This window comes from Paraburkholderia sp. USG1, assembly GCF_031570135.1.
Lineage (GTDB): Bacteria > Pseudomonadota > Gammaproteobacteria > Burkholderiales > Burkholderiaceae > Paraburkholderia > Paraburkholderia dioscoreae.
This window is the reverse complement of record NZ_JAMWXW010000009.1, coordinates 1-229,109: the sequence shown is the minus strand read 5'-3', so window position 1 is coordinate 229,109 and position 229,109 is coordinate 1. Positions and strand designations below refer to the sequence as shown.

General features: G+C 62.9%; 203 protein-coding genes, 1 tRNA gene, 2 pseudogenes and 1 riboswitch (1 of these 207 running past the window's edge). Of the genes and pseudogenes, 95 read left to right on the top strand and 111 right to left on the bottom strand.

The genetic code is table 11. The features are described from left to right. Positions 1-180, top strand: partial view of a DUF4148 domain-containing protein gene (locus NE850_RS14865; RefSeq protein WP_007179325.1) — the 3' portion only. The gene continues 153 nt to the left of window position 1, outside the view; 180 of the gene's 333 nt are visible here — the last part of the coding sequence; its start codon lies off the left edge, out of view; it ends in the stop codon at positions 178-180. A gap of 149 nt (positions 181-329) precedes the next feature. Here the strand turns inward: NE850_RS14865 and NE850_RS14860 are convergent, their stop codons facing one another. Further along, complete coding sequence (locus NE850_RS14860; RefSeq protein ID WP_007179324.1) at positions 330-725, bottom strand: acyl-CoA thioesterase; 396 nt, start codon at positions 723-725, stop codon at positions 330-332. Positions 726-1,009: 284 nt separating this feature from the next. Between NE850_RS14860 and NE850_RS14855 the strand changes: the two genes are divergently transcribed. Continuing rightward, entirely contained in the window at positions 1,010-2,899 is a 1,890-nt protein-coding gene (locus tag NE850_RS14855; RefSeq protein ID WP_007179323.1) for an ABC transporter ATP-binding protein/permease, read from the top strand. 137 nt (positions 2,900-3,036) lie between these two features. Here NE850_RS14855 and murU read toward each other — a convergent pair whose 3' ends face one another. Together murU and NE850_RS14845 are read right to left on the bottom strand one after the other, a co-directional pair. Continuing rightward, complete coding sequence (gene murU, locus NE850_RS14850; protein ID WP_007179322.1) at positions 3,037-3,762, bottom strand: N-acetylmuramate alpha-1-phosphate uridylyltransferase MurU; 726 nt, start codon at positions 3,760-3,762, stop codon at positions 3,037-3,039. A 3-nt stretch (positions 3,763-3,765) separates the two neighbouring features. Continuing rightward, on the bottom strand, positions 3,766-4,845 hold the full coding sequence (locus tag NE850_RS14845; RefSeq protein WP_007179321.1) for an aminoglycoside phosphotransferase family protein: 1,080 nt from the start codon (positions 4,843-4,845) through the stop codon (positions 3,766-3,768). Positions 4,846-5,067: 222 nt separating this feature from the next. On the opposite strand from NE850_RS14845, the gene NE850_RS14840 reads away from it, so the two are divergent. From NE850_RS14840 to rsmA, 4 genes are all read left to right on the top strand, one after another. Next, positions 5,068-7,437 (top strand): LPS-assembly protein LptD, encoded by a 2,370-nt coding sequence (locus NE850_RS14840; RefSeq protein ID WP_007179320.1) that lies wholly within the window; start codon positions 5,068-5,070, stop codon positions 7,435-7,437. A 67-nt stretch (positions 7,438-7,504) separates the two neighbouring features. Next, positions 7,505-8,866, top strand: coding sequence for a peptidylprolyl isomerase (locus NE850_RS14835; protein ID WP_007179319.1), 1,362 nt, complete (start codon positions 7,505-7,507; stop codon positions 8,864-8,866). 5 nt (positions 8,867-8,871) lie between these two features. Beyond that, a complete protein-coding gene (gene pdxA / locus NE850_RS14830) occupies positions 8,872-9,882 on the top strand; it encodes a 4-hydroxythreonine-4-phosphate dehydrogenase PdxA (RefSeq protein WP_007179318.1) in 1,011 nt (336 codons plus the stop codon). 182 nt (positions 9,883-10,064) lie between these two features. After that, positions 10,065-10,898 (top strand): 16S rRNA (adenine(1518)-N(6)/adenine(1519)-N(6))-dimethyltransferase RsmA, encoded by an 834-nt coding sequence (gene rsmA, locus NE850_RS14825; protein ID WP_007179317.1) that lies wholly within the window; start codon positions 10,065-10,067, stop codon positions 10,896-10,898. A gap of 110 nt (positions 10,899-11,008) precedes the next feature. Here the strand turns inward: rsmA and NE850_RS14820 are convergent, their stop codons facing one another. Beyond that, entirely contained in the window at positions 11,009-11,944 is a 936-nt protein-coding gene (locus NE850_RS14820; protein ID WP_007179316.1) for a DMT family transporter, read from the bottom strand. A gap of 353 nt (positions 11,945-12,297) precedes the next feature. Between NE850_RS14820 and NE850_RS14815 the strand changes: the two genes are divergently transcribed. The 3 genes from NE850_RS14815 to NE850_RS14805 all read left to right on the top strand — a co-directional run bounded on the left by NE850_RS14815 (position 12,298) and on the right by NE850_RS14805 (position 14,319). After that, positions 12,298-13,419 carry a porin gene (locus NE850_RS14815; protein ID WP_007179315.1) on the top strand — a complete coding sequence of 374 codons (1,122 nt, stop codon included), beginning with the start codon at positions 12,298-12,300 and terminating at the stop codon, positions 13,417-13,419. An 87-nt stretch (positions 13,420-13,506) separates the two neighbouring features. Beyond that, positions 13,507-13,893, top strand: coding sequence for a lactoylglutathione lyase (gene gloA, locus NE850_RS14810; RefSeq protein WP_007179314.1), 387 nt, complete (start codon positions 13,507-13,509; stop codon positions 13,891-13,893). A 27-nt stretch (positions 13,894-13,920) separates the two neighbouring features. Beyond that, positions 13,921-14,319 carry a hypothetical protein gene (locus NE850_RS14805; RefSeq protein WP_310698888.1) on the top strand — a complete coding sequence of 133 codons (399 nt, stop codon included), beginning with the start codon at positions 13,921-13,923 and terminating at the stop codon, positions 14,317-14,319. 108 nt (positions 14,320-14,427) lie between these two features. Here NE850_RS14805 and NE850_RS14800 read toward each other — a convergent pair whose 3' ends face one another. The 6 genes from NE850_RS14800 to NE850_RS14775 form a co-directional block, all read right to left on the bottom strand. After that, entirely contained in the window at positions 14,428-15,330 is a 903-nt protein-coding gene (locus NE850_RS14800) for a M48 family metallopeptidase (protein WP_007179312.1), read from the bottom strand. 44 nt (positions 15,331-15,374) lie between these two features. Next, positions 15,375-16,133, bottom strand: coding sequence for a 1-acyl-sn-glycerol-3-phosphate acyltransferase (locus tag NE850_RS14795; protein WP_007179311.1), 759 nt, complete (start codon positions 16,131-16,133; stop codon positions 15,375-15,377). Between the two features lie 40 nt (positions 16,134-16,173). Beyond that, complete coding sequence (gene gmhB / locus NE850_RS14790) at positions 16,174-16,728, bottom strand: D-glycero-beta-D-manno-heptose 1,7-bisphosphate 7-phosphatase (RefSeq protein ID WP_007179310.1); 555 nt, start codon at positions 16,726-16,728, stop codon at positions 16,174-16,176. A 10-nt stretch (positions 16,729-16,738) separates the two neighbouring features. Further along, entirely contained in the window at positions 16,739-18,838 is a 2,100-nt protein-coding gene (gene glyS / locus NE850_RS14785) for a glycine--tRNA ligase subunit beta (protein WP_007179309.1), read from the bottom strand. Positions 18,839-18,853: 15 nt separating this feature from the next. Next, entirely contained in the window at positions 18,854-19,861 is a 1,008-nt protein-coding gene (gene glyQ / locus NE850_RS14780) for a glycine--tRNA ligase subunit alpha (protein WP_007179308.1), read from the bottom strand. Positions 19,862-20,018: 157 nt separating this feature from the next. Beyond that, complete coding sequence (locus NE850_RS14775) at positions 20,019-20,261, bottom strand: hypothetical protein (RefSeq protein WP_157187799.1); 243 nt, start codon at positions 20,259-20,261, stop codon at positions 20,019-20,021. Positions 20,262-20,385: 124 nt separating this feature from the next. On the opposite strand from NE850_RS14775, the gene NE850_RS14770 reads away from it, so the two are divergent. Continuing rightward, positions 20,386-20,625 (top strand): hypothetical protein, encoded by a 240-nt coding sequence (locus tag NE850_RS14770; RefSeq protein WP_007179307.1) that lies wholly within the window; start codon positions 20,386-20,388, stop codon positions 20,623-20,625. Positions 20,626-20,905: 280 nt separating this feature from the next. Here NE850_RS14770 and NE850_RS14765 read toward each other — a convergent pair whose 3' ends face one another. From NE850_RS14765 to NE850_RS14755, 3 genes are all read right to left on the bottom strand, one after another. Next, positions 20,906-22,516 carry an FMN-binding glutamate synthase family protein gene (locus tag NE850_RS14765; RefSeq protein WP_007179306.1) on the bottom strand — a complete coding sequence of 537 codons (1,611 nt, stop codon included), beginning with the start codon at positions 22,514-22,516 and terminating at the stop codon, positions 20,906-20,908. A gap of 231 nt (positions 22,517-22,747) precedes the next feature. After that, entirely contained in the window at positions 22,748-23,893 is a 1,146-nt protein-coding gene (gene mnmA / locus NE850_RS14760; RefSeq protein WP_165184428.1) for a tRNA 2-thiouridine(34) synthase MnmA, read from the bottom strand. Positions 23,894-23,962: 69 nt separating this feature from the next. Beyond that, on the bottom strand, positions 23,963-24,442 hold the full coding sequence (locus NE850_RS14755) for an NUDIX hydrolase (RefSeq protein ID WP_165184430.1): 480 nt from the start codon (positions 24,440-24,442) through the stop codon (positions 23,963-23,965). Between the two features lie 241 nt (positions 24,443-24,683). Here NE850_RS14755 and NE850_RS14750 point away from each other — a divergent pair, with 241 nt between their 5' ends. From NE850_RS14750 to NE850_RS14740, 3 genes are read left to right on the top strand one after another with little or no spacing between them, the layout of a single operon-like run. Next, positions 24,684-25,826, top strand: coding sequence for a Re/Si-specific NAD(P)(+) transhydrogenase subunit alpha (locus NE850_RS14750; RefSeq protein ID WP_310698887.1), 1,143 nt, complete (start codon positions 24,684-24,686; stop codon positions 25,824-25,826). A gap of 11 nt (positions 25,827-25,837) precedes the next feature. Beyond that, positions 25,838-26,170, top strand: coding sequence for an NAD(P) transhydrogenase subunit alpha (locus NE850_RS14745; protein WP_007179302.1), 333 nt, complete (start codon positions 25,838-25,840; stop codon positions 26,168-26,170). After that, positions 26,170-27,624, top strand: coding sequence for an NAD(P)(+) transhydrogenase (Re/Si-specific) subunit beta (locus NE850_RS14740; protein WP_007179301.1), 1,455 nt, complete (start codon positions 26,170-26,172; stop codon positions 27,622-27,624). Before NE850_RS14745 ends, NE850_RS14740 begins: the two co-directional genes overlap by 1 nt. Positions 27,625-27,675: 51 nt before the next feature. Here NE850_RS14740 and NE850_RS14735 read toward each other — a convergent pair whose 3' ends face one another. From NE850_RS14735 to NE850_RS14700, 8 genes are all read right to left on the bottom strand, one after another. Then, positions 27,676-28,416 (bottom strand): YafY family protein, encoded by a 741-nt coding sequence (locus tag NE850_RS14735; protein WP_007179300.1) that lies wholly within the window; start codon positions 28,414-28,416, stop codon positions 27,676-27,678. 66 nt (positions 28,417-28,482) lie between these two features. After that, complete coding sequence (locus NE850_RS14730; RefSeq protein WP_007179299.1) at positions 28,483-28,866, bottom strand: VOC family protein; 384 nt, start codon at positions 28,864-28,866, stop codon at positions 28,483-28,485. Positions 28,867-29,101: 235 nt separating this feature from the next. Continuing rightward, positions 29,102-30,394: a class I SAM-dependent RNA methyltransferase gene (locus tag NE850_RS14725; RefSeq protein WP_007179298.1), complete on the bottom strand. Its 1,293-nt coding sequence runs from the start codon at positions 30,392-30,394 to the stop codon at positions 29,102-29,104. Between the two features lie 131 nt (positions 30,395-30,525). Further along, a complete protein-coding gene (locus NE850_RS14720; protein WP_310698886.1) occupies positions 30,526-32,691 on the bottom strand; it encodes a site-specific recombinase in 2,166 nt (721 codons plus the stop codon). A 1-nt stretch (position 32,692) separates the two neighbouring features. After that, complete coding sequence (locus NE850_RS14715; protein WP_007179296.1) at positions 32,693-33,451, bottom strand: PqiC family protein; 759 nt, start codon at positions 33,449-33,451, stop codon at positions 32,693-32,695. Further along, positions 33,448-35,106 carry an intermembrane transport protein PqiB gene (locus NE850_RS14710; protein WP_007179295.1) on the bottom strand — a complete coding sequence of 553 codons (1,659 nt, stop codon included), beginning with the start codon at positions 35,104-35,106 and terminating at the stop codon, positions 33,448-33,450. Before NE850_RS14710 ends, NE850_RS14715 begins: the two co-directional genes overlap by 4 nt. Next, on the bottom strand, positions 35,099-35,749 hold the full coding sequence (locus NE850_RS14705) for a paraquat-inducible protein A (protein ID WP_007179294.1): 651 nt from the start codon (positions 35,747-35,749) through the stop codon (positions 35,099-35,101). The genes NE850_RS14710 and NE850_RS14705 overlap by 8 nt, the downstream gene beginning before the upstream one ends. 7 nt (positions 35,750-35,756) lie before the next feature. Continuing rightward, positions 35,757-36,512: a paraquat-inducible protein A gene (locus tag NE850_RS14700; RefSeq protein WP_007179293.1), complete on the bottom strand. Its 756-nt coding sequence runs from the start codon at positions 36,510-36,512 to the stop codon at positions 35,757-35,759. A gap of 417 nt (positions 36,513-36,929) precedes the next feature. On the opposite strand from NE850_RS14700, the gene NE850_RS14695 reads away from it, so the two are divergent. From NE850_RS14695 to NE850_RS14685, 3 genes are all read left to right on the top strand, one after another. Next, positions 36,930-37,490, top strand: coding sequence for a cytochrome b (locus tag NE850_RS14695; protein WP_007179292.1), 561 nt, complete (start codon positions 36,930-36,932; stop codon positions 37,488-37,490). A gap of 8 nt (positions 37,491-37,498) precedes the next feature. Continuing rightward, a complete protein-coding gene (locus NE850_RS14690; protein WP_007179291.1) occupies positions 37,499-38,062 on the top strand; it encodes a YceI family protein in 564 nt (187 codons plus the stop codon). Between the two features lie 66 nt (positions 38,063-38,128). Then, positions 38,129-38,698 (top strand): YceI family protein, encoded by a 570-nt coding sequence (locus NE850_RS14685; RefSeq protein WP_007179290.1) that lies wholly within the window; start codon positions 38,129-38,131, stop codon positions 38,696-38,698. A gap of 21 nt (positions 38,699-38,719) precedes the next feature. On the opposite strand, the gene NE850_RS14680 is transcribed toward NE850_RS14685, so the two are convergent. Beyond that, positions 38,720-38,977, bottom strand: a complete 258-nt coding sequence (locus tag NE850_RS14680) for a hypothetical protein (RefSeq protein WP_157187798.1) — start codon at positions 38,975-38,977, stop codon at positions 38,720-38,722. Between NE850_RS14680 and NE850_RS14675 the strand changes: the two genes are divergently transcribed. After that, positions 38,976-40,253 (top strand): MFS transporter, encoded by a 1,278-nt coding sequence (locus NE850_RS14675; RefSeq protein WP_007179289.1) that lies wholly within the window; start codon positions 38,976-38,978, stop codon positions 40,251-40,253. The genes NE850_RS14680 and NE850_RS14675 overlap by 2 nt on opposite strands. Before the next feature lie 129 nt (positions 40,254-40,382). Here NE850_RS14675 and secF read toward each other — a convergent pair whose 3' ends face one another. From secF to queA, 5 genes are all read right to left on the bottom strand, one after another. Beyond that, positions 40,383-41,333 (bottom strand): protein translocase subunit SecF, encoded by a 951-nt coding sequence (gene secF, locus NE850_RS14670; protein ID WP_007179288.1) that lies wholly within the window; start codon positions 41,331-41,333, stop codon positions 40,383-40,385. Positions 41,334-41,353: 20 nt separating this feature from the next. Then, positions 41,354-43,432: a protein translocase subunit SecD gene (gene secD, locus NE850_RS14665; RefSeq protein ID WP_007179287.1), complete on the bottom strand. Its 2,079-nt coding sequence runs from the start codon at positions 43,430-43,432 to the stop codon at positions 41,354-41,356. 118 nt (positions 43,433-43,550) lie between these two features. Further along, positions 43,551-43,880 carry a preprotein translocase subunit YajC gene (gene yajC, locus NE850_RS14660; RefSeq protein ID WP_007179286.1) on the bottom strand — a complete coding sequence of 110 codons (330 nt, stop codon included), beginning with the start codon at positions 43,878-43,880 and terminating at the stop codon, positions 43,551-43,553. 209 nt (positions 43,881-44,089) lie between these two features. Next, positions 44,090-45,280 carry a tRNA guanosine(34) transglycosylase Tgt gene (gene tgt, locus NE850_RS14655; protein WP_007179285.1) on the bottom strand — a complete coding sequence of 397 codons (1,191 nt, stop codon included), beginning with the start codon at positions 45,278-45,280 and terminating at the stop codon, positions 44,090-44,092. Positions 45,281-45,398: 118 nt separating this feature from the next. Continuing rightward, the gene (gene queA / locus NE850_RS14650; RefSeq protein ID WP_007179284.1) at positions 45,399-46,457 is read right to left on the bottom strand and encodes a tRNA preQ1(34) S-adenosylmethionine ribosyltransferase-isomerase QueA; all 1,059 of its coding nucleotides are present in this window, start codon (positions 46,455-46,457) and stop codon (positions 45,399-45,401) included. Between the two features lie 148 nt (positions 46,458-46,605). Here queA and recG point away from each other — a divergent pair, with 148 nt between their 5' ends. The 7 genes from recG (at position 46,606) to ubiA (ending at position 53,902) form a co-directional block, all read left to right on the top strand. After that, a complete protein-coding gene (recG, locus tag NE850_RS14645; RefSeq protein ID WP_165184435.1) occupies positions 46,606-48,990 on the top strand; it encodes an ATP-dependent DNA helicase RecG in 2,385 nt (794 codons plus the stop codon). Positions 48,991-49,100: 110 nt separating this feature from the next. After that, the gene (locus NE850_RS14640; protein ID WP_007179282.1) at positions 49,101-50,060 is read left to right on the top strand and encodes a LysR substrate-binding domain-containing protein; all 960 of its coding nucleotides are present in this window, start codon (positions 49,101-49,103) and stop codon (positions 50,058-50,060) included. A gap of 183 nt (positions 50,061-50,243) precedes the next feature. Beyond that, positions 50,244-50,381 (top strand): hypothetical protein, encoded by a 138-nt coding sequence (locus NE850_RS14635; RefSeq protein ID WP_007179281.1) that lies wholly within the window; start codon positions 50,244-50,246, stop codon positions 50,379-50,381. Positions 50,382-50,472: 91 nt separating this feature from the next. Next, positions 50,473-51,927, top strand: a complete 1,455-nt coding sequence (locus tag NE850_RS14630; protein ID WP_310698885.1) for a catalase — start codon at positions 50,473-50,475, stop codon at positions 51,925-51,927. A gap of 85 nt (positions 51,928-52,012) precedes the next feature. Continuing rightward, on the top strand, positions 52,013-52,174 hold the full coding sequence (locus tag NE850_RS14625; protein ID WP_310698884.1) for a hypothetical protein: 162 nt from the start codon (positions 52,013-52,015) through the stop codon (positions 52,172-52,174). 152 nt (positions 52,175-52,326) lie between these two features. Next, positions 52,327-52,824, top strand: a complete 498-nt coding sequence (locus tag NE850_RS14620) for a Dps family protein (protein ID WP_011486838.1) — start codon at positions 52,327-52,329, stop codon at positions 52,822-52,824. 214 nt (positions 52,825-53,038) lie between these two features. Next, positions 53,039-53,902 carry a 4-hydroxybenzoate octaprenyltransferase gene (ubiA, locus tag NE850_RS14615; RefSeq protein ID WP_310698883.1) on the top strand — a complete coding sequence of 288 codons (864 nt, stop codon included), beginning with the start codon at positions 53,039-53,041 and terminating at the stop codon, positions 53,900-53,902. A 95-nt stretch (positions 53,903-53,997) separates the two neighbouring features. On the opposite strand, the gene proC is transcribed toward ubiA, so the two are convergent. From proC to NE850_RS14585, 6 genes are all read right to left on the bottom strand, one after another. Then, entirely contained in the window at positions 53,998-54,813 is an 816-nt protein-coding gene (gene proC, locus NE850_RS14610; protein WP_310698882.1) for a pyrroline-5-carboxylate reductase, read from the bottom strand. A gap of 57 nt (positions 54,814-54,870) precedes the next feature. Continuing rightward, complete coding sequence (locus tag NE850_RS14605; protein WP_007179218.1) at positions 54,871-55,569, bottom strand: YggS family pyridoxal phosphate-dependent enzyme; 699 nt, start codon at positions 55,567-55,569, stop codon at positions 54,871-54,873. 37 nt (positions 55,570-55,606) lie between these two features. Beyond that, positions 55,607-56,833 (bottom strand): glycolate oxidase subunit GlcF, encoded by a 1,227-nt coding sequence (gene glcF, locus NE850_RS14600; protein ID WP_007179217.1) that lies wholly within the window; start codon positions 56,831-56,833, stop codon positions 55,607-55,609. Between the two features lie 8 nt (positions 56,834-56,841). Further along, positions 56,842-57,930, bottom strand: a complete 1,089-nt coding sequence (glcE, locus tag NE850_RS14595) for a glycolate oxidase subunit GlcE (RefSeq protein WP_007179216.1) — start codon at positions 57,928-57,930, stop codon at positions 56,842-56,844. 149 nt (positions 57,931-58,079) lie between these two features. Then, positions 58,080-59,573 (bottom strand): FAD-linked oxidase C-terminal domain-containing protein, encoded by a 1,494-nt coding sequence (locus NE850_RS14590; protein WP_007179215.1) that lies wholly within the window; start codon positions 59,571-59,573, stop codon positions 58,080-58,082. A 71-nt stretch (positions 59,574-59,644) separates the two neighbouring features. After that, on the bottom strand, positions 59,645-61,060 hold the full coding sequence (locus NE850_RS14585; RefSeq protein WP_007179214.1) for an FAD-linked oxidase C-terminal domain-containing protein: 1,416 nt from the start codon (positions 61,058-61,060) through the stop codon (positions 59,645-59,647). A 239-nt stretch (positions 61,061-61,299) separates the two neighbouring features. Here NE850_RS14585 and NE850_RS14580 point away from each other — a divergent pair, with 239 nt between their 5' ends. After that, positions 61,300-61,854: a cob(I)yrinic acid a,c-diamide adenosyltransferase gene (locus NE850_RS14580; RefSeq protein WP_007179213.1), complete on the top strand. Its 555-nt coding sequence runs from the start codon at positions 61,300-61,302 to the stop codon at positions 61,852-61,854. Between the two features lie 75 nt (positions 61,855-61,929). On the opposite strand, the pseudogene NE850_RS14575 reads toward NE850_RS14580, so the two are convergent. The 5 genes and pseudogenes from NE850_RS14575 to NE850_RS14555 form a co-directional block, all read right to left on the bottom strand. Further along, positions 61,930-62,115, bottom strand: a pseudogene (locus NE850_RS14575) (helix-turn-helix domain-containing protein); the annotation flags it as partial. Between the two features lie 104 nt (positions 62,116-62,219). Continuing rightward, entirely contained in the window at positions 62,220-63,293 is a 1,074-nt protein-coding gene (gene aroG, locus NE850_RS14570) for a 3-deoxy-7-phosphoheptulonate synthase AroG (protein WP_007179212.1), read from the bottom strand. A 377-nt stretch (positions 63,294-63,670) separates the two neighbouring features. Next, positions 63,671-65,137, bottom strand: coding sequence for a metalloprotease TldD (gene tldD, locus NE850_RS14565; RefSeq protein ID WP_007179211.1), 1,467 nt, complete (start codon positions 65,135-65,137; stop codon positions 63,671-63,673). Between the two features lie 120 nt (positions 65,138-65,257). Further along, positions 65,258-66,109, bottom strand: a complete 852-nt coding sequence (locus NE850_RS14560) for a carbon-nitrogen hydrolase family protein (protein WP_007179210.1) — start codon at positions 66,107-66,109, stop codon at positions 65,258-65,260. A gap of 125 nt (positions 66,110-66,234) precedes the next feature. After that, complete coding sequence (locus NE850_RS14555; RefSeq protein ID WP_035517670.1) at positions 66,235-70,425, bottom strand: YhdP family protein; 4,191 nt, start codon at positions 70,423-70,425, stop codon at positions 66,235-66,237. A 183-nt stretch (positions 70,426-70,608) separates the two neighbouring features. Here NE850_RS14555 and glnE point away from each other — a divergent pair, with 183 nt between their 5' ends. After that, complete coding sequence (glnE, locus tag NE850_RS14550; protein WP_310698881.1) at positions 70,609-73,404, top strand: bifunctional [glutamate--ammonia ligase]-adenylyl-L-tyrosine phosphorylase/[glutamate--ammonia-ligase] adenylyltransferase; 2,796 nt, start codon at positions 70,609-70,611, stop codon at positions 73,402-73,404. A 54-nt stretch (positions 73,405-73,458) separates the two neighbouring features. Here the strand turns inward: glnE and recN are convergent, their stop codons facing one another. Together recN and NE850_RS14540 are read right to left on the bottom strand one after the other, a co-directional pair. Further along, complete coding sequence (gene recN / locus NE850_RS14545; RefSeq protein WP_007179207.1) at positions 73,459-75,129, bottom strand: DNA repair protein RecN; 1,671 nt, start codon at positions 75,127-75,129, stop codon at positions 73,459-73,461. Positions 75,130-75,200: 71 nt separating this feature from the next. After that, positions 75,201-76,103, bottom strand: a complete 903-nt coding sequence (locus NE850_RS14540) for an NAD kinase (protein ID WP_007179206.1) — start codon at positions 76,101-76,103, stop codon at positions 75,201-75,203. Between the two features lie 330 nt (positions 76,104-76,433). Between NE850_RS14540 and hrcA the strand changes: the two genes are divergently transcribed. The 8 genes from hrcA to pabB all read left to right on the top strand — a co-directional run bounded on the left by hrcA (position 76,434) and on the right by pabB (position 86,199). Then, positions 76,434-77,453 (top strand): heat-inducible transcriptional repressor HrcA, encoded by a 1,020-nt coding sequence (gene hrcA, locus NE850_RS14535; RefSeq protein WP_011486855.1) that lies wholly within the window; start codon positions 76,434-76,436, stop codon positions 77,451-77,453. 174 nt (positions 77,454-77,627) lie between these two features. Beyond that, positions 77,628-78,698, top strand: coding sequence for a ferrochelatase (gene hemH / locus NE850_RS14530; RefSeq protein ID WP_007179204.1), 1,071 nt, complete (start codon positions 77,628-77,630; stop codon positions 78,696-78,698). An 8-nt stretch (positions 78,699-78,706) separates the two neighbouring features. Continuing rightward, the gene (locus NE850_RS14525) at positions 78,707-79,114 is read left to right on the top strand and encodes an RNA-binding S4 domain-containing protein (protein ID WP_007179203.1); all 408 of its coding nucleotides are present in this window, start codon (positions 78,707-78,709) and stop codon (positions 79,112-79,114) included. Between the two features lie 520 nt (positions 79,115-79,634). Further along, a complete protein-coding gene (grpE, locus tag NE850_RS14520) occupies positions 79,635-80,219 on the top strand; it encodes a nucleotide exchange factor GrpE (RefSeq protein ID WP_007179202.1) in 585 nt (194 codons plus the stop codon). Positions 80,220-80,263: 44 nt separating this feature from the next. Then, positions 80,264-80,722, top strand: coding sequence for a co-chaperone YbbN (locus NE850_RS14515; RefSeq protein ID WP_007179201.1), 459 nt, complete (start codon positions 80,264-80,266; stop codon positions 80,720-80,722). Between the two features lie 153 nt (positions 80,723-80,875). After that, the gene (gene dnaK / locus NE850_RS14510; protein ID WP_007179200.1) at positions 80,876-82,837 is read left to right on the top strand and encodes a molecular chaperone DnaK; all 1,962 of its coding nucleotides are present in this window, start codon (positions 80,876-80,878) and stop codon (positions 82,835-82,837) included. Positions 82,838-83,108: 271 nt separating this feature from the next. Then, on the top strand, positions 83,109-84,251 hold the full coding sequence (gene dnaJ, locus NE850_RS14505) for a molecular chaperone DnaJ (RefSeq protein WP_007179199.1): 1,143 nt from the start codon (positions 83,109-83,111) through the stop codon (positions 84,249-84,251). 25 nt (positions 84,252-84,276) lie between these two features. Then, complete coding sequence (gene pabB, locus NE850_RS14500; RefSeq protein WP_007179198.1) at positions 84,277-86,199, top strand: aminodeoxychorismate synthase component I; 1,923 nt, start codon at positions 84,277-84,279, stop codon at positions 86,197-86,199. 217 nt (positions 86,200-86,416) lie between these two features. Here pabB and panB read toward each other — a convergent pair whose 3' ends face one another. The 7 genes from panB to NE850_RS14465 form a co-directional block, all read right to left on the bottom strand. Beyond that, positions 86,417-87,232, bottom strand: coding sequence for a 3-methyl-2-oxobutanoate hydroxymethyltransferase (gene panB / locus NE850_RS14495; protein ID WP_007179197.1), 816 nt, complete (start codon positions 87,230-87,232; stop codon positions 86,417-86,419). A 38-nt stretch (positions 87,233-87,270) separates the two neighbouring features. Continuing rightward, positions 87,271-87,951 (bottom strand): deoxynucleoside kinase, encoded by a 681-nt coding sequence (locus NE850_RS14490; RefSeq protein ID WP_007179196.1) that lies wholly within the window; start codon positions 87,949-87,951, stop codon positions 87,271-87,273. Continuing rightward, positions 87,948-88,496 carry a 2-amino-4-hydroxy-6-hydroxymethyldihydropteridine diphosphokinase gene (gene folK / locus NE850_RS14485; protein ID WP_007179195.1) on the bottom strand — a complete coding sequence of 183 codons (549 nt, stop codon included), beginning with the start codon at positions 88,494-88,496 and terminating at the stop codon, positions 87,948-87,950. The genes NE850_RS14490 and folK overlap by 4 nt, the downstream gene beginning before the upstream one ends. Before the next feature lie 48 nt (positions 88,497-88,544). Next, positions 88,545-90,134 carry a polynucleotide adenylyltransferase PcnB gene (pcnB, locus tag NE850_RS14480; RefSeq protein ID WP_007179194.1) on the bottom strand — a complete coding sequence of 530 codons (1,590 nt, stop codon included), beginning with the start codon at positions 90,132-90,134 and terminating at the stop codon, positions 88,545-88,547. Next, positions 90,131-90,817 (bottom strand): HAD family phosphatase, encoded by a 687-nt coding sequence (locus NE850_RS14475; RefSeq protein ID WP_007179193.1) that lies wholly within the window; start codon positions 90,815-90,817, stop codon positions 90,131-90,133. The genes pcnB and NE850_RS14475 overlap by 4 nt, the downstream gene beginning before the upstream one ends. Then, positions 90,810-91,580, bottom strand: coding sequence for a DnaA regulatory inactivator Hda (gene hda / locus NE850_RS14470; RefSeq protein WP_007179192.1), 771 nt, complete (start codon positions 91,578-91,580; stop codon positions 90,810-90,812). Before hda ends, NE850_RS14475 begins: the two co-directional genes overlap by 8 nt. 73 nt (positions 91,581-91,653) lie before the next feature. After that, positions 91,654-92,730 carry an AI-2E family transporter gene (locus tag NE850_RS14465; protein ID WP_007179191.1) on the bottom strand — a complete coding sequence of 359 codons (1,077 nt, stop codon included), beginning with the start codon at positions 92,728-92,730 and terminating at the stop codon, positions 91,654-91,656. A gap of 99 nt (positions 92,731-92,829) precedes the next feature. Here NE850_RS14465 and purM point away from each other — a divergent pair, with 99 nt between their 5' ends. Then, positions 92,830-93,897, top strand: a complete 1,068-nt coding sequence (gene purM, locus NE850_RS14460; RefSeq protein WP_007179190.1) for a phosphoribosylformylglycinamidine cyclo-ligase — start codon at positions 92,830-92,832, stop codon at positions 93,895-93,897. A gap of 71 nt (positions 93,898-93,968) precedes the next feature. On the opposite strand, the gene miaA is transcribed toward purM, so the two are convergent. Next, positions 93,969-94,916, bottom strand: coding sequence for a tRNA (adenosine(37)-N6)-dimethylallyltransferase MiaA (gene miaA / locus NE850_RS14455; RefSeq protein WP_007179189.1), 948 nt, complete (start codon positions 94,914-94,916; stop codon positions 93,969-93,971). 33 nt (positions 94,917-94,949) lie between these two features. Then, entirely contained in the window at positions 94,950-97,001 is a 2,052-nt protein-coding gene (gene mutL, locus NE850_RS14450; protein WP_310698880.1) for a DNA mismatch repair endonuclease MutL, read from the bottom strand. Positions 97,002-97,207: 206 nt separating this feature from the next. Between mutL and NE850_RS14445 the strand changes: the two genes are divergently transcribed. Continuing rightward, entirely contained in the window at positions 97,208-97,879 is a 672-nt protein-coding gene (locus tag NE850_RS14445; protein ID WP_007179187.1) for a DedA family protein, read from the top strand. Between the two features lie 157 nt (positions 97,880-98,036). On the opposite strand, the gene NE850_RS14440 is transcribed toward NE850_RS14445, so the two are convergent. The 5 genes from NE850_RS14440 to NE850_RS14420 all read right to left on the bottom strand — a co-directional run bounded on the left by NE850_RS14440 (position 98,037) and on the right by NE850_RS14420 (position 103,224). Then, on the bottom strand, positions 98,037-98,849 hold the full coding sequence (locus NE850_RS14440) for a mechanosensitive ion channel family protein (RefSeq protein ID WP_007179186.1): 813 nt from the start codon (positions 98,847-98,849) through the stop codon (positions 98,037-98,039). 222 nt (positions 98,850-99,071) lie between these two features. Then, positions 99,072-99,446, bottom strand: coding sequence for a hypothetical protein (locus tag NE850_RS14435; RefSeq protein WP_165184451.1), 375 nt, complete (start codon positions 99,444-99,446; stop codon positions 99,072-99,074). A 276-nt stretch (positions 99,447-99,722) separates the two neighbouring features. Then, positions 99,723-101,513: a chloride channel protein gene (locus tag NE850_RS14430; protein ID WP_310698879.1), complete on the bottom strand. Its 1,791-nt coding sequence runs from the start codon at positions 101,511-101,513 to the stop codon at positions 99,723-99,725. Positions 101,514-101,561: 48 nt separating this feature from the next. Continuing rightward, positions 101,562-101,975, bottom strand: coding sequence for a MarR family winged helix-turn-helix transcriptional regulator (locus NE850_RS14425; RefSeq protein ID WP_165184456.1), 414 nt, complete (start codon positions 101,973-101,975; stop codon positions 101,562-101,564). Positions 101,976-102,060: 85 nt separating this feature from the next. Beyond that, entirely contained in the window at positions 102,061-103,224 is a 1,164-nt protein-coding gene (locus NE850_RS14420; RefSeq protein ID WP_165184458.1) for an HPP family protein, read from the bottom strand. A 231-nt stretch (positions 103,225-103,455) separates the two neighbouring features. Here NE850_RS14420 and NE850_RS14415 point away from each other — a divergent pair, with 231 nt between their 5' ends. Continuing rightward, the gene (locus tag NE850_RS14415; RefSeq protein ID WP_232064240.1) at positions 103,456-104,307 is read left to right on the top strand and encodes a Crp/Fnr family transcriptional regulator; all 852 of its coding nucleotides are present in this window, start codon (positions 103,456-103,458) and stop codon (positions 104,305-104,307) included. A gap of 58 nt (positions 104,308-104,365) precedes the next feature. Here NE850_RS14415 and NE850_RS14410 read toward each other — a convergent pair whose 3' ends face one another. From NE850_RS14410 to NE850_RS14355, 12 genes are all read right to left on the bottom strand, one after another. Continuing rightward, complete coding sequence (locus NE850_RS14410) at positions 104,366-105,673, bottom strand: NRAMP family divalent metal transporter (protein WP_007179180.1); 1,308 nt, start codon at positions 105,671-105,673, stop codon at positions 104,366-104,368. Between the two features lie 294 nt (positions 105,674-105,967). Continuing rightward, positions 105,968-107,098 carry a PAS domain-containing sensor histidine kinase gene (locus NE850_RS14405; RefSeq protein ID WP_165184461.1) on the bottom strand — a complete coding sequence of 377 codons (1,131 nt, stop codon included), beginning with the start codon at positions 107,096-107,098 and terminating at the stop codon, positions 105,968-105,970. 674 nt (positions 107,099-107,772) lie between these two features. Then, a complete protein-coding gene (locus tag NE850_RS14400; protein ID WP_165184463.1) occupies positions 107,773-108,822 on the bottom strand; it encodes a porin in 1,050 nt (349 codons plus the stop codon). A 67-nt stretch (positions 108,823-108,889) separates the two neighbouring features. Further along, positions 108,890-110,026 (bottom strand): branched-chain amino acid ABC transporter substrate-binding protein, encoded by a 1,137-nt coding sequence (locus NE850_RS14395; RefSeq protein ID WP_165184466.1) that lies wholly within the window; start codon positions 110,024-110,026, stop codon positions 108,890-108,892. Between the two features lie 56 nt (positions 110,027-110,082). After that, entirely contained in the window at positions 110,083-110,841 is a 759-nt protein-coding gene (locus NE850_RS14390; protein WP_165184468.1) for an aspartate/glutamate racemase family protein, read from the bottom strand. Positions 110,842-110,853: 12 nt separating this feature from the next. Beyond that, positions 110,854-111,768, bottom strand: a complete 915-nt coding sequence (locus tag NE850_RS14385; protein ID WP_165184470.1) for a fumarylacetoacetate hydrolase family protein — start codon at positions 111,766-111,768, stop codon at positions 110,854-110,856. Positions 111,769-111,788: 20 nt separating this feature from the next. Further along, positions 111,789-112,889 (bottom strand): cupin domain-containing protein, encoded by a 1,101-nt coding sequence (locus NE850_RS14380; RefSeq protein WP_165184472.1) that lies wholly within the window; start codon positions 112,887-112,889, stop codon positions 111,789-111,791. Beyond that, positions 112,882-113,949, bottom strand: a complete 1,068-nt coding sequence (locus tag NE850_RS14375) for a carbon-nitrogen hydrolase family protein (protein ID WP_165184475.1) — start codon at positions 113,947-113,949, stop codon at positions 112,882-112,884. Before NE850_RS14375 ends, NE850_RS14380 begins: the two co-directional genes overlap by 8 nt. Continuing rightward, a complete protein-coding gene (locus NE850_RS14370; RefSeq protein ID WP_165184477.1) occupies positions 113,946-115,349 on the bottom strand; it encodes an amino acid permease in 1,404 nt (467 codons plus the stop codon). Before NE850_RS14370 ends, NE850_RS14375 begins: the two co-directional genes overlap by 4 nt. Positions 115,350-115,408: 59 nt before the next feature. After that, positions 115,409-116,671 (bottom strand): kynureninase, encoded by a 1,263-nt coding sequence (gene kynU / locus NE850_RS14365; RefSeq protein ID WP_232064091.1) that lies wholly within the window; start codon positions 116,669-116,671, stop codon positions 115,409-115,411. After that, the gene (locus NE850_RS14360; protein ID WP_165184480.1) at positions 116,641-117,582 is read right to left on the bottom strand and encodes a tryptophan 2,3-dioxygenase; all 942 of its coding nucleotides are present in this window, start codon (positions 117,580-117,582) and stop codon (positions 116,641-116,643) included. Before NE850_RS14360 ends, kynU begins: the two co-directional genes overlap by 31 nt. After that, on the bottom strand, positions 117,579-118,421 hold the full coding sequence (locus tag NE850_RS14355; RefSeq protein ID WP_165184482.1) for an alpha/beta hydrolase: 843 nt from the start codon (positions 118,419-118,421) through the stop codon (positions 117,579-117,581). Before NE850_RS14355 ends, NE850_RS14360 begins: the two co-directional genes overlap by 4 nt. Before the next feature lie 177 nt (positions 118,422-118,598). Between NE850_RS14355 and NE850_RS14350 the strand changes: the two genes are divergently transcribed. Further along, positions 118,599-119,069, top strand: a complete 471-nt coding sequence (locus NE850_RS14350; protein WP_165184485.1) for an Lrp/AsnC family transcriptional regulator — start codon at positions 118,599-118,601, stop codon at positions 119,067-119,069. A 510-nt stretch (positions 119,070-119,579) separates the two neighbouring features. On the opposite strand, the gene NE850_RS14345 is transcribed toward NE850_RS14350, so the two are convergent. The 9 genes from NE850_RS14345 to ydfG form a co-directional block, all read right to left on the bottom strand. Further along, a tRNA-Lys gene (locus NE850_RS14345) sits at positions 119,580-119,655 on the bottom strand. 182 nt (positions 119,656-119,837) lie between these two features. Further along, a complete protein-coding gene (gene ybgF, locus NE850_RS14340; RefSeq protein WP_007179124.1) occupies positions 119,838-120,587 on the bottom strand; it encodes a tol-pal system protein YbgF in 750 nt (249 codons plus the stop codon). Positions 120,588-120,606: 19 nt separating this feature from the next. Beyond that, positions 120,607-121,116, bottom strand: coding sequence for a peptidoglycan-associated lipoprotein Pal (gene pal / locus NE850_RS14335; RefSeq protein WP_007179123.1), 510 nt, complete (start codon positions 121,114-121,116; stop codon positions 120,607-120,609). A gap of 32 nt (positions 121,117-121,148) precedes the next feature. Further along, positions 121,149-122,441, bottom strand: a complete 1,293-nt coding sequence (gene tolB, locus NE850_RS14330; RefSeq protein WP_007179122.1) for a Tol-Pal system beta propeller repeat protein TolB — start codon at positions 122,439-122,441, stop codon at positions 121,149-121,151. Between the two features lie 139 nt (positions 122,442-122,580). Next, on the bottom strand, positions 122,581-123,612 hold the full coding sequence (gene tolA / locus NE850_RS14325; protein WP_310698878.1) for a cell envelope integrity protein TolA: 1,032 nt from the start codon (positions 123,610-123,612) through the stop codon (positions 122,581-122,583). Then, complete coding sequence (tolR, locus tag NE850_RS14320) at positions 123,609-124,055, bottom strand: protein TolR (RefSeq protein ID WP_007179120.1); 447 nt, start codon at positions 124,053-124,055, stop codon at positions 123,609-123,611. Before tolR ends, tolA begins: the two co-directional genes overlap by 4 nt. A gap of 10 nt (positions 124,056-124,065) precedes the next feature. Next, positions 124,066-124,743 carry a protein TolQ gene (gene tolQ, locus NE850_RS14315; RefSeq protein WP_007179119.1) on the bottom strand — a complete coding sequence of 226 codons (678 nt, stop codon included), beginning with the start codon at positions 124,741-124,743 and terminating at the stop codon, positions 124,066-124,068. A 156-nt stretch (positions 124,744-124,899) separates the two neighbouring features. Continuing rightward, positions 124,900-125,379, bottom strand: a complete 480-nt coding sequence (gene ybgC, locus NE850_RS14310) for a tol-pal system-associated acyl-CoA thioesterase (RefSeq protein ID WP_165187320.1) — start codon at positions 125,377-125,379, stop codon at positions 124,900-124,902. 58 nt (positions 125,380-125,437) lie between these two features. Continuing rightward, complete coding sequence (gene ydfG / locus NE850_RS14305) at positions 125,438-126,184, bottom strand: bifunctional NADP-dependent 3-hydroxy acid dehydrogenase/3-hydroxypropionate dehydrogenase YdfG (RefSeq protein ID WP_007179117.1); 747 nt, start codon at positions 126,182-126,184, stop codon at positions 125,438-125,440. 241 nt (positions 126,185-126,425) lie between these two features. Continuing rightward, positions 126,426-126,534: riboswitch (ZMP/ZTP riboswitch) on the top strand. Positions 126,535-126,700: 166 nt separating this feature from the next. Here ydfG and glyA point away from each other — a divergent pair. The 7 genes from glyA to NE850_RS14270 all read left to right on the top strand — a co-directional run bounded on the left by glyA (position 126,701) and on the right by NE850_RS14270 (position 131,584). After that, positions 126,701-127,948 (top strand): serine hydroxymethyltransferase, encoded by a 1,248-nt coding sequence (glyA, locus tag NE850_RS14300; RefSeq protein WP_165184490.1) that lies wholly within the window; start codon positions 126,701-126,703, stop codon positions 127,946-127,948. Between the two features lie 6 nt (positions 127,949-127,954). Further along, the gene (gene nrdR / locus NE850_RS14295) at positions 127,955-128,437 is read left to right on the top strand and encodes a transcriptional regulator NrdR (protein ID WP_007179115.1); all 483 of its coding nucleotides are present in this window, start codon (positions 127,955-127,957) and stop codon (positions 128,435-128,437) included. 197 nt (positions 128,438-128,634) lie between these two features. Beyond that, positions 128,635-129,201: a GspH/FimT family pseudopilin gene (locus NE850_RS14290; protein ID WP_405044837.1), complete on the top strand. Its 567-nt coding sequence runs from the start codon at positions 128,635-128,637 to the stop codon at positions 129,199-129,201. Then, positions 129,198-129,644 carry a hypothetical protein gene (locus NE850_RS14285; protein ID WP_165184495.1) on the top strand — a complete coding sequence of 149 codons (447 nt, stop codon included), beginning with the start codon at positions 129,198-129,200 and terminating at the stop codon, positions 129,642-129,644. Before NE850_RS14290 ends, NE850_RS14285 begins: the two co-directional genes overlap by 4 nt. Further along, on the top strand, positions 129,641-130,450 hold the full coding sequence (locus NE850_RS14280; protein ID WP_197740200.1) for a PilW family protein: 810 nt from the start codon (positions 129,641-129,643) through the stop codon (positions 130,448-130,450). Before NE850_RS14285 ends, NE850_RS14280 begins: the two co-directional genes overlap by 4 nt. Further along, positions 130,447-131,064 carry a pilus assembly PilX N-terminal domain-containing protein gene (locus tag NE850_RS14275; RefSeq protein WP_007179112.1) on the top strand — a complete coding sequence of 206 codons (618 nt, stop codon included), beginning with the start codon at positions 130,447-130,449 and terminating at the stop codon, positions 131,062-131,064. The genes NE850_RS14280 and NE850_RS14275 overlap by 4 nt, the downstream gene beginning before the upstream one ends. Positions 131,065-131,074: 10 nt before the next feature. Further along, positions 131,075-131,584 (top strand): type IV pilin protein, encoded by a 510-nt coding sequence (locus NE850_RS14270; protein ID WP_165184497.1) that lies wholly within the window; start codon positions 131,075-131,077, stop codon positions 131,582-131,584. Here the strand turns inward: NE850_RS14270 and NE850_RS14265 are convergent. The 3 genes from NE850_RS14265 to NE850_RS14255 form a co-directional block, all read right to left on the bottom strand. After that, the gene (locus NE850_RS14265; RefSeq protein ID WP_007179110.1) at positions 131,578-132,057 is read right to left on the bottom strand and encodes a DUF3318 domain-containing protein; all 480 of its coding nucleotides are present in this window, start codon (positions 132,055-132,057) and stop codon (positions 131,578-131,580) included. The genes NE850_RS14270 and NE850_RS14265 overlap by 7 nt on opposite strands. Positions 132,058-132,156: 99 nt before the next feature. Next, positions 132,157-132,543: a phage holin family protein gene (locus NE850_RS14260; RefSeq protein ID WP_007179109.1), complete on the bottom strand. Its 387-nt coding sequence runs from the start codon at positions 132,541-132,543 to the stop codon at positions 132,157-132,159. Positions 132,544-132,675: 132 nt separating this feature from the next. Further along, positions 132,676-132,978 carry a YqjD family protein gene (locus NE850_RS14255; RefSeq protein WP_007179108.1) on the bottom strand — a complete coding sequence of 101 codons (303 nt, stop codon included), beginning with the start codon at positions 132,976-132,978 and terminating at the stop codon, positions 132,676-132,678. 342 nt (positions 132,979-133,320) lie between these two features. On the opposite strand from NE850_RS14255, the gene NE850_RS14250 reads away from it, so the two are divergent. Then, on the top strand, positions 133,321-133,959 hold the full coding sequence (locus tag NE850_RS14250; RefSeq protein ID WP_007179107.1) for a peroxiredoxin: 639 nt from the start codon (positions 133,321-133,323) through the stop codon (positions 133,957-133,959). 140 nt (positions 133,960-134,099) lie between these two features. Here NE850_RS14250 and NE850_RS14245 read toward each other — a convergent pair whose 3' ends face one another. Beyond that, positions 134,100-135,290 carry an acyl-CoA dehydrogenase gene (locus tag NE850_RS14245; RefSeq protein WP_007179106.1) on the bottom strand — a complete coding sequence of 397 codons (1,191 nt, stop codon included), beginning with the start codon at positions 135,288-135,290 and terminating at the stop codon, positions 134,100-134,102. Positions 135,291-135,393: 103 nt separating this feature from the next. On the opposite strand from NE850_RS14245, the gene NE850_RS14240 reads away from it, so the two are divergent. Further along, on the top strand, positions 135,394-136,179 hold the full coding sequence (locus NE850_RS14240; protein WP_310698876.1) for an IclR family transcriptional regulator: 786 nt from the start codon (positions 135,394-135,396) through the stop codon (positions 136,177-136,179). A gap of 48 nt (positions 136,180-136,227) precedes the next feature. Here the strand turns inward: NE850_RS14240 and NE850_RS14235 are convergent, their stop codons facing one another. Continuing rightward, on the bottom strand, positions 136,228-137,061 hold the full coding sequence (locus tag NE850_RS14235) for an EAL domain-containing protein (protein WP_007179104.1): 834 nt from the start codon (positions 137,059-137,061) through the stop codon (positions 136,228-136,230). A gap of 337 nt (positions 137,062-137,398) precedes the next feature. Here NE850_RS14235 and NE850_RS14230 point away from each other — a divergent pair, with 337 nt between their 5' ends. The 3 genes from NE850_RS14230 to fahA are packed head-to-tail and all read left to right on the top strand — an operon-like array spanning position 137,399 to position 141,451. Further along, on the top strand, positions 137,399-138,763 hold the full coding sequence (locus NE850_RS14230; protein ID WP_007179103.1) for an aromatic acid/H+ symport family MFS transporter: 1,365 nt from the start codon (positions 137,399-137,401) through the stop codon (positions 138,761-138,763). Positions 138,764-138,797: 34 nt separating this feature from the next. Beyond that, entirely contained in the window at positions 138,798-140,144 is a 1,347-nt protein-coding gene (hmgA, locus tag NE850_RS14225; RefSeq protein WP_165184502.1) for a homogentisate 1,2-dioxygenase, read from the top strand. Beyond that, the gene (gene fahA / locus NE850_RS14220) at positions 140,141-141,451 is read left to right on the top strand and encodes a fumarylacetoacetase (protein ID WP_310698875.1); all 1,311 of its coding nucleotides are present in this window, start codon (positions 140,141-140,143) and stop codon (positions 141,449-141,451) included. Before hmgA ends, fahA begins: the two co-directional genes overlap by 4 nt. A gap of 129 nt (positions 141,452-141,580) precedes the next feature. On the opposite strand, the gene NE850_RS14215 is transcribed toward fahA, so the two are convergent. From NE850_RS14215 to NE850_RS14205, 3 genes are all read right to left on the bottom strand, one after another. Further along, entirely contained in the window at positions 141,581-142,741 is a 1,161-nt protein-coding gene (locus tag NE850_RS14215) for an MFS transporter (protein WP_007179100.1), read from the bottom strand. A 64-nt stretch (positions 142,742-142,805) separates the two neighbouring features. Continuing rightward, positions 142,806-143,972, bottom strand: coding sequence for an MFS transporter (locus NE850_RS14210; RefSeq protein WP_007179099.1), 1,167 nt, complete (start codon positions 143,970-143,972; stop codon positions 142,806-142,808). 191 nt (positions 143,973-144,163) lie between these two features. Further along, positions 144,164-144,988: a crotonase/enoyl-CoA hydratase family protein gene (locus NE850_RS14205; protein WP_007179098.1), complete on the bottom strand. Its 825-nt coding sequence runs from the start codon at positions 144,986-144,988 to the stop codon at positions 144,164-144,166. Between the two features lie 88 nt (positions 144,989-145,076). Between NE850_RS14205 and NE850_RS14200 the strand changes: the two genes are divergently transcribed. Then, positions 145,077-145,691: a plasmid fertility inhibition factor family protein gene (locus tag NE850_RS14200; RefSeq protein ID WP_007179097.1), complete on the top strand. Its 615-nt coding sequence runs from the start codon at positions 145,077-145,079 to the stop codon at positions 145,689-145,691. On the opposite strand, the gene NE850_RS14195 is transcribed toward NE850_RS14200, so the two are convergent. Next, positions 145,688-146,686 (bottom strand): 2-hydroxyacid dehydrogenase, encoded by a 999-nt coding sequence (locus NE850_RS14195; protein WP_007179096.1) that lies wholly within the window; start codon positions 146,684-146,686, stop codon positions 145,688-145,690. The two genes, NE850_RS14200 and NE850_RS14195, sit on opposite strands and share 4 nt — an antisense overlap. 431 nt (positions 146,687-147,117) lie before the next feature. Between NE850_RS14195 and aspT (NE850_RS14190) the strand changes: the two genes are divergently transcribed. The 5 genes from aspT (NE850_RS14190) to NE850_RS14170 all read left to right on the top strand — a co-directional run bounded on the left by aspT (NE850_RS14190) (position 147,118) and on the right by NE850_RS14170 (position 154,735). After that, positions 147,118-148,800: an aspartate-alanine antiporter gene (gene aspT / locus NE850_RS14190; protein WP_007179095.1), complete on the top strand. Its 1,683-nt coding sequence runs from the start codon at positions 147,118-147,120 to the stop codon at positions 148,798-148,800. Between the two features lie 141 nt (positions 148,801-148,941). Continuing rightward, complete coding sequence (aspT, locus tag NE850_RS14185) at positions 148,942-150,624, top strand: aspartate-alanine antiporter (RefSeq protein ID WP_007179094.1); 1,683 nt, start codon at positions 148,942-148,944, stop codon at positions 150,622-150,624. A gap of 89 nt (positions 150,625-150,713) precedes the next feature. Then, the gene (locus NE850_RS14180) at positions 150,714-152,378 is read left to right on the top strand and encodes a bifunctional aspartate transaminase/aspartate 4-decarboxylase (protein WP_165184507.1); all 1,665 of its coding nucleotides are present in this window, start codon (positions 150,714-150,716) and stop codon (positions 152,376-152,378) included. A 234-nt stretch (positions 152,379-152,612) separates the two neighbouring features. Then, entirely contained in the window at positions 152,613-152,804 is a 192-nt protein-coding gene (locus tag NE850_RS14175) for a hypothetical protein (protein WP_310698874.1), read from the top strand. A 266-nt stretch (positions 152,805-153,070) separates the two neighbouring features. After that, a complete protein-coding gene (locus NE850_RS14170; protein ID WP_165184512.1) occupies positions 153,071-154,735 on the top strand; it encodes a P-loop NTPase fold protein in 1,665 nt (554 codons plus the stop codon). Between the two features lie 346 nt (positions 154,736-155,081). Here the strand turns inward: NE850_RS14170 and NE850_RS14165 are convergent, their stop codons facing one another. Further along, positions 155,082-155,381 (bottom strand): hypothetical protein, encoded by a 300-nt coding sequence (locus tag NE850_RS14165; protein WP_232064093.1) that lies wholly within the window; start codon positions 155,379-155,381, stop codon positions 155,082-155,084. Between the two features lie 8 nt (positions 155,382-155,389). Here NE850_RS14165 and NE850_RS14160 point away from each other — a divergent pair, with 8 nt between their 5' ends. From NE850_RS14160 to NE850_RS14145, 4 genes are all read left to right on the top strand, one after another. Continuing rightward, entirely contained in the window at positions 155,390-155,713 is a 324-nt protein-coding gene (locus tag NE850_RS14160; protein ID WP_165184123.1) for a hypothetical protein, read from the top strand. A gap of 531 nt (positions 155,714-156,244) precedes the next feature. Continuing rightward, positions 156,245-156,694 carry a hypothetical protein gene (locus NE850_RS14155; protein ID WP_165184514.1) on the top strand — a complete coding sequence of 150 codons (450 nt, stop codon included), beginning with the start codon at positions 156,245-156,247 and terminating at the stop codon, positions 156,692-156,694. A 1-nt stretch (position 156,695) separates the two neighbouring features. After that, positions 156,696-157,451 carry a hypothetical protein gene (locus NE850_RS14150; protein WP_165184517.1) on the top strand — a complete coding sequence of 252 codons (756 nt, stop codon included), beginning with the start codon at positions 156,696-156,698 and terminating at the stop codon, positions 157,449-157,451. After that, on the top strand, positions 157,427-157,846 hold the full coding sequence (locus tag NE850_RS14145) for a hypothetical protein (RefSeq protein WP_165184519.1): 420 nt from the start codon (positions 157,427-157,429) through the stop codon (positions 157,844-157,846). Before NE850_RS14150 ends, NE850_RS14145 begins: the two co-directional genes overlap by 25 nt. 96 nt (positions 157,847-157,942) lie before the next feature. On the opposite strand, the gene NE850_RS14140 is transcribed toward NE850_RS14145, so the two are convergent. Next, positions 157,943-158,404, bottom strand: coding sequence for a hypothetical protein (locus tag NE850_RS14140; protein ID WP_165184522.1), 462 nt, complete (start codon positions 158,402-158,404; stop codon positions 157,943-157,945). A gap of 848 nt (positions 158,405-159,252) precedes the next feature. Between NE850_RS14140 and NE850_RS14135 the strand changes: the two genes are divergently transcribed. Beyond that, positions 159,253-159,705 (top strand): hypothetical protein, encoded by a 453-nt coding sequence (locus NE850_RS14135; protein ID WP_165184525.1) that lies wholly within the window; start codon positions 159,253-159,255, stop codon positions 159,703-159,705. Between the two features lie 602 nt (positions 159,706-160,307). On the opposite strand, the gene NE850_RS14130 is transcribed toward NE850_RS14135, so the two are convergent. After that, the gene (locus NE850_RS14130; RefSeq protein ID WP_310698873.1) at positions 160,308-161,519 is read right to left on the bottom strand and encodes an MFS transporter; all 1,212 of its coding nucleotides are present in this window, start codon (positions 161,517-161,519) and stop codon (positions 160,308-160,310) included. Positions 161,520-161,909: 390 nt separating this feature from the next. On the opposite strand from NE850_RS14130, the gene xdhA reads away from it, so the two are divergent. The 3 genes from xdhA to xdhC all read left to right on the top strand — a co-directional run bounded on the left by xdhA (position 161,910) and on the right by xdhC (position 166,471). Continuing rightward, the gene (xdhA, locus tag NE850_RS14125) at positions 161,910-163,433 is read left to right on the top strand and encodes a xanthine dehydrogenase small subunit (protein ID WP_165184530.1); all 1,524 of its coding nucleotides are present in this window, start codon (positions 161,910-161,912) and stop codon (positions 163,431-163,433) included. Between the two features lie 29 nt (positions 163,434-163,462). Further along, positions 163,463-165,835 (top strand): xanthine dehydrogenase molybdopterin binding subunit, encoded by a 2,373-nt coding sequence (xdhB, locus tag NE850_RS14120; RefSeq protein WP_165184532.1) that lies wholly within the window; start codon positions 163,463-163,465, stop codon positions 165,833-165,835. Positions 165,836-165,904: 69 nt separating this feature from the next. After that, entirely contained in the window at positions 165,905-166,471 is a 567-nt protein-coding gene (gene xdhC / locus NE850_RS14115) for a xanthine dehydrogenase accessory protein XdhC (RefSeq protein WP_165184535.1), read from the top strand. A gap of 81 nt (positions 166,472-166,552) precedes the next feature. Here xdhC and NE850_RS14110 read toward each other — a convergent pair whose 3' ends face one another. The 3 genes from NE850_RS14110 to NE850_RS14100 form a co-directional block, all read right to left on the bottom strand. Next, positions 166,553-167,533, bottom strand: a complete 981-nt coding sequence (locus NE850_RS14110) for a LysR substrate-binding domain-containing protein (RefSeq protein WP_007179082.1) — start codon at positions 167,531-167,533, stop codon at positions 166,553-166,555. Between the two features lie 243 nt (positions 167,534-167,776). Continuing rightward, on the bottom strand, positions 167,777-168,427 hold the full coding sequence (locus tag NE850_RS14105) for a 2-hydroxychromene-2-carboxylate isomerase (protein ID WP_165184537.1): 651 nt from the start codon (positions 168,425-168,427) through the stop codon (positions 167,777-167,779). A gap of 92 nt (positions 168,428-168,519) precedes the next feature. Further along, positions 168,520-170,016, bottom strand: a complete 1,497-nt coding sequence (locus tag NE850_RS14100; protein WP_007179080.1) for a TAXI family TRAP transporter solute-binding subunit — start codon at positions 170,014-170,016, stop codon at positions 168,520-168,522. A gap of 585 nt (positions 170,017-170,601) precedes the next feature. Between NE850_RS14100 and NE850_RS14095 the strand changes: the two genes are divergently transcribed. After that, the gene (locus NE850_RS14095) at positions 170,602-170,955 is read left to right on the top strand and encodes a BON domain-containing protein (protein WP_165184540.1); all 354 of its coding nucleotides are present in this window, start codon (positions 170,602-170,604) and stop codon (positions 170,953-170,955) included. Between the two features lie 250 nt (positions 170,956-171,205). After that, complete coding sequence (locus NE850_RS14090) at positions 171,206-171,454, top strand: hypothetical protein (RefSeq protein WP_165184542.1); 249 nt, start codon at positions 171,206-171,208, stop codon at positions 171,452-171,454. 45 nt (positions 171,455-171,499) lie between these two features. Here the strand turns inward: NE850_RS14090 and NE850_RS14085 are convergent, their stop codons facing one another. Continuing rightward, positions 171,500-172,288, bottom strand: a complete 789-nt coding sequence (locus tag NE850_RS14085) for a sulfite exporter TauE/SafE family protein (protein ID WP_165184545.1) — start codon at positions 172,286-172,288, stop codon at positions 171,500-171,502. 203 nt (positions 172,289-172,491) lie between these two features. Then, on the bottom strand, positions 172,492-173,151 hold the full coding sequence (locus NE850_RS14080) for a LysE family translocator (protein ID WP_007179075.1): 660 nt from the start codon (positions 173,149-173,151) through the stop codon (positions 172,492-172,494). Positions 173,152-173,339: 188 nt separating this feature from the next. Here NE850_RS14080 and NE850_RS14075 point away from each other — a divergent pair, with 188 nt between their 5' ends. After that, the gene (locus tag NE850_RS14075; protein ID WP_165184551.1) at positions 173,340-173,612 is read left to right on the top strand and encodes a hypothetical protein; all 273 of its coding nucleotides are present in this window, start codon (positions 173,340-173,342) and stop codon (positions 173,610-173,612) included. A 40-nt stretch (positions 173,613-173,652) separates the two neighbouring features. Here NE850_RS14075 and NE850_RS14070 read toward each other — a convergent pair whose 3' ends face one another. Then, on the bottom strand, positions 173,653-173,793 hold the full coding sequence (locus NE850_RS14070) for a hypothetical protein (RefSeq protein WP_007179074.1): 141 nt from the start codon (positions 173,791-173,793) through the stop codon (positions 173,653-173,655). Positions 173,794-173,877: 84 nt separating this feature from the next. After that, positions 173,878-174,855, bottom strand: a complete 978-nt coding sequence (locus tag NE850_RS14065; RefSeq protein ID WP_310698872.1) for a helix-turn-helix domain-containing protein — start codon at positions 174,853-174,855, stop codon at positions 173,878-173,880. Between the two features lie 251 nt (positions 174,856-175,106). Here NE850_RS14065 and NE850_RS14060 point away from each other — a divergent pair, with 251 nt between their 5' ends. Then, positions 175,107-175,883, top strand: coding sequence for an SDR family NAD(P)-dependent oxidoreductase (locus tag NE850_RS14060; RefSeq protein WP_007179072.1), 777 nt, complete (start codon positions 175,107-175,109; stop codon positions 175,881-175,883). An 85-nt stretch (positions 175,884-175,968) separates the two neighbouring features. After that, entirely contained in the window at positions 175,969-177,507 is a 1,539-nt protein-coding gene (locus NE850_RS14055) for an amino acid permease (protein WP_310698871.1), read from the top strand. Positions 177,508-177,648: 141 nt separating this feature from the next. On the opposite strand, the gene NE850_RS14050 is transcribed toward NE850_RS14055, so the two are convergent. Then, positions 177,649-179,607 carry a hypothetical protein gene (locus tag NE850_RS14050; RefSeq protein WP_310698870.1) on the bottom strand — a complete coding sequence of 653 codons (1,959 nt, stop codon included), beginning with the start codon at positions 179,605-179,607 and terminating at the stop codon, positions 177,649-177,651. Between the two features lie 847 nt (positions 179,608-180,454). Between NE850_RS14050 and NE850_RS14045 the strand changes: the two genes are divergently transcribed. Then, positions 180,455-181,540: a glycosyltransferase family 4 protein gene (locus NE850_RS14045; protein ID WP_007179069.1), complete on the top strand. Its 1,086-nt coding sequence runs from the start codon at positions 180,455-180,457 to the stop codon at positions 181,538-181,540. A 27-nt stretch (positions 181,541-181,567) separates the two neighbouring features. Here the strand turns inward: NE850_RS14045 and NE850_RS14040 are convergent, their stop codons facing one another. From NE850_RS14040 to NE850_RS14025, 4 genes are all read right to left on the bottom strand, one after another. Then, positions 181,568-183,958 carry a PIG-L family deacetylase gene (locus tag NE850_RS14040; protein WP_310698869.1) on the bottom strand — a complete coding sequence of 797 codons (2,391 nt, stop codon included), beginning with the start codon at positions 183,956-183,958 and terminating at the stop codon, positions 181,568-181,570. 131 nt (positions 183,959-184,089) lie between these two features. Next, positions 184,090-184,542 carry a GDP-mannose mannosyl hydrolase gene (locus NE850_RS14035; protein WP_007179067.1) on the bottom strand — a complete coding sequence of 151 codons (453 nt, stop codon included), beginning with the start codon at positions 184,540-184,542 and terminating at the stop codon, positions 184,090-184,092. A gap of 83 nt (positions 184,543-184,625) precedes the next feature. Further along, the gene (locus tag NE850_RS14030) at positions 184,626-184,775 is read right to left on the bottom strand and encodes a hypothetical protein (protein WP_007179066.1); all 150 of its coding nucleotides are present in this window, start codon (positions 184,773-184,775) and stop codon (positions 184,626-184,628) included. Between the two features lie 113 nt (positions 184,776-184,888). Next, positions 184,889-187,180 (bottom strand): hypothetical protein, encoded by a 2,292-nt coding sequence (locus NE850_RS14025; protein ID WP_165184559.1) that lies wholly within the window; start codon positions 187,178-187,180, stop codon positions 184,889-184,891. Positions 187,181-187,984: 804 nt separating this feature from the next. On the opposite strand from NE850_RS14025, the gene NE850_RS14020 reads away from it, so the two are divergent. From NE850_RS14020 to NE850_RS13980, 9 genes are all read left to right on the top strand, one after another. Then, positions 187,985-188,968, top strand: a complete 984-nt coding sequence (locus tag NE850_RS14020; protein ID WP_165187327.1) for a helix-turn-helix domain-containing protein — start codon at positions 187,985-187,987, stop codon at positions 188,966-188,968. An 88-nt stretch (positions 188,969-189,056) separates the two neighbouring features. Continuing rightward, positions 189,057-190,625, top strand: coding sequence for a sugar phosphate nucleotidyltransferase (locus NE850_RS14015; protein WP_310698868.1), 1,569 nt, complete (start codon positions 189,057-189,059; stop codon positions 190,623-190,625). A 53-nt stretch (positions 190,626-190,678) separates the two neighbouring features. Further along, positions 190,679-192,064 carry an undecaprenyl-phosphate glucose phosphotransferase gene (locus NE850_RS14010; RefSeq protein WP_165184564.1) on the top strand — a complete coding sequence of 462 codons (1,386 nt, stop codon included), beginning with the start codon at positions 190,679-190,681 and terminating at the stop codon, positions 192,062-192,064. A 67-nt stretch (positions 192,065-192,131) separates the two neighbouring features. After that, positions 192,132-193,271 (top strand): polysaccharide biosynthesis/export family protein, encoded by a 1,140-nt coding sequence (locus tag NE850_RS14005; RefSeq protein ID WP_197740201.1) that lies wholly within the window; start codon positions 192,132-192,134, stop codon positions 193,269-193,271. 50 nt (positions 193,272-193,321) lie between these two features. Further along, entirely contained in the window at positions 193,322-195,556 is a 2,235-nt protein-coding gene (locus NE850_RS14000) for a polysaccharide biosynthesis tyrosine autokinase (RefSeq protein WP_165184567.1), read from the top strand. 83 nt (positions 195,557-195,639) lie between these two features. Next, the gene (gmd, locus tag NE850_RS13995) at positions 195,640-196,758 is read left to right on the top strand and encodes a GDP-mannose 4,6-dehydratase (protein ID WP_165184570.1); all 1,119 of its coding nucleotides are present in this window, start codon (positions 195,640-195,642) and stop codon (positions 196,756-196,758) included. Positions 196,759-196,764: 6 nt separating this feature from the next. Further along, positions 196,765-197,724: a GDP-L-fucose synthase gene (locus tag NE850_RS13990; RefSeq protein WP_165184572.1), complete on the top strand. Its 960-nt coding sequence runs from the start codon at positions 196,765-196,767 to the stop codon at positions 197,722-197,724. A 113-nt stretch (positions 197,725-197,837) separates the two neighbouring features. After that, positions 197,838-198,980 carry a glycosyltransferase family 4 protein gene (locus NE850_RS13985; RefSeq protein ID WP_165184575.1) on the top strand — a complete coding sequence of 381 codons (1,143 nt, stop codon included), beginning with the start codon at positions 197,838-197,840 and terminating at the stop codon, positions 198,978-198,980. A 57-nt stretch (positions 198,981-199,037) separates the two neighbouring features. Then, positions 199,038-200,399 (top strand): glycosyltransferase WbuB, encoded by a 1,362-nt coding sequence (locus NE850_RS13980; RefSeq protein ID WP_165184578.1) that lies wholly within the window; start codon positions 199,038-199,040, stop codon positions 200,397-200,399. 31 nt (positions 200,400-200,430) lie between these two features. Here NE850_RS13980 and NE850_RS13975 read toward each other — a convergent pair whose 3' ends face one another. Continuing rightward, complete coding sequence (locus tag NE850_RS13975; protein ID WP_165184580.1) at positions 200,431-200,931, bottom strand: hypothetical protein; 501 nt, start codon at positions 200,929-200,931, stop codon at positions 200,431-200,433. Between the two features lie 185 nt (positions 200,932-201,116). On the opposite strand from NE850_RS13975, the gene NE850_RS13970 reads away from it, so the two are divergent. Together NE850_RS13970 and NE850_RS13965 are read left to right on the top strand one after the other, a co-directional pair. Continuing rightward, complete coding sequence (locus NE850_RS13970; protein ID WP_165184583.1) at positions 201,117-201,737, top strand: DapH/DapD/GlmU-related protein; 621 nt, start codon at positions 201,117-201,119, stop codon at positions 201,735-201,737. Positions 201,738-201,959: 222 nt separating this feature from the next. Further along, positions 201,960-203,699 carry an FAD-dependent oxidoreductase gene (locus NE850_RS13965; protein WP_165184585.1) on the top strand — a complete coding sequence of 580 codons (1,740 nt, stop codon included), beginning with the start codon at positions 201,960-201,962 and terminating at the stop codon, positions 203,697-203,699. Positions 203,700-203,820: 121 nt separating this feature from the next. Here the strand turns inward: NE850_RS13965 and NE850_RS13960 are convergent, their stop codons facing one another. Both NE850_RS13960 and NE850_RS13955 read right to left on the bottom strand, forming a co-directional pair. After that, positions 203,821-205,035, bottom strand: a complete 1,215-nt coding sequence (locus NE850_RS13960; protein ID WP_165184587.1) for a glycosyltransferase — start codon at positions 205,033-205,035, stop codon at positions 203,821-203,823. Further along, a complete protein-coding gene (locus tag NE850_RS13955; protein WP_165184590.1) occupies positions 205,032-206,525 on the bottom strand; it encodes an O-antigen ligase in 1,494 nt (497 codons plus the stop codon). Before NE850_RS13955 ends, NE850_RS13960 begins: the two co-directional genes overlap by 4 nt. Positions 206,526-206,903: 378 nt before the next feature. On the opposite strand from NE850_RS13955, the gene NE850_RS13950 reads away from it, so the two are divergent. Beyond that, positions 206,904-208,055 (top strand): acyltransferase, encoded by a 1,152-nt coding sequence (locus tag NE850_RS13950; RefSeq protein ID WP_310698867.1) that lies wholly within the window; start codon positions 206,904-206,906, stop codon positions 208,053-208,055. A gap of 120 nt (positions 208,056-208,175) precedes the next feature. Here the strand turns inward: NE850_RS13950 and NE850_RS13945 are convergent, their stop codons facing one another. Then, positions 208,176-209,366 carry a glycosyltransferase gene (locus tag NE850_RS13945; RefSeq protein WP_405044835.1) on the bottom strand — a complete coding sequence of 397 codons (1,191 nt, stop codon included), beginning with the start codon at positions 209,364-209,366 and terminating at the stop codon, positions 208,176-208,178. Positions 209,367-209,707: 341 nt separating this feature from the next. Between NE850_RS13945 and NE850_RS13940 the strand changes: the two genes are divergently transcribed. After that, positions 209,708-210,961 (top strand): oligosaccharide flippase family protein, encoded by a 1,254-nt coding sequence (locus NE850_RS13940; protein WP_165184599.1) that lies wholly within the window; start codon positions 209,708-209,710, stop codon positions 210,959-210,961. Further along, entirely contained in the window at positions 210,961-212,034 is a 1,074-nt protein-coding gene (locus tag NE850_RS13935; protein WP_165187331.1) for a glycosyltransferase family 4 protein, read from the top strand. Before NE850_RS13940 ends, NE850_RS13935 begins: the two co-directional genes overlap by 1 nt. Before the next feature lie 55 nt (positions 212,035-212,089). Here the strand turns inward: NE850_RS13935 and NE850_RS13930 are convergent, their stop codons facing one another. From NE850_RS13930 to NE850_RS13920, 3 genes are all read right to left on the bottom strand, one after another. Next, positions 212,090-213,217: a hypothetical protein gene (locus NE850_RS13930; protein ID WP_165184601.1), complete on the bottom strand. Its 1,128-nt coding sequence runs from the start codon at positions 213,215-213,217 to the stop codon at positions 212,090-212,092. A gap of 79 nt (positions 213,218-213,296) precedes the next feature. After that, positions 213,297-213,899 carry a hypothetical protein gene (locus tag NE850_RS13925; protein WP_165184604.1) on the bottom strand — a complete coding sequence of 201 codons (603 nt, stop codon included), beginning with the start codon at positions 213,897-213,899 and terminating at the stop codon, positions 213,297-213,299. A 261-nt stretch (positions 213,900-214,160) separates the two neighbouring features. Continuing rightward, positions 214,161-214,508: a DUF6566 family protein gene (locus tag NE850_RS13920; RefSeq protein WP_232064095.1), complete on the bottom strand. Its 348-nt coding sequence runs from the start codon at positions 214,506-214,508 to the stop codon at positions 214,161-214,163. A 255-nt stretch (positions 214,509-214,763) separates the two neighbouring features. Here NE850_RS13920 and NE850_RS13915 point away from each other — a divergent pair, with 255 nt between their 5' ends. From NE850_RS13915 to NE850_RS13885, 7 genes and pseudogenes are all read left to right on the top strand, one after another. After that, positions 214,764-214,961, top strand: a complete 198-nt coding sequence (locus NE850_RS13915; RefSeq protein ID WP_310698866.1) for a hypothetical protein — start codon at positions 214,764-214,766, stop codon at positions 214,959-214,961. Positions 214,962-215,009: 48 nt separating this feature from the next. Further along, a complete protein-coding gene (locus NE850_RS13910) occupies positions 215,010-215,390 on the top strand; it encodes a TraR/DksA family transcriptional regulator (protein WP_165184610.1) in 381 nt (126 codons plus the stop codon). A gap of 184 nt (positions 215,391-215,574) precedes the next feature. Then, entirely contained in the window at positions 215,575-217,857 is a 2,283-nt protein-coding gene (locus tag NE850_RS13905) for an FdhF/YdeP family oxidoreductase (protein ID WP_310698865.1), read from the top strand. A 44-nt stretch (positions 217,858-217,901) separates the two neighbouring features. Further along, a complete protein-coding gene (locus NE850_RS13900; protein ID WP_165184616.1) occupies positions 217,902-219,290 on the top strand; it encodes a cytochrome ubiquinol oxidase subunit I in 1,389 nt (462 codons plus the stop codon). 4 nt (positions 219,291-219,294) lie between these two features. Further along, on the top strand, positions 219,295-220,302 hold the full coding sequence (cydB, locus tag NE850_RS13895; protein WP_165184619.1) for a cytochrome d ubiquinol oxidase subunit II: 1,008 nt from the start codon (positions 219,295-219,297) through the stop codon (positions 220,300-220,302). Positions 220,303-220,339: 37 nt separating this feature from the next. Next, positions 220,340-221,251, top strand: a complete 912-nt coding sequence (locus NE850_RS13890) for a bestrophin family protein (protein ID WP_165184622.1) — start codon at positions 220,340-220,342, stop codon at positions 221,249-221,251. Between the two features lie 85 nt (positions 221,252-221,336). After that, positions 221,337-221,552: pseudogene (locus NE850_RS13885) on the top strand (GTP 3',8-cyclase MoaA); the annotation flags it as partial. Between the two features lie 91 nt (positions 221,553-221,643). On the opposite strand, the gene NE850_RS13880 reads toward NE850_RS13885, so the two are convergent. Continuing rightward, the gene (locus NE850_RS13880; protein WP_165184625.1) at positions 221,644-223,068 is read right to left on the bottom strand and encodes a PLP-dependent aminotransferase family protein; all 1,425 of its coding nucleotides are present in this window, start codon (positions 223,066-223,068) and stop codon (positions 221,644-221,646) included. 268 nt (positions 223,069-223,336) lie between these two features. Between NE850_RS13880 and NE850_RS13875 the strand changes: the two genes are divergently transcribed. Further along, complete coding sequence (locus NE850_RS13875) at positions 223,337-224,326, top strand: LysR family transcriptional regulator (protein ID WP_165184628.1); 990 nt, start codon at positions 223,337-223,339, stop codon at positions 224,324-224,326. Between the two features lie 101 nt (positions 224,327-224,427). On the opposite strand, the gene NE850_RS13870 is transcribed toward NE850_RS13875, so the two are convergent. After that, positions 224,428-225,231 carry a family 1 encapsulin nanocompartment shell protein gene (locus NE850_RS13870; protein WP_165184630.1) on the bottom strand — a complete coding sequence of 268 codons (804 nt, stop codon included), beginning with the start codon at positions 225,229-225,231 and terminating at the stop codon, positions 224,428-224,430. After that, positions 225,224-226,282: a Dyp-type peroxidase gene (locus NE850_RS13865; RefSeq protein WP_165184632.1), complete on the bottom strand. Its 1,059-nt coding sequence runs from the start codon at positions 226,280-226,282 to the stop codon at positions 225,224-225,226. Before NE850_RS13865 ends, NE850_RS13870 begins: the two co-directional genes overlap by 8 nt. Positions 226,283-226,798: 516 nt before the next feature. Here NE850_RS13865 and NE850_RS13860 point away from each other — a divergent pair. Then, positions 226,799-227,239, top strand: coding sequence for an ester cyclase (locus NE850_RS13860; protein WP_165184635.1), 441 nt, complete (start codon positions 226,799-226,801; stop codon positions 227,237-227,239). A 52-nt stretch (positions 227,240-227,291) separates the two neighbouring features. Beyond that, positions 227,292-227,435, top strand: a complete 144-nt coding sequence (locus NE850_RS13855; protein WP_310698864.1) for a hypothetical protein — start codon at positions 227,292-227,294, stop codon at positions 227,433-227,435. A 31-nt stretch (positions 227,436-227,466) separates the two neighbouring features. Here NE850_RS13855 and NE850_RS13850 read toward each other — a convergent pair whose 3' ends face one another. Beyond that, positions 227,467-227,676, bottom strand: a complete 210-nt coding sequence (locus tag NE850_RS13850; RefSeq protein WP_007179027.1) for a hypothetical protein — start codon at positions 227,674-227,676, stop codon at positions 227,467-227,469. Between the two features lie 85 nt (positions 227,677-227,761). Beyond that, on the bottom strand, positions 227,762-227,911 hold the full coding sequence (locus tag NE850_RS13845) for a hypothetical protein (RefSeq protein ID WP_007179026.1): 150 nt from the start codon (positions 227,909-227,911) through the stop codon (positions 227,762-227,764). A gap of 504 nt (positions 227,912-228,415) precedes the next feature. On the opposite strand from NE850_RS13845, the gene NE850_RS13840 reads away from it, so the two are divergent. Further along, positions 228,416-229,000, top strand: coding sequence for a cation-transporting P-type ATPase (locus NE850_RS13840; RefSeq protein ID WP_310698863.1), 585 nt, complete (start codon positions 228,416-228,418; stop codon positions 228,998-229,000). Positions 229,001-229,109 lie beyond the last annotated feature (109 nt).

Here is a 229,109-nt window from a genome sequence, read left to right as displayed (position 1 = left end):
GCTCCGAGCACCAAGGCTCAGCGCAAAGCCGCGCGCAAACAGGCGCGGGCGAAGAAAAACGCCGAGTTGAAAAAGTTGGAGGCCAACGGCTATCAGCCGTCGCGTAACGATCCGAACTATCCGAGCGACATTCAGAACGCGCAGAAGAAGGCGGGAATCGGCACGGCGGCGAGTCAGTAAGGCATAGCGCCGAAGAAGCCGAAGCCGAAGCCGAAGCCGAAGCCGAAGCCGAAGCCGAAGCCGAAGCCGAAGCCGAAGCCGAAGCCGAAGCCGAAGCCGAAACACAACGAGGCGCCTGAGCGCCTCGTTTTTCGTTTACCGCGAGCCGCTCAATCCAGCACCGGCAGCGCGCGCGGACGCCGGTCGCTGTCCGTGGCGACATAGGTCAGGGTGGCTTCGGTGACTTTCACGAGGTCTTCGGTGAGGCTCATGCGTTGCGCGTAGACCTCGACCTCGACGGTGACCGACGTATTGCCCGTCTTGACGATATCCGCGTAAAAGCTCAGCAGATCGCCGACGAACACCGGCTGCTTGAACACGAACGAATTGACCGCGATGGTCGCCACCCGCCCGTTGGCACGGCGGCTTGCCGGAATCGAGCCGGCAATGTCCACTTGCGCCATGATCCAGCCGCCGAACACGTCGCCGTGGACGTTCGCATCCGAGGGCTGCGGCACCACGCGCAGCGCGCAGTGCTTTGGCGGGAGTTGAAGAAGATCGGTCATCGGGGCACCCTTGAGAAACGTGTTGGTTCGGTCGGCTGGACCAGCAGGCGGGGCAATTCACGACAACGGTACGGCACGAACCGCGCGGCCAACGTGCCACCCACGGCGGGACAACCCATGAAAAGCGGCGCCAGCCGGCTTCTGCGACAATAGAAAGATCAGGAATTGTACGGGAAAGCGCCCAGCCGGGTCGCGCGACAAAATGCAGTGTGCCGGGCCGGCATGCCGCGGTCGGCGCGCCGCTGCGAACTCCGGCACTTCCACACTCTCCCCCAGCCGATCCCATGCGCCGCACGCCCTCGTCCGAACTCTCCCCGATCTCCACCCAGCCGCGCAACGACTGGCAGACGATTCTGTCGCTGCTGCCGTATCTCGCCACGTATAAATGGCGGGTCGGCTTCGCGCTGAGCTGCCTGATCGGCGCGAAGGTTGCCAACCTGGGTGTGCCGATCGTCATGAAGCGGATCGTCGACAGCCTCGCCTCGGTGCAGCATCTCACCGCACTCGGCCGCACCAACGATTCGCCGGGCATCGTTCTGCTGGGCGGCGTCGGCCTGATGGTGGTCGCGTATGCGGTGGTGCGGCTGTCCACGTCGCTATTCACCGAACTGCGCGAGATTCTGTTTTCGAAGGTGACCGAAAGCGCGGTGCGGCAACTGGCGCTGAAAGTGTTCCGCCATCTGCATGCGCTGTCGCTGCGCTTTCATCTCGAACGGCAGACCGGCGGCATGTCGCGCGATATCGAGCGCGGCACGCGCGGCATCACGCAACTGATCTCGTATTCGCTGTACAGCATTCTGCCGACGCTCGTCGAAGTCGGGCTCGTGCTCGGCTTTTTCGTCGTCAAATACGAGGCGTATTACGCGGTGGTCACGTTCATCGCGCTCGCGGTGTATATCGTTTTCACGGTGAAGGTCACGGAGTGGCGCACGCATTTTCGCCGCACCATGAACGATCTCGATTCGAAGGCGAATTCACGCGCGATCGATTCGCTGCTGAACTACGAGACGGTCAAGTACTTCGGCAACGAAGAGTGGGAAGCGAGCCGTTACGACGAAAACCTGAAGCGCTATCGCACGGCGGCGATCAAGTCGCAGCGCTCACTGTCGGCGCTGAACTTCGGCCAGCAGGCGATCATCGGCACCGGGCTCGTGTTCATTCTGTGGCGCGCCACGCAAGGCGTGATGGCCGGGCGTCTCACGCTCGGCGATCTGGTGCTGATCAACACCTTCATGCTGCAGCTTTATATTCCGCTGAATTTTCTCGGCGTGGTGTATCGCGAGTTGAAGCAGAGTCTCACCGATATGGACCGCATGTTCACGCTGCTCGGCGCGGCGCAGGAAGTGCCCGACCTGGAAGGCGCGCCCGCGCTGCGCGTGAGCGGCGCGCAGGTGCGCTTCGAGCATGTGAACTTCGCGTATGAACCGGCACGCCAGATTCTGCACGACGTGAGCTTCACCATTGCGGCGGGCACCACGACGGCGGTGGTCGGCCATAGCGGCTCGGGCAAATCGACCCTCGCGCGGCTGATGTTCCGCTTCTACGATCTGGACCGCGCGACGGGCGGCGCGATCATGATCGACGGTCAGGATATTCGTGACGTCACGCAGGATTCGCTGCGCGCTTCGATCGGGATCGTGCCGCAGGACACGGTGCTGTTCAACGACTCGATCTATTACAACATCGCTTACGGGCGCCCCTCGGCGTCACGCGACGAAGTGATAGCGGCGGCGCGTGCGGCGCATATTCACGAGTTCATCGAGGGGTTGCCGAAGGGCTATGAGACGCCGGTCGGCGAGCGTGGCCTGAAGTTGTCCGGCGGTGAGAAGCAGCGCGTGGCGATTGCGCGGACCCTCCTCAAGAATCCGCCCATTCTGCTGTTCGACGAAGCGACTTCCGCGCTCGATTCGCGTTCCGAGCGCGCCATTCAGCACGAGCTGGATCAGATCGCCCGCGAGCGCACCACGCTGATCATCGCGCACCGGCTTTCGACGGTCGTGCATGCGCAGCAGATCATCGTGATGGACAAAGGACGGATCGTCGAGCGCGGCACGCATGCCGAACTGTTGCGCGCGAACGGGCTGTTCGCGCAGATGTGGGCTTTGCAGCAGCAGCGCGCGACCGAGGCGCCGGAGTCGGCGGAAACGGTCGGCGCGGGAGACGTTGGGCGATAGACTGGTGCGGCGATTTTTGGGTGGTCGCGTGGTAATCGGTGCGGCGTTAAACTCAGGCGCCGGACGCCGGACGCCGGACGCCGGACGCCGGACGCCGGACGCCGAGGCTCGAGCCTTGAGCGCCGGGCACCCCACGCCTAGCTCCCGGCTCCTGCCGTGCGCAAGCGCTGATCCAACTCCCCCAACTGCGCGGGCGTGCCGACGTTCTCCCACAAGCCTTCGTACAACTCGCCGCTCGCCAGACCGCGTGCAATCGTCTCGCGGTAATACGGCGTCAGCGCGCGCCGCGTGCCGCGCGGCAGATCGCGGAACATGCGGGTGTCGTAAAGACCGATGTTGCCGAACGTGAAGCGCGGCTGGGTCTCGAGCGACAGCGCGCCTTCAGCCAGACCGAAGTCGCCTTCCGGATGGAACGCCGGATTGGGCACCATCACGAGATGCATGCCCGGCTCGGGCAACGCGGCGAGCTTCCTTGCACGCGCATTCAACGTGGCGTAATCGAAGTCCGCGTACACGTCTCCGCTCACCGCGACGAACACTTCGCTCGCTCCGTTATCTTCGAGCAGCGGCAACGCCTGCACGATGCCGCCCGCCGTCTCCAGCGCCTCGCGCTCGGGCGAGTAGCGCAACGCCACCTGCCAGCGCGAGCCGTCGCCGAGCGTGGCTTCGATCTGCTCGCCGAGCCACGCGTGGTTGATCACAATGGTACGAAAGCCCGCCAGCGCGAGCCGTTCGATCTGCCAGACGATCAGCGGCTTGCCGCCCACTTCGAGCAAAGGCTTGGGACGCGTGTCGGTCAACGGACGCATGCGCTCGCCGCGGCCCGCGGCGAAAATCATCGCTTTCTTCAGGTGCATCGTCATCGGTCAGAAGGTGTAGCCGACTTCATTCGCGCGGCCTTCGAGATCGTCGAGCAGCCTCGCGAACGGACGCAGCGGCGCATAGCGTTCGGCGACCTTGCGCGCATAGCCGATGAAACGCGGCAGATCCTTCATGTAGTGCGGTTTGCCGTCGCGGTAGTTGATCCGGCAAAACAGGCCCAGCACCTTGATGTGCCGTTGCAGACCCATCCATTCGACCTGGCGGTAGAACTCGCCGAAATCGGGATCGACCGGCAGACCGGCCTTTTTTGCCCGCTCCCAGTAGTACACGAAGCAATCCAGCTCGAACTCTTCGTCCCAGCTCAGGAACGCGTCGCGCAACAGGGAGGCGACGTCGTAGGTGATCGGGCCGTACACCGCGTCCTGGAAGTCCAGCACGCCCGGGTTGACCGGCGCAGGCTCGGCGGCGACCATCAGGTTGCGCGGCATGAAGTCGCGCAGCATGAACACCTGCGGCTGCGCGCGGGCGCTCGCGATCAGCAGCGCGAACGTGCGGTCCAGCACGCCACGGGTCTTTTCGTCGGCCTCGCGGCCCAGATGCCGGCCGAGAAACCACTCCGGCATCAACTCCATCTCACGGCGCAGGAAGGCTTCGTCGAAGGGCGGCAGCACGCCTTCGCGCGAGGTGAGTTGCCAGCGGATCAGCGCGTCGAGCGCGTCGCGCATCAGCGTGCGGGCGCGGCGCGGGTCATCCCGGTTTTGCGCTTCGGTCAGCGCGCCGAGGTACGAAGCGGCGCCCAGATCCGTGACGAGCATGAAGCCGGCCTCGAAATCGACCTCCAGCACGCGCGGCACGTGCACGCCGGCGGCTTCGAGCAATTGCGCGACCTGCACGAATTCGCGGCACTTTTCGGGCGGCGGGGCGTCGACGGCGATCAGCGTGCCGACGCTTTCGCCTTCCGCCGCCTTACCGGCGAGCCGGAAATAGCGGCGGAAACTGGCGTCGGACGAAGCCGGAACGAGGGTGTCGAGCTCGAGCGCATAGCGCGCCGCGTGGCCTTGCAGCCAGGCTTTGAGCAGTTCGAGACGGGTGTCGGGAGAGTCTTGGAGTGGGGGCAGCGTCATGAAAACCGGCGGCAAATTCAGAGGGGCAACGTCTTGCCATATAATACCCCACGACTTTTTTGACGCGGCTCACGCCGGCTTTCGCGTATTCCGCTTTACCGCCCGCCTCATCGTTCTACAGATTGTAAATATTGATGTGCAGCCGACTGTCACGGTCGGGGTGTGCAGGCGGTGGACCGTGACTGCAGAAGCTGACGGACGAGCCGATTCGCCAAACGATACATGCCGCCTAGACAGCTTTCCCAAACGATTCCCTCTTGTGCCGTAGTGCCGCGCAAAAGGCGGCTCGTCGCGGCGTTGATCGCCGCTCCGGGCCTGATGCCCGCGCTTGCGCACGCCCAGCTGGTGGGGGAAGCTGCGCAGCCGCAACCGATCGACGCGCCTTGGGGCATGCAGCTCGCTCCGCAGCTCGAAGAACGTCCGCTGCAGCCGGGCCAGAAGCCGGCCACGTTCGTGCTCGGCGACACGACGAGCGGCACCACCGACCAGGACATGGCCGCCAAGGGCTCGGCCGAGGTGCGCCGCAATACGGTCGTCATCAAGGCCGACGCGCTGCATTACGACGAAGACACGGACATGGCCGACGCGTACGGCTCGGTCCACGTGGTCAACAACGGCAACTCGTTCGTCGGGCCCGAAGCGCATATGCGCGTGGATTCGAGCGAAGGCTTCATGACCGCGCCGAAGTACCACTTCAACGTGACGGGCGGCTCGGGCAGCGCGGAGCGCGTCGATCTGCTCGACAACGAGCGTTCGGTCTTCACGAAGGGCACGTACACGGCCTGTGCGTGCGCGGACGATCCAGCCTGGTACATCAAGGGCAGCGAGTTCGATTTCGACACCGGCGCGGACGAAGGCGTCGCGCACAACGGCGTGCTGTTCTTCCAGGGCGTGCCGGTCTTCGCCTCGCCCTGGCTGTCGTTCCCGCTCTCGGGTGAACGGCGCAGCGGGGTTCTGCCGCCCACGTTCTCGCTGAGTTCGTCGAACGGCTTCGAACTGTCGGTGCCGTATTACTTCAACATCGCGCCGAATCGCGATCTGACGCTGACGCCACGTCTGATCTCCAAGCGCGGTGTGCAGTTGCAGTCCACGTTCCGCTATCTGTCGCCCACGTATTCCGGCTCGATCACCGGCGAATTCCTGCCGGACGACCATCTGACCAAGACCAACCGCTACGCGCTGTACATCCAGCACAACCAGAACTTCGGCAACGGGTTCGGCGGCTACATCTACTACAACAAGGTCTCGGACAACACCTATCCGGAAGACCTGTCGTCGTCGGTCAACCAGTTCATGAACGGCACCCAGCTCCTGTATCAACAGGAAGCCGGGTTGACCTACAACAACGGCCCGTGGTCGGTGCTCGCGCGCGAACAGCACTGGCAGACGCTCACGCCGTCCGTGGCGCCGTACGGCCGCGAGCCGCAGTTGAACGTGAAGTACGCGAAGTACAACGTCGGCGGCTTCGACTACGGCGCGGAAGCCGACTACTCGAATTTCCGCATCACCACCGCGGACATGACTCAGGGTCAGCGGGTGATGTTCAACCCGTACCTTTCGTATTCGGTGGTCGGGCCGGGTTACTTCGTCACGCCGAAGGTGCAATGGCACTTTGCGTCGTACAACCTGAACCACCTGAGCGCCGCGGACGCGGCGGCCGGCACGCCGAAAAACTTTACCGAATCGATCCCGACGCTCTCCTTCGATACGGGACTGATCTTCGACCGCTCGGTGCGGATCTTCGGTCAGGATTACATCCAGACGCTCGAACCGCGCCTGTACTACGTGTACACGCCGTATCGCAACCAGCAGTCGGCCCCGCTGTTCGACACCGCCGATTCGGACTTCGGGCTGGCGGAAATCTTCACGCCGAACACCTTCGTCGGCAACGACCGGATCGCCGACGCGAACCGCCTGACGGCCGCCCTCACCACGCGTTTCATCGACGCGGCCACGGGCGACGAACGGGCGCGTTTCGTGATCGCGCAGCAGTACTACTTCCAGGATCAGCGGGTCACGCTGCAATCGACTCAAACCAGTGCGCAGGCCACGCATTCGGACCTGATCGCGGGTGCGTCCTTCAAGCTCGGCGCCGGTTTCGCTTCGGAAACGGCGTTCCAATATAATGCCGACAACAACCAGTTGGTGAAGACGAGCATCGGCTTCGGGTTCAGTCCGGCCACCGGCAAGGTGATCAACGTCGCGTATCGCTACACCCGCGCGAACACCACGCTGGACAACACGCCGATCAATCAGGTGCTGATTTCGGGCCAATGGCCGCTCACGCACCGGGTGTACGGGGTCGGCCGCTTCAATTACGACCTGGGCGGGCATCGGATCGTCGACGGCCTGATCGGCCTGCAGTACGACGCGGACTGCTGGACGCTCGGCGCCGGGATTCAGCGCTATGCGAACGGCCTGAACACGTCGGGGCAGAATCAGTCGAGCACGCGGTTTCTCGCGCAGTTGACGTTCAAGGGCTTGTCGAGCGTCGACAACGGGCTGATGACCGCATTCCGCAGCAGCGTGGCGGGTTATACGCCGTTGCCGCCGCCACCGCCGCCGGAATCGCGTTTCACCAATTACGAATGACGCTCGCCCGATCATTTATAAAGTGCGAAAAGACGGGCCAGGCGCGCCCGACATCATTGGAGTATCTGTGGCAATCATGAAAAAGCTTCGCTTGGCAACGCTTGCGGCCGGTCTTGCGGCCGCGGCGTCTTTCCTGTCGGTTGCGCCGGTGCAGGCGCAGGCGCTCTCCGGCAGTAGCGGCCAGACGGTCGACACCATTGCCGCAGTGGTCAACAACGGTGTCATCACGCGGCGGGAACTCGACGAACGCATGGGCCTGATTACCCGCCGCCTGAACCAGCAGAACGCGCCGGTTCCGCCAATGGACCAGCTGCGCCAGCAGGTGCTCAACCAGATGGTGCTGGAACGCATCCAGTTGCAGAAGGCGAAAGAAGACGGCATCAATATCGACGACGCCACCGTGCAAAAAACGCTCGAACGGCTTGCCGCGGCGAACAACCTGACACTCGACGTGTACCGCTCGCGGATCGAGGCGCAAGGCGTGCCCTGGAGCACGTTCACCAGCGACGCGCGGACCGAACTCACGCTCTCGCGCCTGCGCGAGAAGGAAGTGGATAGCAAGGTCACGGTCTCGGACGCCGAAGTCGCGAACTACATTGCCAGCCAGCGCGGCCCGAACGCCGGCCTGACGAGCGACCTGCATCTGCAGCACATTTTCCTGAAGGCGCCGCTGAACGCGTCGGAAACCGATATCGAAGCGGCACAGCGGAAGGCTCAGGCATTGCTCGCCGAAGCCAAGGGCGGCGCCAACTTCGAAAAGCTGGCGAAGTCGAATTCGCAAGCGCCGGATGCATCGAAGGGCGGCGATACGGGTTTCGTTTCGCCGTCCAAACTGCCGCCTGAATTCGTCAAGGCTGCGTCGACACTGCGTCCGGGCGAGATCAATCCGGATCTGATCCGCACCAACGACGGTTTCGAAATCGTGCGTCTGGTCGATCGCCGCACGGGCCAGGGCACCAGCTCGGATGCGCCGAAGCTCGTGCAAACGCACGTGCGTCACATTCTGCTGCGCGTCGGCGACGGCATGTCGGAGCCGCAAGCGCGTCAGAAGCTGCTCGAAATCAAGAACGAGATCGCCGCGGGCGGCGACTTCGCCAAATTCGCGCACACTTACTCGCAAGACGGTTCGTCGTCGCAAGGCGGTGACCTCGGCTGGATCAGCCCGGGCGAGACGGTGCCGGAATTCGAGCGCGCCATGAACAGCCTGCAGGACGGCCAGATCAGCGACCCGGTCCGCAGCGAATATGGCTACCATCTGATTCAGGTGCTGGGCCGCCGTGAATCCGAAGGCTCGGTCGCGCAGCAGATGGATCTGGCGCGCCAGGCCATCGGCCAGCGCAAGGCGGAACAGGCCTACGCCGACTGGTTGCGCGAATTGCGCGACACCGCATACGTAGAAGTGAAGCCCACGCTGTCCAGCACGCAATAACCGTCATGACAACCGCTGCCCAGTCCGCCCGCCCACCGTTGCAGATCGCGATCACGACCGGCGAGCCCGCCGGCGTCGGCCCCGAACTGACGGCGCAGGCACTCGCCGGCGCGGCGGCGCATTGGCCCCACGCGCAGTTCATCGTGCTGGGCGACGCGGACCTGCTGGCCGAACGCGCGCGCGCCGTGGGTGTCGATTGGAGCGCGCTGGTGGCGGACGGCAAGCGCGTGCGCCTGCAACACCGGCCGCTTGCGGCGCCTGCGGTCGCGGGCAAGCTGAACGCGGCCAATGGCCGCTACGTGCTCGATCTGCTCGACAGCGCGATAGACGGAGCGGTGGCCGGCACCTTCGACGCGATCGTGACCGCGCCGCTGCAAAAGAGCACCATCAACGATGCCGGGGTGCCGTTCACCGGCCACACCGAATATCTGGCCGAGCGCACGCATACACCGCGCGTGGTAATGATGCTGGCCGGCACCGGCAAGCGCCCGTTGCGCGTCGCGCTGGCAACCACGCATCTGCCGCTCAAGGATGTTTCCGCCGCGCTGTCGATCGAAGGCATTCTCGAGACGCTGCGCATTATCGATCACGATTTGCGGCACCATTTCGGTTTGCCGGCGCCACGTATTCTCGTGACCGGGCTGAACCCGCACGCGGGCGAAAACGGTTATCTGGGCCGCGAGGAAATCGAGGTCATCACGCCCGCGCTGAAGCTCGCGGATGCTCAAGGCATCGACGCGCGCGGCCCGTATCCGGCCGACACGCTGTTCCAGCCGCGTTACCTGGAGCAGGCCGACTGCGTGCTGGCCATGTTCCACGATCAGGGTCTGCCGGTGTTGAAGTACGCCACCTTCGGCGAAGGCATCAATATCACGCTCGGCTTGCCGATCATCCGCACCTCGGTCGATCACGGTACCGCGCTCGATCTGGCCGGCACGGGCCGCGCCGATGCGGGCAGCCTGATCGCCGCGATCGATACGGCGGTGTCGATGGCGCAGCATCGCCGCGCGGGCTGAATCGGCGCCGCGGCGGCGCAACTCCTTGTGGGTTCGTTGCGCGTTTTTTACCGTGTACGCTGCCGCTGCCGCTGCCGCTGCCGCTGCCGCTGGGCGGGTGTGGCACGGCGCGTTCGTGCCACAAAGCGCATCGAGCAGCAGGTTCTTTTTCTCAAGCAGTTCTCTTTCTTAGCGTTTCTTCGATGTCCACCAGCAGACAGCAACAGGGCCGGCACCAAGGTCATATCGCGCGCAAGCGTTTCGGTCAGAATTTTCTGGTCGACATGGGCGTGATCGATTCGATCGTCGACGTCATCCGGCCGCAGCGCGGCGAGCGCATGGTCGAGATCGGGCCGGGCCTCGGCGCGCTCACCGAACCGCTGATCGAGCGTCTGGCGACGCCGGAAGCGCCGTTGCACGCCGTCGAACTGGATCGCGATCTGATCGGCCGCCTGAAGACGAAATTCGGCGACCTGCTCGAACTGCATGCGGGCGACGCGCTCGCATTCGACTTCGGTTCGCTGGCCGCGCCCGGCGACAAGGCGTCGCTGCGCATTGTCGGCAATCTGCCGTACAACATTTCGAGCCCGCTGCTGTTTCATCTGACGGCGTTCGCGCATTGCGTGATCGATCAGCACTTCATGCTGCAGAACGAAGTGGTCGAGCGGATGGTGGCGGAGCCGGGCACCAAGGCGTTCAGCCGTCTCTCGGTGATGCTGCAATACCGCTACGTGATCGACAAGCAACTCGACGTGCCGCCCGAAGCGTTCAACCCGCCGCCGAAAGTCGATTCGGCGATCGTGCGGATGATCCCGTACGAATTGCATGAACTGCCGGCCGTCGACGAGCGCGTGCTCGGCGAACTGGTGACGGCCGCATTCTCGCAGCGCCGCAAGATGCTGCGTAACACGCTCGCCGCATATCGCGATTCGGTTGATTTCGAAGGGCTGGGCTTCGACTTGCAGCGCCGCGCCGAAGACGTTCCGGTGTCGGAATACGTGCGCGTCGCACAGATCGTGGCGGCCAACAAGGCTTGAGCGGTGGGCGCCGAGGGTTGAACTCCGAACTGGCAGCTTTGACACGCTGGCGCTCGAAGTCGTCCACCGCTGTGGCGGTGCCCGAATTTGTTACCCGTTTCGGCGCGGCCCTAAATCGTCACCCGCTTTGCCGGCGCGTTGACCAGCGCAATGCCGGCCAGCACCAGCACCGCGGCCATCAGAAAACGCAGACTGAACGACTCGCCGAGCAGCAGCACGCCGAAGGTCACGCCGAACAGCGGCGTGAGGAACGAGAACACCGACAGGCGCGACGCGATATAGCGCGTCAGCAACCAGAACCACACCAGATAGCTGACGAACGCCACCACCACGGCTTGATACGCGAGGCTCACCACCGCCAGCGGCGTGACGGTTTCCACGCGCGCCTGGCCGAGTGCGAGTGCAAGCGCGAGCAGGACCGCCGCCGAGACTGTCAGTTGGTAGAACAGCGTCTTGCTGGCGCTCGAATGAGCGAGGCGCGTGGCGCGCACCACCACGGTGGTCGCGGCCCACGCAATGCCGGCCAGCACGCCGAGCACGTCGCCGGCGACACCCGTGAATACCGACCCTTGCGCGGCGTGGCCATGCAGGAAGCCGTCCGCGAATGCGAGCGCCATACCCGCGAACGCCACGAAGATGCCGAGCCACTGAATGCGCCGCATGCGCTCGCCGTCGACGAACCAGTGCAGGCCAAGCGCCGTGAAGCACGGCGCGGTGTACAGAAAGACCGCCATGCGCGACGCGCTGGTCAGCGTCAGGCCGAGAAAAATGCACACGAACTCGCTGGCGAACAGCACGCCCGCGAGCAGGCCGGCGCCAAGGGTGCCGTCGTCGCGAAAGAGCGGCGTGCCGCGTGAGCGCGCCCAGCCCCATACGAGCAGTGCCGCGATCGCCGAGCGCAGGCCGGCCTGAAAAACCGGTGGCAGCGCCACGTTGGTGCTTTTGATCGCGACTTGCTGGAGACCCCAGATCGCGCACAGGCCGATCATCAGGAGGATGGCGACGCTATCCGGGGCGCGGCGTGCGGGCAGTGCAGAGGTGCTCATTGGACGGAGTCGGATCGGGAACAGGTCGTACGATAGCAAACCTGTCCACCTCGCCAACCGATGACCCCACCGCCTACGCGTGCTTCTTACAGGCAGCAAGTTTTTTGCTGATTTCACAACACCCGCGCAACACACCGTCAGACTAATTTCGCACTCTTGCCGTTTCGCGCTAAGGTTCAGCCACAAACGTTTCGTCAGGATATTCGTACCGGCTGCATCCGGTGCGGTGCAAGGCTTCTCAGTACGAAGAATGCGAAGTATAGGCGGACAGCAGCGTGCCGGTTTCGCTGAGGGATCCGCCACGGCAGACGAACCCAAATCCGCGCAATGCGGAGCCTGTACGAGGAAAAGCGATGAAGAACGTAGGCAGGTGGGCCGCGGCGGCAGTGCCTGCGGCGTTGGCGTCGTTGGGGTGTCAGATGGCGCACGCGCAATCCAGCGTGACGCTGTACGGCGTGGTCGACGAGAGTGTGCGCTATCTGACTCACGCCAACAAGGCCGGCGACTCGTCGATCGGACTCGGCAACGGCGGCATGACGCAGAGCCGCTGGGGACTGAAGGGCGTCGAGGATCTGGGCGGCGGATGGTCTACCTTCTTCAAACTCGAAAATCGCATCTATATCAACAGCGGCCAAAGCGATCCCACGCTGCCGTTCTTCAATGAAGCGCAGGTCGGCGTGCGTTCGGATTCCTACGGCCAGATCATTCTCGGTCGTCAGTACAACGTCGTGATCGAAGGCGTCACGGTGGCCGGTTACGGCAGCAATTCCTGGATCCCGTACGACTTCAGCTTTCAACCTGAAGTGACGATGACGGGTGGCATCTGGACCAGCAACCAGGTGCAGTATCAGGCGAAATATAACGGTTTCACGTTCGCGGCCGGTTACGCATTCGGCGGCAATGCGGGGAATTCCTACGGCAGCCAGATCGGCGCGGCCGCGGCTTATAAACCGGAAGGCGGTCCGTTCAGCCTGGGCGGCGCGTATGAAGAGTCGAAAGATTCCGTCAACGGCGCGGCCGCGAAGACGTGGACCTTCGGCGGCGCGTACACGTGGAATCTCACGCGCTTTTCCGCCGGCTACATCGTCAATCAGAACGATGCGGGCTTTTCGAATTTCGCCAACGGGCCGTTCACCGCGCCCGTGCTGGCGGCCCTCAAGTACACGGACTTTGCGCGGCGCCGCATGATCATGGGCGGCATCACGCAACAGGTCAGTAACAAGTGGCACTTTGCCGCGAACATCTGGCGTACGCTGCAGGACGGCAAAACGGCGGCGCAGGACGGCTCCGCCTGGCAGTACCAACTGGTGGCGGACTACAACCTGTCCAGACGCACCGATATCTATCTGGAAGGCGACTATTCGATCTATCGCGGCGATCTGATCGGTGCGCAACTGCAGGGCGTCAACGGCGTCGGGCTTGCGCAAAAGGGCTCGCAGATCGGGTTGATGGCAGGCGTGCGGCATCAGTTCTGAGTACGGCTTTCCGTTTGGCACGCTCTGCAGCGGCGCGTGATTCCGGGTACATTTACGGTCTCGCTATCACGCAACAGGGAGTGCACAATGCGCCTGCTTCACACCATGCTCCGGGTCGGCGACCTGGATCGCTCGATTGCCTTTTACACCGAACTGCTCGGCATGAAACTGCTGCGCCGCGACGACTATCCGGACGGCAAATTCACGCTGGCATTCGTCGGTTACGAAGATGAGCGCGACGGCACCGTGCTCGAACTCACCCACAACTGGGACACGCCTTCTTACGACCTCGGCACCGGTTTCGGCCACCTCGCCGTCGAAGTGGACGACGCCTACGCCGCATGTGACAGAATCAAGGCACAAGGCGGCACGGTCGTGCGCGAAGCCGGCCCGATGAAGCACGGCACGACCGTGATCGCTTTCGTCACGGATCCGGACGGCTACAAGATCGAGTTCATCCAGAAGAAGAAATAAAGCAGGGCGGCGGGGCGAGATCAGATCATGAATAACAGCAATCCCTACTTCAAGGAACTCGACGAGATCCACGTCGAACTCGCGGCCCTGTTCGACGGCTCCGCGGATGAAGGCGCGCTGCAACGAATCATGGCGCGCTTCGCTCCGCAATTCACGCTGGTCATGACGTCAGGCATCGCACTGGATCACGCCGGCTTGCGTGAGACATTCTCGAAGCTGCGCGGCGCGCGTCCAGGCTCGCAAATCAGCATCCGCGACAAGGAGATCGTTGCCGAATATCCGTCAGGGGCGGTGGTGAAATATCGCGAGTATCAGCGCGACAACACCGGCAACGCGAATGTGCGGCGCTCCACGGCGGTGATGGATCTCGACGCGCACGGTAAGGTGACGTGGCGTCATCTGCAGGAAACGTTCTGCTCGGAATGAGCGGGAGAGTGTGACAAGCCGGTGCTTCAGTTTGAAATTGAAGCGCCGGTTTCAAGGCGCGAGGTGCCAGGTGCCAGGTGCGAGGCCCGAGGCCCGAGGCCCGAGGCCTTAAAGCGTCGGCAGTAATTCCGGCGGATGCGACTTCAATGTCTGCCGCGCTTCGCGGAATTCCGGAAAAATCGATTCGACGGTTTGCCAGAAACGCGGGCTGTGATTCATTTCACGCAGATGCGCGAGTTCATGAGCGACCACGTAATCGATGATGGAAAGCGGAAAGTGAATCAACCGCCAGTTCAGGCGGATCTTGCCGTCACTCGAACAACTGCCCCAACGCGTCGCCGCTGAAGAAAGCGCGTACGCACGATAGTTCACGCCCAGTTTCTCCGCGTAAATCGCGAGCCGCTCGCCGAACAGGCGCTTTGCTTCGCCCTGCAGCCAGCCTTGCACGCGGTCCTTGATCTGCTGCGGGTCCGCTTGCAACGGCAACGGTACTTGCAGTGCCGCGTCTTCCGCGCTGAACGCGAGCATGCCCTGCGGCGAGCCGAGCTTTACGCGCACGGGCTGACCGAGATACGGCACTTCGGCGCCATCTTTCCAGTCGACCTTCGGCAATGCGCGCTGCTCGACACGCGTTTGCCACTCGATCAGCTTCGTGAAAATCCAGCGCTGCTTTTCGGTGATCGCGGTTTCGATATCGGCGAGCGTGACCCAACGCGGTGCGGTGATCGTCAGACCGGTGCTGTCGATCGCAAAGCCGATCGAGCGTCGCGCCGAACGCTTGAGGACGTAATGGAGCGTGCGTGAGCCGATCGCGAGGCTGCGCAGCTTGCTGCCATCCGGTGCGAGCGGCACGGCCGGTTGCTGGCTTCCCGGCGAACTCTGCAACGAGCCAGGCGAAGGTGCGGAAGGTGAAGGGGACGACGACGTCGACCCCGGCTCGGCAAAGAGCGGGAGATCGAGTTGCCGGTTATCGAGCGCCGCGGCGGGCTGCGGCGTAGGAGACTTCTGCATCGGATTCGGCTTCGCGCTAATACGCTTTCGAGGGCGTGGGCGCGTCAGATTGGTGCGGCGGCGGAACTGCTTTCCGCCGCGCGGTACGCGGTAGGATCGATGCGACGCATTTCAGCTTCGATCCACCGTTCGACGCGCGTGTTCACTTCATCGGGCGTGAGCCCCGTCGTCTCGATCGGCTTGCCGATCGACACTGTGACTATACCCGCATATTTGAGAAACGAGTTGCGAGGCCATACACGTCCTGCGTTGTGCGCGATCGGTACGACCGGCGCACCGGTGGCTATCGCGAAACGCGCGCCGCCGGTTTTGTATTTGCCTTGCGTGCCGGTGCGGGTGCGTGTGCCTTCCGGAAACATGATGACCCAGGCGCCTTCCGCCATGCGCGCCTTGCCTTGCCTGATGACGGATTCGAACGCGTACTTGCCTTCCTTGCGATCGATATGAACCATCTTCAGCAGGCCGAGCGCCCAACCGAAAAACGGCACGTACAGCAATTCGCGCTTGAACACGTAGCACAGCGGCCGCGGCATCAACGCCGGAAACGCCAGCGTTTCCCATGCCGATTGATGCTTGGAGAGCAACACGGCGGGGCCGTCGGGGAGGTTCTCCATGCCCTCGATCCGGTAGCGGATACCGTTCAGCCAGCGCACCGTATGCAGCGTGGCGCGACACCAGCCGGCCGCCATCCAGTAGCGGTTGTCGGCGCGCATGAACGGAAATGCGATGAAGCATGCAGTCGCGTACGGCACCGTGAACAGAACGAAGTAGATCAGCAGAAGCAAAGAACGGATGAAGCGCATCGGCGTGGTCAGTGAGGGATGGGGACGCGCTCGGCGCGCGTCACTCTTGAGCGTCGGCGAGGAAGTCGAGCGCGAACGCACGCAGGTCGTCGTGCACAATCGTGCCTTCTGGCAGACCGCCGGCCGCAAGCGTTTTGCGGCCCTTGCCCGTCAGCACCAGGTGAACCGGATGGCCGAGCGCCGCGCCGGCCTGCAGATCGCGCATGGCGTCGCCCACTACCGGCGTATTTTCCGGATCGACCTCGAAGCGCTCGGCGATCATCTTCAGCATGCCGGGCTTCGGCTTGCGGCACTCGCAGTGGTCTTCCGCCGTGTGCGGGCAGAAGAACACCGCGTCGATGCGCCCGCCGACCGCGGCCGCCATGCGATGCATCTTCAGATGCATTGCATTGAGCGCGTTCATGTCGAACAGGCCGCGGCCGATGCCCGACTGGTTGGTCGCGATCGCCACGCGATAGCCAGCCTGGTTCAGACGCGCGATGGCTTCCAGTGCACCGGGTAGGGCAACCCATTCGTCCGGCGACTTGATGAACGCGTCGGAGTCGACGTTGATCACGCCGTCGCGGTCGAGGATCACCACTTTTTTGGTCGGCATGGCGCGGGGCTCAGGCTGCGAGTCGGGAAATGTCGGCGACGCAGTTCATCTGCTGATGCAGTGCGCCGAGCAAGGCCAGACGGTTGGCGCGCAACGCGGGATCTTCGGCGTTGACCATCACGTCGTTGAAGAACGTGTCGACCGGTTCGCGCAACGCGGCGAGCGCGGTCAGCGCACCCGTGTAGTCGCGCGCGGCCAGTTGTGACTGCACGCGCGGCGCGACCTGTTCGAGCTGTGCATGCAAGGCTTTTTCCGCCGCTTCGACGAGCAGCGCGACCTGCACCCCGCCGGTCGCCGCGCCTTCCGACTTCTTCAGGATGTTCGAGATGCGCTTGTTGGCCGCCGCGAGCGAAGCCGCTTCAGCCAGCGATGCGAATTCGCGCACGGCATCCAGACGCGCGACGATATCGTCCAGACGCGTGGGGTTCAGCGCCAGCACCGCGTCGATTTCACCCGGCGCATAGCCGCGCTCGCGCAGCAGGCCGCGCAGGCGGTCCATGCTGAACTCGTAAATGGCCTGCGTCGAATCGACGACGTTCGGCACCGCGGCGAATTGTGCGTAAGCGGTGCGCAGCAGTTCGACGAAGTCGACCGGCAGTTGCTTCTCGACGAGAATGCGCAGCACGCCGAGCGCGTGACGGCGCAGCGCGAACGGGTCTTTTTCACCGGTGGGTTGCAGACCGATGCCCCAGATGCCGACCAGTGTTTCGAGCTTGTCGGCCAGCGCGACGACGGTGCCGGTTGTGGTAGTGGGCAATGCGTCGCCGGAGAAACGCGGCTGATAGTGTTCCGAGCACGCGAGCGCGACTTCTTCCGGCTCGCCGTCGTGGCGCGCGTAGTACGTGCCCATCGTGCCCTGCAGCTCGGGGAATTCGCCGACCATGTCGGTGATCAGATCGGCCTTGGCGAGGCGCGCGGCGCGCTTGGCGAGCGCCACGTCCGCGCCGATCAGTTCGGCAATCGCGCCGGCCAGCGCTTCGACGCGCTCTACGCGTTGCAGTGCCGAGCCGAGCTTGTTGTGATACACGACGTTCGCGAGCAGCGGCACGCGATCGGCGAGCGTCTTCTTCTTGTCCTGCTCGAAGAAGAACTTCGCGTCGGCCAGACGCGGACGCACCACGCGCTCGTTGCCTTCCACGATATCGCCCGGCGTGGACGTTTCGATATTCGACACGATCAGGAAGCGCGAACGCAGCTTGCCGTTCGCATCGGTCAGCGCGAAGTATTTCTGGTTCGTCTGCATGGTGAGGATCAGGCATTCCTGCGGCACTTGCAGGAATTCGTCCTCGAAACGGCACGCGTAGACCACCGGCCACTCGACCAGCGACGTCACTTCGTCCAGCAGCGATTCCGGCATCACGACCTGGTCGCCGTTTGCTTGCGCGAGCAGATGCGTGCGGATGGTCTCCTTGCGATCGGAGAAATTCGCCACTACGCGGCCTTTGTGCAGCAGCGTCTCGGCGTACGAATCCGCGTGCTGGATCTGCACGAAACCTTCGGAGAGGAAACGATGGCCGAGCGTGGTGTCGTCGGCGTCGATGCCGAGCGCGCTCACCGGCACGATCTGTTCGCCGTGCAGCGCGGTCAGCCGATGCGCCGGACGCACGAACTGCACATTGGTGCCGTCCGGGCGCTGATACGTCATGACCTTCGGAATGGGCAGCTTGGCGAGTGTTTCGTCGAGCGCGCTTTGCAGGCCTTCGGCGAGCGTCGCGCCGGGCGCGGCATAGCGCAGGAAGAACGCTTCGGCCTTACCGTCCTGTGCGCGCTCCAGGTCGTTCACCGAGAAATCGGGGAAGCCGAGCGCAGCGAGTTTCTTGGCGAGCGGCGCGGTGGGCTGGCCGTCTTTATCCAGCGCGACGGAAACCGGCAGCACTTTTTCGCGCACGTGTTTTTCCGGCGCAACCGCGCGTACGTTTTTGATCGTGACGGCGAGGCGGCGCGGCGTGGCATAACGTTCGAACGACAATTCGCCTTCGACCAGGTCGCGCGCCGCGAGGCGCTGCGCAATGCCTTCAGCGAAGGCGTCGCCAAGACGCGCGAGCGCTTTAGGCGGCAGTTCTTCGGTCAGCAGTTCGACGAGCAGAGTAGCTTGATGGGGTTGAGTCATTTCTTGATGTTCTCGTCAGTCCTGGTCGATCTTGCGTTCGACTTTCAGCGGCGGCGCCCATGCGGGCATGGCGGCGTCCTGTTCGTCAGTCGTGAGGCCGGGCACGCCGTGCACCGGATTGCCGAGCATCGGGAAACCGAGCTTCTCGCGCGAATCGTAGTAGGCCTGCGCGACCAGCTTCGACAGCGCGCGAATGCGGCCGATGTATGCCGCGCGTTCCGTGACCGAAATGGCGCCGCGCGCGTCGAGCAGGTTGAACGTGTGGCCGGCTTTCAGCACTAGTTCATAGGCGGGCAGGGCGATCTGCGCTTCGATCATGCGCCTTGCTTCGGCTTCGTAGCTGTTGAAGATCGAGAACAGCAACTCGACGTTCGCGTGCTCGAAGTTGTAGGCGGACTGTTCGACTTCGTTCTGATGGTAGACGTCGCCATAAGTCAGGCGACGCAGTTCGGGGCCGTTCGGGCCTTGCTCTTCCCACTCAGTCCAGACCAGGTCGTAGACGTTTTCGACCTTCTGCAAATACATGGCGAGGCGCTCGAGGCCATACGTGATTTCGCCGAGCACCGGTTTGCAGTCCAGACCGCCAACCTGCTGGAAGTAGGTGAACTGGGTCACTTCCATGCCGTTCAGCCACACTTCCCAGCCGAGACCCCAGGCGCCGAGCGTGGGGTTTTCCCAGTCGTCTTCGACGAAGCGCACGTCGTTCTGCTTCAGGTCGAAGCCGAGGGCTTCGAGCGAGCCGAGGTACAGGTCGAGGATATTTTCCGGCGCAGGCTTGAGCACCACCTGGTACTGATAGTAATGCTGCAGACGGTTCGGGTTCTCGCCGTAGCGGCCGTCTTTCGGGCGGCGCGACGGTTGCACGTACGCCGCGCGCCACGGCTCGGGGCCGATCGCGCGCAGGAAAGTATGGACGTGGGACGTGCCCGCGCCGACTTCCATGTCGATTGGCTGGAGCAACGCGCAACCCTGCTTGTCCCAGTAGGACTGCATTGTCAGGATGATTTGCTGAAACGTGAGCATGAAGTGCCTTTCGGGCATGGGGCCGCGCCGTGAACGCCGAAGCGCGCCGGGGTGGCCGTGGAGCGAAGTGCTAAACCAGAGATTTTAACGGAAAGGGAGGGGGGTGTCCGTTTTGCGGGGTGATGAGGTTGATGGGAGCCGTCGAGCGCCCACTTTTTCATTCGGCCAGGATCTGGGTCCAGTCGGTTGTCCCTGGTTGCTCTTTCAGCACTTCCCCTCGTCTGACCGGAAGGCACGGGTTGCTGTATTTATCGTTCTCGTTGTCGCTATCGAAATCGGGTGATATCTGACGGGTGCATGCGCGGTTTCCTAATGCCGTGAGGGCGACGTGCCGGGCAAAATGTTCGAATAGTTCATTGCCGAGCGGCGATTTCGGATTCAGGTTCTGGAATTGCGTCAATGACTGTGCGGAGCTTAGCGGCTGCCCGAGAATCTAGAGCGCATCTTGCTCCGCATCTGCTTGCCGGGAAGCACGGTGCCCGGCTGTGAAGTGCGAGCCGAATGAATCCGAAGGAGTGAAAAGTATGTTTCAAGATAAAGCGGTGGCACTGGAAGTGAGCAAGCGAATGTTGAAGATAAACGGTTCACTAGACGAGACGATCGCCTTTGTTCAGGCACACTGCTCGAATGAAGAGCTTGAAGATTTCAAACATGCTATGGGAGAGGTCATGTACATGGTGTTCGAAAAGGTACTCATCCCCATATACAAGCGGCACCCGGAACTCATTCCTGAGGGGCAACGGGTAAGCGGAATTACCGACTGAGATATGGAAGGCGTGGTGAGGGGCGATGAGATCCCTTTGCGCCCGGAGCAATGCAGGTCCCTCCGTTACGATGGGAGGGCGCGCTGGACCGACAAGCTGCCCGGCTAAAAGGATGACGAGACGTCCTGGTCCCCAAAGGGGCCAGGACCGAATTGAGACAGGCCGGTCAATACGATCCCGCCAGCCGCCGGAGAACGTCAGTTGGCGCAGAAAAGACCGTGCAAATATATGGTTCGCTAAAGTGCCCGTATGGAGATATGGGGCGAATTCTCGAGCGGAATCACGTCGCCGCCAACTCCACCTTCGGCGAGAACGAATCGCTTTGCGCCACCGGCCAGTACTTCTCGAACAGCGAGTAGCGATAATTGCCGTTGAGCAGATCGTTCGGATCGAGATACTTCAGCAGCTCCGACATCAACTGCACCTCATGCGACGACACGCGCCGCACGATGTGATGCGCGCGCAGTTCAGCCGGATGCTTCAACCCCGCGGCCTGAATGATTTCCTTCAGCGCATGCAGTGTGTTGTGATGGAAATTGAAGACGCGGTCTGCCTTGTCGGGAACCACCAGAGCGCGCTGGCGCACCGGGTCCTGCGTCGCGACGCCGGTCGGGCAGCGCCCGGTGTGGCAGGTCTGCGCCTGAATGCAGCCCACCGCGAACATGAAGCCGCGCGCCGCGTTGACCCAGTCCGCGCCGATAGCGAGCGTTTTGGTGATGTCGAACGCGGTGATCATCTTGCCGCTCGCGCCAATGCGAATACGTTGCCGCAAGCCGATGCCCACCAGCGTGTTATGCACCAGCAGCAGGCCTTCCTGCAACGGCACGCCAACGTGATCCGTGAATTCGAGCGGCGCCGCGCCCGTGCCGCCTTCCGCGCCGTCCACCACGATAAAATCAGGCAGGATGCCCGTTTCCAGCATCGCCTTCGCAATGCCGAAAAATTCCCACGGGTGCCCGATACACAGCTTGAACCCGGTCGGCTTGCCACCCGACAGCGTGCGCAGACGGTCGACGAATTCCAGCAGGCCGCGCGGCGTGGAGAACTCCGAGTGCGTGGCCGGCGAGATGCAGTCGCGGCCCATCGGCACGCCGCGCGTCTCGGCGATTTCCGGCGTGATCTTGGCGGCCGGCAGGACGCCGCCGTGACCCGGCTTCGCGCCTTGCGAGAGCTTCACCTCGATCATCTTCACTTGCGGCTCGGCGGCCTGCTTCGCGAACTTCTCCGCGCTGAAGGTGCCGTCTTCGTTGCGGCAGCCGAAGTAGCCCGAGGCGATTTCCCAGATGATGTCGCCGCCGTGCTCGCGGTGATACTTCGACATCGAGCCTTCGCCGGTGTCGTGCGCGAAGTTGCCTTTTTTCGCGCCGAGGTTCAGCGCCATGATCGCGTTCGCCGACAGCGAGCCGAAGCTCATTGCCGAGACGTTGAAGATCGACATCGAATAAGGCTGCGCGCGATCCGGTCCGACTACGATGCGGAAGTCGTGACTATCGAGCCTGGTCGGCGCGAGCGAGTGGCTGATCCATTCGTGCGCAACGGCCTTGACGTCGAGCTCCGTGCCGTACGGGCGGCTATCGACGTCGTTCTTCGCGCGCTGGTAGACGATGCTGCGCTGGGCGCGCGAGAACGGCTTTTCGTCAGTATCGCCTTCAACGAAATACTGGCGGATTTCCGGCCGGATGAATTCGAACAGGAAACGGAAATGGCCCCACAGCGGATAGTTGCGCAGGATCGCGTGACGCTGCTGTGTCAGGTCGAACAGCCCGAGCGCGACGAGCGCGAGCGGCACGATGATCCAGAACCACGAAATGTGATGCGTGGCGGCGAACGCCGCACAGACCGCGAACAGCGCGGCTGCACACCACATGGCGAGATAACGTCGAGAAAACATGGGAACTCCGGTGCAGTGAGGATCGTCACGGCGGGATCGCCAACGCCGCTGGCGCCAGCGGAATCCGTCGTGAAGGAAAACGGGCGACGGCCTGTCATGGTGACGCGAATGGTGACGCGAGTTGCCGCTTGAAGAGCGAACGCATGGACGCCGCCGAGCAGGTTCAGGCGTGCACGCACAGCGGTGCGCTGCATTGCCGCTCACGGCAATGCTGATCGATTGAATGCATGGTCAACGGGCGGTCAGCAGCGCCGCTTTCTGAGGCTGGCGTGTGACCGGCTGACCGGTCACCGCATGTTCGATGATGCCGCCGCCCAGGCACACGTCGCCATCGTAGAGCACGGCGGATTGCCCTGGTGTGACAGCCCATTGCGCAGTGTCGAAATTCAGTTCGAACAGGCCTTCGCCGGCTCCCGCCGAGCTGAACGTGCACGGTGCATCCGCTTGCCGGTAACGGGTCTTCGCGCCGCAGGCGAAGCCGTCCGCTGGCGGCTCGCCCGCCACCCAGCTCGTGTTGCCCGCGGACAGCGTATGGCTGAGCAGCCACGGATGATCGTGGCCTTGCGCGACGTACAGTGTGTTCGACGGGATGTCCTTGCCGGCCACGAACCACGGCTCGCCGCTGCCGTCCTTGCTGCCGCCGAGGCCGATGCCCTTGCGCTGTCCAAACGTGTAGAACGCGAGGCCGATATGTTCGCCGACCACTTTGCCCTCGGTGGTTTTCATCGGGCCGGGCTTGGTGGGCAGATAGCGATTCAGGAAGTCGCGGAACGGCCGTTCGCCGATAAAGCAGATGCCGGTCGAATCTTTCTTCTTCGCATTGGGCAGCGCGATCTGTTCGGCGATTTCGCGCACTTTGGTTTTCGGAATTTCGCCGAGCGGAAACAGCGTTTTCGACAACTGCGCCTGATTCAGCCGATGCAGGAAGTACGACTGATCTTTCGTATGGTCGAATGCCTTCAGCAGTTCGAAGCGGCCGTTGTTCTCGCGCACGCGCGCATAGTGGCCGGTCGCGATGGTTTCCGCGCCGAGCGATATGGCGTGATCGAGGAACGCCTTGAACTTGATCTCGGCGTTGCAGAGCACGTCCGGGTTCGGCGTGCGGCCGGCCGAATATTCGCGCAGGAATTCGGCGAACACGCGGTCCTTGTATTCGGCGGCGAAGTTGACCGCTTCGACGTCGATGCCGATCAGGTCCGCCACCGAGACCACGTCGATCCAGTCCTGCCGCGTCGAGCAGTACTCGCTGTCGTCATCGTCTTCCCAGTTTTTCATGAACAGGCCGACCACGTCGTAGCCTTGTTCCTTCAGCAGCCACGCGGTGACCGACGAATCGACGCCGCCCGACATGCCTACTACGACTTTCTGCTTGCTCATAAGGTGCTCACTGGGTGCTGCATGACTTCATGGATCGTGGGTGGCCGCTCGTGACGGCTGCCGCGATATTTACTGTTTGGGCCCGACCGAATGCGTGTGCACGAAGTCGAGCGGGAAACGCCGGCCCGCGAGGTAGTCGTCGAGACATTGCATGACGAGCGGCGTGCGGTGCCGTTCTGGACAGGCGCGCAATTCGTCGGCGCTCATCCACAACGTGCGGACGATGTCGGGGTCGAGCGCGCGCTCCGGGTCGGGGCCGCCGCCTGCGCCGCAATAGGTGAAGCGCAGGTAGGTGACACCCTCATTGCCGGGCCGCTCGAAGTGGGTCATGTACAGGCCCACCAGCGCCTCGGGCGCGAACGGATGGGCGGTTTCCTCGAGCGTTTCGCGGATCACTGCTTCGACCAGCGTTTCGCCCGCTTCCAGATGGCCTGCGGGCTGATTCAGGCGCAGGCCGTCGGCGGTATGTTCTTCGACCACGAGAAAGCGCCCGTCACGCTCGACGATGGCCGCGACGGTGACGTGCGGCAGCCAGGTTTCCGGTTTCATGGGTGCGCATTTTACCGTTTATAGGCCTCGCCTGCCGGGAAGCGGGTCGGCGCGGCGCCCTGGTCTGCCGCCTCGCCGGCCCGTCACGACGCAGCCTGCGTCCGCCAAGGCCCCCCGCATTGTCCCCGATTTCGACGCCGCGCCCGTTTCGGTTAAAGTGAGGCGTTAGCCGTTGCACTTGCAAGCCGGCGTGCCTCGTCGGCGGATCTGTCGTAAAACAGGAAGTCGAGGAGGAACAACGATGCACATCGGAGTGCCAGCCGAGACGCGCGCGCACGAAACCCGCGTCGCCGCGACGCCCGAGACGGTCAGGAAGTATGTGAGCCAGGGCCACCGGGTCGCGATCCAGAGCGGCGCCGGCACCGGCGCAAGCTTTCCTGACCACGCCTTTACGGCCGCCGGCGCGGAGATCGTCGACGCCGCGACCGCTTTCGGCGCCGATCTCGTTCTCAAGGTGCAGTCGCCGACCGACGCCGAACTGCCGCTTCTGAAGCGCGGCGCGGTGCTGGTCGGCATGCTCGATCCTTTTAATACCGAAAACTCATCAAAGCTGGCGGCAGCCGGCGTCACCGCGTTCGCGCTCGAAGCCGCGCCGCGCACCACGCGTGCGCAAAGCCTCGACGTGCTGAGCTCGCAGGCCAACATTGCCGGGTATAAGGCGGTGCTGCTCGCCGCCACGCTTTACCCGCGCTTCATGCCGATGCTGATGACCGCCGCCGGCACGGTGAAAGCCGCGCGCGTGCTGATTCTGGGCGCGGGCGTGGCGGGCTTGCAGGCGATTGCGACTGCGAAGCGTTTGGGCGCCGTGATCGAAGCATCCGACGTGCGTCCCGCGGTCAAGGAACAGATCGAATCGCTCGGCGCGAAGTTTCTCGACGTGCCCTACGAAACCGACGAGGAGCGTGAAGCCGCCCAAGGCGTCGGCGGCTATGCGCGGCCGATGCCGCCATCGTGGCTCGCGCGTCAGTCGGCGCTGGTTCATGAGCGCGCCAAACAGGCCGACGTGGTGATTTCCACCGCGCTGATTCCGGGCCGCGCCGCGCCGACCTTGATCTCGGTGGAAACCGTGCAGGCGATGAAACCCGGCTCCGTGCTGGTCGATCTCGCGGCGGGACGCGGCGCGGAGTACGAAGGCCGGCGCGGCGGCAACTGTCCGTTGACCGAAGCGGACCAGGTGGTGATCAGACACGGCGTGACTATCGTCGGCTATACGAATCTGGCCTCGATGGTGCCCGCCGACGCGTCGTCCCTCTACGCGCGCAACCTGCTCGATTTCCTCAAGCTGATCATCACGAAGGAAGGCGCCCTGAACATCGATCTCGCAGACGACATCGTCGCGGCCACGCTGCTGGCCCGCGACGGCGAAGTCGCGCGCAAGGCTTAAGGAGAATGGCGATGGAAGTCATCAACCACACCGTCATCAACCTGATCATCTTCGTGCTGGCGATCTACGTCGGCTACCACGTGGTCTGGAACGTCACGCCCGCGCTGCACACGCCGCTGATGGCCGTGACCAACGCGATCTCGGCGATCGTGATCGTCGGCGCGATGCTGGCCGCCGGCCTGACCCTGGGTGCGCCGGGCAAGTTCTTCGGCACGCTCGCCGTCGCACTCGCGGCGGTCAACGTGTTTGGCGGCTTTCTCGTGACGCGGCGAATGCTGGAGATGTTCCGCAAGAAAGAGCCGAAGAAGCTGATCGCAGATAAGACGGCAAAGGAGAACGCGTAATGAGTCTGAACCTCGTCACGCTGCTTTATCTGGTCGCGTCGGTCTGCTTCATTCAGGCGCTCAAGGGGCTGTCGAATCCGAAGACCGCGCGCATCGGCAATACCTTCGGCATGGCCGGGATGGCGATCGCGATCCTCACCACCATCGCGCTGATCGTCAAGCAGGCTAACGGGCTCGGTTCGAACCTCGGTTTGGGGCTCGGTCTGCTGCTGGTCGCGCTGGTGATCGGCGGCGCGGTCGGCGCGTTCGTCGCCGCGCGCGTGGAAATGACCAAGATGCCGGAGCTGGTCGCGGCGATGCACTCGCTGATCGGTCTGGCCGCCGTGTGTATCGCGTATGCGGTGGTGTCGGAGCCGGCGGCGTTCGGTCTGGTCGATCCGGAGAACACCGCGCCGGGCTTCCTGCCGTATGGCAATCGCGTCGAGCTGTTCATCGGCACGTTCGTCGGCGCGATCACGTTCTCCGGTTCGGTGATCGCGTTCGGCAAGCTGTCGGGCAAGTACAAGTTCCGCCTGTTCCAGGGCGCGCCGGTCGTGTATGCCGGGCAGCATCTGATCAACCTGCTGCTCGCGCTCGCGATGCTCGGCTTTGGCGTGATCTTCTTCCTCACGCAGTCGTGGCTGCCGTTCATCATTATGACGATCATCGCTTTCGTGCTCGGCGTGCTGATCATCATTCCGATCGGCGGCGCGGACATGCCGGTGGTGGTGTCGATGCTGAACTCGTACTCGGGCTGGGCGGCGGCGGGCATCGGCTTCTCGCTGAACAATCCGATGCTGATCATCGCGGGCTCGCTGGTGGGTTCGTCGGGTGCGATTCTTTCGTACATCATGTGCCGCGCGATGAACCGCTCGTTCTTCAACGTGATTCTCGGCGGCTTCGGTAATGAGGCGGGGGCGGCGGTAGCGGGTGGGTCGGCGGAGCAGCGTCCGGTGAAATCCGGTTCTGCAGACGATGCGGCGTTTATGCTCGGCAATGCTGAAACCGTGGTGATCGTGCCGGGGTATGGTCTCGCCGTGGCACGTGCGCAGCATGCGCTGAAGGAGCTGACCGACAAGCTGGTGGAGAAAGGCATCGAGGTGAAGTACGCGATTCACCCGGTGGCGGGCCGGATGCCGGGCCACATGAACGTGCTGCTCGCCGAAGCCGAAGTGCCGTACGACATGGTCTACGAAATGGACGACATCAACGGGGAGTTCGGCCAGGTCGACGTGGTGCTGGTGCTCGGCGCAAATGACGTGGTGAATCCGGCGGCGAAGAACGATCCGAAGTCGCCGATTGCGGGCATGCCGATCATCGAGGCGTACAAGGCGCGTACGGTGATCGTGAACAAGCGCTCGATGGCGGCGGGGTACGCCGGGCTCGACAACGACCTGTTCTACATGGACAAGACGATGATGGTGTTCGGCGATGCGAAGAAGGTGATCGAAGATATGGTGAAAGCGGTCGAATAAACCCGCCTGGAACAGGATCGCGGTTTGCCTCGCAACGGCAAACCGCGATCCTCACTTCGGCCTGGCATTCACATGCCGCAACAGATCCGCAAGGCGCCTGCCTTCCTGATCCGGATACTGTTCGAGCACCTGCAGATTCTGGATCTTCTCCAGTCCGAAATTGCGGAAATCGCTACGCAATTCACACCACGCGCCAAGCGTCCAGCGCGCGCCCCAATAGGCGAGCGCAAGTGGCCAGACGCGTCGTTCGGTCGCCGCGCCATTCACGTCGACGTAAGCAAAGCTCACCACATGCCGCGTATCGATCGCGCGATGCAGCGCGTCCAGTTGCGCCGAAAAATTCCCCTTGATGTGAAACGACGGCGCGAAAACCGCCAGCCTTTCCAGCGCCGCGCGCTTGTCGGCGGGCATGGCCGAAGCGATTTTGGCGAGCGCGCCGCGCGCGCCACCGGCAAAGGCGGCGCCTCCCCACGACTCGAGCATGCGTGCGCCCGCGGCGAGCGCGGCCAGTTCGTCGGCGGTGAAGGTGAGCGGCGGCAAACTCGCCGTGCGGCTCAGCCGGTAGCCGATGCCGGCTTCGCCCTCGATCGGCACCCCTGACAGTTGCAGATCACGCACATCGCGATAGACCGTGCGCAGCGAGATGTTCAGCCAGTCGGCGAGTTGCTGCGCGGTGGTCAGACGCCGTCCGCGCAGCAGTTCGGCGATCTGGAACAGGCGGTCGGCGCGGCGCGTCATCGTGGGCGTGGTGTAGAAGAGGACCGGGACAGTCCCGCGATGATAGCGCCGCATGCCGCGCTCCGGTCAGCGTTCGTGCGCGGTGTCTGGCGCCCGCCGCGCATGAGCGTCGTGACGCGTTTAACCGTTGGTCTGCGAATGCAGGCCGAGGCGGTTGCCTTCCGTATCGGTGAAGAACGCGATATAGCCGATGTCCTTCGGCAGCTTGATCACCGGGCCGTCGGTCTTGCCGCCGGCTTTCTCCACGCGCGCGAGGGTGGCGTCGACGTTCGGCTGCGCGTTCAGGTAGACGAGCACGCCGTCGCCGGTCGGCGTCATCGACGGGCTGTGGACGATCGCGCCGCCGGTGGCCGGTTCTTCGTAGCCGAACACGGCGATCGGCTGGCCGCCGATTTCCTGCACGTTCAGTTTGACGTCGAGCGCGGCTTCGTAGAAACGAACGGCGCGAGCGAAATCGACGGACGGAATCTCGAACCATGCAACAACTTTGGATGATGTGGACATGTCACTCTCCTGGGGATGGCGGGTAAGCAGTGCAAAGCGCCGGATGGCGTGAGAAGGAGTGTGCGGGGGTGCTGCTGACAGCGTGGTGTCAGTAGGGCGTGGCAGGAGCGATGAAAGAAGCGATGAGAGAAGCGAAGGGCGCCGAAGCAGACAGCAGGCGAAAAAAAACCGCGAGGCCGGTTCGCGGCTCGCGGTTCTTATCGCCTTGCAGCGGCAGCGCTGAAAGCGCTGTGCGTCAAGCCGCCGGCGTATCAGTTTGCGGCCGCTGCCGCACGCTGCCTGCGATCAGGTCGAAGCGGAACAGCCGGCATTCGAGCGCGCCGTTAAAGAGCGGTGTCTTGGTCGATTCACGCAGGCGCAACTGGCCAGGCAGCTTGCGGTCCGACGTCAGGATAAACGCATGCCAACCGGTGAAGCGTTGCTTGAGCGCGTCGCCGAGCGACTGGAAGAATTCGCTGTCCGGCGTTTCCTCCTGGGCGCGGCGAAAGCCGTCGTCTTCGCGGCTGTCACGATTGCCGCGGCCTTCGCGAAGCTCGCCGCGCGCATTGCGTCCGCGCACTTCGATCCGTTCGCCATAGGGCGGATTCGCGACGAGAATGCCCGCCGCGGACGAGGGCGGCGTCATGTTGCGCGCGTCGAGCTGCTTGAGCGGAATAGACGGCAAGCCGGCACGCTGGAAGTTGGCGCGCGCCTTGTCGAGCATGTCGCCGGAAATATCGCTACCGAAGATCTGCAGATCGGCACGCGAACTGCGCGCGGCGTGTTTCGCGTCGAGCGCGGCGGCCTTGAGCGTTTGCCAGGTCCTGGCTTCGTACTGCTTGAGCTTCTCGAAGCCGAAGCGGCGTTCCGCGCCCGGCGCGATATTCAGCGCCACCTGCGCGGCTTCGGCGAGGAACGTGCCGCTGCCGCACATCGGGTCGTACAGGGGCGTGCCGGCGGTCCAACCGGTCAGACGCAGAATGCCCGCGGCCAGATTCTCGCGCAGCGGCGCCGCGCCCTTGTCGAGGCGCCAGCCGCGCTTGAAGAGCGGGTCGCCCGAGGTGTCGAGATACAGCGTGCAGTCGGTGGCGGTGAGAAACGCGAACACGCGCACGTCGGGCATGGCGGTGTCGATACTCGGACGCGCACCGCTGACTTCGCGCAGACGGTCGCAGATCGCGTCCTTCACGCGCAGCGTGGTGAATTCCAGGCTGCGCAGCGGCGATTTGATTGCGGTGACGTCCACCCGCAGCGTTTCGTTTGCCGAGAACCATTGTTCCCAACGCTGTTCGACCGCGAGCGCGTAAATGTCCTGTTCGCTGCGATACGGACGATGCGCGATTTTCAGCAGCACGCGGCTCGCGAGGCGCGAGTGCAGGTTGGCGGCCATGCCGGCGGCCCAGCCTCCACGGAAATGCACGCCGCCCGGCACTTGTGCGCCGGCCGTGAACGGCGCGCCGTTCAGGTGCTGGGCGGCAATTTCGGCGAGTTCGGCCGCGAGCGAGGCTTCAAGGCCGCGTGGGCAAGGGAGGAAGAAATCGAAGGACATTGAGGTTGCCGGAAGGCGTTGGATAAGGCGCTATTGTACGCGGTCGGGGTGAGCGGCCATGCGCGATTGCCTGGCGGCAAGCCGCGCCCGCCTGCGCGGGCGGTGCGGCGAGCGGTTGCCGCCGCAGGCCGCTACCTGGCTGCGCGTGCCGCTTTTGCCGGCCAGACGAGTTCCAGCGGATGCCGGAACAGCCGTTGCCAGATCGCGCCACGCAGCGAGCGCACCGCGTTGCGCCGCAAGTCGCGCGATTTCACCGCCATGTAGAAGGCGAGCGCGAAACTCACGGCCACGTTGAGTATCGCCATGCTGCCGACACCGGCCACCGCCCACCACAACTCCGGCAGTTTCAGCGCGTCCTTGCCGAGCACGCCGAGCGCGACGCCGATCGAACCGGCGCTGAGCGTGACGTGACGCACTTCGAAGGAAAACGCAAACGCGGTGAGAATCGCCGGCACCAGGCCGAGCATCAGCCCGAGCGTGATATTGCCGACCACCCCCGCCACATTCGCACGGCAAAACCGCGCGATCCGGTCGGCACCGGCCGCGCCCAGCGTCATGCGCAGACGGCGGTTATAGGTGAGCGCGTCGGCAACGCGATGCAGCACGAACCAGTTGTCCGCCCAGCCCGCAAGCAGGCTGGACGACCACAGCAGCACGCCGGTCAACGCGGCGTAGAACGGTGTCGGCCCCCAGAGCGAGAAGGAGTGCAGCGTGGCGTGCGCCTTCTCCGGCGAAATGATGTTGGCGCGAAACAGCGCGTGCCACAGCAATTGCACGCCGAAGCACACGGGAAACACCAGCAGAACGTTGCCGAGCACCGCGGCGGCCTGGGTGCGCATCAGCGCGGTCACCGAACTGACGAAGCTGTCGACCCCTGCCGGCGTGCCGACACCGTCGAGTTCCCGCGCGAGCGTCGGTGCGGTCATGGCCGGCTGCTTGGTGGCGAGCGAGAAGTGCAGGAAGTGCATCAGCAGGAAACTCGCCGCGTAGTTGATGCCGGCCAGCAGGCCTTCGAACATCGCCTGAAAATGCGCGCCGGTAATGGCGAATTTCACGCACACCGTGACGACGGTGACGAGACCGCCGCCGGCCGCCATGCGCAGCATCTTCAGATATTCGGCGCGATCGCGGGCGATGTAGTGCTCGCCGGTATCGGCGCTGTATTCGACGACCTTGCGCGCCAGCAGCGAAAAGTTGCTGCGTACCAGGTGCGCGACGCTCTGGCTCGCATGGTTTGCGTTGACGAGTTCGGCGGTGAGACGCGCGCCGGCGTGCGGATCGTCTTGCGCCATCCATGCATTCAGCAGATGCTCGGCGCGCACGATCCGCATGCGCATCCGTTCGACCTGGAACACGATGTCGACGCTCACGCCGTTGCGATAGAGATGCGCGAAGACGTCGTCCGTCGCGCCGCGGCATTCGTCGAGCAGCAGCCGCAGATAGTTGACCTCGTGCAGCAGCGGTTCCTGCGGGCCGCCGGCCACGAACGCCTGGTGCGCGGCTTCGACGGCGAGCATCGCGCGTGTGAGCCGGTAGAACGGTTGCTTTTCCATCGCGACGCGCACGTCGCTGGCTTCGTGCGTGGCATGGCCGTCGCGATCGCGGTGCGCGTGAGCGAAGCCGCAGTCGTCCGGATCGGCTCGGCCCAGACGGCTGCGCACGGTTTGTGACAGGCCCGTGGAACTGATCTGGCAGGTCAGGTTATGCAGCGCCGCCAGCAGGTCGAGCGAAAACGGTGTGGTGTCGCGCTGTTCGTCTTCGTCCGCCGCGTAATCGAAAAGCACGTGGATGCGGATCAGCAGGTCGGTGGGAAGCGCGCCGATCCATTCGGCGTCCCGCTCCGAGCTGAACATGAGCGTGACGATCGCGGTGAGGTCGCGCCGGTTTGGCGCGGGCGGAATCAACGCGGCTTCGAGCCGTTCGAACAACGCACCGAAGAAGCCCGAATGCACGGGCATGCCGGCGTCGCACAGCAGCGAGAGGCCGTCGCTCTCGCGCAGCAGTGCACGCAGAATACCGGCGACGTTCGCCTTCCAGACGGGGTTGCGGTCGAGCACATGGAGGAGATAGCGGATTCGCGTGTGCGCCGGCGTGGAGTGATGGGCGTTGCCTTCAGCGGCGGCGCCGGCCTGGACTGCGTGGCCCCGGCGAATCCAGTGGGCGAGTTCGATCAGCCACTCGCTGCGCTCCGGATACGGCGCGGTCCGGTCGGCGATCGCCAGCAGCGCATCGAGCTGGTGACCGCCGTCGCGCGAAGCGCGCCATTTCCTGATGAATCGTTTGAGCGAGTCGAACACTTCAGGCGCCGGCTCCCGCAGTGCTGTCCGCTGAAGGACAGGGTGGCACGGCCACACTCACCGCCGTCCCTTTGGTCGAAGCCGAAGAAGCTCCCTTGGGGTTCGGGCTTTGACCTTGCGGAGCAGCGGCAGCCATTGCCTGCACGGCGGAAGCCATCTGCACGGAAATCCGCTGCAGCGCCCGCCGATGCCCGTCGACCAGCGCGTCATACCCGCCGCTCACCGGTTCGCTGACCACGCTGCGGCACGTCATTACCGCGTTGCTGCGTACCGAACGGACGCTCCACACTGCATCGATCAACGCATGCGAGCCGGGCCATGACTCGAAGCGCTGCACGTTCATGCTGACCCGATACACCGGCGTGGCATCCGGTCGCGCGGTGCCGTACACGTCGATGGTGTTCAACTGCTGCGTCAGACTCGTCGACAACGCGCGCCGGATCTCGTCGCCGGGCAGCGAGGCCCAGCGCTCTTCTTCGAGCACTTGGACCTGTGTCGGCCCCGTCTGTATCACCAACTGATTCTTCGACACCTGCGGCGGCACGTCGATCGGCGCGACTTCGATCAGCCACGCCGGCGCAGCCGAGGTCCGGCCGCTGACCGGCGCCGCCGCTGCGGCGGTGCTATCCGATCCCAACGTATAGAAGCGGCTCGACGGCGACGAGCACGCCGCCAGCGCCACCAGTCCGGCCAGCGCGCCGGCAAGAACAGCACCACGCGCGAGCCCGCGCGGCGGACGGGGGAGCCGGGCAAACATCATGGTTTATCTCCTGATTTACCGCGCAACAGCGATTCGGGATGGCGCTCCAGATAATCCGACAGCGCATTCAGCGACTGCAACGTGCGCGTCAATTCCTGCAACGCCTGATGAACATCGGACTGCAACGGCGAATCCTGCTGCAAGGTCGCCTCGGCCGAACCGAAGGTCTGCTTCGCCGCTGCGAGCGTGTCGCGCGCCTGCGGCACCACTTCCTTGTCGAGTCGCGTGAAGAGCTGATCGGCGTTCTTCAGCGCGCTGTTCAGGTTGTTGCCGATCTGGTCGAACGGCACCGCGTCGAGCTTCTTCGCAATGTCGGCGACCTGGAGCTGCAACTCGTCGAGCGTGTTCGGAATGGTCGGCAGTTCGAGCGGATCGCTCGCCACGTCGACGGTTGCCGGCGGCGCCTTCGGGAAGATGTCCACCGCCACGTACAGCTGGCTCGTAATCAGATTGCCGGTGCGCAACTGGCCGCGCAGACCATGTTTGACGAGCTGTTGCAGCATGGTTTGACCCGCCAGGCTGCCCGGTGCCGGCGCGGTCTCGCGGAAGCGTCTGCCAAGCCGGTCCGGATAGAGGTTCATCGTTACCGGCATGGTGAAGCTGCGCGACTTCGGATCGTAGTCGATGCCGATGTTGGTCACCTGGCCCAGCACGATGCCGCGGAAATCGACCGGTGCGCCGATCGACAGGCCGCGCAGCGACTGGTTGAAGTTCATCACCACGCGCAGCGGCACGCCGTCCGGTTCGCGCATCGCATCGGCTTCATCCGAACCGAGGCGGAAGGTCATGTTGTTCGGCGCCTGCGCGCCTACGCCCTGACCCGGCGGCGACTGGAACGACAGGCCGCCTACGATCACCGTTGCAAGCGACTGGGTGTTCAGCTTGAAGCCGCTGGAATCGAGCCGCAGATCGACACCGCTCGCATGCCACCAGCGCGAATTGGTGCCGACATACTGGTCGAACGGCGCGGACACGAAGACCTGCATGGTCACGCCGGTGCCGTCCTTGTCGAGCGAGAAGCCGACCACCTGGCCGACCTGCACGCGCCGGTAGAAGATCGGCGAGCCGATGTCGATCGAGCCGAGCGAGTCGCCGTGCAGGACGAACTGGTGACCCTTCTGGTCGCCGGTAATCGGCGGCGGCGTTTCGAGGCCAACGAAGTCCTTCTCGGTATCCGGCGAATGCCCGGCATCCGCGCCGATATACGCGCCCGAAAGCAGCGTGGTGAGACCGGACACGCCGCTCGCGCCGACGCGCGGCCGCACCACCCAGAAACGCGAATCCTTGACCGCGAAATCTTCGCCTTCCTTGGTCAACTGGACCTGCACCAGCACGTGCGACAGATCTTTCGACAGCGTGATGGTCTTCACGGCGCCGACGTCGACGTCCTTGTACTTCACCTTGGTCTTGCCCGGTTCGAGGCCTTCGGCGCTGACGAAACTGATCGTGATGGTCGGGCCTTTCGCGGTGACGGATTTGATCACGAGCGCGATGCCGATCAGCGCGGCAATCAGCGGAATCACCCAGACGAGCGAAGGCAGCCAGCGGCTGCGCGGTTCAATGTCAGGGTCGGGGAGTTGGGGCGGCAGCTTCGGTCCGTTCGAATCGTTGCGCGGCGCATCGGGAGCGGGCGTCGGTTCTTGCGGGCTAGTCATGTTTGAGATCCTGAGGTTTTGGGGTGCTGCCTTCCACGTGGTCCCAGATGAGGCGTGGATCGAACTGCATGGAGGCCATCATGGTCAGAATCACGACCGAGCCGAAGGCGATGGCTCCGGGGCCCGCCGTAATGACGGCAAGCGATTTGAAGCGCACCAGCGCGACGGTCAGCGTGACGACGAACACGTCGAGCATCGACCAGCGCCCGATCCGTTCGACCATCCGGTAAAGCGTGATGCGCTGATCGGGCCGCCAGCGCGAGCGGCGCTGCGCCGTGATGGTGAGCAGCACCAGCACGCTCAGCTTGAGCATCGGCACCATGATGCTGGCGACAAACACGATCACCGCGAGCGGCCAGTCGCCCGAGGTCCAGAAATAAACGACGCCGCTCATGATAGTGTCGTCTTCGGAACCGAGCAGCGACGAGGTGTGCATGACGGGCAGCAGATTCGCGGGAATATACAGCAGCGCGGCGGCGATCAGCAGCGCCCAGGTGCGCATGAGACTGTCGGGGTTGCGCGAGTGAAGGTGCGCGCCGCACCGTGAACAGTGCTGCGCCGTGACGGAGCGAATGCGCGGCTCGACGCGTCCGCACGCATGGCAACTGACGAGACCCGCGCTTCTCGCGGTAACGTATTTCATGGTGTGCTCACCCTCGACGTGGCGCCGGTGGCACGACCGGCGGCAATGCGGACGGCTCCGCGCCACGCACCTCGGGCGGCGCGGGTGGTCCCGCGACCGAGCTGACTGCGGCCGCCGCGCTGTCTGCTGAAGTGCGCGGCAGCGGCCGTTCGCCGCGGGCGCCCAGTTCGTCGGCGAGATCCCACAGAATGCGCGGATCGAACGTGACCACCACGGCGAGCATCAGCGTGAGCACGCCGAACGCAAACAGCGCCGCTTCGGGAATCACGCGCGCGAGACTCACCATCTTCACGATGGTGATCAGTATCCCGAGCATGAAGACTTCGATCATGCCCCACGGGCGTACGAATTGAATCGCGCGCAGCACGCGGTTGAAGGCGTGCGGCACATAGCCGGCGCGCAGCGGGATCAGCACGTAGAGCAGCGCGACGAGTTCAGTCAGCGGGAACAGAATGGTCGAGCAGAAGACCATGACAGCGACGATCTGCATGTCCTCGTCCCATAGCGCGATGAGCGCGCCGAACAGCGTGGTCTGCGAGGTGATGCCGTTGGTTTCGAGTTCGACGATCGGGAAGCCTTGCGCGATCAGGAAGGTGATCAGCGCGCCGAGCGTCATGGCGCTAATGGCGTCCAGCTTGCGGGAGATGCCGCGGTAAAGCGTGGCCCCACAGCGCGGACAGCGCGCGACCGTGCGCCCGACAAGCCGGGGTTTGCGGAACAGCGTATCGCACTCATGGCACGCAATCAGGTTGTCATGTTCCATAGGGCAAAGGGCTGACAGTGTGAGGGGAAGCGTGCAATGCCCGTTTCTTTGGCAGGTCTGATCAAAGTGTGGAGCAATAGTACCAAACGCGCCCGGCGGTCGCACCGGCCATTGCGCTGAAGCTGGATTGTGAGCCGTGGCGGGCGTTGGCGGACGGTTAATGCTACATCGAATCGCTATAACTCTGACAACCTCCGTCCCTAATTGTTCAATGCGCGCGGCATGTGCGGCGAAAACGCCAGGGGCGGGATCTCTGGCGACCTTCTGCCAGTTTTTTCCGATTGGGGTAGCATGGCCGCCTTGGTGCGTGCCACGGCAGGCATGGTCCGGCCGTCTGCGCTGATGCCTTACGCATCGGCGGCCGGAATATCCGCGCGGGCTGCGCCGTTAACCTCTCTTAGCTTGCGGCGACCTGTCATGGCACTCAATCCTTCATTCGGCAGCAGGGAGTCGTACACGCGGACTGCCATTGCCTTGCACTGGCTGATCGCGTTGCTGATCGTGTGCGGCTTCGCGCTCGGTTGGGTGATGACCGATATTCCGGGCTTCACGCCCACCAAGCTGCGCTACTTCTCGTGGCACAAATGGATCGGCGTGACGGTGTTCGCGCTCGCCGTCCTGCGCATTCTGTGGCGCGCCACGCACTCGGCCCCTGTAATGCCGCGCCGCATGCCGGGCTGGCAGCGCGGCGCCGCGCATCTCGTGCATCTGCTGCTGTATGTGCTGATGATCGCGATTCCCGCGTCGGGCTACCTGTACAGCTCGGCTGCCAACGTGCCGGTGGTCTACCTCGGGCTGATTCCGCTGCCGCGCCTGATCGCGCCGGACCCGCACCTCAAGGAACTCCTGAAGAACGTGCATATCACGCTCAATTACACCTTGCTCGTGCTGGTCGCGCTGCACGTCGCGGCTGCGCTCAAGCATCAATGGCTGGATCGCGACGGCCTGCTTTCGCGCATGCTCCCTTTCCTCAAATAAGGACAACCATGAAGGTCTCGTTTTATCGCTACATGCTCGCCGCCTTCGCCGCGGCCTCGTTGACCGCGGCCGGGAGCGCCGTCGCGCAAGTCGACGTCGCGAAAAGCTCGGTGACTGCCACGTCGAAGCAGATGAACGTGCCGGTGGAAGGCAAGTTCGGTAAATTTACCGCGCAGGTCAGGTTCGATCCGGCAAAACCGGCCGAGGGCGCGGCGCAATTCAGCATCGACGTGGCCAGCTACGATCTCGGCGACGAAAGCTACAACGACCAGGTGCGCGGCAAGGACTGGTTCGACGCCAAGACGTATCCGACCGCCACCTTCGTCTCCAGCGCGATTGCGCCGGCCGGCGGCAACCAGTTCAAGGTGACCGGCAAGCTGACCATCAAGGGTAAATCGCAGACGGTGGTGGTACCGGTCGCGGTGTCCCAGCAGGGCGCCGTGCAAACCTTCGACGGGTCGCTGCCGATCAGGCGCTCGCAATTCGATATCGGCACCGGCGAATGGAAGGACACCTCGGTGGTCGCCGATGAGGTGGTCATCAAGTTTCATATCGTTGCAGCACGTAAGTGACGCTTGCCGCGCCACTCGGGCGCGCGGCTTTTTTCAGGAACCTGGGAGCACGAATTGAAAACATCCATGTTGATCGCCTTCGGCGCGCTGGCTTCTTCTTTCTCATTGGGCGCGTTCGCGGCTGCTGATACCTATCAGCTCGATCCGACCCACACGTATCCGAGTTTCGAGGCGGATCACTTCGGCGGCCTTTCGGTGTGGCGCGGCAAGTTCACCAAGAGCTCCGGCATGGTCACGCTCGATCGCGCGGCGAAAACCGGCACGGTCGACGTGACGGTCGATCCCGCCTCGGTCGATACCGGCAACGGCAAGCTCGACGAGCATCTGAAGTCGGACGCGTTCTTCGACGTCGCCAAATATCCGGCGGCGACTTACAAGGGCACCGATATCAAGTTTGACGGCGACAAGCCGGTCGAGGTGGTGGGCAGCCTGACGATGCACGGCGTTACCAAGCCGCTGAATCTGAAGATCGAGTCGTTCAAGTGCATGCAGCACCCGGTACTCAAGCGCGAGGTGTGCGGCGTGGAAGCGAGCGCGCATTTCAATCGCGCCGACTACGGCATGGATTTCGGCGTCAAATACGGCTTCAGCATGGATACCAAGCTGCATATTCAATCTGAAGGCATCAAGCAATAGGCGCTTAACGCGTCCATCGGGTTAGGCTATCGGGTCGCGCGGCCGTTGCGTCGCAACAAAAAACCGCTTCGTTCGCTCTGGCGACGAAGCGGTTTTTTTATCGGCCGTCTGAAACGCCGGAAGCCTTATGCAGCGGCGCAGCGCAATTTCGCACTCGCGCCGTATTAATTTTTCGGGTACATAGAGCGCAGGCACCGCATTGGTTGTGCGCGCATCCAGTCGGGCATTCAGGCGTGAAGCCGACATCAATAATATTTCGCGCGAATCGGAGATCTGCATGAACGCAACGACAGCAGCAAGCCTCACGGGGAGCCGGCAGAGTTCGTGGCGCGCGGTGGTCGCGGCCTCGATCGGCAACGCGTTGGAATGGTTCGATCTGGTGGTGTACGGTTTTTTCGCGGTGGTGATCGCGAAGCTGTTTTTCCCGGCCGGTAACGACACGGTCTCGCTGCTCCTCACGCTCGGCACGTTCGGCGTGTCGTTCTTCATGCGGCCGCTCGGCGCGATCGTGATCGGCGCCTATGCCGACCGTGCCGGCCGCAAGGCGGCGCTCACCCTGTCGATCCTGCTGATGATGGCCGGCACGCTGATCATCGCGATTCTGCCGACCTACCAGAGCATCGGTCTTGCCGCGCCGGTGATCCTCGTGTTGGCGCGTCTGATGCAGGGCTTTTCGGCGGGCGGCGAGTTCGGTAGCGCTACCGCCTTTCTCGCGGAACACGTGCCGGGGCGGCGCGGTTTTTTCGCCAGCTGGCAGGTGGCAAGCCAGGGGCTCACCACGCTGCTCGCCGCCGGCTTCGGCGTGCTGCTCACTGGTCAGCTCTCGCCGCAGCAGATGGGTTCCTGGGGTTGGCGTGTGCCGTTTTTCTTTGGTCTGCTGATCGGGCCGGTCGCTTGGTATATCCGCACGAAGCTCGACGAGACGCCTGAATTTCTCGCGGCCGAAACGACCATGACGCCGCTGCGCGATACCTTCACCAGCCAGAAATTGCGCCTGCTGATCGCCATCGGCGTGGTGGTGCTTGGGACGGTGTCGACCTATCTGGTGCTGTTCATGCCGACCTTCGGCGTGAAGCAATTGGGACTGGCGCCCTCGGTGGCGTTCGCGGCGATTGCACTGACCGGCTTGATCCAGATGGTGTTCTCGCCGCTGATCGGCCATCTGTCGGACCGGCATGGGCGCACCACGATCATGCTGGCCTCGGCGTTGCTGCTGCTCGTCCTGATCTACCCGGCTTTCGTGTATCTGGTTGCGCATCCGACCTTCGGCACCTTGATCGTTATGCAGATCGTGTTCGGCTTTCTGATGACCGGCTATTTCGCGGCGCTGCCGGGCCTGCTTTCGGAGATGTTTCCGGTGCAAACGCGCACGACCGGCATGTCGCTGGCTTATAACGTCGCCGTAACGATTTTCGGTGGTTTCGGGCCGTTCATCATTGCGTGGCTGATCAGCGTGACGGGCTCCAAAGCCGCGCCGAGTTATTACCTGATTTTCGCCGCGCTGGTGAGCCTCGTCGCGCTGATCGCGGCGCGGCGCAAGCTCGGCTTTCGCTGAAGCTGGCGCCGTCCGTTGCCGCCGCGAGATAGCGCAGCGCGACGGCGGAGCAGGGCGGCGGTAAACGCAAAAGGCCGGTTCGTGATTGAACCGGCCTTTTTTGTTGCGAGGTCTGACGCTACGACAGGATCAGACTTGCGCGCCTGCGTTCGGATCGTCCGCGTCGGGGCGTTCCTTCTTGTCCTTGATCAGATCTTCGCGCTTCACGCCGAACCACATGGCGAGCGCCGCGGCGACGAACACCGACGAGTAAATACCGAACAGAATACCGACCGTCAGCGCGAGAGCGAAGTAGTGCAGCGTCGGGCCGCCGAACAGGAACATGGACAGCACCATCATCTGCGTACAGCCGTGGGTGATGATGGTTCGCGACATCGTGCTGGTGATCGCGTGGTTGATGACTTCGATCACGGTCAGCTTGCGTTCGCGGCGGAAGGTCTCGCGAATCCGGTCGAAGATAACGACCGATTCGTTCACCGAGTAGCCGAGCACCGCGAGCACGGCGGCCAGCACCGACAGCGAGAACTCCCACTGGAAGAACGCGAAGAAGCCGAGAATGATCACCACGTCGTGCAAGTTCGCAATCACGCCGGCCACCGCGTACTTCCATTCGAAACGGAACGACAGGTAGATCACGATACCGGCCACCACGCAGGCCAGCGCGAGCAGGCCGTCTGTAGCGAGTTCCTTGCCGACCTGCGGGCCGACGAACTCGACACGCTGCAGTTGCACCTGCGGGGTGTCGGCCTTCAGCGCGGTCATCACCTGATCGCTCTGCTGCGCGGACGTATAGCCCTTTTTGAGCGGCAGACGGATCAGCACGTCGCGCGAGGTGCCGAAGTTCTGCACCTGGGCGTCGGCGTAACCGAGTTTGCCCAGCGTGCCGCGTACAGGCTCGAGCGGCGCGGTGCCCGGATACTGCACTTCGATAACCGTACCGCCGGTGAACTCCACCGACAGATGCAGCCCGCGATGCAGCAGGAAGAACACAGCAGCAAGGAACGTCAGCAGCGAGATGGCGTTGAAAATCAACGCGCGCTGCATGAACGGAATGTCTTTGCGGAAACGGAAAAATTCCATGGTCTTGTTTTCTCCGGGACTCAGCGGGATGAACCCGGTTTCTGCGGCGTATTCGAAGAACCCGGCGAGGAACCCGGCGAAGAACCCGGCCCATTGCGGCGGCGCACGGTCGGCTTGCCGGCACGTGCCTGCGCAACCGCTGCCTTGGCCTTCGACGGCTTGGCGGCGACCGCGGCGACGGCTTGCGCGGTGTCGGTGGAGGCGTCTTCGCTACCGAGGTAAGCGGCCGAGCCTGCGGGCGCCGTATCCGGACGCCACACCTGGCCGATGGCGAGCGACTTCAGCTTCTTCTTGCCGCCGTACCAGAGGTTGACGATGCCGCGCGAGAAGAACACGGCCGAGAACATCGACGTCAGAATGCCGATACAGTGCACGATCGCAAAGCCGCGCACCGGCCCTGAGCCGAACGCGAGCAGCGCGATACCGGCGATCAGCGTGGTGACGTTCGAGTCGAGAATCGTTGCCCAGGCATGCGCGTAGCCGTTCTGGATGGCCAGTTGCGGCGGCGCGCCGTTGCGCAGTTCCTCGCGCACCCGCTCGTTGATCAGCACGTTGGCGTCGATCGCCATACCGAGCGCGAGCGCGATAGCGGCGATACCCGGCAAGGTGAGCGTGGCCTGCAGCATGGACAGCACGGCGATCAGCAGCAGCAGGTTGACCGACAGGCCGATCATGGAGATCACGCCGAACAGCATGTAGTACGCGATCATGAAGACGGCGATCGCCGCGAAGCCCCACACCACCGAGTGGAAGCCCTTCCTGATGTTGTCCGCGCCGAGGCTCGGGCCGATCGTGCGTTCTTCGATGATGTCCATCGGCGCGGCCAGCGAACCGGCGCGCAGCAGCAGCGCGAGGTCGGCGGCGCCTTGCGGCGTGGCCTGGCCGGTGATCTGGAAACGGTCGCCCAGTTCAGACTGGATGGTCGCCACCGTCAGCACTTCGCCCTTGCCCTTTTCGAACAGCACCATGGCCATCGGCTTGCCGATGTTGTCGCGCGACACGCTGGCGACGGCACGGCCGCCGGCCGAATCCAGACGGATGTTGACGGAAGGACGTTGATGCTCGTCGAAGCCCGCCGACGCGTCGATAATCCGGTCGCCCGTGAAGATGATCTGCTTGCGCAGCAGCACCGGCGTCTGGTTGCCTTGCGTGAACAGTTCGTCGCCGGGGGGCACCGGATCGGACGGATTCGGATGTGTGTTGACCGGATCGGCGAGGCGCGCTTCGAGCGTTGCCGTACGGCCGATGATGTCTTTTGCCTTCGCCGTGTCCTGCACGCCCGGCAGTTCGACCACGATACGATCGGAGCCTTGTTGCTGGATCACCGGCTCGGCCACGCCGAGTTCGTTCACGCGGTTATGCAGCGTGGTGATGTTCTGCTTGAGCGCGGCGTCCTGCACGGCTCTCTGCACTGTCGGCGTGAACGTGCCGACCAGTTGCACGCCGCCGTCCGGGCTGGTTTGCGAGGCCCACTGGAGCTCGCTGATGCTGCGGCCCAGTTGCTTCGATGCGTTGTCCGCCGTCGCCTGGTCGGCGAAATTGATCACCACCGTCTGGTTGACGCGATTCACGCCGCCGTCGCGGATGTTGTTGTCACGCAGCAGCGTGCGCGCGTCCGAAGCGTCCGAATCGAGCTTCTTGTTCAGCGCGCCGGCCATGTCGACCTGCAGCAGGAAGTGGACGCCGCCGCGCAGATCGAGGCCAAGGTACATCGGCAGCGCATGCAAGGCGGTCAGCCAGCGCGGCGACGCGCTTTGCAGATTCAGCGCGACGATGAACTGCGGGTCGCTCGGGTCGCTGTTCAGCGACTTCTGCAGCAGATCCTTCACGCGCAATTGCGTGTCGGTGTCCGGCAGACGCACGCGGATGTTCGCGTTGGTCGCCGAGTTGTCGAACGTGACGTCGTCCGGCTTGATCTGATTCGCGGCGAGCGCGGCTTCGACAGCCGACAGCGTGGTCGAGTCGAGCTTGACCGTTGCCTTGCCGCTCGACACCTGCACCGCCGGCGCTTCGCCGAACAGGTTGGGCAGCGTGTACACGAGGCCGATGACCAGAGCCACCAGCATCACGGCATATTTCCAGAGGGGGTAACGATTCATGAGTGGTCCAACGGGAAGGTTGGCTTGGAAGCGATGCGTCCGGCGATGAGCGCGGGCGATTCGGCGTTGTTCCGCGAGAACCGCCGGCGAGGCCGCGCCGGACGCGAGAGAGCAGGCCTTACAGCGACTTGATCGTGCCCTTCGGGAGAATCGTCGTGACCGACGCTTTCTGCACGGTGATTTCCGTGCCTTCCGAGATTTCGACGCCGACGTAAGCTTCGCCCACCTTGGTCACCTTGCCGACGATGCCGCCGTTCGTCACCACTTCGTCACCCTTGGCCATGGCGGCGAGCATGTTGCGATGTTCCTTCTGGCGCTTCATTTGCGGGCGAATCATGATGAAGTACAGCACGCCGAACATCAGGATCAGCGGCAGGAAGCTCATCAGGTTCGATTCAATGCCACCTGTTGCTGTGCCTTGGGCGAAGGCATTGGAAATGAACGACACGTTGGTCTCTCCGTTATAAGTCAAAACGATCAAAAAAATCAGCCGGTTATTCTACCACCGGCCTGACGCGCGTCGGCGCGGCGAATCGGCTTTGCGATCAACCGTTTAAAGCCTGCTTTGCCATCTTTACCGCCGTCCGCGAAAGTTAATTGTAAGGTTTTCTTGGCGAGGCCGACGGATTCTTCGGCTGAATCCTTTACCCCGCGCCGTCACGGCGCCTCGGCGGTGCCGCGCGCGCGGTTCTCGTGAAAGCGTTTGCGGAAGGGCTCGAACATTTTCGCGTCGATCGCGTCGCGGATTTCCTGCATCAGTTCCAGGTAGTAGTGCAGGTTGTGGATCGTGTTCAACTGCGCACCGAGGATTTCCCCTACACGATGCAGATGATGCAGGTAGCCGCGAGTGAAATTTCGACACGTGTAGCAGCCGCATTGCTCGTCGAGCGGGCGTAGCGAATTCTTGTGCGCGGCGTTGCGGATCTTGATGTCGCCGAAACGCGTGAAGAGCCAGCCGTTGCGCGCGTTGCGGGTCGGCATCACGCAGTCGAACATGTCGACGCCGGCGGCGACGCCCGCCACCAGGTCTTCCGGCGTGCCGACGCCCATCAGGTAGTGCGGCTTGTTGGCGGGCAGCTTCGGGCCGATGTGGTTCAGCACGCGCATCATGTCTTCCTTCGGCTCGCCGACCGACAGGCCGCCGATCGCCAGACCGTGGAAATCCTTCTCCGCGAGCCCCGCCAGCGACTCGTCGCGCAGGTCTTCGAACATGCCGCCCTGAACGATGCCGAACAGCGCGTTCGGATTGCCCAGCCGGTTGAATTCGTCGATGGAGCGCTGCGCCCAGCGCATCGACATACGCATGGAATCGGCCGCTTCCTTGTGCGAGGTCGGCACGTTATTGGTCGCGTACGGCGTGCATTCGTCGAATTGCATGACGATGTCCGAGTTCAGCACTTTCTGGATCTGCATCGACACTTCGGGCGACAGGAAAAGCTTGTCGCCGTTGATCGGCGACGCGAACGTGACGCCATCTTCGGTGATTTTGCGCAGATCGCCGAGCGAGAATACCTGGAAGCCGCCCGAGTCGGTGAGGATCGGCTTTTTCCAGCCCATGAAGCCATGCAGGCCGCCGTGCGCCTCGATCGTTTCCAGACCCGGACGCAGCCACAGGTGGAAAGTGTTGCCGAGGATGATCTGCGCATGCATTTCTTCGAGCTCGCGCGGCTGCACGGCCTTCACGGTGCCGTAGGTGCCGACCGGCATGAAGATCGGCGTTTCCACTACGCCGTGGTTCAGGGCGACGCGGCCACGGCGGGCCTGGCCGTCGACGCCGAGCAGTTCGAATTTGAGGCCGTTTTCGGGACGCTCGTGGGTCGCGTCTTGCGACAGATGACCGTCGGTCATGAAATAACTCCTGTGCAACCGGAGAACAGTCCGGCGCAAATGTTGAACGCCGCCGGCAGGTTCGCGGCGGCAGAGGGAACGACGAAAACCTCGAGGCGGCTTTGACCTGTGTCGCGCGTCACGCGTCACGCCGCGTAAGCAGCATTGCGTCGCCGTAACTGAAGAAGCGGTAACGCGCTTCGATCGCGTGGCGGTACGCCTCGCGAATCGTCTCGACGCCGGCGAACGCCGATACCAGCATCAGCAACGTCGACTTGGGCAAATGGAAATTGGTCACCAGCCGGTCGACCACGCGGAATCGATAGCCCGGCGTGATGAAAATGTCGGTTTCCGTGCTGGCGGCGGCAAGCGGCCGGCCTGCGGCTTCGGCGTCGCGCGCGGCGGCTTCGAGCGCGCGCATCGAGGTCGTGCCCACCGCGATCACGCGGTTGCCGCGCGCGCGGGTCGCCCCGATCTTGTCGGCGAGCGATTGCGGCAGGTGATACCACTCGCTATGCATCTTGTGCTCGGCGAGGTTTTCAACCCGCACTGGCTGGAACGTGCCAGCGCCGACATGCAGCGTCAGCGTCGCGCGCTCCACGCCGCGGGCGTCGAGGCGCGCGAGCAGCGCCTCGTCGAAATGCAGGCCGGCGGTCGGCGCTGCGACGGCGCCGGGATTTTGCGCGAATACCGTCTGATAGCGGGTTTCGTCGGTCGCGTCGGGATCGTGCTCGATGTACGGCGGCAGCGGCAGGCGGCCGAATTGCTCGATCAGCGTCAGGCAGTCGCCGGGGAAATGCAGCGTGTAGAACGGCTCGACGCGCTCGCCGATCGTGACGTCGAAAGCATCCGCCAGCCGGATCGTGGCGCCGGGCTGCGGGCTCTTGCTCGCGCGAATCTGCGCGAGCGCCGTGCGCTCGCCGGTGAGGCGCTCCACCAGCACTTCGATCTTGCCGCCACTAGCCTTCTGGCCGAGGAAGCGGGCTTTCAGGACTTTGGTATCGTTGAAGACCAGCAGGTCGCCGGCTGCGATGCAGTCGGGCAACTCGGCAAAGCGGCGGTCGATCAGGCGCGCCGGGCCGGTGGCGCCGGCCGGGTTGTCCACCTCGAGCAGACGGCTGGCGCTGCGCTCGGGCAGCGCGACTTGCGCGATCAGCTCGGGAGGTAGATCGAAATCGAAATCGGAAAGCGTCAACATGCGAACGACTGGAAGCGAATTGAGACTGAATTGAGCCGAAGCCGGAGCCGGGCGGCTATGATTGCGGGACGCCTGAGCGGCCCGCGAGAGTGCGCGCCGTATGGCGGCGAACCCTTTGACAGCCGATATTGTACTTGCGAAGCAGCCCATGCCTTTGTCCGACCGCCGATTGCCCTCCGCCAACGATGAAGTGAGCGCCGAGCCCAGGCGCCGCGTCTCGCGAGGCAAGACGGTCGCGGCGGAGGCGGGCGACGTTGGCGCGGGTGTGGTGGTGGACGGCGAAAAGCCCGCGCGTGAAGGTGACAAGTTCGGCATCCAGCCGGCCGACAAACCGGCTGACGAACCGGTGGCTGCCAAGCCGGACAACATATTCGGCGACAAACCCGCCGGCAAATCTGCCGCCAAAGCCGCCGCGAAATCGGCGACCAAGCCCGCAACGAAGTCCACAGACAAGCCGGCCGCCAAACCCGCCGAAAAAACCGCCGACAAGCTCGCCAAACTCGGCCTGACTCGCGACATCGATCTGGTCCTGCATCTGCCCATGCGTTACGAGGACGAGACCTCGCTGACGCCGATCGGGCATCTGCTACCCGGCGGCATTGCGCAGACCGAAGGCGTGGTGTTCGACAACGAGATCGCCTATCGTCCGCGCCGCCAGTTACTGGTGAAGTTGCGCGACGACGCCGGCGACGAACTCGTGCTGCGCTTCCTGAATTTCTATGGCTCGCAGGTCAAGCAGATGGCGATCGGCGCGCGGCTGCGGGTACGCGGCGACGTGCGCGGCGGGTTTTTCGGCATGGAGATGGTGCATCCCGCCGTGCGCGTGGTCGACGAAGACACGCCGCTTCCGCAGGCGCTGACGCCGGTCTATCCCAGCACGGCGGGCGTGACGCAGGCGTATCTGCGCAAATCGATCGACAACGCGCTGTCGCGCACCTCGCTGCCGGAGTTGTTGCCCGAGCCGGTCGCGCGTACGTGGTTGGAGCCGCTCGGCGTGCCGTCGCTGATGGACGCCGTGCGCACGCTGCATCATCCGGGCGTGCGGTCCGACGAGACGGCGTTGATCGACGGCACGCATCCGGCCTGGGTGCGCATCAAGTTCGAGGAACTGCTTGCGCAGCAGATGTCGCTCAAGCGCGCGCACGAGGAGCGCCGCACGCGCGCGGCGCCGGCCATGCCGCGCCGCAAGCTCGGCGACGAATCCGCGCTGGTGGCGCGCTTGCTGAAGGCGCTGCCGTTTTCACTGACGGCGGCGCAGGAGCGTGTGGGCGGCGAGATCGCGCTCGACCTGACACAGCCTCATCCGATGCAGCGGCTGTTGCAGGGCGACGTCGGCAGCGGCAAGACGATCGTCGCCGCGCTGGCCGCGGCCCAGGCTATCGACGCCGGCTATCAGGCCGCGCTCATGGCGCCGACCGAAATTCTCGCCGAACAGCACGCACGCAAGTTGCGCGGCTGGCTGGAGCCGCTTGGCGTGAGCGTCGCGTGGCTGGCCGGCAGTCTGAAGACCCGGGAAAAGCGCGCCGCGATCGAAGCCGCCGCGCTCGGCACGGCGCAACTCGTGATCGGCACGCACGCGATCATTCAGGACGCGGTGGAGTTCGCGCGCCTCGGGCTCGTGATCGTCGACGAACAGCACCGTTTCGGCGTGGCGCAACGGCTTGCCCTGCGCGCCAAGGCGCAGAACGCCGCCGACGGCGCGCGCGACTTCCAGCCGCATCAATTGATGATGTCGGCCACGCCGATTCCGCGCACGCTCGCGATGACGTATTACGCCGACCTCGACGTTTCGACCATCGACGAATTGCCGCCCGGGCGCACGCCGATCCTGACCAAGCTGGTGTCCGACGCGCGGCGCGAGGAGGTGATCGGGCGTGTACGCGAGGCCGCATTGACGGGGCGCCAGGTGTACTGGGTGTGCCCGTTGATCGAGGAAAGTGAGACGTTGCAGTTGCAGACCGCGGTCGAAACTTACGAGACGCTGGTGGCCGCGTTGCCCGAGCTGAATGTCGGTCTCGTGCATGGGCGGCTTGCGCCGGCTGAAAAAGCGGCTGTGATGGATGCGTTTACTCGCAACGAAGTGCAGTTGCTGGTGGCGACCACTGTGATCGAAGTGGGCGTTGATGTGCCGAATGCGTCGTTGATGGTGATCGAGCATGCCGAGCGGTTTGGGCTTGCGCAATTGCACCAGTTGCGCGGGCGGGTGGGGCGCGGGAGTGCGGCTTCGGTTTGCGTGCTGCTTTACACCGGGCCTTTGTCGATGACTGCGCGGGCGCGGCTTCAGACCATGCGTGAGACGACCGATGGTTTTGAGATCGCCAGGCGGGATCTGGAGATTCGTGGGCCGGGGGAGTTTTTGGGGGCGCGGCAATCGGGCGCGGCTATGCTCAGGTTTGCGGATCTCGAGAATGATCAGTGGCTGATTGAGCCTGCGCGGGAGGCGGCGGCTGCTTTGCTGGAGAAATATCCGGAGGTGGTGATGCAGCATCTGGCGCGGTGGTTGGGGGCGCGGGAGCAGTATTTGAAGGCGTGAGGTTTGGGGGCTCTTTTACCTGCGCCCCCCACTCCCCAAAAAGTTGGCGAACCGACCCTATAGGTGTATAACTAGAACCTATCAAACTCATCGCACTGATTGGTCCCCCAATGACCCTCACCGAACTGAAATACATCGTCGCGGTTGCCCGCGAGCGGCACTTCGGCCGGGCCGCCGAAGCGTGTTTCGTCAGCCAGCCGACTTTGTCGGTGGCCATCAAGAAGCTCGAAGACGAGCTCAACGTCCAGATCTTCGAGCGCGGCACCAGCGAAGTGAGCGTCACGCCGATCGGCGAACAGATCGTCACGCAAGCTCAACGTGTCCTCGAACAGACGCTCGCCATCAAGGAAATCGCCAAACAGGGCAAAGACCCGCTGGTCGGGCCGCTGCGCCTCGGCGTCATCTACACGATCGGGCCGTACCTGCTGCCCACGCTCGTCAAGCAGATGATCAGGCGCGTCCCGCAAATGCCCCTGATGCTGCAGGAAAATTACACGCTCAAGCTGATCGAGCTGCTCAAACAAGGCGAAATCGACGTCGCCATCATGGCGCTCCCGTTTCCGGAAACCGGTCTGATGCTGCGCCCGCTGTACGACGAACCCTTCGTGGTCGCGCTGCCGTCCGGCCACGCCTGGGAAAACCGCCAGAAAATCGACGCCGACGATCTGAAGCAGGAAACCATGCTGCTGCTCGGCAGCGGTCACTGTTTCCGTGATCACGTGCTGGGCGTCTGCCCGGAACTGATGCGCTTTTCGCAAAACGCGGACGGCATCCAGAAGACCTTCGAGGGCTCGTCGCTGGAAACCATTCGTCATATGGTGGCAAGCGGCGTCGGCATTACCGTGCTGCCGCGCATGTCGGTGCACGAAGTCAAGCCGCACGCCGGCGGCATCGACGCCGGGCTGCTCAGCTATGTCGCTTTCGACGAACCCGTGCCGGATCGCCGCGTTGTGCTGGCCTGGCGCAAGAGCTTCACGCGCATGCCCGCTATCGACGCCATTTGCGACGCCATCAACGCCTGCGATCTGCCGGGCGTCAGGAAGCTCGACTTGCCCGTCGCCGTCAATTAACGGTCGCACCTGCATCCGGCCGGTTCGCTGCGTATCCCCAGGCAGCAACCGGTCCGGCGCCCATTAGGCGTCGATAGTCGCAACCCCTATCGAATAGATAAAATTAATCAAACACGTCACATCAATAGCGTTGTTATAGTGTCCTCCATGGATCGCCCGATCCCACAAGACCCGGAGGAAATCATGACGCAATCGAACCCGCAGCAAGTCCAGGCTCTCGCCGCTCAACCGGCCGCCGCGTCCGGTGGCTTCGCCATGTCGATGCTCAGTGTGCGGACCGTCGCGTTGTCCCTGCTGGTCGATCGGGCCTTGTCCGCATGATGCGTCACGCTTGACGCGTGAGCCTCTGACATCAGTGCGCCGCGCCTCTCCCAACACTCTGTTCCCACAAAAAGCCATCCAGGAGTCACGCATGTCCGAACGTAAGCTCACCAATGCCGCCGGTGCCCCCGTCGCCGACAACCAGAATTCGATGACCGCCGGCGCGCGCGGTCCGGTTGTTCTGCAAGACGTCTGGCTGCTCGAAAAACTCGCTCACTTCGACCGCGAAGTGATTCCGGAACGCCGTGTTCACGCCAAAGGCTCGGGCGCTTTCGGCACGCTGAAGGTCACGCACGATATCTCGCGCTACACGAAGGCGAAGGTGTTCGCGCAAGCCGGCAAGGAAACACCGCTGTTCATGCGCTTTTCGACGGTTGCCGGCGAGCGCGGCGCGGCCGACGCCGAACGCGACGTGCGCGGCTTCTCGATCAAGTTCTACACGGAAGAGGGCAACTGGGACGTGGTGGGCAACAACACGCCGGTGTTCTTTATCCGCGATCCGCTGAAGTTTCCGGACTTCATTCACACGCAAAAACGCGACCCGTACACCAACATGCGCAGCAATGTGGCCGCGTGGGATTTCTGGTCGCGTCATCCGGAGTCGCTGCATCAGGTGACGATTCTGATGAGCGACCGCGGGATTCCGCAGAATTTCCGTCAGATGCACGGCTTCGGCTCGCACACGTACTCGTTCATCAACGCCAAAAACGAGCGTTTCTGGGTGAAGTTCCACTTCAAATCGATGCAAGGCATCGAGAACTTTACCGATGCGGAAGCGGCACAAGTGGTCGCGCAAGATCGTGAAAGCGCGCAACGCGATCTGCTCATGAACATCGACCAGGGCAACTTCCCGAAATGGCGCTTCGCCATTCAGGTGATGCCCGAAGCGGAAGCCGCCACGTATCGCTTCAATCCGTTCGACATCACGAAAGTATGGTCGCAGAAGGACTATCCGTTGATCGACGTCGGCACGATCGAGTTGAATCGCAATGCGGCCAACTATTTCGCAGACGTGGAGCAGGCGGCGTTCACGCCGGCTAACGTGGTGCCGGGTATCGGCTTCTCGCCGGATCGTCTGTTGCAAGGGCGTCTGTTCTCGTATGGCGACACGCAGCGCTATCGCCTTGGCGTGAATCACCACCAGATTCCGGTGAACGCGTCGCGTGTGGCGAGCCCGCATTCGTTCCATCGCGACGGCGCGATGCGCACGGACGGCAACCTCGGCGGCAATGTGAATTACGAGCCGAATCGCTTCGGTGACTTCGCGCAGGACGCCAACGCATCCGAACCGCCGCTCGCGGCGGGCGCGGTGGATCGCTACGATCATCGTCTGGACGACGACTACTACACGCAGCCGGGCATGCTGTTTGCGCTCTTCGATGCGGCTCAGCGCGAGCGTCTGTTCGGCAACATCGCACGCCATATCAACGGTGTGCCGCAGGAGATCGTGGCGCGTCAGATCGAGCATTTCCGCCGCGCCGATCCGGCATACGCGGAAGGCGCGATCGCCGCGATCGCCAGGCTCGCGGAAGGCGAGAGCAAGTAAGCCGCATCGAGCAGTTGAACTGATGCAGCAAAGCGGGGCGCATCTGCGTCCCGCCGGTATCGATATGAACCGAAGGAGCACGATCATGATGCAGATAATGATGGCCACGCTGGGCGGCACTTCAGCCGCACGCGGCGCGCAGCAGCAGTACGCTTTGATGGCGCGTAAGGCAGTGGGTTTTGCGATCGTCACGAGCGGGCTCGCAGTGATCGCCGCGCAAGCGCTGCAACACGCACTGGGCGGTTGATGCAGGCGATGCCGCGGGTGCGGCAAGTGGCCACGCGTCATACGGGCGCGGCAGCTTTCTAAGCTAAACTGTCGGGCGTTCGATATGCCGGGTTTGCTATCCGCAGACCGTCACTTGCCGACCGGTTCGTATCACTCTTCAAAGGAGTCATCATGGCCAAAAAAGAAGCCTCAGCAGCGGTACAGCACGTCAATATCGGGATCAGCGACAAGGATCGCAAGAAGATTGCAGAAGGTCTGTCGCGCCTGCTCGCCGACACCTATACGCTGTACCTGAAGACCCATAACTTCCACTGGAACGTGACGGGTCCGATGTTCAACACGCTGCACCTGATGTTCGAAACGCAGTACAACGAGCTGGCGCTCGCGGTCGATTCGATCGCTGAACGGATTCGCGCGCTGGGCGTGCATGCGCCGGGCAGCTACAAGGAATTCGCCAGGTTGTCGTCGATTCCGGAAGCGGACGGCGTGCCGGCGGCGGAAGAAATGATCCGCCAGCTGGTGGAAGGTCAGGAAGCCGTGGTGCGTACCGCACGCGCGATTTTCCCGTCGACGGAAGCCGCCAACGACGAGCCGACCGCCGACCTGCTGACGCAACGCATGCAAACGCACGAAAAGACCGCGTGGATGCTGCGCTCGATGCTGGCTTAAGCATCAAGCGTATCAAGCGCACCGGGCGCCTCGCCCGGATTTCAGCGTAGCGCGTCGTTCCGGCGGCCGGCGTTGAGATGTCATGCAAACAGAGCCTCCCTGCGCGGGAGGCTTTTTTTCGGCGCAGGCTTTCCGACTTGCTTGCGTCGGGGCTGGCCGCCGCCCGCATCCCGTAAAATAGCCGCACCGTCTCGCACTTTCACCGACTCCGCCCATGTTCGCCCGACTTCCCCTGTATCTGCGCCTCGTGCGCATGGACAAGCCGATCGGCAGCCTGCTGCTGCTATGGCCGACGCTCAACGCGCTGTGGATCGCGTCGGACGGTCGCCCGTCGTTGCCGCTGCTGGTGATCTTCACGGTGGGCACGGTGCTGATGCGCTCGGCGGGTTGCGCGATCAACGACTACGCCGATCGCGATTTCGATCGCTATGTGAAGCGCACGGAGAACCGTCCGATCACCTCGGGCAAGATCAGGGCGTGGGAAGCGGTGGCGCTGGCGGCCGCGTTGTCGTTGCTGGCATTTCTGCTGATCCTGCCGCTGAATACGCTGACCAAAGAGCTCTCGGTGGCGGCGCTCTTCGTTGCCGGTTCGTATCCGTTCACCAAGCGGTTCTTCGCCATTCCGCAAGCTTATCTGGGCATCGCGTTCGGTTTCGGCATTCCTATGGCGTTCGCCGCGATTCAGAACCACGTGCCGATGCTCGCGTGGGTGATGCTGCTGGCCAATGTGTTCTGGTCGGTGGCGTACGACACCGAATACGCGATGGTCGATCGCGACGACGACATCAAGATCGGCATCCGCACTTCGGCGCTGACGTTCGGCCGCTTCGACGTGGCCGCGATCATGCTCTGCTACGCGGTGACGCTGGGGATCTACGTGGGTATCGGCGTGCTGCTCGATTTCGGCGTGCTGTACTGGCTAGGATGGGCGGCTGCTGCGGGCTGTGCGATCTATCACTACACGCTGATCCGCAATCGCGAACGGATGGCGTGCTTCGCCGCGTTCCGGCATAACAACTGGCTCGGCGGCGCGCTGTTCGTCGGCATCGCCGCGCATTACGCGGCGACTTGGTTCTGATTTTTCCGCGGGGCTTTGCGTATCTTTATCGCTAACGCCGCAGCGGCCTGAATCGAAGCGCCGCGGCGTTCAGTTCTACTGTGCTGCCTGCGCGCTTACTGCTTGCCGAATTCGTCGCCCATTTCCCGCGCGCGAGCATCGGCGGCGAGCGCGCCGCGCACGATCGCATCCTTGATGCCGCTCGCGTCGAACGACGCCAGCGCCGCCGCCGTCGTGCCGCCCTTCGACGTCACGCGTTCGCGCAGCACGCCCGGTGGCTCGTCGGAATTCGCCGCCAGTTGCGCCGCGCCGGTGAAGGTCGCTACGGCGAGCGCACGGCCCTGCGCTTCATCCATGCCGAGCTGGCGGGCGGCTTCCTGCAACGCTTCGATGAAATAGAACACGTAGGCGGGTCCGCTGCCCGAGATTGCGGTGACGGCGTCGATCTTCGCTTCGTCGTCGAACCAGACCGTTTCGCCGACCGCGCCCAGCACTTGCGACGCGAGCGCGCGGCCCGCGTCGTCCACGCTGCCAGTTGCCACGAGACCGGTCACGCCCATGCCGATCAACGCCGGCGTATTGGGCATGACGCGCACGATACGGCTGTGACCGTTCAGCCAGCGCGACATGTCGCCCATGCGAATACCGGCGACGATGCTCACGGCCAGTTGTGACGCGCTCAGATGCGGCGCCACCGCCTCCGCAACGCTCTTCAGGATCTGCGGCTTCACCGCCAGCACGACCGCGTCGTACGCGGCCAGCGCGGCATCCGCGGCAACGCCGGTCCTGATGCCGAATTGCTGCTCATTGCGCTTGCGCGCCTCTTCGTTGGGATCGATTGCGTAGAGGTCAGCGGGTGCGACGCCACGTTTGATGAGGCCGCCGATCAACGCGGCGGCCATGTTGCCACCGCCGATAAAAGCAATTTTCATGATGTTCCGGATGAAGTGCCGTGAAGAGCCTACGGAGCCTGAAAAGGTTCGCGAAGCTCAGTTAGAGTAATCTCGCGCGCCGAAGATCGCGGTGCCCACGCGCACGATGGTCGCGCCTTCCAGCACGGCGGCCTCGAGGTCGCTCGACATGCCCATCGACAGCGTGTCGAGCGCGAGTCCGCCGTCGCGCAGGCGCTCGAACAGCTCACGCAACTGTCGATGCGGCACGCGTTGCTCGTCGATGCTGCCGGCCGGTTCGGGAATCGCCATCAGGCCGCGCAGGTTCAGCTTCGGCAGTGCGGCGATCGCCTGCGCGACCTGCGCCGCCTCGGCAATGCCCACGCCGCTCTTCGACGCCTCGCCGCTGATGTTGACCTGCAGACACACGTTCAGCGGCGGCAGATTGTCCGGGCGCTGCTCCGAGAGCCGCTGCGCGATCTTCAGCCGATCGACCGAGTGCACCCAGTCGAAATGTTCGGCGACGGGGCGCGTCTTGTTCGATTGCAAGGGGCCGATGAAATGCCATTCGATCGTGGCGCGCAGATCGGCGAGCGCCTCGATCTTGGTGATGGCTTCCTGCACGTAGTTCTCGCCGAACGCGCGCTGGCCGGCACCGTAGGCGGCGCGCACGTCTTCGGCGGGGAAAGTCTTCGAGACTGCGAGCAGATGGATCGAGCGCGTATCGCGTCCGGCCACGTGCGCGGCCGTGGCGATGCGCTGCCGCACCGCTTCGAGGTTGTGAATCAGATCGGGCATGACGGATCCGGAAGTCCAGCGAAAGTCGATTGCCCGATTATACGGACAGCATGTGCTCGACCAGTTCGATCCAGTGCGCAACCGGCGTGGATGTACCGCTTTGCAGATGCGCAATGCAGCCCACGTTCGCCGACACGATCACCTGCGGCTCCTGCGCCTGCAGCCGTTCGAGCTTCTGATCCCGCAACGCATACGAGAGCTTGGGCTGCGTCAGCGAGTAGGTGCCGGCCGAGCCGCAGCATAGATGATTGTCGGCGGGCAGGCGCACTTCGACACCCAGCGCGCCCAGCAGGTGCTCGACTTTGCCGCGTATCTGCTGGCCATGCTGCAACGTGCAGGGCGGATGAAACGCGACCGTATGTACCGAGCGGCGTCGCGTGACGGAGACCAGCGGTTCTTCGAACTCCGGCAGGATCTCCGCGATGTCGCGCGTCAGTTCCACCACGCGGCGCGCTTTTTCCGCATACGCCGGATCGTGGCGCAACAGGTGCGCGTATTCCTTGACGGTCGCGCCGCAGCCGGACGCGTTCATCACGATCGCTTCCACGCCCTGTTCGACGTACGGCCACCATGCGTCTATGTTGGCGCGCAGGTCGTCGAGGGCGTCGTCGTTGTAGCCCAGATGCAGGCGGATCGCGCCGCAGCAGCCGGCATCCGGCGCGATCAGCGTTTCGATGCCGAGCGCGTCGAGCACGCGCGCGGTCGCGACGTTGACGTTCGGCATCATCGACGGTTGCACGCAGCCCGCCAGCAGCAGCATCTTGCGCGGATGCTTCGCGGTCGGCCATTCGAGCGGACGCTGCCGCGCGGGCACCTTGTCGCGCAGCTTCTTGGGTAGCAACGGCCGAAAATGCTGACCGATACGCATGGTCGGCGTGAAGAGCGCGCTGTTCGGCACGAAGCTCGCGAGCAGCCGGCGCATCAGGCGCTGACCGAGCGGACGCGTGACTTTTTCTTCGGTGATCTTGCGGCCGATTTCCACCAGCCGGCCATATTGCACGCCGGAGGGGCAGGTCGTTTCGCAGTTGCGGCAGGTCAGGCAGCGGTCGAGGTGGACCTGGGTGCTGCGCGTGACCGGCGCGCCTTCCACCATCTGCTTGATCAGATAGATCCGTCCGCGCGGGCCGTCGAGTTCGTCGCCGAGCAGCTGATAGGTCGGACAGGTGGCCGTGCAGAAACCGCAATGCACGCAATTGCGCAGAATGCCGTCGGCTTCGTCGCCATCGGGCGTGTTGCGCATGAAGTCCGCGAGGTTGGTTTGCATCGCGTCGCTCAGAAGTCGGGGTAGAGACGGCCGCGATTGAAGATGCGGGCCGGGTCGAAAGCGGTTTTCAGGCCGCGATGGATTTTCATGAGCGGCGCGGGAAGCGGGGTGAACACGCCAGCGCCGCGGTCGTAGCCGTGACCGGTACGGAATATCGTAGCGTGGCCGCCCGCCTGCTTGGCGCTGATGCGCACGGTTTGCGCGTCGGTGTCGGTGATCCACCAGCGCTGGCCGCCGCCCCATTCCATGAGCTGCGCGCCGGGCAGTTGCAGCGGCTCGGTGATGGATGGCAGCGCGAGGCGCCACAGCGCGGCTTTCGGCGGAATGGCGGAGAAAAACGAATCGGTCTGCTCGCGCAGGCCGGCCCAGAAGCGTTCTGCTTCGACCGCATCGACCACTTCGCCGCCCAGCGACGTACGTGCCGACTTGACCGCGGCCTCGGCGCCCGCGAGGCGCACGGCCAGCGTGCCATGACGCCAGGCACTCGCGGTAATCGGCAGCGGCCGGCCGCCCCATTCGTTGAGCTTGCGGACCGCGTCGGTGCCGTTCATGTCGAATTTGAGCGTGGCTTCGGCCTGCGGCAAAGGCAGCACCTTGATCGACAGTTCGAGAATCAGCCCAAGCGTGCCGAGCGAGCCGGCCATCAGGCGCGACACGTCGTAGCCGGCGACGTTCTTCACCACCTGGCCGCCGAAATGCAGCGTTTGCCCCTGGCCGTTCATGATCACGGCGCCGAGCACGAAGTCGCGCGCCGCGCCAGCCGACGGGCGGCGCGGACCGGCAATGCCCGCCGCGATGCAGCCGCCGAAGGTGGCCTGCGGCCCGAAGTGCGGCGGCTCGAAGGCGAGCATCTGATGGTGGTCGGCGAGCGCGGCCTCGATCTCCAGCAGGGGCGTGCCCGCGCGCGCGGTAATGACCAGCTCCGCCGGATCGTACGCAATGATGCCGCGATAAGCGCGCGTGTCGAGGATGTCACCTTCCAGCGTCTGGCCGTACCAGTCTTTGGTGCCGCCGCCACGGATGCGCAACGCGCGCCCTTCGGCGCTGGCCGAACGCACACGTTCCGACCACCCGGCGACGATGTCGTCCTCTTCCATGGTGTCCTGCTTCGTTGTGTTTCGGTTGATTGTACCGGGCGGGGGCGCTCTGGCAACCCGGAGCGGACCCGCATCGGGTAATCAGGGTGAAAGCAGGAAAAGCGGCGCCCGCGCGGGTTATGCGCGATGCGTCGGCGGGCACAAAAGTACTAGAAACGCGGCAGTTCCGGATGCGGCAGCAAGCCGCCGCGCACGTGCATCTTGCCGTATTCGGCGCAGCGGGCCCGCGTGGGAATGCCTTTGTCGGGGTTGAGAAGGCCGGGCGCGTCGAAGGCGCGCTTGACCGCGTGAAACGCGTCGCGCTCTTCGGGCGAAAACTGCACGCACATGGAATTGATCTTCTCGATGCCGACGCCGTGCTCGCCGGTCACCGTGCCGCCCAGCTCCACGCATGCTTCGAGAATGTCGCAACCGAACGCCTCGGCCCGGTGCCACTCGTCCCGGTCGTTGCCGTTGAACAGGATCAGAGGATGCATGTTGCCGTCTCCCGCATGGAAGACGTTGATGCAGCGCAGGTTGTAGATCTTCTCCATCGCCTCGATGCGCGTGAGCAGCGGCCCGATACTGCGACGCGGCACGGTGCCGTCCATGCAGTAATAGTCGGGTGAAATGCGCCCGGCGGCCGGAAAGGCGTTCTTGCGCCCCGACCAGAAGCGCAGCCGTTCGTTCTCCGAGCGGGAAATCTGGATGCGCGTGGCGCCCTGTTCGCGCAGCACCGCGGTCATGCGCACGATCTCGTCGGCGACTTCTTCGGGTGTGCCGTCCGATTCGCACAGCAGGATCGCCGCTGCGTCGAGATCGTAGCCCGCGTTGACGAATTCCTCGACGGCGCGGGTGGCCGGCTTGTCCATCATTTCCAGACCCGCCGGGATGATGCCCGCCGCAATGATGCCGGCAACCGCGTCGCCGCCTTTCACGACGTCGTCGAAACTGGCCATGATGACCTGCGCGGTTTGCGGCTTGGGGATCAGCTTGACGGTGACTTCGGTGACGATCGCAAACATGCCTTCGCTGCCGATCAGCACCGCCAGCAGATCGAGACCGGGCGCATCCGGCGCGAGCGAGCCGAACTCGACGATTTCACCCTCCATCGTGACGGCGCGCACGCGCAGCACGTTATGCACCGTCAGACCGTATTTGAGGCAGTGAACGCCGCCGGAATTCTCCGAGACATTGCCGCCGATCGTGCAGGCAATCTGCGACGACGGGTCCGGCGCGTAATACAGGCCGTAAGGTGCGGCGGCTTCGGAGATGGACAGGTTGCGCACACCGGGCTGCACCGTGGCGGTCCGCGCGTACGAATCGACTTCGACGATCTTGCGGAAGCGCGCGAGCGACACCACCACGCCGTGGCGGATCGGCATGGCGCCGCCGGACAGGCCGGTGCCCGCGCCGCGCGGGACGATCGGCACGTCGAGGCGGTGGCAGATCTGCACGATGCGCTGCACCTGCGATTCCGTTTCCGGCAACGCGACCGCGAGCGGCAGACGCCGGTAGGCGGCGAGACCGTCGCATTCGTAGGCGACGGTGTCTTCTTCGCGATACAGCAGACAGTGGGTCGGCAATACGGCCATCAACGCCTGCACGACTTCGCGCTGGCGCTGGGCGAGTACTTCGGCCGTCAGTTCAGCGGGTGCGTTCATGTGACTTGCCTCCTCATGCCTTTCAAGTCCAGCGCGGCTGGCTTGCTCATGCAGCCGCGCCTGAAGACGCCTCAAGCCGCCCAGGAGAAGATCTTGCCCGGGTTCATCAGATTGTGCGGATCGAGCGCGTGCTTGATCGAGCGCATGGTGTCGACCGCGACTTCACCGTGTTCTTCGAGCAGGAAGCCCATCTTGTGCAGGCCGACGCCATGCTCGCCCGTACAGGTGCCGTCCATGCGCAGCGCGCGCTCCACGATGCGATGGTTCAGGCGCTCGGCTTCGGCCAGTTCTTCTGGCTTGTCGGGATCGATCAGGATCGCAACGTGGAAGTTGCCGTCGCCGACATGGCCCACGATCGGGCAGGGCAGCGGCGACGCCTTCAGATCCTGTTCCGTTTCCTCTACACATTCCGCGAGGCGTGAGATCGGCACGCAGACGTCGGTCGTGACCGCGCGGCAGCCGGGCTTCAGTTGCAGCATGGCGAAATAGGCGTTGTGGCGCGCGTTCCACAGACGGCTGCGGTCTTCCGGACGCGTGGCCCATTCGAAGCCTTCGCCGGCATTCTGCGCGGCGATCTCCTGGACGAGTTCGGCCTGCTCTTTCACGCCGGCCTCGGTGCCGTGGAACTCGAAGAACAACGTGGGCGCTTCACGCAGCGTCAGATTCGAGTGGCGATTGATCGAGCGGATGGCCAGCGAGTCGACGAATTCGACGCGCGCAATCGGTACGCCGATCTGGATCGTTTCGATGACCGCGCGAACCGCATCGCCCATTGACGGGAACGTGCATACCGCTGCGGACACCGCTTCCGGCTGCGGATACAGGCGGACCGTGATTTCCGTAATCACGCCGAGCGTGCCTTCCGAACCGACGAACAGGCGCGTGAGATCGTAACCTGCGGACGACTTGCGGGCCCGCGTGCCGGTTTTGATCACGCGGCCGTCGGCCAGCACCACGGTCAGTCCGAGCACGTTTTCGCGCATCGTGCCGTAGCGCACGGCGTTGGTACCCGACGCGCGCGTGGCCGACATGCCGCCGATGCTCGCGTCCGCGCCGGGGTCGATCGGGAAGAACAGACCCGTGTCGCGCAACGCCTCGTTCAACTGTTTGCGCGAGATGCCGGGCTCGACGGTGACGGTCAGGTCTTCGGCATTGATCGACAACACCCGGTTCATTTCCGACAGATCGATCGATACGCCGCCTTGCACCGCGAGCAGATGCCCTTCCAGAGACGAGCCGTTACCGTAAGGGATGACCGGGACGTTGTACTGGCCGCACAGTTTGACGACGTTCTGCACGTCTTCGGTGGTGCGTGCGAACACGACGGCGTCAGGCAGTTGGGGATCGAACGGCGATTCGTCGCGGCCATGATGGACGCGCACTGCTTCGGACACGGACACGCGATCGGTGAACGCGGCCTTGAGCGCGCTCAGCAGCTCGGCGGGAAACGGACGGCGCAACGGGGCCGGCGGCACGGGATGATTCACGCATGTCTCCTGATATGTAGGGCGATGCTGGTTTGCAGCAGGTGTTTCATTTTACGCCGATCGCCCGCGGGCCGGCGTTGGAGCCGGTCGACGCTCCTATAATGGCGGCGACTTCACGATGCGCGCAATATGGATAAACGCGGTGCCGGATGAGCGGCGCCGGGCCACGGTGGGCCTGCGCGTTGGGCCGCCTCGGCCACATTGGGCCGCGCGTCATCACTGAATGCATGGGAGACATGATGGGCAATCGCTTGAGCAAAATCGCCACCCGCACGGGTGATGACGGCACCACGGGCCTCGGCGACGGCAGCCGTGTGCGCAAAGACAGCGCGCGGATCGCCGCGATCGGTGACGTGGACGAACTCAACTCGAATGTCGGCGTGCTGCTGTGTGAAACCTTACCGGACAAGGTACGGGCAGCGCTGGTCACGATCCAGCATGACCTGTTCGACCTGGGCGGAGAGCTGTGCATTCCCGGCCACACGATGATTACCGACCGGCAACTCGGACAACTCGACGACTGGCTGGCCGACTACAACGCGGCGTTGCCGCCGCTGAAGGAGTTCATCCTGCCGGGCGGCTCGCGCGCGGCCTCGCTCGCGCATGTGTGCCGCACCGTGTGCCGGCGTGCTGAACGGGCGATCGTTGCGTTAGGCGAACACGAGACTATTAATGCCGCACCGCGCCAGTATGTGAACCGGCTGTCCGATCTGTTGTTCGTGCTCGCGCGCGTGCTCAACCGTGTGGACGGCGGTACTGACGTGCTGTGGCAACACGAGCGCCGCGCAAGCTAGCGCGGAGCCGTGGCAAGACGCGCGTGATAGCGCGACGACGCATGCACGATCACATGCATTGGTGAGTCTTGCATGTTAGCCGACTGCCAGCGTGACCGGCTTGCCGATCCGGCTCATCATTTCCACGAGCGTGTCGATGGTGAACTTGGTGGTCTTCTTGTTGACCACGTCGGACACGCGCGGGCGCGACACCATCAGAATCTCGGCCGCCTCGGCCTGCTTCAGATGATGCTGTTCGATCCAGGTGGACAGTTCCGTCATACGGTACAGAGGCGGTTAAGGGCGCGCCATTTGTCCGTTCGGCCAATAAAGAAACCCGGCTTTAGCCGGGTTTCTTTGCATCCACTGCTGCAATCAGCGCGGCTTCAGTTGCCGCTGCCGCGTGCCACACGGCGCTGCTTCACCGCGTCGGCGAGGCCTTCCAGCACGGCGACACTTTCATCCCAGCCGATGCATGCGTCGGTAATGCTCTGGCCGTACGTCAGCGCGCAGCCTTCCTGCAGATCCTGGCGGCCTGCCACCAGATTCGATTCCACCATCACGCCGACAATCCGTTCGTCGCCCGAAGCAATCTGGCGGCCGATATCCGCACACACCGGAATCTGATTCTCGTGCTTCTTCGAGCTGTTCGCGTGGCTCGCGTCGATCATCAGACGCGCGGCGAGACCGGCCTTGCCGATGTCCGCGCACGCGGCGTTGACGCTGTCCGCGTCGTAGTTCGGCGTCTTGCCGCCGCGCAGAATGATGTGGCAGTCCTCATTGCCCGCGGTCGACACGATCGCCGAGTGGCCGCCCTTGGTGACCGACAGGAAATGGTGCGGCTGCGAGGCGGCCTTGATCGCGTCGACCGCGATTTTGACGTTGCCGTCCGTGCCATTCTTGAAGCCGACTGGGCACGACAGGCCCGAAGCCAGTTCGCGGTGCACTTGCGATTCGGTGGTGCGCGCGCCGATTGCGCCCCACGAGATCAGGTCGGCGATGTACTGCGGGCTGATCATGTCGAGGTATTCGGTGCCGGCCGGCAGGCCGAACTCGTTGATGCGCAACAGCAACTCGCGCGCGGTGCGCAGGCCTTCGTTGATCTTGAAGCTGTTGTCCATGTGCGGGTCGTTGATGAGACCCTTCCAGCCCACGGTCGTGCGCGGTTTTTCGAAGTACACGCGCATGACGATTTCGAGCTCGCCGGCAAAACGCTTGCGCTGCTCGACCAGGCGCCCCGCGTATTCCATGGCCGCCTTCGTATCGTGAATCGAGCACGGTCCGATGATCACGATCAAGCGGTCTTCCATGCCGTGCAGAATGCGATGCATCGCGGTGCGCGAGTTGTAGATCACGTCGGACACCGTTTCGTCGCAGGCGAATTCACGGATCAGGTGAGCGGGCGGCGTGAGTTCTTTCAATTCGCGGATGCGGACATCGTCGGTGTTGTGCGGGGGCATGTTGTTCTCCAATCGGTTCGTAGCGTGTTCGCGCGGGCAGTCAGGATTACGATGAAGCGGCGATGCCAGAGCGGACAACCATCAAAAATAAAGTTTCAAAGGCACGGGGCGAAAAAAAACCGCCAGACTGGCTGGCGGTTTTTCGGGAATTCTCGGTGTTCTGCGTGCACTAACACCCCTCTCGATCCGCCAGCGGTCTGAGATGCCAAAAAAAGTAAAAGTAAAACTTGGCGGACATGACGAATGAGGTCGCAGGTCAAAAAGGGTGAGTGACTTTATAACCCGGTCAGGCTGCACTTGCAAGCTGCGGGCCATAAAAATGCGGGAAATCCGCATATTTCTCGCAATGCATGCACGAAGTATGCATTTGCAGCGAATCAGGCAGTGCCGCCAACCGTCATCCGGTCGATCCGCAGCGTGGGCTGGCCGACGCCCACCGGCACGCTCTGGCCTTCCTTGCCGCACACGCCGACGCCCGAATCGAGCTTCATGTCGTTGCCGATCATGCTGACGTATTTAAGCGATTCCGGGCCGCTGCCGATCAGCGTCGCGCCCTTCACCGGGTACGTGACCTTGCCGTCTTCGATCATGTACGCCTCGGAAGCCGAGAACACGAACTTGCCGTTGGTGATGTCCACCTGGCCGCCGCCGAAGTTCACCGCATACAAACCGTTCTTCACGGAGGCGATGATTTCCTGCGGATCCTTGTCGCCATTGAGCATGTACGTGTTGGTCATGCGCGGCATGGGCAGCGCCGCATACGACTCACGGCGCGCATTGCCCGTGACCGGCATCTTCATCAGACGCGCGTTCAGCGTGTCCTGGATGTAGCCCTTCAGGATGCCGTCTTCGATCAGCGTGGTGCACTGGGTCGGATTGCCTTCGTCGTCGATATTGAGCGAGCCGCGGCGGTTCGGCAGCGTGCCGTCGTCCACTACGGTCACGCCCTTGGCCGCCACCTGTTCGCCGATTCGGCCCGCGAATGCCGACGAACCCTTGCGGTTGAAGTCGCCTTCCAGACCGTGGCCGATCGCTTCGTGTAGCAGCACGCCGGGCCAGCCCGGTCCGAGCACGACGGTCATGGCACCGGCCGGCGCCGGACGGGCTTCGAGGTTCACCAGCGCCGCATGCACGGCGTCGTCGACGTAGCCTGACAGCACGTCGTCGGTGAAATAGGCGTAGTCGAAGCGGCCGCCGCCGCCGCCGCTGCCGATTTCGCGGCGGCCGTTCTGCTCGGCGATCACCGTGACCGACACACGCACGAGCGGCCGGATGTCGGCCGCGAAGCCGCCGTCGCTGCGCGCGACCAGCACCACGTCGTATTCACCGGCGAGGCCCGCCATGACTTGCTGGATGCGCGGATCGCGGCCGCGCGCCATCTTTTCGATGCGTTCGAGCAGCTTGACCTTGGCGGTGGCGTCGAGCGAATGGAGCGGATCGGCCGGCAGATAAAGATCGCGCCCGGCAATGCCGGTCAGCGACGAGGCCACCTTGATCTTCTGCTTGCCGCCGCCCGCCTTGGCGATCGAACGGGTGGCGAGCGCCGCCTGACGGATCGCTTCGGGCGACAGGTCGTCCGAATAGGCGAACGCCGTGCGGTCGCCCGACACGGCGCGCACGCCGACGCCCTGGTCGATGCTGAAGCTGCCGGACTTCACGATGCCTTCTTCGAGACTCCACGCTTCGCTGCGCGTGTACTGGAAGTACAGGTCGGCGTAGTCGATCTTGTGCGTGAAGATTTCGGCGAGCGTGCGGGTGAGCAGGGCTTCGTCGAGACCATAGGGCGTCAGGAGGATGTCCTTGGCGGTGGCGAGATTACGGATACCGGGTTCGATGATGTTCATGCGAAGTGTGTTCTGCTCGATACGAAGGATTCAGTTAGCGCCTCAATCACTCACCAGATGAGTACAGGGCGCCGCAGTTTCAATGTCACGCGAGTGGGTTTATCAACTGGATCAGGTGAGTCAACTGAGCACACGATGACGCCAGGCGGGCAGACTCTGTCGCACTTCGTCGATGCGCGCACGCTCGAGATTGCCGGCGACCACGCCTGCGCCTTCGTCGCGCACCGCGACGATTTCGCCCCACGGGTCGATCAGCATGCTGTGGCCCCACGTACGGCGGCCATTTTCATGTTTGCCGCCTTGCGCCGCGGCCAGCACGTAACACTGATTTTCGACCGCCCGCGCGCGCAGCAGCATTTCCCAATGCGCGCGGCCGGTCGTGTAAGTGAACGCCGACGGCACCACGATCAGCGTGCAGTCGCCCATGCGCCGGTACAGCTCCGGAAAGCGCAGATCGTAGCAGACCGACAGGCCCACGCGGCCGAACGGCGCCTCGAAGCTGCGCACTTCGCCGCCGGGGCAGATGGTGCGCGCTTCGTCGAACGATTCCGCGCCCTTTTCGAAGTTGAACAGATGGATCTTGTCGTAGCGCGCGGCCTCGTTGCCCTGCGGGTCGAACACCAGCGTGGTGTTCAGCACGCGCGAGGCTTCAGGCGACATCAACGGCAGCGTGCCGCCGATTACCCAGACGTGGTGGCGGCGCGCGGCGTCGGCGAGAAAGCGCTGGATCGGTCCGTCCTGATAGGGCTCGCGCACGGCGAGCTTGTCCGTGTCCTTGAAGCCCATGAAGCAGAAGTACTCAGGCAACAGGACGAGTTGCGCGCCTTCGGCGGCGGCTTCGGCGATCAGACGCGCGGCTTCGGCGAGATTGCGCTCGCGATCCGGTGTGCTCACCATTTGCAGCGCGGCGACACGGAAGGCGCTTTCCAGGGAACCGCTGGACACGGTTGAAGAGACCTGTGTTTCGCTCATGAGCGTTCGGAAAACTCCCGGCAAGGCGGCGCGATTCGCTTGCGCCGCATACGTCGTTCAAGACTGGCTGGGGCCGCTCGTGCCGCACGGCGCCTGTCTGACCGGGGAAAGGGTCGGATACAGGCTCAGTGCGCTTCCACGGTCGAAGCCGGAGCGTCCATCTTACCGCGATCGCTCTTCACCCGCTCGACGTGCGGTTTCGACCACGAGCCGGTGATCGCATACTCCCGCGCGAACGCGTGCGAGATCGACTGGCTGAACGCCAGATCGGCCACCAGCGCGCCCAGTCCGAGCAGCGGATTGATGACCGTCGCAGCGATCACGGCGGCGCCGGCGCTAACCGTCGGCACGATCTGGACGTGCAGATTCTGGGTTTCCTGGGCGAGATCCACCGAGCCTTTCATCTCGGCGCGCGCCGGCGCGGTGACCATCTCGAAGTTCTCGGTGCGGCCAATGCCGTTATGAATCTGCGCGGTGCCGGTAACGTGCTCGAACGGCAGGCCTTCGCCGATCACGTCGCGAAAGTTCAGGGTGGCGAAGCGAGCGAGGCTTTGCAGGCTGAGCACGCCCAGCAGCTTGGCGACACCCGGATCGACCTTGAGGATCTGGCCATGGCGCAGATCGACGGCCAGATTGCCGTTGAGCGTCGGATAGTCGATCCGGGTCGGGCCGCCTTGCCACACCATCTTGCCCGAAAGCGAGCCGGCGCCCGCCTTGAGCGTGCGCGGCTGGCCGAACCGTTCGAGCAGCGCGCCGGCGTCCTTGATGTCGAGCTTGAAATCGAACACGGTGCGCCGCGGCGTGGCTTCGTCGGTGCTGTTGCCGAATTCGGTCGAGGTGCGCCAGTTCGCGGTGGCACTGAGCGTGGCGGCGGGGTTGGCGATGTCGAGCTTGTCGAGTTGCCAGACCGGCACGCCGTCTTCGTCGAAGTTGTGCGCGTCGACTTCGAGACGGCCGACGTTGTGGTCGCGCACGATCAGTTCGTTGACGACCAGATCGATGGACGGCATGTTCTGCGCGGGCGCCGACATGGCCTGGCCGAGCAGATCCTTGTCGGTGGCCGACGGAATCACCACCCGGGCAAAGCGCGCCTGCAGCGTACCGGGCGACTCCCTGGTCGGGCCCGGCAGCCAGGACACGTGGCCGGACACCTGGTTCGAAGCGATGTTCGCCTGCCACGTGCGATCCGCATGCGACGCGCCGACGATCACGCTGTCCCAGTGGCGCTTTAGCAGCGTCAGCGTGCCGATATGCACCGCGAAACGGCTCGGCAGGAATTGCGCGACGGTGGGGTTCGGTGCGGCCGGCGTTGCCGCGGCGGGTGCGGGCGTATCTTTACCGCGCAATTGCGTGACCAGCGCGCGCCAGGCGTCGGCGTCGAATGCGTCCAGGTCGACGGCGGCGATCACGCCTTCGGACGGCAGGTCGGCGGGCCGGTTCACGCCGACCGCGCCGCGCACCACGGTCGGCGGCGTTTTCGGCTGGTAACGCAGCAGATAGGTGGCGGCGAGCGGGCCGAAGGTGAGGTCGGCGCGCTCCAGTCCCGCTTCGCCCGGCGCGGCGGACGGGCCGACGGCGAAGCGCAGCGGCATCGGCGTGCCGACCGGCTTGTTGAACGGCGCGGGGAAGTCGAGCGCGAGGCCGGTCAGATCGGAGTTCGCCGTCACTTCGGGCAGCCGTCCCTTCGCGCCCCGCACGTTGAGCGCGTAGGGCGCGCTGCCGCTCATGCGCGTCAGCACCTGCGCGCCCGGGCCATGCAGATCGAGTCCGCGCGCCGCGTCGACTGCGATATGGCCGCCCAGGTCAAGTGCGTACGTGCCGTCCTGCTTCAGACCGCCGTTCGCATGCACGTCGCCGCCGAGGAATTGTCCCGAGAGCCGGTCCACCTGCGCCGTGTGCTCGGTAAACCGCACCTTGCCCTTCAACTGCGACAGCGGCGGCACGTTCTCGACGCTCAGGCGGTTGCTCTGGAAGCCGACCGCGCCCTCCACGCCGATATGCGGCTTCGGCGTACGCGGTACCGTCAGCTTGAGCGCGAGCGACGCCGGCCCTTCGGCGCGCACCTTGTCGGTCTCGTGCTTCGCCATGATGCCGAGCGAGCTGGCGTTCACGTAGTCGAGCATGTCGGCGAGCGGCCCGTGGCCGTCGCCCTTGATGACGAGGCTCGACGCCCTGGTGCCGAGGTCGTCGATCCTGCCGTTGACGCCGGTGAGCGCGACCTGCTTGTAATGCGCCCGGTCGATGTCGAAGCGCATCACGTTCTGCCTGAGTTCGAACACGCCGTCGATGCCGTCGAGCGCCGGCCATACGTTCGGCGTGCCGTTCCTCATCTTGCGCGGCGGGTACGGCGTCGGATCGAACTTGCCGCCCCTGAACGGAGCGACGATGTGGAACAGTCCGGCGCTCGGGTCGCGCGAATAGGGGAATTTGGTCAGGTCGCCGTGCACCTCGATGGTCGCGCCGTGCGACATGCCGGCCTGCAAGCCGTGGCCCAGATAGATGCGCAGCTTTTCGCTGATGCTGGTCGGCAGATAGCGGGCGATGCGCGTCACCTGCGCGCGCTGGAAGTCGGCTTTCAGATCGAGCGAACCGCGCCCGTGGCCCGGGTTGCTGTAGTCGGCGGTGGCGGTGGCCGCGACGTCGGCGTTCGAAACGCCGAAATCGGCCAGCTTCACGGTGAAGGCCGGGTGGTTCTCGCCCGGCGCTTTCGGCGTGATGGTCCAGTCGGCGCGGCCATGCAGACGGTCGAGCTTGAGGCGCGGATCGTCGAACACGCCCGGCAATGTAATGGCGACGTTGGAGGTATCGAGCAGGGCGGTGCCGTGGGTTTCGTCGGCGTCCACGCTGCCCCACAAATTCTCGATGCCGGGAATGCCCGCGCGCGGGTGATTCAGCGGCGTGAGCCCCGGCGGCGGTTCCTGGGCGGCGACACTGATGCCTTGCAGATCGCCCTTGAAGCGATAGCGCTCGATCGGCTCGGCGCCGCTCGGGTGATGGTCGTTGCCCGCTTCGCCCGACTCCGGTTTGGCGCGCTCGACTTCGATCAGGTAATTGGCCACCAGGCCGCGTGGGTTGTAGCGCACGAGATTGTTCAGCAGACGCCGCGACAGCGGCAACGCCCGGCTGAATTCGGCGAGGATGCCCAGGTCGACACGATCGCCGCTCACACTGACCAGTTGCCCGTGTTGCTGCGAGGCGGTCCGGTAGCGTCCGTTCAGCGTGGTGAGCGCGAGCGTGCGCGTGAGCGGCGTGCCGTCGTCGAGTGGCGGCTGGCCGAGTTCGGCGTGAAACTGGCTCAGTTGCAGCTTGTAGTCGCCCTCTTCGGCTTCGAGGCGCCACATGAAATTGGCGACCGGCACGAGCAGCTTAGGTTGGGTCGGACGCACCCGCATGGCGACGTCGGCGCCGGCGAGTTGCCCGCTTGCCGATTTCATGCGGCCCTCGGCGAAGTCGATCCAGATTGCATTGTCGATGCGGCCGGCAAACGTCTCGATCGGGAAATTGACGTAGCGCGCGAGCGTCGGCAGATCGACCGGGCCGGTCGACACGTACACCTGGCCAGTCCAGTTGATCGGCTTGCCGATTGCGGAGAGCGGCGCGTGTCTGAAATGCGTGCGGAAATCGAGCGGGCCGTTCAGAACATGCCCCTCGGCGGGCGCCTGCAGCGCCAGCCGGTGATCGTAGCCGTCGTTGAGAATCGCGATCCGGATATCGCGCAGGGCCAACTCCGGCGCGGCGTGCTGCGCATCGCGCCAGCGCAGTACGCCGCCGCGCACCACGATTGCCTGTTGGCGTAATAGCCAGGTGGTCAGCACGTCGTTGCCGCTGTGGCGTGTGGGCACCGGCACGCCCGCCACCGAGAGCACGCCGTCGCTGCTGCGTGCCACCAGCACGTCCGGCTGATCGACGATCAGGCTGGACAGCGCCGGATGAAACTGCCAGAGCGACTTCCACGAGAGCGTGGCGGTGGCGTGCGGAATCGTCAGCGCGGTCTTGCCGTCGCGGTCACGGATCACGAGATTGGTGACGTCGAGGCCCGGCTGGAAGCCGCTCCAGTACGGCGCGAGCTTGCCGATGCTGAACTGCGCGTGCAGTTTCTCCGAGACGATGGCTTCGATGCGCGGGCGGAACGAGTCGGCGCGCGGCAGCACCACGTAGCGCAACGCGAGAAACAGCCCGGTCGCTACAAAGTACAGCACGAGCGCGATCGCGAGGACCACGTGAAAGGTCCGACGCAGCACGATGTGGTCGCTTCCGCTCACAGGCCGGCTCTGCCCGGTTTCGTGAGGGTCGGCGGATTCGTTTCGCTCGGACATGCTGCGGCGGGTGGGCGTATGGTAGTTTTGCGAATTAACGACGAAATGTAACACACGGGAAAGCGTAGACGGACTTCCTGCAAACCCTGTCTGCATGCCGTCTCGCGACCTGCGCGAGGCTGCCGCGCCGATGTGCTACTGCGAATTGAATAACGCTTATCAAGCAACGAGCGAGCCAGACCCTTGAAGACTGACGCCACTCTCCTGAGTTCCACCTATTCACACTACGCGGCGCGTGCCGCCGCCGCCCGCCCGCAACTCGTGGCGCAGGTGGCGGCGCTCGCGTCCGTGCCGCTGACCCGCGAGCGTATCGACGCGCGCTTCGACGCGTTGTGCGCCGAAGCGGCCGGCGCGAGCGGTGCGCCATTGAGTGAAGATGCACTCAAACGGGCGCTGCGCCAATTGCGCACGGAGGTGTTTTGCGCCGTGATGGAGCGCGATCTGGCGGGCGAGGCGGACGTCGCCGAAGTGACCGGCGCGATGACCGATCTGGCGGAGACGACGATCCAGCGGGCGCTAGCCGTGCTGTCCGCCGAACTCGAAGTGCTGTACGGCGAGCCGCGCGGACCGCACGGCGAACGGCTCTCGCTCGGCGTAGTGGGGATGGGCAAGCTGGGCGGGCGCGAACTGAATGTGTCGTCGGACATCGATCTGATCTTCATTTATGAAGAGGATGGCGAGACTGCGGGCGGCCACCGCTCGCCGATCGCCACGCAGGAGTTTTTCACACGCCTCGGCAAGCGCCTGATCGCCGCCCTCGCGGAAGTCACCGCCGACGGCTACGTGTTCCGGGTCGACATGCGGCTGCGGCCGAACGGCGACTCGGGTCCGCTCGTCTGCAGCCTGGGCATGCTCGAAGAATATTTCTACGTGCAAGGCCGCGAGTGGGAGCGCTACGCGTGGATCAAGGGCCGTCTCGTGTCCGAAGGCGCGAGCGACGCGGCGCAGCGGCTGCAGAAGCAGCTCGACGCGATCGTCACGCCGTTCGTCTACCGCCGCTATCTCGACTTCGGCGTGATCAGCGCGATTCGCGCGCTGCATCTGCAGATTCGCCAGGAGGCGCAGCGCCGCGCTTCCATGCGGCCCGACAAGGCCGACGACATCAAGCTCGGACGCGGCGGCATCCGCGAAATCGAATTCAGCGCGCAGGTGTTCCAGTTGATCCGCGGCGGCCAGGACGCGGGCTTTCGCGTGCGGCCGACGCTCGCCGTGCTGCGGCATGCGGCCACGCACGGGCTGATCGACACCTCGGTCTGCGTGAAGCTCTCGCAGGCCTATCGCTTCCTGCGCGAACTCGAACACCGTCTGCAATACCGTAACGACGCGCAAACCCATGCCATGCCGGTCGATCCCGAAGAGCGCGTGGCGCTCGCTCACGCAATGGGTTGCGACGACTACGCGGCGCTGATGGCAAAGCTCGATGCGCATCGCGAATTCGTCGAACAGCAGTTCGATCAGATTTTCGCCGACAAGGTGAGCGGTCGCGACGGCTGCGGCGCGCCCGAAGACGGCGCCGCCGCGTGGGTGTGGAGCAGCGCGCTCGCCGACGACAGCGCCGACGATGTCCTGCAGGCGCGCCTTGTCGAACTCGGCGTGGCCGAGCCGGGCGAACTGCTCGCGCGGCTGCGCGCGGTGTGGCAGTCGTCGCGTTATGCGGGGCTGGCCGAGCGCAGCCGGCAACGTTTCGACATCGTCGCGCAACGCGCGCTCGAAGCCGCGCGCACGCTGGAGCCCGCCGAGCGGCGCGGCGATACGGTGGCGCGCTTCTTCGACCTGCTCGAAGCGGTGAGCCGGCGCGGCGCCTATCTGGCGCTGCTGACCGAATATCCGCAGGCGCTGCACCACGTGCTGTCGGTGCTCGGCGGCTCGCGTTGGGCGGCCGGCTATCTGATCCGCCATCCGCAACTGCTCGACGAACTGCTCGACGACGAAGCGATGGACAGTCCGTTCGACTGGCCCGAATTCAAGCGCACCTTGCGCCTGCGTCTGGCCGCCGCCGACGGCGTGGAGCAGCAGATGGATCTGCTGCGCCACGCGCACCAGGCGGAAGTGTTCCGCATTCTGCTGATCGATCTGGCGGGCAAGCTGAGCGTCGAGCATGTGAGCGACCGCCTGTCCGAACTCGCCGACGCCGTGCTCGACGTCACGCTCGAAGCCGTCTGGAGGCAATTGCCCAAGCGCCATCGCGACGTGCCGCGTTTTGCTGTGATCGCGTACGGCAAGCTGGGGGGCAAGGAACTGGGTTACGCATCCGACCTCGACGTGATCTTTCTCTACGACGATACCGACGATGCCGCAGCCGAGGTCTACTCCACCTACACCCGCCGCCTGATCACCTGGCTCACCACCGCGACCGGCGCCGGCACCCTGTTCGACGTGGACTTGCGCCTGCGGCCGAACGGCGAATCGGGCCTGCTCGTCACCGATCTGGACGCGTTCCGCCGTTACCAGTTGCGCGAAGGCGACGCGGCCAATACGGCGTGGGTGTGGGAGCATCAGGCATTGAGCCGGGCCCGTTACTGCGCGGGCGACACCGAGATCGGCGTGAAATTCGAGGCCATCCGCGAACAGGTGCTGACCACGCCGCGCGAGGCGGCGCCGCTCGCGAAGGAGATCGTCGAGATGCGCGAGCGCGTCGAGGCCGGACATCCGAACCATACGGCGCTGTTCGATCTGAAGCACGACCGCGGCGGGATGGTGGATATCGAATTCACCGTGCAGTACTGGGTACTGTTGCACGCGGCAAGCGACCCCGAACTGATCCGCAATACCGGCAACATTGCGTTGCTGCGCGAAGTGTCGCGCTTCGGCCTGATGAGCGAGGCGGAGGCGGAGACGGTCGGCGCGGCGTATCGCACCTACCGCAAGCTGCAGCACAAGCTGCGGCTGGACGGGATGGAGAAGGCGCGGGTCGAGCCGGCGCTGGTGGCCACGGAACGCGAGGCCGTGCTGGGGTTGTGGAAGCGCGTGTTCGGGTGAAGGCGCGGGTTGATCCGCGCTCGGGTGGCGAGGATCAACCCGCCTGGTGAACAACTAGGCCGCCAGCATTTCCTTCGCGTGCTTGCGGGTGGTCGGAGTGATCTCCAGGCCGCCGAGCATCCGCGCCACTTCTTCGATGCGGCTCGCCTTGTCGAGCGAGGTCACGCTGCTGACCGTGCCGCCTTTGCCGTTGCCCGCCTTGGCGACCTGGAAATGATGGTCGCCGCGCGCGGCGACTTGCGGCAAGTGCGTCACGCACAGCACCTGGCGCTGCTGGCCGAGCTGATGCAGAAGCCGTCCGACCACTTCGGCGACGCCGCCGCCGATGCCCGTATCCACTTCGTCGAAAATCAGCGTGGGCGTGGGGCTGGCGGCGCTCGCGATCACTGCGAGGGCGAGGCTGATCCGCGCCAGTTCGCCGCCCGAGGCGACTTTGGCGAGTGGCCGCAGCGGCACGCCGGCATGACCGGCGACGCGGAACTCGACCTGTTCGAGCCCATGCGCGCCACCTTCGGGCAGCGGCACCAGCGCGACTTCGAAGCTGCCGCCTTTCATTGACAGTTCCTGCATGCCCGTGGTGACCGCCGCGCCCAGCGCCTTGCCGGCCTTGGCACGCGCTTTCGAGAGTTTCTTCGCCTCGGTCAGGAAGTTTTCTTTGGCTTTGGCTTCGGCGGCGTGCAGGCTGTCGAGGTCGGCGGCCGCGTCGAGCGCGGCCAGTTGCGCGCGGCGCGCCTCGTGTTCCTCCGGCAGCGTTTGCGGCTGCAGACGGAATTTGCGTGCGGCCGAATGCAACGCGTCCAGACGCTTTTCGACCTGCGCCAGCCGGTCCGGATCGAGTTCGAGCTTTTGCGCGTAATGGCTCAGCGAATAGGCCGCTTCCTGCAACTGGATTTCGGCCGGTTCGAGCGCGGCGAGTACATCGTTCAAGGCCGGATCGATCTCCGCCAGATCGCGCACCTTCGAGACGATCGAGGACAGATGCGTGATCATCGCCTCGTCCGATTCGGACAGCGCGCCGAGTGCGCCTTGCACGCCGTCGATCAGATTGGCCGAATGCGACAGCCGCCGGTGCTCCGAATTGACCTCTTCCCACTCGCCGGGCTGCGGCGCGAGTTTGTCCAGTTCGGTGAGCTGCCAGGCGAGGCGCTCGCGTTCCAGTTGCAGCTCACGGTCACGCGTTTGCGCATGCTCGACCGCCTGAACCCTCTCGCGCCATGTGCGCCATGCCCGCGTGACGGTAGCCGCCGTGTCGGACAGTCCGGCGTGAGTGTCGAACAGTTCGCGTTGCGCGTCAGGGCGCATCAGCAACTGGTGCGCGTGCTGGCCGTGAATATCCACCAGCATCTCGCCGACCTCGCGCAACTGCGCGAGCGTCGCCGCGGTGCCGTTGATGAACGCCCGCGAGCGGCCGTTGCCATCCACCACGCGCCGCAGCATCACGGTGCTGCCGTGATGACCGTCGCTGCCCGTCGTGCCGAGCGCCTGCTCGTCGAGCCATTGCTCGACCTGCGCATGGGTCTCGAATTCCGCCGTGATGTCCGCGCGGCTTTCGCCGGTGCGCACGACGTTCGCATCGGCACGGGCGCCGAGCGCGAGCGCCAGCGCGTCGATCAGGATCGACTTGCCGGCGCCGGTTTCGCCGGAAAAAACAGTGAAGCCGGTGTCGAATTCGAGATCGAGCGCGGCGACGATGACGAAGTCGCGTATCGAGAGGTGGCGAAGCATGGAGGTCGTCTGATGAGCTTGGTGGTCAGGGTTCGGCAGCGGCGGCGTTCGCGTTCCGGTGGCCTCGCCGCTCAGGGCTTGGGGTCTTCTTCGTGCGACGGGTATTCGTTCCAGTGCAGCTTCTTGCGCAGCGTGGCGAAATAGCTGTAGCCGACGGGATGCAGCATGGGCACCGTATGACGCGAGCGGCGCACTTCGATCGTGTCGCTCAGTTCGAGCGAGGTGAACGACTGCATGTCGAAATTGACGTTCACTTCGCGCCCCGAGACGATCTGGATGCTCACCTTGGAATCGTCCGGCAGCACGATCGGACGGTTCGACAGCGCGTGCGGAGCAATCGGCACCAGCACGATGCCCTGCAATTGCGGATGCAGAATCGGCCCTTGCGACGACAGCGCATAAGCGGTAGAGCCGGTGGGCGTGGCCACGATCAGGCCGTCCGAGCGCTGGTTGTACATGAAGCGGCCATCTACCGAGACATGCAGCTCCGCCATGCCTGAGAAACCGCTGCGGTTGACCACCACGTCGTTGAAGGCCAGCGCGTGATAGATCGGGTTGCCGTCGCGCATGATGCGCGCTTCGAGCAGCACGCGTTCTTCGCGTTCGAAATTGCCGGCCAGCATTTGCGGCACGATCTCGCGCATGTCGGAGATCGGAATGTCGGTAATGAAGCCAAGCCGCCCGTGGTTGATGCCGATCAAAGGCGTACGGTACGGCGCGAGCTGACGGCCGATGCCGAGCATGGTGCCGTCGCCGCCCAGCACCACGGCCACGTCGGCGCGCGCGCCGATCTCGGCGGGGCGCAGCGCCGGGTAGTCGGTGACGCCGATCTCGGCGGCGGTATCGGCTTCGAACACGACCTCGAAGCCGCGCTTCGCGATGCACAAGGCGAGCGCGGTCAACGGCTCGGCGATACCCGGCGTATTGTTGCGCCCGACGAGCGCGACGGTCTTGAACTGGCTGGTCACTTGCATGCCGGCATTACACCATAGGTGGGGCCTGAAAAGAACCGTGGGCAGACCCGGTGGCGAGCCGACGTGCGCGGGCCGCCAGCGCGTCTCGCGATTATCGTTAGAATGGTGAAGCCTTGATGACATGCGCGCCGGTTAAAGTGCGGCGGGGTGCCGGCAGCCGGGCCGCCCGGAAGGCGGCCCGCGACGTGGTCCGCAACGCGCCGGGCTGAACGCCGGCCAACGTGCCGGGCCGGAGGCAACGTGCCGCAGCGGCAAGCGGCGGCGCGTTCGTCAGGGATGGGCGCCCCTAGCGCTCGCGGTAGTCGTGCCATTGAGCTAAAATTTTCCGTCATGCTAGATCCTCGCGCACAAACCCTCCTCAAAACGCTGATCGAGCGCTACATCGCCGAAGGTCAGCCGGTCGGCTCGCGCACGTTGTCGCGCTATTCGGGTCTCGAACTCAGTCCCGCAACGATCCGCAACGTGATGTCCGACCTCGAGGATCTGGGGCTCGTGATCAGTCCGCATACTTCCGCGGGCCGCATTCCCACGCCGCGCGGCTATCGTCTGTTCGTGGACACCATGCTGACGGTGGAGTCCGCCGCTGACGAAGAAGCGGTGATGCGTACCGTCAAGACCACGCTGCAGGCGGGCGAGCCGCAGAAAATCGTCGCCGCGGCGGCCAGCGTGCTGTCCAACCTCTCGCAGTTCGCCGGCGTGGTGCTCACGCCGCGGCGCAGCCATGTGTTCAAGCAGATCGAGTTCATGCGCTTGTCGGACAAACGCATTCTGCTGATCATCGTCACGCCGGAAGGCGACGTGCAGAACCGCATCATGGCGACCCAGCGCGATTTCTCGCCGTCGCAACTTGTCGAGGCCTCCAACTACATCAACGCACACTTCGCGGGCCTCTCGTTCGACGACGTGCGCCGCCGCCTGCGCGAAGAAATCGACGAACTGCGCGGCGACATGACCACGCTGATGCATGCCGCCGTCACGGCCAGTACGGACGAAGCCGACACGGGCGAAACCGTGCTGATTTCGGGCGAGCGCAACCTGCTCGAAGTGGCCGACCTTTCGTCGGACATGGCGCGCTTGCGCAAGCTGTTCGATGTGTTCGACCAAAAGACCAGTCTCCTTCAGTTGCTCGACGTGTCGAGTCACGCGGCGGGCGTGCAGATTTTCATTGGCGGCGAGTCGAATCTCGTGCCGATCGAGGAAATGAGCGTGGTCACCGCGCCTTACGAGGTGAACGGCAAGATCGTCGGCACCTTGGGCGTGATCGGACCGACCCGCATGGCCTACAACCGCGTGATTCCGATTGTGGACATTACCGCGCGCCTGCTTTCGCTGACCCTCAGCCAGCAGTAAATAGCTTCGGCTTCCGGTGTTGGCTGTTCCAGCCACGAATAATGCGTGACGGCGCACGGCTTGCCAATTGGCCGAATGGCCAGGGGTGTCCGGCGGACCGGTGCATGCACCACGCCGCTATAATGGTTCTCACCTGAACCGACACTCCGCCTGAGCGGGTTACCTCTGCTGCCTATGCGCTTCGACCTCGAGCGGCCTTCACAGAACGCCACGTCACACCGTGTCGCTGTGCTGCTGATCAATCTCGGCACACCCGACGCGCCGACGCCGCGTGCGGTCCGCCGCTATCTCGCGCAGTTTCTATCCGATCCGCGCGTGGTCGAAATTCCGGCGCTGCTCTGGCAGATCATCTTGCGTTTGCTGATTCTGCCGTTTCGGGGCGTCGCTTCCGCCAAGAAGTACGCCGCGGTGTGGATGCCGGAAGGTTCACCGCTGCGCGTCCATACTGAGAAGCAGGTGGAGGGCTTGCGCCATCTGCTGCAACTGAACGACTACACGGTGCTCGTCGATTACGCGATGCGCTACGGCACGCCGGGTATTCCGGCCATGCTGAACCAGCTCAAGCTGGCGGGTGCCGAACGCGTGCTGCTCATGCCCATGTATCCGCAGTATTCGTCGTCCACCACCGCTACCGCTTTCGACGACGCCTTTTCGGCGCTCAAACGCATGCGCAATCAGCCGGAAATCCGCACGGTGCGCCAGTACGCCGATCATCCGGCCTACATTGCGGCGCTTGCCGCGCAGGTGCATCAATATTGGCATCAGCACGGCCGGCCGGATTTCGCCGCGGGCGACAAGCTGGTGCTGAGTTTTCACGGCGTGCCCAAACGCACGCTGGATCTCGGCGACCCATACCACGAGCAATGCCAGCAAACCGGCGCGCTGCTGATGCAGGCGCTCGAACTGACGCCGGTGGAATGCCGCATTACGTTCCAGTCGCGTTTCGGCAAGGCCGAGTGGTTGCAGCCGTACACGGCGCCCACGCTCAAAGAATTGGGCGCGGCGGGCGTGCGGCGCGCCGATGTGTTCTGTCCGGGCTTCACTGCCGACTGCCTTGAAACCATCGAGGAAATCGGCATGGAAGTGCGCGACGAATTCCTGCATGCGGGCGGCAAGGATTTCCATCGGATTGCCTGCCTGAATGCGTCGCAGGCGTGGATTGCCGCGTTGGGGGAAATCGTCGCGCAGAATCTGCAGGGCTGGCCGGTGCAGGCGCTGCCGGTGCCGCATACGACAGGAGCTTGAACAGGCTCATGAATTACGGGATTTCAACCGAAGCGGGCGCGAAACTGCGCATCGACAAATGGCTTTGGGCGGCGCGCTTCTTCAAGACGCGTTCGCTCGCGGCGGCGGCCGTCGAAAAAGGGCATGTGCGCATTGACGGCGCCAGCGTCAAGCCGGCCAAAGACGTGCGCGTCGGCGACCTGGTCGAGATCGAGATAGAGCGGATTGTGTGGCAAGTGGCGGTGCTGGGCATGTGCGACGTGCGCGGCCCGGCGAGCGTCGCACAAACGCTTTATGCGGAAACCGAAGAGAGCAGGGTGAAGCGGCAGGTCGAACAGGAGCGGCGCAAGACGTATCGCGAACCGGCGGCCGCATTGCACGGCCGGCCGACCAAGCGCGACCGGCGCACTATCGACAAACTTTCAGGTGGGGGTTGAACAGCTGTTCCATGGTTGCGTGCACACCGCCGTATTCGGTAGTGTGATCGTTGACAGCCCCGGACATGCAGATGGTCGTGGTGCCCGCAATCAGTACCAATGCGACCACCGAGATTGCAAAGGTCAGTTTCACGGTGCTCCCCTAGGGAAGGTTCAGGAGAAAGACGGGCGAATCGGGTGGAATTGCAATATGTCGGAAAGGCTTACGTCAGATTAGGGTTAACGCGTCTTTTCCGATGCTTTATTGGAGCATAGGCCACTTGCAGTCCGCACTCAATCTCAATCTGATTGCGCCGCAATAATGGTTGTAACCGGGCATTTCCGCCGTTCGGCCATGATACGAAAAGATCCGGGAGAGCCGCTTGAAATGGTTCTTTCCGGCCTCATCTGCCGTGTTGATTTGCGGTGGCTCGCGAAGTTGTCTGTCGCGATTTTGCAACGCACAAACCACGCCAGGTTTTTGCGCTGCCGTCACCGCCGGCTTTTACCTCGCTTTCACTTTTTAACGACTTTCAGCGACATGGAAAACACGCAAGAGAACCCGACGAGCCAGAATCCTAAGCCCGCCGAAGAAACCGCGCGCCAGGCCGCCGAGGCCGCGGCACCTCAACAGGAAGCAGCGGCGAACGCGGCGACCGACTCGCCGGCGAGCGCCGAGCAGGCTGCACTCGCCGAGGCTCAGGCAAAGATCGCCGAGTTGCAGGAAAGCTTCCTGCGGGCCAAGGCCGAGACCGAGAACGTGCGCCGCCGCGCTCAGGAAGACGTCGCCAAGGCGCACAAGTTTGCGATCGAGAGTTTTGCCGAGCATCTGCTGCCGGTGATCGACAGCCTCGAAGCAGCCGTCGCGCACTCGTCCGACGATCCTGCGAAGGTGCGCGAAGGCGTCGAACTCACGCTGCGCCAGCTCACCGGCGCACTGGAAAAGGGCCGCGTCGTCGCCCTGAATCCGGTGGGCGAGAAGTTCGACCCGCATCGCCATCAAGCCATTTCCATGGTGCCGGCCGACCAGGAGCCGAACACCGTGGTGGCCGTGCTGCAAAAGGGCTTCGTGATTGCCGATCGGGTGCTGCGTCCGGCACTCGTGACCGTCGCGGCCCCGAAGTAAGCACCGCCGGGCTTCGTAAGCCGTTTCGTCCGGCAGGCGCCGTCATGGCCAACATTCCCGTCGACGCCACCGCGTTCGCGGTCTTCGGCATGCAGGAGTTGAGCGCCGCGTCATTCGACGCGGCGCTCGCCGAAGCCGGGGATGAACTGGCCGTGGTGTTTTTCTGGGGTTTCGACTGCTTCAATTGCGAGATCGCCAAGAAGGCGATGCTGGCGCAGCCGGACGCGATTCGCGCACTCGGCCTCAAATGGTTTCACAGCAACGTTTACGAGCATCGCGAGCTGGGCCGGCGCTTCATGCTGCACGGGGTGCCAACATGGTTCTTCTTTTACCGCGGCAAGCGGCTCGGCCGGGCAACCGGCTGGCACGGCCTCGGGCAGTTCCAGGCCGCGGTCGCGGCCGCGCGGGAGAAGATCCGGGCAGGTAATGCTGAGAAAAACGCTGCAAAAACCGCCGGCGCGCAAGCTGATGGAGTAAATCTGGGCAAAAGTTCGCCCGATTGAAAAAAATTAAAGACCGCATCGCAAAAGAGGTCTTGAAAACGATGCGGACGCACTTATGTTGAGTGCAGGTAGGAATTGAGAGCGGATCGCCTTACCGCCAGCTAGGCAAACAAGGCGATTCCCGCAGCGATCAAAGTCAGGAGATTAGTAAAAATGGGCAAAATCATCGGCATCGACCTCGGCACGACCAACTCGTGCGTGGCGATCATGGAAGGCAATTCGGTCAAGGTGATCGAGAACTCGGAAGGCGCGCGCACCACGCCGTCGATCATCGCTTACATGGAAGACGGCGAGATTCTCGTCGGCGCGCCTGCGAAGCGTCAGTCGGTCACGAACCCGAAGAACACGTTGTACGCAGTCAAGCGCCTGATTGGCCGTCGCTTCGAAGAAAAAGAAGTGCAGAAAGACATCGGCCTGATGCCGTACAAGATCATCAAGGCCGATAACGGCGATGCATGGGTCGAAGTGCGCGACCAGAAGCTCGCTCCGCCGCAAATCTCCGCGGAAGTGCTGCGCAAGATGAAGAAGACCGCTGAAGACTATCTCGGCGAGCCGGTCACCGAGGCGGTGATCACGGTTCCCGCGTACTTCAACGACAGCCAGCGTCAGGCAACCAAAGATGCAGGCCGTATCGCCGGTCTGGAGGTGAAGCGGATCATCAACGAACCGACCGCGGCTGCTCTGGCTTTCGGCCTCGACAAGAACGAAAAGGGCGACCGCAAGATCGCGGTGTATGACCTGGGTGGCGGTACGTTCGACGTGTCGATCATCGAAATCGCGGATGTCGACGGTGAAAAGCAGTTCGAAGTGCTGTCCACGAACGGCGATACGTTCCTCGGCGGTGAAGACTTCGACCAGCGCATCATCGATTACATCATCGGCGAGTTCAAGAAAGAGCAGGGCGTCGATCTGTCGAAAGACGTGCTCGCGCTGCAACGCCTGAAGGAATCGGCTGAAAAGGCCAAGATCGAGCTGTCCTCGAGCCAGCAAACCGAAATCAACCTGCCGTACATCACGGCCGACGCGTCGGGTCCGAAGCATTTGAACCTGAAAATCACGCGTGCGAAGCTGGAAGCGCTGGTTGAAGAGCTGATCGAACGCACCATCGAACCGTGCCGCGTGGCGATCAAGGACGCAGGCGTGAAGGTCGGCGAAATCGACGACGTGATTCTGGTCGGCGGTATGACCCGCATGCCGAAGGTGCAGGAAAAGGTCAAGGAGTTCTTCGGCAAGGATCCGCGCCGTGACGTGAACCCGGACGAAGCCGTGGCCGTTGGCGCCGCGATCCAGGGTCAGGTGTTGTCGGGCGACCGCAAGGACGTTCTGCTGCTCGACGTGACCCCGCTGTCGCTCGGCATCGAAACGCTCGGCGGCGTGATGACGAAGATGATCAACAAGAACACCACGATCCCGACCAAGCACGCGCAGGTCTACTCGACGGCTGACGACAATCAGGGCGCCGTGACGATCAAGGTGTTCCAGGGCGAACGCGAAATGGCAGCCGGCAACAAGCTGCTGGGCGAGTTCAACCTGGAAGGCATTCCGCCGGCACCACGCGGCACGCCGCAGATCGAGGTGAGCTTCGACATCGACGCGAACGGCATTCTGCACGTCGGCGCGAAAGACAAGGCGACCGGCAAGGAAAACCGCATCACGATCAAGGCGAACTCGGGTCTGTCCGAAGCCGAAATCGAGAAGATGGTGAAGGACGCCGAAGCGAACGCCGAAGAAGATCACAAGCTGCGTGAGTTGGCCGATGCCCGCAACCAGGGCGACGCGCTGGTCCACAGCACGAAGAAGGCGCTCACCGAATATGGCGACAAGCTGGAAGCCGGCGAGAAGGAAAAGATCGAAACCGCGCTGAAGGATCTCGAAGAAACGCTGAAGAGCGGTTCGAGCGACAAGGCCACGATCGAAGCCAAGATCGAAGTGGTCGCCACCGCCTCGCAGAAGATGGGCGAGAAGATGTACGCCGACATGCAGGCTGCGCAAGGTGCTGAAGCCGCGGCAGCAGGCGCGGCGGGTGCGGGCGGCGCGGGTGCATCGGCTGGTGGCGCGAGCCAGCAGCAGGACGACGTGGTCGACGCCGAGTTCAAGGAAGTCAAGAAAGACTAAAGCCAGGTCGCATTTCGACCGTAAAGCCGCACACAGCAATGTGTGCGGCCCGGCTGCACAAGGGATTGCGTCCAACCGGGCGACATGAACGTGCGAAAGCGGTTATCGCGCCTGGCGAGCCTTTCGGGGCTCTCCGGGCACATTTGTTTTATGGAGGGCGTTGTTTTCAGGCCGTGTTGAAGGGGCATGAAACAGCGGCCGGACGAGTCGTGAGACTCCAGCATTCAAGAGGAGCCACCGCGTCGCATTGCGCGAGTGGCGTTGAACCGATATGGCGAAACGGGATTACTACGAGGTTCTGGGCGTCGCAAAGAACGCGAGCGACGACGAAATCAAGAAGGCTTATCGCAAGCTGGCGATGAAGCACCACCCTGACCGCAATCCGGGCAACAAGGATGCGGAAGGGCATTTCAAAGAGGTGAAGGAAGCCTATGAAATGCTCTCGGACTCGCAAAAGCGTGCCGCGTACGATCAGTACGGCCACGCGGGTGTCGATCCGAACATGGGCGGTGCCGGCGCACAAGGTTTTGGCGGTTTTGCCGATGCATTCGGCGATATTTTCGGCGACATCTTCGGCCAGGCGGCCGGTGGCGCCGCACGCGGCGGTGGCGGCCGCGCGGGCCCGCAGGTGTATCGCGGCGCCGATCTGCGCTACAGCATGGAAATCACGCTGGAACAGGCCGCGCACGGCTACGACACGCAGATTCGCGTGCCGAGCTGGGTGTCGTGCGAGGTCTGCCACGGTTCGGGCGCCAAGCCCGGCACCAAGCCGGAAACCTGCCCGACCTGTAGCGGTTCGGGTTCGGTGCGGATGTCGCAGGGCTTCTTCAGCATTCAGCAAACCTGCCCGAAGTGCCACGGCACCGGCACCTACATTCCCGACCCGTGCGGCCATTGCCACGGCGCGGGCAAGGTGAAGGAAACCAAGACGCTGGAAGTGAAGATCCCGGCAGGAATCGACGACGGCATGCGGATCCGTTCGGCCGGCAACGGCGAGCCGGGTATCAACGGCGGGCCGTCGGGCGACCTGTACGTCGAGATTCACATCAAGCAGCACTCGGTGTTCGAGCGCGACGGCGACGATCTGCACTGCCAGATGCCGATTCCGTTCACCACCGCGGCACTCGGCGGCGAGATCGAGGTGCCGACGCTCGCGGGCCGCGCCAGCTTTACCGTGCCGGAGGGCACGCAGTCGGGTAAGACGTTCCGTCTGCGTGGCAAGGGCATCAAGGGGTTGCGTTCGAGTATTGCCGGCGATCTGTACGTGCACGTGCAGGTCGAAACGCCGGTCAAGCTCACCGAGCCGCAGCGCGATCTGCTCAAGCAGTTCGAGAAGGCGCTCGTTGAGGGCGGCTCGCGGCATAGCCCGCAAAGCAAAAGCTGGTTCGACCGGGTGAAGAGCTTCTTCGATTAATGACAGTTTGAACTTGGCGGTCGGTATGACGGCAGATGAGCACAGCGCGGTTTTTGCGTTGCTCGACGATTGCGACGCAACGGCGGCGCGCCCCTCGAGTCGTCTGTACACGGGTTTTGTGCATGAGCGGGTGTGTACGCAAGCCGCGCAACTCGAAGCCGTGTGCGAGAGCGTGGCTGCGCAAACGCGGCGTGGCTTGCATGCCGTCGTGCTCGCCGACTATGAGTTCGGCCGGAATCTTCTCGACATAAAGTCGCACCGGTCTCTGAAAACGCAGCGTGGCGATGCCACGCTGCGTTTTTTATTGTTCGAACATTGTGAAAAGCGTTCGCGAGAACAGGTCGGCGCGTGGCTAATGGCGCGCGACGAAGGCGCGGTCGAACCTTCGGTGGCGGGCACGGCCAACGTGCGCGCGAGCGTCGATCCGGCGCAGTTCAACGCGGCGATCGGCGCGATCCACGCGGCCCTGCAGGCGGGCGAATCGTATCAAGTCAACTACACGTATCGGCTCGGCTTCGATGTGTTCGGCTCGCCCACGGCGCTGTATCGGCGGCTGAGAGCGCGTCAGCCGGTACGGTACGGTGCGCTCATCGCATTGCCGGCTGGTGATTGGGTGCTGTCGTGCTCGCCGGAACTCTTCGTTGAAAAGCAGGGCGCGATGTTGCATGCGCGGCCGATGAAAGGCACGGCGCCGCGCTCGGACGACCCGGCGGTTGACCGGAGCGCGGCCGAATTCCTCGGCCACGATCCGAAAAACCGCGCCGAAAACGTGATGATCGTCGATCTGTTGCGCAACGATCTGTCGCGCGTGGCCCAAACCGGCTCGGTCAAGGTGCCCGCGCTCTTTTCGGTCGAGCCCTATGCGACGGTCTGGCAGATGACCTCGACGGTGCATGCGATGCTGCGGCCCGGCACCTCGTTCGCCGGGCTGCTGCGCGCGCTGTTTCCCTGTGGATCGATCACGGGTGCGCCGAAGCATCGCACGATGCAATTGATCGATGAACTCGAAAGCACGCCGCGTGGGCTCTATACCGGCGCCATTGGCTGGCTGGATGCGCCCTCAGCGACCGCCGACGCCACGGGTGCGGACACACCCGCCTCCGCTGCGAACGAAACCGCCTGTGGCGATTTCTGCCTCTCCGTCGCGATTCGCACGTTGACGTTGAGCCGCTCGGCGCAAAACGGTCAACTGAAAGGCAGGATGGGCATTGGTGCGGGCATCGTGCTCGACAGCGTCGCCGCCGACGAATACGCGGAGTGTCAATTGAAAGCCCGCTTTCTGACCAACGCCGAGCCGGGTTTCGAGCTCTTCGAAACGATGTATGCAACGCGCGAAGAGGGCGTGCGGCATCTATCGCGCCATCTGGCGCGACTCGCGTCGAGCGCTGCGGCGCTCGGCTTCAAACTCGACGACGCAAACGTCATTGGCGCCGAGGTCGCGGCGAAGTGTGCGTCGCTGCCCGCAAATACTCCGCATCGTATGCGGCTTGCGCTGGGCAAAAACGGCACGGCGCGAATCACCGCGGCGGTGCTGGCGCCGTTAGCTGAATCGACTGTCGGCGTGTTGCTTGGGCCCGATCATGCTTTCCCTGCAACCGACGCCGGCGACCTGCTGCTGCGCCACAAAACCACACGTCGCGCCGAATACGATCGTGGCTGGCGCGAAGCCGAAGCGAAGGGCGCGTTCGACACGCTGTTCTTTAACGCGCAAGGCGAGTTAACCGAGGGCGGCCGGTCGAATGTCTTCGTGAAGTTGGCGGGGCGCTGGTGGACTCCGCCGCTTGCGTCGGGCGTATTGCCCGGCGTGATGCGCAGCGTTCTGCTTGACGAAGCGTCGGGCCTGCAAGCGGCCGAACGTGTGCTGACCCGCGCCGATCTGCAAAACGCCGAAGCGCTGATGGTGTGCAACGCGCTGCGAGGCGCCGTGCCGGCGCGGCTCGTGGACTGAGCGATTAGACGCTACGGGCGGGCGGGAAGGCTTTGCCTCGCCCCGCCGGCATTTCAGCCACGAAGAACATGCAGCAGTCGGTCCATCCAACCGGTCCAGTGCCGCGTCAAAAGGTAGACGAAGAAAGACGGCCGGCTTTGCATGAGATGAGATCCCGGATGCAAACCAAAATGGGTGCGAAAAGGCCCGTTTTGTCCGATTTCCTATCGGTTGAAATTCAGAACGTGTGCTCCGGTCCGGGAAACGAACCGTCCTTCACCGCGGCGACATACGCTTCCACGGCCGCCAGAATACTCGGTTGCCCCTGCATGAAATCCTTCACGAAGCGCGGGCGTTTGCCGGGGAAAATGCCCAGCATGTCGTGCAGCACCAGCACCTGACCCGAGCAATCCAGACCCGCGCCAATGCCGATCGTCGGAATGCGCAGTTGCTTCGTGGCGTCGCTTGCGAGCAGCGTCGGAATTGCTTCCATCACGATCAGTTGCGCGCCGGCCGCCTGCACGGCGAGCGAGTCGCGCAGCAACTGCGTCGCACCAGCCTCGGTCTTGCCTTGCACCTTGAAGCCGCCGAATGCATGCACGGATTGCGGCGTAAGGCCGACGTGCGCGCACACGGGAATCGAGCGCTCCACCAGGAAGCGCACTGTGTCCGCGAGCCATTCGCCGCCCTCGAGCTTCACCATCTGCGCGCCGGCACGCATCAATTCGGCCGAGCTTCTGAAGGCATCTTCCGGCGTGCCGTAAGTGCCGAACGGCAAGTCGGCCACGATCAGCGCCGCGGGCCGCGCGCGCGCCACGCTAGCCGTGTGATATGCGATGTCGGCAAGCGACACGGGCAGGGTAGTGGTCTGGCCTTGCAGCACATTGCCGAGCGAATCGCCGATCAACAGCACGTCGACACCCGCGCGATCCAGCAGCGCGGCAAAGCTCGCGTCGTAACAGGTGAGCATGGCGATTTTTTCGCCGGCGTCGCGCATTGCCTGCAGTTTCGGCACGGTGACGGCGTTCCGGCTCGCTTCCTGCAAATAGGTCATGGGTCAATCCGTTGAGAAAAAAGAGGTGGCCGCGCCGCTCAGAGCGACGTGCCTTTGACAAAGAATTCCTTGCGGCCGCGCATGGTTTCAATGCGTTCGGCAAGCAGCGCAAGGTCCGCGTCCGAGTCGAGCGGATTCAGGTGTTCGGCGTTGACCGTCAGCACGGGCGTGCGGTCGTAGTGATAGAAGAACTCGTTGTACGCGTCGCACAGCGCGTGCAGATAGGCGTCGGAAATCTGTAGCTCCATAGGCACCGCGCGCTTCTGGATGCGCGCAAACAGCACCTCGGGGCTCGCCTGCAGATAGACCACGAAGTCAGGCGCGGGCGCGCTGACTTCGAGCCGCGCGGCAAGCGCGCGATACAGTTGCCACTCGTCTTCCTGCAGCGTCAGACGCGCGAAGATGTCGTTCTTCTGCGTCATGAAATCGGCGATCAGCGGCGTGCCCGACAGGTGCGCCGCGCTCACGTCCTGAGCCTGCTGCGCGCGCTGCAAGGCGAAGTGCAATTGCGTGGGCAACGCGTAACGCGCGGTGTCGCGGTAAAAGCGTTCGAGAAATGGATTGTCTTGCGGGCGTTCGAACAGTTCCTGCATCGACCAGCGCTGCGCAAGGCGCCGTGCGAGCGACGTCTTGCCGACGCCGATCGGCCCTTCGATCGCGAGATAGCCGAACGGCGGCCGCAACTGCGGCGCCGTGACGGTGAGCGGCGATGAATTCATTCGCAGCGGCCCTTGCCGGCAGCGTCTTCACCGGCGGTCAATGCATTGAGCATAGGACACTGGCAAGGTCCTTTCACCTTCTCGATGCGTTGGTCGCTCACCTTACTGAGCAGCGCCTCGACGCGGCCGTGTTGCGGAATGATCAAGGCGGAGTCGATCTCGACGAGCGGCACGAGCGCAAAAGCGCGTTCGATCAGGCGAGGATGCGGCACGATGAGATCGGCTTCGTCGATCGATTGATCGCCGAATAGCAGGATGTCCAGGTCGAGCGTGCGCGGCGCGTTGCGGAACGGCCGCTCGCGGCCGAACTGGTGCTCGATCTTGTGGCATAGCGCAAGCAGATGCCGCACGGGGAGCGTCGTATCGACCTTCACGACGCAGTTGAAATAGTCGTCACCGCCCGCGTCGATCGGGGCAGTGCGATACAGGCTCGACTTGGCGAGCACGGTGATGGTGTGCTGTTGTGCGAGGCACACCACCGCGTCTTTCAGGGTCTGGCGCGCGTCCCCGAGATTCGCGCCGAGGCCGAGATAAGCAACCGTCATGGCATAACTTCCTGCAACTGTCGTTCGACGGCTTCAGTGAACGCTGTGTCAGTCTTCGCGCGGGCCGTCATGGCCTGCTTCGTCGGCTGTGCGTTCGGCTGGCGTGCCGCCCTCCAATCCGTCGCCCGGTTTGCGGTTTCTGGCGCCACTGCTGCGCCGCCGTCGTTTTCTGGGGCTTCGGTCCTTCCCGCCTTGCGTGAGCAATGTCTCACGGGCGGCGATGTCTCCTTCTATGAACTCCGTCCACCACGCACCGACCGACTCATCGAGTTCGCCTGATTCGCAGCGCAACAGGAGGAAATCATACCCCGCTCTAAATCTTTGGTGTTCCAGCAGCTTCACCGCACTTCTTCCGGAGCGTTTCTCGAGACGCAATTGCAGCCCCCAGATCTCGCGCATGTCCGACGAGAAGCGCTTGTGGATCGCGAGTTTCTCCGTTTGCATGTCGAGGACTTCGTCCATCGCACGATGCAGGGCGGGCACGGGATATTCGCCGTTCGCTTCAAATTTTTGCCAGCGCTGCTGCACGTCGTGCCACAACAGCGTGGCGAACAGGAAGCCCGGCGACACTGGCTTGCCGGCGCGCACGCGGGCATCCGTGTTGTTCAGCGCGAGCGTGATGAATTTCTCGCCGATGGGCTGTTCGAGCACCACGTCGAGCAGAGGCAGCAGGCCATGATGCAGGCCTTCCTGGCGCAGACGTTTCAGACACGCGAGCGCATGGCCCGAGAGCATCAGCTTCAACATCTCGTCGAAGAGACGCGCGGCGGGCACGTTGTTGATCAGATCGGCCATGCCGGCGATCGGCTCGCGGGTGCTGTCCTCGATCTCGAAGTCGAGCTTCGCCGCGAAACGCACCACGCGCAGCATGCGCACCGGATCTTCGCGGTAGCGCGTGGCCGGGTCGCCGATCATGCGCAACAGGCGTGCGCGCATGTCGGCCATGCCGTTGTGATAATCCAGCACGGTTTGCGTGGCCGGATCGTAATACATCGCGTTGATCGTGAAGTCGCGGCGCGTAGCGTCTTCGTGCTGTTCGCCCCACACGTTGTCGCGCAGCACGCGGCCGCTTGCGTCCACCGCATGCGTGCGGCGGTCGAGCTCGTCGCGTTTCAGGCGGCGCGGCGGCGCGGCGTCTGCCGCAGGCGGATCGACCAGCGCGCGGAACGTGGAGGTCTCGATGATCTCCTGGCCGAACTGCACGTGCACGATCTGAAACCGGCGGCCGATGATGCGCGCGCGGCGGAACAGCTTCTGCACCTGTTCGGGCGTGGCGTCGGTCGCAACGTCGAAGTCTTTCGGCTTGATGCCGAGCAGTAGATCGCGCACCGCACCGCCGACGATGAACGCGCGGTGGCCGGCCTGTTGCAGACCCTCGGTCACGCGAATCGCGTTCCTCGAGATCAGCGCCTGGTCGATGCCATGCACGTCGTGCGGAATGATGACCGGCACGTCCGGGTCGCGCACCGCTTTCGCGGGCGCGCTGGAGCGGGCCGGCTTGCGGCGCGCTTTGCTCGCGCCTGACGGAGTGCGCGCCGGTGCGTGGCCGGTTTGGTCTGCTTCGGCTTCGGCGGGCAGGGTGTCGTCAGCGGGTGCCGTGTCCTGGCCGAATAGCTTGCGGATAAATTTTTTGATCACGAGGGTTGGAAGAGTTCGAGGATGCGCCAGCCTTTGGCCTGCGCATGGGCGCGCAATGTGTCGTCGGGATTGGTCGCGATCGGGTCCGTGACTTTTTCGAGCAGCGGGATGTCGTTGCGCGAATCGCTATAGAAATAGCTGTGCTCGAAGTCGCTCCACGTCTTGCCGAGCGAGGCGAGCCACGCTTCGGTGCGCACGATCTTGCCTTCCTTGTAGCTCGGCGTGCCGGTGGGGCGGCCGGTGTACGGCGAATGCGGCTCGCCGTCGACGGTTTCCGCTTCGCAGGCGATCAGCGTGTCGACGCCGAATGCCTGCGCGATCGGCCGGGTGATGAATTCGTTGGTGGCGGTGACCACGCAGCAGAGGTCGCCGGCTTCGCGGTGCTGCTTCACCAGTTCCAGCGCGGCGGGGAAGATTGCCGGCTTGATGACTTCGTGCATGTACTGCGCGTGAAAGTCGGCGAGCTGCGCGCGCGTGTATCTGGAAAGCGGCGTGAGCATGGCGATCAGATAGGCGTGAATGTCGAGCTTGCCGGCTTTGTAGTCGGCGAAAAAGCGGTCATTTTCACGGGCGAAGTTTTCGGCGTCGACCATGCCGTGTTTCACCATGAAGCGGCCCCATTCGTGGTCGCTGTCGGTGGGGATGAGCGTGTGGTCGAGATCGAAGAGTGCGAGGTTAGCCATGGGGGCCTATTTTACTTGAAGCGGCGGGTGAGGCGGATGAAGCGGATGAGGCGGGCCCGCCGCGCCGTTCTTCGGCGTCGGGCGAAGCCAGCATGGTGCGCAACAGCGGCAGCGTGACCGCGCGTTTCTGTTCGAGCGAGAAGCGGTCGAGCGCGTCGAGCAGCGCCATCAGGCTCGGCATGTCGCGGCGAAAGTGCGTGAGCAGGTAGGCCGGCACGTCGTCGGCGAGCATGATGCCGCGCTCGCGCGCCGCGTGTTTGAGCACCGCGGCCTTGTCTTCGTCCGGCAGCGGCGTGAGATGGAACACGAGGCCCCAGCCGAGGCGCGTGCGCAAATCCTCGCGTACCGTCATGCCGATGGGCGGCGCGTTGCCCGCGGCGACCAGTGCGCTGGTGGGATGCGCGCGCACTTCGTTGAACAGGTTGAAGACGGCGATCTGCTGCGCGGCCGACAGGGCGTCGCAATCGTCGATCGCATAGAGGGCGACGCGGGGGTCGAAGCTGAAGGCGGCGAGGCTGCTCTGCGGGCCGGCGAAGCGTGCGTGCCCCGGCGGCGCTTCGTGCACGAGCGCCTGCAACAGGTGCGTGCGGCCGCTGCCGGACTCGCCCCAGATGTAGAAAGTGCGATCGGCGACCGGCCCGGCCGCCAGCGCGTTGTCGAGCTCACGCAAGCGCGTGACCAGCTCGGCGTTGGCGCCGGCGAAGAAATTGTCGAATGTCGATGGCGGCGGGGTGCCGAGATCGAGCGTCAGTTGACGAAGCACAGTAGGTTAATGCCGAAAATGAGGCTTGGGCCGCAAGCGGCCCGCAGCACGGGCCGGAATAGTCAACAGGCAGTCAGTTCTTATAAAGCGAGCTCGCCAGATAGCTTTGCCGCAACTCGCGCGTGGCGACCGACAGAATCGCGCTGACCGGCAGTGCCAGCAATACGCCGAAAAAGCCGAACAGCTGCCCGAACGCGAGCAACGCGAAGATCACCGCGAGCGGGTGCAGGCCGATCCGTTCGCCTACGAGGCGCGGCGTGAGAAAAAAGCTCTCCAGGATCTGGCCGACACCGTAGATCAGCGCAACCGCGCCGAAGCCGTACCAGTCGCCGAATTGCAGCAGCGCCGCGAGGAGCGCCAACGCGAGACCGGTCGCAAAACCGATGTACGGGATGAACACCGCGAGTCCTGTAAAGATGCCGACCGGCAACGCGATCTCGAAGCGCGCGAGGCTCAGCGCAATTGCGTAGTATGCGGCGAGCACGCCCATCACGAGCAACTGGCCGCGCAGGTATTGCGACAGCATCTGGTCCATGTCGTGCGCGAGTTGCAGCGTCTTGTCGAGCCAGCGGCGCGGCACCACGGTCTGCATGCGGGCGAGCATGCGGTTCCAGTCGTACAGCAGGTAGAACAGCACGAGCGGCACCATCACCACGTTGCCGACCACCGTTATCATCACATTGCCGCTCGTGCGGATGGAGGTCCATGCATACAGCGCGACGGTCTGCGCGCTGCCTTCGAGCTGCCCCATCACGAGATCGCGGATGCTGGCGAAATCGAGCGAATCGGCCAGTCCCAGCAAGGCCAGCTTGGGTTGCAGCCACGCGTTCACATGCGCGAACAGCACCGGCACCTGCTGCCGCAGCTGCGGCCCTTCTTTCTGCACGACGGCCAGCACCAGCAGGACGAGCAGTGTCATCAGCAGCGTGAAGAGCAGCATCATCAGCAAGGCGGCCAGACCGCGCGGCACGCGCCGGCGCACCATCCACGCGACGCCCGGCTGCAGAATGTACGCGAGAATCGCACCGAGCAGAAACGGCGTGAGGACCGGACTCAGCAGCCAGAGCAGAATGCCGATGCCTAGCGCAATGGCTAGCCAGGTGAAGGCGCGGCGCTGGACAGGCGTCAGAATCGAGGAGTTTTCTTGCAAGGTTGTTTCCCAGGTGTCGTCGGACCGGATGATTCAAATTCCAGCCAGAGGGCCGGCATCGGGTAAAATCGCATTTTACCGACCTTCGAGCTCGTCCCCATGAATCAACCGAAATCCGCCCCGAATTCAACTGATTCGGCCCAAGGTTTGTCGTATCGCGACGCCGGCGTGGACATCGACGCGGGCGACGCCCTTGTCGACGCAATCAAGCCCTTTGCCAAAAAGACGATGCGCGACGGCGTGCTGGGCGGCATCGGCGGGTTCGGCGCGCTGTTCGAAGTGCCGAAGAAGTATAAGGAGCCGGTGCTCGTGTCCGGCACCGACGGCGTCGGCACCAAGCTGCGCCTCGCTTTTCAGCTGAACAAGCACGACACAGTCGGCCAGGACCTGGTGGCGATGAGCGTGAACGACATTCTCGTGCAGGGCGCGGAGCCGCTGTTCTTCCTGGATTACTTCGCCTGCGGCAAGCTGGACGTCGGCACGGCGGCAACGGTGGTGAAGGGGATCGCGTACGGCTGCGAACTGTCGGGTTGCGCGCTGATCGGCGGCGAGACGGCGGAAATGCCGGGCATGTACCCGGACGGCGAGTACGATCTGGCCGGTTTCGCGGTCGGCGCGGTGGAAAAGAGCAAGATTATCGACGGCAGCACGATCGCTCCCGGCGACGTGGTGCTGGGCCTGGCTTCGAGCGGCATTCATTCGAATGGTTTTTCGCTGGTGCGCAAGATCATCGAGCGTGCGCAGCCTGATCTGAACGCGGATTTCGACGGCCGCTCGCTCGCCGACGCGCTGATGGCGCCCACACATATTTACGTGAAGCCGCTGCTGGCGCTGATGCAGCAGATCGCGGTGAAGGGCATGGCGCACATCACGGGCGGCGGGCTGGTCGAGAACATTCCGCGCGTGTTGCGTGAAGGCCTGACGGCTGAGCTGGATCATCGTGGCTGGCCGTTGCCGCCGCTGTTTTCGTGGCTGCAGAAACACGGTGGCGTGGCGGACGCGGAAATGCACCGCGTGTTCAACTGCGGGATCGGCATGGCCGTGGTGGTGTCGGCTGCGGATGCCGATGCGGCAATCGGTCTGCTGTCCGCAGCCGGCGAGCAGGTCTGGAAGATCGGCGTGATTCGCGAAAGCGCGGCCGGTGAGGCTCAGACCGTAGTGGTCTAAAGGCTTGTTAGACCGCGTGGCGTGCGATTAGCCGGCGCCGCGCGGGTTTAAAGCTTCAACGCAGCAAAGTTTCAAAGCAACGCTTCAATCGCTTCAAGCACCCGCCCCGTCGCGTGCGGATCGCAGCAGTCCACCACCACTCGCTCTGTCATGCTTCGCAGCCATGTGAGCTGCCGCTTGCACAACTGCCGGGTCGCAAAGACACCCTTATCGCGCATGGTCGAATAGTCGACGGCGCCGTCCAGATATTCCCAGACTTGCCGGTAGCCCACGCAACGCATGGACGGCATCTCGGGCGATAAGTCGCCGCGTTCGCGCAACTTCACCACTTCATCGACGAAACCGCTGGCCAGCATCGCATCGAAGCGTTTCTCGATGCGCGCGTGGAGCACGCCGCGATCGGACGGCTCCAGCGCAATCGGCACGAAGCGCCACGCGGCTGCGGCGTCATCCACTCGGGCAGGCGCGGCCAGCAAGGCGGACATGGCTTGCCCGGTCAGCATAAAGACCTCAAGCGCCCGCTGAATCCGCTGCGAATCGTTCGGCGCGAGGCGCGCAGCCGTCACGGGATCGACAGCGGCAAGCCGCGCATGCATGGCCGGCCAGCCCTCGCGTGCGGCGTCGGCGTCGAGTGTGGCGCGCAGGTCGGCGTCGGCGGCCGGCAGATCGTTGAGTCCCTGGGTGAGCGCCTTGTAGTACAGCATGGTGCCGCCGACCAGCAACGGCAGGCGCCCGCGCGCGTGGATCTCGCCGGTCAGCCGCAAGGTGTCGGCGCGAAACTGCGCAGCGGAATAGCTGCCGGTGGGATCGACGATATCGATCAGATGATGCGGCGCCACCGCACGCTCTTCGGCGGTCGGTTTGGCGGTGCCGATATCCATCTCGCGATAGACCAGCGCCGAATCGACACTGATGATTTCCACCGGATGCCGTGCGGCGAGCGCCAGCGCAGCGGCGGTTTTGCCGGATGCGGTCGGGCCGAGCAGGCACGGGATTGTCGTGGCTATGCGTGAAGTCATAGGCAACCCGGCGCGCGTTGCAGCGGCGTCACGTCACTGACCACGCATGAACAGCCGATCGAGATCGGACAGCGTCAACTGATACCACGTGGGACGTCCGTGATTGCATTGATCGGCGCGCTCGGTGGCCTCCATCTGACGCAGCAGCGCGTTCATTTCGTCGAGCGTCAGACGCCGGTTAGCGCGCACCGCGTGATGGCAGGCGAGCGTGCCGAGCAGTTCGTGCTGACGTTCGGTCAGTACGCGCGAGCCGCCGAATGCATGCAGGTCGGAGAGCACCGCGCGCGCCAGCGCCTGCAGATCGGCGTCTTTCAGCAGCGCCGGTACGGCGCGGATGGCGAGTGTGGTCGGCGACAGCACGGCGAGATCGAAGCCGAGTGCGTCGAGCGTGTCGCGTTCTTCTTCCACCGTGCCGATTTCGATTGGGTCGGCCTGCATCGACTGCGGGATCAGCAGCGGTTGCACGGCAATCGTGCGATCGGCCAGCGCATTCTTGAACTGCTCGTACAGAATGCGCTCGTGCGCGGCGTGCATATCGACGATCACCAGACCGTGCGCGTTCTGCGCCAGCACATAGATGCCGTGGATCTGGCCGAGCGCGAAGCCGAGCGGTTGCTCGTCGGCGGCATGGAAAGCGGGCGCCGGGTAGGGTGCGGACGCGTTGTACGGCGAGGGTGCTTCGGCGGCCGAATCGCGCGCCTCGAAAAGCGTGGCGCCTTCGGCCGTGCCCGCGTTCGTCTCTTTGCGGCCGAAGAGCGCGTCGTAAAACGCGAGCGGTTGGGCAACCGGCAGCGTGCCTTGCGTCATGCGCGCCTGGCGCATCCAGGTATTGCCGGGCTGCTGCGACGACGATCCGAAGCCGCCGCCCGATGCGCCACCCAAGCCGCCACCGAGGCCGCCTGCACCGTTGCCAGCACCGAAGCCGACGCCCGCGCCGCCCAGCGGCGTCGCGCCAAACGAAGCCGGCCCGCCGACGGACGGCTCCAGATGCGCCGCATGCCCGCCCGCCGTCGTTTCCGGCGAGGCGCCCGCATGCCGCGCCAGCGCGCGCTGCACGGCGTGGAAGACGAACTGGTGGATCGAGCGCGAATCGCGGAACCGCACTTCGATTTTCGACGGATGCACGTTCACGTCTACTGCCTCAGGCGGCAGATCGAGGAACAGCACATAGGACGGATAGCGCTCGCCATGCAGCACGTCTTCATAAGCGGCGCGCACGGCGTGCGTGAGCAGCTTGTCGCGCACGAAGCGGCCGTTGACGAAGAAATACTGCTGATCGGCACGCCCGCGGCTCGCGGTCGGCAGACCCGCGCAACCATAGACGGCAAGCGGTCCCGCGGATTCGTCGAGCGGCAGATGGGCCGTGGCGAACGTGTCGCCGAGAATCTTCGCGACCCGCACGGGAGGCTCGCTGGCGTTCCAGTGTTCGACCGCCTTGCCGTTATGCAGCACCGAAATCGCGACATCCGGCCGCGCCAGCGCGGCGCGGCGGATCTGTTCGAGACAATGGCCGAGTTCGGTCTGCTCGCTCTTCAGAAATTTGCGGCGCGCCGGTGTGTTGAAGTACAACTCGCGGACTTCGATCGTGGTGCCCTGCGTGCCGGCTGCGGGGCTCAGCACGCCCGTTTGCGCATCCACGCGCACCGCGTGCGCCGCGTCGGCCGTGCGGCTCGTGATGGTCATCTGCGCGACCGAGGCGATCGAGGCCAGCGCCTCGCCGCGGAACCCCAGCGTAGCGACCGCTTCCAGTTCGGCAAGCGAGCGGATTTTGCTGGTTGCGTGACGCATCAGCGCCAGCGCGAGTTCGTTCTCGGGGATGCCGCAGCCGTCGTCGGTGATCGAGATGCGTTTGACGCCGCCTTCGTCGAGCAGGATGCGCAGCGACTGCGCGCCCGCGTCGAGCGCATTTTCCAGCAGTTCCTTGACGACCGAGGCGGGCCGCTCGACCACTTCGCCGGCGGCGATCTGACTGATCAGCTGATCGGGAAGGGGCTGGATCGCGCGCAACGGGCGCAACGCGGGCGCTGCGGCGGAGACCGCGGGCGCGGCGTCGAGGTCGGCAGGCGTTTCGGAGAATTCGGACATGGCGAAATTATAGCGATTCGGCGCGGCGAGCTCGCGGCGCGCGCAAGCGCCCCGGAGCGCGGGAGATTTTTAAATGCCGCCGGGCACTTTCTGTATCATGACGCGGTCAATTTCCGGCGGCGAGTGAGCGCTTGCCGCCCTCGCTAACGGGTCCGCTGGTATGGCCGTTTTCGCCACCGTCACATTCGCTTAATAAAGGATTCTCTTTGGACACGTTGCTACACTTCGTCAACCTTGTCTTGCACATCGACAAGTTCCTCGGAGACTTTATTCACGTGTACGGCGCCTGGGTCTACGCGGTGCTGTTTCTGATCGTGTTCTGCGAAACCGGGCTGGTGGTTCTGCCGTTTTTGCCGGGCGATTCTCTGCTGTTCATCGGCGGCGCTTTTTGCGCGACCGGCGAAATGAACATTGGTTTGCTGATCGTGTTGCTGCTCGTGGCGGCCATTAGCGGCAATACCGTCAACTATATGATCGGGCGAGCCATCGGGCCGCGGGTGTTCAATTCGCACATTCCTTTTCTCGAACGCTTTCTCGATCGCAGCGCACTGCAGAAGACCCACAATTTCTATGAGAAGCATGGCGGCAAAACCATCGTGCTGGCGCGTTTCATTCCGGTGGTGCGCACCTTCGCGCCGTTCGTTGCGGGCGCATCTGAAATGACCGTGAGCCGGTTCCAGCTGTTCAACTTTGTCGGCGCGCTTTTCTGGGTGTTGCTGCTGACGTTGCTCGGTTATTTCTTCGGCAACATTCCGTTTATCCGCCAGTATCTGAATGTGATCGTGCTGGTGGGTATCGGCGCGGCGGTGGTGCCGGTCGTGCTCGGCGCGTTGTGGAAGATGATGCGCAAGAAAGCGCCGAATGCAGATAGCCGCTGACGTTTCACCGCAATACTTAGCCACATGAAAAAACGGCGTCGTGAATCTGAACGACGCCGTTTTTGCTTTGTACTTGTGAATCTCATGAATTTGACAATTGACGACGCGATAAAGCCGCGTCGTTCCGCCGGGCGCGATTCCCGTTACCCGACAACACTCAGCTCACCGCACGCGGCGCCAGCGGCGTTTCCGGCGTCGGGTAGCCTGCTTCCTTGAACGTCTGGATGATCGCGCGATTGGTGTCGAAATAGACCTGCCAATAGTTCTCATTGTGCGCATAGGGCCGCACGCAAAGCAGCGGGCCTTCCGGCGTGAAGCTCAGCACTTCGATGTCCGGTGCGGGACTTTCGGCCACGTTCGGAATCTGCATGACGGCCGCTTTCAACCGGTTCATCGCATCTGTCGGATCGACGCCGTTGGCGATCTTCGCCGTCAGCTCCACGCGGCGCACGGGCAGGAGGCTGTAGTTCGAGATCGTGTCGGAAAAGATCTTGTTATTGCCGACGATAGTCGTCACGTTGTCCGGCGTCACGATGGTGGTGCCGAACAGACCCAGTTCCGAGACCGTGCCGGTAACGCCGCCCGCGGTGACGAAATCGCCGACCTTGAACGGCCGTAACACCTGCATGAATACGCCCGCGGCGAAGTGAGCAAGCAGGCCGCCCCAGGCGGTGCCGATGGCGAGGCCGAGGCCGGCGAGCAACGCGGCGAACGAAGTGGTTTGTACACCGAACACCTGCAGGATTGCGAGGATCAGGAGCAGGTTCAGCAATGCGCCGAGAATCGAGCCGAGATAATGCGCCAGCGTGGGATCGACCCGGCCGTTGCGCGACAACACCTTACGCAGCAAACCGGTGATCATGCCGATGAGCCAACGGCCGACGATCCACAAGACGATCGCCCCGACGACCTTGGTGCCGAGGTCGATGCCTCGGGTCATGATGAAGACGCGTACGGTTTCGAGATCCAAGATGTTCCTCGTTGGGTTGTTGCCTTCGACTGATTGGACTGCGGTGGTGCAATACAGCGGCAAATGCCCGGCGACGGGCGCAAACGGTAACACTCGGTCTTCGGAAGTTATAGGCGACGGCGCGCGCATGCGCAAGGACCGTTCCCGTTGCCATGACCGCTTGTCCGATGGTAAAAGTCAGCCGCCTGGCGCGGGCATTCGAACGGTGGCGATTGTTCTGCCTTACATGGGTAGATGCGATTTGGAATACGGCGAAGTGTGGATGACGAGGGGTTCGCTACTACAGACTTTCGCGTGGCGCGAGCGGCGCGCCGCACGACGCCAGGCGAGCGCGGCGATGATCGCAAGCCAGTACGCGCAGGCGCGCTCGAAGAACGCCATTGATGTGCTGAGGTGGCCGTAGCGGTTCTGCGAGTCGGCGAACACCAGAAAGGTCAGCGCGGCATCGAGCACGAATGCGATGCACGCCAACGCGGCGAAGATATGCGAACCATTGAGCGGAGCGCCGGGGATGCGGCGATTGCACAGACGACATGCGGCCAGCACGAAGCCCAGCAAAGCCAGGTTCGAGAAGAGATCGAACAGAAAATTGGTCATATTGATGGAATGAAAGCGCGGGGGCTGCGGCGTTGCCAAAGCGTCTGCTCACGCAGAGTCACAGTGCGTCTTGCTGGACCGGCGGCGATCATTGCACGTCTGTATGTCTCAATAAATGTTCAGCTTGGGAATCCGTTGTTTCCTGTCTATTCGGGTGAGGTTGGCTTGGGAAATTGCCGATCGGGTCGGATGAAATGATGGAAAACGTTGCGGGAAAAATCTGTGATTTACGTTTTCCTACGCAGTGTGGATCGATACCGCGCTTCCCGATTCATGTCAGCCGGTGCGGCGGAGCGGCGAAAGGCGACGCTTCGCGGCGCGCGTGCCGAGACGCCGGAAGCGCTCCTTCTTATGCTCTTCGTCGAAATGCGCGAGCGACGGCTTCACCAGATCGCTGCGCGACACGATGCCGACGATTCGCCGCGTGTTCACGTCGTCCACCACGGGCATGCGTTCCAGGCCATGGACCGCGAGACGCGTTGCAACGAGCCGGCAAGTCTCGCAGGGCAAGGCGACGACGGACGCGCGCGTCTGCATCAGTTCGAGCAAGGTAGTCGCGGCGCCCTCGCGGTCGGGAGCGGTACTCATGCGTTCGAGAGCCGTGCGATCGATAACCCCGGTCAACACGCCGTCCCGAATCACGGGATACGCGCGATGCGTTTGCAGCGGGCCGAAGTACCGCGCCAGCGTTTCGTCGATTGTCGAGTGTGCGTCTATCGTTTCGACGTCGCGTGTCATGACTTCGTCGACGTAATGGCGCTCCAGCGGATCGACGCCGTATTCGCGGTAGATGTGATATCCGCGGCGTGCGATTTTCTCCGTCATGATCGAGCGGCGCATCACGACCGTCGCGAAGCCGTGTGCGACCAGCGTTGCGGCGAGTAGCGGCAATAACGCGTTGCTGTCATGCGTCAGGCCGAACGCGAACACGATTGCGGTCAGCGGCGCCCCGAGCGTCGCGCCGAGCGTGGCCGCCATGCACACGAGCGGCCACAGCGCCGGATCGTTGCCCGGCATCAGATGGCTCAACACCACGCCGAGACCGGCGCCCAGCATCAGCAATGGCGCAAGCACCCCGCCCGACGTACCCGAGCCGAGCGCGACGACCCACATGACGGCCTTGACGAGCAGCAACGCAAGCGCAACCTGCAAGGCCAGATGCAAATGCAGCAGATCACCGATGACGTCGTAGCCCACGCCGAGCGCGCGCGGTTCGATAAACCCGCCAATGCCGACCACGAGTCCGCCGAGCGCGGGCCACCACATCCAATGGATCCTGAGTTTGCCGAACAGATCTTCGGTCTTGTAGAGCGCGGCGGATAGGCCTGCTGCCAGCGCTCCCGAGAGTAAGCCGGCAATCACGCAGGTGAACAGCGAGAGCGCGCCAGGCGGCACCGTTTCGAGCGGAAACAACGGTCCCGCGCCGAACAGGGCGCCGCGCGCGAAACCCGCCACCGCACAGGCGAGCGCGACCGGCAAGAAGCTGCGCGGCCGCCATTCGAACAACAGCAGCTCGACCGCGAGGAGCACTGCCGCGACCGGCGTGCCGAACACCGCGGTCATGCCGGCCGCGGCGCCGGCGACCAGCAGCGTTTTACGCTCCGCGGCGCTCACGCGTACGCACTGCGCAATCAGCGAACCCAAGGCACCGCCCGTCATGATGATGGGGCCTTCCGCGCCGAATGGCCCACCGCTGCCGATCACGATGCCGGAGGACAGCGGCTTGAGGATCGCTACCTTCGGCGACATGCGGCTCTTGCCGAACAGAATGGCTTCCGGAATGCCGTGGCCGCGAATTTTCTCCGAGCCGAAGCGCGCCATCAGTCCGACGATCAGACCGCCCGCCACCGGCACCAGCACGACCCAGGCGCCGAGCGTGTTCTGCGCCGGCGAGCGTTCCGCGAAGGAAAGCTCGCCGAAGAAAAACAGGTTCGTGAACAGGTGGATCAGATTCAGCAGCACGAAAGCAGCCAGCGTGCTGATGACGCCGATGCCCGCTGCCAGCAAAGCGATGCCGGGCAGCCGGCGGTTTTCGGCGAAGTCGCGCTTATGGGTATCGGCTGTCATGATCGAGGCAATGTTGAGGTGAGTAGCCAGTGAGCGGCGTGCCGCGCACTAGCGGTCGATTTGCGGCACATTGAACGCGCCTTCGAGCGACTTCAGTTCGGCACGGTGCAGCGTTGCCAGTTTGGCCAGCGTCTTTTCGCCGGGCTTTTGCAGGTGCACTTCCACCTGGCGGCGATCGGTCTCGCTGACTTTGCGTTTGACGAGGCCAAGCGCTTCGCAACGCGACACCAGCGCCACGACGCCGTGATGCTGGGCCTGCAGCCGTTCGGCCAGTTCGCCGATGGTCGCCCAGTCCCGCTGCGGGTAGCCTTTGATGTGCAGAAGCAGCAGATATTGCAAAGGCGTGATGCCTTCGGTTTGCGCTGCCTGTTCCGAGAAGCGTTCGAATCGCCGCATCTGATAGCGGAACTCGGACAACTGCTCGAAATCGGACTTTTCCAGTTCGCGGCGTTGGGTTTTCATTGGGGCTTGCATGAGAGAAACGTCATTTATATCACAACATGATGTATTTGGATGTGGCGACGCCTAATGGAATCGGGATGACTTTTCAGGCCGCGCGCTGCGACGCTCGCGTTGGCGTGGTGGGCTGGCGGTATAACCCGGCGATCAGATTCGCCTGAGTCACCATTCCCGCAAGTTGCCTCGTTCGGCTGTCGAGCACCGGGATGTGGTGGTGTCCAAAGTCGGCGAAGAGCGGCACCAGGTCCGCGATAGGCGTGGTGGTGTCGACCGTGCGGACGTGGGTGGTCATCAGCGTGCCGACGGTAGGCTCGCTGGCGCGGCGCAGGCCGAGCAGCAGGTGCCGCAGCCTGGCGAGCACGCCTGGTTGCCGGCCACCGCCGAGGTCGGCCCGCGTGATGATTCCGACCACGTGCCTTTCCTCGTTCGTGACCGGAAGCGCCTTCACGCCGTGGCGTTGCAGAATGCTCCATGCGGTTGCCGCCCGCGTGTGCGCCGACACGGTGATCACGCCATGCGACATGATGCTCGCACAGGTGAGCTCGTCGAAACTGCGCGCGTAGGTTTGCAACTGCAAGGCGCGCAGCAGGGATTCGAGGTCGTCGGGGGCAATGTCGAGCAGTTCGCTTTGCCGTTTGAGCACGGCGTCGAGATCCGCGCGCGTGAATCCAGGCCGCGGTTGAGCGGCCGGGTCCGATTCGCTTGCGATTTGCCGTGCCGAGTGCGGATAGCGGTGGCCGGTGACGGCGTGATACACGATTGCGGCGCCGAGGAGCGCCGCGGACTGAAGCGCGATCGGCTCAAGCACGAAGCGGTAGCCGAGCGAATGCACGGCCGGGCCGCCCAACACCGCCGTGAGCGCAACCGCTCCAGACGGCGGATGCACGCAGCGCAGCGCGAACATGGCGCAGATCGCGGCGGCGACGGCGAGCGGCGCGGCGTGTAGCGGATCGCCGACCCAGCTCGCGCAGGCAACGCCCACCGTCGCCGAAACGAGATTGCCGCCGATGATGGACCACGGCTGCGCAAGCGGACTCGCCGGCACCGCGAACAGCAGCACGGCCGAAGCGCCCATAGGCGCGACCAGCAACGGGATATTGCCGCTCGAACCCAGCAGCAGATGCGTGACGGCCCCGGTGAACGCAATGCCTACCAATGCGCCGACGCACGAACGCAACCGCTCCTTCCACGCAAGGGCGATGGGCGGCGGCACGCGGCGGGCGAGCCAGCGAGTGACGGCGGAGCGAGGCAAGATCGGGTCGAGTCGTGTGAGAGTTCGTGCGGTGGCGCGAAAGTTTCAATAGGCAGGCGCGAGACTGCTGCCGGGTGATTATATGTGATTGTGATATAAATTGCCGCGGGTGCGCGTTAGGGGTTCGAGTCGCGATGTGCGCTGCTGGTTGCCACAGGCCACGCTATATGACCTGCTTGAGGCAGATCAACGGAAGGGCCGGACCTTCCTTTAGTCTTGGCGTGACCATTGGTGCTGCAATTTGCCTGCCTGACGGCCCACAGCGCCGCTGAAGTCGTACCGGCCTGCCCGGTTTTGGCGAACGCTTGCCGAACCGGCTTTCCTGAGAAGACAAACCTCGAAAGAAAGAACATCATGAAGGATGACTTACCCGCTGCATCTCGCTACAGGCCTTCGATTTTTGCGGTGCCATTCCAGCGGCACGGCGACGGCACGGCAGTCGAATTGCTATCCACATCCGAACAGGACGCGCTGATCGCCATTTCGCGGCTCGTCACGGTCCGGCGGCATACGGTGCTTTATCCGGAAGGCGGTGATGCGCGTTTCGCCTACAACATCGTTAGCGGAGTCGCGGAAACCTATCAACTGCTGCCGAACGGAGACAAGCGGATTACCGCCTTTCTATTTCCGCGGGATCTGATGGGGCTCAGCGAAAACGGCGCCTATGTGGCGACCGCCCAATCGCTCACGCCCCTTGTCGCGTACCGGATACCGGTCGAGGCGCTCGCGGAGATTCTTGAACGCGATCCGCGTCTGGACATCGGACTGCTCTGCAAACTATGCCATGAACTACGGCGCTCGCAACATCACACGATAACCGTATCGAAAAATGATGCGCCAGCCAGGTTGGCCAGCTTTCTGATCTGGATTCAGCACGCCTACCCGGAGCAGGGGCGCATCGAGGGAGAAGTGATGCTGCCGATGTCCCGGCATGACATTGCCGATTACCTTGGCCTGTCAGTTGAATCCGTCAGCCGCGGCCTGCATGTTCTGGAGACCCAGGAGGCGGTGCGCCGCAAGGGACCAAGGCTCATAACGGTGCTGGATCCGGCGAAACTTCGCAGCATGGCGGGGCAGGATTGAGTTCGCCGTCCCCGGTTGCCGGTCGGCTCCCGACGGCAACCGCAGGGTCGACGCACGGTCAGAACGAAGTTGCCACCATCGCCAGGGTGATCAGCAGCATGACCGCGGTGGCGAGCCAGCCCAGTATGCGCAGGCTGCCGCCCGCGACGAAGCGGCCCATGATATCCGCGCGCGAGGCGATCAGCATCATGACAAACATGACCGGCACGGCGACCACGCCGTTGACCACGGCACTCCAGTAAAGCGCCTTGATCGGGTTGACCGAGGTGAAATTCACGATCATCCCGACAAGGGTGGCAATCGCGATCGTGGCGTAAAACGCCTTTGCTTCCTGCACTTTGCGGGTGAAGCCGACCGGCCAGTCGCGTGCTTCACCGATCGCGTAGGCGGCCGACCCGGCCAGCACGGGTACGGACAGCAATCCCGTCCCGACGATTCCGGTTGTGAAGAAAAGCGCCGCGAACGAGCCGGCTATCGGGCGCAGCGCCTGGGCCGCCTGTGCCGAAGTCTGGATATCGGTAATGCCGCCGACGTTAAGCGTGGCGGCCGTGGTGGCCAGAATGGCGAGCGCCACCAGGTTGGACAAGCCCATACCCACTACCGTATCGACTTCAATCCGGTGCAGCGCGGCCGGTCCCTGCTGCGGCGCGTCGAACAGGTCCTGGCGTCTCGGATGGACATTCATATCCTCGACTTCCTGTTCGGATTGCCAGAAAAAGAGGTAGGGGCTGATGGTCGTGCCGAAGACAGCGACGACCGCGGTCAGATAGTTCGATGTCCAGTGCAGGTGGGGAACGAAAAAGTGACGCGCGAGTTGGCCCCAGTCGATATGCACCACCGCGAGCACCGCGAAATAGGCGAACAGCGACAGCGTGAACCATTTGAGCACGGCGACATAGCGTGTGTACTGCAGCAGTAACTGCATGCTCACGCAGATCGTCGAGAACAGCAGCACATATAGCCACTTTGGGCCCGGCAGCAAAAGCGCCATTGCATCGGCCATCGCACCCAGGTCGGCACCCAGATTGATGATGTTGGCAATGAGCAGGAGCACCACAACCCATTGCAGCAGCCAACCCGGATAGTGCCGCCGCAGCACGCCTGCAATGCCATGCCCTGTGGTGCGCCCGATTCGCGCGCTGATGATCTGGATCGCCACCATGAGGGGGTAGCTGAAGAGCAGCGTCCACGAAAGGCCGTAGCCGAACCCGGCGCCAACCTGACTGTAAGTAGCGATGCCGCTTGGATCGTCGTCCGAGGCGCCGGCGATGAGGCCGGGCCCCAGCACGCCGAACAGCCGTGGTTTGGACGGCCCGACTACCGGGTCGGCCCCTTCGGGATCGTATTCTTCAGGAGCGCGTTCCATGATGGTTTGAGTGGATCATCCGGCGGAATTGAACAAGGCACCTGCGAGCACCGCGGCGACCCGACCGGTGACGCGATTGTAGCGAGAATGCCGGGCAGGCGTATACATACGGACGTCATCAGGCAGTGTGCCGAAGTGAGCGATGCCGGACGCGGCATCTCACTTTCACCACGCCGGTCATGATGGCATAGATACGAATGGAATATGCGGCGCCGTCGCATGTGATCGGCATTCTGTCCGCCTGAATTTACCCAGGATTCGGATCACGTCTCTTCTGAGAGGCGGAATCCGCAATTATGCGACTGCGTCCGGGTCCGGCGGCTTCCGTTCCACGGCGTCCAGTGGAAAGATGATGGTGAGACGAAAACCGCAGCCGGGTGCGCTGTCGATCGACATTGCGCCATTCAGGTGATGAACCCGCTCACGCATGCCCAGCAGGCCGAAAGAGGTCGGGCGCGGAGGCGCCGCCGGCGTCATTCCCCGTCCGTTGTCCGCGACGCGCAATACACAGGTTTTGCCGTCGCGCGCCAGATCGATCGTCACTTTGTCGGCATGTGCATGCCGGGCCACATTGGTCAGTGCTTCCTGGACGACATGGAACAGGCCTTCGTCAGCCGCCTCGCTCAGCCTCATGTCATCGGTCTCGATCCGTGCTTCGACGGCGATGTCGTACCGCTGCATAAAATCGTCGATGAGCCATTCGAGTGCCGGCGTGAGCCCTAGCGTTTCCAGCATGATGGGACGCAATCCGGCTGCGATTCGCCTTAGCGAGGCGACAGTCGCGTCGATCAGATGATGCATGTCCGCCGTATGAGCCGAGGTCCGCGCGGCGATGGCTCCGTTACCGCGAAGAACGCTTTCGAGATCGGCAAGTGCCATCTTGAGCGCGGTGAGTTGCTGCCCGATGTCATCATGAAGTTCGCGGGCGATGCGGATCTGTTCTTCCTCGCGAACGGCCTGAATGTGCGCGGCTAAGGCCCTGAGTTGTTCGAATTCTTCCAGCCGCTTTCGCTCGGTCAGGTCTTGCGTCACCTTTGCAAAACCGTGGAGGTCGCCGGAAGGGGCGCGAATGGTTGTAATGACAACGTTCGCCCAGAATTTCGAACCGTCCTTGCGGACCCGCCAGCCCTCGCTGACCACTCTGCCTTGCGCGACCGCCGCGGCGAGCAGAAGATCGGGCTGGCCTGCTGTTACGTCCTCCGGCGTGTAAAAGACCGAGAAGTGGCGGCCGACAATTTGATCGACCTCGTACCCTTTCATTTTCCGTGCACCGGCGTTCCAGTTCACGACGTTGCCTGATTCGTCCAGCATGAAGATCGCGTAGTCGTCGATTGCTTCGACTAACAGGCGGAAGCTTTCCTCGGTGTGAATGGAATCCTCGCGCGACGGGTTGCCCCGCAGTCCAGCATCTGCCTTGTCCGACATCGTTTTCTCCGACCCTGGAGCCCGACGGGCACGAACCGGAAGGTTGAACCCCCGACTTGTAGTTGAAAAGCCCGGACTCCCGAGGCGCCTTTGGCATCTCATTGCCGCGAGGGGGCTTTGCCTGCCATTGTCGTCGGATGAAACTTGAACCAACATTGATTCAAATCAAAATTGCCCTCATAGGATCGAGGGTTGGCCGTTTGGTGGGGGCTTGCTGCGTATTGCCGGCGGGCGTCGGGTCGGCATCATGTGGACGCCACGATTAGTCATTTGCGTTGTGAGGGCACTAGAGCGTGTCAATCTCGCCGGAACAGAAAACGTACGATAAGAATATTTGCATACATACGCCGAGTAATAGCTTGTAGGGCGAATTGGTGCGGAATAGTGGCGAAATGTCTTTATCCCGACTCACATGGAGGTCTTGGAGCCGCGCAGGTTGGCTGGTCGACTCTTCCTGCCGCCGGGATGTGCGGCAGTCGCTCGGCCACCTGTTGGATGCGGCGGTTCGAACTGTGCTTACAGCTGGACCATCTGATTGGAGTTTCATGTTTGGAGGATCGCAAACGGGATGATATCCGGCGAGGCCAGGGTTCACGTTAGCTGTGAGCGACCCGAAAATCGCCCACAGCCTTACACGCGCGTTCTGAACAAATCAGGCTACGCCGTGGTGTGTCTCAGAACCGGTGACGAATGCCGACCCGTACGCCCGACTGCACGTCGGAACTCGAAGGGTCGCCTAATGCCGCCTGTACCTGTGCGCCAAAAGCATGATCATGAGCGAGTGCCGCGACCGCATAAACGTCGGTACGCTTGGAAAGGCTGTAGTCCGCGGTCAGTGTCAACTGGTTTGCGCTAGCCAGATTGTTGTTTCGTTTCTGGAATTGCAAACCACCTCCAAACTGGAACGCGGGCGTCAGTCGGTAGGTCACACCCGTTTCCGCTGTCGTTGCACGTGGTCGATTTCCACCGCTCAGCCTGACATCCGTGACCAGGCCGAATAGCCGTGCTTGCCCGATGACGTAGGCGGCGCCGCCGGCGAACTCTTGCGAGTTGCCGCCGCCCGCGACATTGTGTTGCCCGTAATAGGCCAGTGACGCCATGAAGGGTCCATTCGCATAGTTGACGATGAAGCTGGATGTGCTGTTCGTGGCGACGGAGCCAGGCGTATTGCCAAAGCCGAACATGGCACCCGCTGAAAAGCCAGCAAATGTAGGTGTCATGTATTTGACCGCGTTATTGGTCTGGTCGCCCCATACGCGGTTATCCAATGCGTATCCCCCTGCCGCATAAGCCGGCAGACTCCATGCGAGAAGACCCGCCGGCGTATTCGACGCGACGGCATAGGCGGGCATCTGGTCGCCGATGAAGTCGTATTGCCGGCCAAGCGTCAATGCGCCCCACGGCCCCGACAATCCTACATAGGCCTGTCTGCCAAATTCCAGGCCACCTTGACCGAGTGCCCCATTTGACAGCTGGAAACCATTTTCCAGCACGAAGTCGACATGCTGTTGTCCGCCGATATCCTCCGTACCTTTCATGCCCCACCGGTCGCCCTGGGCGGATCCAGACACGAACTGCACGTTCGCGCCGTGCGAGCTACCGCTCTGGACGTTGTTGGTGTAGGTGACGCCGGCGTCCACCAGACCATACAAGGTCACGGATGACTGGGCAAAAGCCAGGCCGGAGACTGACGAGAAAAAAAAGATTGTCGCGGTCTTTTTCATAGTATGCCTAAATAAATAGTGCGATTAACGTAATGCGAAATTACCAATACCAATTGGTCGAAGTCGGTTACATCCTTTCGGCTTCAATAAGGGACCGCTTGCTGTCCTTATAACCGTAAAGAGATATCACGCCATGTTTCAGATCGCCCCTTGAGTCGAAGCTGGTTTCCCCTACGACTCCGCGATAGACGACTGACGGCATCGCTGCAACGATTTTGGCCGCATCAACGGAGTTGGCACGCTTCATTGCGTCGACGATGATGTAGACGGCGTCGTAAGTAAACGGGGCGTATAGCTGAATAGGCTGGCCGAAGCGCTTCTGGAACTTCGCCTGGAACGCGCTGCCGCCCGGCATACTCTCGAGGGCGGTGCCGGCTTCCGAACAGATCACGTTATTGACCGCGGCACCGGCGAGATCGGCGAGTTTCTCGCTACAAAGGCCGTCGCCGCCGAGCACTTTGGCCCGCACGCTCAAGTCCTTCGCCTGTTTTGTAAATGGACCGCCAGTCGCGTCCATGCCGCCGTACATCACGGCATCCGGGTTTTCGCCCTTGATTTTTGTCAGGATTGCCCGGAAGTCGATCGCTTTGTCGTTTGTGGCGTCATGCGACAGGACCGTCATACCGGCGGCCTTTGCGGCCTTTTCGAATTCGTTCGCAAGACCTTGACCGTAAGCGGTGCTGTCGTCAACGATCGCCACCGTTGAAACCTTCAGTTTGTTGCGGGCGTACGCTGCGAGCGCCGGACCTTGCTGCGCGTCAGTAGCCACCATCCGATAAGTCGTTTTGAAACCCTGGAGCGTGTAAGTCGGATTGGTTGCCGACGGCGAGATCTGGACAATATTTGCGTCGCTGTAGATCTTCGAAGCCGGGATCGAAGTGCCGGAGTTCATGTGGCCGACAACGGCGACAACGCGATCGTCCACGAGTCGCTGGGCAACCTGTGTTGCGGTACGCGGATCGGCTGCATCGTCTTGCGGATCCAGCTCAAGACGGACAGTCTCGCCGTTGATACGCAGCCCCTTCGCGTTGATCTCTTCGATGGCGAGGCGCGCGCCATTTTCATTGTCTTTTCCAAGATGAGCGATGGCACCGGTGAGCGGGGCAACGTGTCCGATCTTGACGGCGGTGTCCGCGCTAGCGGAGGCTGAGAAGGCAAAAGTGAGCAGGCAGGGGATGCCCGATGCCAGTAAAGGCTTTTTCATGACGTGTCTCCAGATGATATGAATGAGGGGCGTACCGGCCGCCCCTTCAGGTTCTTCTAGTAACGTCCCGACAACAATTCACCTGCGTTAGGGACATATGTGCGCAGGCCAAGCTTCTTCAACATTGCATAGGTAGTGCACACCGACGCTGAAACAACCGGCTTGCCGCATTCCTCCTGTACGGCCTGAATCGCGGCGAGGGAAGGCATTTGCACACACGCGGAAAGAACTACCGCGTCTGCATCTGACAGATCGAGCTGCCTGTAGATGGCCCGTAGTGCGTTCGGGTCGCGGGCTCCAACCTCGAGGTTGTCGGGAATCTCAAGTGCAAGATGGCTCATGACCCGGATGCCTTCCCGTTCGAGATAGTCGACAACCATTTGTGTCAGTGGCTTCATGTACGGCGCGATGAGCGCGATACGCTGAACGCCGAGTGTGCGCAGACCATCCACCAATGCTCCCGCGCTCGTCACGACCGGCGCGTAGCACCCGTTCTTCTCGACGACGCTGGTCAGTCTCTCTTCGGAAACGCGATGGTATCCGTGGCCCATGCTCATGATGGCCACGAGGCAGGCATATCCGAGCACATCGACCTGGGCGTCCGCGAGCTCTGCCGCGCATCGGTCTGAGTCGCGATCCATCGATTCGAGCTCTTCCTTCGTCACCTGCTTCATGCGCATGCGGCTTGAGTGGAACGTGAAGCGTTCTGGTTCGACCAGTTCCCGCGAATGCAGCATGGCCGGAATTTCCCGCTCCATTGTCACGTTCGAACTTGGGACGATCTGGCCAATGCGAAATATTCTGTTTGTTTCCATGAGATCCGGTCCTTAAATCGCCACAACTGGATTGCGGAGCGTGCCGATCCCTTCGACGTAGGCCTCCAGCACGTCACCCGGTACCATCCACTCCTGAGGGGTGCGTCCCGCGCCGACGCCGGCAGGCGTTCCCGTCGCAATGATGTCGCCGGGTTCCAGCGTCATCGCGGATGCAATGTCGGCGATCAGCGCGGGAATCCTGAAATACATCTGGGAGGTGTTGGCCTGCTGCATGACGCGTCCGTTCTTCGTGAGCGACAGCGCAAGGCCATGGGGGTCGGGGATCTCGTCGGCGGTCACAATGCACGGTCCCATCGGACAGTAGGTATCCTGACCTTTCGAGAATATCCATTGCCCCGCGCGACGATTGTCCCGCGCGCTGATGTCGTTAATCACCGTGTAGCCGAAAACGTGCGACATCGCCTGCGCTTCATCGATGCGTTTTGCGCTGCGTCCGATCACCACGGCGAGTTCAACCTCCCAATCCAGCTGCTGGGTAATCCGGCTATCGTGTTCGATCGCATCCCCCTGGCCGATGACACTGGTTGGCGGCTTGCTGAAAACGACCGGTTTGCCGGGCATTTCCCTGGCGGTGTCCAGGCTGCGGCTCGACTCTGCGACATGGTCCACGTAATTCAGTCCGATGCCGAAGATGTTCTTGCGCGGCTTTGGGATAGGAGCCAAAAGCCTCACATTGTCGATCAAGGTGGCGACTCCGACCGGCCACGCGTACCTGTGCATGTCGCAAAGACTTCGGAGAAGCTGGAGCGCGGGCGGCCCTGCGTCGATCAGATCGAGCATGGTCGCCGGAAGATCGGCGTGATCATGGGCGGCGAGTCTGGCAATATCGACGACGTACTCATCGATCAGTACGCCCGCCCGTGCGGCCTGCTCACGAGCTCGATCCTGATAGGTTACTAAACGCATTTGATGTCCTTGCTTGCGGTTTAAATGATCTGGTGCCCGTCGTTTGGAACGTAAGCCTCCTCGCGATAGATCGCGAGTGAGTTCATGACGGGGAAATCGTTAAAGGAGAAGAGACAGGCGTCATCGGAGGAGGACGCGTTCGCGTGTTCGTGCCACGCCCAGGAGGGAACGCAAAAGATGTCGTGCTCCTTCCAGTCGAACCGCTGGCCGCCGATGATCGAATGACCGCGGCCCTTGGCTACGTGGTAGATCACGTTGCCGGTATGCCGGTGAGCGCGCGTTGCTTCTCCGGCCCGAAGCATCTGCATCTGTGCGCCCATTGTCGGCATGACGGCACCACCGGTGAGCGGGTTGATGTATTCCATGACGAGGCCATCGAAAGGAGAGCCCTCCGTTGCCGTCGCATAAAGACGCAGCGCCTCGTAGGTGCTCTCCCAGGTGAATTTGAGCAGTGGCGAATACGATTTGGACCAGTCGGGCTCGAGCGGCTTGAGGGCGATATTGCCGTATTTGAAGTTGGACGCGTTCACTGGCCGCGCGACTTCCTGGTGCAGGTCGGGGTGCACCTGATAGAAATTTGCCTCAAGCGCGTTGATCAAGGGGATGTCTAGCCCATCCTGCCAGATGCATGGGGAGTGTCCGCCGTCGTTGCCGTGCTCGTGCCAGGTTCCATTTGGCGTGATGACAAAGTCGTTCGCCCGTAATGTAAGGCGTTCTCCATCGACGATGGTGTATGCACCGCTGCCCTCGATGATGAAGCGCAGCGCCGAAGCCATGTGGCGATGCGCCGACGCCGCCTCGCCCGGCTTCATCACCTGGATGCCGGTATAGAGCCAGCCAACGGCCGCGCTGACATCGCGACGTTTGGGGTTGGTCAGCATCACCACGCGGCGACCGGCATCCTCGGGTTTCACCAGTTCGAGCGATTTCAGGACGAGGGGTCTCAGGGCCTCGTAGCTCCAATGCATCGGCACTGCGTGCGACCTGGGCTCCCACGGTTCAATATCGTTTGCTACTGTCCACAGTGCGCCGGCTTCGTGCCTGGCCAGCTCGGCGTAGTAAGCGGTAAGTTCCGGCGTGTCGACAACACGGGCGCGGCCGGCAACGTTGTCGTCATGCATGGCGTTCCTCGCGAGTTTGAACGGGTGAGCTGACGTCCGTGAGCGGCGCCGACAGGTCGGCGGTCTCCGCGGCGGCGGTCTTTCGCGAGCCGGCGAGTTCCCGGATATCAATCGGCTGCTTCGGGCGCTTGTCCACGGCGAGATTGAACACGTCAAACCGGTTGTAGTGACCAAGAATGTCATGCATCTGCTTGGGCTGGATGCACCGCATGAGGTCGATTTCCGCGTAGGCAATTCCTTCCCGGTCGATCAGGGGCTCGGTTAGCAACCGCCCGTCCGGTCCGAAGATTCCCGAGAATGCGCTGTGCTCGCGTTCCAGGAGTTCGCGCGCGTGGGCATCGTCTCCGGCAACGCAATCGATGATCTCTTCGGACATGCTGGAGCAGGACACAATGGAGAAGAGCTTTCCCTCGAACGAGTGTGCCGCTGTTCGAACCTTGATTGCTTCGACCATGTCGTAATCCTTCGGGGCAACGGGCAACCCGATGTAGTTGGCGACATGGATCAGTTCACCCTGTGCAAGCAGCGAAAAGCGTGCAAGCGTATTGGTGTTCTCGCCGCAGGCCAGCGCGCCGAGGGGACCAATCTCGGTGTCGTACACGTTGAGCGAACTTCCGTCGCCACCTGTCCATGTCAGCTTTTCCGCCCACGTGGGCACCAGCTTGCGATGGCGGCCCAGCAGGCGTCCATCGGCGCCGATAAACAGAACAGTGTTGTAGAGTGTCCCGTAGCTGTGAGCTCCCCGTTCGTTCACGCCGATCACGACAAAGCAGTTGGCGGCGCGGGCGGCAGCGCACAGCCGGTCGGTGTGGGGGCCCGGAACATCGATTGAGTTCACGTAAAGCCGCTCATACCAGGCGCTCCCCTCGACAGGAGTCATCGTCCAGTTCCAGTACGGGTAACCCGCCACGAAGGCTTCCGGAAAGGCAACGAGGCGAGTTCCTTCTCTCGCCACTTCGGCGATCAGCGAGCATGCAAGCTCGACAGTTGCATCCGCATTGAGAAAAACCGGGGCGGACTGCACGGCTGCCGCGACGAATTTGTTCGGGTAGATTTTCATACGGTATCCTTTGCGAGATTGCGGGAGACGGCGCGTCCTTTAACGAACGGGAACACCACGCTCAGGACGACGAGAAGAGGTATGCCGGTGAGCAACGTCATGCGGAACGCGGGCAGGAGCAGTGTTGTTGCCATCACGCAAAACATCAGCACGCCACCAGCGATGGTCAGGAACGGAAACCCCCAGATCCGGAAGCTGAGTGTCGCGTCGTCTCTATCGGCAATGCGCCGGAAGCGGTAATGCGTGACAAAAATCATGAACCAGGCGAACAGCGCGCCAAACATGGCGATGGACATCATCAGCAGGAACGAGTCTTGGGGAACGACGATGCTGCAAACCGCCGCGAATCCGACGCCGAAGGTCGAGAAAATGAGCGACCTCAAGGGACTACCATTCCTGTTCACCTTGCCGAGAAAAGCTGGAGCGTGGCCTGCGCGGGACAGGCTGAAAATCATGCGCGTTGCCACGTAAAGTTGAGCGTTCATTGCGGATAGGGCCGCGGTCAGAACGACGAAATTCATGATGCTTGCGCCAAAAGGAACGCCAAGCAATTGCATGACCAGAACGAATGGACTTTGGCCCGTACCGGCCGATTGCCAGGGGACAATCGCAACCATCAGCGCGACCGTAAAGATGTAGAAAAAGAACAGTCTGAAAAATGCCGATTTGAATGCGCTGCGCGCTGCCTGTTGAGGATGCGTGGCTTCGCCCGCAGCGACGGCGATGAATTCGATTCCTATGAAGCTGAATATCGCAATGACTACGGCGAACCACGTTCCAGACAGACCTTTAGGGAAGAATCCATTCTGGGAAAGGTAGTTGTGAAAGCCGATGTCGCTATTGGCCGGCGCACGGTAAATCATGTAGCTGCCCACTAGAATGAACGCGACAATAGCGATGACCTTGATAATTGCAAACCAGTACTCGGCCGTTCCGAAGATCTTGACGCTGCTGGCATTTACCAGGATCAGCAACGCGGAGAACAAGGTGACCCAGAGCCACCCAGGCGAACCGGGAAACCAGAATTTCATATAGACGGAAATTGCAGTGACTTCTGCCCCGATGACCAGAACGACCGACACCCAGTAAGCGTAGCGAACCAGAAAACCCATCCATTCGCCGAGATAATGTTCTGCGTAGGCGCCGAATGAACCGGTCGTGGGATGGGCTACTACCATTTCGCCGAGGCAACCCATCAGAAGTAGTGCCACGACTGCGCCGATTGCATAGCTCAGAATGACGCTCGGCCCCGCCATCTGGATCGCAGCACCGCTACCGAGAAAGAGCCCGGTCCCGATTGCACTTCCGATGGCGATCATTGTTAACTGGGGCTGCGTCAGCCGTTTTTCGAGGTCACCTTCCCGTGTGGCGATCGCACTAAAATTTCGTTGTACTGACATAATGTCTCCGTCCATTTCTCTTCAGATGCCGGCGCGTTCCACGCGCCGGCACGATTGCACTAGGTGAAATCCCGTCTTTGCTGATATTCCGGCTTATCCCACGCACGTTCTTTCATGATTCCGTCGATTGCGTCGACAAGCTGATGAACTTCGTCCTCGGTGTTGTAGAGCGGGGCGAATCCGAATCGCATGTAATCAGGCATGCGGAAGTCGCCAATGATTTTGCGGCGTGAGAGTTCCTGCATGACTGCATAACCCTGCGTGTGGCGCAGCGAAACATGACTGCCCCGAATGGCGGGGTCGCGAGGCGACGCTACGACAAAGCCGTGTGTTGCAAGCTGCCGGTCGGCGCTATCGATAAATAGCTGCGTCAATTGCAGACTCTTGCCGCGGATATCGTCGATTGAGACACCTTCGAAAATGTCCAGTGCGCGCGACAGGACCGAAAGGCCGATGACCGGGTTGGTGCCGCACAGGAAGCGATCAGTGCCTTCAGCCGGTGCGTATTTCTGCGCGAAATCGAACGGGCGGGCGTGGCCGAACCATCCGGCGAGAGGCTGCTCGCAGGCGCTAACATGGCGGGCTGCTACATAGAGGTAAGCAGGGGCGCCGGGGCCGCCATTCAGGTATTTATAGCCGCAGCCGACCGCGAAATCGGCCCCGCTTTTGTCGAGATCGCAGGGTACGGCCCCGGCAGTGTGGGACAGATCCCAGACGATCAGCGCGCCGGCGTCATGCGTGGCACGTGTGAATTCCTCCATGTTGTAGATTTCGGCGCTGCGGTAGTCGACGTGTGTCAGGACTACCGCTGCCACCTGGTCGTCGAGTCGCGAAGGAATCTCCTTGGCGGGAACGGCGTCTACCGTCAGTCCGAACAGGCGCGCCACCTGGTCCACGATGTAGAGATCGGTCGGAAACGCGTCCGCATCCGTGACGATTTTCCTTCTGCCGGGTCTGAGCCGCACCGCGCTTACCAGCACCTTGAACAGGTTGACCGACGTGGAGTCACACGCGACCACTTCGTCGGGGCGTGCACCGATCAGCGCCGCGAGTTTTGCACCAGCCCGCTGCGGCAGCGTCCTCCATTCGGCGCTGTGCCACGAACTGATCAGCCCGTTGCCCCATTCATGGGTAATGACATTTGACGCGTGAAGCTGGACCACCTTCGGCATCAACCCTAATGAGTTGCCGTCGAAATATCGTACGCCGTCGGGGATGTGGAATCGTTCGCGTGTATTGGCGAGCGTATTGTCTTCAGGCATTGCAGACCTGTCTGTAAGAGGGGGGTTCATCAGGCGCCCAGTACGGTCCGGATTGCCCAAAGTTCGGGGAAGAATCGGTGCTCAACCACGTGTTTGAGCCAGCCAACGCCGGCCGATCCGCCGGTCCCGGGCTTGAAGCCAAGAATGCGTTCGACGGACGTAAAGTGGCGCCAGCGATATTGTGAGAAAAGATCGGCAATTTCGATCAACCCTTCGCCGAGTTGGTAGAGGTCGTTGTCCGGTGTGGGGTCCGCATAGACTTCGAGCCACGCCTTTTCGACCTCGGGATTCGAAGCATATGTCTCGGACCAGTTCCGGCTCAGTGCAGCGTCCGGAACGGTAATGCCCCTGCGCTTCAGCAGGGCAAGCACGTCGTCGTACAGGCTGGGCGAGTCGAGTGCCGCCTTGAGCTGAGGGTAGACGTCCGGATTGTTTGCGTGTGCCTGGGAGAGCCGCACAGACTTGTTGCCGAGGATGAATTCGACGTGCCGGTACATGTACGATTGCTGGCCGGAGGAAACGCCGAGGCAGTCACGGAATTCGTTGAATCCGCTCGTTGTGATCGTCGACAGTACATCCCAGGTTTTGACGAGATACTCGAAGAGTCGCTTGATTCGCGGGACGAGCGCGAGCGCACCGGCGACGTCGTCTGCCTTGATGCGCAGTTGCATGTTGTAGGCTTCGTAGTGAAGCGCCTTGAAGGTGAGCTCCTTGCATTGCGTCATCAGAATGAAGACCATTTCATCGTGACCTTCGCTGCGCATGTGCTGGATGCTGAGCAACAGATCGTTGCGGTGGTAATCGATGAACGGATTGCTCTTCCCGCCAAATGCGACCAGCGGTTCGCCTGCCGTTGTCTTGACGGTTTCCTCGCGGCTCTCGTCCGTGGAGATATCCACGTTCCGGACGAGCGACAACTCAAGTACAGGGTCGCGGACCTCGGGGATGACACGCTTGCGCAATGTAGTCATGATTTCTCTCCAAGTAGTAGTTCGATGGTTTCGGCGCCGAGTCGGGTAGCCGGATCTGTCAGATCGAAAAGAATGTCGAAATGGTTTCTGCCGGGCACTTCGTAACAGGACACGGACGCGCCTGCCCGCGTGAGCTGGGAAGCGTATTCGCGGCTTTGACGTTTGAATTCGCCTGTTTCATGTTCGCCCCAGCACACCACGGTGGGAACCGTTGCGTAGGCCGTCGAGAACAGAGGGCTGACGGCCGTCGCGCTCTGAATGTCCAGCCCTAGCGGCTCGTTGATGTACGTCGTTACGAGGGGGCGCAGGTCATAGACGCCGGATAGCAGCACAGCCCCATGGAAGGGTGCGGTCTTCAGTCCGCACCTTTGCCAGTCGGTCGAGATCAGCATTGCCGCCAGATGAGCTCCAGCGGAGCTTCCTGCGATGACAATCCGGGTGTCGGGCCTTGAACTGGCGAGCTTCTTCAGCGCTTTTGCACTTTGCGCGACGATTGTGCCGACGGACGCATGCGGTGCCAGCGTGTAGTTCACGGCGGCGTAAGCAATGCCGCTGGACAGCAGTGAATCAGCGGGAAAACAGGAGTCTTCCGCGGACAGATCCTGCCAGTATCCCCCGTGAAAGAAGACAAGTAGCGAATCGGCAACCCGCCCCGGCGACTCGAACAGAATGACGTATTCGTCAGGTGTCTCGCCATAGTTCAGACGCAGCGACTTTGCGCGGGCCAGCGTACGGTGGCTGCTCTCTCCGTAGTTCGCGACGACCTCGCGATAATTTGCGGCGACTGAACTCGGCGAATACGCTTTGTCCAGATCTTCAGGTGTTAGGGTCTTCCACATTGATCGCTCCTCCAACTGCGATCATTGTAGGTATGCAAAAGAGATTTGTTTTTTCGATTTTTGCTGTCAGGATGTCGAATATCGGCAAGACATTTCAGTGGGTGTCATGTAAAAGGCAAGTTATGCCCGCTTGTGCCGCTAAACACTTAAAACCAACCATCCCGAATAGAGGAATTCATGGACCAGCTTCTGTCTTCTGCGGATCGGGACATCCTTGCCTGCCTGCAGGCGGACCCGCGCATATCGATGTCTGCACTTGCTGAGAAGACGAACAGCTCAGTATCGCCATGCTGGCGGCGTGTGAAGCGCATGGAAGAGGTCGGCATAATTGACGGCTACGGCCTGCTGCTAAACCGCAAGGCCCTTGGCTTGGGCATAGATGCGTTTGTGTTTGTGAAGATAACGTCTCATCACGAGCGAGATGCGGTGGAGTTCGAGCACGCTCTTGACGCCATCGATCAGGTTTTGTCCTGTTACATCCTGTCGGGCGAGGAAGACTATCTGTTACGGGTAGTAGCAACAGATCTTGATGCGTTCGCCAATTTCAGTCGGAAGGTGCTTGCGGCGTTGCCGCATGTGCGGGAGGTCCGCAGCGCATTCGTCATGCATACAATCAAGGAGTCACATCGATTGCCTTTGCCGGGATGACCGTCGCGTGGCGGAAAAACGGGGCGATTGGCGGCGTTACGATCGATCTGCTCGTCAAGGTTGCCGATGAGGGGGATGCGGACGAGCGCTTCGTTTGTGCACAAACTTGGATGGTGGGTTCGGTATGGTTGCCGCGTTGCATAGGCTGCGTAGCTTGTTGCTGGATCTTCTGGCGGTCGATTTGCAGACGTAGTTGAAAAGCGAATCTTTGAAATATGGAATCGCGGGAACATCCGTGCGTCGACGGTGGAATCGCTTGTAGTCTTGCACGTATTCACTGTTTCGCCGGAGAGGCCAAGACCGGATGGACGGGCAAGGAGGCGTGCATTTGCATATTGTTTTTCGTCGCGGCAGTCGTCAGCATGGGCTAGGAAAGACGATGCTGGGCGGAGAGGGGTGGGCAGCCATTTTCACGGGTGCCTCAATGGAATTCGTTTCAGATGGTGGCGACCGCATTCGTAATTACCAAAGAAAAAGGGCCTAGCGCGAACGCTAGGCCCTTGAATCTTTTGGTAGGCCGTACGGGATTCGAACCTGTGACCAACGGATTAAAAGTCCGCTGCTCTACCAGCTGAGCTAACGACCCAAAAGAGAAGCGAAATTATAGCGATAGCCGCAGAGAGATGTCAACCCATCGCGACCTCGGCGCTACCGGCACTTCAGATAGTGAAAAGCCCGGATAGCAATACCCGGGCTTTCCAGCGAGAGGCGCGCGTGGCTATGAATTCGGACACTGCGCGTTACTGCCAACTGCTTAATCGATACCCACTACTTGATCTGCGACAGCTTGCTCTGAGCCGATTGCGCGACGTCCGAGCCGCCGTACTGCGCGACGATCTGCTCCAGCGTCTTGCGGGCCGCGGCCTTCTGACCTTGCTCGAGCTGATTGTTCGCAATCGCGAGCAGCGCTTCCGGCGCACGCGGATGCTGCGGATAGTTCTTCACCACACCTTGCCAGGTCGCCGTCGAGCCCTTGTAGTCGCGCAGCGCGTACAACGCGTTGCCCAGCCAGTACTGCGCGGTCGGCTGGTAAGGGCTGTTCGGGAACTTGGAGATGAAGGTGCGGAACGACGCCGCCGCATTCTTGAAGTCGCCGTTGCGGAACTGCTGCGAAGCCGCGTTGAACGACTCGGTCTCACCCGGCTGCACCTCGCCCTGGACGCCGTCCACCGTTTGCTGCTGCGGCTCGAATTTCTTCAGGCGCGTGTCCAGATCGGTGTAGTAGTCCTTTTGCTGCTTCTGCAGCGTGGCGAGCTGATTGCCCATGTCCTCGTTCTGCCCACGCAGCGTAGCGACCTGCTGATTCAACTGGTCGAGACGGTTGGACTGATCGAGGATCGTGCGTTGCGCGGCCGACAACTGACTCGACAGGCTATCGGTCTTCGAACGCAGATCGAGAATGGCCTGACGGGCCTGATCGTCGTCGAAGATGCCCGCATGCGCGGGCACGGCCGCGAAGGCCATGCCCGCGACGCAGGCCGCTGCGGCAAACCGCAGCCAGGAGAAACGATGCGTCATTCGGCTCATCACCCGTTACTTACTGTTGATACACGAGGTCGGCGCGGCGGTTTTGTGCCCACGACGATTCGTCATGACCCGTAGCTTGCGGCTTTTCCTTGCCGAGGCTCACGGCTTCCATTTGCGAGTCCGTCACGCCCATCAGCGACAGCGAACGGCGCACAGCTTCAGCACGTTTCTGGCCGAGTGCCAGGTTGTACTCGCTGGTGCCGCGTTCGTCGGTGTTGCCCTGGATCAGGACGTGCCGTTGCGGATGGCTCTTCAGGTATTGCGCGTGTTGTTGCAGCAGCGATTGGTAGTCGTCCTTCACCGAGTAGCTGTCGAAGTCGAAGTAGATGCTGCGCTTGGCAAGCGGGCTGTTCGGATCGTTCAGCGGATCGACATTGACCGTCGCGACATCGTTCGGGTTCGGCTGTGCCGAGACCGAACCACCCTTGTTGGCGTTTTCGTCGAGCTTGACGCCCGAATGACATGCGGCCAACGCGCCGACCATCAATACAGCAAATGCGAAACGAAGTTTAGACATCATTTTGTTACTCTCCTTGTGTTATTGCATCAACGTTATTGCATAAACGGGCCCCAGGACGGCTCGCGTACGCTGCCACCCTGAACGGACAGGACCTGCCGAGTGCGACCGTCGGTCGATACTGCGGCCAACACGCCACGGCCGTTCACCTGTGTGGCGTAAAGGATGTACTGACCATTCGCCGCGAAGCTCGGCGATTCGTCATGTGTCGTGTCCGTCAGGCCAGTGGCTGTGTTGCCTTGCAGGTCCTGGATATAAAGCTTGAACCCGCCGCCGACGCGCGAGATATAAGCGAGCTGTTTGCCGTCCGGGCTCACGCGTGGGCTGGTGTTGTAGCTGCCCGTGAACGTGACGCGTTGCGCGGCGCCGGCGTTTTCGCCCTGGGCCGACATCTTGTAGATCTGCGGTTGGCCGCCACGGTCGCTGGTGAAATAGATCGACTGGCCGTCGGGCGAGAAGCACGGTTCGGTGTCGATCGAGCTGCCTTGCGTGAGACGCCGCAGGCCGCTGCCGTCTGCATTGACGGCGAAAATCTGCGTGTTGCCGGTGCGCGAGAGCGCGACGGCCAGCGTGCGTCCATCTGGCGACCAGGCTGGCGCGCTGTTGTTGCCCTTCTGGTCCGAAACCACGATGCGGCGGCCCGTGGGCAGATCGTGGATGTAGACGATCGGCTTTTTCTTCTCGAACGAAACGTAAGCGACCTTGGTGCCGTCAGGCGACCATGCCGGCGAGATGATCGGCTCGGGGCTCGACAGCGCGATATGCGCGTCCTGGCCGTCCGAATCGGAGATCTGCAATTGATAACGGCCGCCCGTCTTGATGACGTACGACAGGCGCGTGGCGAACACGCCGCGGCCGCCCATCAGCTTCGCGTAAATATAGTCCGCGACCTTGTGCGCGCTCATGCGCAAGCCGCTTTCCGGGCTCACCAGCACGAGGCCGCCGAGGCTTTCGCCCTTGACGGTGTCGTACAGCTTGAAGCGCACTTCATACTGGCCGTTCGGCAGGCGGTTCACGCTGCCCGACACGAACGCATTGGCGCCCTTGGCTTTCCAGCTGCCGAGGTCGACGGAATCCGTTTCGGACACTGGCGTTGAGCCCGCGTCGATGTTCGTGAATTTGCCGCTGCGTTGCAGATCCTGACGCACGATCGTGCTGACCTGCTGCGGCGAGTTCGCTTCATTGGCGAAATTCGCCGTTGCGATCGGAAACTGGGTGGACCCGACGCCCGTCACGAGGACGTTGAGTTGTGCGTTGGCGGCACCGCCGACGGCGATCAGGCACGACGCTACAAGTGTCCGCAGGCCTAGCTTGGTCATCAAACTCATGCTGTATGGATTCCCCAAAAACGGTTTTACTAACGCTTCAAGACAGCAGACAGACCCGCAAAGAACTAATTCGTTCCCGAGCGCGCCCCCGTGGGCGGGGCGCCGTGTCTGCTGTCAACTGACTGTCAAACTACTGGAATCAACCGGCCGGGCGCAACGTAATCAGGAAGCTGGTCGGTGTCTTGCCATTAATGTCCTGAGGCATCGGATCAGTACGCTGGACGGCTCGCAGCGCCGCGTCGTCCCATGCCGGGTTGCCGCTGCTGCGCGAAATCGTTGCGCCAAGCAAGGTGCCGGTCGGCGAGCAACGCACGGAGACCACTGTCTCCAGACCACTCGTTTCACCACCCCAGGTGATATTCGGGCGCACCGCACGACGCACCTTGTCGGAATAACCCGCCGATGCTGCAGTACCACCCGAGCCGCTACCCGTGCCGCTCTTTCCAAGCCCATCGCTGGTGGTCGAGCCGGTGCCGGCGGCGGCGAGACCCTGCATCTGCGCGAGCCGCGCGCGGCGCTCCGCATCCAGTTTCTTCGCTTGCGCCGCAGCGTCCGCTTGCGCCTTGGCCTTCGCAGCTTTCTGCGCGTCGGCCTTCTTCTGCGCCTCAGCGTCGGCTTGCTTCTGCTGTTCCTGCTGCTGTTCCTGCTGCTGTTCTTTCAACTGCTGCTGCTTTTGCTGCTCGGCCAATTGCTGTTGTTTCAGCTTGCTGGCCTCCTGCTGCTGTTGCTTCTGTTTGGCTGCCGCAGCCTTCTGCGCGGCAAGTTGCGCTGCCTGGTCCGCGGCCAACTGCTGCTGACGCTTCGCCTCGGCTTCCTGCTGGGCCTGCAGCTTTTGCTGACGCTGCTGTTCGGCCAACTGAGCCTGACGAGCCGCTTCCTGTTGCTGGCGCTTTTTTTCCTGCAACGCGATGTCGGCCTGTTCGTCGCGTACGGGTGGGGCAGGAGCCACGGGCACCGGCGCCGGCGGCGGAACGGGACGCGGGATCGCCGTGTCCGGCACTTCAGTCCACAGCTCCGCTTCCGCGCCTTCGGGCGTACTGTTTTGCCACTGAATGCCGTGATACAGGAAGAACCCGAGCAGCGCGTGCATCACGAGAGCGAACACAAAGGCTCGCCCGGTGCCGCGTTCACGCGGTGGCTGGAGGGGGTATTCGGAATTCTTGCGGATCATTGCGATTTGACGAGCAATCCAACGCGCTTGACGCCGCGCGCTTTCAGCTCGGACATCACATTCATCACGACTTCGTACTTGACGGTCTTGTCGGCGGCGATCACGACGGGCTGATCGGGATGCGATTGCGCGCGCTCGGCGATGAAGCCGTTCAGATCGGCCTTGGTCATGTCTTCCTGCTGCTGCGCACCCGAATCGTCCTTGTATTTGACGCTCATGTTGCCGTCCGCGCGAATGTTCACGATGACGGGCGGCGTTTGCTGCTGGGGCGCCGCGCCGCCGACGGTCGGCAGATTGACGATCGACGGGGCCACGAGCGGCGCGGTCACCATGAAGATCACGAGCAGCACGAGCATCACGTCGATGTACGGCACGACATTGATGTCGGCCATCGCGCGGCGCGAGCGGCTGCCGCGCATGCTGGAGGAGCGAGAGCCTGCCATCGTGGACTCCTTACTGTGCCTGGCGCTGCAGAATGTTCGAGAATTCTTCGATGAAGGTCTCGAAGCGGATCGCCAGACGGTCGATGTCGTGCGCGTAGCGATTGTAGGCAACCACGGCCGGAATCGCAGCGAACAGGCCAATTGCGGTAGCGGTCAGCGCTTCGGCGATGCCCGGTGCGACGTTCGCCAGCGTAGCCTGCTGCACGTTGGCGAGGCCGCGGAACGCGTTCATGATCCCCCACACCGTGCCGAACAGACCGATATACGGGCTGACCGAGCCAACCGAGGCGAGAAACGCGAGATTGGCTTCGAGCACGTCCATTTCACGCTGGAACGCGGCACGCATGGCACGCCGCGCGCCGTCGAGAATTGCACCAGGATCATTAAGGCGTTTTTCCTTGCCTTTCAGGAATTCGCGCATGCCGGACTCGAAAATCCGCTCCAGTGCGCCGATGGTGTGGCGGTTGTTCGCGGCGCTCTGATAAAGCGCCTGCAGGTCGCCACCCGACCAGAAATCGCGTTCGAAACGCTCAGTTTGCGCGCGCGCCCGGCGGATCGCAAACCACTTGCGGAAGATGAAAGTCCACGACAACAGGGACAGCAGCAGCAGCAGAGCCATGACGGCCTGCGCCAGTAGGCTCGCATTGAGTACGAGGGAAACGATCGACAGATCTTGTGTAGTGTTCATAAAGGTTCGTTTTAACGTCCCGGGAAGGGGGCGTCCGGCTGCAAGGCTCATCGAAGCTTGCCGTGGGCAAAACGGAAGCGTCGGCGATATTGCGAGCCGAACCATGCTTTGTGTTGCTGGATCGTTACGAGTTCACTGGCCCCGTAACAACGGGGTTCAGTCATTGTCCGTTGACACACCGCTAGCGCTCGCGCCGGGTCCGCGCCGCAAAGCGGCGAGGACCGGTGGAGGAATCGCGGCCGGCCGCAGTGCAATGCGGTCGACGCAGCCTACCCGGATGGAACCGGTAGCAAGCAGCGTGCCTTCCCGCCATGCCTCCTGCGCGAAATCGACCGACGCCCGGCCCAGACGCTCGATCCGGCAGACTACGCGGACCACGTCGTCGAGCCGGGCCGGCGCCCGGTAATCGACCGCGGTGCTGCGGACGATGAAAATCGCGCCCGTTTCTTCCGCGAGCCGATTCTGGTCGACGCCACATGCGCGCAGCCATTCGGTGCGCGCCCGTTCAAAAAATTTCAGGTAGTTCGCGTAAAACACGATGCCGCCGGCGTCGGTATCTTCGTAATACACGCGGATGGGCCACGTGTAGCCGATTTCCGCGCCGGGCTGGCTGGTCGACATATTCATGCGGCGCATTTTACCGGAACGCACACCCCAAGGTCTGTTTCAAGATGTGCGCCCCGCCTGGCGGGCTTCAGCCGCGATAAACGGACAAACCGGCGAACGCTTGAGCCACCGGCATCAACTCGATCGTGTTGATATTGACGTGCGCCGGGCGGGTGGCGATCCAGTAGATCGAGTCCGCGATGTCTTCGGGTGTGAGCGGTTGCACGTTTTCGTACACTTTGGCGGCCTTGGCGTCGTCGCCGCGAAAACGTACGTTCGAGAACTCGGTGCCGCCGCACAGGCCCGGCTCGACGTCGGTCACCCGAAGCGCGGTGCCCGCCAGATCGGCGCGCAGATTCAGGCTGAACTGACGCACGAACGCCTTGGTGGCCCCGTAGACGTTGCCGCCCGCGTACGGCCAGTTGGCCGCTGACGAGCCCAGATTGAAAATGTGGCCGCGATTGCGTTCCACCATGCCGGGCAGCAAGGCGTGCGTGACCTGCACGAGGCCTGTGCAGTTGGTCTCGATCATGGTGTTCCAAGCGTCGAGACTCGCTTTTTGCGCCGGCTCCATGCCTAGCGCGAGGCCGGCATTGTTGACCAGCACGTCGATGGCGGCAAAGCCGGCGGGCAGCGCGGCCGGCACGGCTTCGACGGCGGCGCGGTCGCGTACGTCGAGTTCGTACGGCAGAAGCGCGTCGCCGAGCTCGTCGGCGAGTTCCTGCAGACGGCCTTTGCGGCGTGCTGTGGCGACGACACGATGGCCGCCCTTGACGAAGGCGCGAGCGATAGCGGCGCCGAATCCCGCTGACGCTCCGGTGACGAACACGATCATGGCAGTAGTTCCCTGGCTGGTAGGAGAGAAAGATCCCAAGCCTACTTCCATTGCGGCACTGCGGCAAGGATGAACCAGCCGTACGAGAGGCTGCGGCAGGGACGCACAGCGGGCTCTCATCGGGCTTTGGTCAGACCTTTGCGCGCCGCCCAGGAGGGCTCTGCAGGCGGTCCGGCGGGCACCGGCGGCAGCCGCCGGAAGCTGGTTGCCTATTCGATCCGCTTCCAATAAACTAACGCGCTCATCCCTGCGTGACTGGCGATAGAACCGGTTCAAGCAATCGGATTCAAGGTGGAGCAACCCACCGTGAAGCGCAGGGTGCCGTTTTGCCGTTCGCCTGGGCAGCCGTGATCCGCGCGCATTGATCTGCGCTGACGGTGGCTGTCCTGCCTCGCGTGTGCGGCGACTCTCCATCCGCCACGTCAGGGCTGGCCCAGCCGCCAGCAGCGCTGCGTACCCTCTACGCAAGATTCGGCGCACGATCCGGTCAACCTGAACACAATCAACGGAATCCGTATGTTTGACAGAGCCCAAAGCACCATCGCCAACGTCGATCCTGAACTCTGGAAGGTCATCGAGCAGGAAAACCGCCGTCAGGAAGAACACATTGAACTGATCGCGTCGGAAAACTACACGAGCCCGGCTGTCATGGCTGCGCAAGGCTCGCAACTCACGAACAAGTACGCCGAAGGGTATCCGGGCAAGCGCTACTACGGCGGCTGCGAGTACGTAGACGTCGCCGAGCAGCTGGCGATCGACCGCGTGAAGCAACTGTTCGGTGCGGAAGCCGCCAACGTGCAGCCGAACTCGGGCTCGCAGGCCAACCAGGGCGTGTTCTTCGCCGTGCTCAAACCGGGCGACACGATCATGGGCATGAGCCTCGCGCACGGAGGCCACCTGACTCACGGTTCGCCGGTCAACATGTCGGGCAAGTGGTTCAACGTGGTGAGCTACGGCCTGAACGAAGCCGAAGACATCGACTACGAAGCCGCTGAGAAGCTCGCTCAGGAACACAAACCGAAGCTGATCGTGGCGGGCGCCTCCGCGTTTTCGCTGCGTATCGATTTCGAACGCATGTCGAAGATCGCCAAGTCGGTCGGCGCGTATTTCATGGTCGACATGGCGCATTACGCCGGCCTGATCGCCGCGGGCGTCTATCCGAATCCGGTGCCGCACGCAGATTTCGTCACCACCACCACGCACAAGAGCCTGCGCGGCCCGCGCGGCGGCGTGATCCTGATGAAGGCTGAGTTCGAAAAGCAGATCAACTCGGCCATCTTCCCGGGCATTCAAGGTGGACCGTTGATGCACGTGATCGCCGGCAAGGCCGTCGCGTTCAAGGAAGCGCTCTCGCCGGAGTTCAAGGTGTACCAGCAGCAAGTCGTTGAAAACGCGCGTGTGCTGGCGGAAACGCTGGTTAAGCGCGGTCTGCGCATCGTGTCGGGCCGCACTGAAAGCCATGTGATGCTTGTCGACCTGCGTGCGAAGAAGATTACCGGCAAGGCTGCGGAAGCTGCACTGGGTGCTGCTCACATCACGGTCAACAAGAACGCGATTCCGAACGATCCGGAAAAGCCGTTCGTAACGAGCGGCGTGCGCCTCGGCTCGCCGGCCATGACCACGCGCGGCTTCGGCGTGAAGGAAGCGGAGCAGGTGGGTAACCTGATCGCCGACGTGCTGGACAACCCCGAAGACGCAGCCACGATCGAACGTGTGCGCGCGCAGGTCGCCGAGCTGACCCAGCGCTTCCCCGTTTATCGTTAAGCCGCCATGCACTGCCCCTTCTGCCGTCATGCCGATACGCAGGTTGTCGACTCGCGCGTATCCGAAGACGGCGCAACGATTCGCCGGCGCCGCCGCTGCCCGGCCTGCGACAAACGTTTCACCACGTATGAGCGGGTCGAGCTGGCGTTGCCGTCGGTCGTCAAGAAGGATGGCAGCCGCACGGAATTCGACCGCCGCAAGATCGTCGCGAGCATGCAACTGGCGCTGCGCAAGCGCCCAGTGGCGGCAGACGCGATCGAAGCGGCGGTTGCCCGCATCGAGTATCAACTGCTCGGTAGCGGAGAGCGCGAAGTACGCAGCGAGCGCCTCGGCGAACTCGTGATGAACGAGTTGCGTGCGCTCGACACCATTGCCTACGTTCGGTTCGCTTCCGTCTACCGGCGCTTCGAAGACGTCTCCGAATTCGAAGACGTGATCGAAGAATTTCGCCGCGCCTCCTCTCCTCCCAAGCCTTCCCGCAAACGCTGAACGCAGTCGCATCTCGCGTTGCGTTCGAGCAGCCGTTTTTTCCTGCGTAGTTTTTTCGCGCATCCGCATCTCCCCGCCGTTATGGTGTCGCGTGCATTTTTGCGCGGGATAGCGTCTGAGTGCTACCTGGCCGTTCGGCCGATTGTTGAGCGAGTTGCAAGTCGCTAGATTGGCTGCATTCTTCGAATCGATCAGGGATGCAGATGAAGTGGAACGCAGTCCGTCCGCCGCGATACCGCGGCTTCACGCTTGTCGAAACGCTGACCGTAGTGGCACTACTGGCCGTGATTGCCGTAATGGGCACGCCGTCGTTTGTAGCGTGGTACGTGCGCGATCAGGTCGATGCGCGTGCGAAGGCGCTTGCCTCGACGTTCGCTTATGCGCGCAGTGAAGCGCTACGGCAGGGCGCGCGTGTCACTGTGTGCCGGACCGACGCGGCGCGGCGTTGTCTTGCAGCGGGTCAGCCGTGCGGCAGCGGTGTCGCTGACTGGTCCTGTGGCTGGGCTGTCCTGGCCGAACGGGGCGGCGCGTTATCGCTATTGCGTGCGCAGCCGCCGCTTGCGGCCGTCAGCATTACTGGCACGCAGACCAATCTCACGTTCACGCCGCCGGCGGGGCAATTGATCGGCACCTTCCGCAGTTTCGATATTGCGCCGCGCTCGGCGTCCAAGGCTACGCAAGGGGCCGGGTGGCGTCGCTGCATTCGTATCGCAGCGGGCGGTCGTGCGCGGATTACCGAGGGTGCATGCGGAGCGGCATCATGAGCCGGTCTTCGCAGAACCCGCATTCGCGCTGCCGCGAATCGACGTGCGGCGGCAGTTCATTGATCGAGGTCATGCTGGCTGTTGCGTTAATGGCGGTCACGGCGCTGGGCTTGATCGCCGGTCAGTTGTGGACGGCGCGTGAAGCCCGCGCGATGGCTATGCGCGAACACGCCGCATGGATAGCCGATTCAGTAGCGGAAGCGATGTGCGCACCCTCCGCGGGCGACTCCGCAATGAGGCAATGGAGCGCGCGGGCAGCGCTGGTCTTGCCGCAGGGCGAAGCCTCGGTGCGTGACAACGACGGTGTGTCCGCCGCGCGAGTCACGTGGACTGCGTTGCGCGACACGCCGCGTTCCGACGATGGGATCGACAAACCCGCGCCCTGCGGCGGAGCGGATCTTCCCGTGGGCTCGTCATGCGTAGCGCTGGCGTTTGCAAGATGATGCGGCGGTCGAATCCTGCACGCGGTCATACGCTGGTCGAATTCGCGATCGCAATGGCGCTCGGGCTGCTGGTGACAGTGGGGGCCGTCTCGCTCTATACGACGCAGCGGAGCGCATTCGACCACGCGAGCGATGCGATGCGGATCCGCGAAGCCGGTCTGATCGCGCTGACGCTGATTGGCCAGCAATTGCAAATGGCCGGCTTCGTACCCGCGGACGTCTCACGGTACAACAGTCCCGCACCGCTGTTCGGGTGCTCGGGGGGCAGACCGACCGGCGCCGACGATAGTCTCGCCTGCGAGAGCTTGCCCAGTCATTCGGACGGTGTCGCGGTCCGCTATGCCGGTGACAACGTCTCCACCTGGCCATCCGCCAGCGGGCAAACAACGGACTGCCTCGGTCAGGCCGTGACCAGTAGCGGCGCGGCGCTCGGCGAAAAAGGCGTGCCGGTCGTCAACCGGTTTTTCGCCAGAGTCAGCGCTTCGACCGGTGAACCGGAGCTTTACTGCGAGGGCAACGGCAAGACAGGGTCCGCGCAACCGCTTGTGGAGGGTGTCGAGCGCGTGCGGATTCGGTATTGGCTGGCTGGTGCGTCGGCGGCGATCGACGCGTCGGCTGTGACGGCCGATCAATGGGCGAAGATCGTCGCCGTCGATCTCTGTGTGCTCGTGCGTGGCGTGCCGCAGGGGCAGCGTTCGCGCTATGTCGATTGCGACGGCGTAAGCGCTCTCGCCACCGATTCACGGCCGCACCAGGCATTTTCGCGGCGTGTAGCGCTACGCAACCCTACGGAGGACTGGCGGTGACAAATCGACGCATCGAACAGCCGCAGCACCGCGCGGACAGAGAAGGACTGTGCTCTGGGCGCCACGACTACGCGGCAAGCTTTGCACGCATGACTCGAACGGTGTGCAACGGTCCACGCAGCCGGCAACTCGGTGTGGTCCTACCGATCGTCCTGTTGATTTCAACGATGATGCTGGCCACTTCCGCGGCCTGGTTCGAGACATCGCTTGCGGCCGCGCGTGGCGCCACCAACGTTCGCGAGTACCTGCAGGCTTTCCATGCCGCGGATTCGGCGCTGGCTTTGTGCGCCCGCAGTGTCATCGCGGCGGCAACCGTCCAGACCTCGGCACCGCCGCCGATCGCATCCGGCGAGCCCACCCAATGGAAACTTGAAGCCGCGTTCGAAGCCGGCGCCGTCGTGCCCGTGGCGCAATGGCCCGAGTCGCTGCGGCCGCCGCAGTGCCTGGTCGAGGCCTGGCGTCTTGCCAGTCGCGTCGATGCTCGAGCGTACTTATTGACGTCGCGCGGCTTCGGCCGAACGAAGGAGTCTCAGGTGTGGCTGCAGATGGAGTTGGTGATCGATGGAGACAAGATTGAACGTCATTGGCGCCACGTTGCCAGCCGGCCTTTTTGACGGAGGCTTCATGAAGCCGCATACATCCGCCTTCACGCTGCTCGAATTGATGATCACGCTGGCGATCGCCGCCGTGCTGGCCGTGTTCGCCGTGCCTTCGTACCGCAGCCATGTCGCACGAACGCATCGAATCGATGCGGCGTCCGCGCTCTATCGCGCGGCCCAATTCGTCGAAGGAACAACGAGCGGCAGCGTGCCGACATTACCACCGGGCCTCGATCAGGCGCCGCAATTCGGCACGCCTGTCTATCGCCTGCACGTGCTGCCCGCGGACGATGCCAACGGTGGCTACGCGATAGAGGCCGCGCCGAGCGAATCCGGCCCGATGCGCGACGACACATGCGGCATTTTCACGCTCGATGCCACAGGATTGCGTGGCAACAAAAGCGGGACAAGTGGTGGGGCCGGCGGCGGAGCAAACGGTGGGCCAAACGCGTCGACACCTGCCGGCGGCGATTGCTGGAATACAACCTGGCGAACCGGCAGCCCGCAAACGGTAGCCCGCATCAAACCTCAATAACCGCTATCCGCCGAGTCCGCCTTGTCGTCAGACGACGCAGCAGACTCCTGCTTCATCTGCTGCCAGATCCGATACGCTTCCCACCCGGCGAGGCCGAGGCTGCCCCACTTGAGCAAGGGTTTGGCGCCGGCTGCGACCGTTGCGCGCAGTGGCTTGGCGAGGATAAGCGAAGCGATGGAACTGATGATCGGATACTGTTTGAGCAGGGCACCGATGGTCCCCGCGTTGATAAAGCCCGCCTTCGAGCCCTTGCCAACGCGCATGCCGCCGAAGCCCGGCAGTACGAACTTGAGCCAGCTGAAGTGGGTAACCGCCTGCCGCAATTCGATGGTCGCCTGCGCAAGTTCCATACGCTCGACATCCGCGCGCACCAGCAGCAGTTCCTTGCGCAGCGCTCGCAAATGAGGTGCGCTCAGGTCTTTGGCCTGGTGGCGCTTGTTACGGAATGCGGTATCGGAGTGGATCTGGCTCATGGCGTGTCGGCGGCAGTGAAGGTGGGACGATGGAACGGTGCTGCAAAGTCGCGCGAGATTCTTAAGGGAAGACGCAGGGCACGCCGTTGCGCCTCCCGGTCATGGTTTGCGGAACACGTCGCGGTCTTTTTCGAACTCGGCAATGGTCGCTTCGAACACCATCGGCGCGTTGCGCAAACCGCTGCGCGCTTTCAGCGCACAGGCTAATCCTGCGACCGCATAGACCGCGGTGATGCTGGCGAGCGCTTGCCAGCGGTAAGTGTCCCAGAATGCAATGGCGATCAGTGCCGTGAGCGCGATCAAGGCCATGGTGGCGAGCATCATGGCCGCGAGGCCAAGGAACAGCACGCCGAGCAGACGGTCCTTTTCTTCGGCGAGTTCGATGCCAACCAGTTCCAGCCGCGTTTGCAGAATGGCAAACACGGAACCGATTATGCGGCGCAAGGGACTATGTTCTCCGCGCTGCGATTGTGTGTCGATCGTCATGGCTGTGGGCGTTGCGCGTGAAGGCCTGAACGGCGCGCGCGCGCGCCAGGAGAAGCGGACCGGCCAGGCCTGCGCCGGTCAACCCGATTCGCTGGTGGGCCGGGCGGGATACGCCCGGCGCCTTGGCCAGCTTTACTTGCGGTTGATCAACAACCCAAGCAGCACACCGGCGCCCGCGGCGATGCCGATGGATGCCCACGGGTGCTCGTGCACGTAGTCGTCGGTAGCGCGCGCTGCTTTCTTGCCTTTTTCGACCACGACGACCTGAACGTCAGCCGCCTTTTCCTTGGCCTGCTTCAGGCGCGTCAGCGCTGTTTCACGAAGTTCCGAAGCGCGCTCGCCGGTGGCGCTCGCGGCCTGTTTCAGCAGATCTTCAGCGTCCGCGAGGACGGTTTTGATATCCGACATCAATCTCTCCTTGTTGATTTCCGACATTGACAGCTCCCCTTCGTCTCACGCCACGCGTGAATCGTAACCAAAGAAACGGCCGCTGGCGAGCGCAGGGCTCGGTTGGTTCACAACTTCGCACGAACCGTTCCCGGTTGAAGCATAGCCACAAAAAACTCCGCCGCCCGCACTATGTGAGGCGAAGTTTGCCTGAGATGGAGTTGATCTGGCCCGCAAAGTTTCCACTAAATCAGTGAAAATTACAAAAACGCATAAAGTAGTGACGCGATGTTCGTTCGTCATATACCGTCGCTCCCGTATGCTTTATCTTTGCGGGGCGCCGTCGGTGAATGCTCGCGCGGCAATGTCCAAACCTTTAGGAGATACATGATGAGTCTACGTCTTGGCGATATCGCGCCGGATTTCGAGCAACAGTCGAGTGTCGGCCCGATCAAATTCCATGAGTGGCTGGGCGATAGCTGGGGTGTGCTGTTTTCGCATCCCGCTGACTTCACGCCGGTGTGCACGACCGAACTCGGGCTGACCGCGAAGCTCGCCGACGAATTCGAGAAGCGCAACGTGAAGACCATCGCGCTGTCGGTCGACAGCGCCGAGTCGCACAAGGAGTGGATTAAAGACATTAACGAGACTCAAGCGGCCAATGTCGGCTTCCCGATTCTCGCGGACGGCGACCGCAAGGTTTCCGAGCTGTACGACATGATTCACCCGAACGCGAACGAAACGCTGACCGTGCGCTCGCTGTTCGTGATCGACCCGAAGAAGAAGGTGCGTCTCATCATCACCTATCCGGCCAGCACGGGCCGTAACTTCGACGAAGTGCTGCGTGTGATCGATTCGCTGCAACTGACCGACAGTCACTCGGTTGCAACACCGGGCAACTGGAAGCAGGGCGATGACGTGGTGATCGTTCCGTCGCTGAAGGACGAGGAAATCATCAAGCAGAAATTCCCGAAGGGCTATAAGGCGCTGCGTCCGTATCTGCGCATGACGCCGCAGCCGAACAAGTAAGCGGTCGATGAATCGCGAAGCGCGCCGTTAGCTGCGGCGCCGCGTCGAAGGAAAACAAAAAAGCCAGTCCACTTGTGGACTGGCTTTTTTTCGTACTGCGCAAACCAGCCACGACCGGCGGAATCAGCGCATCCCCGGGTTCAGAAGAAAGCCTGAATGCCCGTTTGTGCGCGCCCGAGAATCAGCGCGTGAATGTCATGCGTGCCTTCATAGGTGTTCACCACTTCCAGATTCACCAGGTGCCGCGCGACGCCGAACTCGTCCGAGATGCCGTTGCCGCCGAGCATGTCGCGTGCAAGCCGCGCGATATCCAGCGCCTTGCCGCATGAATTGCGCTTCATGATCGAGGTGATCTCGACAGCCGCGGTGCCTTCGTCCTTCATGCGGCCGAGACGCAGCACGCCTTGCAGCCCGAGCGTGATCTCGGTCTGCATATCGGCGAGCTTCTTCTGGATCAGCTGGTTCGCGGCGAGCGGCCGGCCGAACTGCTTGCGATCCAGCACGTACTGGCGCGCGGTGTGCCAGCATGCTTCGGCCGCGCCCAGCGCGCCCCAGGCAATGCCGTAGCGCGCCGAGTTCAGACAGGTGAACGGACCGCGCAAACCGCTGACTTCGGGGAAACGGTTTTCTTCCGGCACGAACACTTCGTCGAGCACGATCTCACCGGTGATCGACGCGCGCAAACCCACCTTGCTGTGGATGGTCGGCGCCGACAGTCCTTTCCAGCCCTTCTCCAGAATGAAGCCGCGGATCGCGTCCTTGCCGTTTTCTTCGAGCTTCGCCCACACCACGAACACGTCGGCGATCGGTGAGTTGGTGATCCACATCTTCGAGCCCGACAGCGAATAGCCGCCGTCGACCTTTTTGGCCCGCGTGACCATGCTGCCCGGATCGGAGCCGTGGTTCGGCTCGGTCAGGCCGAAGCAGCCGATCCATTCGCCGGTGGCGAGCTTCGGCAGGTATTTCTGCTTCTGCGCTTCCGAGCCGAATTCGTGGATCGGCACCATGACCAGTGACGATTGCACCGACATCATCGACCGGTAGCCGGAATCGACGCGCTCCACTTCGCGCGCGATCAGGCCATAAGCGACGTAGTTCAGGCCGGGGCCGCCGTATTGTTCGGGAATCGTCGGGCCGAGCAGTCCGAGCTCGCCCATCTCGCGAAAGATCTCGATGTCGGTCTTCTCATGACGGAACGCTTCGAGCACGCGCGGCTGCAACTTGTCCTGCGCGTAAGCCGCGGCGGCGTCGCGCACCATGCGTTCGTCTTCGGTGAGCTGCTGATCCAGCAGCAACGGGTCTTCCCAGTGAAACTGCGCGGCCTCGGCCATGACTTATCTCCTGATTCCTTGCTTGACGAAACGTGCGTGAGCTTGACTTAAGTTCCGCTATGCGAAACAATGTTTTGCAAAACACGTCCGAGTGTACCACCCCATGGCGCCTGCATCCACTCTCTCCGAACCGCTCGACGAGCGCAAATTCGTCGTCGCCCTCGCACGCGGGCTGGATTTGCTGCGCGCGTTCAAGCCGGGAGAAACCATGCTCGGCAACCGCGATTTCGTCGAGCGCACGGGTTTGCCGAAGGCGACGGTCAACCGTCTTGCCTACACGCTGACCGTGCTCGGCTATCTGCGGCTGGACGAAACCCTGGGTAAATATGCGCTCGACGCCGGTGTGCTGTCGCTCGGATTCGCGCTGCTCTCGGGCACGGACACGCTCGAACTGGCACGCCCGCATATGCGCACGTTCGCGCGCGAGGTGGGCGCGGCGGTCTCGCTCGGTTGCCGCGACGGGCTCGACATGATCTATCTGGAGACGATCCGCAGTGAAACCGCGCTGACGCTCGGGCTGGCTTCGGGCTCCAAACTATCGATGCTGACGAGTTCGATGGGGCGCGCCTATCTCGCTGTGCAACCGCTCGACGCGCGCGTCGCGTTGCTGGCGGAACTACGGAAGGCCGCCGGTAAGGAAGGCGACGCATTGGTCGCCGACGCGCAGAAAGAAATCGCCGCGTTTGCCGCGCAGCGCTGCTGCTATTCGTTCCGCGCGTGGCACGACGATGTCAATGCGGTCGCGGTGCCGTTTCGCGAGCCGCGTGAAGGTCGCTGGCTGGTGCTGAGTTGCAGCGGGCCGGCTTCATCGATGGGCGAAGAGGTGTTTCGTGACAACGTCGCGCCGCGGCTGACGGCGCTTGCGCGGCGGCTAGGCGACACGGGCTGAAGCGGCTGCGCGCGCAGCCGGCTCCGCGCGGGTCAAGCTCCGCGTGGCTCAAACCGCCCGGTCGTGATAATGCGCGTTGAACAGCGGTCCCTGCACGAAGCGCACGTCGTACTGCTGCAAAGCCTCGAACTGCGCTTCATCCACTACGCGATTGAAGATCAACGGAATCCGCAGGCGGCCGGCGTAACCGACTAGCGGTTTGACCGTCGCGTCGCGCAAAGCGGTCCCCGCATCCATCTTGAGGAAGTCGAGCCGCGCGGTTTCCGATACCGACAGAATCTGTCCCGCGTTGGACAGGTTGCCGGCCACCTTGAAGCCATAGTGCTGATAGCTCTTGGTCAGATAGCCGAGAAAGGTCTTGTGCGCGACCGCCGCTGCCGGCAGTTCGATCACCACCCGCGACGGGTTCAATCCGAACGACACCAGCACGGTCGAAAAATGCCGGCCGTGGTCGTACTTCACACTCTTGAGCAGCCGCTCGTGCACACGCAGAAAGAGCAGCCCATGCCGCTGCGCGCCGAAGAAATTGATGGCGTGCAGCGCGCGTGACATGCGGTCGAGCGCGACGAGATCCCGATCGTCGGCGATCCGGTCGAACGGATCGAACACGTCGGACGGCGCGGCGTCGAGCCGGTGCGTGACGGCCTGAAAGCCGAGTTCGTCGCCGAAACGATCCACACCTTCGACCCCCGACGAGAGCGACTGCGCCAACGCATGCACGCTGATATCGAAGATCGGCTCATAGCCGCTGACCAGTTCGAAGCCGTTGAACTGCGCCAGCGCGACGTCGTGATGCAAGCCTTGCCCCATCATCAGATGCGCGCCGAGAAACGGATGATCGGCGGCGCGGGCAATGAGGTCGGGGATGGTCGGCGGAATCATGTAGACGTGTAGATGGCGGTAGAGAGGCGCTCGGCACCGCAATCGTGCCGCACCCAATGATGGTAGCAGTCCGCACCGCGCTCACATGAACAAATTGCTCATAACGTTATCCGTCCGACGCTTGTATCTACGGGCGGTTCTGGGGTTTTGAGACAGTTTTTCAGGGTATACGTTAATTTCACTATGCGTAATTAGTTTTACCATACGTAAATTGTGGCGTGGCTGCGGTGGCGGGAAAGTGTGTGCCGCGCGCACCGTATGCGCAGAACACCGGTGTTCTCCGGGCGTTTGAGCCGCACGCCACTCAACAATCCAGTCAGCAGGAGGGGACGACCCAATGAGCGAGAAACCGGCCACGGCCGCCACCAATGTGATCGAAGTCGAGCGCGTGCTTGCCGAAACGCATCACCCGGCATTCCAGTTGATGCTGCTCGTGCTATGCGGGCTGTGCCTCGTGATCGACGGCTTCGACGCACAGGCTATGGGCTACGTCGCGCCGAGCGTGATCGGCGAATGGCACGTCTCGAAAGCCGCGCTCGGTCCGGTGTTCAGTGCGAGTCTGTTCGGCATGCTGCTCGGCGCGCTCGGGCTGTCAGTGCTGGCTGACCGCGTGGGCCGCCGGCCGGTGCTGATCGGCTCGACGTTCTTCTTTGCGCTGGCGATGCTCGCCACGCCTTTCGTCACGACGATCCCCGCCTTGATCGCGTTGCGCTTCATCACCGGTCTCGGGCTCGGCTGCATCATGCCGAACGCAATGGCGCTGGTCGGCGAATTCTCGACGCCCGTGCATCGCGTCAAGCGCATGATGCTGGTGTCGTGCGGCTTTACGGTGGGCGCTGCGCTCGGCGGCTTTATCAGCGCCGCGCTGATTCCGGCCTATGGCTGGCGCTCGGTCTTCTGGGTCGGCGGCGCGGCGCCCTTGCTGCTGGCGCTGGCAATGCTCGTCGTGTTGCCGGAGTCGCTGCAATTCCTGGTTCTCAAAGGCCACAACGAGCGCGCGTTGCGCTGGCTCGCGAAGTTCAACCCGATGCTGCCGATCGACGCGAACACGCGTCTCGTCGTGCGTGAGAAGGGCAATGGCGGCGCGCCGGTCGCCGAGCTGTTTCGCGCCGGCCGTGGCCCGGTGACGTTGATTCTGTGGGCGATCAGTTTCATGAACCTGATCGATCTGTACTTCCTGTCGAACTGGCTGCCCACCGTGATGCGCGACGCCGGCTATTCGCCGAGCACCGCCGTGCTCGTCGGCACAGTGCTGCAGACGGGCGGTGTGGTCGGCACCTTGCTGCTCGGCTGGTTCATCGAACGCTTTGGTTTTGTGCGCGTGCTGTTCGTGTGCTTCGCGGGCGCCGCGCTGGCGGTCGGCACGATCGGCACGGTGGCGCATATGTTGCCGTGGCTGCTGATCGTCGTATTCGCGGGCGGCTTCTGCGTGGTCGGCGGACAGCCGGCGGTCAACGCGCTGGCCGGCCATTTTTATCCAACCTCGCTGCGCTCGACAGGGATTGGCTGGAGCCTTGGTATCGGCCGGATCGGTTCGGTGATCGGACCGCTGATCGGCGGTCAGCTGATCGCGCTCAACTGGTCGAACGCTTCGCTGTTTCATGCGGCGGCGGTGCCGGTGTTGTGTTCCGCGCTGCTGGTGATCGGACTGGCCGCCGCGACGCGCCAGCGCGGCCGGCCGTCCGAGCCGCGCACCGCGTGAGATGACGAGATCGAGTATCAACGGAGAACCTTGCATGGATACCCCAACACGTAAGCCGAACACTGCCAGTTCGCGGCTCGAAATCGAGCCGGGCTATCAGTCGGGTTTCGCGAACGAATTCGCGACAGAGGCCTTGCCGGGCGCATTGCCGGAAGGCCGCAACTCGCCGCAACGCGCGGCCTATGGTCTGTACGCCGAACAGGTGTCGGGCACGGCGTTCACTGCGCCGCGCGCCCACAATCGCCGTTCGTGGCTGTACCGGATTCGTCCGGCGGCCGTGCACAAGCCGTTCACGCCGCTGCCCTCGGAGCGGCTCGTCGCCAACTTCGCCGAGGTGCCGCCGACACCGCCGAACCAGTTGCGCTGGGATCCGTTGCCCATGCCGGCCGAGCCGACCGATTTCATCGACGGCTGGGTGACGATGGCGGGCAACGGCGCGGCGGAAGCGATGAACGGTTGCGCCATTCATCTGTACGCGGCGAACCGCTCGATGCAGGACCGCTTCTTCTATAGCGCCGACGGCGAGTTGCTGATCGTGCCGCAGGAAGGGCGCCTCGATATCGCCACCGAACTGGGCCGGCTCGAAGTCGAGCCGTTCGAGATCGTGGTGATTCCGCGCGGCGTGCGCTTCGCGGTGAGCCTGCCGGAGGGCGCGGCGCGCGGTTACATCTGCGAGAACTTCGGGGCGTTGCTGCGTTTGCCGGACCTCGGCCCGATCGGCTCGAACGGGCTCGCCAACCCGCGCGATTTCCTCACGCCGCATGCGGCCTATGAGGATCGTGAAGGCGACTTCGAACTCGTCGCCAAGCTGAACGGCAACCTGTGGCGCGCGGATATCGGCCATTCGCCGCTCGACGTGGTGGCGTGGCACGGTAACTACGCGCCATACAAATACGACCTGCGGCGCTTCAACACGATCGGCTCGATCAGCTTCGACCATCCGGACCCGTCGATCTTTCTGGTGCTGCAATCGCAAAGCGATACCCCGGGCGTCGATGCGATCGACTTCGTGATCTTCCCGCCGCGCTGGCTGGCTGCGGAAGATACGTTCCGCCCGCCCTGGTTCCATCGCAACGTCGCGAGCGAGTTCATGGGCCTCGTGCACGGCGTGTACGACGCGAAGGCCGAGGGCTTCGTGCCGGGCGGAGGGAGTCTGCATAACTGCATGTCGGGTCACGGCCCGGATGCGGACACGTTCGAAAAAGCCTCGCATATCGATACGTCGAAACCGATGAAAGTCGGCGACACAATGGCCTTCATGGTCGAAACGCGCACGCTGATCAAGCCGACCCGTTTCGCGCTCGAAACCGCGCAATTGCAGGCGCATTACTACGAGTGCTGGCAAGGCCTCAAGAAACATTTCAATCCGGAGCAACGATGAACGCATCGAGCGATCTTCAGGCGACGCTCGATCCGTCGCGTAAAAGCTGGGTCGAGTCGGCCAACCATCCGGCCAACGATTTTTCGATTCAGAATCTGCCGTTCGGCATTTTCAGCGACGGGCTGAATGCGACGCGCCGCGTGGGTGTCGCGATCGGCGACAGCATCGTCGACCTGGCCGCGCTCGAAAGCGCGGGTCTGCTGAGCGTGCCTTCAACGGGCGCGGGCGACAGCGTATTCGTGCGCGACGCGTTGAACGATTTCATCGCCCTCGGCCGTGACGCATGGCGCAGTGTGCGTGTCCAGTTGAGCAGGCTGCTGTCGCGCGATGACGCGACGCTGCGCGACGACGCCGAGCTGCGCGGCCGCGCGCTGATCCGCCAGGCCGACGCGCAATTGCATCTGCCGGTGCAGATTCCGGGCTACACCGATTTCTATTCGTCGAAGGAGCACGCGACGAATGTCGGCTCCATGTTCCGCGATCCGAAGAATGCGCTGCTGCCGAACTGGTCGGAGATGCCGATCGGTTACAACGGACGCGCGTCGTCGGTGGTGGTGAGCGGCACGCCCGTGCGTCGTCCTAATGGGCAGTTGAAGCTGCCGGACCAGGAGCGTCCGGTGTTCGGCGCGTGCCGCAAGCTGGATATCGAACTGGAAACGGGCTTCGTGATCGGCGCGGGCAATGCGTTGGGCGAGCCGGTTGCTTGCGCGGATGCCGAAGCGCATATCTTCGGCTTGGTGCTGCTGAACGACTGGAGCGCGCGCGATATCCAGCAGTGGGAATACGTGCCGCTCGGGCCGTTCAACGCGAAGACCTTCGCGACCACGATCTCGCCGTGGATCGTGACGCTCGACGCGCTCGAACCGTTCCGCGTCGCGCAGCCTGTGCAAGATCCGCAGCCGCTCGCTTATCTGCGGCACGACGGCGAACATGCCTTCGACATTACGCTGGAAGTGACGCTGCGCCCGCAGCAGGCAAAGCAGGCGAGCACGATCACGCGGACCAACTTCAAGCACATGTACTGGACGATGGCGCAGCAGCTCGCGCATCACACGGTATCGGGCTGCAACACGCGCGTGGGCGACCTGATGGGCTCGGGCACGATCAGCGGGCCGACGGAGGATTCCTTCGGCAGCCTGCTCGAATTGACGTGGAACGGCAAGAAGCCGCTGGAGTTGCAGGAAGGCGGCACGCGCGGTTTCATCGAAGACGGCGACGAGCTGACGCTTGCCGGCTGGTGCCAGGGCGAGGGTTATCGGGTGGGCTTCGGCGTGTGCGTCGGGGAGATTTTGCCGGCGCCGAAGTGACAGTGACAACGCGCCGTTAGCATCAGCACGGACGGCGCGCGATGAAAAACGGGGAAGCCATTTGGCGTGGCTTTCCTGTTGTTCTATTTGTGGATCGCCATGCAGGGGCGCTGTGACAAAACCTGCCGATCAACCCGCAACCCGCACCGGCGCACGCCGCTTCTCCCACCAAACCGCGGCAAGAAACGCCATCGCCGCCACGAGCAGCACAGCGACCACCGCGTCGTTACCAACGCCCTTCATCAGCGCACCGGCCACCAGCGGGCCGCCGAAACTGGCCGCGCTCCACGACGCGCCCACCAGCGAACTGGCCGACACCAGCGCGACGCCGCGAAAGCGCTCACCGCAGGCCACCAGCGACAGCGTGTAGATCGCGCCCGCCGCCGCGCCGAGCACATAGAGCAGCGGCCAGCAAAGCCACGGCGAAGTGACCGCCCACGGCAGCAATGGCAGCAACGCCACGACGACCACACCGCAACCGATATGTACGCGCTCGCGCCCCAGCCGGTCGGCGAGCCAGCCGATCGGAAATTGCATCGTCGTATCGCCGAGCAGCAGAGCCGAGGCGAACAGCACGGCCACCTCGCTCGCAATGCCGTGCGACATCGCGAAAAGCGGCAGCAACGAGAGCGCGATCGTGTCGAACAACGCGAAGAACCCGGTGCCGATCACGAGCGCCGGCATCTGCGGCAAAACACGACGCCAGCTGCCGTGCGCCGCGTGCTCGTCCCCGGACGCTTGCGGCGTCGTGCGGATCGTGGCGAGCATCGGCAGCGCCAGCAGGAAGATCGCGCCGCACATCAGGAACCGCCAATGCGTGAAGCCGGCGATCTGACTCACCAGCACGGGCCCGGCCATCTGGAACAGCGTGAAGTTCGTCGCGTAGATGGCGACCACCCGGCCGCGCGAAGCGTCGTCGGCCAACTGGTTGACCCAGGCTTCGCCGATCGTGAAGAGAAGCATCAGTGCCGCGCCGCACAGCACGCGCAACACGGCCCAGAGCCAGAGGTTCGAAGTGAGTTGCATCAGCGCGGTGGCGAACGCCACCACCAGCACCGCGCCGACGATCACCTGGCGGCCGCCGAAGCGCGCCGCGATCCAGCCGGCGAGCGGCACGATGACGAGCCCGCCGCCTGCTTGCGCGGCGGTCAGCAGGCCGACCACGTCGGTGCCATAGCCGGCTTGCGTGAGCGAGAGGGCGGTCAGGGGAAGTGTCGCGCCGCTGCCGAGTCCGACCACGGCGACACTGAGGATCAAAGCGAGGAAATCGCGGGTGAGGGTAACTTTCATCGGCCGAGATGCTACTACGGCCGCGAGTCATGCGCATCCGCGCGGGGCGCGCGGATGAGAGCGGCTAGCCCGCCACGGCGACCCGTTGCGCGCGCCGCTCGATCGACACCGACCACAGCGTCAGCGCCAGCGCGCCGATCGCGGTCGCCACGCCGACCCACGGCAGCGTGGTGAGCGGTGCGCCCGCGCCGATCGCCATGCCGCCTAGCCAGGCGCCCGTTGCGTTGCCGAGGTTGAAGGCGCCCTGGTTCAAGGTCGAAGCCAGATTCGGCGCATGGCTCGCGCGGTCGACGATCAGCATTTGCAGCGGCGGCACGATTGCGAAGGCCAGAACGCCCCACGCGAAAATCGTGATCATCGCCGGGATCTCCGAGTGCATGGTGCCGGCGAAGATGGTCAGAATCACCACGATAGCCAGCAGAAACGCCACCAGCGAAGGCATTAGCCGCCAGTCGGCGAGCTTGCCGCCGAGCGTGCTGCCCACCGTCAGGCCGAGTCCGAATAGCAGCAGCACGAGAGTGACCGAGTGCGGCGTAAACCCGCTCACGTCTTCGAGAATCGGCGTGATGTACGTGAAGGTGGAAAAGAGACTCGCCGACGCGAGCACGCTGATGCCGAGCACCATCAGCACTTGCGGATTCTTCAGCACGCTGAATTCGTGGACGAGGCTCGCCTTCTGCATCTCGATCTTCGCCGGCAGGCACGCGGCGAGCGCGGCGGCCGCGACGAGACCGATGCCCGTCACCGCCCAGAAGGTGGCGCGCCAGCCCACCGCCTGGCCGAGCGCGGTGCCGAGCGGCACGCCCAGCACGTTGGCGAGCGTGAGGCCCGTGAACATCAATGCGATGGCTTGCGCGCGGCGGTTCGGCGCGACGAGGCCTGCAGCCACCACCGAGCCGATGCCGAAAAACGCGCCGTGGCAGAACGCCGTCACGATGCGCGCGGCCATCAGCACCGCATAACCCGGCGCAACCGCGCACAGCAGATTGCCGACGATGAACACGCCGATCAGACTCATCAGCGCCTTCTTCCGCGGCATGTTGGCGACCGCGATCGCGACGATCGGCGCGCCGATGGTGACGCCGAGCGCGTACGCCGACACCAGCATGCCGGCCGCCGGAATCGAAACGGACAGGTCGCGCGCCACGTCGGGCAGCAGTCCCATGATCACGAATTCGGTGGTACCGATTCCAAAAGCGGCAACGGCAAGGGCGAGCAGAGGCAAAGGCATGATGAAGGAGCGTGAATCGGCGCGACGGGAGCGCCGCGCGGCCGGCGCGCGTTTTCGGGGCGAGCACGCGTGCGCCGTACAAAGGAGTGAAACAGTAGGGGATTCTACCTAAGTCAAAACAGGCTTGCTGGTCGTAAGGGCGGTTGTTGTTTTTCGCTGAAAACGGCGGCGTGGCCGGTGCCGGCGGGTGTCTAGCGTGGGTCGCCGCCGGCATCGCGCATGTTGCCGTGACGGCCCGAGCCTTCGGCAAAACGCGCCGCGCCGGCGATACCTTCTTCGAAGACGGCTTGATAGCCCCCCGTGCCTTCACGACGCAGCGCTTCGGGGAGATCGTCGAGCAAGCTGTTTTCCAGCACGGAGCGGCGGTCCGCGAGCAATGCCGCCTGCGGCAAGGCCGCCAGCTCGGCGGCCAACTGTTCGGCTGCGGCGCGCGCCGTGCCTTTGGCTACCACGCGGTTGGCGAGTCCGAAGCCGAGCGCTTCCTGCGCGCTCACCGCGCGGCCGGTCAGAATCAGGTCCAGCGCGCGTGACAGGCCGATCAGACGCGGCAGGCGAATCGTGCCGCCGTCGATCAGCGGAATCCCGACGCGCCGGCAGAACACGCCGAGCACGGCGTCTTCTTCGACCACTCTCAGATCGCACAGCGCAGCCAGCTCCAGACCGCCCGCAACCGCATAGCCCGCGATCGCGGCGACCACCGGCTTGCGGAAGCTCGTGCGCGTCGGTCCCATCGGGCCGGGGCCGCTGCCGTCGGCGTGCAGTTCGTTGCGGCGGGTGTCGTCGGCGAGAGCGGTCAGGTCCGCGCCGGCGCAGAAAGTGCCGCCCGCGCCGAACAGCACCGCCGCGCGCCAGGCCGGCTGGGCTTCGAAGCAGGCGAACGCGGCACTGAGCGCCTGGGCAACCGGCCGATCGACAGCATTGCGGCGCGCGGGCCGCTCAAGGACGATCGTGGCGACGCCGATATCCTCATTAGCTTCGATGCGCACGTGGTCATTGAAATTTTGCGTGGTTACCATCGTTGTCTCCATAGCGGTCCGCGTTTGCCTGTTCATCCGGGTTTTCGCGCAGTGTGCTCATGCAGCGTAGTTAATACCGTGGCCTGTCATGCTTCTTACACAATCGGCTCGTAGCTTTAGCGCTCTTCTAACGCGCTGGCGATTTTTCACCAGCTTATCGAGCCTGCCTTTGCCCTTGTCCAATTCATCGTCAACCGCCGCGCCGGCTTGTGCTGAGACGGTCTGGATCGTGCCGCTGCAAGAGCATTCATGGTACGACCATGTGCGCCTGAAACGCGTCTTCGTCACGGACGGCACGCGGCACCAGGTGGTACTCGTCGACGTGCGCAAGCTGCTCGCCTGCGCCGATCGCGACAACACCGATTATGTTTTAAAGCCGGTCGCCGAATGGCATTCCGGCAAGGTGCGCGGCATTCGCGAGTTTCTCGATCCGGAAAACTCGCGCGTTCCACAGATGCCTTACGTGACCATCTCGACGCGTCGCGCGCCGGGGCTGCTCGGCTGGGTCGGACTGGAGCGCGAAGGCGTGGTGGCGTTCCGCAACGGCCAGCATCGCGCGCGTTATCTGGCCGCGGCGGGCGCGCGCTGGTTTCCGGTGGAAGTACACGAGCGTGAGGCGCTGTTGCTGCGCGAACTCTGCGGCGCGGCGGACGACGCGCGCACGGTGGTCCGCGCCACTTCGCTGAACAGCGGCGGCGCCTAGGCGGGCGCGCCCACCACGTTGAGCGGCGTGCCGTTTCGCCATGCAGCGACATTCGCGAGCGTGGTCTGGGCGATCTCGCTCATCGCCTCGCGGGTGAAGAACGCCTGGTGCGCGGTGACGATCACGTTCGGGAACATCAACAGACGCGCCAGCACGTCGTCCTGTAAGGGCAGGTTCGAATGATCCTCGAAGAACAGGCCGCCTTCTTCCTCGTACACGTCGAGCCCGAGGTGGCCGAGCTGGCCGTCCTTCAAGGCGCCGATCAGCGCATTGCTTTCGACGAGGCCGCCGCGGCCCGTGTTGATCAGCATCGCGCCGCGCTTCATTCTGGCGAGCGCTGGGCCGTCGATCAAATGGTAGGTGCCCGCCACCAGCGGACAATGCAGACTGACTACGTCGGACCCGGCAAGCAGCGTGTCGAGCGGCACATAGCGGGCGCCTAGCGCGAGCAGGTCGTCGGCGGGCGTGCCGGGATCGTGCGCGAGCACCTGCATGCCAAAGCCCGCCATGATGCGACCGAATACGCGACCGATCATGCCGGTGCCGACCACGCCCACGGTCTTGCCGTGCAGGTCGAAGCCGAGCAGTCCGTGCAGCGAAAAATCGCCTTCGCGCGTGCGCGCGGCGGCGCGCGGCAGGCGCCGGTTCAGCGCCAGAATCAGGCCGACCGCATGCTCGGCCACCGCGTGCGGCGAGTAGGCGGGCACACGCGCGACGGTGATGCCGAGACGCGCGGCCGCGTCCAGATCGACATGATTGAAGCCCGCCGAGCGCAACGCGATCATGCGCGTGCCGCCGGTGCGGAGCCGCTCCAGTACCGCCGCATCGACGTTGTCGTTGACGAACGGGCACACCACCTCATAGCCCTGGGCGAGGACGGCTGTCTCGCTGTCGAGGTGCGATTCCTGGAAATGCAGTTCGTAGCGGTGCGACGCATTGGCTTCGGTGAAGGTGTCGCTGTCGTACTGGCGGCTGCTGAACAGAATGATGCGCATATCGGGCTCCGAGGAAAACGTACGGGCGCTAAAGCTCATTTTTTGCGAAGACGAATTGGCAGGGAGTTGAAAATAATATTGACAGCCTTGCCGAACTACCATATTTATTAAAAAGCAGTCCCGAGAAAGCATGTTCACTCATGCTGTAATAATTGGCCATCAGCAGACTATGTCTTTTTCACAGCGTTAGGCAACTTCGCGAGGAAAGCGTGACTGTCGAGCTATCGGAAAGCTGTTCCAGTGCCGCGCTGCAATGCGGCATATCCCCTCGGACGCGACTCGCGTCATTCCATTGCCTTAAATTATGTTTTCACTCAATCGCTATGCCGGTTGAGTGATGTGGGCGTCATACTGGCTGAAATGAATTCGTTGGAATTCTTCGAATTTTTTTTCAGCCTCCTGCTAATAACCCCGTCAATCGGCGAGCCAACATGATCGGTGAATTGCTGAGATCTCAACCCGAGATCGCGCTGTTCGCAAGCCTTGCAATCGGATATTTCATTGGTTCGTTCCGCATTGGGCCCATTCAGCTGGGCGGCGTGTGCGGCACGTTGATCGTGGCGTTGTTACTTGGGCAGACCGGCGCGCGCCTTGCCCCCGACCTGAAGAACATCGCTTTTGCGCTGTTCATCTTTGCGCTGGGCTTCACCGGCGGCCCTCAATTCTTTGCCAACATCGGGCGCGGCTGGCGCTACGGTTTGTTGTCGGTGGTCGAAATCGTTTCGGTGCTGGTGCTGATCATGATCGCGGTGACCGTCATGCGGCTCGACGCCGGCACGGCCGCTGGTCTGCTGGCCGGTGCGGCGACGGAGTCGGCCGTGATCGGCACGGCTTCCGAAGCGATTTCCAAGCTCGGCTTCAGCGAGGTGGAAACGGCGCGCCTGCAGGCCAATATCGTGACCGCATACAGCGTGAGCTACCTGTTCGGCCTGATCACCATCGTGCTCTTCACGAGCCAGTTCGCGCCGCTGCTGCTGCGCATCAATCTGCGCGACGAAGCCGAGCGCGTGTGGCGCAAGCTCGGCGGCGACGGCGCGTACGGCGAGGGTCAACTCGCCGCCGCCCCGGCGCTCGTGGGCCGCGCGTTCCACGTCGGCGCGGCCGCCGGCGCGACGATCCGGGCGTTCGAGCAGCAGTACGGCTTCAATCTGACGGTCGAGCGCGTCCGGCGCGACGGCGCGAACGTGCCGGCCGAGCCGCAACTCACGCTCGCGCCCGGCGACGTCATTCTGTTGGGTGGGCGGCGTGAAGCGATCGTGGCGGCTGCGGCCGCTCTCGGCGAAGAAGTGAACGGCACGGACTTCGGCCAGGTGATGGCCGAGAAGCTCGACGTGGTGCTGACGCGCCGCGACCTGCACGGGCTGACGGTCGCGCAGGTACGCGAACAGGCGACGCCCGAAAACGGACGCGGCGTCTACATTGCGGCGGTCACGCGGCTCGAGACCACGGTGCCCGCGCTGCCCGGCACCGAACTCAATCGTGGCGACGTGCTGACGCTGGTGGGCGGCAAGGCCGACGTCGAGCGCGGCGCGAAGCGTCTGGGCTACGTGGTCGTGGCCACGCAGAAGACCGACTTCGTTTATCTCGGGCTCGGCGTGCTGGTCGGCATGGCGATCGGCCATCTCGGCGGGCGGATCGGCGGCGTGTCGGTCGCGCTCGGCACGGGCGGCGGCTGTCTGTTGTCGGGGCTGCTGTTCGGCTGGATCCGTTCGCATTACCCGGTGATCGGTTCGCTGCCTTCGGCGGCGGCGCAAATTCTCAAGGACTTCGGCCTTGCCACTTTCATCGCCGCAGTGGGTTTGTCGGCCGGACCGGACGCGATCAAGCTGGTGCGCGAATACGGTCTGGCGTTGCCGGTTGCCGGGATTCTTATGGTGCTCGTGCCGGGTCTGCTGTCCCTTTGGATCGGTCGCATGTTCCTCAAGCTCGAAGCACCCATGCTGCTCGGCGCGATTGCCGGCCAGCAATGCAGCACGCCCGCTATCAGCGCACTGGTGGGCGTCACAGGCAACTCCACCCCTGTGATCGGCTACACGATCACGTATGCACTCTCGAACATTCTGTTGCCGCTGATGGGGCCGGTGGTAGTTGGTCTCGCCGGGAAATTCCACTAGGCGGGCAGATGTACCGGCCGTGGCGCGCCATGCCACGGCCGGCAGACGCGGCACACGGCATGCGCGAAGCGACACGATTGCGCCACATATGCACAGGCAGCACCCAGTACTCAGTATCGCCAACTATTCAGCGAGGGCACGATGGACTGGCTACATCATATCTTTCAGAAATCACCCGAGATTGCGCTGTTTCTGTCGCTCGCGGCCGGCTACTTCATCGGGCAGATCAACTTCGGCAAATTCCAGTTGGGCGGTGTGGGCGGGTCGTTGCTGGCCGCGGTTGTGATCAGTCAGGCGGGGGTGACGATCGACAACGGCGTGAAGTCGGTCATGTTCGCCGTCTTCATCTACGCGGTCGGCTATGACTCCGGTCCGGGCTTCTTCAACTCGCTGAACCGCAAGACGCTGCGTGAGATCGCAATGGCCGTCTTTCTGGCCGTCACCGCGCTGATCACCGTGGTGGTATGCGCGAAGGTGTTTCACCTCAACAAGGGGCTCGCCGCCGGACTCGCGGGGGGCGCGCTGACGCAGTCGGCGATCATCGGCACGGCGGGCGACGCGATCGCGCGTCTCGGCCTGCCCGCCGATCAGGTCAAGTCGCTGCAATCGGACGTGGCGATTGCCTACGCGGTGACCTACGTGTTCGGCTCGTTGGGCGCGATCATCGTGTGCGTGAATATTCTGCCCAAGTTCATGGGCCAGGGTTTGCGCGAAGCCTCGGTCGAAGTGGAGCGCGAACTGACGGCGGGCGCGGCGGCCGCCGGACCGGGGCAACTTTCTGCGTTGCCCGAGATGGTGGGGCGCGCGTACAAGATCGATGTCAGCGCCGGGAAAACGGTGAAGGCCGTCGAGACTCTGCATCACGACCTGTTGACGATCGAGCGGATCAAGCGCGACGGCCAGCCGCTCGACCCGGCGCCCGACCTGGTGTTGAAACCCGACGACGTGGTCCTCGTGGTCGGCCGCCGCGAGGCGGTGGTCGAATTCGGCGCGGCCGGAGGCGAAGTTGCCACCGTGGAGGACGTAGGCGCCGTCATGCAGACACGCGAAGCCGTGTTCACGCGCAAGGGCATGAATCACACGACGATCGCCGCCGCGCGGGCCGTGGTGGATCGCGATATGCGGCACGGCGTCTATATCCAGAGTATCTCGCGCGTCGGTCAGCCACTGCCGGTCCTGCCGGAGACCAAACTGGAGCACGGCGACGTCATCACCTTCTACGGTTCGCCGAAAGACACCAAGCGCGCCGTCGAGGCAGCCGGCTACGAACTGCCGTATAGCAACAAGACCGATTTCATCTACATGGGTGTCGGCATTGTGCTCGGCTTGTTGATCGGGCTGATCGTCGTCAACGTGGCCGGCATTCCGCTCACCCTCGGTTCGGGTGGCGGCTGCCTGCTGGCCGGGTTGCTGTTCGGCTGGATGCGCGGCAAGCATCCGATGTATGGCGCGATGCCTTCCGCGGCCTCGCAGTTGCTGAAGGACTTCGGCCTTGCGGCCTTCGTCGCGGTGGTCGGTTTGAACTCCGGCTTGCAGGCCGTGGTCACCGTCAAACAGAGCGGCATGACGATCTTCCTGCTCGGCGTGTTCGTCACGTTGTTTCCGCTATTGCTCACCATGCTGTTCGGCCGCTACGTGCTGAAGTACAACAACTCGGCCATCCTGGCCGGCGCGCTGTCCGGCTCGCGCAGTGCGAATCCGGCATTCGGCGGCGTGCTCGACAAGGCCGAAAGCGCTGTGCCGACCGTGCCGTTCGCGATCACGTATGCCATCGCGAACGTCGCGTTGACGCTGCTCGGCCCGCTCGTGGTCGGGCTGGTCTAGCGCACGTCTATCGATCTCTCTTACGCCGGCGTCAATCGGGCGATCATTCGTCGCGCCGGCGTCTTTTACTTGGCTCAGGAGAACGCATCATGGCAAAAGAGAAGGGCGACAAGAAACACGCGGATACGGCAGAGCAGGATTTCTCCGCGCTCAGCCCGTTCGAGTTGAAGGACGAACTGATCAAGGCCGCCGGCGGCAGCGCCGTGGAGCGGCCCGCCAATGCATCCATGCTCAACGCCGGGCGCGGCAATCCGAATTTTCTCGCGACGATCCCGCGCCACGGCTTCTGGCAACTCGGCCTCTTTGCAATGCGCGAATCGGAACGCTCGTTCGCCTACATGCCGGAAGGTGTCGGCGGTTTTCCGAAGCGCGAAGGTTTGACCGAGCGTTTCGAGCTGTTCCTGCGCGAAAACCGGGGCGTGCCCGGGATCGATTTTCTGCGCGGTGCGGTGTCGTATGTACGCGATCAACTGGGATTGTCTGCGGGCGACTTCCTGTATGAAATGTGCGAGGGCATTCTCGCGTCGAACTATCCGGTGCCGGACCGGATGCTGAAGCTGTCGGAGGTGATTGTCGGGCAGTACTTGCGGCGCGAGATGATCGGCAAGCATCCGTTCATCGGCGAGTTCGACATCTTTGCCGTGGAAGGCGGCACGGCCGCGATGACCTATATCTTCAACACGTTGCGCGAGAACCGCCTCATCAAGGCGGGCGATACGATCGCGCTCGGCATGCCGATCTTCACGCCGTACATCGAGATTCCGCGTTTGAACGACTATAAGTTGAACGTCGTCAATCTGAACGCCAGCGTCGAGAATAACTGGCAGTACTCGAAAGCGGAACTCGACAAGCTGCGCGACCCGAAAGTGAAGGCGTTCTTTCTCGTGAATCCGAGCAATCCGCCGTCGGTGCGGATCAGCGATGAAAGCCTCGAACAGATCGCCGATATCGTGAAAGCGCGGCCCGATCTGATCCTGTTGACGGACGATGTGTATGGCACGTTTGCCGACGATTTCGTGTCGCTGTTTGCGCTTGCGCCGAAAAACACGATTCTCGTGTACTCGTACTCGAAGTATTTCGGTGCGACGGGCTGGCGGCTCGGCACGATCGCGACGCATCGGGACAACGTGCTCGACCGGTTGATTGCCGAATTGCCGAAAGATGTGAAGAAGGAACTGCATACGCGCTATGAGTCGATTACGACGGAGCCGGATAAGCTCAAGTTCATCGATCGTCTGGTGGCGGATAGCCGGACTGTCGCGTTGAACCACACGGCGGGGCTGTCGACGCCGCAGCAGGTGCAGATGGTGTTGTTCTCGTTGTTCTCGCTGATGGATACGCCCGACGCGTACAAGAATGCGTTGAAGCGGTTGATTCGTAGCCGCAAGCGCGCGCTGTATGAAGAGATCGGGATTTCGTTTGAAGACGATGATAAGAACCAGGTGGATTACTACACGATTCTTGATATGGAGTTTCTTGGGGAGCGTGCGTTTGGGCGTGAGTTTGTCGAGTGGCTTTTCAAGAATACGGAGCCTTCGGAACTTTTGTTCCGGCTTGCCAGGGAGGCGCGGGTTGTGTTGTTGCCGGGGAGAGGATTCGGTACTGAACATCCGTCCGGGCGGGTGTCGTTGGCGAATCTTAATGAGTCGGATTATCGGCAGATTGGACGTGCGTTGCGCAGGCTGATCGAAGAGTATGTCGAGCGGTTTAATGCGGCGACTGGGAAGAAGCTTGATAAGGGGAAGGTGGAGTGACGGAGGGGGCTGGCGCCGGGTGGGTTTTGGGGTGTTGGCCTTTCCTTGAATTAATGGTGGTCTATTAGCGTTGCCCCTGTGCGGGGAATTTGTGTAGTTCGCCTCGGTGTACTAGAGTTCGTTTCGTCAATAAAATCAGTGGCTTAAGTTCGTTCGAGGCCGTAACGGTTCGCGGTGATCCACTACGGTACTTGTCCGAAATCTGTCCAAAAACGATTCGAAACGAGGTGCCCCGTGGCAAAAGAACGTAACAACCGAGACCTGGTCGCTCGACTCATGAAGGAAGGCGCGACCGACAGGCAGCGCGATATCTACGACGACCAGATTACCGGGTTCGGCGTCCGTGTCATGCCGCGAGGCAAGAAGGCGACGACCGAGCCCGCCATCGGCTTTATCTACCGGTGGACCCGCTCCGACGACACCTAGGGGCGCGTGACGGTCGGCAAGGTCGCGGACGGTATGGACGCAAAGCGCGCCCGCGAACGGGTGCTTGACCAGATCAGGCGCACGGACCTGACGACCGATACGCCGGCCGTGCGCGATGCGGTACAGACCTGGGAAAAGGACCACGTGACAGCTTCGCGTTAACCAACTGACTCTGCCGTCTGCGCAGTTTCTGGACTTTTTCGCAAGCACCGTGGCTTGCGCTAGTATCCGTTCACCAGACCAGTCAGATACTAGGAAAAGTACAAATGACCAGGGCCGTCATCGAAAGCGTAATCAACGAATTTCTAGACAGCACGACTCCAGAGGTATTGGCAATCAGCGGCAGATGGGGAGTCGGCAAGACCTACACCTTGCAGAATCTGTTCAACGAATATTCCCGCGAAGGTTCGCTAACCCGTTACGCGTACGTCTCAGCCTTCGGAGCCAAATCGATTGGCGAACTTCGCTCGATGATCCTTATCAAGTCAAGGCGCTTTCCTGTGCAGCGTGACAAGATGGGTCAGGTTGTCGAGGGCGCCGAGCATGTCTTTAGTAAGGGGCGTGGAATGGCTTTTTGGAAAGCTATCACCGCAGCTTCCGAAAAGATCCCCTACGGCGGAAAGCAGATTACGGTGTTGCTCGAAACAGTTGCTGCTTCGTTAGTTAGCAAAACGATCATCTGTATCGATGACATTGAACGTCTCGGCTCCGGCATCGAAATGGATGAACTGATGGGGCTCGTTTCTGAACTTAAGACCGAATCTCAGTGCAAGGTCATTCTGCTCTTTAACGAGGAGATGTTGGGCGAGCGAGCCCAACATTACGAACGAGCCAGTGAAAAAGTCATAGACAAGAAGCTCGCGTTTGTGACAACCCCGACTGAAGCGGTCGAACTGGGCTTGCCCGCCAATACGCCGCTACGAGATTACGCCGTACCGTGCATAGAAAAACTCGGCATCTGTAATATCCGAACCGTCCAGAGAATTGCGAACGGATTGCGCACTATCCATAGTGTTATCCCCGATTGTTCTAGTGCTGTAAAAAAGCAAACGGCTATCGCGGTAACAGTGTTTGCAGGGGCATTGTACGAGACGGGAATTGGCTTTCCGACGACGGAAGAAGTCAAAATATACAATTGGTATTCCACTGCTATGGGTGTAAGCAAGGACACCATTGAGGAAGAGTGGCGCGAAAAGTTGCATGGCTGCGGATTTCTCTCATGTGATGAATTTGACGCCGAAGTACTGACTGTATTGAGAAACGGCTACGCACACGGGTCTGAACTTGTAAAGTACGCGCGAGCCTTGGACGAGGTTGATGACCGAGCACGGCTCGATGGTATTTTTGAAGGGGTGTGGAAGACATTTCACTACAGAATCGACGGTACCGCCCAGGAACTGATGCGCGCGTTCGTCAATGCTGTCGAAGTAGCCGCGACGGTGATTACCCCACTCAATCTGAACAGTACGGTCAGATTGCTACGGGATCTCGGCTTTAGCGCTGAAGCAGACGGAGTGGTTGACAGATACGTGGCTCTCAACTCCGGACGTCCTGGACTATTCAAGATCGACGATTCTGCGTTTGGCAAGGACATAGATGATGAATATCTGAAGCGACGCTTCGCAGAGGTACTGACCGAAGAAGAAGGTCCACTTGACCTGGCGGCAGCAATGGAGCTGATGATAGAAGAGAACAGTTGGAACAACCGGATCGAAACGGCGTTGCTGAAGGCGACAGAGGATGACTTCATCGCTCTGCTTAAGGACAGTCAAGGAGCGGCAATGCGTACATTGATCGATCGAACCTATCGCGCCGCAGAGTATCGGGGAGCAATAACGGCGCCTATCGCAGTCACAATGACCGCAGCGCTAGACAAGATAGCGAGCGAGTCAGACCTTAATGGAATTCGTATCAGTCGCTGGCGGCAGTAACTGTCGAAAGACAACAGAAAGCCCGCGAGAGTATCGCGAGCTTTCTGCTGGCCGGGGCGCGCCAGGATCGATTTAGGCGGCCTCGGGCAGCGCGGTTGATATACGCCCGTCGGTCGAGGATTGCCAGCGTCTCATGTAGCTTCGTTTCGCGCGCCTTGAGGTAGCGCTGCGTCATACGGCCGTCCGTATCGCCAAGAATCTTCTGGACGTGATAAAAGGAGCAGACCGGCCTCGCCCGCTCCGGGTGTTGCCCTGCGTCATTCGTCGTCGTCGGCCGCCGGGCCTGTTACATCCACCGCATCGTCCGCGTTGAGCGTTGCGGGGATTTCATGCTTGAGCAGCATCATCAACTTCGCCGCCTCTTCAGCGTTTGGCAGGATCTGCACACGCGTAGCGAAGTCCCGCCTTCCTTCAGGACAAATGCGATCTTTCCGAAGTTGGCTTCCGTGAAAAGCAGATCGTCCTGTGGCTTTGCGCCCGTGTGCAGGTGCGGGCTGACCGGCTCGTACTCACCGGCCCATCTGAGCGTGCCAAGCTGCGGGTTCTTGAGGTGCGGCAGGTTCGTTCTGTCCGGCCCGAGCATGTCGGGATCGTTCGCGGCTTCGCACAGTGACGCGCGCAGCGATGGGCTCAGTTTGTCGAGCACGAAGTTCGGTGCATCGAACGTCAGCTTCAGACCACGGCGGTAACTTCCTCGTCGCCATGTATTTCAGTCCTGACGTTGATATGTGCGATCTTGACTGGCTGGCGCTGGAAGTCGAGCATCGTCATTCTCCCTGTTCATCAAATCCGGCAGCCCTACAATATGCCGGTCCGGCTCGGGGGCTTGTCACCCTTGCGGAGAAATTCAGTCGCGTGGCGGACGCGGAAGACATCATGTTCGCGCTGATCGCGACCGACAATCTGATTCTGCTTGACGAAGATGTGCGTGCGACCGTTCTCAGGCCGCCGACGACTGCAACCGCAATCGCGGCCTGAATGACGTCGAGGGACGTTTGACGACAGGGCGCGATTATTCACGCCCTGTCTTTTTGGGAAACCTGCAGGTGCCGGTCCACTGGCATTAGGCCCGCAGGCGGTCAAAGGGAAAAGACCCGCCTGCTCATGCCCGTCCCTGTCGTGGACCAGCAGGTCGATTTAATCACACTTAATTTCACCCAGTGACGTCGTGACGAAATTTGACAGATGAGTCCTGCGTTTTCAGATTCTTGGGTACGAGACGGGCTGGACGGACCGCGCAGCAAACGGAGACAGCCGGCCGCAGCAATAGCGGAGTACGTCGGCAGCGCGGTTTACGCGAGTAAGCACTGGCATGACCACGCGATAGCCACGAAGGTATAAAAAGCGTCCGCCATGCATCATGGCAAATCACGCGTGACCATACAGCACGCATCAATCCCCTTTCTTTTCAGAATTGCCTGATGTGAAGTGATTCGTTTGCGCGATACGTTTCAATCGTAGCCAAGCTACTTTTTGTCGCACAACGATTCACGCTCAATAAGAAAAGCAATGACGAATAGACGATTATTTTTGCATGTCGGTGCACTTTCGCTTGCCGGCATCGCCTCGCGCGTCACACAGGCGGCCCCTGCAACCCCTCAACTTCCAGGGACGGCACGACGTGGTTACGCGCTAACGAACGGCGCAACGGCACTCAAGCGTGATGACGGGGCGTGGATATTCTGGGTGCGTCTCATCAATTTTGATGATCCTAAAAGCGATATATCTGGCAGTTTGCAGATATCAACTGATAGAGCTTTCTCACAGATCGTGGACGTAGTGCCACTGACCTTTTCTCAGTCGAAGTCATTCATCGCGCAGCCGGTTTACCAGCCAAAAACCGGCAATGTACAGCTTTACTATCGCTATGTAGTTGGGGCGGAGCCGTCCGTCGCGCCGTCCGTTAGTTCGGTTGTGAACTCAATTGCTCCCTGGAGTAAAGAATCGAAGGCGGAATGAAATGGCATCAACAGAATTGATTGTGCACTTTATGGAAGCTGGCTCCAATAACATGGGGACGTTTCAGGCCTTCATGGGCATCGCTCAGAATCCGCGTGACTCACTGTCGATCTTGCACACCGGGACAACGGTTGTCGCGACCATAAGCAATGTGGCTCAGATGCTACAACCGATCCGTATCGTTACCAATCAACTAGTTGCGACAACCGCGCTAACCCGGCTCATGGTGGACTGGAAAGACCCGAATAAAAAAGTGGATCCTGGGGATGTTCTAACGCTTGTAAGCGCCTCCGGTACGATTGCTCTCACGGTACTGGCGCTTGCGGAAATCGGCCCTACTGCGGCTATAGCAATTAGCGCTGTCGTATTGGCATCTGACCTTCAATCCGCATTTCAACCGTATCTGAATTCGACGAGCGCTTTGCTCGGCAGGCTTCTTGCGAGCCAGATTCAACTTACGAAGCCCGCATCCACCGCGAGTTGTTCGCTCTATTGGGGGAATACTGTTGTCGGAAGCGGATATGGTTTTTACACATACGATGAAATAATGTCCGCAAAAGGATTGTTTGTCTGCATGACCGATAACGGTGCGTCCGGACAAACCTTTTTTATTAGAGGCTCGCCAGTTCCGGGTAGTCTCACGCCAGTAGGAGAAGACGCATACAAGGATGCGTTCTGCCGGAATCTTGCCAAGGAGCAGGGCTGGAGCGATGTGGAAAGCGGAGTGGCGTTTTGCAAAAGCGTGACATACAAGTGACCATGATGACAATGCCGCGCTCTATCAAGGCTTTGCTAACGGGCTTCGCTGTTGCATTTGGCTGTGAAGCCGTAGTCCTAATAGCGATGCTCTACCACTGTTCTTTACCCTGGGCTGGTTATCTTGCTGCACTGGCAAGCCTGATGGCGAACCCGTTCGCATTGAGTCTCGCGTTAAGGGGGAAAACGCGCGGCTATGCTTTATTAAAATGGACCGCGGCTTTCAGTTTCTTGTGGACGCTTTGGGGCGGCGCGTATCTCTACATGCTTGGAGTGTGGGCTATCGCGTTGATAGCGGCTTGCGTATGGCTTCGCGTGATAGCCTTGCTGATGATGCGCGGCAAGTCGGCAAAGGAGTGGATCAACACCGACATCATCCAATCTTCCAATTGGTGACGTTAAGCGGAGAATTGCTCGACCATTGATGTCCCGGCCCGCTTCGCGCGGCCTTTTCCGTTTCCTCACATACCGCTTGCGATGCTGGCTCGAATTTCAGCGCAACATCCACGGCTTGAGTAGCCGGTAAACAATGAGTGACTTGCGCAGCGCAAGCATCGACCACGCATTACCCCCCACCATGACGGAAATCAGCACCACCATGAAGGCCGTGCTTGTATCCGGACGCAGTGCCCTGAGCAGGAAAACGATTCCGAAAAGGATCGTGAACGCACAAATGGCGCCCCGCTGACCGGGCGAATCCACGCCGCAAATTTCGCCGGTTGCGTGATTGAGCCAACCCGCCAGCGTTTGCCAGTTCTCAGGATCACGCAATACCGCAGTCACGACCATGCCATTGTCCAGCCGGGGATTGCCACGCATCACGACGGCATATTGGCGCTTCCCCGCAATCGTGGCATTGAATGTAACGCCCTGCGTGGTGGAGTTGTACTTGTCTTTCACGACAACGATGCCGCCGATATTTTCAAGCGTGACTGTAACAGCGTGATATGTCATATGCGCAACGTGCCGGGGCGGGTGTGGAAACGCTCAAATATATGTGATGCGCCGCACGGAGGCGTGCCAAGGAAGGACTCGCAGCAGGGGGAACCGAGGGACCGCCTGAGCGCGCGATCCATTGCACCGCGTTGCGCGGGATGCAGATATCGGACCAATCTGATTTCCGCGAGACCGGACCACGTCAGCGTCACATCGTTACGGAGCAGAAGGCATTGCAAGCCTCTCGCCATGAAGCTGTACTCGTCCTGCTCCAGTTCCCACGGCTCCGGCATGCGAGACATGCGCCCATCGTCGTGTGTATTCATTGCAGCGTCTCTCACTGTCGCGTTTTACAACGGCAGCTCATAAGCGGGGCCCTCGCACAGTCGCGGTAGTGGTGCATCTGGAATCCGTGTTCTCGCACATTCGGCGCATGTGACAAGGCCGTCATGCTTCCGTCGCGGTAGTTCGTCTGCACATCGCCGAGGGTTTTTGCAGAAATTTCCTGGGTGGTGTAGTCCTCCGTTCGGGAGGATGTTTGCGAAATATCGGAATTCGTGGCCGCGGACGCGTTTTAGTCCATACGCATAACCACTCGCGGGATGATGTCGCTAAACTTGGTTTGTCGTGCGGTTCACGGCAAACAGGGTTCGCAGCCTGTGTTACGTAGAACCCGCATGCTTGCACAAGCAGGAGTGCGGCTGCCTTCGCACGTCTTTTTCTCATGGGCGGGCCTTGGCGGGGGAGCCTCAAGGCTCACCGGTTGTTGGTTCTACGTGCCGGTCTGCGAATCCCGTCATTGTGCCCGCTCACCAACGTTCAAGTGAGTGTCGGGCGATCCGAGTAAGTTTCAGGGAGATCGCGTCATGAGTAAATCCGTCAAGAATTCACGCACCACGTCGCGCCCGCCGGTTGAGGCGCTTCAATACGAGAAACTCGCTTTGTCTGCATTTGGGCTGGTTGAACGGCAACTGAGCCAACTGGAGAAGCTGATTACGCTTGCGGCCTCAATAGTTAGGAGTCCGGCGGTGACGCGTGAAGAACGGCATCGGCAGAGGAGATTGCTGGAGCTGCTGATCGACACGGGCGAAGATTACCAGAGGGAGGCCGAGATCGACCGTGAGTTGTATCAGGTCATTGCACTGGACGCGAAAGGAGTACCTCAAAGCCGGATCACGGCGCGTCACGCGGCGAACCTTCTGGCCAAGGCGAGTCGGAAGCCATCAGACAATCGCGAACGAATCGGCGCAACCAGGGTAGTGCCGAGCAGGGCGATTCGCTTCAAAACGATGGCGCGACGTATAGCAACGGCGCACTGACACAGAGACACAGCACTTCAGACCAGCCTCGAAAAGAGATACAGAAGAGCGGTACAAACGGAAGACGCAAACAACAGACGCAAACAACAGACGCAAACAATAGACGCACCATATGCGTTGTTCGTATCTGAAGGGTACGGCGTTAAAACTTGGAACGCGGGCCGAATTCCTGTGCGGTGAGTGCCGTATGAAACGCATATGCGTTCAAGCGAAACGCGCCTTGAACAAGTGGAAGCTTATTCCGGCGTCTCGCCGAGGCGAAGCCGACGGCCTAACCGCATTTAAACGAAGTCTCTGGTTTTGAGCAGACCGTTCAGACGAGCGCGTAGCGTGAGGCGGGAAGTATGACGGCCTTGTCACTTGCGCGGAATGTGCGAGAGTGCAGATTCCAGATGCACCACTACCGTGGCTGCGCGAGGGCCCCGTTTAAGAACTAGCGGTGTGAGCCGCTTTCTTTGCTTACTTTCTTTGCGGCCGCAAAGAAAGTGAGTGCCGCCCCGCACAGGGGCAACCCTAATAAACCAAAAACAATTCAAAAAAAGGCCAAAACCCGAAGCTCCCCGAAAAAAAGGCCCCACCCCAAACAGCCCCGAAAAAAAACCTCAAAGCGCCGCAGGCAAATTAGTAACCTTAGCATTCCGAAGATAAAGAAAAGTCGAGAGCGCCACAGCCACGGCAGCGGCAACCGCCGCAAAGAGAAACACCGACCCATACCCAAACTCACCTGCAATATACCCAGCCAACGGCCCGGTAATCCCAAGCGAGAGATCAAGAAAAACAGAATAAGCCGACAACGCCGCTCCCCGGCTAGCCGGCGGCACGAGCCCAACAGCCTCGACCCCAAGAGCGGGAAACACCAAAGCAAACCCAAACCCGGTCAAAGCCGCCCCGGCGAGAGCAACATGCGGCTCCGGCGCAAGCCACAACATCAGCAACCCGGCGCATTCAAACGAAAACGAAGCAATCGCGACCCGAAATCCACCATAGGTCTTGATCGTATTGGCGAACAGCAACCGCGCCCCGATAAACAGCGTACCGAACACGGTCAACGAAAGCGCCGCATTCGGCCAATGCTTCGCCGCATAAAATAGCGTAATGAAAGTAGCGATCGACCCAAACCCGGCCGAGCCAAGCGCCAACCCGATCCCATGCGGCAACACGCGAGTAAACACACTTCGGTACGACATGCGCTCGCCGTGCACGATCGGCACCGGTGCAATAGGACGAGCCAGATAAAACCCGAGCGCCGCCAGCAGAATCACCAGAATCCCCAGCGCCGCAAACCCGACCGCGTGCGCAATCGCCACGCCGAGCGGCGCACCGACCGCCAACGCGCCATACGTCGCGATGCCGTTCCACGAAATCACCCGCGCATTGTTGCTTGTGCCCACCCGGCCAATACCCCACAGAATCGCACCCGTGCCGCACAGGCTCTCGCCGAATCCCAGCACGAGTCGGCTGCATACCAGCAACCCGAGGCTCAGCACGGACCAGCGACCACATAGCGCAGCCAGCAACAACAGCACTCCGCTCGCGCCACAACCCAGCAAGCCGATCGTAACGGTCCGCTTCGGCCCCAGCGTATCTGCGGAACGGCCGGCGAGCGGCCGCGATGCCAGCGTCGCCACGTACTGCACGCTAATGGCCGCACCCGCCAGCACGGCGCTGTAACCCAGGTCGTCGTGGACGTAGCCCGGCAACACCGCCAGCGGAATTCCGATCGTCAGATAGCAAAGAAACGTGAAAAAGACGACCGGAATGATCTGCATGGTCGTCGCAAATTCGCTGCGAGGTGTCGCTGAGTCGGTGGACATGGGGAAAACGAGACTTGAATTCGGCGGGAAGGCGTGATTTTCCCATGGAACCGATTCTCTTGCAGGACTTGCCTAATAAATCGTCCCACAAAAGGCTATTTCAGGAACCCCATAGTGGTCCGCTTTTGCCCCGTCTGGGCCTGCTTTTCCGGCATGAGCAGTCAGAACAGCTCGCAGAAAATTGTCTGTAATGCAATATAAAAATTAAAAATACGGCAAAAATTCAAAATCGCCATAAGTCAACCGCTCCTCAAACCCATCTCGATATCTTTTTGCGGATATGTCCCTCATGCGATCGGCACTATGGGTTGTATTTATTGACGGTGATAGTTTTCAAACCATTCCTGCTGCACGTCCCCGCGGACACAGAACATTCGAGAGTAACGAGACATGACTGAGCCGATTCGCTTCTATCACCGCAACGCGATCCGCGAGATCAAGGACGCGCCCGTCACCCGCACGGTCCTGCAATATCTGCGCGAAGACGCGCATTGCACGGGCACCAAGGAAGGCTGCGCCGAAGGCGACTGCGGCGCATGCACGGTCGTGATCGGCGAGCGCAACGAGGCGGGCGGCGTCGACTTTAAGGCGGTGAATGCCTGCATCCAGTTCGTGCCGACGCTCGACGGCAAAGCGCTCTTCACCGTCGAAGACCTGCGCCAGCCGGACGGCTCGCTGCATCCGGTACAGGAAGCGATGGTCGAATGTCACGGCTCGCAGTGCGGCTTCTGCACGCCGGGCTTCGTCATGTCGATGTGGTCGCTCTACGAAAAGCACGGCCACGAGCACAGCTGCGCCAACAAAACGGTGCCGTCGCGTGAAGTGATCGGCAACGCGTTGACGGGCAACCTGTGCCGCTGCACGGGCTACCGTCCGATCGTCGACGCGGCGGTGCGCATGTTCGAAGCGCCCGCGCCGAAAGCGCCGGTGAATGTCGAGGCACTCGCCAGTACGCTTGCCACGCTCGAGCGCACGGATACATTCCACTATCAGCACGCCGGCCAGCGGTTCGACGCACCGCGCACGGTCGAGGCACTCGCAAAGATCAAGGAAGCCGAACCGGCCACGCGCATTCTCGCCGGCAGCACGGACATCGGCCTGTGGGTCACCAAGCAGATGCGCGAGCTCGGCAACATCGTCTACGTGGGGCAGATCGCGGGGCTGCAGAAGCTCGAAACCAATGGCGAATGGATCGAGATCGGCGCGGGTGTCAGCGTCGAAAGGGCTTACGCGGAGATCGCGAAGCAATATCCCGAACTGAACGAAATGTGGCAACGCTTCGCGTCGCTGCCGATTCGTAACGCCGGCACGCTCGGCGGCAACATTGCCAACGGCTCGCCGATCGGCGATTCGATGCCGGGCCTGATCGCACTCGGCGCGCGCGTGATCGTGCGCGGCGGCGAGATCGAGCGCGAAATGCCGCTCGAAGACTTGTACCTCGCGTATCAGAAGAAGGACATGGCGGAGCACGAGTTTGTCGTCGGGTTGAAGGTGCCGACGCGCACCGGCGTACGCAAGAACCTGCAGTTCCGCACTTACAAGCTGTCCAAGCGTTTCGATTCAGACATCTCGGCCGTATGTGCCGCGTTCTCGTTCATCGCCGACGGCAACCTGATCCGCGAGCCGCGCATCGCATTCGGTGGCATGGCCGCCACGTCCAAACGGGCGACGCACGCGGAAGCGGTGCTACGCGACGCCGAATGGCACGAAGCCACCGCACGGGCGGCGATGCTCGCGCTCGGCAACGACTATGCGCCGTTGTCCGACATGCGCGCGACCAGCAACTATCGCCTCGAATCGGCGAAGAACACGCTGTACCGCTTCTGGCTCGAAACGCGGCCGAACAATCCGTTGCCGAAGAGCGCGCTGGATGTGCGTGCGGTCGCCGCGGCCTGCGCGCCGGCCGGCGTCTGAGAAGCCCAAAGGATACGGAGAACACAACAATGAATCAGCAAGCCGAACCGTTCCTGAAAGACCTTCAGGATCTCGACGACTTCACCCAGGTCCACATCTCGCGTCCGCACGAATCCGCGCATCTGCACGTGAGCGGCCGCGCCACCTACACCGACGACATTCCGACGGTCGCCGGCACGCTGCACGCGGCGCTCGGCCTGTCGTCGAAAGCGCATGCGAAGATCGTCTCGATGTCGCTCGACAAGGTGCGCGCCACGCCGGGCGTGGTCGCGATTTTCACCGCCGACGATATCCCGGGCGTCAACGACGTCGGCCCGATCATCCACGGCGACGATCCGATTCTCGCCGACGGCCTCGTGCAATACATCGGCCAGCCGATCTTCATCGTGGTCGCGACGTCGCATGAAACGGCGCGTCTCGCGGCACGCCGCGCGGAAATCGTCTACGAGGAACTGCCCGCGATCCTCACCGCGCAGCAGGCGCGCGCCGCGAACCAGCACGTCCTGCCGCCGATGAAACTTGCGCGCGGCGAAGCCGGCACGAAGATCGCCCGCGCCGCGCATCGCGAAGCCGGCGAGATGCTGCTCGGCGGTCAGGAGCAGTTCTACCTGGAAGGCCAGATCTCGTACGCGGTCCCGAAGGACGACGACGGCATGCACGTCTATTGTTCGACGCAGCACCCGACCGAAATGCAGCACATGGTCGCGCATGCATTGGGCGTGGCGTCGCATAACGTGCTGATCGAATGCCGCCGGATGGGTGGCGGCTTCGGCGGCAAGGAATCGCAATCGGGGTTGTTCGCGTGCTGCGCGGCGCTCGCCGCGTGGAAGCTGCTGTGCCCGGTGAAACTGCGTCCGGACCGCGACGACGACATGATGGTCACGGGCAAGCGCCACGATTTCCACTACACGTATGAAGTCGGTTACGACGACAAAGGTGTGATCGACGGCGTGACGGTCGACATGACCTCGCGCTGCGGCTTTTCCGCCGACCTGTCCGGTCCGGTGATGACGCGCGCGCTGTGCCACTTCGACAACGCGTACTGGCTCTCCGACGTAACGATCGACGGTTTCTGCGGCAAGACCAACACACAGTCGAACACCGCGTTCCGCGGCTTTGGCGGCCCACAAGGCGCATTCGCGATCGAATACATCATGGACAACGTGGCGCGTTCGGTGGGTGAAGATTCACTCGACGTGCGCCGCCGCAATCTGTACGGCAAGACCGAGCGCAATCAGACGCCGTACGGCCAGATCGTCGGAGACAACGTGATCCACGAGTTGATCGACGAACTCGAAGTGACCAGCGAATACCGCGCGCGGCGCGCGGCGATCAACGAGTTCAATGCAAACAACGAAATCCTGAAGAAGGGCATGGCGCTGACGCCGGTCAAGTTCGGCATCGCGTTCAACGTGACCCACTTTAATCAGGCCGGCGCGCTCGTGCACATCTATACCGACGGTTCGGTTCTGGTGAACCACGGCGGCACCGAAATGGGCCAGGGTTTGAACACGAAGGTCGCGCAGGTCGTCGCGCATGAACTGGGCATTGGCTTTAACCGCATTCGCGTCACGGCGACCGACACCAGCAAGATCGCCAATACGTCGGCGACGGCGGCCTCGACAGGCTCCGATCTGAACGGCAAGGCCGCGCAGGACGCCGCGCGCCAGTTGCGCGAACGTCTGTCGGCGTTTGCCGCCGGGCGCTTCGGCGCGGGGCAGGTGAGCGCGTCGGAAGTGCGCTTCGTGCATGACCGGGTCGTGGTGGGCGATTCAGTCGTGCCGTTCGAGGAAGTGATCGCGAAGGCTTACCTGGCGCGTATCCAGCTCTGGTCGGACGGTTTCTACGCGACGCCCAAGCTCTACTGGGATCAATCGAAGCTGCAAGGCCGGCCGTTCTACTACTACTCGTACGGCGCGGCCGTGTCGGAAGTGGTGATCGATACGCTGACCGGCGAAATGCGCGTGTTGCGCGCGGATGCGTTGCACGACGTGGGCGCTTCGCTGAATCCGGCGCTCGACGTCGGCCAGGTGGAGGGCGCCTTCATTCAGGGCATGGGCTGGCTCACGACCGAAGAACTGTGGTGGAACGCGGGCGGCAAGCTGATGACGCACGCGCCGTCCACCTACAAGATTCCGACCGTCAACGATACGCCGCCCGACTTTCGCGTGCGACTCTTCAAGAACCGCAACGCCGAGGACAGCATCCATCGTTCGAAGGCGACCGGCGAGCCGCCGCTGCTGCTGCCGTTCTCGGTGTTCTTCGCCGTGCGCGACGCGGTGTCGGCAGTCGGCGACCATAAGGTCAATCCGCCGCTGAACGCACCCGCGACCAGCGAGGAAATCCTCAAGGCAGTCGGCGCGGTGCGTGCCGCCACCGCAGCGCCGCGGCAACAAGCGTAGCCGCAGTGTGCCGATGAGCCGAGAAAGCAACGCGTGGACAACACAGTCACTGGAACTGGAATGATCGCCATGAACGATTTTTCGTCCGTTCAGATTGGGCGGCGCAGCGCCGTGCAGATGCCGCGTCCGGCGCCCATGCATATCGTGCTGTTCGGCGCGGGGCACGTCGGGCATGCGCTTATCAAGCTGCTTGGCAGCTTGCCGTGCGTTGTCCAGTGGGTCGACGAGCGCGGCGAACTGTTCCCCGACGAAACGCCCGCCAACGTGCAGATCGAGGTAACCGATACTCCGGATGTGATCGTCGACACGGCGCCGCCGGGCGCGTATTTTCTCGTGATGACGCACAATCACGCGCTCGATTTCTCGCTCGCCGCACGCATCATGCGGCGGCGCGATTTCACCTACTTCGGCATGATCGGTTCGAAGACGAAGCGCGTGAAATTCGAGCGGCGTTTGCTCGATCGCGGTGTGGATCCGGACCGGCTCGTGGAGATGACGTGTCCGATCGGTGTGGCCGGTATCGTCGATAAGGCGCCTGCGGCGATTGCCGTGGCGGTCTGCGCGGAGTTACTGCAGATTCGTACGCGGCAGGTGGTGGCGCAGGCCGCCACGCAGAAGCTTTGCGCAAGCGTTTGAAGAACAACGGTAGAAATTAGCCGGCCAGCACGAGGCGCTCAACGGGCGCTCCTCGAACTGCAAACCTGAACGTCGACCCGCTCAGCCCGCTGTGGCTGACGTTTCCTTTTGCGGCGCCCGCTTCGTGCGCCGCACCTTCTGCGCGACCAGTCCGTCCGACACCTGGGACATCAGCGCACGCAGCCAGCCGACATCGCTCGGCCGGTCCGGCTGTGGATGCCACAGCTGATAGCACTTGATGCGCGGAAATGGAATCGGCACCTCGACCACCGCGAGCGGCAGCATGTCCGCGTAGTGCATGGCGAAACGGCGTGTCGTCGTGAAGATCAGATCGGATTGCAGCAGCGTCTGCGGCACCAGCCCGAAGTAGGGCAGCGTGGCGACGATGCGGCGTTCGGCGCGTGCCCGCACAAAGCCCATGTCGATGGCGCCGCTGCTCGCGCCGCTGTACGGCGTTGGCGCGAGATGCGGCGCGGCGAGATACGCTTCGCGCGTGAGCGGCACGCGCGTCAACGGATGATCGGCGCGCATCATGCACACGACAGTATCGGAGAACAGGTCGCTGCGTTCGAAGCGCGGCTCGGGCTTCGGCCAATTGCCGATGACCAGATCGAGTTCGCCGGCATCGAGCGCGGCGGAATGATCGAGCATCGGACTCAGCGAATCGATTTCGAGCCGTGCGTGCGGCGCCGCCTCGCGAAACTGCGCGATCACGGTAGGCATGAAGAAGTCGTTCAGATAATCCGGCGCGGCCACGCGAAAGGTGCGGCGCGAGCGGCCCGGATCGAAGTCGCCATGCGGCGTCGCGACGAAATCGACTTCACGCAGCACGCGTTGCGCAGAGGCGAGCAGCGATTCGCCGTATTCAGTGGGCACCATGCCCGACTTGCCGCGCACGAGAATCGGGTCGTTCAGCGTCTCGCGCAGTTTGCGCAGCGCGGTGCTGATGGCCGGCTGGGTCTGATTCAGACGCAGCGCGGTCTGCGTGACACTACGCTCGACCAGCAGCGTGCGCAGCACGCGCACGAGCCAGATATCGAGGGAGGCGGCGGTGTCGTCCATGATTTGAGCGAGGCGGGGCAAGCGGATCGGATCCGGGAAGCGTCGTGCAGAGCCGCCCGCGAGACGGTTCGCGAGAACGGAGCGCCAACGCGCACGGCGCAAAGGTCATAACCTTAGGCCCGATTGCGGTGTAGCGGCATAGCGGGCACGGTATGGCCGGCATCAGCAGGGCTGTTTCGCCGCGACAAACCCGCCAGGGCTCCGTGGGATCCGTCTCGCGCCCGCTTCAGGCTTACGTATCGCCTACGGCTGATTGTCCACGAGCCCGGAGGGTAGCGTGCTGATCCGTTTGACTTCTTTCGATTCGAGCCAGTTCGGCGTGCGTGCGCAGTACAGCACCATAGGCAGCGCGTCTTCGCCCCAGAACAACTGATCGTTCAGACGGAAGGTCGGCACGCCGTAGACACCCAGGCCGATCGCGTCCGCCGTGTTGCGCTGCAGTTGTGCCTTTACTTCCGGGTTCCTGATGAGTTCCGGTCCGTCGGGCAGGCCCACGCGCTCGCACAATTCGGCAAAGGCCTCGTCCGTCGACGGATCGCGGCCTTCGCGCCAGATGAAGCGGAAAATCTCGCGCACGAAATTGACGTCGCCGTTCGCCGCGGTGGCGAGCAACAGCGGTTTCATGGAATCGAAGGGATGAGCCGGCGGCATCTTGTATGGAATGCCGAGCTGCTCCGCGCGAAACAGCGCGTGCCGGTACATGAAGGTGCGCTTCGAGGGCACGCCATAAGCCGGCCGCTGTCCCCAGTGACGATAGAGGTCGTTCAGCACGACCGGCGTGAACACGAAATCGAAGCCCGGCCACTTGTCGTGTTGCTCGAGCAACAGGTACGTGAACGGCGAGACAAAGTCGTAAAACCACAGCGGTTGTCTGGCGTCGATGCCAACGGTCATAAATGTCTCCCGGATTGCTGGTCCGAACGGCGCGTCTGCTGGACCGTCGAAATTGTAATGATCTTACGCGGTGCCGCCCCGGCTTGCACCCGTCAATATGGTTTCGCGGTGCCGTCGTTGGGCGTTTCGTTGGGCGTTTCGCCGATTTCAGCCGCTTCGTTCGCGGCGGACGGCGCGGGCGAGGCGCCGGCTTCGCCGGGCCCGTTGTCCGCGCCTTGCGTTTCATTGCCGGCACCGTCGCGCTGAGTCTCGCGCGGCTGCGTGAGCCGCTGGCGCACGAAGCCGATATGCTCGCGCAGCACGTAAAACTGATCGGCGTAGGCGAGCGGCATCTTCAGACCGTTGACGGATTCTTCGATCGCGTCGAGCCGTTCGAGCAGCGACGCGCGTTCGGTGGGCGAATGGTCGCTGAGCGCGCTGCGTTCGATAGCGATCAGCGCGCCGTACCAGCGATAGATGCGCGATTTCACCCGCCATGCATATAGCGACGGCACGAGACGCAACGCCGGCACCAGCAGCACGATCAGCGGCACCACGACCACCAGCAGCCGGTCGGCGAGACTCGCGAGCCAGAACGGCAAGATCCGGTAGAGGAAGCTCTTGCCCGACTTGTAGTAGCGCGCGGCGTCGTCGCTGATCGGGAAATCGTGTGCGAGCGGCGCGGGGAATTCGCCGGCCCGCTGCAGGATATTCGCCTTGCCGTGCACCTCGCGCGCGGCTTCGATCAACAGATCGGACAGCGCGGGATGCAGCGAGTCGCGCGCCACCAGCTCGGCGGTCGGCGCCACCATATGAATCGGCGCGGACGGCAGATTCTTGCCGAGGTCGAACGCGCCCATCGGCATCGTGAGCTGGGTCAGATAGGGAAAGCGGCGCGTGTAGGCGTCGGCCTGCGAGAAATCGTAGAACTGCACGTTCGGCGTGCGGTAGAGCTTGCCCATTACCGCCGGTTGCGCAGAATCGCCGGCGAGGAACGCCGCGTCGACCTTGCCGGAGACGAGTGCGTCGGCGGCGTCGTCGCCCGAGAGCGGCAGCAGTCTGGTCGCGCCGCCCGGCACGATGCCGTTGGCCTTGAGCAGCGCAAGCGCCAGTTCGCGCGTGCCGCTGCCTTCGGCGCCGACCGCGAGCCGCTCGCCCTTGAATTCGGAGAGCCGCGTGACGGTCGGCCCGTGATAGAAGATCGCCAGCGGCACGTAGGCCACGCTGCCGAGCGACATCAGACCTTCGGCCGCCGGGCCGGGCGCGACGCCGTCCTGCACGAAGCCGACATCCACGTTCGACGTCGGATCGGACAGACGCTTGAGATTCTGCAGCGAGCCTTCCGAAGACAGCACGTTCAGCGTGATGCGGTTGCGCGCCAGAATCTCCTTGTACTTTTGCGCCGCGTTCCAGAAGGTGCTGCCTTCCGGGCCGGCGCTGATCGTCAGCGTGTTGGGCGGGGCCGGCTGGATCAGACGCACGGCGACCCAGATCGCGACGGCGGCGATCAGCAGGATCGGCCCGAACGAGACGGCGAGATCGCGCCAGGAGATCGCGACGAAACGGGCGACGAGACGGGGAGGGCTTTTGCGGCCGGTGGCTGGCTTCATCGGATGACGGTGACGGCTACGGTCGAAAGTGAACAGGGACGGCGCTCTGCGGCGCGCGAACCAGGTGCCGCAGAGCGCCGCGCCGGCTGCCGCGAATGGCGCACGAGCCACGCGGCAGCCGGCGTCGCGCCGATGGTACCTGAGATTGCCCGCACGGCGGCACACGCGGCGGCGGCGCGCACCGACAAACCCGTAACAAATCGTGAACGCCGTGTGACAGCGGTGCGCCCGAACGCGATTCGTGCGTCCCGTTTGACTAAACCCTTTGCGCTTCTGGCCCGGCTAGATTAAATTGTGCATCGCTGCCGCGAACCGACGTTTCGCGCAGCGCGACCCGGCAAGACACACAAGAACCGGGCGCGCTCGCGGACTTCGCGGCTTGCTGGCCTGTCGTACCGCACTGCATGCCCGTCATCGCATGCGGCAACGGCAGCCGGCCTCTCCGCCTCTCGCACACCGTGTCGCAGCCATAGTCGGCCGTCGCTTGGCCGCGCGCCTTGTCGCGCGTGCCCGGCATGGCTGCCGGAAGTCGTACGAAGCCGCTTGTGTATGCGGTCCAATGTGAAGCTAAGGAGAAGAAAAGCTATGAAATCGGTCGGTTTTCTGAAAACGCTGGGCTCGGTTGTGGCAATGGTGGTGGCGTGCAATGTGTACGCTCAGGCAAGCGACGCAACGGCAACCGGCACGACCGCCGCGCCGGCTGCCAGCGCCAAGACGGTTAAGAAGGCGAACAGCCAGCTGGGTCGCAAGGTGCGTAGCGCGCTGGCCAAGGCGCAGGGTATCGACGTGTCGAACATCGCCGTGCGCGCTCGTGGCGGCGCGGTGACGCTCACGGGCTCGGTGCCTGACCAAGGCCAGATCGACGCTGCCGGCGAAGCCGCCAAGGGCGTCGCCGGCGTGACGTCGGTGTCGAACAAGCTGACCGTTGTGCAGCAGTAAGCAGGTTGTGGCGTCTGGCGCGGGCGGCATCATGCCGCCATGCGCCATCGTGATGCAGGTATGCACCAAGGTTCCGGCAAAAAAACCGGAGCCTTTTTTATTTTAATTTGCCGATTTTTGAAGCGGCGATGATAGATCCCGGCAGTCGCAAGCAGCACGGTGGCGCCGCCACGGCGCGACTGTGCGCTGTGACACATTACTGACGCGTTGCGAAGCGTACTGTCATGCGTAGGGAACCGGAGTCAACGCCATGGAAACCTCGCTTTTGCGCTATACCGATCTACCCATCAGCGATCGGGCGGCTTTCGAACTGGTGTGCGCGCGGCACGGTTTTGCCCCGGCGCATTTCGACATCAGTGCTTGCGCGGATCCGGACGATGCCGCGCACGAGCGCCTCATCACCGTGCGGCGCGGCGGTTGGGCGCAGTCTTATCACGACCGTCACGGTCAATGGGTCCGGCAGTTCGAGGCCGACCTGACCTGCCGGTTCTTCAAATAGCCGCCGGCCGGTTGCGCCGGCGCGCCGACACCCCTTCGCGGCGGTTCAGGCCAACACGAGGCGCACGCCGACCAGCGTGAGCGTGGCGGCGAGCAGGTTGCGCAACAGCGCGTCCGGCGCGCGCGAGGACAGATAGCTGCCGATCGCGATGCCCGGCAGCGACCCCGCCAGCAGCGACAGCAGCATCGACCAGTCGATCGAACCCAGCAGCCAATGACCGGCGCCCGCCAGCAGCGTGAGCGGTACTGCATGCGCGATGTCCGAACCCACGATGCGCGTGGTCGGCAAAAGCGGATAGAGCAACAACAACACCGTCACGCCGATGGCGCCCGCACCGACCGACGTCAGCGACACCAGCACCCCGAGCACCGCACCGGTCAGCATGGTCAGCGCGAGCGTGCGTCCCTGGCGCGGCGTGCGTTGTTTGCGGGCGCCGAGCGCCGCGAGTTGCGGACGAAACACCAGCGCCACCGCCGTCACCAGCAGCGCCGCGCCGAGCACGATCTGGATCAGGCGGCCGGCGCCCGGCGTGTCCATGCCGTAACGATGCAGCAGGATCAGCGTGATCGTGGCGGCCGGCACGCTGCCGGCGGCGAGGCGCAGGGTGATCTGCCAGTCGACGGAGCCTTTCAGGCCGTGCACGAGCGTGCCGGTCGCCTTGGTGGCCGCCGCGTACAGCAGGTCGGTGCCGACGGCGGTGGCCGGATGCACGTTGAATAGCAGGACCAGGATCGGCGTCATCAGCGAGCCGCCGCCGACGCCCGTCAGTCCGACCAGAAAGCCGACGAACAGGCCGGAGACGGAGTACAGCAGATCGATGTGGGGAAGAGCCATTGAGCGGACCGCTGACGGTCGGGTGGGTTGGACGGATCAGGCGGCAAAGGCCTGTGCGCCTGCCTTCGACAGTCGATGGAGGGCGGCGGCCAGGCCGCCGCGGCGCGGCGAAAGCCGCTATTGTCGCAAAACTGCCGCGTTCGCGTACGAAGCGACGTGCTGCGCCGCCCGCGAGCGTGATGGCGCCCGCCCCGCCTCCCCGCTCAAAGCGCCCGGCGAATCTCCACGACGCCGAACGCCGCCAGCGTGACCCCCACGATCCGGTCTATGGCGACGCGCAGTTTGCTGCCGATCGCATGGCGCGCGAGCGACACCACGGTGACGAGGAAGCACCACCACGCGATCGAGCCGCAAAATACGCCGCCTACGGTGGTCAGCGCAATGCTCGATGAAAACGCGCCGCGCGGGGCGAGTGTGGTGAACAGCGCGGCGAACATGATGACCGTTTGCGGATTGGTCAGCGTGAGCAGCAACGAACTCGCATAGGCGCGCAGGGCGCCGGCGCGGCCCACCTGCGCGAGCTTGCCGTTGCCGTTTGTTGCGTCGCCTGTCGGGCCATTTGCCGCGTCGGCGGGAGCTTTCTGGAGCAGCGTGCGCACGCCCAGGTACAACAGGAACAACCCGGCGAGCAGATGCAGCGGGCGGTCATACGCGAGCATGAACTGCGAGATGCCGACGAGGCCAAGCGCCGCGATCAAACCATATGCCGCGTCGCCGGTCGCGATGCCGAAGCCGATCGCGAGTCCGGCGCGCGGGCCGCCGGTCAGTGTGCGGCGGATGCACAGCATGCCCATCGGGCCGACCGGCGCGGCAATGGCGAGCCCGACGCCCGCAGCGGTAAAGAAGAGACTGGTGGTGGACATGGTTATCCCGGCTCGATTGTTCTGGTTCGTCCTGCGCTTCGTGTTTTGCCGACATGCACGCAGCCGGCGAGCCGTTCAGCATAGCGAGAGCGGAAACACCGGGCAAGTGCGCGTATCAGCATCGGCTCAATCGATTCGATCGGGTTTGCGATCCCGCCGTGTTGCTGGTGGGTCTCGGAGTATGTCTCGTGCTAACGGGTAATGCTATTTCGCATAGCCATTACGCGAATCAGGCACAGCGGCATTCAAACACGGGCAAGCGGATTCGTTTATTCGCGGAACCGGATTTCCGCGATATTCTCCGCGAACGCGATCGTGGGATGTGTTCGCCGCTTCATGTGGACGGAGTTCTGTTTTATCTCTGGTCCAACGGCATGACAATGGAGGTAATGACGGTGGCCATCGGAACGCGCTGGCCGAAGATGCAGGATGTGGCGCTACAGGAATTTCGTTCTGGATGAATGCCCGCCTCGCTGCGGCGGGCCTGCTCATGCGGTCTTCCTAGTGCTTCTTCGCGGTCGCCGAGGTGCTCGGCGCGACGCGGATCGGCGGCGCGCCCGATGGCGAGGTGGCAGGCGCCGGTTTCTTCGCCTGCTTCGGTTTCTTCACTTCGCGATTACTGCGCATTTGACCTTTTGCCATGATGGACTCCCCAGTTGGCGGTTATTGCTCCGCATAGGAGCAGTAAGCTAGTGTGCGCCTCTTTTGTCCGCTCAGGCAAAGAATCTAAACGATCCGACTCCTTCGCCAGGTCTGCGACGGTAATTCGCCGAACTGTCCGCGATACTCGCTGGAGAAATTCCCGAAATGCCAGAACCCCCACCGCGTGGCGACCTCCGTCACCGAACCGGAGCCGCGCAATTCACGGCGCACGTGATCGAGCCGAACAGCTCGCATATAAGCGGACGGATTGACTCCGAGCGTATCTTCGAACGCGTATTGCAAAGTACGTCGGCTCGCGCGAAACCGCGCGCACAACTCCGCGACGGAAAGCGGACAATCCGGCGACTCCTCGATCAGCTCACGAACGCCGCGCACCAATTGCCAGTTCCGCGCAGTGCGTGCCTCGACATTCCCATGCGGATCGGCATCGCACAGATCCTGCAAAACATCGGCGAGACCGAATATCACCGACTTCTCGAACGCCGCGGCCACGCCGGCGTCGTCGAGCAAAGTGGGTGTGGCCGCGACCGTGTCGAGCAACTGCTTCAGCACTTCGCGAAAGCCTTGCAGTTTCGCGGGATCGACATTCAATACGCCAGGCTTCGCACCCAGTAGCAACGTTATTTCGTCGAGTTGCGAACGCACCAGAGGATCGCCGAGCGCAGCCGGCTCGATTTCGAGGTTCACCACGACGTGCCTGTCGGGCGACAGAAACTCGAAACCGCCGTCGCCGGAGAACACGTGCAAGCCGTCGCGGTGACTCGTCTGTCCGCACAACAACGCGTGCCCTTCGAGCTGAAACGGAATGCCCACGGCGACCCTGGATGCAGCTACCTGGCCGCGCTGATAGACCGTGCGGTTCAGGCGCTCGACGAGTACCCGCACGCCGCCCGCGTGGCATGAACTCACCGAGCCGTCGAAGGCGCCGCGCGAGATCTGGCAATAGCTCTGGTTCCACGCGTCGAGCAACATCGCCTGCTCATCGATGTTGCGGCAACAACGAATCTCGACCGCGCCGCTCGTCTGATTGACCGCCTGCATAGTATCTCCCGATTCCGATGGCGCTCCCCGAAAGCCTCGTGCCGACCAGTGTATGCGAAAAAAAAGCCGTGCCGTAGCGTTGACGGGGACCGTCTGCGCCCACGGGCGGGCATCCGGAAACAGTCGTCGCATGGTATTTGCCGGCGGCCGGATTTTTACGGGATTTTTATTTTTTGCCAATTTTGGATAGTCGCCGCTTTTTGCCGCCCCTACTTTGTGCACAACGCAATGCACCAAAAAGGGAGTCACGCATGAGCAGACCGACAGGCAGGCTGGAAGGCAAGATCGCAATCGTGTCGGGCGGTGCAACGGGCGCGGGCGGCGCGGCCTCGTTGCTGTTCGCGCAGGAAGGCGCGCAGGTCGCCGTTGTCGATATCAATACGGATGCCGGCGAGGAAGTGGTGACGCGGATTCGCGCGGCAGGCGGCAGCGCCGAACTGTTCGCCGCCGACGTGTCGAAGCGCGCGGCCGTCGATGCCGCCGTGGCCGGCATCATGGCGCGCTTCGGGCGTATCGACGTGCTGTTCAATCACGCCGGCAGCATCGTCGTGAAGCCGTTCGTCGATACCACCGACGAAGACTACGACTGGCTCATGAACGTGAACGTGAAGAGCATGTTCATGATGACGCGGGCCGTGCTGCCGCACATGCTCGCGGCGGGCGGCGGCTCGATCGTGTGTACGGCGTCGATCTCCTCGGTGGCGGCAACGCCGCTCGAAGTGCTCTATTGCACCACCAAAGGCGCATGTGCGATGTTCGCGCGCGCCATCGCCGTCGAGTATCGCGACCGCGGGATTCGCTGCAATGCCGTGTGCCCCGGCTTTATCGACACGCCGCATGGGCGCCGCGAAATCAGCGCGCTCGCGAAGTACGGCTTCGACGCGAGCGAAGCCGCCTTGTCGGTGCAGCAGGGACGCCTGTGCGCGCCGGAAGAAGTGGCGCGCGCCGCGCTCTTTCTCGCTAGCGACGACGCGAGTTTCGTCAACGGCGCGCACCTGTACGTCGATAACTGCTTCACGGCCGCCTAGTCATCCGCTTTGCTTTGCGCGGCCACGCCGTTGAACCGGCTCGCCGGTTGGCCGCTTCGTCATAACCTGTTCAAAGGATCGCGTCATGGACATCAACACGGCCTTGCCGTCGGCGGAGTCCGCCGACAACGACGTCAAGCTGTTGCACAAGATGGGTTACGCGCAGGAACTGTCCCGGCGCATGGGGGCGTTCTCGAACTTCGCGGTGTCGTTCTCGCTGATCTGCATTCTGTCGGGCGGCATCACGTCGTTCCAGATGGGCCTGTCGGCGGCGGGTGGAGCGTCGATCGGACTCGGCTGGCCGCTCGGCTCGCTGTTCGCGCTGGTGGTAGCCGCGGCGATGGCGCAGATCGCTTCGTCTTATCCGACCGCGGGCGGCCTCTATCACTGGAGTTCGATTCTCGGCGGCAAGACGTGGGGTTGGCTGACCGCCTGGCTGAATCTGCTAGGCCTCGTGTTCGTGGTCGCCGCGATCAACTACGGCACCTATGATCCGTTCTTCCGCACGCTGATCGCGCCGATGTTCGGTGTGAAACCCGAAGCGCTCGGCTGGTGGCAACAAACGCTGTTTCTGACCGTGATCACCGCGTCGCAAGCGTTCCTCAATCATCGCGGCATTCGCATCACGAGCAAGATCACCGACCTGTCGGGCTATCTGATCTTCGCGGTGACAATTCTGCTGGTGGGGGCGCTGCTGTTGTATTCGCCGGTCAGGATCGATCTGTCGCGGCTCTATACGTTCACCAACTTCACCGGCGTGGACGGCGGCGCGTGGCCGAAGCAGACCATGGCGATGGCGTTTCTCTCAGGCCTCCTGCTGACCGCTTATACGATTACCGGCTTCGACGCGTCGGCGCATACCTCGGAGGAGACGAACGAGGCGGCGCGCAACGTGCCGCGCGGGATCGTCGGCTCGGTGTTCTGGTCGACCACCTTCGGTTACGTGATGGTGTGCGCGTTCGTGCTGGTCATGCCGGATATCGGCGCGGCAGTGAAGCAGGGCACGGGTTTCTTCGAAGCGATCCTTGCGCCGATTCCGGGGCCGCTGCGCATTGTGATCGAACTGCTGATGTTCTTCATCAACTACGTATGCGGTCTTGCGGCGGTCACTTCCACGTCGCGCATGATGTTCGCGTTTGCTCGCGACGGCGGCCTGCCCGCGTCGAAGTGGCTGCGTAAAGTGAACGCCGCGCATCGCACGCCGGGCGCCGCGATCTGGACCTCGGCGGTGCTGGCGATCGTCGTCACGCTGTACGGCGATGCCTTCACCGTGCTGATCGCAGGCAGTGCCGTGTTCCTGTTCATCTCGTACGCCATGCCGATTGCGGCCGGCATTCTCGCCGAAGGCCGCACGTGGAACGAGAAAGGCCCGTTCCAGTTGGGCACGCTCTCGAAGCCTTTCGCGGTGGCGGCGGTGATCGGCGCACTGGTGCTCGCCTACGTCGGCATGCAACCGCCGAATCAGAAGGTGGTCTATGTGATTGTCGGCTTGCTCGCGGTTCTGCTGACCATCTGGTATGGCGCGGGTGTGCGCAAGAGTTTCGCCGGGCCGCCGATCGGCAAGGTGTCGAAGGAACGCGAAAGCGAACTGCGCGGCATGGAGGGGCAGCTAGGAGAAGGGTGAGAGTGGGGTGAGAGGAGTTGCTGCGAACTCGCAGTTGCCTCGCATGTCCCGAGCGTAAAAAAACGTCAGCCGACCCTCGAGCCGGCTGACGTTCTATCACGTCTGTCGAGTACCCGAATCCGGGTACGTCGGGCGCGTGGCTTACATGCCGACGTATCCCACCGGCGTCGTCGCGTTGGCTCGCGCCACCGACGCGTTGTTCGACACCACATACACCGGCGATTCGGTCAGGTTGAGCTTCAGCACACCGTCGCTGTAATTCGCATTGGTCGCGTTGCCCATCATGTCGATCACCTTGACCGTGCCGTTCGTGCCGGGCCCGTCTACGTTGAGGCTGTACGCGACGCCATAGCTCGAACTGAAGCCCACGCTCGCGCTCCACACGTCGTTGTTGTGCGCCCACAGAGCGGTAATCACCGCGCCGTTGCCCACCTGCTGGAACGCGTAGGCGTAGACGCCGGTCGGCGTGCCGTTCACCGGACCGAGCGTCGTGGTGCCGTCGAGCGTGCGCGTCATCGCGCTGATCGCCATTGCCACCGGCTTCGGACTGATGTTGGTCGCGCCGAATGCGCCTTGCGGATCGCTCAGGTCGAAGAAGGTGCCGTAGCCGACTTCATCCGGATAGTCCGCGCCGTAGAACACGTAGGTCTGATCCGCGCCTTCGCCGAGCGTGATGATGTGCATGCGCGCCGCAACCGCCGCCTGTGCGTACAGCACGTTGGCGGTCGGATAGTTCGGACCGTACGAGGTGCCGAGGTCGTAGCTGATGCCTGCTTCCGTCGAAAACAGATGCATGCCGGTACGGTAGTCGGTGGCCATTTCCGCGCGCAGGTTGCGCATCTGGCCGCGCAGCGAACCGGAGGCGGTGGACGGGTCGCTGTCATAGCGCTCGGGCGGATGCGACGGCGAGGTTCCAGCGTCATAGTAGCCGTGCGTGGCGACCGCGTCGATGTACTGGCCGAAGCCGAGCGGCGCAAGGCGTTTCAGGTGCGAGGTGGTCAGGCTCGGGAAGGCGTCGGCCGGGCCCATCACCATCGCGTGCGGATCGGTCGAATGAATGCCCTGGTAGACGGCCTTGTACAACGCGACGAAGTTCGCGTCGGTGTCGGTCCACATCTGATTCGGCTCCCACGTCACCTGATAGTAGTTCGCCGACTGGGTCGGGAAGTACGCGGCGCGAATCGCGTTCGATTCCGTGCCCACCCGGCTCATGTAGCTCTGGTAGTACGAAATATCTGCGGGCAGCGTGGTGTCGTCCTGGAAGGCGCCGGTGCTGCTGGCCCAGGCCGGAATGCCGTCGAGACGGATCAGCCGCATCACGTTGCTGTTCTTGTAGAACGGATCGAGATTGTCGGCCGACGGGTTGAACGTGTTCGGGCCGCTCGGTTCCATGGTGGAGAGCTGACGGTCGTCGATGGTCGACGAAATGCCGAGCGCGGCAAGCAGCGGACCGTTACCGTTCGCGCCCTGCATGCCGAAGCGATGCTGCTCCTCGCGCGCATACGTGACGGCCGGCACGGCGCCGGACAGATTCGGCGTGACGCCGAAAGTCGCGATACCCACCGGACGCGTACCGGCCTGCGGCAACTGTCCACCATTTTTGGCCAGCGTGCCCGTTGCCGCGAAATAGCCGGCGAGCGTCGAGGTGCAGTTGAACGTAATGGTCTTCGCGCCGCTCGGCACGGCGGTGGTGCCGCTCGCGGCAACGCGGCCGAGCGTGTCGGTGACGGCCCAGTTCAGCGTATCCGCAGCCGGCGCGTCGGTGTTGAAGGCGAGCTGGAAAGTGCTGCCGGACGCAAAGATGCGCGTGCCGTCCGCACTGGGCGTATCCGCGGAGATCGTCGCGCTGCCCGAGCCTGCCGACGTGGTGGGCGAGGCGCAGCTCATGGCCGCGGTGCCGCCCGTGGCGTTCAGCGCAACGGTGCCGGTGCTGGCGTTCCCTGCGGCAGACGTGCTGGCCGAACTGGCCGGACTGCTGGTGCCGCCGGTGCCGTTGGCCTGATTGGCCGAGGCGCCGCCGGCGCTGTCACCACCACCGCCGCCGCCGCATGCGGCGAGTGCGAGGGACAGTGTCGAAAGTAGGAGTAATTGCGTTTTCATCAATCCGTAAGCAATGCGTTGGCTGATTATTCGTCCGTGTCCTCGCGCAAAGCGCGTTGGGAGGCGGAGCGAACATCGAGGTTCATTTGCAAGCCAGCCGATGACCGAGGCTTCGACACTGGCGTCCTGGGTGCGCAGCGTTGCAACTGCGCGAAGGTGATGCCTTCCCGGGTTGTCGGCCTCGAACGCGTTTCTCCGCAGAGAAACGTTTGCCGTACGAAGCCGGGCCGCTGACGCGAGCGGGTTTGGCGGAATCGGCCGACCGGCGAAGGTACGACGAAAACGGCCAGCGCGTTGAGGAACAGCGCGATCCAGATCGCAATACCTGAGTTCATGGCGCTAGCCGATGAACTTTTTACTGTCCTGTAAGCTGGAGATGCTCAATTTGGGAAGAATCGACCGCAACAATACGCATTAGTAGGCTTAAAAGAAGTAACGAGTCGTTACGTATGAACATTAATGCAGTACTAATTGCTTTTATCTTATGAAAAGATCTGTCAGGTGAAACCTGTCTTTTTCCGCCATGGCGAATTGGGGTCGTAATTTGTTGAAACGGATACCTAACTATCCAGCTCCGCCAATCCACTGAGAAATGGGCGCTAGCGCTCATTGGCCAGCGGAAAAAGTCTTGGGCTTGGCGTAAAAGTACTTGATCTTGGGTGTAAGGTTTCCTCGCGACATGGACTTCGCGGCGGAACTGTCGCTGTTTTACGGAGGCCATGACGCGTTCCCAAACAGGAGCGCGTCATACACGACGATGGATACCGACGTTATTGGGGGTCTGGAATAACGGGGGCGGCATCCCATCCGCTGCGCAAAAAAAAGCGGTTATGCAGAGAGATCAATCGTGAGGATTCTTCAACTGGTTCATGCACCGCGATTGTCCGGCGCAGAAGTACTCGTAAAAGGGTTGGCCATTCATCATCAGCGCGGCGGCCATGAGGTCTGCATGACGTCGCTGCTCCCACAGCAGGACGATTTCGCCGACATTCGCGCCGAACTTCAGGCCGCGGGCGTCACCTGTCTGTTTCCCGAGGTTCGCTACGGCAGGGTAGGCAAACTGCTGCACCTGTATCGCGTGGTGCGGCGTTTCCGGCCCGACTTCATCGTGGCTCACGCGACGCTTGCGGCGCTGTACGTACGCCTTCTGCCGGTCCACACGCCGATTGCCTGGGTCATGCATTCCGGCGTCAACGACTTCGAGAACGGCGCGCTCAAGCGGGCCGAGCGCCTGCTCTCGCGACGGGCGAGAGCGATCATCGGCGTATCGCAGCAGAATATCGACGACTACCTGCGCGAGATCGGCCGGCATCCGTCCATGGTCGTGATTCCGAATGGCGTGGACGCGCAACTGTTCTCCGGAGCCAACGACGCCTGCACGCCGGATATCGAGGCGCATCCGAAGCAGATCGTTCAGCTCGGCCGGTATATCGAAGGCAAGAGCCAGCTCGACACGATCCGTGCGTTCCAACGCGTGCTGCAAGCGGAGCCGGAGGCTCGCCTGCTATTGTGCGGTGTCGTGGAAGATCTGGACTATCACAGGGCGGTGCTGTCGCTCGTCCGCGAGCTCGGGTTGGAAAGCCGGGTGACCGTGGGCGGACCGCGCTCCGACGTCGCCGCGATTCTGCGCGCCTCGCGCGTCTTTGCCATGCCGTCGCGTTTCGAAGCGCAAAGCATCGGTTTTCTGGAGGCGCTTGCCTCGGGTATTCCTGTCGTGGCGAGCCGGATTCCGTCTTTCGGCTTTGCGAGCGCTTTTGCCGGCGTCGACCTCGTAGATACGACCGACCCGGAAGCCTACGGCGGCGCCCTGCTGAGCGCGCTCGGCACGCCGCGCGCGAACCGGCAACTGGCCGGCTACACGCTGCACGACACGGCGGACCGTTATATGACGATCGCGCGGAAGTTCGTTCAGCCGCTCCAGGTTTCGGCCTGACGCCGGCCGGATCGGCCGGCCCGCACGCTACTGCGCGAGCCGGTCGATGCGCACTGTCTCCGAGAAAAGCCCCGGCAGCTTGCCGAGTTCCTGAGCTTCGCCCAAGACGAGTCCGTTTCCTGACGGATAGCGCGACAACGCTGGCGCACCGCCGGTGAAATAGAAATCGCCGAGGGTGGCGTCGGTGCGTCGAAACAGCACGAGTGCGGTCCCCTGTTTGTCGCGCACGAATTCCGGGAAGACATCCGACCACGACAATCCATGCAATGTCGCCGCCTGAGCCGGTGTACTGCCCGCGCCGCTCATGTCGAGCGTGGCGACGTCGATCATCGCTTCTTCGCTCGATTCGTCGAGATGCGGCGTCAGCAGAATCAATGTGTTGCTGTCGCGGCCATGCACGGCGCCCATCGTCACTTTCACGAAGTCGGGGACGAAACTCGCTGGCAAGACGTTGCGCTCGCCGAGGGTCATGCGTGCACCCTCGTTGGCGACGGGAGTGAGCGCGAGGCGTCCGTTCGCGCTGTCCACCGCGACCAGCGCGGCGCGCGTGCCCGCCGTCTCACGCACCAGCAGGTTGACGTTCTGCGGCAGGCTTCTGGCCTGTGCCCAGAGCGTCGGCGCGGATCCCACCGAGCCTCCCGATCCTTGCGGCGACGCCACCCACAGATCGAGTCCGCTGTCGGTCCGCTTCTGCGCGATCAGCACGCTGGCCCGTCCCGTAGCGGTGAAGTCCGCAGCCACGTATTGCTGCGTCAGTTCCGGCCTGAATGCATTGCTCGTTTGCAGCCACAGGTGCGGTGCCTCGAAGTGGTCGCCAGCACTGCGAAGCAACCAGAACGCGGTCCCGCCCTCGCGTGCCGCGACGATCATCAGGTCCGCCTTGCCGTCGCCGTCGAAATCGCCGAGCAGGAAGCGCACGCTGTCGAAGCACAGTCTGTCGCCGGCGCAACTCGGCGCGGTGGCCTGCGGATCGAACGGCACGACGTTGGCGTACCACAGCGCGGGCGGCGACGCCTTGGCGAGCGACGCGGCATACACGTTAAAGCCCGGGCCGTCGTGTTGCCGCTGGACGTACACCACGGACTGCTCGCCCGAACCGGCGACGTCGCCCGTCATCGCCGTGGCGAGCCTCAGATCGTTCGCCTGGGTGCGTTGCGTGGTGGCCCAGCGGTAGCGCGTGGTGAGCGCGGTGCAGCCGCGCATGGTCAGCTTGCCGTCGTTTTCGCCGAGGCAGTGGCGCATCGGCGTATAGACGAGGCCGAAGTCCCACGGCGTCCAGCGCTGCGCCACGTCCCATTGATCGCAGGTCTCGGCGACCAGATAGCCGTCGCGCTCGGCAATGCATTGCGAAGTCGCGGCGCTCACGAGCGCCGCGTTGCGAGTGTTGCCGGGATAGACGGTTAGCGGATCCCATCGCCATTGCTGAGCCGGCGAACCCGTGCACGCGGCGAGTGTCGGCGCGCGTCCCGGACCGGCGGAGCTGAGGCAGCGGCTCGCCGCCGCGTTGAAGAGTTGAAGCGGATGAGACACGAAATCCGGTACGCGGCGATCGGTGCGATCGGCAAACGCATAGCGGCGCGAAATCCAGTTGCCGTCCCATTGAAACTCACCGAACACATGCGACGATTCGCTGCCGTCGATCGAAAAATAACTGGCGACGATGTCGCGCTTGCGCTGCACTTCGGCCGCGGGAAGGTTGCCCGGCCAGCCGCCGGTCGGATAGGTGACGTGATAGACGATCGGCACGCTCTTGCCGAGCGTCTGGGCGACATGGCGGGTGATACGCGCGGCGTAGATATGATCGGGGTGCTCGATAAACGGTACGGTATCCGGATTGAGCGTATAGATCAGCGTGGCCTGCGCGAGTATCGCTTTCAAGGTGGCCGACAAGGCATCGCGATCGTACTTCACGCGCACGGAGCCGTCCGCGTTCATTGGATAAGTGGAGAGCGTGGCGTGCTGTTCCCACAGCAGGCCGAGCGGTTCGCGGCCGCCGCGCACGCCGCCGCCTGGCAGGCGCAGTTCGAGCAGGCGCACTTGCGGCCTCGCCTTGAGCACCATCTGATGCACGAGCTTGCCGGCAATCGTCACGTTGGATTCGAGCCATTCGTCAGGCACGCCCGCCATGCGCGCGTAAGCGAGACGCGAAGCCCGCTCGCGGGTTTGAACGTAGGCGAAGTCCGCGCCGTTGGCGCCGCCGATCAGATGCACGGTGGTGATGCACCATCCCGCGTCGAGACGCTCGCTGATGGCGGGGTCCACGAAAAGCAGATCGTCATCGAGATGCGCGACCACGGTGACCAGCGTGCCGGCGCCGCAGTCTGCCGCGTGTGCGGATGCTGGCAGGAAGGCGAAGACGAACAGCGCGAAGCATGCAATGAATGAATCGCGAACGAGCCTGATTGCCGATGGTCGCATAGTGATTCGAGTCCTGACGATGAGCTCGAATCATACTGTAGCGGCCATAGCCGCCACGTTACCGAACTCACAATCGGCGTCACATTGCGCTCCGGCATGGACGCAGGCACGCATGCCTGCCTGCTCGCGCGTTAGCGGAAATAGGCTTTGGTGTTGTCGTGGACGTCCGCTCGCGCCAGCAGTTCCTCCGGCGCGAGCCACGCATATTCGCTGTGCTGCTCGGGGCGTCCGAGCGGCGCCGTGCCCGCGAGCGTGAGCGCATAGGCGAGCACAATGTAGTGAGTCGACACGTCCGGCTCGCCCGCGAAGTTGTCGCTGTAGTGATGTTCGAACACGCCTTCGAAGCGCGCCGTCGAGCGCGCCAGATTCGCAATGCCTAACTCCGCATCGGCGATGCGCGCGAAAGCGGCGTCGAGTGTTTCGTCTTTGTGAATGCGGCCGCCGGGAACGAACCAGGTGCCGCGAGCAGGGCGGTTACGGCGGCGGCCGATCAGCACGCGCCCGCGCGTATCGCTGACGATCAGATCGAACGCGACCAGAGGCGTGAGGCGGACCACGTCCAGGAAATCGATCTCGGTCAGCATGTCTTCTCCCGCGGTTGCCGCGCCGCTCGGGCGCGCCTGTTCTGGGCGGCTCCGAAGCGACGTCGGGCGTTCGTCACGATTCGCTAGTAGTCGCGATGGTGATCATCGTTCCGTGTGAGCCGGCCCGACACGTTCGCCAGAAAGAGCGCGAGCAGAATCGCGCCGATCGTCGCGAAGAGAAACGCGCCGATCATCGCGGCCAGTACCAGCATCATCCATGCAAGGCCGTTCATGTTTCGGCTCCGGCGTGTTGACAGCCATGCTATCGTGCCCCCGCCTGCATACTATGTGCGCCAGTAGCCGCAGAGCCTGTCACATCACGCCGAAGTATCGTCACATCGCGCCGCTAACGGGCCACATAACCCTCAGGTGTCGTGACCGCGTCCCTGAAAACGTCGGCGTTGCCGGAGACCACGTAGACCGGCGCCGGCGAGAGTTTCACGCTTGCCACGCCGTCGCGGTACGGCAAGGTCGTCGCGTTGCCCATCATGTCGAACACCGTCACTTCTCCGGTGCTGCCGGGCGCGTCGACGCGCAGCCGATAGTCCACGTTGCGGCTCGCGTCGAAACCGCTCCTGGCGCTCCATGCGTCGTTGTCATGTGTCCAGAGGGCGGTGACGATCTTGCCGCCGCCGAGCCGGCGGAACGCGTACGCGTAGACGCCTTTGGGAACGCCCTTGAGCGGGCCGAGCGTCACGGTGCCGTCGATGATGCGCGTCATCGCCGCCACTGCGAGCGCCGCGGGCTTCGGGCTGATGCGGGTCGGGCCATAAGCGCCCGTGGGATGATCGAGCTCGAAGAAAATGCCGTAGCCCGGCGCGGCGTCCGGCATATCCGCAAGATAGAACACGTAGGTCATGTCGGCGCCTTCGCCGAGCAGGATCAGATGCGTGCGCGCCGTGACCGCCGCCTGGGCATACAACACATTCGCGCCCGGATAGTTCTTGCCATACGATTCGCCGATGTCGTAGCTGATGCCGGTCTCGGTCACGAACAGCGGTGCGCCGGGTTTCAGGTACTGACGCATTTCGTGGCGCAGCGCCCGCATCGCGGCGGGCAGCGCGCCCGGCACCGTGCCCTGATTGCCGGTGTCCGTCACCCGCTCGGGCGGATGCGAGGGCGTCGTGCCGATGTCGTAATAGCCGTGAATCGTCATGCCGTCCATATAGCGGCCGATGCCAAGCGGACCGAGCTTGCGCATCCACGTCACGTTGCCTTGCACCGACGAATACGTCAGGCCCATCACCACCGCATGGGGATCCGTGTGATGGATGCCTTCCCAGACCGCCTTGTACATGGCGATGAAATTCGCGTCGGTGTCGCGCCATGGCAGACCGCCGTCGGCGTCCGGTTCCCACGTCACCTGATAGTAGTTGTCGCGCTGTTTGGGAAAGTAGGTCATGCGCACCCGATTCGACTCGGCGCCGACCCTGGCCATGTAGTCCTTCATCTGCGCGAGCGAAGTCGGCGCATAGCTGTGCGTTTCCTTGCCGGTCGGACTCGCCCACTGGGGGATGCCGTCGAGCTGGATCAGCCGCATGAGGTCGCCGCGCCGGAAAAACGGCGTGAGCTGCTTCGTCGCAGGCTCGAATGTGCCCGGTTTCTTCGGCTCTTCCATATACCAGTTGCGATTGTCGTTGACCCACGACAGGCCGAGCGCGGTGTAGACCGGCCGGTAGCCGTCGCCGTCGCAGCACTGCTGGCCGGGTGCCAGATAGGCGGCGCCCTGGCCGCCGAAGCGGTGCAGATCTTCATACGGAAAACGCACCGCGGGTAAGGCGGCGGAGGGGTCCGGCAGCACGCCGAACGTCACAATGCCCGCGGGACGCGTGCCGCGCGATTCGAGTTGGCCATGTGCGCGTTCCAGCGATGCGGACACGGCGAAGTAACCCGCCACGCTGGACGCGCAACTCAGCGTGGACAGGGTTGCGCCGGCCGCAACGGGGAAGCGTCCACTGGCGCGCACGACATTCCACGTGTCGCGTATTTGCCAGGTAAGCGTGTCGCTTTGTGTGGGGCGTGTAGCGAAAACAAGCGCGAAGGGTTTGGTCACGGCGAACAGACGGGTGCCGTCGCTGGGCGTGTCGGCTTCGAGCAGATCACCGTTCTGCGCTGTGGGCACCTGCAACGAAGGTGCCGAGCAACGCAAGCCTTGTCCGCGCGGCGCCTCCAACTCCGCGGGCGCGGCGGATTGCACCGCAGCGCCCGACGCCTTGTCCGTATTCGCGACAGGCTTCGCTGCGGGCGCTGCCGCTTGCGTCATCGCGCAGCGCTTCTCCACGCCGGGCGCCGGATCGCCGAAGACAGCGTTGTTGCACTCTGCGCTATCCGCAAACGTCTTGACGACGTGCTGCTGCACCGTGCCATACAGCACGTCGCGCGTTCCGCTGAAACGGCAGGTGCCGTATTCCGCCGCACACGGTGTCCACTTCCTGCCGTCCGCGGTGAATTCGCCCTTGCTCGCACTCACGCCATTCGCTTGCGGTGCAGCGTCTGCGGCCGCGCATCGAACGGTTGGAAGACCGAGCAGGATGATGGCTGCCGCCGAGGCAACCAGACTGACTCGCAGTCCTCGACTCACGGCGGAAAAGCCGCCGGCGCGCTTTCGCGGCGCGCGCTGTTCGCGTACATTCGACATGTGTTCCCCGTGCCGTTCGCCGTACTTCCCCCAGACGACAAACACGTCGCCCATTTGCTAGTTCACCAGGTCAGACCCGCCGGGCCGCGTCCCTTCAGCCAATGTGTTGCGGAAACCGCATAGTGTATTTCCGCAAACCGCTGGCGGAAATAGCCCGCTTCTCATCCGACACATTCCGCCACTGGCCCGTCTATTGCCGCGCGGTCTAAAGTTGTCTTATTTCGGTGTTTCACGTTTGAAACATTAATCGCCATGTTTATATTCGCGGGATCCAATAACAACCAATTAAATAATTTTGCCGCGCGCTTAAGTGCTTATATTGGATGTTCGTTTTACTTATTGCCACTCCGGAGATTTATCGTCAGAAGAAACGCGGGCTGGCGCCCGCATGGAGCAGATGCCGGCATAACGAAGCCGGCTGCGCTCATTCTGACGTTCCGGCGGGAAAAAGTCACTTCAAATCGGTTTGGCGAAGGATGGTTCGAGTTGTAACTCGGCCGTTTTCGAGTAGTCGCCGTGTGTGCGGTGCCGTACGAAATGCCAGTTTTATTTGCATTAACATTCGCAGAATGCCAATTCATTCATATGCGGAATCGGCAATTAATCCGTTGAAAAGACAGCGGTAGCGGGGTTGTTCCGAAAATCCCTGGCGGGTCACCCTGTCCATACGCCAACATGTACGCGCTTTCGGTCATGGCGGCTAAATGCTTGATTGGCGGTGACTATGATGCGCTGCACAGAGCCGGCCTCTCCGTGGCCGTCCCGGGTGAAGAGTTAGATCCGTTTTCTGGTGAGAGGATGACTATGACCTGCGCGAGTCTCGAGTCTGCAATGCTGCGCTGGGTGCACGCTCCGAACAAGGGTATGCGTCGCATCGCGATACTGATGTTCAACGACTGCTCGCTGCAGGGAGCCGGGGTCGTTGCCGAGGTGTTTCAGGCCGCGAACGAAATGGCTTCGTCCGGTTCGGGCGGCTGGTTATACGACGTTTCCTTCCTGTCGGCCGACGGCGGCATGGTGACTTCGTCATCCGCGCTGCGGGTCTGGACTGACGGACTCGACGCGCGGCATTACGGCGGTTTCGATGCGTTGTATGTGGCGGGCGGTAAGGGCGCATTCGCCGCCGCAGGCGACGAGCGGCTGATTGCGTGGCTGCGCCGCATACGCCGCAATACCGGCATGATCCGGCCGATCGCGGAAGGCCGCGCGCTGCTCGATGCGGCGTATGTGCCCGACAGCAAGGAAGCTGGCGATTCGCAGGCGCAGCCGATACCCGCGCGCCAACCTGAACAGACCGCCGACGCGGGCGATCGCCTCGAATCGATGAGAAGTGCGCTCGCCATGATCAAGCGCGATCTCGGCAGCGCCACGGCGCGCACGGTGGCCGAGCGCCTGCTGGCCGATTCGTGCTCGAATCTCGCGCCGCTGCTCGGCGAAGACGGCGGCCTGAGCCCCGGCGACAAGGTGCGCGCGGCCGCTCGCTGGCTGCAAGAAAATTGCCAGCAGGCGATTTCGATTGCCGACGCGGCGCAGTTCGCCGCCATGAGCGAGCGCAACTTTCTGCGCCGCTTCAAGATGGAAATGGGCATTACGCCCTCGAGTTTTCTGTTGCACGAGCGCCTTGCGGTGACCTGCAGCCTGTTGACCGAATCCGAATTGCCGGTCGACAAGATCGCGCGGCGTACCGGCATGGGCAATGGCGACCGCCTGGCCAAGGTGTTTCGCAAACGGATGAGAATTTCGCCGACCGAATTTCGGATTCAAAGCCGCCGACTGGTCGGCGAATAGCGCGACGGGGCCCGCCGGAGGTCCGCGCGGCAGCGTGGCATCCGGTCCGTATTTCCGCCGATCTTTGAGAATTATAAGGATTGCGAATATGTTGACTCAGGGAACTGTGAACGCCGTGTCGATCGACCCGAGCAGTGCGGGCGCCACGATGGCGAACGGGCGCTGCGCGCGCATCGTCCCGGTCATTCTGGCGGGCGGTTCGGGCACCCGGCTGTGGCCGGTGTCGCGCGAGAACTACCCGAAGCAACTGATTGACGTAGTCGGTTCCGACTCGCTGCTGCAGGCTACCGCGCGGCGTATGGACGGGTTTCCCGCCGCCTGGAAAGTGGATGCGTCGCCGGTCATCGTGTGCGGCGAGGAACACCGCTTCGTGATCGCGGAACAGCTTCATGAAAACGGCGTGGAAGCTCGTCTTATTGTCGAGCCGGCGCGACGCGATACGGCGCCGGCGCTCACGCTGGCGGCATCGCTCGCATGCGCGGACGGCGGCGACGCGATTCTCGTCGTCATGCCCGCGGATCATTCGATCGCCGACGTGCCCGCCTTGCAGGCCGCGCTCGAACGCGCGGCGCAGTATGCGGAGCAGGGTTCGATCGCGACGCTGGGCGTGCCGCCCACGCGCCCCGATACCGGCTTTGGTTATATCCGCATCGGCGCGGAACTGGCGGGCGGCGGCCATGCGATCGACGGTTTCGTCGAAAAGCCCGCGGAAGAACTCGCGGCGAAGTATGTCGCGGCGGGCATGTACTGGTGGAACAGCGGCATCTTCATCGTCCGGGCGAGCGTGTGGCTCGATACGTTGAAGCGTCTGCAGCCGGAAATGCACTCGGCCTGCGAACGCGCGTTCACCGGCGGCCGCCAGGACGGCGCGTATTTCCGGCCGCTGGTCGAAGCGTTCCTCAGTGCGCCCGCGAATTCGATCGACTACGCGGTGATGGAGCGCCTGACCGGAACGGCCGAACGGGCCGAACCGGATACGACGGACGGCGCGGCCGCAGGCATGCCGGCGCAGCCGGCCGGCGTCGTGGTCGGGCTGGCTGCCGGCTGGTCGGACCTGGGTTCCTGGGACGCAGTCTGGGCCGCAATGGAGAAAGACGCCAACGGCAACGCAGGCCGCGGCCGAGTGACGTTCGAAGGCGCGGTATCGAGCTACGCGCATTCAGAAGGGCGGCTGGTCGCCTGTGTCGGCACCACCAATGTGGTGGTGGTCGAAACCGCCGACGCGGTGCTGGTGGTCGACCGCTCGCATGTGCAGGACGTGAAGGGCCTGGTATCGCGCATCAAGGCGCAGCATGCGCCGGAGGCCGACGCGCATCGCAAGGTGCGCCGCCCGTGGGGTTTTTACGATTCGATCGACCACGGCGAGCGTTTCCAGGTCAAGCGCATTGTCGTGACGCCGGGCGCGCAACTGTCGTTGCAATTGCATCACCACCGCGCGGAACACTGGGTCGTCGTGCGCGGCACGGCGCTCGTCACGCGCGGCGACGAACAGTTCCTGTTGAGCGAAAACGAATCGACCTACATTCCGCTCGGCACCCGCCACCGGCTTGAAAACCCGGGCAAGGTGCCGCTCGAAATCATTGAAATCCAGTCAGGCGCCTATCTCGGCGAAGACGACATTGTGAGGTTCAACGACAACTACGGCCGCTGCTCCTAAACAGCACGCCGGATTCAACTGCAGACAAGAACGGCAAGAACGAGGTGACCAGAATGCGCAAGTTTCAGGATTTGCTCGCGCGAGTTTTCGATGTTGCATTGGTGTTGGCGGGGGCGGCGGTGGCGTCGCAGATCCGTTTTGATTACCTCGCTCAATCCGGGTTCTATTGGGCGCTCGTGATGTTTTCCGCTGCGTTCGCGCTGGCCATCTTTCCGGCGTTCGGCGTGTACGAATCATGGCGCGGCCGCTCCAAGCTGGTGCTGGCCGGACAGGTTTCGCTCGCGTGGCTGATGGTGCAGGGTAGCGCGCTCGTGCTGATGTATTCGCTGCATCGCATCGACTTCGTGTCGCGCTTATGGTTCTCGTACTGGACGGCGGTGACCGGCGGCCTGCTGATCGCATACCGGCTGATGACGCACGCGGTATTGGCGAGCGCACGCAGCGCCGGGATGAATCTGCACCAGGTCGCCATTGTCGGCAGCGGCTCGCAATGCGACGCGATCATCCGCCGGATCAATGCGGCGCCGACCACCGGTTTTCGCGCCACGGCCGTGTACAACGCGCGTCCCGACGTGTCGCCGGTGATCAGCCAGGGCGTGCCGGTGTTCGAGTCGGTCGAAGCGCTCGCCGTCTACATGCGGACCAACGACGTGCACGAACTGTGGCTGATGCTGTCGCTCTCCGAGGAGCCGCTGATCTGTTCGCTGGTCAGCGAATTCCGCGACGACCTCGTGAACATCCGCTTCATGCCGGACGTGCGCAGCCTCGCGCTCTTCGAGGGCAGCGGCGTGATCGATCTGCTCGGCGTGCCGGCGATCAACCTGGTGGCCTCGCCGCTGTCCGCGAGCTCGATGCTGAAGAAGGAAATCTTCGACCGCCTGTTCGCGTTGACGGCGCTGATCGCCCTTGCACCGCTCATGCTCGCAATCGCGATCGCGGTGAAGCTGTCCTCGCGCGGTCCGGTTCTGTTCAAACAGAAACGCAAAGGCGCGGACGGCCACGTATTCACGATCTACAAATTCCGCTCGATGCGTCTGCACACCGAGCAAAAAGGCACCGTCAGGCAGGCCACGCGCAACGATCCGCGCGTCACCCGGGTGGGCGCGTTCCTGCGCCGCACGAGCCTCGACGAGCTGCCGCAATTCTTCAACGTGTTGCGTGGCGACATGTCGGTCGTTGGACCGCGTCCCCATGCGCTCGAGCACGACGACCTCTATCAGAAAGTGGTCGCGGGCTATATCAATCGCTACCGGATTAAACCGGGGATCACGGGGTGGGCGCAGATCAACGGCTTTCGTGGCGAGACCGACCGCATCGAGAAGATGGAACGTCGGGTGGAACATGACTTGTATTACCTGGGACATTGGTCATTCGCACTCGACATGCGGATTATCGGCGCGACGATAGTCGCCGGACTGGTGCATCGAAACGCTTACTAAGTAGTTAACAAAACGCCAGACGCTACCTCCACCGAGGAAAAACGCCGTGGCGCAAGGAGGAAACATCATGAGCTCGCTTGGTTTACGCACGGGAAGTCTCCTGGTTTTCGCTACTGCCGCACTGCTTTCCGGATGCGGAATCGCACCGGGCCAGCGGATGGTCACGCCCGCCGCAATTCAGGACACGGGTGGTGATTACAGTACTGAAGCGAATACGCAACAGCAGATTCCGATCACCGACATCAACCTCACGTTGCTGCGCAAGATGAACCAGGCGCAGACGACCGCGCCGATGTCGCCGCAGATGCTCGCGCTGTTCGGCAAGCCGACCGCTTACAAGGTCGGCCCCGGCGACGTGCTGCAGATCGTCGTGTGGGATCACCCCGAACTTGCCGCAGCGCTCGGTCAGCCGGCGCAGAACACGAAGACGACGGACGCGGCGCCTGGCTTCCTGATCGATGAAAGCGGCGACGTGCAGTTCCCCTATGCGGGCACGGTGCACGTGGCCGGCAAGGACGTGGCCTCGATCCAGAAGGAACTGTCGCGGCGTCTGAGCAAGGTCTATCAGAAGCCGGAAGTGACGGTGCGGGTGGCGTCGTTCCGCGCGGCGCAGGTGTATGTGGACGGCGAAGTGCGCACGCCCGGCGCCCAGTCGGTCAACGACATTCCGATGTCGCTGACGACCGCGATCAGCCTGAGCGGCGGCCTTAGCCCGAATGCGGACCGCAGCCGCGTGGTGTTGATCCGCAACGGCGTGCCTTATCAGCTCAACATGGACGACCTGATCAAGCGCGGCCGCAATCCGTCGGACATCTATCTGCAACCGGGCGACATGCTGCGGGTGGCATCGCGTGAAGACAGCGGTGTCTACGTGATGGGCGAGGTCAACAAGCCGGCGACCATCCTGCCGATGCGCAACGGCTCGCTGACGCTTTCGCAAGCGATTTCCGATAGCGGCAGCTTCGACTCGAACACGGCCGCGGCCCGGCAACTGTTCGTGATCCGCAATTCGACGAGCGAAGCGCCCGAGGTGTACCACCTCGATGCTACTTCGCCGGTTTCGATGGTGCTCGCCAATCAGTTCGAACTGCAGCCGAAAGACGTGGTGTACGTCGGTCAAGGCGGACTGGTCCGCTTCAACCGTGTGTTGAACCTGCTGCTGCCGGCGATCAACGCGGCTGTAACGGGCGCCGTCCTCGCGAAATAACAACCGCACAAACGTGATCTTGAACCGCCGGGCTTTGTTGGGTGAAGAAAATGGCAATCAACTTCGAAAACCGCTATACCGACGTGTCCGGACCGGACGAGCTTCACCTCTCGGACTATCTGCGTACGATCGTGCGAGGTTGGCGCACGATCGCGATGGTGACGCTGATCGCGCTCGCGCTGGGGTGCGCGTACGCCTTCCTCGCGCCGCCGACCTACCGCGCGGATGTTCTGTTTCACGTCGAGGACAAGACGGCGAATGCCAATGCGAACGGCAAGGACTCCTTGCCGCCGCTCACCGGCATGTTCGACACCAAGCCTTCCACGGCGGCCGAGATCGAGTTGCTGAAGTCGCGGCTCGTCACGGAAGAAACCGTCAAGAAGCTGCACCTCGATATCACGGCGGGGCCGCGTTATTTTCCGATCATCGGCGGAATGATCGCGGGGTTGGTGAACGGGCAATGGGGCTTCAGGCTGCCGCAGTTCATCAACCTGTCCGGCTATGCATGGGGTGACGAGGCCATTACGGTGTCGCAGTTCGACACGTCGAAGGACATGTACGACACCACCTTCACGCTGATTGCCGGCAATGACGGCTCATACGTGCTGCGCGACAAGAACGGTATCGCGATCCTGTCGGGTAAAGTGGGCGAGACCGTGGAAACGGATACCGCCGACGGCCCGATCACGTTGCACGTGGACAAGCTGGTCGGCCCGGCCGGCTCGCGCTTCGAACTGTCGCGCGCTTCCACGCTGAGCACCGTGGACCGGCTGCAAAAGGCCCTGGTGGTGCAGGAAACCACGCTGCAATCCGGCGTGATCCGCGCGAGTCTGGAAGGCGGCGACAGCGCGCTGACCGCGGCGATCGTCAACAGCATGGCGCGCGAGTTCGTGCGCCAGGATGTCGAGAGCCGTTCGACCGAGGCCGAGCACATGCTCGCCTTTCTCGATCAGCAGTTGCCGGGCTTGCGCAAGGAACTCGACGACGCCGAGCAACGCTACAACAAGTTCCGCAACACGCACGGCACCGTCGACCTCGGTGAAGAAAGCCGCTTGCTGCTGCAACAGATCGTCGATAACAAGACCAAGCTGATGGATCTGCAGCAGCAACGCGCGGAGATGTCGCAACGCTTCACCGCGAATCACCCGGCGGTGGCCGCGCTCGACGCACAGATCGCCGCGTTGCAAGGCGCGGCGGCCAACATGAACCGCAGCGTGGCGGTCATGCCGGATACGGAGCAGACCGCATTGCGTCTGCTGCGCGACGTGCACGTCGACACGGAGCTGTACACCAATCTGCTGAACAGCGCGCAGCAACTGCGCGTGGCGAAGGCCGGGCAGGTGGGCAACGTGCGCGTGGTCGACTTCGCCGAAGCGCCCGACGAACCCGTGCGTCCGAAGCGCGTGATCGCGATCCTGATCGCGCTCGGCGGCGGCCTCGTGCTCGGTATTCTGCTGACCTTCTTCAAGCGCGCCATGTACGGCGGCGTGGAACGTCCGGACGAACTCGAAGGCATGCTCGGCGTGCCGGTGTTCGCGGTGGTGCCGCGCAGCCAGACCCAGCTGAAGCTGCAGGAGAACGTCATGCTGCGCCGTCGCGGGCTGCATGTCCTGGCACAGCAGGCGCCGGAAGACATCGCCGTGGAAGGCGTGCGCAATCTGCGCACCTCGCTGCAGCTCTCGCTCGATCACGCCGAGAACAACGTGGTGATGATCACCGGCTCACGGCCCGATTCCGGCAAGTCGTTCCTCTCGGTAAATCTTGCGGCGCTGGTGGCGTCGGCGAACAAGCGCGTGCTGATCATCGACGGCGATATGCGGCGCGGCGACGTGCACTCGCATTTCGGTATCGGTCATCAGCCGGGCCTGTCCGACGTGCTGAGCGGCGGCGACCTGAACGCGATGATCCAGCGCGACGTGCTGCCGGGCCTCGATGTGCTCGCCAAGGGCACGCTGCCTTCGCATCCGGCCGAACTGCTGATGAGCAAGCGCTTCGAAACCATGCTCGAAGAATTGAAGTCGCACTACGACCTCGTGATCGTCGATACGCCGCCGGTTCTGGCGGTGACCGATTCGACGCTGATCGGCAAATACGCGGGCACGACGCTGCTGGTGGTGCGCCACGGCCGCCATCCGCTCAACGAGGTCATGGAAACGGCCAAGCGACTGCGCAACGGCGGCGTGGCGCTCCGGGGCGTGCTGCTGACCGACGTGCCGCAGGAAGGGGCGTTCCTCGGCTCGGGTTATCAAGGCGGTTACTACGGCTACGACAGCATCGCCGGTTGAAATGGCGGCGAACGGCTGGTGGTCAGACAAGGCTCAACGAGGTTGCGGCACCAGGACTGAAAGGTTAACGAGGAGAATGCTCCATGAAACGTAAGGTCGCGCTGATCACCGGCATCACAGGACAGGACGGGTCGTATCTGGCGGAGTTGCTGCTTGCCAAGGATTACGACGTACACGGCATCAAACGCAGGTCATCCCTGTTCAATACAGACCGGATCGATCACCTGTACCGCGATCCTCACGATCCGGACCAGCGGCTCTTTCTGCATCACGCGGATCTGACCGATTCGACCAGCATCCTGCGCGTGATCCAGCGTGTCGAGCCCGACGAGATCTACAACCTCGCCGCGCAGAGCCACGTTGCGGTGTCGTTCGAGGAGCCCGAATACACCGCGAACGCGGACGGCCTCGGCGCGTTGCGGATTCTCGAAGCGATCCGGATTCTCGGGCTGCAGGAAAAGACACGCTTCTATCAGGCTTCGACCTCGGAGCTCTACGGCCTCGTGCAGCAGGTGCCGCAGTCGGAGACCACGCCGTTCTATCCGCGCAGCCCGTATGCCGTCGCCAAGCTGTTCGCGTACTGGACCACGGTCAATTATCGCGAGGCTTACGGTCTCTATGCGTGCAACGGGATTCTGTTCAATCACGAATCGCCGGTGCGCGGCGAGACGTTCGTGACGCGCAAGATTACGCGCGCTGTCGCGCGTATCGCGGTGGGCATGCAGAAGACCTTGTATCTCGGCAATCTGTCGGCGTTGCGCGACTGGGGCCATGCGCGCGATTACGTGGAGATGCAATGGCGCATGCTCCAGCAGGAGCAGCCGGAGGATTACGTGATCGCCACCGGCGTGCAATACAGCGTGCGTCAGTTCGTGCAGCACGCGGCCGCCGAGCTCGGCGTCACCGTGCGCTTCGAGGGCACCGGCGTGGATGAAATCGGCATTGTCGAGAAAGTGGAAGGGCGCGAGATCAAGATGTCGCCCGGAGACGTGATCGTGCGTGTCGATCCGCGCTACTTCCGGCCCGCCGAAGTCGAGACGCTGCTCGGCGATCCGTCCAAGGCGCATGCGAAGCTCGGCTGGCAGCCGACCACGCCGTTCGCCTCGCTGGTCAAGGAAATGGTGCGCGCGGACTATCAGATTGCCCGACGTGACGCGCTCGTCACGCTGGCCGGCTTCACGGCGCTGGAACATCACGAGTAACTTGCGATGAACAAACAAGCACGCATCTTTGTTGCGGGCCACCGGGGCATGGTCGGCTCCGCGCTCGTCAGGCGCCTTGTCGCCGACGGGTATCAGAACGTGATCACCCGTTCGCGTCAGGAGCTCGATCTGACGGATCAGGGGGCCGTGAATCGCTTCTTCGAAAGCGAAAGGATCGACGTAGTGTTGCTCGCGGCCGCGCGCGTGGGCGGCATTCTCGCGAACGCGACCCGGCCGGGTGAGTTCATCTATGAAAACCTGGTGATCGAAACCAACGTGATTCATGCGGCGTACCGCGCCAGGGTCGAGCGACTGGTGTTCTTCGGTTCCTCGTGCATCTATCCGAAGCAATGTCCGCAGCCGATCCGCGAGGAGTATCTGCTGACTTCGCCGCTGGAGCCGACCAACGACGCCTACGCGATCGCGAAGATCGCCGGCGTCAAGCTGTGCGAAGCCTACAACCGCGAGTACAACACCCAGTACGTCGCGTTGATGCCGACCAATCTGTATGGTCCGAATGACAACTACGACCTGAACAGCAGCCACGTGTTGCCGGCGCTGCTGCGCAAGGCGCACGAAGCGAAGCTGAACGGTGACCCCACGTTGTCGGTGTGGGGTTCGGGCACGCCGCGCCGCGAGTTCCTGCACGTCGACGATCTCGCCGCGGCCACGCTGTTCGTGCTCGAACACAACGTGACAGAGGGACTCTTCAACGTCGGCGTGGGTGAGGATCTGTCGATTCGCGAACTGGCCGAATGCATCTGCAAGGTGGCCGGCTTCGACGGTGAACTCGTGTTCGACACCTCGAAACCCGACGGCACACCCCGCAAGCTGCTCGACGTCTCGCGGCTCGTGCAAATGGGCTGGCAGGCAACTATCGCTCTCGAGGACGGTATCGCATCCACGTATCGGGATTTCGTCGAATCACACGCCGGTTCGACGCCCGTTGCCGCCGTCGAGGCTTAGCCGCACGAATTGACGCTTCAGCGCGGGTTTGCCGTAAAGGACCGCCTGGAACGCTATGCATGCGCACCAACGCGCGATGCACGCAGGACGATTTTTCGAGGAGTGGCATAAAAATGACAGCGTCAGTCACGATCTTCCACAACGTGGTGTGGTCGCGCCACAAGGGTGTCGTGTTTTCCGCCTTGCATAACATTTCGGCTTCCGGAGCGATTCGCTATTCGATGGTGCAGATCGCGGATACGGAGCACGACCGCGTCGGTTTTTCCGACGTCGATTATTCGTTTCACCGCTATCCGATGCAAAAGCTCTTCGACGGCTGCTACGAAGACGTGCCGACCATGAAGCTAATCGCGCGGCTCACGTGGGAAGTCTTGCGCACCAAGTCGGATCTGATCGTGCTGCCCGGCTACCACCGGCCCGAATATTGGGCGATGCTCGCAGCCTGCATCGTGACCGGAAAACGGCGCGCGGTGTTCTGCGATTCGACCGCGCGCGACCGGCCCAAGAAGCTGCTGACGTCGATTCCCAAGCGTGTGTTTTTCTCGCTGTGCGACGGCTATTTCGGTTTCGGCGAGCGCAGCCGCGAGTATCTGCTGTCGCTCGGCGCGAAGCGCGACAAGATTTTCGTGCCGTGCCAGGCGGCCGCGCTGCCGGGTTCGTTTTCGCCGGAACGTGCGCTAGTCGAGCGGGTCGCCGCTCGCGCGGGTAATCCACCGGTGTTTCTGTTCGTGGGACGCCTGTCCGAAGAGAAAGGTATTGGCACGCTGATCGAGGCGCTTGCCGGATTGCGGCGACGGATTCCGGCGGCGAAGCTGCGCATTGTCGGCACCGGCCCGATGGCCGACGTGTTGCATGCGAAGGTGGCCGAGCTCGAACTCGGCGACGCGGTGACGTTCGTCGGCAGTTTGCAGGACGAGCCGCTAACACAGGAGTATTACGGCGCAACCTGCATGGTCCTGCCGAGCTACAGCGAACCGTGGGGACTGGTGGTCAACGAAGCGCTCGCGCACGGTTGCCCGGCGGTGGTCAGCGAGAGCTGCGGCTGCGTGCCGGAACTGGTGATCGACGGGGTGAGCGGCTACGCGTTTACAGCGGGCGACGTCGCCGGGCTGCAGCGCACCATGCTCAAGGCAATGGAGGCGTTCGCCGATGCGGGCGGCACCGCGCGACGGTGCATGGATGTGATTCGCCGTTTCGACCCGCCTTCCGCGGCTGCCAATATCGCCCGTGGTTGTGCGTTGATGTTGAGCGATTGAGTCGCCCCGCACAACCGCGTCGCGCGCACGAAGCCCTAACCCGTTCTGGCAGTCACGATGAAGATACTGATCTACGGCATCAACTATGCGCCTGAACTGACGGGGGTGGGCAAGTACACGGCGGAAATGGCCGTGCTGCTGGCTGAGCGCGGGCATGAAGTGCGCGTGGTGTGCGCGCCGCCGTATTACCCCGAGTGGCGCGTTGCAGAGGGCTACGCGTCGTGGCGGTATCAGCACGAGACGCGCGACGGCGTGGCGATCTGGCGCGCACCGCTGTGGGTGCCGTCGCGCCCGAGTGGCCTGAAGCGCATGCTGCATCTGGCCACTTTCGCGGCGACTTCGTTACCGTTGCTCGCATGGCAGGCGCTGTGGCGTCCGCACGCGGTGATGCTGATCGCGCCGACCTTGATGTGTGCGCCGGCCTCGCTGATGCTCGCGCGTATCACACGCGCGAGTGCATGGCTGCATATTCAGGACTACGAGGTCGATGCGGCCTTCGATCTGGGTCTGCTGAAAAGCTCGCGCGCGGCCCGCACGGCACGCTGGATCGAAAGCGCGTTGCTGAAGCGCTTCGATGCGGTGTCGTCGATTACGCGGCAGATGAGTGCGCGCGCGACGGCCAAGGGTGTCGATGCATCGAAGGTGGTCTGCCTGCCGAACTGGGTCGATGTGTCGACTATTTTCCCGCTGGCACGGCCGAGCGAGTTCCGTCGTCTCCTCGGGATTCCCGCGGAGCAGAAAGTGGTGCTGTACTCCGGCAACATGGGCGCTAAGCAGGGCATTGAAACACTCGCCGACGCGGCGGTCGCGCTCGCCGCCCGTCCCGACCTCACCTTCGTGTTCTGTGGCAGTGGCGCCGCGAAAGAGAATCTGCTCGAACGCTGCTCCGGTTTGACGAATTGCGTGTTCATGCCGCTGCAACCGGTGGAACGCCTGAACGAACTGCTCAATCTCGCCGATATTCACGTACTTCCGCAACGCGGCGACGCGGCGGATCTGGTCATGCCGTCCAAGCTCACCGGAATGTTCGCGAGCGGCCGCGCAACCATCGCAATGGCGCGCCGAGGCACGGCACTCTACGAAGCCGTGGCGCCGCGCGGCGTGGTCGTGCCGCCGGGCAACGTGAAAGCGCTGGCGGCGGCGATCACCGTACTGGCCAGCGATGCGGAACGGCGCACGGCGCTCGGCAAGGCCGCGCGCAATCACGCGGAGCGCGCTCTCTCGCCGGAGTCGACGATTCGTACCTTCGAGGAACGGCTCGCGGTGCTGCTGCGTGAGTCGGGGGGGAAAGATGCGAAAGGCGCGAAAGGCGCAACTCGTGCGACGGGCGCGCCATCCTCTTTTGGCCCGCGGCCTTCAGGTGCCGCGGGCCGGCCGCGAGGCAAACCGGCCACGGCGGAGGAAGCCGCGCCGGATTGATCCGGTACGCGGCCTGGTCATGAAGCTGATATCACCACGGAGAGCGATAAACGCCGCGCTTGCCCGCATAGGGATCGGCATAAGCGGCGGTTGCCGCGCCTTCGGGCGTCAGGGTAGCGGGGTTCGGGCGGCCTGGCTGGCCGGCCACGCGCACCTGGCCGTTGGCCGCCGCGGCCGGCGCTTTGCGCTGACTTTTGCCGAGCGCCGGTTGTGCGCCCTGGCCGCCGCCCAGCACCGTCATGCGTTGCGTGTCGAGCAGCGCGTTGCGCTGGGCGTCGTCGGTATTGCCTTGCATGTTGTCCGTGCCGTATGGGTTCGGTGCGCCGAGCAGCGCCTGCTCGCTGTTGCGATGCGCGGCGCGCCGGTTGGCGGGAAGCTGTGCGTTGACGCCATAGTCGTTGGTGGCGGTCGCGGCGGGAGCGGGTGCGGCCGCTGCGGGATTGGGCGCGGCATTCTGCGCGAACGCCGGCAACCCGCACGATGCGATCGCGAAAAACATCCAGGTAGCGGTGTGTCGAAGCGAGGTGGTCATCTTGTTCCCCAGGGAGATGCTGTCGGGATAAAGCTATCGTGCGCCAACCGGTACGCGTGTAGCCGCCAAAACGCTTGCCGGCACGGCCACAGTGCAAAGTCCCGCAAGGCGCCGCAACATAATGTAATGAGTTTGCCTGGCAGGCCTGCGTATGTTTACCACTGTTCGTGGTTCGGAGAAAGCTGATGGGTAACGTTGCCGACGATCCGCAGATCGGACGCGTGCCGCAAGCCGGAGGCGCGTGCGAAAACGGCCGCGTCATCGATCTGGGGCAGGCCGGAAAGGGAAACTATCAGGCAAAGCGCGGCGCGCTCGTCGAACTCATCTGGTTCGTGCTGGAAGCCTGCGTGATCAACAACAAGCTGCTGCCGCTTTCATCCGTGCGCGTTGCGTTGTTGCGCCTGTTCGGCGCGAAGATCGGTACAGGCTGCCGCTTTGTGCATCCGCTGCGCGTGAAGGCACCGTGGAATCTCGAAGTGGGCGACAACTGCTGGTTCGGTGTGGATGTCTGGATCTATAACCAGACGCTGATTCGCATCGGCTCGAACGTGTGCATTTCTCAAGGCACGTTCCTCACCGCCGGCTCACACGATATGAGCACCACGATGGATCTGCACGTCGCGCCGATCGTCATCGAGGACGGCGTCTGGATCACTTCGAAGTGCGTGGTGCAAATGGGCGTGACGATCGGCCGTTCGGCGGTCGTGACACCTTCGTCGGTCGTGCATCGTTCGCTGGAGGCCGAGGGCGTGTACGGCGGAAATCCATGCCGTTTTATCAGGAAACGGTTCGACTCCGTGACCTGAGCCACAGACATAGAACCACAGCGTTCGTACGCTGGGGAGGCCGAGGTCGTATTGCCGGAATGTGGGTTGCCGCAAAGGGATTGTCGCGCTATCTGGCGAGCGGCATCCGCTGGCGGTTGCAAAGCAGGGTCCGGTTGCGACGTTTGCGTGGCCTGGTTGCCAGCGCTGGCTGGCGAACCGTGACGCGCTCAGGAAATGCGTGAAGAAGATGGGGAGTAGGGGATGTTCATCGATACGCGTACTGTTGAACAAAACACGGTCATTGAAACGACGGTCTGCATCATCGGCGCAGGCGTCGCGGGAATTACGCTCGCGCTCGAAATGTCGCGGGCCGGTATCGATGCCTGCGTGCTCGAAAGCGGCGGCTTCGGACCTGACGACGCGACCCGCGATCTTTATCGCGGCGAGAACATCGGGCTTCCCTACACGTTTGCGGACGGCTCGCGCAGCCGGTATTTCGGCGGCAGCAGCAACTGCTGGGGCGGCTGGTGCCGCCCGCTCGACCCCTGGGACTTCGAAAAGCGCGACTGGATCGCGCACAGCGGCTGGCCGTTCGGGCTCGATGAACTGGCGCCTTATTATGCGCGCACGCATGAACTGCTGAAGCTCGGCCCGCAGAATTTCGACCCCGCGTACTGGGAGCGCGAGATTGGGCGCCAGGACGTGCGCCGCCTGCCGCTCGCCACCGGCGATATGCGCGATACCGTCGCGCAGTTCAGCCCGCCGGTGCGCTTCGGCAAGACGTATCGAGAAGAACTGTCGCGCTCCACGCGAGTGCGCGTGTTCCTCCATGCGAACGTGCTCAATATCGACGCCGACGCACAAGGCACGACGATTTCCGCGGTGAAGATAGGCACGATCAGCGGCCGCAGAATCTCGATGACTGCGAGGATTTTCGTGCTGGCTACAGGCGGCATTGAAAACGCGCGTTTGCTGCTCGCGTCGAACAATGTGCAGGCCGCCGGTCTCGGCAATGCCAACGATCTGGTCGGCCGCTATTTCATGGATCATCCGCGCATGATGTCGGGCAAAGTGCGCTTCCGTCCGGGCATTGCGCGTAACAAGCTGTACGACATCAAGTATCACTACCAGAATGCGGCGGTGTCGGCGCACGGCACGAAGATCTCGTCGCAGTTCGCGCCGAAACAGGAATGGATGGAGCGCGAGAAGCTGCTCAATTCACGCGTCTGGCTCTACTCGAAATGGTACGGCGAAGGCAGCGCGGGTTCCGAGGCGCTGATCCGCTGCAAGGAAGCGCTGATGGGCAAGGATCAGCCTGGCCGCAGCCTGAAGCGCGACATCGAAACCATGATTGCGCACCCGCTGCACACCGTCGGTTTCGGTTTGACGCGGCTGTTGCAATGGCCCGCGCTGATCACGGACGTGACGCTGCAGGCTATCGTCGAAGCGGTGCCCAATCCGGATAGCCGCGTGACATTGTCGGCGGACAGGCGCGACCACTTCGGCATGCCGCGCGTGCGGGTGGAGTGGCGCCTCGGCGAACAGGTGCAGCGCACTTTCGACAAGACGTTCCAGTTGCTCGCACAGGAATTGCGGATGGCGAACGTCGCGGACGTCACGCTCGACGAGCCGCTCGAAGGCCGGACGTGGCCGGCGAAACTGGAAGGCACATGGCACCACATGGGCACCACGCGCATGCACGATTCGCCGCGCGAGGGCGTGGTCGATCGCGATTGCAAGGTGCACGGGATCAGCAATCTGTACATTGGCGGCAGTTCGGTGTTTCCGACTGTCGGCGCCAATTTTCCGACCATCACGATTGCGGCGCTGGCGCTGCGTCTCGCCGGTCATCTGAAACGGCAGCTCGATTTGCCGGAGCTCGTCGGCGATACACGGGGCGAAGCGGCGAACAGCGCCGCCATGTCGCTTCAGGCGCCGCCTCAGGTCGATACGTTGCCGATCGCGGCCTCGACCTTGACGCCGTTGATGAAGGAGCAGTGAACGCGCAATGAAGACGGCCGAAGCTGGCGCGTATTGGGCGCGTTAGCTTCGGTTTGAGCGGTAGCGCCGTGAGGTTGTGAGCTTCCGCGCGGTTTGCTGCGCGTGTGATCGACCCCGCGCGTCAGCGGCTTTGCTGGGTCGCTTCGCGCAGCGTGGTGAGCGTGTTTTCGCGCACTTCTTCGTGGCTACCCTTGGACTCCAGCAGGGCAGTCAGTGAACTGACCATAGTCTCGACCCGGAAGCGCGCATTGAATGTGCGGGCCGCCTGCGCACGCATTGCTTCGCGAGCCGTGTCGTCCAGATCGAGCCAGCGTACGAGATTCTTTTCCGTACCGTCGACGGTATCCGCGGCTACCATCCCCGCGCCGTCGGCTTCGATCTCGCGCCATACGTTGACCTTGTCGGAGATCAGCGCCGGCAGTCCGCAGCCGAGCGCCTCGGCCACCGCCACGCCGAAATTCTCCTGATGCGACGGCAGAATGAACACGTCGCTCGCATGAAAAGCGCCCCACTTCAGCTCGCCTTGCAGCATGCCCGGCAGACTCACGCGATGCGCGACACCGGCTGCCTGCGCCCGGGTGCGCAGTGTCGCGCCCCAGCCGGTTTCGTCCGGACCGGCGATCACGAGGTGCAGCGTCTGATCGCGGCTGGCAATGCGTGCGAATGCGTCGATCAGCAGATCGCAGCCTTTCTTCGCGTGCACACGGCCGAGAAACAGCACGATGCGCTTGCCGCGCAAACTCGGTACGGCCTGCAGGAACGCTTGGCGCAGCGGTGCGGCTTCGAGTTGCGGCACGCTCGCGCCGAACGGCACGATGCGTTCATGCGCCTTGTACAGCCAGAACGACTGGCGCGCCCGCGTGCGCTCTTCTTCGGTCGTGAAGATGACGGCGCGCGCATCGCGCAGTACCCGATATTCGGCCCACGGCCAGTACAGCCACTTCTTCAGATGCTTGAGCGGGTAAGCCTCCTTGAACCACGGGTCCAGCATGCCGTGCACGTACACGTAATACGGCACGTCGCTGCCGTGCAGTGCTTTCCATGCCGCGAAGCCGTGGTATTGCCACAAGCCGTGGACGATCACCGCGTCGAAGCGTTTCGCGTTGGCGGCGAGCCAGGGCGCGAGGCGCTCGCTGAAGCTGTAGCGGCCCCTCGTCGGGCCGAACGCGTGGACCGGAAACGGGAAAGCCGCAAGGTAGGCCTCGCTGGGCGCGTCGCAGGTGGCCACTTCGATTTCGTGGCCGGCTTCCTGCATGGCCGCGCCACTGCGGCGAACGCCTTCAACCGGACCGCCGGCGCGTGGATCGACGCTTGCAAGCAGGTGGAGAATTTTCATCGGGCGATATCGGGTCGGTTGGAGCGATGCCTGGGCGGCGTGTGCGAAACGAGGGCGCCGAACTGGCTGGAATCGCGCGCGGTATTGGCCGTGCGCGACATGCCGAGCGTGGACGGCAGATCGGCGCGGCCCATTCCGGGTTGGATCCTGCCGGGCAATTCAGGCATTACGTCCGGACGCACGTATGGCGGGCGGCGCAAGCGCTTCGCGCGCGCCGGCAGTGCACGCTGCAAACGCGCGTGAGTGGCGATCATCAAGCCGAGCGCGACGCCGAATATCAGGCCCGAAAAACGCGGCCCGAGCGGATTGCCGCCGATCGAGGTGGCGGGTAACGCGGCAAACAGCATGATGGCGCGCCCCAGCACCGGCAACATGGGCGCGTCGGGCACAACCGAGCGCCAGTATCGATACGAGAAGAAGCAGATCGCCAGCGCCGCGAGCGTGACCAACGGCATGGCGAGGCCGAACAGCAGGCCGCCGGCGAAGAACTGATAGACCCAGAAGTTGTGTCCCGCGGCCCATTCATTGATCGCATAGAAGTCTTTCTCGCTGATCTGGCCGGCGAGATCCGGCAGATAGACCGGCGAGTAACGATAGTAATGGCCGTAGCCTTCGCCGAACCATAACGCCGCCGGGTCCGCCGTCACCTGATCGTACTGGTCACGCATTTCCGCGAGACGCGTGATGGTGGTCGGATCCTTGCCGGAGCGGGTTTCCTCGGAAGCGAAAATGCGCTGCGTCCAGTGCTCGGCGACGGTCGGGAAACTCAAGGCGGCGACGCCCGCCATGCCGGCGAGCACGGCACCGATGATGATGCTGCGGCTCATGGCGCGCCAGATATGCTGGATCGACGGCGCGCTGAGCGCCACGGCGATCAGGAACAGCAGCACGGTGCCGACCAGCACGCTGCGGGTGACGCTCAGCAGCTCAATCAGGATGCTAAGCGCGAACACGCCCACGGTAAAAAGGGAAAAACGCTTCGCCACCACGAATTCGTGCAGCAACACGCCTTGCAAACCCAGCAGGGTCACGGAGAGGATACGGAAACGCACGTCCTCGAGATCGCCGCCCGTGGCCATACCGTAGACCATGGTGAACACGAGGCTGATCACATTGGCGACGAACAGGGCTTTTTCGAACTGGCCGATGCGAAACTCGCTCCACGGGCGGCACGCCACGAGATAGCCGAGCATGAAGAGGATGAACGGCAGCAGCACCCGCAGATAGTTGCCGGAATCATTGTCCTGAACCAGTTGCGCGACGATGCTGCCGAACACGCACAGCATCATGCTCCACGTAACGGCCGAGCGCAGCCGCGAACGCTCGTGAAAGCGCGGTGCGATGAGAAGCAGAGCAATCCCCGCGGCGATCGCCGGAAGGACGAAGATGAATTGCGCGAAGTGACCTGTATTCGCGTCGGTCGCCTTATAGTCGAACGCAAGCGGTATCAGGAAAATCCATATCCAGGGCGTTGCATACTGATGACGCATTACCGATTCCTCCCCGTCGCGTTCGGTCCGCCGTCGGTCTTTAGCGGACGGTCTCGCATCGGGTTATTTTGAAGGAATCTCCACGCCCGTTAGTTGGCTGGGCCGCATTCGTCGAACATTGCCTGGGTTCTGGCGGCAACGGAAAGCGCATGCTCTGCAAGACGTGCGCAAACTTGCGTATGTTGTCGGCCAATGCCTTGAAGTTGGCGCGCACGCACGCTTGCCGACACCGAATATGCAAAAAGGGCCGTGCCCTGCGAGAGAGACTGCAACCAGCTTGCATGGGACCGGAGCAACGCGCAACTCCGGTCGACAGCATTTGCATAGGACCAGAGTAAGGCGCTGACGCGCCAACTCGGGTCGATAGGGGAGAACAACATGAAATTATTCGGCGGGGCGGGACCCGCAACAGCCGGGCGGGCGGTCGAGTTGGACTTCGTGCGCGGCATTGCCATCATTATGGTGATGGGTTTTCACTTTCATGCTGTTCATACCGGCAATTACCTCATCCAGATTATTGAGTACCCGCTGAAGAATTTCGGCCGCGAAGGTGTGAACCTGTTCTTTACGCTCAGCGGCTTTCTGGTGGGCGGGCTGCTGCTTCGGCAGTACGCCGAAACGGGCCATGTGGATGCGCGCCGTTTTATCATCCGGCGGATTTTCCGTATCTGGCCCGCGTATTACGTGCTGATCATCTTTCATGTGCTGGCCGGAAGGCACCCGTGGAATACCTTCCTGATCCAGAACCTGACTCACCTGCAGAATTATCTGGGTACGTCGATTACGCAGACCTGGAGTCTTGCGGTTGAAGAACACTTTTATCTGGTGCTGCCCGCGCTGCTGCTTCTGTTCGCGCGCTGGCGTCTCGGCGCGTGGACGATCGTCGGCGTGCTCACGGGGATCTGCGCAGTGGTGCTCACCGCGCGGTGCTTCGCCGTCGCGGGCGGCAATCTCGAGGCGGCATTCGCGTACACGCAATACCGTATCGACAGTTTGCTGGTCGGCGTGATCCTTTCCGCGATCTACTGGATGAAGCCGGGCGTCTACCACCAGCTTGCAAAGCGCAAGTGGCTGCTGATCTTCAGCGTCGTCCTGCTTTGCGCATGGCTCGCGTTCGCCACGAAGAATCTCGCACTGGATGAAAGCATCGGCTACACGATCCAGGCAATCGGCTTCGCCGCGCTGATCGTGCTGGTGCTGGAGTACTCCGGATCGCTGCGTACCTTGTGGATCTATCGCGGCGTGGCCTGGATCGGCCTCTATTCGTACGGTATTTACTTGTGGCATTCGCTCGCGCTCGCACCCGGCGACATGCTGATTCGCAAAGCGACCGCAATGGGGCTCGCGCCGAGCCTCATCTGGGTTGTCGCCCTCACGGCGCAGTTTGCGATCGCGATTGCGATCGGCTACGTGACCACGCGTGCGATCGAGTATCCGTTCCTGCTCATGCGCAACGCGCTGTTCCCGGAAAAGCGCAGCAGTTCGGTGCGCGAGGAAGTGCCCGTCACCGCCGGTGGCCAGTTGTCCTGAGTGAAAGGGAATGTGGCCGGCTACGCGCGTATCCGGCCATTGACTGACGCGCTATGTGCAGAGGCGTCCATCGTATCGATGGACGCCTCGCGTTTTTTTGGAAAGCCCGCTACTGCGTAATCAGGCCATCTGCTGCAGCAGGGTCTGCTTGAACTGGCCGAGCGTATGGCGCGACAGCAGATCGTCGCGTGCGGATGGCGCGGCTTGCGGCGCGTGCGGCCATGAAGTCATCGTTTCATTGATCGCACGGCCGATCGACGCGGAGCTCAGGTCGCTCAGAATCGGCCCCAGTTCGCAACGCCGGCTGAACCAGCCGATCAAACCGTCTTCCGTCGCGATGACGGGCTTGCCGAAGCGGTACGCCTGCACCAGCACGCCGCTCATGCCGTAGTGTCCCTTATAGCCGAGCCAGACCGCGTCGCACGCGGAGAACAGGTCGCGCTCCGTGTCGTTGGAAATGAAGGCGTCGAGTATCAGCGGCGCGGGCGTGAGGCTGCGCACGTGATTGCGCATGAAGTGTCGCGTGCCCGTGTCCTGTTCGCCGGCGACGATCAGCGTAGGCGCATGGTCGAGACGCGTGAGTGCATGCACCAGTTCGTAGATGCCTTTGCGTTCCGTGATCGCGCCGTACACCAGCAGATAGCGCTGATCGGGATCCAGTCCCAGACGCAGGCGGGCCAGCGCGGGGTTTTCCGCCTGTTCGTCGGGAAAGGGGTCGGCCACGTAGGCGATGGCCGCGCTGTGCTTAGACGTACTGCGCGCCGCCCATTCCGGCAACGTGGGGTCGATCGTCAGCAGCGTGCGCAGGCCGGCGGTGCGGATCGCGCGCTTGAAGAGCTGCGCCTTGACCGCGTTGACGAATGGACGATCGGGCGCCTTGATGCCGACCTTGTGATGATGGAACGTCGCGCGCATCGTGATGCCGATCCACGGCGTGTCGCCGAACGGCGAGCCGAGAAACGGCAGCGAGTAAAAGAAGTAATCGACGTAGGGCACCACCACGAGCCGGATTGCCTGCATGCGGCTGATGATCGTGTACACGCGCTTGAAATAGCGGTGGAAACGCCAGTATTCGTTGGGTTCGCGCAGGCGGTTGCGCGGCCGCTCCTCGGGATCGACAAAGGCGATCTGCTGATCCGGGCGGTTGGCGGCGGTGATCTGCCGCGCAAGCCGGTGATCTTCATTCGCGCATTCGGTCACGAGCATGCACGGATAGCCGGCCTCCGCGCAGGCCTGCATGGTCCACTCGACATATCGCCAGCGGTGGCCGGTGAGATTCGGTTCCACAATCAGGACATAGTCTTGTTCCATTGCGTCGGCAGCCATTTGCGTTGTGTGAAAAAGTGCCCGGACGCCGGTTCCCGCCCGGCCCTGGCTGAGCAACGTTAGCACTGCCGGAATCCGTGGAACCACTAATTTGCCCCGCTTTGTGGGTAAACGTACTAGGGGGCTCCGGCTTCGGCTGAACCAGCCTAGCTGATGGCGGTTGTTAGCGATTCTCTCGCGGTAAGGTCGTGCTTGGAATTCGATGAAAAATTTCGCCAGCTTGCTGGTGCAACCTAACCGATTATGCGCCGGCGGCGTTCGCAGCGATGCATGAAATCGCTGTGCGTGGCCGATTCGATGGCGCTGCGATTCGACGGAGAAACAGCTTGCGGGCGATCAGGCTTCCGGCGTTCTCGATGGCGGGCAGCTTCGGCGCGAGCGCGGCGACGTGGGTCCTGCTGCAACAGTTCGCCGTGCGTGGACTTGTAGCGATCAAATTCCTTGCGATTGGCCGGATGCTCGGGCCGGCGGCGATCGGCAGCGTGAGCGTGGCTTTGCTCGCGGTGGCGATTGCCGAGGCACTCTCCGATACCGGACTCGCGCAGGCGGTCATTCAGGGCGAACATCCGCCGTCGCGCTCGCAACTCGGTGCGGTGTGGACGACATTGACGGCGCGAGGCGTGCTGATCTCGCTGCTGCTGGTCGCGCTCGCGCCGTTGCTGAGCAGCCAGTTCCATCTGAACGGCTCGCTGGTGCTGATCCAGCTCGCAGCGCTGCTGCCGTTGCTGCGCGGTCTTGCTTCGCCTGCGTATTACGTGGTGCAGCGCGAGCGGCGTTTCCAGCACATCGCCGGAGTGGAAGTGGCGGCGGCGTTCACCGATTGCGCGGTCGGACTCGTGCTCGCGTATTCCGGCGCCGGCGCGGCCTCGGTGCTGATCGGTCTCGTGGCCGGCGAAAGCCTGAAAAGCACGCTGACCTGGGCGACCATGAAACCGCGCCCGCCGATCCGTGCCGTATGGTCGGGCATCGGCCACTATGTCGGCTTCAGCCGCTGGATCTGGGCAAGCAGCGTCATCAATCTGCTGCTCAACCAGTTCGACAAGGTGGTGGTCGGCAAATTACTCGGGCCGGCCCAACTGGGCAGCTATCAGATGTCGTCGCGGCTCGCGCAGATGCTGCTCGCGGATGCCGCGATCGCCATGTCGCAATACCTGTTCCCCACTTTCGCGGCGCATTACCGGCGCAATCCGCAGTCGGCCTCGCGCGTCATCAAGATTTACCTGCTGGTGATCGCGATCGGGCTCGCTGCATTCGTCGCGCTGCTCAGGCTGATCGCCGAGCCGCTGTTCTCGCTGATTCTCGGCGCGGCGTGGCTGCCGGCGGTGCCGCTCTTCAGAATCCTCGTGATCAACATGGCGATCGGTGCGTTGATCGCGGTACTGGTGGCTTACCTGCGCGCGGTGGGCGACGCGAAGGCGACCGTGCATGCGTCGGCGATTCAGGTCGTGGTGCTGCTGTTGAGCGCGCCTCCCGCCGTCCACTGGTGGGGCGTGACGGGCATTGCCTGGTCCATGACGCTGGGCCTTGGCTGCGCCGCCGCGTGGATGCTGTTCCGAACGTTGACGGCAAGGACATCATGATGCGTGTTTTTCATCTGGTCCTTGCGCCGCGGTTGTCGGGAGCCGAAGTCCTGGCCAAGGATCTCGCGCTCGACCAGTGTGCCGAGGGCATGGCGGTGTGCGTGGCTTCGCTGTTGCCGGCGCATGCAGAGTTCGCGCCGCTGCAGGACGACTTGCAGCGCCACGGCGTACAGTGCGTGTTTCCGCGGCGGCGGCATCGCGCGCTGGTCAAGTTGTGCCATCTGTTTGGCGCGGTACGGCGCTTTCGTCCGGATGTGATTTTTGCTCATGCGACCATTCCGTCGTTTTATGCGCGCGCGTTGCCGATGCGTGTGCCGGTGGTCTATGTCATGCATTCGGCGACCAACGACTTCGAGCGCCCGCTGTTCAGACGCGTCGAACATATGCTCTCGGGACGCGCCCGCGTGGTGATCGGCGTGTCGGAGCAGGGCGTGACGGACTACGTGCAGGCCATCGGGCCGCATCCTTCAATGACCGTGGTGCCGAACGGCGTGGACCTCGCGCGCTTCTCGTTTACCGACGGCGGGGAGCGCGACGGCCGCACGCCGCAAGTGGTGCAGATTGGCCGATACGCGGCGGTGAAGAATCAACTGGCGACGGTGCGGGCTTTCAGTGAAGTACTCAGAAAGGGGAAAGACGCGCGTCTGGTGTTGTACGGCGTGGTCGAAGATCCCGACTATCAGCGTGCGGTCGTCGCGCTGGCGAAGGAGCTGGGCATTGCGGAACGCGTCGTGGTAGCCGGCCCGCGCACGGATGTTGCAACTGTGCTGTCGGAGTCGAATGTTTTCGTTATGCCGTCGCAATCCGAGGCGCACAGTGTGGCTTTTCTGGAGGCGCTCGCTTCGGGCGTGCCGATCGTGGCGAGCAAGATTCCGGCCTTCGCCTTCGCGAACGGCTTTCCCGGCGTCCAGTTGGTCGATACCGACAATGTGCAATGCTATGCCGAAGCAGTGATCGCCGCGTTGGGGCAGGAGCGGGCGCAACGCTCGCTGACCGGGCTGACGCTCAGGGATACCGCAGACCGCTATCGTGCGATTGCGCGGCAGGTGAGCCTTGCCGTGCCGGCCCGTTAGCGCGCATCAAACACACCTTCGGCTCGCGGCCGGGCCGCGCGAGGCCACTGCATCATCAATGATGACTGGTCAGTTCGCGCGTGTCGGGTGCCGGTTCAGGTGCGGGCTCTGCGGGCGGCGGAATCTGGAGTTGGGTTTCGTGTTGCGCAAGTGTCACGAGGCGCTGGGCTTCCTTGCTGCTCGAATCGATCTGCAGTGCGGTGCCGGCATTGTGCGAGACGCAGTTCCATCGCGCGATATATCCGCAGCCTCGCGCCAGACTCAGCAGCGCATCGCGCTGCTGCTCGCGCGCGCTCAGTGTCGCGCGCATATTCAACGCATCGCGATTATCGGGTTGCACGGAGATCGCCGCCGCAAGGCGCACTCTGGTCGCCGACAGATTGTTCTGCTGCAGATCGGCACGTGCGGCTCTGAGATGCCTGGACACGTCCGCGCGCGGTTTGTCCGGCGGCTTGCCTGACTGGCCGCCCGGATTGCGTTTTGCATCGGGCTCGACGGATGCGACGCGGCGCGACGAAAGCGGCGGCGTAGCGGCGGCTGGCGGAACCGGCGGCGAACGCACGGGCGCGCTACGAATGGCGGCGACGGTCGTGGATTTCTGCGCGGCTGCACTGGTCGCGGGTTTTTGCGGTAGGGCGGCGGGCGGCGCCTGCGCAAGAATCGTTATGGATTTCTGAGGCGCGGCAGTCACGGATCGCTGGGTAGCCGCCGCCGCGGGCTTCTGGGGAACGACGGCAAGCGGCGCGGCATGCTGTGTCTGCACCTTGCCGGAGACCGCGATGGGGGCGCCGACTTTCGAGTCGCTGCTATGGATGAACCCCAGGTACACCGCGGATGTCACCGTCAGCACCGACGCGGCCAGCACGAGGGGTTGCCGCAGTCGCTGATAGGCGGACACGGCGACAGCCGGTTCCTCGACGAACGCATAGGAGTTGACCAGCGCGCGCGAGGACGGATTCCATAGCTTGCGCGCCGGCAGCCGGCTGTCGACCAGCGGCTGCGGATCGTTCAGTGGCTCGTTTAGCGGGACTTTCAGGGAAGAGCGCGCCGCCGCACGTGCGCCAGGTGCATCGACCGGCCGCTGATGACACGAAGGACAGGGCGTGAAACGACCGGCTAGCGGGACACCGCAGTGTCCGCATCGGGGGGAGTCGTGCTGATCGGAGGTCAAGTCGCTAAGCATCGCCGTGTCGCTAAGGGGCGTCGAATGCCGGCGCCACAATCAGAAAAACAGGGCACCGCAACGAGGCTTGCAAGCAAGGTTACTGTGCGACGACGTAACCCCGCGCCTGCATGCACGCGCCATACGCGGCCCAATACTGTGTCATTGGCGGCTCCGGTGCCGGCAGCGGCGGCAGCTTCACGCCGGATGCCGCCGCTACCTGTGCCGCGCTCGCAGCCGCCGTTTCCGAGGCGCCGTTGTCCGCGCTGGTTGCGGATGCACCCGTGGCGGCCGTAGCCGTGGTCGTGGTGCCTGCCTGAGTCGCGCTCGCCGCTTTGGGCGCTGCGGCACCTTTGGCCGTCGCCGCCGTGGTCGCGGCGGGCGCGCTTGCGCCTGTCGCTTCGGCTGCGGCCGGCATGCTCGCGCCGATCGGCGTGCTCGAGAAGGTGCTGGAAGGCAACGGCGGCCGCGACGGCACGCCGGTCGACGACGTTTTGGTGGCAGCCGGCTTGCGCGGCGGAGTCTGCGGTTCCCGGGCGATGTTGACCTTGGTCTGCCTGTTCGCAGTCGCGTAGCACATCGCGGTATCGATGCTGCGCTGATAAGGGCTTTGACTTCGAATCGGATAGGTAAGCGGCTGCCATGCGAAGGCAGCACTGCTAAACACCACTAGCGTCAGTACGGTATATGTTTTGATTTGCATCGCAGTCGCTCCCGCAGCGATGTTTCGCCTCTCGTAGGCAATCGCGCTTCGCGGTATGTTCTTGATAGCTGCTGATTCTGCCGCTGAACGGCGGCTCACTGCCGCGAAGGCTGCTTTCCTGAGCGTAACACCCTGTATTGTCCGCGCAATACACTGACATAGCGCGCGAAACCGCCATCCTGCAGTCGAATCAAGCCAGATGGATGTGAAATGGCGGAAAAGTCAGGGGTATCCCTGGGCGATGCTGCTTTCCTGCGCGATTTATGGATTGGGCTTGGCGCGGCCCGATTGCTCGACGTCGCGGAACCAGTGTTCCGCGCGCGAGCGCTCGGCAACGGAGGATTGAGGCCGTCGCGCGATCAATTCACGATCGATGAACTGATAGCCCCATTCCACCCCGTCCCTGACGGCTTCCTCTTCAGTCAGCCATTCCGGTTGGGTTGTCATCGGACGGTCATAGACTGGCGTTCCAGCACCTCGACTTATGCTCACGCTCGCCACCCACGCGCCGCGCTCGTTGGGCTCAGGCCGTACGACGATCTCAAACTCGCCGTAAGAAACAGTGCATGTTGGCATCGTTTTCTCCTTTGCAGCGTTCGTGATCGGCATCCGCCGGCATTCGGCGCGGGTGCTTCTCGCAAGAAGCCATCATGCCGCAATTCCGTCACCCCGACAGCAGGATATTCAGCCTGAGCGGCAAACCGCTGTGCGTATGCCGTCGACGGTTTCCATCGGAGAGGCGATGCTTCACTTGGCCATGACTTGCTCGTAGACTTCCAGACGGGATTGCGCGTCTTTAACACCTCGCGAGGTCCGCGAGCAGCGCGGTGAGGCGTGATATATGCCTGATGGGAGGCATTGGCCATGCAGGAATTCGATTTCTACCTTAACCTGAAGAAGCCGACGCTCGGGCTATATGTGCGCAAGGGCGCCGGCTTGCCCGATCTGGTCGATCAAGGCGACTGGCAATTCGAGGGAAGCGTGTCGCAAAACGAACTGACACCGGCACTCCTGAAGGGACTTGAGGCGAACGGCCACGCATTTCAGGAGTTGGGTGAGTGACGCTTCACGCTACCGCGTGTAAAGCGAATCAACGCAAGGGGGAAAATCATGGCGCAGCAACAGAGTGAGTTGAGTGAAGCGTTCATCGCGCAACAGCGCGAGCGTCTCGAGGCGCTTCGCCGGGAAGTGCTGGGCGAAGAGGAGAACACGCTCTCCGACGAGCAGGCGGCTCAGGAGCAGCATGGCGACGAAGCCGAGGAGTACGAGGACGAAGCGCAGACAATGGCACAGAAGGAGGTCAGCCAGGCGTTGCGTGACGTGAACGATCATCGCATTGCGGACATCCAGCGCGCATTGCAGAAGATCGAGCAGGGCACCTACGGTCTGTCTGACGAGAGCGGTCTGCCGATTCCAAAGGCGCGGCTCGAAGCCACGCCGGAGGCGATCTTCACCGTTGAGGAGCAGAGCCGCCGCGAGACCGGCAAGTGACAGCTTCCCCGTGACGCCTCGCGGCCGGATTCGCCAATGCCTGTCATTGGAAAAATCAATATTTCCTTCTTTATGATCCGTTCATAGAATGGCATTGGCGCAATTGTGGGGCCTTGCGCCGTGGGTGGCGTAAGCCCACTTGAGCCAGCCTCCAGGTCCCCTGAAGCAGTTCATGGAGTCTCCTATGACCACGCGACGCGAAGTTCCGGGAATCCGGCCGTATGACGGTCCTGCTGGCGGTTGGGGAGCGCTGCGGGCGACGGCTCAGGCCGTTCGCACGCAGATGGAGAACATCGAGGCGCCAATTACGCTGATGCGGACCAATCAGCCTGATGGCTTCGATTGTCCGGGTTGCGCCTGGCCGGACAAGGAGCACAAATCCACTTTCCAGTTCTGCGAAAACGGCGCCAAGGCGGTGACATGGGAAGCGACCACCAAGCGGGTGGGACCGGAGTTTTTCCAGAACAATACGGTGTCCTCGCTGCTGCAACGCTCGGATTTCGAACTGGAGGATCTCGGCCGGCTGACACATCCTCTCGTCTACGACCGCGCCACCGACAAATTCCGGGCAGTGGAATGGGAGGACGCCTTCGCTCGTATCGGTGAAGTGCTGCGCGGCTTGTCCTCTCCCGACGAAGCCGAGTTCTATACATCGGGCAGGGCGTCGAACGAGGCCGCCTACCTGTTCCAGTTGCTCGCGCGGGAATACGGCACGAACAATTTCCCCGACTGCTCGAACATGTGCCACGAGCCGACCAGCGTCGGCTTGCCGCAGTCGATCGGGATCGGCAAAGGCACGGTGTCGCTGGACGATTTCGACTCGACCGAGCTCATCCTCTCGATCGGTCACAATCCCGGCACGAATCACCCCCGGATGATGGGCACGCTGCACGAATGCTCACGGCGCAATGTGCCGATCATCGTGTTCAATCCGCTGCGCGAGCGCGCACTCGAACGCTTTGCCGATCCGCAGAGCGTTGTTGAAATGGCGACCTTCGGCTCGACCCGGATCGCGTCGACCTATTTTCAGGTCGACGCCGGCGGAGACGCGGCCGCCCTCAAAGGCATCATGAAAGCGCTCGTCGCGATGGACGCGGAACAGGGAAAAACCGTACTGGACCACGAGTTCATCGCGACACATACCCAGGGTTTCGACGCGTTCGCGGCGGATCTGGAAGCGACCTCATGGGACGACATCGAAAAGGCGAGCGGGCTGACCCGTGAAGATCTCGAAGAGGTCGCCATTGCCTATGCAAAATCGAATGCGACGATTGTCACTTACGGAATGGGCGTGACCCAGCATAACAAAGGCACCGCCAATGTCCGGCTGATTGCCGATCTGTTGCTGTTGCGCGGCAATATCGGCAAGCCGGGCGCGGGCATCTGTCCGTTGCGCGGACATTCGAACGTGCAGGGCAACCGGACCGTCGGCATTACCGAAAAACCTTCCGAAGCCTTCCTCAAGCAGATCGAGAACGTGCTCGGGTTCAAGCCACCCGCGGCACACGGACACGACGCCGTCCAGGCGATGCAGGCGATGATCGCCGGCACGGCCAGGGTGCTGATCTGTCTCGGCGGAAACTTCGCTGTTGCGTTGCCGGATTCCGAGCAGTCGTTTCCCGCCATGAGCAAGCTCGATCTGAGCGTTCACCTCGGCACCAAGCTCAATCGTTCTCACCTGCTTGTGGCCAAAGAAACGTATGTGCTGCCCGTGCTCGGCCGCACGGAACTCGACATACAGGCAAACGGCCGGCAATCCATCACTGTGGAAGATTCGATGTCGATGGTCCACGCTTCTTCGGGCAAGCTGAAACCCGCTTCAGAACATCTGCGATCCGAGCCGGCGATCATCGCGGGTATTGCCACGGCCGCGTTGCCGAACAGCAAGGTTGCATGGTCGGAACTGGTGGCCGACTACGACAGGATCCGGGATCTGATCGAGCAAACCGTGCCGGGATTCGAAGCATTCAATGCACGAATCCGGGTGCCGGGCGGATTCCGTATGCCGCTTCCCCCGACGGAGCGCGCGTGGCCCACGCCGTCGGGAAAAGCAATGTTCTCGGTGTACGGCGGGGTCAGGGAAGATGCCGACGTGCTCGGCGCTGACAATGTGCTGCGTCTCATCACGATCCGCAGCCACGACCAGTACAACACCACCATCTACGCGCTGGACGATCGTTACCGGGGTGTGTTCGGCCGCCGCGACGTGCTGTTCATGAACGAGGACGATCTGGCCGAACGCGGACTCGAACACGGTGATCTGGTCGACATCGAAACCGTTCTGGCGGGCAGACAGCTTCGCCTGAAGAAGATCACTGCAATCGCGTACAACATCGCGCCGGGTTCGGTGGCGGCCTATTATCCGGAAGCCAACGTGCTGGTGCCGCTCGACTTCATCGACAAGGAAAGCGGCACGCCTTCGTACAAGTCTGTTCCGGTTCATGTCATGCGCTCAGCGGAAATCTGATTTCCTACGCAAATGCTGCTATCACCTGGAGCCGTTCACCGATCATGGAAATCTTCGATGCATTCCACCTTGCCAGGTTGCAGTTTGCATTCACGGTTTCGTTTCATATTATTTTCCCCGCCATCAGCATCGGCATGGCCAGCTTCCTGGCCGTGCTGGAATGGCGCTGGCTGCTGACCGGCGACGTCGCCTACAAGGACATGTTCCTGTTCTGGTCGAAGATCTTTGCGGTCGGTTTCGGCATGGGCGTGGTCTCGGGCGTAGTGATGGCCTACGAGTTCGGCACCAACTGGAGCGGTTTTTCCAGTGTAGCCGGCAATATCACGGGGCCGCTCCTGACCTATGAAGTGTTGACGGCATTCTTTCTCGAAGCCGGCTTTCTCGGCGTCATGCTGTTCGGCTGGGAACGGGTCACGCCGCGCTCGCATTTCTTCGCCACGCTCATGGTCGCGGTGGGCACGCTCATTTCCACGTTCTGGATTCTCGCGTCGAACAGCTTCATGCAGACGCCGCAAGGATTCGCTATCGAGGGTGGCCGTATCGTGCCGGTCGACTGGATGAAGGTGATTTTCAACCCGTCGTTTCCGTATCGCCTCGCGCATATGACCATCGCGGCATTCATCGTGGCGGGCTTCATCGTTGCCGCTTGCGGCGCGTGGCATCTGTTGCAGGGGCGGCGCGATAAACCCGTCACGCGTAGTTTTTCGATGGCGCTGTGGATTCTGCTCTTCCTCACGCCGATACAGATCTTCGTCGGCGATGCACATGGTCTGAACACACGCGAATATCAGCCAGCCAAGATCGCCGCGATCGAAGGACTGTGGGAAACCGAGAAGGGTGGCACGGCACTGAACCTGGTCGGGCTGCCCGACATGGATGCCGAAGTGACGCGATATACGCTGCAAGTGCCGCATCTGGGCAGCCTTATCCTGACGCATAGCTGGAACGGAGAAATTCGCGGCTTGAAGGAATTTCCCCCTCAGGACCGCCCGTATTCGCCGATCGTGTTCTGGACATTCCGGATCATGGCGGGTCTCGGCATGTTGATGCTATTGACGGCGCTGCTCGGCCTCGTGCTCAGAGTGCGCGGCAGCCTCTACGAGACGAGGTGGTTTCAGCGTTTCGTTCTGTGCATGGGGCCTTCGGGAATCGTGGCGTTGCTGGCCGGGTGGATAACCACGGAAGTCGGCCGTCAACCCTGGACGGTGTACGGCGTTCTGCGCACAGCGGACTCTCTGTCGCCGATCGGTTCCCAGCAAGCCGGCGTTTCATTGCTGATCTTCGTGATGGTGTACTTCCTGGTATTCGGCATGGGCTTCTACTACATGATGAAAATGATGAAGCGCGGACCGGAAGAGCATGTCGAGCGCCGTGATTCACGCAGGCATCCGGTCCTGCGCAATCGCCCGCTGGATGCCCTGGAAGGGGAGTGACGCCATGCAGATCGATCTTCCTGTCGTATGGGCCGCGATCATCGGACTCGGCGTCTTCATCTACGTGATGCTGGACGGTTTCGATCTCGGCATTGGCCTGCTGTTTCCGTTCTTTGAGGAGAAAGGCGATCGGCAGGTCATGCTCAATACCATCGCACCGGTCTGGGACGGTAACGAGACGTTCCTCGTTCTCGGCGGCGCCGGGCTTTACGGGGCGTTTCCGGTGGTGTATTCGACACTGCTGCCGGCTAACTATCTCCCGCTCATCCTGATGGTGGTGGGCCTGATCTTCCGCGGAGCGGCCTTCGAACTGCGCGGCAAGGCAGTCAGAACCCAGCACGCGTGGGATCTCGCCTTCATGGGCGGTTCCGCGCTCGCGGGGCTCTGCCAGGGCATCGTGCTGGGGTCGCTCCTGCAAGGCATCAAGATCGTCGACGGCCGTTTCGCCGGCGGCCCATTCGACTGGCTCTCGCCGTTCAGCCTGTTCTGCGGAATCGGCGTGCTCACCACGTATGCGGCGCTCGGCTGCGGCTGGCTCATCCTGAAGACGGATGGTGAATTGCAGCGCAAGATGCGCGAGCTGATGCGGCCGCTCGTGAGCGTTCTGCTCGGCGTCATGGCCGTCGTGAGTCTATGGACGGTGATCGGATTGCCGGCAGTCGCACATCGCTGGTTCGGAAGCGGCAATCTCGGCTGGTTTCTGCCGGTGCCGGTTCTCGTGATCGTATGCGTGTGGGGCATCTTCCGCTCGCTGCGGTTGCTGCACGAGGCGACGCCTTTCCTTCTCACGCTCGCGCTATGCTTCCTCGGTTACAGCGGTCTGCTCATCAGCATCTGGCCGAACATCGTTCCGCCTTCCCTGACGATCTGGGAAGCGTCGTCGAGCCACTCGAGCCAGCTGTTTACGCTGGTCGGCACAGTGATCGTGCTGCCGGTCATTCTCGTCTACAACGTCATGCAGTATCGCGTGTTCCGCGGCAAGGTGAGGGAAGGGGACGCCGGTTACCACTGAGGGTGACGGCGCAGGCGGGCGATTACAAGAGCACATCATGATTGTGAGGCCAGGGCAAAACTGGTTCCGGCTGCTGTTTGTCTGGAACGGTTCCGTGTTGCAGTCGATCATTCCCCAGCTGATCTTCATGGCGATTGTCAGCAGTCTCGCCGTCCTGACACAGGGGCGTATTTTCGGCGCGAAGATTCCGCTCAATACGGCACCCTTCACCTTATTCGGCCTTGCTCTGGCGATATTCCTCGCGTTTCGCAACAACGCAAGTTACGAGCGCTTCAACGAGGCGCGTCATCTCTGGGGCAGCCTTCTGATCTCGGCACGCGCGCTGACCTCGCAGATGCTGTGCTATGTCCCGCGCGGCGAAGACAGGATTCGAATGGCTCATGCATTGATTGCGTGTGTGTACGCGCTCAAGCATCAATTGCGCGGGACCGATCCGAATCCCGATCTCATCCGCTTTCTCGGCCGCACCCGAACCGAGGCGTTGCAGCACGCCTGTTACAAACCGGCCGCGCTTCTCAATGAGCTTCGTCGCGACTTCGCCGATCTGCAAGTCCGGGCAGTGGTATCGGAGACCAAGCTGTGGATGTTCGATGCGCAGATCAACGAATTGGGAAGAACCATTGGAGGATGCGAGCGGATCGCCTCCACGCCGATTCCGTTTGCCTACAGTGTGTTGCTTCACCGCACCGTCTATGCCTATTGCGTTTTACTGCCATTCGGTCTCGTCGACTCGACGGAGTTCTTCACGCCTCTTCTTTGTGTTTTCATTTCCTACACGCTGATCGCGCTCGAAGCGATTGCCAGCGAAGTCGCCGAGCCGTTTACTCTCGCGCCGAATGCGCTGGCGCTCGACGCAATGACTCGCAATATCGAACGATCGATTCTCGAACTGTGTGGGTGTGACCTCCCCGACGAGGTCGTGCCGGTGCGCCCGTATCAACTGACGTGAGTCGTCTTCATCGACGCATCCAGTCGGTCCGCTTCGCTGTTACACCAGATGACACCGGATGCGGCGCACAAACTGTAATTCCCATGCCGACGGTCTGTTTTATTCATGTCTGTTCGCCACACATGGCACGGATCTCAGGCCCTGGCTTACCGACACCGCCTCTGCCGGACAGCTGGCGGAGCGCGTGCGCAGCCGGTGGATGCAACGCGACGACCGCTACTCGGAACTTCGCTCGACACAGCGCAAGCCGGCATCGGGAAAAGTCTATCCCACGGTGCGCATGTTGCTGGTCGGCGGCTGAGGGCTCGTCAATCGTTGTGAAAAAACGCAGGGCACAACGTGGAGAGTGGCGAGTCGCCATGACCGCGCCGCAGCCCACGGCCTGCGTGCCACTAGCGCGCGCACATCGAGACGAGCTTGCCGACGGTGATCACGGCCTGCTCGATTTCGCTCGACCACGGGCTGCTGTAATTGAGGCGGATGAAATTCCGGTAGGTCGTCTCCGAAACCGAGAACATATAGCCCGGTCCGATCGTGATGCCCTGGTCGAGAGCGAGTTTATAGAGCCGCATTGCGTCGACCTTCGGCGGCAATTCGACCCACAGCACGTACCCGCCCGCGGGGTTGGACATGCGTGTGCCCTCGGGAAAGAAGCGCGAGACGATCGCCTTCATGAGATTGGCCTGCTGCGCATACGCTTTGCGCACCTTGCGCAGATGATGTTCGAAGCCATCGCGTTCGAGGAATTCCGCGATCGCCAGTTGCGGGATAGACGGAGAGGTCAACGTGTTCAGAAACTTGAGCTTCTCGACCTGATCGCGATAGCGCCCCGGCAACGCCCAGCCGATCCGGTACGCGGAGGTCAGGCTCTTCGAGAAAGAGGAGCAATGAAGCACGAGCCCCTTCGTATCGAACGACTTCAACGAGCTCGGGTGCGAACTGCCAAAGTGCAGTTCATTGTAGACACCGTTCTCGATGACCGGAATGTCCCGCTTCGTCAGGAGTTCGACCAGTTCGCGCTTGCGTTCGTCGGGCATCAGAAAGCCCAGCGGATTCTGGAAGTTCGGCATGACCATGCAGGCGGCGATGGGTTGCGATTCCACGATCGCGGCAAGCGCGCCAATATCGATGCCGTGTTCCGGATGAGTCGACACCTCGATCGCTTTCATGCCCATCCGTTCGATCGCGTGGAGCATCGCGTAGAACGTCGGTGACTCGACAGCGATCACGTCGCCGGGTTTCGCGACCGCCTGAAGGCAGAGATTGATCGCCTCTGTCGCGCCGACCGTGATGACGATCTCGTTCGGATCGACGGCCATGCCATTCTCGAGGTAGCGACGCGCGATCTGGCGCACGAGCTTCGCATTGCCGGGGGGCAGCGCGTCCGTCACGCCCCATTGCGCCTTGCCGCGCCCCGCATCGTAGGCGTACCGGTTGATCCTTTCGAATGGAAACAGACTGGGGTCGGGGTAGGGCGAACCGAGCGGCACCGCGTCGTCCACCCCGATCGAGCGCAGCGTCGAGAGCACCAGCCGGCTGACGTCGACAGGCGACGAAATCGGGATCGGTTTCGACGGACGGAGTTCCAGCGCCTTACGCTCGCCCTCGTCGCGGCGATTGACGAAATAGCCCGACTGGGGCCGGCTTGTCACAAGGCCACGGCTTTCGAGCAGCAGATACGCACGGATCGCCGTGGTGACACTGATCCGATGCTGCCGGCTGATCTGCCGCACTGACGGCAGGCGTTCGCCATGACGGTACACGCCTTGCCGGATCGATGTTTCGATGTCGTCTGCAAGCTTCTCATAGAGATTCATCGGACGATTCCTTTGGTACTTTGCCGCGGCATAGTGGCGCGCCCAGTGCGAGGCTTCCGGCCAACTGTACTGGCGCGAGCCGGGCCGATGTGTGCACTCTGCGATCGACGGCATCCCCTTACTCTGTCCTCCATCGAATGCACGTCGCCGGATCCCGAGGTTGGGATTCCGTGACACGTCAGGATTGGAGCCCAAGCATGGAAGACGCAAAACGGAAGCGAAGAACCCAAGCCTACCGGCAGATCGCCGCCAAGGCAGGACAGACACCATGAATCTGCTGGAAGCCATGCGTATCTACGTCAGGGTGGTTGAGCGAGGGAGTATCTCCAGCGCGGCAAGAGACCTCGATATCGGTCAACCTGCCGCGAGCGAGCGTATCGATCGGCTCGAGAAGTACCTTGGCTGCCGGTTGCTGCTCCGCAGCGCGCGCGCACTCAATTGCACGCCCGATGGCGTGACCTTCTACGAGCGCAGCAAGAGGATTCTGAACGCGGTGGAGCAGGCGGTCGCCGAAGTGTCGAATGAAGAACAGGCCCTCAGGGGAACGGTTCGCATCGCGGCGCCTCACTGCTTTGGCGAGACGGTCGTGCCGCACGCGTTGACCCTGGTTCGCGCGGCCTATCCCCAACTGGATCTCGAACTGATCCTGAACGACAGGACCGTCGACCTCGTCACCGAAGGTGTGGACGTTTCCTTTCGTCTTGGGCAACTCGGAGAAGGAGCGTTCATTGCCTGTCAGCTCGGTCAGGTTGGGCGCGTTCTCGTGGCGGCGCCGGAGTATCTGAGCCGGCATGGTCCGGTTGCCGAACCGTCCGACCTGGTCAAGCACCCGTTCATCCGGCTCCAGGGCATGTTCGGCACGGACCAGTTGCCGCTCAGGCGCATGGAGAATGTCGTGGAGAGCGCGCCGATTCATACCGTGGTCAAAACCAGTCATTGGCGGCCCGTGTATGAAATGATCGTCTCGGGCGCCGGCATTGGGCTGCTGGAAGAACCCGCCTGCGTCGATGCGCTTGCAGACGGCCGCCTCGTGCGCATACTGCCGCGATTCGATGCGCTCCCTTTCGATCTGCATGTGCTGACCCAGGCGCAACGTCCTGTGCCGGCACGGGTACGGACGGTTGTGACGATGCTGAAGACGTGCATTCAGGAAATCCTGCTGGGCGTACACGTCGATAGCAGAAGAGTGGCGAGCCGCTTTGAAGTACTGCCGGAGGATGAGGCGTCCGCGCTCCTCAAGTCATCGTTGCGAGCGTGAGCCCGCAACGATGACGGGCGCTCAGCTGCCGGTTCTGGCCAGCAGCGCTTGACCGGCAGAGCACGCGGTCGAGCGAGGCCATTACCGGCGCATTGAGCGGCTTATTCCGCTTGCGTCACCGAAACCGATGCTTCGCTCGTCAGCATCAGGAACGTCAGCGTTTCGCGCAGATAGAGACGCACCACAGTGTCGGTATGGCTCGTGTAGCCGATCGACAGATCTTCGCCGAGGTGTAGCTCGAAGTCGCCGCCGCGCGTGGACAGCACGCTGCCGCCGGCGAGCGCCGGTGCCCAGATGATGTCGCCATTCACGATCCGCTTGATGTGCTCGATAACCGGATAGCCCTGGTCGCGTGCCTCACCCAATGCGGTGTACGCATCGGCGCCGAGCAGGACGGAATACGGGCCGTCCACGCCGGCGAGCCGCAGTTGTTCGAGCGCGTTGCTGATGGCGTTCGGATAGTCGCTGACGTCGGCCGGCAGCGCAAGCGGCGGGTTCGACGAGCCGTCGCGAATCCCGCCGATGCCGGCAGCCTGATAGCCGTCGAAGATCGCGCGATCTTCGGCGTAGGCGAGTTGCTTCGCTGCTTCTTTCGCGGGCTGCCAGTCGGCATCTTTCGCGCCGCGCACCACACTGTCTATCGCCTCGCGCTGCAATTCGAACGGCACCGTCAACTCGACGAGGCTCTTTACCTCGGACAGTTTCGCCACGACGCCCTGCTGCGGCGCCGTGATCGCGGTCTGATGCCCGGTGCCGACGCCGGAGAGTTCCGTGCCGCCAGGGCCCTTGACGTCGACCACGCGACGGCCGGCGACGCTGCGCCTGAAGGTGCGCGCCACTTCATCTTCGATCTGCGACCAGGCCGCACGGGAGATGGGGGCGAGCTCGCGATGCAGGTTATTCATATTGGGAGATTCCCTTGAGAGAGCCAATGTTCAACGAGCCGCCTTCCTGCGGCTCTGCGGACGAAGACGTATCGGACTGTTGCCCGCCATCGGCAGCGGTCGCTTGCGGATCGCGGTCTGCGAGTGCCTCGAGCAGGGTAGCCGATGGGACGAAGAAGAGGCCGCCGGTAACCGCGCGGCTATAGTCGAGCAGCCGGTCGTAGTTGCCCGGCGGGCGCCCGACGAACATGTTTTCCAGCATCTGCTCGGTCGGTGCGGGCGAGCGGGCATAACCGATGAAGTAGGTGCCGAACTCGCCTGCGCCGGGCCTGCCGAACGGCATGTTGTCGCGCAGTATCTTCACTTCCTCGCCGTTCTCGGTGAGGGTGGTGAGCGAACTGTGCGAGCAGGACGGCTTCACCGCTTCATCGAGTTCGATGTCGGACAATTTGGTGCGGCCGATAATGCGCTCCTGAGTCTCGACGGAGAGCGCATTCCAGCCGGCCATGTCGTGCAGGTACTTCTGCACGATAACGTAACTGCCGCCCTCGAACTCGGGATCCTCATCGGCAATCAGCGTGAATTCTTCAGCGGTGCGACCCACCGGATTTTCCGTGCCGTCGACGAAGCCCACCATCGCGCGCATGTCGAAGTTGCGAAAGCCGTGAACTTCGTCGACTACCGTGACTGCGTCGCCGAGCGCTCCCAGCAGTTGCGTGGCGAGCTCGAAACAGAGATCCATGTGCTCGGCGCGAATATGCAGCAGGATGTCGCCGGGGGTCGCTACAGCCAGGCGCTCGCCCGAGCCGAATTCCCGGAACGGGTGCAGGCCTGCGGGGCGCGGGGCACCGAATAGCGTATCCCATGCGCCGGAGCCGAAGCCGCATACGCACGACAGATCGCCGGAGGGGACCCGCCTGCCGACCGAGCGCACGAGGGCGGCAACGTCGCCGCACCATGCACGCACCTTGTCTGCGTGATCGCGGCCGGCTTCGATCGTCGCGACAATGAAGATCGCGCTACGGGTGACGTCATTACAAATGGCTTGCGGCTCTGGGATGTCTTTGGGCATCGGGTTGGGTATGGGTAGGTCGTTGCGAATTCCGACAGCAGTACTGCGAATGCGTTTCCGACTGCGCGATCACCTGCCCGAGGCAGCCAGGAATGGTTCGTTCGATTGACTTAAGCAGGTTTGCCGCGGTGTCCGTCTCAGGCATCCGTATAGCGTTGGCTTACCGCTATGAGGAGCGTAGCTGCGCAACGTGACTGCACGACGAAGTTGGCGTTCACGATTTTCACAGATCTTATACCGCCGCGGCACTTTATGGAAACTCCATAAAGGCATTGGCGTTCAATTTCTATAAGCGTGTCTTGTCGGTACCGCATGGCGATACCACTACTGCTTTCCGATACTTGATATCGGAATCCGCGGCTTCTTATTTTCTGTCACATGGTTATTCGAATGCATTGCGCCGGACAGCAGGTCCCAACGCGGGGCGCGTTGCTGGATTCCACACGGAAAACGTGTAGTATTGTTCGGTCCACGCCTTGCCGTGCGCATTCGTCCATTCGCCAGGAGTATTGGATTATGACCCTGCCCGCCGACGAACATCTCACTCGTCAAACGATCGAAGGGTTCTATCGCGCCATCGAGCAGAAGAGCGTCGCATTGCTGCGGCAGGTCGTCACCCCGGATTGGGAATATATTCCCGAGCCCGTCGGGGCTGCCGCGGGACCTGACCAGATGGTGCAGTTCTTCGAGAACATCGCTAAAGCAATTCCCGACATGAAAATCACTATTCTCGACGTCCTCGTTCATGGCGATCGGGTCGGCGTGCGCGCGGAAATCAGCGGCACTCAAACAGGGACATTACTTGGCATTGCCGCGAGTTCCAAACACATCAGATTCGCGATTCACTCTTTCCACCAGATGCGCGGAAATCTGATTGCGAAAACATGGCATCTGGAGGACTGGCTGTCTGTGTTCCGGCAACTTGGAGCGTTACCCCAGACTCTCGAGCGGCCTTGAGCGCGCAGACTGCACAGACCCGCGCAGACCCGTGTAGACCAAAGGGGACGTCATGTCACAGATAAGTCGCGACAACCGGAAAGCATCTCGTCAGAGCGTGCTCTGGTTCGTTGCATTGTGGGTGCTCGGAGTCGCTGGCGCCGCGCTGCTCGCGCTACCGTTTCATCTTCTTGTCGCTGCGGCGCTGCATCGGTAATCGCGCCGGATGGCGGTTACCCGGTCTGCCTTTACGGCAGGCGGATCGCGTCGTCGATCTGGTCGATCATCGACAACAGGCGTGTGACTCGCCGGGCACCATCAGGAAGCGATCCCTGCTCTGTTTCGAGCGCTGTAATGCGCTGCCGCCAATAGCCTAGTCCAAGCGCACTGTTGGCAACGAGTTGCGGGAATATGTGTTCCAGGTGAGCGAGATCCTGTTCCAGCTGATGATGCGACACGTCGGTCCTTGCTATGGAGGTGAATCCGGAGCGCCCCACCTGGCGGCGTTCGTCTTTTCCCGCCCAATGAATCTTCCTGTCCGACTCAACTTCCTTCCAGCGCCACTGAATAGCGCCACTTGCTGGCGTTGGAATCAATGCGGGCATCGTTGACGCGCCGCTGTTCCGCCCGTGCCTGGTCCGCCTGTTCGAGCATGAGTGCTTGTGCCTGACGCGACAGGGCATACTCGCTCATGCCGCCGCTCGTACGTGGTGCAACTTTGGTTTGTGATCGCATGGTCATTCCGAGAACAAAGGGGCGCTGAACGCGTCCCGTACTCCGACTGTATACCCTTCGGTCGCTGCAAGCACGCTTTCCTTTGCAACGGTTGCAACCATTGGCACCGGAACGGCCATTTCCCATTCGCCGCGAACGCGAAACGCAGGTGTCATCGGCGTTGCCAACAATTCGTAGCCCGAAGTGCGCATCCCGGGTATGACCGCAGATGCAAACTGTCATGAGGACGCCAAGGCAGGCAGGGCGATGAGCAAGACGGATTTCAGCCGGGTACGCCACCGTACCGACTTCCGGTCGCTGTACGGGCACCGTTGGCCGGCAGGCCCGGCCTCGCGCAGGTGGCTATAGCAAACCAGCTATAGCAAAGGGAACGCGCTCGCGTGTGAAGCATTCGCCCGGCACGCTCAAATGCGTGCGAGAAACGCTCAACGTCAACTACCGCTTCGACCCGGGAGAATCAACGTGACATCCGCTGTCGTGCCGGCGCCGATCCCTGAAGCGGCAAGCCAGCCGGACGCCGTGCCCGGCACCGGTTTGAGCAGCACTGAAGCACGCCGTCGGCTTGCCGAGTCGGGCGCTAACACGCTCCCCGATACGGCGGCGAGCACGTGGCGCATGATGCTTGGGAAATTCTGGGCGCCCGTGCCGTGGATGCTGGAAGCGGCCGTGGTTTTGCAATGCGTGCTCGGCCGTTTCGTCGAAGCCGGAATCATTGCCGGACTGCTGGTATTCAACGCCATTCTGGGTGTTTTCCAGGAAAGCCGGGCACAGGCCACACTGGCCGCATTGAAGTCGCGCCTCGCCATGAATGCCTCCGTGCTGCGCGACGGGGCATGGTCGATCGTCCCGGCAGCGGATCTGGTCAAGGGCGATGTCGTCAAGCTCTCGCTCGGCGGCGTGGTGGCGGCGGATATGCGGATCGTCTCCGGCAATGCGCTGCTCGACCATTCGATGCTGACCGGCGAATCCGTACCTATCGAAGCCACGTCCGGCACTCAGACGTTTGCCGGCGCGCTGGTGCGGCGCGGAGCAATGCTCTCAACTTAAGCCCCAAAGAGCTTGTAAACGAGGCATCGTCCCTGTAAACTTCATCGCATAACTCACTGATAAATCAACGATATGAACTCAAATACCAGCGTCCTCGCGGCTTCTGGCT

Coding starts and splice junctions, on each gene's coding strand:
- NE850_RS14180 (WP_165184507.1), top strand. CDS start 150,714: ATGGCAAAAGAGAAGGGCGACAAGAAACACGCGGATACGGCAGAGCAG.
- folK (WP_007179195.1), bottom strand. CDS start 88,496: ATGACGGTTGCTTATCTCGGCCTCGGCGCGAATCTCGGGGACGCGCGC.
- NE850_RS14805 (WP_310698888.1), top strand. CDS start 13,921: ATGAATAACAGCAATCCCTACTTCAAGGAACTCGACGAGATCCACGTC.
- NE850_RS14245 (WP_007179106.1), bottom strand. CDS start 135,290: ATGGCCGAGGCCGCGCAGTTTCACTGGGAAGACCCGTTGCTGCTGGAT.
- secD (WP_007179287.1), bottom strand. CDS start 43,432: ATGAATCGTTACCCCCTCTGGAAATATGCCGTGATGCTGGTGGCTCTG.
- NE850_RS13915 (WP_310698866.1), top strand. CDS start 214,764: ATGCAGGAATTCGATTTCTACCTTAACCTGAAGAAGCCGACGCTCGGG.
- NE850_RS14035 (WP_007179067.1), bottom strand. CDS start 184,542: ATGCTGACCGAGATCGATTTCCTGGACGTGGTCCGCCTCACGCCTCTG.
- tldD (WP_007179211.1), bottom strand. CDS start 65,137: ATGAACATCATCGAACCCGGTATCCGTAATCTCGCCACCGCCAAGGAC.
- NE850_RS14230 (WP_007179103.1), top strand. CDS start 137,399: ATGAGCGAGAAACCGGCCACGGCCGCCACCAATGTGATCGAAGTCGAG.
- pdxA (WP_007179318.1), top strand. CDS start 8,872: ATGACAACCGCTGCCCAGTCCGCCCGCCCACCGTTGCAGATCGCGATC.
- aspT (WP_007179094.1), top strand. CDS start 148,942: ATGGACTGGCTACATCATATCTTTCAGAAATCACCCGAGATTGCGCTG.
- NE850_RS14425 (WP_165184456.1), bottom strand. CDS start 101,975: ATGAAAACCCAACGCCGCGAACTGGAAAAGTCCGATTTCGAGCAGTTG.
- NE850_RS14215 (WP_007179100.1), bottom strand. CDS start 142,741: ATGAAAGTTACCCTCACCCGCGATTTCCTCGCTTTGATCCTCAGTGTC.
- NE850_RS14725 (WP_007179298.1), bottom strand. CDS start 30,394: ATGTCCTTCGATTTCTTCCTCCCTTGCCCACGCGGCCTTGAAGCCTCG.
- tolB (WP_007179122.1), bottom strand. CDS start 122,441: ATGAGTTTGATGACCAAGCTAGGCCTGCGGACACTTGTAGCGTCGTGC.
- miaA (WP_007179189.1), bottom strand. CDS start 94,916: ATGACTTCACGCATAGCCACGACAATCCCGTGCCTGCTCGGCCCGACC.
- NE850_RS13890 (WP_165184622.1), top strand. CDS start 220,340: ATGATTGTGAGGCCAGGGCAAAACTGGTTCCGGCTGCTGTTTGTCTGG.
- fahA (WP_310698875.1), top strand. CDS start 140,141: ATGAACGCATCGAGCGATCTTCAGGCGACGCTCGATCCGTCGCGTAAA.
- NE850_RS14435 (WP_165184451.1), bottom strand. CDS start 99,446: ATGACCAATTTTCTGTTCGATCTCTTCTCGAACCTGGCTTTGCTGGGC.
- NE850_RS14265 (WP_007179110.1), bottom strand. CDS start 132,057: ATGAGCCAGATCCACTCCGATACCGCATTCCGTAACAAGCGCCACCAG.
- NE850_RS13935 (WP_165187331.1), top strand. CDS start 210,961: ATGCGTGTTTTTCATCTGGTCCTTGCGCCGCGGTTGTCGGGAGCCGAA.
- NE850_RS14405 (WP_165184461.1), bottom strand. CDS start 107,098: ATGTCGGACAAGGCAGATGCTGGACTGCGGGGCAACCCGTCGCGCGAG.
- NE850_RS14390 (WP_165184468.1), bottom strand. CDS start 110,841: ATGGAAACAAACAGAATATTTCGCATTGGCCAGATCGTCCCAAGTTCG.
- NE850_RS14580 (WP_007179213.1), top strand. CDS start 61,300: ATGGGCAATCGCTTGAGCAAAATCGCCACCCGCACGGGTGATGACGGC.
- NE850_RS14130 (WP_310698873.1), bottom strand. CDS start 161,519: ATGTCCACCGACTCAGCGACACCTCGCAGCGAATTTGCGACGACCATG.
- NE850_RS13880 (WP_165184625.1), bottom strand. CDS start 223,068: ATGAATCTCTATGAGAAGCTTGCAGACGACATCGAAACATCGATCCGG.
- NE850_RS14060 (WP_007179072.1), top strand. CDS start 175,107: ATGAGCAGACCGACAGGCAGGCTGGAAGGCAAGATCGCAATCGTGTCG.
- NE850_RS14280 (WP_197740200.1), top strand. CDS start 129,641: ATGATGCGGCGGTCGAATCCTGCACGCGGTCATACGCTGGTCGAATTC.
- NE850_RS14235 (WP_007179104.1), bottom strand. CDS start 137,061: ATGATTCCGCCGACCATCCCCGACCTCATTGCCCGCGCCGCCGATCAT.
- gmhB (WP_007179310.1), bottom strand. CDS start 16,728: ATGCCGACCAAAAAAGTGGTGATCCTCGACCGCGACGGCGTGATCAAC.
- NE850_RS14490 (WP_007179196.1), bottom strand. CDS start 87,951: ATGAATTCATCGCCGCTCACCGTCACGGCGCCGCAGTTGCGGCCGCCG.
- NE850_RS14020 (WP_165187327.1), top strand. CDS start 187,985: ATGACCTGCGCGAGTCTCGAGTCTGCAATGCTGCGCTGGGTGCACGCT.
- NE850_RS13900 (WP_165184616.1), top strand. CDS start 217,902: ATGGAAATCTTCGATGCATTCCACCTTGCCAGGTTGCAGTTTGCATTC.
- xdhC (WP_165184535.1), top strand. CDS start 165,905: ATGAACGATTTTTCGTCCGTTCAGATTGGGCGGCGCAGCGCCGTGCAG.
- NE850_RS14250 (WP_007179107.1), top strand. CDS start 133,321: ATGAGTCTACGTCTTGGCGATATCGCGCCGGATTTCGAGCAACAGTCG.
- NE850_RS14025 (WP_165184559.1), bottom strand. CDS start 187,180: ATGTCGAATGTACGCGAACAGCGCGCGCCGCGAAAGCGCGCCGGCGGC.
- ybgC (WP_165187320.1), bottom strand. CDS start 125,379: ATGCGCCGCATGAATATGTCGACCAGCCAGCCCGGCGCGGAAATCGGC.
- NE850_RS14050 (WP_310698870.1), bottom strand. CDS start 179,607: ATGAAAACGCAATTACTCCTACTTTCGACACTGTCCCTCGCACTCGCC.
- hemH (WP_007179204.1), top strand. CDS start 77,628: ATGCGCTTCGACCTCGAGCGGCCTTCACAGAACGCCACGTCACACCGT.
- NE850_RS14285 (WP_165184495.1), top strand. CDS start 129,198: ATGAGCCGGTCTTCGCAGAACCCGCATTCGCGCTGCCGCGAATCGACG.
- NE850_RS14765 (WP_007179306.1), bottom strand. CDS start 22,516: ATGTTTTCTCGACGTTATCTCGCCATGTGGTGTGCAGCCGCGCTGTTC.
- NE850_RS14750 (WP_310698887.1), top strand. CDS start 24,684: ATGCACATCGGAGTGCCAGCCGAGACGCGCGCGCACGAAACCCGCGTC.
- tolA (WP_310698878.1), bottom strand. CDS start 123,612: ATGATCCGCAAGAATTCCGAATACCCCCTCCAGCCACCGCGTGAACGC.
- mnmA (WP_165184428.1), bottom strand. CDS start 23,893: ATGAGCAAGCAGAAAGTCGTAGTAGGCATGTCGGGCGGCGTCGATTCG.
- murU (WP_007179322.1), bottom strand. CDS start 3,762: ATGACGATGCACCTGAAGAAAGCGATGATTTTCGCCGCGGGCCGCGGC.
- cydB (WP_165184619.1), top strand. CDS start 219,295: ATGCAGATCGATCTTCCTGTCGTATGGGCCGCGATCATCGGACTCGGC.
- NE850_RS14685 (WP_007179290.1), top strand. CDS start 38,129: ATGTTGATCGCCTTCGGCGCGCTGGCTTCTTCTTTCTCATTGGGCGCG.
- proC (WP_310698882.1), bottom strand. CDS start 54,813: ATGAAAATTGCTTTTATCGGCGGTGGCAACATGGCCGCCGCGTTGATC.
- gloA (WP_007179314.1), top strand. CDS start 13,507: ATGCGCCTGCTTCACACCATGCTCCGGGTCGGCGACCTGGATCGCTCG.
- NE850_RS14560 (WP_007179210.1), bottom strand. CDS start 66,109: ATGAGCGAAACACAGGTCTCTTCAACCGTGTCCAGCGGTTCCCTGGAA.
- NE850_RS14730 (WP_007179299.1), bottom strand. CDS start 28,866: ATGTCCACATCATCCAAAGTTGTTGCATGGTTCGAGATTCCGTCCGTC.
- NE850_RS14395 (WP_165184466.1), bottom strand. CDS start 110,026: ATGAAAAAGCCTTTACTGGCATCGGGCATCCCCTGCCTGCTCACTTTT.
- NE850_RS14845 (WP_007179321.1), bottom strand. CDS start 4,845: ATGACGCTGCCCCCACTCCAAGACTCTCCCGACACCCGTCTCGAACTG.
- NE850_RS14740 (WP_007179301.1), top strand. CDS start 26,170: ATGAGTCTGAACCTCGTCACGCTGCTTTATCTGGTCGCGTCGGTCTGC.
- NE850_RS14040 (WP_310698869.1), bottom strand. CDS start 183,958: ATGCGACCATCGGCAATCAGGCTCGTTCGCGATTCATTCATTGCATGC.
- NE850_RS14370 (WP_165184477.1), bottom strand. CDS start 115,349: ATGTCAGTACAACGAAATTTTAGTGCGATCGCCACACGGGAAGGTGAC.
- NE850_RS14070 (WP_007179074.1), bottom strand. CDS start 173,793: ATGGCAAAAGGTCAAATGCGCAGTAATCGCGAAGTGAAGAAACCGAAG.
- NE850_RS14360 (WP_165184480.1), bottom strand. CDS start 117,582: ATGACTACATTGCGCAAGCGTGTCATCCCCGAGGTCCGCGACCCTGTA.
- rsmA (WP_007179317.1), top strand. CDS start 10,065: ATGTCCACCAGCAGACAGCAACAGGGCCGGCACCAAGGTCATATCGCG.
- NE850_RS14105 (WP_165184537.1), bottom strand. CDS start 168,427: ATGACCGTTGGCATCGACGCCAGACAACCGCTGTGGTTTTACGACTTT.
- NE850_RS14150 (WP_165184517.1), top strand. CDS start 156,696: ATGGCATCAACAGAATTGATTGTGCACTTTATGGAAGCTGGCTCCAAT.
- NE850_RS13875 (WP_165184628.1), top strand. CDS start 223,337: ATGAATCTGCTGGAAGCCATGCGTATCTACGTCAGGGTGGTTGAGCGA.
- NE850_RS14210 (WP_007179099.1), bottom strand. CDS start 143,972: ATGCCTTTGCCTCTGCTCGCCCTTGCCGTTGCCGCTTTTGGAATCGGT.
- NE850_RS14800 (WP_007179312.1), bottom strand. CDS start 15,330: ATGCAGAAGTCTCCTACGCCGCAGCCCGCCGCGGCGCTCGATAACCGG.
- gmd (WP_165184570.1), top strand. CDS start 195,640: ATGAAACGTAAGGTCGCGCTGATCACCGGCATCACAGGACAGGACGGG.
- NE850_RS14260 (WP_007179109.1), bottom strand. CDS start 132,543: ATGACGATCGACACACAATCGCAGCGCGGAGAACATAGTCCCTTGCGC.
- xdhB (WP_165184532.1), top strand. CDS start 163,463: ATGAATCAGCAAGCCGAACCGTTCCTGAAAGACCTTCAGGATCTCGAC.
- NE850_RS14710 (WP_007179295.1), bottom strand. CDS start 35,106: ATGACTAGCCCGCAAGAACCGACGCCCGCTCCCGATGCGCCGCGCAAC.
- nrdR (WP_007179115.1), top strand. CDS start 127,955: ATGCACTGCCCCTTCTGCCGTCATGCCGATACGCAGGTTGTCGACTCG.
- pabB (WP_007179198.1), top strand. CDS start 84,277: ATGACGGCAGATGAGCACAGCGCGGTTTTTGCGTTGCTCGACGATTGC.
- NE850_RS14010 (WP_165184564.1), top strand. CDS start 190,679: ATGCGCAAGTTTCAGGATTTGCTCGCGCGAGTTTTCGATGTTGCATTG.
- NE850_RS14555 (WP_035517670.1), bottom strand. CDS start 70,425: ATGTCCGAGCGAAACGAATCCGCCGACCCTCACGAAACCGGGCAGAGC.
- NE850_RS14005 (WP_197740201.1), top strand. CDS start 192,132: ATGAGCTCGCTTGGTTTACGCACGGGAAGTCTCCTGGTTTTCGCTACT.
- ydfG (WP_007179117.1), bottom strand. CDS start 126,184: ATGATCGTGTTCGTCACCGGAGCGTCAGCGGGATTCGGCGCCGCTATC.
- NE850_RS13860 (WP_165184635.1), top strand. CDS start 226,799: ATGACCCTGCCCGCCGACGAACATCTCACTCGTCAAACGATCGAAGGG.
- NE850_RS14410 (WP_007179180.1), bottom strand. CDS start 105,673: ATGGAACGCGCTCCTGAAGAATACGATCCCGAAGGGGCCGACCCGGTA.
- NE850_RS14205 (WP_007179098.1), bottom strand. CDS start 144,988: ATGGTAACCACGCAAAATTTCAATGACCACGTGCGCATCGAAGCTAAT.
- NE850_RS14200 (WP_007179097.1), top strand. CDS start 145,077: ATGCTTCTTACACAATCGGCTCGTAGCTTTAGCGCTCTTCTAACGCGC.
- NE850_RS14680 (WP_157187798.1), bottom strand. CDS start 38,977: ATGCAGATCTCCGATTCGCGCGAAATATTATTGATGTCGGCTTCACGC.
- NE850_RS13930 (WP_165184601.1), bottom strand. CDS start 213,217: ATGCTTAGCGACTTGACCTCCGATCAGCACGACTCCCCCCGATGCGGA.
- NE850_RS14170 (WP_165184512.1), top strand. CDS start 153,071: ATGACCAGGGCCGTCATCGAAAGCGTAATCAACGAATTTCTAGACAGC.
- aspT (WP_007179095.1), top strand. CDS start 147,118: ATGATCGGTGAATTGCTGAGATCTCAACCCGAGATCGCGCTGTTCGCA.
- NE850_RS14385 (WP_165184470.1), bottom strand. CDS start 111,768: ATGCGTTTAGTAACCTATCAGGATCGAGCTCGTGAGCAGGCCGCACGG.
- purM (WP_007179190.1), top strand. CDS start 92,830: ATGAATCAACCGAAATCCGCCCCGAATTCAACTGATTCGGCCCAAGGT.
- NE850_RS14015 (WP_310698868.1), top strand. CDS start 189,057: ATGTTGACTCAGGGAACTGTGAACGCCGTGTCGATCGACCCGAGCAGT.
- glcF (WP_007179217.1), bottom strand. CDS start 56,833: ATGCAAACCAACCTCGCGGACTTCATGCGCAACACGCCCGATGGCGAC.
- queA (WP_007179284.1), bottom strand. CDS start 46,457: ATGTTGACGCTTTCCGATTTCGATTTCGATCTACCTCCCGAGCTGATC.
- NE850_RS13910 (WP_165184610.1), top strand. CDS start 215,010: ATGGCGCAGCAACAGAGTGAGTTGAGTGAAGCGTTCATCGCGCAACAG.
- NE850_RS14110 (WP_007179082.1), bottom strand. CDS start 167,533: ATGGACGACACCGCCGCCTCCCTCGATATCTGGCTCGTGCGCGTGCTG.
- NE850_RS13990 (WP_165184572.1), top strand. CDS start 196,765: ATGAACAAACAAGCACGCATCTTTGTTGCGGGCCACCGGGGCATGGTC.
- ybgF (WP_007179124.1), bottom strand. CDS start 120,587: ATGACGCATCGTTTCTCCTGGCTGCGGTTTGCCGCAGCGGCCTGCGTC.
- NE850_RS13975 (WP_165184580.1), bottom strand. CDS start 200,931: ATGACCACCTCGCTTCGACACACCGCTACCTGGATGTTTTTCGCGATC.
- NE850_RS14430 (WP_310698879.1), bottom strand. CDS start 101,513: ATGACAGCCGATACCCATAAGCGCGACTTCGCCGAAAACCGCCGGCTG.
- NE850_RS13960 (WP_165184587.1), bottom strand. CDS start 205,035: ATGAAAATTCTCCACCTGCTTGCAAGCGTCGATCCACGCGCCGGCGGT.
- NE850_RS14100 (WP_007179080.1), bottom strand. CDS start 170,016: ATGAAGCCAGCCACCGGCCGCAAAAGCCCTCCCCGTCTCGTCGCCCGT.
- tgt (WP_007179285.1), bottom strand. CDS start 45,280: ATGACCGACGGTCATCTGTCGCAAGACGCGACCCACGAGCGTCCCGAA.
- dnaJ (WP_007179199.1), top strand. CDS start 83,109: ATGGCGAAACGGGATTACTACGAGGTTCTGGGCGTCGCAAAGAACGCG.
- glyA (WP_165184490.1), top strand. CDS start 126,701: ATGTTTGACAGAGCCCAAAGCACCATCGCCAACGTCGATCCTGAACTC.
- NE850_RS14820 (WP_007179316.1), bottom strand. CDS start 11,944: ATGAGCACCTCTGCACTGCCCGCACGCCGCGCCCCGGATAGCGTCGCC.
- NE850_RS13925 (WP_165184604.1), bottom strand. CDS start 213,899: ATGCAAATCAAAACATATACCGTACTGACGCTAGTGGTGTTTAGCAGT.
- NE850_RS14255 (WP_007179108.1), bottom strand. CDS start 132,978: ATGTCGGAAATCAACAAGGAGAGATTGATGTCGGATATCAAAACCGTC.
- NE850_RS14525 (WP_007179203.1), top strand. CDS start 78,707: ATGAATTACGGGATTTCAACCGAAGCGGGCGCGAAACTGCGCATCGAC.
- NE850_RS13965 (WP_165184585.1), top strand. CDS start 201,960: ATGTTCATCGATACGCGTACTGTTGAACAAAACACGGTCATTGAAACG.
- NE850_RS14745 (WP_007179302.1), top strand. CDS start 25,838: ATGGAAGTCATCAACCACACCGTCATCAACCTGATCATCTTCGTGCTG.
- NE850_RS13865 (WP_165184632.1), bottom strand. CDS start 226,282: ATGCCCAAAGACATCCCAGAGCCGCAAGCCATTTGTAATGACGTCACC.
- hmgA (WP_165184502.1), top strand. CDS start 138,798: ATGGATACCCCAACACGTAAGCCGAACACTGCCAGTTCGCGGCTCGAA.
- NE850_RS14855 (WP_007179323.1), top strand. CDS start 1,010: ATGCGCCGCACGCCCTCGTCCGAACTCTCCCCGATCTCCACCCAGCCG.
- xdhA (WP_165184530.1), top strand. CDS start 161,910: ATGACTGAGCCGATTCGCTTCTATCACCGCAACGCGATCCGCGAGATC.
- NE850_RS14000 (WP_165184567.1), top strand. CDS start 193,322: ATGGCAATCAACTTCGAAAACCGCTATACCGACGTGTCCGGACCGGAC.
- NE850_RS14590 (WP_007179215.1), bottom strand. CDS start 59,573: ATGAACGCACCCGCTGAACTGACGGCCGAAGTACTCGCCCAGCGCCAG.
- NE850_RS14195 (WP_007179096.1), bottom strand. CDS start 146,686: ATGCGCATCATTCTGTTCAGCAGCCGCCAGTACGACAGCGACACCTTC.
- panB (WP_007179197.1), bottom strand. CDS start 87,232: ATGACCTATTTGCAGGAAGCGAGCCGGAACGCCGTCACCGTGCCGAAA.
- secF (WP_007179288.1), bottom strand. CDS start 41,333: ATGGAATTTTTCCGTTTCCGCAAAGACATTCCGTTCATGCAGCGCGCG.
- glyQ (WP_007179308.1), bottom strand. CDS start 19,861: ATGCTCACGTTTCAGCAAATCATCCTGACAATGCAGTCCTACTGGGAC.
- tolQ (WP_007179119.1), bottom strand. CDS start 124,743: ATGAACACTACACAAGATCTGTCGATCGTTTCCCTCGTACTCAATGCG.
- NE850_RS14620 (WP_011486838.1), top strand. CDS start 52,327: ATGGCCAAAAAAGAAGCCTCAGCAGCGGTACAGCACGTCAATATCGGG.
- ubiA (WP_310698883.1), top strand. CDS start 53,039: ATGTTCGCCCGACTTCCCCTGTATCTGCGCCTCGTGCGCATGGACAAG.
- NE850_RS14085 (WP_165184545.1), bottom strand. CDS start 172,288: ATGGCTCTTCCCCACATCGATCTGCTGTACTCCGTCTCCGGCCTGTTC.
- NE850_RS14375 (WP_165184475.1), bottom strand. CDS start 113,949: ATGAAAATCTACCCGAACAAATTCGTCGCGGCAGCCGTGCAGTCCGCC.
- NE850_RS14095 (WP_165184540.1), top strand. CDS start 170,602: ATGAAATCGGTCGGTTTTCTGAAAACGCTGGGCTCGGTTGTGGCAATG.
- tolR (WP_007179120.1), bottom strand. CDS start 124,055: ATGGCAGGCTCTCGCTCCTCCAGCATGCGCGGCAGCCGCTCGCGCCGC.
- NE850_RS13980 (WP_165184578.1), top strand. CDS start 199,038: ATGAAGATACTGATCTACGGCATCAACTATGCGCCTGAACTGACGGGG.
- NE850_RS13920 (WP_232064095.1), bottom strand. CDS start 214,508: ATGCCGATCACGAACGCTGCAAAGGAGAAAACGATGCCAACATGCACT.
- NE850_RS13855 (WP_310698864.1), top strand. CDS start 227,292: ATGTCACAGATAAGTCGCGACAACCGGAAAGCATCTCGTCAGAGCGTG.
- NE850_RS14090 (WP_165184542.1), top strand. CDS start 171,206: ATGGAAACCTCGCTTTTGCGCTATACCGATCTACCCATCAGCGATCGG.
- NE850_RS14795 (WP_007179311.1), bottom strand. CDS start 16,133: ATGCGCTTCATCCGTTCTTTGCTTCTGCTGATCTACTTCGTTCTGTTC.
- NE850_RS14715 (WP_007179296.1), bottom strand. CDS start 33,451: ATGATGTTTGCCCGGCTCCCCCGTCCGCCGCGCGGGCTCGCGCGTGGT.
- NE850_RS14705 (WP_007179294.1), bottom strand. CDS start 35,749: ATGAAATACGTTACCGCGAGAAGCGCGGGTCTCGTCAGTTGCCATGCG.
- NE850_RS14400 (WP_165184463.1), bottom strand. CDS start 108,822: ATGAAAAAGACCGCGACAATCTTTTTTTTCTCGTCAGTCTCCGGCCTG.
- grpE (WP_007179202.1), top strand. CDS start 79,635: ATGGAAAACACGCAAGAGAACCCGACGAGCCAGAATCCTAAGCCCGCC.
- NE850_RS14640 (WP_007179282.1), top strand. CDS start 49,101: ATGACCCTCACCGAACTGAAATACATCGTCGCGGTTGCCCGCGAGCGG.
- NE850_RS14695 (WP_007179292.1), top strand. CDS start 36,930: ATGGCACTCAATCCTTCATTCGGCAGCAGGGAGTCGTACACGCGGACT.
- NE850_RS14475 (WP_007179193.1), bottom strand. CDS start 90,817: ATGGCTAACCTCGCACTCTTCGATCTCGACCACACGCTCATCCCCACC.
- NE850_RS14065 (WP_310698872.1), bottom strand. CDS start 174,855: ATGCAGGCGGTCAATCAGACGAGCGGCGCGGTCGAGATTCGTTGTTGC.
- NE850_RS14290 (WP_405044837.1), top strand. CDS start 128,635: ATGCAGATGAAGTGGAACGCAGTCCGTCCGCCGCGATACCGCGGCTTC.
- NE850_RS14770 (WP_007179307.1), top strand. CDS start 20,386: ATGTTTCAAGATAAAGCGGTGGCACTGGAAGTGAGCAAGCGAATGTTG.
- NE850_RS13945 (WP_405044835.1), bottom strand. CDS start 209,366: ATGGAACAAGACTATGTCCTGATTGTGGAACCGAATCTCACCGGCCAC.
- NE850_RS14515 (WP_007179201.1), top strand. CDS start 80,264: ATGGCCAACATTCCCGTCGACGCCACCGCGTTCGCGGTCTTCGGCATG.
- NE850_RS14240 (WP_310698876.1), top strand. CDS start 135,394: ATGGCGCCTGCATCCACTCTCTCCGAACCGCTCGACGAGCGCAAATTC.
- NE850_RS13985 (WP_165184575.1), top strand. CDS start 197,838: ATGACAGCGTCAGTCACGATCTTCCACAACGTGGTGTGGTCGCGCCAC.
- dnaK (WP_007179200.1), top strand. CDS start 80,876: ATGGGCAAAATCATCGGCATCGACCTCGGCACGACCAACTCGTGCGTG.
- NE850_RS14135 (WP_165184525.1), top strand. CDS start 159,253: ATGAGTAAATCCGTCAAGAATTCACGCACCACGTCGCGCCCGCCGGTT.
- NE850_RS13845 (WP_007179026.1), bottom strand. CDS start 227,911: ATGAGCGAGTATGCCCTGTCGCGTCAGGCACAAGCACTCATGCTCGAA.
- NE850_RS14140 (WP_165184522.1), bottom strand. CDS start 158,404: ATGACATATCACGCTGTTACAGTCACGCTTGAAAATATCGGCGGCATC.
- NE850_RS14270 (WP_165184497.1), top strand. CDS start 131,075: ATGAAGCCGCATACATCCGCCTTCACGCTGCTCGAATTGATGATCACG.
- NE850_RS14690 (WP_007179291.1), top strand. CDS start 37,499: ATGAAGGTCTCGTTTTATCGCTACATGCTCGCCGCCTTCGCCGCGGCC.
- NE850_RS14630 (WP_310698885.1), top strand. CDS start 50,473: ATGTCCGAACGTAAGCTCACCAATGCCGCCGGTGCCCCCGTCGCCGAC.
- NE850_RS14860 (WP_007179324.1), bottom strand. CDS start 725: ATGACCGATCTTCTTCAACTCCCGCCAAAGCACTGCGCGCTGCGCGTG.
- NE850_RS14700 (WP_007179293.1), bottom strand. CDS start 36,512: ATGGAACATGACAACCTGATTGCGTGCCATGAGTGCGATACGCTGTTC.
- NE850_RS14080 (WP_007179075.1), bottom strand. CDS start 173,151: ATGTCCACCACCAGTCTCTTCTTTACCGCTGCGGGCGTCGGGCTCGCC.
- NE850_RS14635 (WP_007179281.1), top strand. CDS start 50,244: ATGACGCAATCGAACCCGCAGCAAGTCCAGGCTCTCGCCGCTCAACCG.
- NE850_RS14380 (WP_165184472.1), bottom strand. CDS start 112,889: ATGCATGACGACAACGTTGCCGGCCGCGCCCGTGTTGTCGACACGCCG.
- NE850_RS14155 (WP_165184514.1), top strand. CDS start 156,245: ATGACGAATAGACGATTATTTTTGCATGTCGGTGCACTTTCGCTTGCC.
- NE850_RS13955 (WP_165184590.1), bottom strand. CDS start 206,525: ATGCGTCATCAGTATGCAACGCCCTGGATATGGATTTTCCTGATACCG.
- NE850_RS14755 (WP_165184430.1), bottom strand. CDS start 24,442: ATGAAACCGGAAACCTGGCTGCCGCACGTCACCGTCGCGGCCATCGTC.
- NE850_RS14675 (WP_007179289.1), top strand. CDS start 38,976: ATGAACGCAACGACAGCAGCAAGCCTCACGGGGAGCCGGCAGAGTTCG.
- NE850_RS14355 (WP_165184482.1), bottom strand. CDS start 118,421: ATGTGGAAGACCCTAACACCTGAAGATCTGGACAAAGCGTATTCGCCG.
- NE850_RS14625 (WP_310698884.1), top strand. CDS start 52,013: ATGATGCAGATAATGATGGCCACGCTGGGCGGCACTTCAGCCGCACGC.
- NE850_RS14055 (WP_310698871.1), top strand. CDS start 175,969: ATGGACATCAACACGGCCTTGCCGTCGGCGGAGTCCGCCGACAACGAC.
- aroG (WP_007179212.1), bottom strand. CDS start 63,293: ATGCCCCCGCACAACACCGACGATGTCCGCATCCGCGAATTGAAAGAA.
- NE850_RS14605 (WP_007179218.1), bottom strand. CDS start 55,569: ATGCCCGATCTGATTCACAACCTCGAAGCGGTGCGGCAGCGCATCGCC.
- recG (WP_165184435.1), top strand. CDS start 46,606: ATGCCTTTGTCCGACCGCCGATTGCCCTCCGCCAACGATGAAGTGAGC.
- NE850_RS14030 (WP_007179066.1), bottom strand. CDS start 184,775: ATGAACGGCCTTGCATGGATGATGCTGGTACTGGCCGCGATGATCGGC.
- hrcA (WP_011486855.1), top strand. CDS start 76,434: ATGCTAGATCCTCGCGCACAAACCCTCCTCAAAACGCTGATCGAGCGC.
- glcE (WP_007179216.1), bottom strand. CDS start 57,930: ATGGAAGAGGACGACATCGTCGCCGGGTGGTCGGAACGTGTGCGTTCG.
- NE850_RS14350 (WP_165184485.1), top strand. CDS start 118,599: ATGGACCAGCTTCTGTCTTCTGCGGATCGGGACATCCTTGCCTGCCTG.
- pal (WP_007179123.1), bottom strand. CDS start 121,116: ATGATGTCTAAACTTCGTTTCGCATTTGCTGTATTGATGGTCGGCGCG.
- NE850_RS14815 (WP_007179315.1), top strand. CDS start 12,298: ATGAAGAACGTAGGCAGGTGGGCCGCGGCGGCAGTGCCTGCGGCGTTG.
- NE850_RS13950 (WP_310698867.1), top strand. CDS start 206,904: ATGAAATTATTCGGCGGGGCGGGACCCGCAACAGCCGGGCGGGCGGTC.
- glyS (WP_007179309.1), bottom strand. CDS start 18,838: ATGACTCAACCCCATCAAGCTACTCTGCTCGTCGAACTGCTGACCGAA.
- NE850_RS14840 (WP_007179320.1), top strand. CDS start 5,068: ATGCCGCCTAGACAGCTTTCCCAAACGATTCCCTCTTGTGCCGTAGTG.
- recN (WP_007179207.1), bottom strand. CDS start 75,129: ATGCTTCGCCACCTCTCGATACGCGACTTCGTCATCGTCGCCGCGCTC.
- NE850_RS14735 (WP_007179300.1), bottom strand. CDS start 28,416: ATGCGGCGCTATCATCGCGGGACTGTCCCGGTCCTCTTCTACACCACG.
- mutL (WP_310698880.1), bottom strand. CDS start 97,001: ATGTCCGAATTCTCCGAAACGCCTGCCGACCTCGACGCCGCGCCCGCG.
- NE850_RS13970 (WP_165184583.1), top strand. CDS start 201,117: ATGGGTAACGTTGCCGACGATCCGCAGATCGGACGCGTGCCGCAAGCC.
- NE850_RS14540 (WP_007179206.1), bottom strand. CDS start 76,103: ATGCAAGTGACCAGCCAGTTCAAGACCGTCGCGCTCGTCGGGCGCAAC.
- NE850_RS13905 (WP_310698865.1), top strand. CDS start 215,575: ATGACCACGCGACGCGAAGTTCCGGGAATCCGGCCGTATGACGGTCCT.
- NE850_RS13870 (WP_165184630.1), bottom strand. CDS start 225,231: ATGAATAACCTGCATCGCGAGCTCGCCCCCATCTCCCGTGCGGCCTGG.